The following is a 230686-nucleotide window of genomic DNA, read 5'->3' as shown; positions in this document are numbered from 1 at the left end:
AGGATTCAAGCGTTTTATCGACCTAATTGATCAGGAGCCAGAAGTACAGGATGTTAAAGGTGCTAAGGAGGTTTCATATCTCAACGGCGATATCCAGTTTGATAAGGTAACGTTTAGATATGATGAGCATAAACCAGTGCTTCAGGGAATTGACTTAAACATTCATGCGGGAGAGACCGTTGCTTTTGTTGGACCATCTGGTGCAGGGAAGACAACGATTTGTTCATTGATTCCGCGATTCTACGATGTGAATGAAGGAAGGATATTAATTGATGGCATCGATATACGTCAAGTGACGAAACAATCACTACGTTCTCATATAGGTATTGTTCAACAGGATGTATTCCTTTTTACAGGTACATTACGGGAAAATATTGCATATGGAAAGTTAGATGCGACAGAAGAGGAAATCGTCGAGGCTGCAAGAAAGGCCCATCTAGAAGAGTTTATTCATTCACTTCCATTGGGTTATGAGACTCAAATTGGGGAACGCGGACTAAAGCTCTCAGGAGGACAAAAACAGCGAATTGCTATTGCTCGAATGTTCTTGAAAAACCCACCAATTTTAATACTAGATGAGGCAACTTCTGCCTTAGATACAGAGACAGAAAGAATCATACAGCGAGCATTAAATGAACTTGCAAAAAACCGTACAACCTTAATCATTGCCCATAGGCTTGCGACGATTCAAAGTGCTGACCGCATAATGGTTGTCACAGAAGAGGGGATTGCTGAGGAAGGTACGCATGAGGAATTAATCGAAAAAGGCGGTATATTTGCTAGATTACACAATGTGCAATATCAACAGCAAGGCGTTTAAGTTTTGTTGTTAAATAGATAAAGCTGCAACAGATGGCTGTTGCAGCTTTATTAATTTTGGTTGTTTTCGTATTGTTTGTTGCTTTTGTAAATGTATGACTACCAGCTTTTAATTTCACAAGCAATATAGTTAAAACTTAACCTAAATAGCATCATAATTATTTATAATCTCGAGAATCCTTCTTCATGTAAATATTCTGCAGCTTCTTCGTAAGAATTAAACGTACCATCTAGATTTAAACCTGCATACACATTCCACATATCATCCTCATGTAAAAGAACTAATGTAAAGTTGTTTTGATTGATCCACTTTTCTTCAAATGGTTCCTCGTTGCTTTGTATATCTTCTATGGCTTTTGGTTCTAAAGATTGGATCGATTTTTCAATGATATGACGAAGTTCATCTTCAGAAAAGTCGCGAATGTTCACCATCCCTTTATCGTTCGTAGTGTACCCTAGTAAATGCTCAGCATAGACAAAGCCATTTCCGTTAGGATGTAAATGATAAACAATATTCTTTTTGTCAGATGTACTTTCCTCAAAGTGAAAATTAATTCTTCCTAGGGAAACATCTTTTCTTTTTAATTGTGGAAAGGATTCAATGATTGCCAGTTTTTCTTCAAAAGTAAGCATAATGCCTCCATGTAAGTGATAAATTTAATTGAATAATTATAACATACTCCGTTTAGCAACAAAAAAAGGTTGTCTATTTAGGAGTCAGACCCCACCTGAACACTGTTTGTATTATGGGGTCTGACCTTTTAGACAACCTCTAATTAAACGCTTTTTTTAGCCAATTTTTCCCTTCTACTAATCGGCTGACCATCATCGCACAGACGGTGTTTCCTGTTGAATTCAGTAATGTTGCAGGGACATCTATGATGGTGCTAATCACCGCAATAATTGGTAGCACCTCTGGTGGAAATCCAAATACGCTAAGGATGAGCATTTCGCCAATCATCCCTCCACCTGGAATGGCTCCCATTACCGCCCCAACCAAAAACGAAACCGCGATAATACTGAGTATCCCAGAAACACTTGTCATATCTTTCCCAAATAAACTAAACAAGAAGACGATTTTTAGGACACCCCCAAATACCGAACCATCTTTATGCGTATTCGCTCCAAGAGGAATAATGGTTTCCGCAATATCAGTAGGTACGCCCATTTTTTTAACTGACTCAAGGTTTACTGGGATGCATGCAGCACTCGAACAAGTCGCAATCGCTGTAACAGCAGGAGATATAGCATTTTTCCAAAACACTTTTACCCCATCCTTGCCACTTGCAATAAATGCATACAGTGTAAAGAAACCAAAGAAATAAACTATAGTTAAAACTAGATAAAGAATAAATGCACGGGCATATCCCTCTAAAATTTGCGGCCCTAGTTCACCAATGACTGTTGCGAAATAACAGCCAAGCCCAATTGGGGCATAGTACATAACGAACTTAACGATTTTCATCATGATCGCAGAGCCAGAGGATAGTAAATTCGCAATGGGCTTACCTTTGTCTCCAACCATTGCTGTTGCTAATCCAAATAAAATAGAAAAAACAATGAGCTGAAGCATATTACTTTTCGAAAATAACTCTGAAAAATCCGAAACGGTAAAGGTCTTCACAAGTTGTCCTAGGAAAGTAACATCCTCTGCATTTGAATCAGTTCCCGGATCGGACATAATGCTCTTAATAGAAGATACATCCGTGTTTTTTAATGGATCAACAATAACAGCACCTATATAACCTAAAATCGCTGAAATGAGTGCAGTAATAACAAAAACTAGAAAAATACCCCCCATAATTTTTCCAAGTCGCTTCATTCCGCTCATATTCGCGATTGCTGAAGCAATACTGAAAAATACTAGCGGAACAATAATGGTAAACATTAAATTAAGAAATAAATCACCAAATGGCTTTACAATCGTTGCCTTTGATCCAAAAACGACTCCTGCTACTCCGCCAATAATGATGGAAAATAGCAAAAGAAACGTTGATTTATAATTTGATAGCAGCCTTCCCAAGATGTCACACCTCTTTTGTTTTTCTATACTTGCCTAATTCATTATTATCATCCGAAAAGATAGGTTTGACAATAAAAAGTTGATATTGCTGTCCTTGGAATGTATTACAAGTTCATGCGTAGAAGGAAGAACAGGGAAAAGTGTGTTGGAGGGTGGTGAGTGGAGACACATTATGAGGGAAAAACCGGGGAAATGTGTGTCAGAAGAGTAAGTGGAGACACATTATGAAGGAAAAACAGCAAAAATGTGTGTCAGAGGAGTAAGTGGAGACACATTATGAGGTAAAGACAGCAAAAATGTGTGTCCAAGGCCGAAGTGGAAACACATTACGAAGGAAAAACAGCAAAAATGTGTGTCAGAGAGTGAAGTGGAGACACATTATGAAAGAAAAACAGCAAAAATGTGTATCCAAGGCCGAAGTGGAGACACATTACAAAGGGAAAACAGCAAAAATGTGTGTCAGAGAGTGAAGTGGAGACACATTACGGAGGGAAAACAGAAAGAATGTGTATCAGAGAGTGAAGTGGAGACACATTATGAAAGAAAAACAGCAAAAATGTGTATCCAGGGTTGAAGTGGAAACACATTACGGAGGAAAAACAGAAAGAATGTGTATCAGAGGTTGAAGTGGAGACACATTATGAAGGAAAAACAGCAAAAATGTGTGTCAGAGAGTGAAGTGGAGACACATTATGAAAGAAAAACTGCAAAAATGTGTATCCAAGTTGAAAGTGGAAACACATTACAAAGAAAAAACAGACAAAATGTGTATCAAAGAGAAAACACTGAGACACATTTATAGAGTAAAACAGAAAGAATGTGTCTCAGATTAGAAGTCCAATAAGACTCATGATGGTTGAAGTCCTAATTGCATTCTATAAAGAAATTAAATGTAATAGGAGGACTGGCCATGTCCAATGATGTTAAAGTTTTGTGAGAGGATCCTAGAGATTGTTCGTTTCGGCATGATTTTACACCATTCATAAATTGCATTTGTATTAATTTTATTATTTGGAAAAAGTGTAGTGTATTCTTTGATTGATCGTAAAACTGCAGTGCTAGCATTTTCTTTGTAACCACATTTACAAATTACTAACTTTTTATGAAAGTCCCCAATAAACCCACCACACCTCGCACAAATGACTCCTTTTTTCAGTTGTTCAAAAGTGTATTCTGGTATTCGAGTATATGGTGATTCTTCGATATGCAGTGAAATTAATTTCTTTGCTAATTGAGTATGTCGTGAAGATGTATTTGATGCTGCAGTGGTCATCATCCGATTAAAAAATCGTTGTATTTGTGTTGGATAAATAATGGGTTGATTCCGTGGAGCGTGATACAGGTGGAATTCGGGGTTAATAAATATAACATGGGCTTTAATTGGCATATTTAATTGAAGGTCTTGGAGTAGTTTACGTAGTAAGGTTTCAGTTCGTTTTAATTGGAGGATAGGGTTTTTTATCTCTGATCCAGAAGATGAAAACCATCGATCATCCTCCATATAATAATCCCCATCGTAATTTTTAACCTCAAATATATAGATTGTCGAATTGGTGATAACCATTGAATCAATTTGGAAATGAGAATGAGAGAATTCAAAGAGTAGATCATTCAGGATAAGCCAATTATCCGGTAAATGGTGTAACCACTCATCAAAGTGCTGTTCTCCTATGAAGCCCTTATTCAAGTTTAAATAATTCAAATGATCTTTTTCCGATAAGTTCATTCTCTTATATAGATACTTCAGAAGTTCTAACTCTAATGATTCGTAGCGTGGCTTTAATATCATAATAACCTCTCCTTTTATAAAAAAATAATTACCAGTTCATTATTCAGCGAGATTGGAAAAAATATAATTAAACTTTAGAGCTGGAGGAATGAATTTGATTTATGACTGTGTCATTGTTGGTGGTGGAATCGCTGGATTACAGGCGGCTATTCAATTGGGAAGGTATCAACATAAGATTGTTGTGATTGATTCGAATAACGGCAGATCCAATTTTTGTTTGGCTTACCATAATATTTTAGGCTGGCCTAATGGGGTTAGTGGAGGATTCCTAAGAAGAGTAGGCCGGGATCAAGCGGAAGATTTAGGTGTAGAGTTTGTACAGAATAAAGTAATGAGTATTGAAAATCAAGAGAATAATTTTGTTTGTACGATTAAAGATGGGAAAGAAATAGTTGGAAAACGTCTGTTACTGGCTACAGGAATTATGGATCGCCTACCTTCTTTTCCGGAAATTTATCCTTGCTTAGGTGTCAGTGTATTTGTTTGCCCTGATTGTGACGGGTATGAAGTGAAAAATGAGAAGACAGTTGTTATCGGTTCTGGAGATGTAGGGGCTAATATGGCTTTAACATTATCATATTGGACAAATGAAATCATGTATATTAATCATGAAAAAAGAGAAGTCAGTGAGCAAAATCAAATTGAATTACGATCTAAGAACATTATCTACCATGAGGAAATAATCGATAAATTTATGGCAAAAGGATCACAGTTTAAGGGTGTAGTATTAAAAGATGGAACGAAAATAGAATGCGAATATGCTTTTGTCGCACTTGGAGGCAATGAGGTTCGTTCACAGCTCGCATCAAAGTTGGGGGTAGAACTACATGAAAACAAGCATATTCTCACTGATTCACGAACGAAAATGACGAATATAAAACATGTATGGGCAGCGGGGGATGTTGTTGCACATTCAGAGCAGGTAACAATTGCTATGGGTGAGGGTTCTCAAGCAGCGATTTGGATACATAAAAGTTTACTGTCAGATGAGTAATTAAAAAATATACGAAAGAGCTTGAACCAAAATAAAATTGGGTTTCGAGCTTTTTTATTTTCCTAAAAGAGAACTTAAACATTAAAACTTAATAATTCCTCTACAATTTCTTAACAAATGAATAGTATAAAAGTCTTAGAGATAAGAAAATTATACCAAGGGGAAAGATACAATGCCATTTCTTCATAAGCTTAGCCTGCGAACTGTTTTGATTTTGCCTATTATACTAGTCATTATTTTGTCCTCTGTAATCATTGCTTATTTCAGTTATACAAAAAATAAGCAAATAACTGTTCAATCGACAGAACAACAGCTACAAGCCTCAGTAGAAGTAATAAGTGAAAAAATTACAATGTTAAAAGCCACTGTCCCGAAACAGCAATTTGATAAAAAGTTATCCTATGCTTTAACTCAAAATAAAAATAGATTTCGATCATCTAGTTTGTCTCCTATGCAATTTAAACTGACAAAGGATCAAACCATTGAGCTATTTACGGAATACCGTGATTCAATTCCAAAGCTTACAAAAAATAATATCAAGCAAATTATTCAACAACGCCAAGGGATTATTCATGATCAAGGGATGATGATCGCCTTCGCTCAACAAGTAGAGTTAGATGGTGCGTACTATATCATTGCATTGAAAGATCATGATTATTTACAACTAGTAAATAACTATAGAATAATGTTGGTTGTGATAACGTCAATTACTGTAATAATCGCCAGTCTAGTTGGTTTCTTTACCATTCGGAGAGTAACGAAACCAATCCTATATTTAAAAGATTTAATGGGGAAAGTCTCTAGTGGCGATTTACGAGCAAGAATTGGATTAAGCCATTCTAGTAAGGAGCTAAATTTATTAGAATCAGGTTTTAATCAAATGGTGGATCGCCTGCACTCGATCATTTATCAACTAGAGGAAAGTGCAAATCGAGTGACAATATCATCTGAAAGAATGAGAATGACAGCCTCAGACTCAAAATCTGCATCAGAACAAATTGCTATTGCGATGGAAGAGGTAGTAGGAGGATCCGAAGTACAAGTTAAGTCCGCGGAACGTGTTACCAATGACGTCTTTAAAATTGCTAACAAGATGGATCAAGTCTCTCATTCCATTCATAAAGTAAAAGAGTCCAGTCAAATTGCATTTCGAAAAGCGAAGACTGGGAATCAGTTAGTAGATCGCACAGTTGAACAAATAAAGCTAGTTAATGGATCAATAGAGAGTACAGCCCAATTGATTCATGCTTTAAATGAAAAGTCCAATCAGATTGACCATATTCTCAATCTCATTCAAGAGTTAGCCAATCATACGAATCTATTATCATTGAATGCAACGATTGAAGCAGCTCGTGCTGGTGAACATGGAAAAGGTTTTTCCGTCGTAGCACAAGAAGTGAAAAAACTATCTAATCAGTCGGGACAAGCTGTATTAAAAATAAAAGAAATTACTGATGAAATACGGAACGAAACGGAAGATGTGGTAATGGCTATGAAAAACGGGTTAGCAGAACTAAAAGAAGGAATTGATATGGTGCAACAAACAGAAGAAGCATTTGTAGATATCACGAATGCTGTCAGTGTTGTTACTGGTGAGACAGAAGATGTTTCAAAAATTGTGAGTCATGTTCATTCACAGACAAAGGATGGGGTTCTACAAATAAGTAATATTTCAGCGATATCTCAGGATTTTGCAAGATCGATACAACAAGTGACAGCTGCATCAGAAGAACAACAAGCTTCCATGGAAGAAATGCTAAATGAAGCAGCCGCATTGAATGATTTATCAAATAAATTAGAGCAGACACTCAAAAATTTTACTATACAAAGTATGGTGAACAAATAAGCAAAAGCCGGCAAAAAACAACAAACTATACGAAACCAGCCTAAGACAAATAAAAGAACCCCTCTAAAGAAAAGGATACTTTTATTATCTTATAAAATTATGATTGGCATATTTGTTTTAATATATCAACGAGTTCAGTTAAATTTTTGACAATTCTATCTGCCTGCGAAGGTGCACTAATTCCATGAGGGTCAATTAATATAGTTTGGCAGCCTAATTCCTTCGCGGGAGAAATTTCATTAATAGCATTATCTCCTATACTTAGTATTTGGTTATATTCCACCAGATATGATTCCTTAATCATCTTTATATGTTCCTTGGTTTTCATAGGTTTTTTTCCATCAAAGATTTTTTTATCAAACAGGTGTTGGAAACCTAGTTTTGATAGGAGCACTTCACTATCTCTTTTCGGGGAGTTTGTTAGCAAAATGAGCTTTGAGTGAATTGCTAATTGTTTAAGCACCTGTTTAAAATCTGGGACTTCTCTCATTTGAAACCTCGGGGACATCATGTATTCACGAGTTTCTATAAAGGAACATTCCGCATCTTGATCAGTAATCCCATAATGTCTAGCGATTGCTGCTGGAATCCACCATAAATCTCCGATGTTTAATATAGAGTGGAAGTCAAAATTTAAAGTAGAAGGATAAAATTTTTCTACGGTTTCTTGCTCTAGTGGTTTCCCTTCCCATGTACAGGCATAGGTTACTCTTCCGTGGTCCTGGGTTAATATGAGATCTTTTTCCACATCAAAAATTGTTCCCATTTTTAATGGATGCTTTCCTTCTAGTACTGCTTGGTAATCATGTGTAAAAAGTTTCCTTTTCGGCTCACTAAGTTTTTCACATAGTTTTTTTGCATAATAATCAAAGTGGTGTGTGTCTTCATATAAAGTTCCATCTAAATCAAATACGATTAATCTGTTATTTTCTTGCATGTTCTTCAACTCTCCCTACAGTAAATAGAGTATTTCATTTTTTATTATACAAAAAAAGCCATGTGGTATAGAGGGAAAGATGGTTTATCGTTTAGTAATTTATTAATTTACCACTTTACTAAAGTAAAGGAATATTATATAATGATAACAAATTAATAGAGATATTCGGTTTTATAGAATTTATATATAGAAAGGTGAGGCAGCATGAATAACAATAAATGGGGACTATGGATATTAACAACCTTCGTTGTAGGGAATATGGTAGGTGGCGGGATTTTCATGCTTCCAGCTAATCTAGCTCAAGTTTCAAGTCCATTGGGATCTACGATTGCTTGGGTGGCTACAGGTTTAGGTGTATTTATGATTGCCCTTGTTTTTGGTAACCTAGCGATTAGAAAGCCTAATTTAAAGGCTGGTCCACAAAGTTATGCACAAAACTTATTTTCTTCACCAAAAGCAGGTAAAGTTGCAGGCTATAGTATGGCATGGGGCTACTGGGCTGCAAATTGGGCTGCCACAGCATCTGTCATTATTTCATTTGCAGGATATTTAACTACCTTTTTTCCAATAATGCAAAGTAAAAAAGTCTTGTTCTCATTAGGGTCCTTCGAATTAGAGTATGGAAAAACGATCACCTTTATCATCTGTTCGATTATGCTATGGGGGATTCAATGGATTCTCTCTAAAAGTTTTAATAGTGCCGGGAAAATGAACTTAATGGCTACAATTACAAAAGTGATAGGTTTTGCGTTATTTATTATTTTTACACTTTTTATCTTTGATAAAGCAAACTTAGGAAGTGCAAAGGAATTTGTCGATGCTTCAGGGAAATCTTTTTCATTAGGTGGACAAGTAAATGCTGCAGCGATTGCTACGCTTTGGGCTTTTATAGGGATTGAATCTGCTGTTATGCTTTCAAATCGGGCGAAATCACAAAGGGATGTGAAAACTGCAACGATCCTTGGTCTAGTCATTTCCTTAGTTATTTATATCGGAATTACCCTACTAACGATGGGTGCCTTATCTCAAGAAGCGTTAAGGGAATCACAAAAACCATTAGTGGATGCACTTGGAGAAGTAATTGGAAGTAATGGAACGTATATCATGGCCGTTTTAGCTCTTATTTCATTATTTGGATCAACTGTTGGTTGGATTGTAGTAAGTTCTGAAGTCCCTTATCAGGCTGCAAAGAATGGATTATTTCCAGCTGTTTTTGCCAAAACGAATAAAACAGGGAGTCCGAAGAATTCTTTAACAATCACCAATGTAATGACACAAATATTTCTATTTTCTACTATCTCGGGTACAGTTACTCAAGCCTATAATTTTGCTATCGTTGTGGCAACTCTTGCTTATTTAAATCCTTATTTAGTGTCAGCAATTTATCAAATGAAGCTAGTAATTACAGGTGAAACATATGATGTCGTAACAGGCTCTCGCTTGAAGGATGGAATTATTACAGTGCTAGCTTTTGTATACTCTATATGGGTAATTAAAACAGGAACAGCCGATATGAAAACCTTCTTATTAGGCATAGGTTTGTTTGTAATAGGTTTAATACTATATCCAATGATCATGAGGAATTCACATCCAAAAGAAGAAGAGCCAGTAGAAACAGAAACATATGCATAAAGTTATTTCATTGGCTAAGCCCTTTTTTCAGGCATAGAGTTGATGTTTTCTGAGAATTGGGGTATATTATTGGTAACTACATGGAAGGAAGTATCTAAATTAGACATTATGATTTCCTTACACTTTTTTCGAAAATAATTTTATACGAAAAAGTGGCTCTGCCTGTTGAGGCAAGTGATAGGATACGTATGTCTATATTTAGGTACTTCAATTCTAAAAAGAACGGTATGATTTATAGGAGAACTATAGTTTTTTTGAGTTCTTTAAATTTGTAACCATCACTATTTCAAACACAGGCAGATGCCCTGTGTTTTTTTGCTAAAAAAGACTGTTTTCATATCGTTTGTTGCTTGGGTTAAAGCCATATTAATAGCTTTTACACCTAATAAACGGATTAGATGTCTGATGAAGTTTGCAGCACTTTACTCAGTGGAATGAGCGACTGGTCGATCTTTAATCCGTTTTTATTAGTTAAAGCATTACCTAAATAGCAACAATGTTTGTGAAAAGAGCCTTAAAAAAGAAGGTGGTGGCTGTTTATGTTTTTATTAAAAGCAGAAGATGTAAGTATTGAAATAAATGCAAATACATTGTTTGAAAAGGCTTCATTGGAAATATGTGAAGGCGAACGGATTGCCCTAATCGGAAATAATGGAGTAGGAAAAACAACTTTCATTAAAGGATTGATGGGCGTAATCCCTATTGCTAAAGGAATCATTCAATCAAAATTGAAAGCAAATGAAGTTGGTTGGATGGATCAAGTATCCATTGACGATGGTCAAATAACAACGAGAGAGTTTATTGAAAAGGAAAATGAAAAGTTATATGAACTTAAAAGGAAATTAAAGAAATATGAAACTGAAAGTAATTTCGCTGATGACTATATGGAAAACTTTCAGCAGTATCTAGATTTGAACGGATATGATTGGCAGGCAGCTATTGATAAACAACTATATAAAGTTGGCTTGCCGGAACAACTTTGGGCACAATCCTTTTTAACATTGAGTGGGGGGCAAAAAACACGAGCAAAGCTTGCTAGAGTTATGGTGAAGCAGCCGAAATTGTTAATTTTAGATGAACCGACTAATCACTTGGACGCAGAATCCATCGATTGGCTTGTCTACTGGATTTCGCAATATAAAGGAGGAGTCCTTTTTACCTCACATGAGCGGGAATTTATTGATCGGGTAGCGACAGTAACCTATGAGTTAACAAATAAAGGAACAAAAAAATATGAGGGAGGATATTCGTTTTATCGTGAGCAAAAGCAGTTTGAGCAAAAAACACTAGAGGCCCAATACCAAAAACAGGAAACTGAAAGAAAAAAGTTAGTGGAAGCAGTAAACCAGTATAGACAGTGGTTTGAGAAAGCACATGCAGCTGCAAGTGAACGGGATCCTTTTGCTAAGAAAAAAGCCAATAAAAATATGACGCGACTAAAAGCTAAAGAAAAAGCTTTAGAACGTTTAGAAAACAATCGGATCGAAAAGCCCGTTGAATCTAAAAAATTAAATTATAGCATAGACGCGGAAGAATTTTCGAGTAGAACGATGTTGGCTTTAACAGATGTTTCTTTTTCATATTGTAGTGAACTCCCTCTTTTTGATCAACTTTCTTTAATTGTAAAACGCGGTGATCGAATAGCCATTATTGGACGGAATGGTACTGGAAAAACTACTTTATTAAAATTATTAACTGGGAAATTAGAGCCATGCAATGGTGAAGTGAAGAGAAATCCACAATTAAAAATTGGCTATTTCATGCAGGAATTAGAAGGATTGAATGGAGAGGAGACCATCCTTGAACAGGTTCTATCCTTACCAAACATGACACAAACAGAGGCGAGAACGATATTGGCTTGTTTCCTTTTCCATAGAGAGGATGTGTTTAAAAAGGTAAAAGACTTGAGCATGGGTGAGAAGTGTCGCGTCGCTTTTGTGAAGCTTTATTTTTCACAGGCCAATTTACTTGTATTTGATGAGCCAACGAATTATTTGGATATTGAAACGAGGGAACGAATTGAAGAAGCTTTAGCTATGTATCCAGGTGCAGTGATAATGGTTTCTCATGATTCATTTTTATTGAGAAAGGTAGCTAATCGAGTTATTGCATTAGGGGATGGAGAGACAGTGGACTATCCAGGTACCTATGATGAGTGGGCAAATACAGCCCCTGCATCCAATGATCTTCAAAAGCTGAATAACGAAAAAAGTATCCTTGAACTTCAGCTTACAAACCTTATTGCCGAAGAGGCTCCTGATGACCAACAGCAAAAAGAAATATTTAAGCAAAAGCTGATGGATCTGAAACAAAAAATCGCAAAACTAGATGAAGAATATAGGAAATAGTTTCTATTATTGAAAATCTGTCTCCACATATACAAGAAAAATGTGACTCATATCCAAATCGGTGGGCAGAACAAAACATTATATTGACAATAAAAGGGCATCGCTTTGATGCCTTTTTTATTCGAGCTTCAATTAATTTCTACTTAACTAATCTTTGTTCCATTAATGATTGCCTTTTATTTATCCTATAAATTATGCATTTAGTATGCATAATTTATGCAATTGAATAATAGAAATTATATGAAATATAAAAATAAGTGTTGAAAAAGATAGGTTTACAGTTTATTATTTTTACTAACAAATAAATAAAAATTAAGGTGGATGAATAAATATGTATAAAATGACCGCTAAAATTAGTATGGTTTTAATAGTATGTTGTATATTTATACTTTCAGCTTGTGGACAAGGTTCGAAGGAAGCAAACTCAAATGGTTCGGATAATAAAACGTTGAGCGTGGGTACAGAGGCTACTTTTGCACCATTTGAATTTATGAAAAAAGGGAAGGTTACGGGCTTTGATGTAGATCTCTTAAATGCTGTGGCAAAAGAGGCTGGGTATGAAGTGAAAATAAAAAATACTGGTTGGGACACCATGATGGCTGGTGTTCAGGATGAAAGTATTGATATCGGTATGGCAGGGATAACAATTAATAAAAAAAGATTGAAAACCTATGACTTTTCACATCCTTATTTTGAATCTATTAATATGATTGTTGCTCCAAAAGATTCACCTATTGAGAATGCAAAGGATTTAAAGGATAAAAGGATTGGGGTACAGAATGGAACAACGGGCCAAATGGCAAGTGAGGCCTTATTTGGGGAAAATAATAAGAATATATTAAAATATGAAACTTCAGCTATGGCGTTCATGGCATTGGAAAATGGTGATGTAGAAGCAGTGGTAACGGATTATGCCGTTGCGAAAGAATATGTAGAAAAAAATCCTGATAAAAATGTAAAAACGATTGATGATCGAACAAACTTTACACCGGAATATTACGGAATCATGTTCCATAAGGATAGTAAGTTAAAAGCAAAGTTTGATCAAGCATTGAATAAAATCCTGGATGATGGAACATATACAGAAATTTACAAAAAGTGGTTTGGTACAGAGCCAGATGTCGATACATTAAAAGCTGCACAAGAAAAGTAAGTAAATTTAAGAATAGGGACTGTCATGTAAATCATAGGGTCCGACCTATAAGACAGTCCCTTCTTTATATCTGACCCTTCAAAAAGGAGCAATACTATGAATTTTCAATTTGACATTGTTCAGGAATATTTACCTTTTTTCCTTAAAGGAACATTACTTACAATCGCATTATCACTTGCAGGAATCGTGTTAGGGTTGATTCTCGGATTGTTTATTGGAATGGGAAAGATGTCAAAGAAGCTAATTCGCTTCCCGTTCATTTGGTATATTAATGTTTTTAGAGGTACTCCCCTATTTGTACAGATTCTCATTATTCATTTTGGTGTCATGCCAATCTTTATGAAACCAGTTAATCCGATTATTTCAGCAATTGTTGCATTATCTCTTAATTCTGCTGCATATATCGCAGAAATTTTCCGCGCAGGAATTCAGTCGATAGATAAAGGACAAATGGAGGCAGCCCGTTCATTAGGTATGAGTCATGTACAGGCAATGAAAAAGGTTATCTTGCCACAGGCATTTAAACGAATGATTCCACCACTTGGAAATGAGTTTATTGTATTATTGAAGGAGTCCTCCTTAGCAGCTATCATTGCTGCCCCAGAACTTTTATATTGGGGGCGTGCTGCACAAGGGGCCTATATGAGAGTGTGGGAACCTTATTTAACCGTTGCGGTGATCTATCTTATCCTAACCTTATCATTAACCTACCTAATTCAATATTTAGAGAGAAGGTTTGCAAAAGAATGATTTCTGTTCAAAATTTAAAAAAGTCCTTTGGTGAAAATGAAGTATTAAAGGATATTAATATAGAGATAAAGCCTCAAGAAGTTGTAGTTGTGATAGGACCTTCTGGTTCAGGAAAATCCACTTTCCTCCGTTGTTTGAATCTGCTTGAAACGATTACTGCTGGCCATGTATATATTGAAGGAACGGATATATCGGCAAAAAAGATTAACATTAATGATATTCGCAAAGAGGTTGGAATGGTATTCCAGCAATTTAATTTATTCCCTCATAAAACAGTATTAGAAAATATTATGATGGCTCCAATGACGGTCAGAAAATGGGATAAAGATAAAGCAAAATCCAAAGCGATGGAACTATTAAAAAAAGTCGGATTGGAAGATAAAGCGAATGTTTATCCTGATTCGTTATCGGGTGGACAGAAGCAGCGTGTTGCGATATCGAGGGCTTTAGCAATGGAACCAAAGATCATGTTATTTGACGAGCCTACCTCTGCCCTTGATCCTGAGATGGTAGGGGAAGTGTTGGAAGTTATGAAACAGCTAGCGAAGGAAGGGATGACAATGGTCGTTGTTACCCATGAGATGGGCTTCGCAAAAGAGGTAGGAGATCGTGTGATCTTTATGGACGGAGGATATATTGTCGAAGAAAATACTCCAAAGGAATTATTTGAACATCCTCAGCATGAGAGGACAAAGTCGTTTTTGGGTAAAGTATTATAAGGAGGCTGGGACATAACTAGCTTCAAATAGTGAAAAAGTTGAATTTGAGCGAACTCAAATTCAACTTTTCCTATTTTTGTGTGTTAATTCTTCTATTACCGTAGTTGTTTGGCCGTGAATTTTCTTAAATTCACGGCCATTAATGCGAGTCCCATTTCATTTTCTACCTTCGATTTTCCTCGTACAGAAAATCGAGTGAAACGTAAATTAGCCTTCAAGAATCCAAAAACTGGTTCCACATCGATTTTGCGTTTTCGATAGATGGAGCTCGTTTTCTCTTCTGAAAGCTTCGCTCTCACATATACTTTTTGTTGTTCCCATTGTTCATTCACCATTAGTTTTCGATTGTTGCCTTCTTTCGCTTTTGTACATGATGAACGGAATGGACATCCCGAACAGTCCTCACACTCGTAGATCTTGAACCTTCGTTGGAATCCCGTACGATCAGTACGGACAGAATGATATTGAAATTCAAGACGTTTCTGGTTAGGGCATATATATGTATCTGTTTCTTCACAATACTGCCAGTTGTCGGGATTCAATGGGTTTTGTTTGTACTTTTTCTTTTGCTCCTTCAAATACAGATTATACGTAATCAGTGCTTCTCGTTTTCTGTTCAAAAGGATATCATTATAGTTTTGTTCACTACCATAACCTGCATCTGCGACAATATGTTTCGGTAACACGAAATAATGGTTCTCGATTTCATCAAGAAATGGAATTAACGTACGTGTATCTGTTGGGTTTGAAAATAAACTATAGGCAAGCGTGTATTGCCCTTCTGTTGCGATTTGTACATTGTAACCAGCTTTCAATTGTCCGTTTTGCATATAATCATCTTTCATTCGCATAAATGTCGCGTCCAGATCTGTTTTGGAATAGCTATTACGTGTGCCTAAAATTTCAAAGTCTCGTTGATATTTTTGTTTTCGTAAGACAAAATCAATCAACTGTTTACGCACTTGTTTCGGGTATTTGCGTTCACTTCTTAAAGCTTTTCGTTCTGGAACGTCTGATGATTCCTTAATTTGTTTATCATACTCAGCTACGACATTGTCCACTTTTCCTACCAATTGAGCGAGCTCTTTCAATGATAATTGTTCATCACCTTCCCGTTCAATTTCAGGTATAATTTCGTTCTCAAGTAGCTCGTTATATAGCTGGTTTGACCTTTCAATTAAACTGTGATGATATTTCTCAATCGATTTCTTCCAGACAAACGTAAATTTATTCGCATTTGCTTCAATCTTTGTACCATCAATAAAAATTGCTTCTTGATCGATTAGTTTTTCTTCGATTAATTGGCAACGAAATTGGACGAAACATTGGCGAATTAATTCTTTCACATCTGAATGAACACGGAATCGATTGATTGTACGGTAGCTTGGTTCATACCCTTGTGATAGCCACATCATCCGGATACTGTCTTTTAATAGGGCTTCAATTTTTCGCCCTGAAAAGACAGATTGGGTGTAGGCACATAAAATAATTTTAAGCATCATGCGTGGATGATAAGCAGGATAGCCCTCATTTCGCAGAAATGGTTCGAAAACTTCATGAGGAATACTTTCAACTAGATGATGGATATGAAAGGCAATATCATTTTTTTGTAATTTTACTTCTAAATCTAAAGGCAAAACTAATTGATTCATGGTATAATTTTTAAACATAAGGATCCTTCTTTCTGTATAATTTTGTTGTGGTGACTTAATTTTATCAGAAGTGGTCCTTATTTTTGTTAAAAAAATAATCAAAGCCGGTGAAATTTTACTTGTCGTAAAATTTCACCGGCTTTTTCATCTCAGAGGTGGGTTTTGTCCCAGCCTCTTTTTATTTTGGCTGTCTTCGAATTGTTTATTGCTTTTAAATATCTCTACTGTCGGTATCTATACCTAAAAAGGGGTTCGGAGGTTCTATGGAAGGTTTGCAGCTCACTTCTAGTGTAGTGACGGGTTTTTCAGAATTTGAACCATTCTTTACTAGAAAAGCTTCACCAATGAATAATAATGTTTGAGCTATTATTTATGAAAAGAGTTGTGCTGTCACATACTAAATGATAATTAGTTTTCGTTTTACTTATCTCTATGAAGAACACTAAAATAGATAATTAGAAATATACATCAAGGGGGGACTCTAGTGGTTTCTTTTTTACTCACGTTGAAAAGACTTTTTCATGGATTATTTCATTCATTTAAGGAGAAGGAATTTCAAGTTATATTTGTATTAATTATAGCTATCCTTCTTTCTGGTACTATTTTTTATACGAAAGTAGAAGGTTTAAGTGTTATCGACTCACTCTATTTCTGCTTTGTAACCTTAAGTACGATTGGTCATCCTGATTTTGTCCCAGAAACAGCTTTCGGAAAGATTTTTACAATGATCTATATATTAGCTGGAATTGGACTCTTTTTCGGATTAATTGTACGGATTGGGAGAGGAATTATAAAAAGCAAAAATGACTAAAAAAGATCGTGGTCATGAAATAGGAGTTTTTTATTGTTTCTCTACTTATATCGTATTATTAAAGCCAGAATAGACAATTTTGTGAAATTCAAAAATACTAGCATATAATTTTATGGAAACGGATTGACAGGGAGATTTAAACTGATAAAATAAAAATGTAAATGATAATGAATATCATTGATAAATGGTGCATAGTTTTAAATAAAGTATTCTGTTTGGTTTCCGTTTATCGGTTATTTTTTATAAAATTAAATGATAATGAATCTCATTGTCATAGAATTCAAGGTACATATATCATAGCCAGCTAAAGGGAAGTTAGGTTTTCTATGAAAAAAGTAGTTTTAATACTCATGTTTATTGTTCTATCAATTATTTCATTATTTGTAGGTGTTCAAAATATTACACCACTTGATATTTTTCATCTTACTGATGAACAAAAAGACATTTTGCTTATTAGCAGATTGCCAAGATTAGTTAGTTTGATATTAGCTGGAGCTAGTATGAGTATATGTGGTTTGATTATGCAGCAGTTATCCCGGAATAAGTTTGTATCACCAACGACTGCTGGAACGATGGATTCTGCGAGATTAGGGATTCTTGTTTCCTTAATTATTTTCTCGTCAGCCAGTATGCTGGAAAAAATGGTGTTAGCTTCTTTATTTGCACTTATAGGAACATTCGTGTTTATGAAGGTTCTAGATAAAATTAAGTTCAAGGATGCCATCTTTATTCCACTTGTTGGTTTAATGTTCGGGAATATTATTAGCTCGATTACCACGTTTTTTGCTTATAAGCATGATTTGATACAGAGTATATCATCATGGCTGCAGGGGGATTTCTCCATGGTAATGTCAGGGAGATATGAAATGATCTATATCAGTATTCCTCTGCTTATCCTAGCGTATTTATTTGCAGGTAAATTTACATTAGCAGGTATGGGAGAAGATTTTGCTGTAAATCTTGGCTTAAATTATAAGGTTGTTGTAAATATTGGATTGGTAATTGTGGCATTATCTGCAACCTCAGTATTGTTAACTGTAGGGACAATTCCATTCCTTGGGTTGGTTGTTCCAAATATTGTTTCCATTTATAACGGTGACAATTTAAAGAAAAACCTTTCTCAAACTGCCCTATTAGGTGCCGTGTTCTTGTTGTTCTGTGACATTTTAGGCCGCATCATCATTTATCCATATGAAATTCCAATTGGATTAACGGTTGGTGTAATAGGAAGTGGTATTTTCCTTTACTTACTTATGAGGAGAAAGGCATATGCGTAATAAAGTCAAATTATTGATCCTAGCAGTTGTGTCAGTCATTTTAGTGAGCATTTTTATGTTTACAGAAATGGGGAATTTTCCAGCGTATGTACTGCCAAAACGAGGCATAAAAATATTAGCAATTATCTTAACTGGTGGTTCCATCGCATTTTCAACCGTCATCTTTCAAACAATCACGAATAATAAAATATTAACGCCAAGTATTATCGGGTTAGATTCTCTTTACATGTTAATCCAAACTTTTTTAATTTTTGTCTTTGGTGCAACCAGTGCGACTGTGATGAATAAAAACTTAAACTTTCTTCTCTGTGTCGCATTAATGGTCGTCTTTGCAGGATTATTATATAAATTCTTGTTTAAAAAAGAAGGCCAAAATATTTATTTTCTTTTACTAGTTGGTCTTGTAATGGGGACATTATTTCAAAGCTTTTCATCGTTTATGCAAGTGATCATTGATCCGAATGATTTTATGGTTGTTCAAGATCGAATGTTTGCAAGCTTTAACAATATAAATACCGATTTATTAACGATCTCGTTTGTTTTGGTGATTTTAATTGGTCTATATTTTATTAGATTTATAAAATTCCTAGATGTCCTATCATTAGGTAGGGAGGAGGCTATTAATCTAGGTGTGGATTATGATTACGTCGTCAAACGTCTCTTAATTGTCGTGGCGATTCTCATTTCCATCTCTACAGCATTAATAGGTCCTATTACATTTTTGGGATTACTCGTGGCAAATGTATCTTATCAATTTTTAAAAACCTACAAGCATTCATACTTAATAACTGGCTCCATTTTAATAAGTATTATTGCTTTAATAGGGGGATTATTAATTGTAGAGCGAGTATTTACATTCTCTACAACATTGAGTGTCATTATTAATTTTATCGGCGGAGTCTATTTTATCTATCTACTTTTAAAGGAGAGTCGAGCATGATTGAGATCAGAAATGTTTCAAAAACATACGGGAACAAGAGTGTAGTCGAAAATGTCTCTTTGAATATAGAAAAAGGGAAGATCACTTCCTTCATCGGTCCAAATGGAGCGGGGAAAAGTACTCTGTTATCAATGATGAGTCGATTAATTTCGAGAGATAGTGGCGAAATTTTAATTGATGGTAAAGATATCAGTAAATGTAAATCCAATCTGTTAGCGAAAAAAATGTCCATTCTAAAACAATCTAATCATATTAATATTCGCTTAACAGTTAGAGAATTGGTTTCATTTGGTCGTTTTCCTTATTCACAAGGGAAGCTAACGAAAGAGGATTGGGTGTATGTTGATGAGGCGATTGCCTATATGGAATTAGAAGATATTCAACATAAATTCTTGGATCAATTAAGTGGCGGGCAACAACAACGTGCGTATATCGCGATGGTTATTGCTCAAAACACAGAATACATCCTATTAGATGAACCATTGAATAATTTGGATATGAAACACTCTGTTCAAATCATGAAAGTACTAAGAAAGCTAACAGATGAATTAGGAAAGACCGTTGTCATTGTTATCCATGATATCAACTTTGCTTCTTGTTACTCAGATCATGTTGTGGCATTAAAGGATGGAAAAGTTATTCAAGACGGTCCTACTGATCATATAATTGACTCATCCATTCTCGGTGATATATATGAAATGGATATAGCCATTCAAAATATAAATGAAAATAGAATTGCTGTTTATTATGCATAAGGGAATATTTCCTACTGATAAAGTATTGTGATTGTAACAATTAAACCTAATAACTGAATTCACGGATGGCGCCTTCGTGTTCAGTTTTTATATTCCATATTGAGAATGAATTTCATTTGCTTGGAATGTTTCAATTACAATTTTTATAAATTATGAAAACTATTAAAAGAGGTGTAAACATGAAAAAGAAATTATCCTTATTTTTTATCATAGCAGTACTAGCGGTATTTGCAGTTGCATGTGGAACAACTAAAGGTGACAACACATCTGGTTCAAAATCAGAAGGCAAGTCAGAAAGTAAATCTGAGGTATTAACCATTAAACATCAGCTTGGAGAAACACCAGTACAGAAAAATCCGAAAAAAGTAGTAGTTTTTGATATGGGTACTTTAGATACATTAGATAAATTAGGTCTTAGTGATTCTGTAGTAGGTGTTCCACAAAAAAATCTTCCATCTTATTTAGATGCTTACAAGGATTCTAAATATAGTAATGTAGGTGGATTAAAAGAACCGGATTTTGAAGCAATTAATGAAATTCAGCCAGATTTAATTATCATTTCTGGTCGCCAACAAGATTCTTATGATAAGTTTTCTGAAATTGCACCAACTATTTTCATGGGTGTAGATACGAATAAATATATGAATTCATTTAAAGAGAATGTAAAGACAATTGGAGAGATTTTTGGTAAGGAAGAGCAAGCAGATAAGGAATTAGCTTCTATAGATAAAGATATTGCTGACTTAAAAGAAAAAGCAGATGCAAGTGATGCAAAAGCATTAATTACATTAGCAAGTGGTGGTAAGGTAACTGCTTATGGACCATCATCTAGATTTGGATTAATACATGATGTTTTTGGTGTTAAAGCTGTGACAAAGGATCTAGAGGCTGATCCTGTTCATGGACAAAATATTTCAATGGAATTTATTACAGAAAAAAATCCTGACATACTATATGTTATCGACCGTGATGCAGCAGTCGGCGAAGGTAATAATGCAAAACAAGTCATTGAGAACGATTTAGTCAAGAAAACGAATGCATATAAAAATAATAAAATTGTTTACCTTGATCCTGGCTATTGGTACTTATCAGGTGGAGGCTTAGAGTCTGTAACAGAGATGGTAAAAGAAGCAGCAAAAGGATTAGAATAAATGAAAAAGGGAATGGATGATCTAATAAGATACTCCATTCCTTTTTTTCGTTTAGTCTTTTCAAATAGATGAATAAAGGTGATTTTTAAGAATAGAAACAAAGCTGTTGAAAAGAGCACTAGCTAATAAGAAAAAGCACAATAAAGTATATAACCATGGCACTTAACCCTACTGGAATTCCGAACTTTGCCCACTCTTTACTAGAAATTTTTAATTTTCCAGCTGCAATAATATTTGGTATATTTCCTGGTACAAGAATTCCACCACTTATTAGGAGTCCGAGTAGAATTGCTTTAATCGTTGCTCCATCCATTGCAGGGCTAATTTCAGCTGCAGCTAATGTAGCATTATCCAATATTGCCGAGATCATATTAATCCAATATAAGACGAATGGACTTAAATCTAGTAAGTACTCTTTAATTAATGGCTCAAATCCAGCCCCTAGTAACGTGAGCCCCATTACAAAGAGATAGATCTTTAGTGCTCGAATAATTATTTCACCATATCCTTCGGCCGACTGATCACTCTTCAGTCCGTTCTCATCATTTTTCGGCTTTACTAAAATCGCAGCTAATAGACCAAAGATAACAACAGCTGATATCACTTCCGGTCCAATTAAATGAATTAAATAGAAGAAGTCTGCATGTAGCTTACTAATTGCAAGTGTAGATAAAGGCTCACCAATGGGTGTTAAAGCAGCCCCTAACCCAATGGAGAAACAGGCTAAGACAACTAGGCGAAGTTCTGACTTTCGATCTAGACGAAGAACACTAACGATTAATACCAATATGAGTGCAGCAATTATTGCAGTGATAATACTCGAAATGAGACCCAATAGAATAACAATCAAGGCGAAAAAAAGTGGATATGGAACTGCACGACTGATGCTTTGAATGATTTTCTCAAGTGGTCGCTGTAGCCATTTAAACAATAATCCTGCAATGAAGACTGCTAAAGTAATCTTAATGGGATCCTCTAATGCCTTCATTATTAAGGGTCTATCTAACACTCCACTGACTAATACAGCAGCTAGTCCCATTATGAATAAAAAGACTTCCAAATTATGCTCTACAAACTTAATAGAAAATGGTAATAGTAAAACACATAGTAAAATAATGATTAATCCTAGTAGCATAGAAACGTTCCTTTTCACATAGATTTAATGATGTTATTCATTAATAACAACACTCTTATTATTTTAGTATAAATAGAAAGAAAAATAACTTCAATAAAATTGACAAAATTCATTGACTTTTCAATTATTATATAAATAATAAGAGGACTGTTTGCAAGACCTTTTTAGGTATAAAAAAATAATAAAAGCCGATTTTCTTCGGCTCTAATCCTATATATTTATTTTTACAAAGGTTATTGTTTCTTCCAAAAGAAACAATATTCGTAGGTATGTATGCAAAATTATATTCATTAGTTTTAATATAAAAGTGTAAAGAAATAGAAAAGATTAAATTCTTGTAAAGAACAACGCTTTTTTTAAACTTTATGATAAGATATAGGATATTTATACTGAATAAATGGAGATTATAAATGGAAAATCAATCAGCTCTAACATATAAAGTGGTAGAAACATGTTTGCTTGCAGGGAAGATCATGCTTCAGAGTGGTGCTGAAACGTATCGAGTGGAGGATACGATGACAAGGATCGCTGAATCGTTTGGCATTTTGCACACACATAGTTTTGTAACGCCAACAGGGATTATATTTTCTATTGATGGATCAGAGCCTACGAAGCTTGTTCGTGTATCGGAACGATCCACGGATTTAAAAAAGGTAACGATTGTAAATAGTATTTCCAGAAAGTTAACAGGTAGAGAGATATCATTAAATGAAGCATGGGATGAATTAAAAATAATAGAAAAAACAAATTTTGCTTACCCTATTTGGATTCAAATCACAGCTGCAGCTATCGCTAGTGGATGCTTTATGATCATGTTTAATGGTGGTTGGGGTGATTTTATTCCATCGGTTATAACTGGTGGCTTAGGCTTTACTGGTCTAATTTATTTACATCGAATTGTAAAGGTGAAATTTTTTTCAGAATGTCTCTCCTCCCTTATCATCGGATTAATGGCAATAACTTTTGTAAAGCTGGGCATTGGTCATGAACTAGATAAAATTATTATTGGATCAGTTATGCCACTTGTTCCAGGATTACTTATTACGAATGCCGTTCGTGATTTAATGGCTGGTCATCTTGTATCTGGAATATCAAAGGGTGCTGAAGCGTTTTTAACCGCCTTCGCTATAGGAACCGGAATCGCTGTAGTAATATCACTCTTTTCAATGATATAGGGAAAAGCGTAAGCGCTAAAATGGAATCGGTAGGAAAGGAATATGAGTTTCATGATTGAACAACTTATCACTAGCTTAATAGCAACGGGTGCGTTTGGGATTATCTTTAATATACCGAGGAAAAAGCTATTTTTATGCGGCCTCGTTGGTATGTTGGGTTGGTTTGTATATATTTTACTTATGTCATCCTATGCAAATGCTGCAGTAGCAAGTTTAGTGGCAGCCTTTGTCATTGCTGTAATCAGTCAAGTTTTTGCCAAGATATATAAAGCACCGATTATTATTTTTAGTGTGTCTGGAATTATTCCGCTTGTTCCGGGTGGAATGTCCTATGATGCCATGCGCCATTTTGTCGCTAATGATTATAATACGGCACTTCAACTAGCAGCTAAAGCATTTATGATATCCGGTGCAATTGCTATTGGTATTGTGTTTGCAGAGGTTATCAATCAAATGATCAAAAGTGTTTGGCAAAAGAAAACAACATAGAAATAAAAAGGCTGTTTTCGTATAGTTTGTTGCTTATGTAAAAGCCCAACTACCGGCTTTTTCTCCCCATAAAGGATTCTAGCGTGTCGTCTTATGGAGATCGCAGCTCTTTTCTTAGTGAAATGAAACGTGTAGCGATCCTTAGTTGTATTAGTTATAACTTTATTTAAATAGCAACAATGTTTAAAAAAAAGAGTCAATAAAAAAGAGGTTACCTAGATAACCTCTTAAAAATTTTCTGTCTTATTTTTAGAAGGGAGAATTCTCTGTTCAATTCTCTCATAGCCTTTTAGTATTTTTGTGATTAGGGAGATTTTTGGAACAAGCCAATACGCAAATAGTGCTGAAATAATCCCTATTATAGCACCAGTCATTACATCTACTGGATAATGAACCCCTACCCATACTCGAGAGATAGCTACTAAAATCGCAAGTGTAATCCATAACCACCATTCTTTTTTTCGAACGAGCCAAAAGGAAAAGCAAATCGAGAAGAAGATGATAGAGTGATCACTTGGAAAAGAATTATCTATTCCATGTTCAATAAGTTGACTAACATTTGGAAGTACGGCGAACGGTTGGTGATGGGAATAAAATTGGCCAGCAATTTTCCCGATAATCTCAGCAAGAATAACTGTTACCACAGATTGAATAACCATCATTCTATTTTTTTTGTTTCGGGTAAACCAATGAAGAATCATTGCAAGAAACAAAAAATATAGCAGATACTCTGCAATAAAGACGACAACAGGATTTAAAAATGAATAATCCTTTCCTAAATTATTAATCATTCGGAAAGCATCAATATTTAATTCGGAAAACGACAATATTCTTCCTCCTAATTCAAAAAACTATCAATGATCAAAAAATCATCAATGTTTGTATTATATAACAAACTGCTGTTATATAACTACCTTATTCTATTACAATTTCCTTACATCCTTGTAAGGAAAACACCTCAAATATTTTATGGACAACTCAACGAATAGGCATTCGCACATATAATAAGTATCAGTTTTTTAGATCTTGGATGGAGGAGATGCTTTAGATGTGCGGAATAACTGGATGGATTGACTATAAGACAAATTTATTAAATAAGCAGGACACTATTCAAATGATGACAGAGACATTATCAAAACGTGGACCTGATGATACAAATATTTGGTTAACAAGGAATGCTGCTTTCGGTCATAAGCGATTAGTAGTAGTGGATCCTTTATGTGGTGTTCAACCAATGTCTCGAAAGAAGGAAGACTATACTTATACACTTTGTTATAATGGCGAGCTATATAACACGGAAGACATTCGTAAGGAACTTCTAAGCAAGGGATATCGATTTCAAGGACATTCAGATACGGAAGTTTTGTTATCTGCCTATATGGAGTGGGAAGAGGATTGTATCCATCATTTTAATGGGATATTTGCTTTTGCAATTTGGGACGAAAAGAAGCAGCAATTATTTGCAGCGAGAGATCGGTTGGGGGTAAAACCACTTTTTTATAGGGAGCATAATGGTGGATTATTATTTGGATCAGAATTAAAGGCAATATTAGCTCATCCAGAAGTTAAACCAGAGCTTGGAAGAGATGGACTATCTGAAATATTTGGGCTAGGACCATCGAGAACACCAGGACATGGAATCTTTCAAGGAATTAATGAGTTAAGGCCTGCATTCGCATTGACCTTCTCAAAGAACGGAATGAGACAGTGGAGGTATTGGAATGTTAAGAGTGAAAGGCATCTTGATTCATTAGAGGAAACAGCTGAAAAAATTAACTATTTATTTAAAGATGCTGTAACAAGGCAGCTAGTATCGGATGTTCCAATTTGTACGTTTTTATCAGGAGGAGTCGACTCCAGCGCCATCACAGCTATAGCGGCAAACCACTTCAAGGAAAATAATGAAGGTCCGTTGCACACATTCTCTATCGATTATGAAGGAAATGATCAGTATTTTAAGGCAAATGAATTTCAGCCAAATGCAGATTCTTATTGGATTGAGAAAATGACACAAAGCTTTGGAACTATTCATCATTCAAGTATTATAGGGCAGGAAGAGCTAGCTGAGTATTTAAAGGAGGCAGTTTTAGTTCGAGACACTCCTGGAATGGCAGATGTGGATTCCTCTCTGTTATGGTTTTGTAAAGAGATCAAAAAGGATTTTGTTGTAAGTTTATCAGGAGAGTGTGCAGATGAGATTTTCGGAGGCTACCCATGGTTTTATCGAGAAGAGGATTTAGCTAGGAATGGATTTCCATGGATGCGTTCGATTGACGAACGAGTCGATTTGCTAAAAGATGGTTGGAGTAAAAAGCTAAATATCGAAGATTACGTTTTAACAAAATATGAAGAGACTGTCCAAGAAACACCAATTCTTGAAGGAGAGTCACTTTTAGAGGCGAAGAGACGCCAATTGTTTTATTTAAATATGATTTGGTTTATGACTACATTACTAGATAGAAAAGATCGAATGAGTATGGGGGCAAGTTTAGAGGTACGTGTTCCGTTTGCTGATCATCGATTAGTGGAATATGTTTGGAATATCCCTTGGGAGATGAAAATGTATGGGAATCGTGAAAAAGGTTTACTGCGAAAAGCATTAGAAAATATTTTACCTGCTGAAGTTTTATATCGTAAAAAAAGTCCATATCCAAAAACCCATCATCCAGTATATACAAAGGTTGTTAAGCAGTGGCTAAATGATATTTTAGAGGATAAAAATTCAATTTTATATGAAATGTTAAAGGCAGACCGATTAAAGGAAATTGTTGAAACAGAAGGAAGGGCGTTTCAAGTACCATGGTTTGGCCAATTAATGACAGGACCTCAATTACTTGCGTATTTAGCACAAATACACTACTGGTTTGATGAATATGGAATTAATATTAAGGAATAATGTTATGATATTTAGTGATAACATCGATATAGATGTTATCACTTTATTTTGTATGAGAAATGATAATAATGAATAGTAAACAGTTTTATGTAAATATTTTTTAATGCCAACTGAGAGAAAAGGAGCAATCATGGGAGATTTTTTAACAATCGGTGTACAACCGATTATACAGAAGCAGCTTAAAGCAAATGGAATACATGAACCAACAGCCATACAGGAGGAAGTAATCCCATTACTTTTAAAAGGCAGTGATGTGATTGCACAAGCACAAACTGGAACGGGAAAAACACTAGCTTTCCTTTTACCAATTTTAGAGAGAATTGATTCGGCTAATCCTACTGTTCAAGCTTTAATTGTTACGCCTACAAGGGAACTTGCTTTGCAAATTACAGCTGAATTAAAACAATTGACAACTGCACTGGACACGATAAATAGTCTAGCTATTTATGGGGGACAAGATGTAGAGCAACAATTAAAACGATTAAAAGGAGCTATCCATATTATTGTTAGTACACCAGGTAGACTACTGGATCATGTAAGAAGAGGAACGGTAGATTTATCTACTGTTTCGATGTTTGTATTAGATGAAGCAGATCAAATGTTACATCTAGGGTTCTTACCAGAGGTAGAGGATATTATCTCTGCATTATCAAAAAAAAGACAAACGATGCTTTTTTCTGCAACGATGACGAAACAAGTGAGCTCGATTGCAAAGGAGTATATGAATAATCCAATTAGTATCCGGGTGCAAAGTAAGCAAGTGACTTTGGATAAAATTGATCAATTCGTTATTGAAACGACGGATCGTGCTAAACAAGCAAGCCTTCGTATGATGATGGATGAGCACCGTCCTTTTTTAGCAATTATTTTTTGTAGAACAAAGAGAAGGGTAAGTACATTAACTGATGCTCTAAAAGGATATGGCTATAATACAGAAGAGCTCCATGGTGATTTATCGCAAGCAAAGCGGGAAAAAGTGATGAAGAGCTTTCGAGAGGCGAAAATACAATATTTAGTTGCAACAGATGTCGCTGCAAGAGGAATAGATGTTGAAGGCGTTACACATGTGTTTAATTATGATATTCCTCAAGATGTAGAAAGTTATATTCATCGAATTGGAAGAACTGGTAGAGCAGGCGGGAAAGGAATGGCGTTCACATTTGTGGCTCCAAAGGATCGCTCCTACCTCGAGATGATTGAAAAAGGAATACGTCAGAAATTAGATAGGATAAATATCCAATTGCCTAATAACCAATCAGAAATGAATTCAATGGAAATAAAAACAAAGAAGAAGCCTCAGAAAAGTTACCGTAAATCTGAAAAACCAGCTTTAAACACAAGAAAGTCAAAAAGAAGAAGATAGAGTTTGCATAATATCTCTACGTTTATTCAAACTATCATTGTAATATATAAAAAGGAGATGGATATGATGGGAAGAACAAAACGTGGGAATGCTAATGCTCAAAGAAATAATAATGTAAAAAATCACAATGAAATTAGTGAGGAATTGGTCGAATTCCATACAGATAAAAAAGGAAAAACAAAAAAGAAACAGTAAAGCGGTAGGCATTTGCCTACCTTTTTAATTTAATGGATGCTGAACTTATTACATAGGGAATTTGTTAATTTAAAACAAAAAATTTATCTATATTTGTCTAAAATTAATGTTGAATCTAGGTCAATTTTAGTAGATAATGAATAATGGGAGAGAACCTTCTAAATTCTCCCAAAACTTTATTATATCTTAAAGTAAGAATAGAAGACTAGAAAAATCATTGCAAAAAGGTTGTTTTTTTACAAATTTTTGAAGCTTTAAAATATTCAACAGAAATGCTTCTATTATCTCCTTGGTTGTATTTACCTTGTTATTTCTCACATTTTCAGAATTGTCCATGTACATTTTTATGTATAATAGAAAAGTAGGGTATATTCCTTTTTTAGCATAAGAAATCATTTTGTATGTTAAAGGAGATAAGTTCATGAGAATTATATTTTTCTACTTTTAGAGTGGAAAGAAAAAGTTTTGTAAAAAAGTAAACTGTAATGAGTTTAAGCGAGTTTACTGGTAAAAAAAAGATGTTGTAAGATTATTTTTTGTCCAATTTTTTTGCTTAAGTATTTCCTAAATTGCCAGTCTATTTTTACTTTTGCTGTATAAGAAAATAATCCAAAAGGGGAAATAATTTAAAAATGATAGAATTTAAAAATGTATCTAAAGTTTACCCTAATGGGACGAAAGGCCTGAAAAATGTAAACCTTACCATTAATAAAGGCGATTTTGTTGTTATTGTTGGGTTATCAGGTGCTGGTAAATCAACGCTTCTTCGTTCTATTAACCGTCTTCATGAAATTACAGAAGGTGAAATTTTAATTGATGGTAAATCAATTACTGCAGCAAAAGGAAAGTCCCTTCGCCATATCCGACGTGACATTGGTATGATTTTCCAAAACTTCAATCTTGTAAAACGTTCTTCCGTTTTGCGTAATGTATTATCAGGTCGAGTAGCTTATCATTCAACAGTACGAACTCTATTAGGCATGTTTCCAAAAGAGGATGTTGAACTAGCCATCAATGCACTTGATCGTGTGAATATTAAAGAGAAAGCGTATTCACGTGCGGATGAGCTATCTGGAGGACAACAACAACGTGTATCTATTGCTCGTGCATTAGCACAAGAAGCAAAGATTATTCTAGCGGATGAGCCTGTAGCGTCACTTGATCCTTTTACTACTAGACAAGTAATGGATGATTTAAAACGAATTAATCAAGAATTAGGGATAACAACGATTGTAAACTTGCACTTCGTTGACTTAGCTCGTCAATATGCTACTCGTATTATAGGTATACGCGCTGGAGAAGTCGTATATGATGGTCCTGTTGAAGAAGCTACTGATGAGGTTTTCTCTCAAATCTATGGTCGCGAGATTAAGAAAGATGAGATGCTAGGAGAGACAGATCAATGAGTTCAGTAAAGGTGAAAAAACCGTCTAGAATGAAAGGTATCGTCACGCTCATCCTAATTATTGTTATTTTATGGGCGAGTGCATTAAATACTGAGGTATCATTTCAAAAGCTGTGGGCTGGTCTGCCAAACATGGGGACACTTCTAGAGGAAATGTTTCCTCCAGATTGGAGCTATTTCAAATCAATCACAGAGCCAATGCTTGCTACGATTCGAATGGCTGTTCTAGGTACAACCTTTGGTGGAATTGTTGCGATCCCAGTTGCATTACTATCATCCAGTAATGTAGTACGAATTCCTGTTATTTATCAGATTGCAAGATTTATCATGAATCTTATCCGTACAATCCCAGAGCTATTATTAGCCGCTCTGTTTGTTCCTATTTTTGGAATCGGTGAAATCCCTGGTATTCTAGCAATTTCTGTATTTTCCTTTGGTATTATAGCGAAACTTTTTTATGAAGCAATTGAGGCGATTGATCCGGGCCCATTAGAAGCAATGACGGCTGTAGGAGCAAACAAGATCCAATGGATTTTCTTTGGTGTCATTCCTCAGGTTCTTGCTCATTATATGTCATTTTTCTTATATAGCTTTGAAATTAATATTCGTGCCGCAGCTATTCTCGGATATGTAGGAGCAGGGGGTATTGGTTTATTCCTTAATAATGCTTTAGGATTTTTCCAATACGATCGCGTATTATCGATTATTATTTATACCTTTATCGTGGTTCTCATTGTTGATGCGATAAGTAATAAGATTCGGGAGAAATTACTATGAGTCAAATAAAAAAACCACTAAGTAAACGAATAAGAAATTGGGCCATTTTTGTCATTGTTATTGCCATCTACGTATGGGCATTTGCAGGTGCCCCGTCGATGGTATTAAAGGATTCAGCTATTCAAGCACTTAAAGCAATTTTTCATGGATTTCTTCATCCTGATTGGGATTATATCTATGATCCAGCAGGAGAGGATTTACTTCGTACCTTACTTGAAACATTAGCGATTGCTGTATTAGGGACATTTATCTCAGCTATACTTTGTGTACCATTCGCGTTTTGGTCAGCAAGAAATATGAGTAAGAATAGAGCTATTTCAAGTCTTGGGAAAATCATATTAAGCTGTATTCGTGTATTTCCAGAGCTAATCATGGCATTATTATTTATTAAGTCTGTTGGTTTAGGACCATTTGCCGGCATTCTTGCTTTAGGATTTCATTCAATTGGTATGTTAGGGAAGCTATTTGGTGAGTCGATTGAGAATACTGAATTTAGTGCAAGAGAGGCTTTAATCGCTTCTGGAGCGAATAAGCTACAAGTTTTATGGTTTGCGATTATTCCTGAGGTAATGCCAGCGTTCATGTCCTACACATTATATCGATTTGAAATTAGTGTACGTTCAGCAACTATTCTCGGTATCGTAGGAGCGGGGGGAATTGGTGCCCCATTAATCTTTGCATTGAATGGTCACTCATGGGATCGTGTAGGGATTATATTATACGGAATCATTGTCATGGTAACAATTATTGACTTAATTTCTGCTGCAATTCGTAAACGTTTAGTTTAATAAATTTAAAGGAAGGGACGCTGGCTATCAGCGTTCTTTTTTTATAATTAACTAAGTATAAATTGGGCTGTTTCTGTGGGTCTCATTCTAACTCTTCGAGATTTTATGTTGATTCGGTGCAAAAGAGTTCTCTTCTGCTTTTATTTTGGAGATAATAGGTTTGCTAAATATTATGTATAAAAAAGAAGAAGCGCCAATATGACGCTTCTTCTTTTTTATTATTTACCGACTTCTGCAATCTTTTTAGTGTAATCACGAACTACATCAAAGTTAGAGTCGTCAGATTTTTTATAGCCAACATGTGAATAGATTGCTTGGATAATTTCTTTACCCTTTTCATCTTCACCAATTTTTACGAATGCATCTGCAATTTTATCTTTCCATGCTTGATCCATATCAGGGCGAACACTGATTGTATCATTTGGAATTTTATCTGTTGTGAATAGATAGTGTGTATCTTTATAAACATTTGGATATTCTTTTTCAACGATATTACGTGCATCAACGAATAATGCTGCAGCATCAACATCTCCACTTAGGACACCTTGAACGCCTTTATCATGTCCTTGAAGCTGAATGCCTGTTACATCTTTTTGTGCGTCAACGCCGTCTTTCTTCATTTCAACAGCTGGCCATACATATCCTGCTGAAGAAGTTGGAGCTTGCCAGCCGATTGTTTTGCCTTTTAAGTCTTTAATGCTATTAATACCAGAGTCATTTTTTACAAGAATTCCAGATAAGTAGTAATCTACTAATTCATCCGTATTTTTTCCTGTTTCAGGATCAACTGCATAACGTAATGCTTGAAGTAATACATCTGCATAGCCTTTTTCGTGTGCTAATACATAGTCAGTAGGTGGTAGGAAACCAAGGTCAAGTTGTTTAGAACCCATTGCTTCAACTACACCATTGTAGTCAGTTGTTACTTGAACTTTAACAGGGATATCAAGTTCTTTTTCTAGTAGGTCTGCTAAAGGTTTTGCTTTTGCTTCTAATGTCTCAGCATTTTGAGATGGTACGAAACCAATTGTTAGTTCTTTTGGAACATAATTTTTGCTATCTGATTTTTTGTCGCCATTCTTTGCTTCGTCATCGCCTTTGCCGCAGCCAACCATTACAATGGCAACTACACCAAGTGCGAGGAATAATGCAGCAAATTTTTTAAGCATACATGTACCTCCGAATGTAAAAAGTTTTTTTGAATACGCTTTAAGCATATAATATTTTTAATATAAAGGAAATAAGAAAATTGCATTTCTATTAAATTTTTTGAAGAACTATGTCTATTGTTATAGTAGTATTAAATTGATGTAAAAAAATATGTATTTTTTGTAAAGGTTTCCTAGAATATTAATAATTCTGAAATAATTAGGGGTTGTTCCTCAATTACTATATGGTAGAGAGAGTTCATATTTTTAGTTTATAATAAAGAGTAAGAATTAGGTCCTTTTTTTAACTTGTTTTTACCTAAAAGGACGTAAAAAGATATAAGAAATACATATAAAAAAACAGCTAATGATATAAGGATGGGTAAAAATGAAAAAGATGAATATAACAATACTTGAAACTAGTGATGTACATGGTAGCATCTTTCCGATAAATTATGGGACAAATAAAGAAGCAGATGTAGGGCTTGGTAAGATTGCTTCATTAATTAAACAGGAAAGACAAAAGAATGAAAATACAATTCTAATTGATAATGGAGATTTAATCCAAGGCACACCTTTAACTTATCATTATGCCAGAATTAATCATGAACGTCCTAATCCAATGGTTCTTTTAGCGAATGAATTACGATATGATGCAGCTGTCTTTGGTAATCATGAATTTAATTATGGAAAGGAAGTTCTTAGATCAGCTGTGAATGAATCAAACTTTCCTTGGTTATCAGCTAATATTATGAATAAAGAAACAGGGGAGCCTTATTATGGTTGTCCGTACTTAATAAAGGATGTTAATGGTGTGAAGGTAGGAATCTTAGGATTAACAACACCATATATTCCAAATTGGGAGCAACCGGAAAATATTGAAGGCATCGATTTTGTGAATCCTGTGGAAGAAGCAAAGAAGTGGGTGAAATATCTCCGTGAAGAGTTGGATGTAGATATTGTGATTGTGTCTTATCATGGAGGATTTGAGCGTGATTTAGAAACAGGAGAACCGACTGAAACGTTAACTGGGGAGAATCAAGGGTATCAAATTTGTCAGGAGGTTGAAGGCATCGATGTCTTATTAACTGGCCATCAGCATCGACAAATTGAAGACCAAATGATAAATGGTGTGATCGTAGTGCAGCCGGGAAATAATGGGATAGCTTTAGGAAAGGTTTCTCTGCAGCTTGAAAATCAGGAAGGGATATGGAAGATCGTTAAAAAGACTTCTGCATTACTTCCAGTGATCGGTGTTCAAGCTGATTTGGATTTGCTCGATCAAGTAAGAGAATATGAACAAGCAACCCAGGAATGGTTGGACCAACCAATTGGTAAAATTGAAGGAGATATGGTTGTGAATAATCCAATGGAAATTAGAATGGGAGACAATGCATTGATTGAATTCTTTAATCATGTACAGATGGATGTTGCTGATGTAGAGATATCTAATACCGCTTTATTTGATAATCAGTCTCCTGGACTTACAGAGAATGTGACAATGAGGGATGTTGTTTCGAATTACATCTATCCTAATACATTAAAGGTCATTCGTATTTCTGGAGCTGATATGAAAGAAGCTTTAGAGCGTTCGGCATCGTACTTTAAACAGTATGATGGTGGAGAGGTTGAGGTGAATCCTGCATTTACTACGCCAAAGCCACAGCATTTTAACTATGATATGTGGGAAGGCATAGAGTATGTTATTGATATTCGTAAGCCTGTTGGAGAGCGAATCGTGAAACTTGAATTCAAAGGAGCCCCGGTAGACCCTAATCATGAATATGATGTTGTTATGAACAATTATCGAGCTGGTGGTGGGGGAGAATACTTTATGTATAAAGATAAACCTGTCATTAAAGATATTCCTACGGATGTATCAGAACTTATTGCTAATTATATTTTAGAAAAGAAAGTCGTTACAGCAACAGTTAATCATAATTGGAAAGTTATTTATTAAGATATAAATGAAAGGAGGCTACCCAGTGGCAGCCTTCTTTTTTTTTATGCCATGTTCAGCATAAGTAACATCGCGACGATCGCAATAATAGGAAAAGCCAAAATCATCATGAGGCCAATAAATGTAAAGGAGCGAATGAATGCTTTTATCTCCTCGGTCACATCGACTTTTGATTGCAAAAAAATGAATAGTACACCAAATAATGTTGCGATAATGGTTATAGCGATAGGAATCAGTAAATCAGCTGTACTAGATACTGGGCGTGTATTCATAAAACCGAATACCACTAAAATAATTGGAATAATTTCAATGATGGCATTTGCTATAAAAAATTTCGTTTGTATTTTTCCTTGATCAACTGGATTATCCTTCATCTTATCGATATGGAATTTAAAATTAACAGAAATTCCGATCACCGCAATGAGTACGGCGAACACAAAATAATAAACGGAATGCATGTTTATCCTCCTTTATTTAAAAAAATTTCGTTGTTTATTATATGTACGAATTTAAAGGATTTTTAGTTTCGTTATTTAACTAGAGAAACTTTTCTTTAGTGTATGAATAGTGGGTGAATACATATGATAAAAAAACATAGATTAAAGTAATTCCTACTTGACTGATTGGATTAATTATAATATAGTTTTGCTTGCAATAAAAAAACAATTGGCTTTGTTAAGAACGATGTTGCTGGTTAACTTAACCAATTTGAGGAAAGAAAATCAACAATACTGTTTAACAGCGCTATTTTATTTTAAGGGGGATAAAAGTGAACACTTTTCTTGTTATTATTAATATTGTTGTTTTGTTACTTTTAATCTTCGGCCTTTTTATTATGCAAAAGAAGCATGTTTCCTTTTCAAAACGTGTATTCGCTGGATTAGGTCTAGGACTTATTTTTGGTTTTATCATTCACTTGATTTATGGTACGACGTCGAAAGTAACAATTAATACTATAGATTGGTTTAATATTGTAGGTAGTGGTTATGTGAAATTACTTCAAATGGTCGTTATGCCACTTGTTTTTATTTCCATTGTCGGTGCTTTTACAAAATTAAAACTTACGAAAAACCTTGGGAAAATAAGCTTTTTAGTTATAGGAATCTTATTGGGAACAACAGCGATCTCTGCTGCTGTTGGCATTGGCTCAGCATTAAGCTTTAATTTAGATGGAATTCATTTAAATCAAGGTGAAGCTGAAGCTGCGAGAAACGCAGAGTTGCAAGAAAAAGTAGTTGGTGTTCAGGGAATGACTATTCCACAACAAATTATAGAATTATTCCCAAGTAACCCATTTCAAGATCTAACAGGTGCTCGTCCAACTTCTACAATTGCAGTCGTTATTTTTGCAGCATTTGTAGGAATTGCCTTTCTAGGTGTAAAACGTAAAGATCCAGAGCATGGTGAGTTTTTTGCAAAAATAATAGATACTATTTATGCCATTATTATGAGGATTGTTACCTTGATCCTTCGATTAACTCCATATGGGGTTTTAGCATTAATTACGAAGGTAACGGCGACAAGTGATTATGGAGCAATTGCTAAGCTTGGAAAGTTTGTTATTGCTTCCTATGTTGCGTTAATTATTATGTTTATTATTCATTTACTTTTAATTGCACTAGTCAAATTAAGTCCAGTCAAATATGTGAGAAAGGCATTACCAACCTTAACATTTGCTTTTACCTCTCGTTCAAGTGCAGGAACACTGCCTTTAAACATTAAAACACAAACTAGCAGTTTTGGTGTTTCTGAAGGGATTGCCAATTTTGCAGGATCATTTGGGTTGTCAATTGGTCAAAATGGATGTGCCGGTATTTATCCAGCTATGCTGGCGATTATGGTAGCTCCTTCAGCGGGAATTAATCCAATGGATCCATCGTTTATTGTGACGCTTATTATTGTTGTTGCCATTAGTTCATTTGGTGTGGCAGGTGTAGGTGGCGGTGCTACATTTGCAGCATTAATAGTGTTATCTGTACTAAACTTACCGATTGCTATTGTTGGATTGCTCATTTCAGTAGAGCCATTAATTGATATGGGCCGTACAGCATTAAATGTAAGTGGAAGTATGACAGCAGGGATATTAACTGGTAAGGTAACAGGAGAACTTGATAAGGAAGTATATCAGCAACATAAAACAATCGAAGCATAATATTATGTAAAATAAAAAGAATGCCCTCAAACTAACTTGACGGCATTCTTTTTTTGTTGGTACAACTAAACTTCATGTATTAGTTGATGCATTGTTCCATTTTTCTCATAATTTATGTGCCAAGAAAGGGCTTTTTCTAGAATATGTGGTGTCTGTCCACCTTTTTGCTTTGCTTCTTCAAAGTATTCAATTAACTGGTCCCGATAAGATGGGTGGACACAGTTTTCGATAATGAGAGGAACCCGCTCGATAGGTGCTAATCCTCTTAAATCAGCATAGCCCTGTTCGGTTACAATGACATCAACATCATGCTCTGTATGGTCGACATGTGAGACAAACGGAACAATGCTTGAAATATCCCCGTTTTTTGCAATGGATTTTGTCACGAAAATCGCTAAACGTGCATTTCTAGCAAAATCTCCTGAACCACCGATTCCATTCATCATATGTGTGCCTCGAACATGGGTGGAGTTTACATTTCCATAAATATCAATTTCAAGGGCTGTATTTATGGATATTAGTCCTAGACGACGGATAATTTCCGGATGGTTTGAAATTTCCTGTGGTCTAAGAATTAAATAATTCTTATATTTATCTAGATTGGAGTATACCTGTTTCATCTTTTCATCTGATAATGTAATGGAACAACAAGAGGCAAATCGTACCTTACCAGCATCAATTAAATCAAAGACTGCATCCTGAAGTACCTCGGAATAGACTTCTAAATTAGTAAAATCAGATTCTAGTAGTCCATGTAGCACTGCATTTGCTACTGAGCCTATCCCAGATTGCAAAGGTGCAAGTTGATTCGTTAATCTGCCAGCTTCAACTTCGCTTTTTAAAAAACGTATTAAGTGATTAGCCATGATTTGTGTTTCCTCATCAGGTGGAACGATCGTAGAGGCTGAATCAACTTGATGAGTGAATACAATACCGGCTATTTTATCACTATGAACAGGAATTCCTACAGATCCAATACGATCATCTACATTTTTTAACAGAATGGGTTCTCTTTCACCTTGCTTCCCTAACTCATAAATATCGTGAAGACCTTCTAAAGCTTGTGGTTGAGCCATATTAATTTCAACAATGACATGCTTTGCCTTTTCAACAAATATAGATGAGTTGCCCACTGAAGTAGAGGGGATAATGAATCCGGATTGATCAATCGAAACCGCTTCCACTATTGCGAAGTCAATAGGATTTAATACATCTGAGCGGATAGCTTCAGCCATATGTGATAAATGCTGATCAACAAAAAGCATTTCTCCTTGATTGATTTTCTTCCTCATCGTGCTGTCTGCTTGGAAAGGCATTCGTTTATGAATCATGCCAGCTTCAGCCATTAATTTATCAATATCTGAGCCTAAGGATGCCCCTGTATATATATTTAATTTCATTGCTTCGTTTTTAGCTCGTTCAATCAATGCGGTTGGAACAGCTTTGGCATCCCCAGCCCGTGTAAAACCGCTTAAACCTAATGTCATTCCATCCTTTATCCATGAAGCAGCTTCTTGGGCAGACACAATTCGATTCATTAAGCGAGGGTCTTTAATATAATTAGGTATATTGATTTCCATTTCTCGTCATCCTTTTATTTCTTTTGAAATATTCTATCAATCAATGAATGCCTGTTCACTAGTTTATGGATGAAAGGGCTTTTATAAAGTGTAAAGCAGAATATTTTGCCCGTTAAGTAGTAAAAATATTCAAAGAAAGCTGTTTTTAATCGATCTGTGTTAAATATTCAATTTTGTTTCAAATCTAAGTGGTCATATTCCATAAAAAAACAACCAGCGAGAGTGCGGGTTGTTAGAAGCAAAGTATTTTTCTAAATTGACTAGCATAAGTCTGGCTTACAGGAATTTTAGATCCATCCTTCATAATTAATAAAAAGGTTGAGTGGGAGTCTGGATGTATTTCGGCAATAAAATTAATATTAATAATATAAGAACGATGACATCGAATAAAAATATCATCGGGTAAATAAAACTCTAATTCTGTTAAATTATATTTATGTGCACCAATTAATGTATCTGAATGTACATTTGTTTTTCTACTTTGGGCTTCTAAATACATAATTTGTGAAAATGGTACAGGCAACCAACGGTCATTTGTTTTTACAGTAAGAAAATTAGTTGAGAAGGTTGCTGGCTTTTTCGGAAGAATTGCGGTGATACATCCTTTCAAATGCCCTTCATCTATAATAGGGAAGGATATACCGAAGTAAGAGATTCCTAGCACATTCTTATCGATATAGTCAGATATTTTTTTTTGTACAGTTAATGCTTGGTATGTTGCTGTACCTTCTCTAATACGATCACCTGGTTTAATTTTTAAATCAATTTGTTTGCTCGGCTGATAATAAATATATTGCTTCTCATTCGTTATGGCAATCGAGGTATCCTTTGGTACTAAGTCTTGTATAACTTCCATAATTGATGAAATAGTATGCTGGTCCATGCTGATTTTCACCTTCCTATTCTCTTGTTAAAAGAGCTTAAAAGAAATAAATAATTGCCCACTAAATGGTAGAATAGTATAAATAACTCATCAAAGCTATAAGCAGAACTTATTATACCATACTAGTATAGGAGAGAAAATCTATGCAAATAAGAGTCGGTACAATTAATGATATTAAGGGGCTTGCCAAGGTACACTATGAAAGCTGGATTACAACTTATACAGGAATGTTTTCAGAAGAAACATTTAAAAAACGTACCTACGAAAGAGTACTTGAAAATTGGCGACCGAGATTAGAAAATTTAGATCCTAATTATCGATGCTTTTTAGCAGAAACGGACGAGGGTGAAATTTTTGCTTTTGCTGAATGCGGTAAAGAAAGAACCGGAGAATTCAATATTGATAGCGAGCTTTATACCATTTATATGTTAGAGCTTTTCCATCGAAAAGGTATTGGCAAGCTATTGTTTCAAAAGGTAATAGAATTTCTCAATGAACAAGGTTTTCATTCTTTATTAGTATGGGTGCTTAAAGATAATCATTCAGCAAGGAAGTTTTACGAGAAGCTTGGAGGGGTTCAAATAGCCGAACAATCGTTGGGAGATAGTGGTATATTAGAGGTTGCATATGCATGGTCGAATATTCAAGAATTGAATATCTAAATATTTTTAGGTACTCTAATAGTAGAAATTGAGGTGTCTATCAATGAATAGAAAAGAAATTGAATATAAAATTCAAGATTTAAAGGCGGATTATGTTCGCCTCCAGCATGATCTAGAAAAGCTAGAGTTTGTGAAAGGGAATTTATCGCCGCTTGAACTTCAATTAGAGGGTCTTGAGAAGGAGCTAAAACTCCTGAATGAACAATTAGCAAAGATGGAAGAGAACGATAAATAAGGACTGAAAACAGCTTGTAGAATGAGTGAATCTCAATGCAAGTTGTTTTTTTATTTGGCTTTTTTCACAAACATTATTGCTTTTTAGGCAATGTGCTAACTGAGTAATAACTTTGTTCTTTTGACTACAAGATAAAATTGATATTGCCATATTCACCCATCCTTATGCAGATGAATGAGGCGTTTTTGCTTTTCTTTTCACCTAATATCATCATTTGCATAGGCTAATGTGTAGAGAGATTGTTTTCATCCTACTGTAAGAGGAGTGTTTTACATGGCAGGGAAAGTATTAAATTACTTTGCTGGTGGTAATACAGGAAGAGGTTTCTATAATTTATTTGATTCGAATCTTAAGGGATTGGACCGCCTTTTCATTCTAAAAGGGGGACCTGGGACAGGAAAATCAAGCTTGATGAAAAAACTTGCAAGTGAATGGAGAAATAAGGGGTATGATATTGAAATCATTCATTGTTCATCAGATAATGATTCAATTGATGGAGTTATTATTCCTAAACTTAAATTTGGAATCGTTGACGGAACGGCTCCGCATATCGTTGAACCAAATGCACCAGGAGCAATCGAGGAATATGTTAATTTAGGGGTAGCATGGGACAGTGAAAGGCTACAGCAAAATAAAAATCGAATTATTGCTCTGCAAAATGAAGTAAGTCGAGCATTTCAGTTGGCATATGATACTTTTGCAAAAGGATTAGAAGAACATGATGACCTAGAAGAAATTTATTTCAAGGAAATGGATTTTAATAAGGCAAATGGATTAACGGATGAATTGATTCAGCAAATATTTGGCGAGCAGCATTTATCCAAGCAAGCGATCGTCTATCACCGTTTTTTAGGAGCGGCTACGCCAAAAGGGGCAGTAGACTTTATTCCGAATATCACAGAGGGATTAAACAGAAGATATTTTTTAAAAGGTCGAGCGGGAACAGGGAAATCTACTTTATTAAAGAAAGTAGCTGCTGTAGCAGAGGAAAGAGGATTTGACACGGAAATTTATCATTGCGGTTTTGATCCTAATAGTATTGATATGGTAGTTATTAGGGAATTAAGCTTTGCTATCTTCGATAGTACCGATCCGCATGAATACTTTCCAGATCGAAAAGGTGATAAGATAATTGATCTATACATGGCTGCTGTTACTCCTGGTACTGATGAGAAGTATAATATAGAGATAAAAGAAGTTCATAAAAGGTATAAGGATCAGATGAAAGAAGGAACGAAATGCTTAGCTAAAGCAAAGGCATTGCATGATGAGTTAGAAAAATTGTATGTAGAGGCGATGGATTTCTCAATTTTAGATAAATTTTATCAAATGATTAATCAAGAAATTATTCGATTAGAAAATAATTTATATAGTATGAATGAGTAAAAAAGGACACTATGCCATTAAAAAGAACTTTTCAAAAATGAACTGCCCCCCAATTGTTAGACACAACTAACAATTGGAGGTGCAGTTTTTTTATGACGAAATATTCACTGGAAATTAAATTAAATGCTATTCAAGACTACCTTAAAGGTGTGGAATCTTTCAAAGATACAGCAAAACGCCATAATGTCAGTACAACGATGTTAAAAAAATGGGTAGCGAAGTATCGACAACATGGATTGGAAGCTTTTCGGGAAACATATACAAATTATTCGGTTGAGTTTAAAATGGACGTAATTCATTATATAAATGAAATGGGAGCGTCCATTAATGAAACCACCACAGTCTTTAACATTCCTGACTCTGGCACTGTGTGGAATTGGAAACGTTTATTTGAAACACAAGGGATAGACGCTCTACAACCGAAAAAGAAGGGGCGTCCATCCATGAAAAAGGAATCAAAGAAAACTCAACCAGTAGAAGGATCACCAGAAGCACTACTCGCTGAAATTGAACGTTTACGTATGGAGAACGCCTATTTAAAAAAGTTGAATGCCTTAGTTCAAGAAAAGGAAAGATTACAGTACAAGACAAAGCGAAAGTAATTTATGAACTAAGGCAGGAATTTAAAGTGAAAGATTTAGTAAAAGTGGCTGAAATTCCTCGCAGTACGTATTATTACTGGGTAAACCAAATGAATAAACCAGATAAATATAAAGAAGTGAAAGAAGTGATCCAACAGATTTTTGATGAACACCAAGGTCGATATGGCTATCGTCGTATCACCTTAGAATTGCGTAATCGTGGTATAAAACTAAACCATAAAACGGTGCACCGCTTAATGAATGAGATGGGGTTAAAATGTCTTATCCGCATGAAAAAGTATCGTTCATACCGTGGAAAAGTAGGAAAAATCGCCCCAAATATTTTAGAACGTGATTTTCAAGCAACAAAGCCAAATGAGAAGTGGGTAACCGATGTAACGGAATTTCATTTACATGGGGAAAAGCTATATTTGTCACCAGTCCTTGACCTTTATAACGGAGAAATTATTGCATATAATGTTGAAAAACGCCCAGTTTACGCACTTGTTTCAAAGATGTTGGACAAGGCTTTTAAGAGATTAGAAGATTGCGATACCCCTATTCTTCACTCTGATCAGGGCTGGCATTATCAGATGAAGAAGTATCAACATGCATTAAAAGAACATAGAATTACACAAAGCATGTCTCGTAAAGGGAATTGTTTAGATAACGCGGTGATAGAGAATTTTTTCGGCTTATTAAAGAGTGAACTGCTTTATCTTAAAGAATTTAACAGTATGGCGCATTTCAAAGAAGAATTAGAGAAGTATATTCACTATTACAATCACAAACGAATTAAGGCAAAATTAAAAGGCATGAGTCCGATTCAATACCGTACTCATGCCAAGGAAGCTGCTTAAAATTCGTGTCTAACTTTTTGGGTTCAGATCAAAATGAAAGTTCTTTTTTGCATTTGTTTATTAAGCGCTTGCCTTTTCTTATTGTTTGCCCTAAGTTATATTAAAGCTATGTAGATGTATGAGTAATAGGGGGATTATAAAATGAATTGGAATGATTGTGTGGTAAGGACGGGTACACATTCGGTTAAATGGTCGAGTATACCTGATCCTAATGAAATTATCCCAATGTGTATAGCAGATATGGACTTTCAAGTAGCACCTGAAATTATGCAAGCGATGGTGAAAAAAGCTGCACATGGTATTTATGGTTATACAACTTTTTGTGATCGTTACTATCTTTCGATTATCCAGTGGTGGAAAAAAAGATTCGACCTGGATATAGATAAAGAGTGGATATCATTTAGCCCAGGGATTATCCCAGGAATTAATATCCTTCTTCAGATTTTAACAAAGCCAGGAGAACATGTGATTGTTCAAGAACCTGTATATTATCCTTTTTATAGTAGTATTGAAAATCATCAGTGTAAAATTGTACAAAATTCACTTGTTTATAAAAATGGTACATATGAAATGGATTTCGCTGATTTAGAGGAAAAAGCAAGCAATCCAAAAGCAAGTGTATTGATTTTATGTAGTCCTCACAATCCTGTTGGAAGAGTATGGACGATTGATGAATTGAATAGAGTTGCTGAAATATGTTTAAAACACAATGTGTGGATTATTTCGGATGAGATGCATGGAGATCTTGTGTATAAAGGAAATCAACATCATCCATTATTTGAAGTGAATCCAAAAATCAAGAATCAAAGTATTATATGTGCTGCACCAAGTAAAACCTTTAATGTAGCAGGATTACAAACATCGATTATCATGATTCCAAACAAGGACCTTCGAGAACAATATCAGCAAAAGCTTATTCAGTTCGGTTTAATGAGGCCGAATGTATTCGGGGTAGAAGGAACAATTGCTGCATATGAGTCTTGTGAATATTGGCTTGAGGAATTGCTTGTTTACTTGGAGGAAAATCTGCAATATGTCTTAAATTATTTTAAAACACAGATTCCTGAGATTATTCCTATCCAACCAGAAGCAACCCACCTTATCTGGCTTGACTGTAGCCAACTTGGTATGAAAGGAGAAGAATTATTTCAATATTTCTTAAATGAGGCAAAGATTAAATTTGATGAAGGATATAAATTCGGTCAAAATGGTGATTCCTTTGTACGGATGAATATTGCATGTCCACGAGAAAGATTGGAGAATGCAATGAAGAGAATTGAAGAGGCAGTAAAGAGTGTTAAGCATAAATAATAGTATTATTCTTACAGACTAAATCTAGTATATAACTTAGAAAAACTTGGTAGAAATACCGAGTTTTTTTATATTAAAATCTTTTATAAAATACGGTTTTAAAATATTAATTCAAATTTTAATAGATTATATTGACATTTTATTTCTAATATATAAAATGAAATTAAGAAATAAAATTTAAAGGATGGTACTATGCTTGAAAAACTGACTACAGAAAAACGCAATGACAACACGATGAATCTAGATGTCATGTCAATTCATGAAATTTTAGAAACGATGAATCGAGAAGACCAAACAGTGCCTCAAGCCATTGCTATGGAAATTCATAGTATTGAAAAAGCCGTTCACTACGTTATCCAATCATTTCAAGAAGGGGGACGATTAATTTATATAGGTGCAGGTACTAGTGGAAGACTAGGAGTTTTAGATGCTGTTGAATGTAAGCCAACATTCGGATCACCACCAGAAATGGTCCAAGGTTTTATTGCAGGTGGTGTGAAAGCGTTTACCGAAGCTGTTGAGGGCGCCGAGGATGATGAAGAACAAGGCGGGAAGGACCTAGCAAGTATCACTCTATCGAATAAAGATACTGTGATAGGTATTGCAGCAAGTGGGCGTACACCATATGTAATAGGTGCTCTAAAGTATGCGAGCGAAATAGGGGCTAAAACGGTGAGCGTAAGCTGTAATAAAGCTGCAGAAATAAGTAAATATGCAAGTGTTTTTATTGAGGTTGAGACAGGACCTGAAATATTAACTGGTTCAACACGATTAAAGGCTGGTACAGCTCAGAAGCTAATCTTAAATATGATTTCCACTGCATCAATGATCGGTATAGGCAAGGTCTATAAGAATTTAATGGTTGATGTTCAATCAACGAATCTAAAGCTTGTCGAACGGTCAAAACGGATTATTATGCAATCAACAGAAGTTGATTATGAAATCGCAAGTGAGTACTTCGAAAAGGCTAATCATAATGTCAAAGCAGCCATTGTAATGATTCTACTTCAATGCTCATATGAAGAAGCGTTGGTAAGTCTAAAAAAGGCGAATGGATTTATAAGAAAAGCACTATAAGCCCATTGGGGGGAGAAATGATGAAAAAAGAACAAGCAATAGCTGAAGGTATTCTAGAGCATATTGGTGGAAAGGAAAATATTAGACAACTTGCCCACTGTATGACACGTGTTAGACTAAAGTTAAAGGATCAAAACAAAGTGAATATCGACCAATTAAAAAAGGTCGATGGGGTTATGGGTGTAATTGATGATGAAACACTGCAGATTGTTGTTGGGCCTGGGACAGTAAATAAGGTTTCAGATGTTTTAAGTAATATGACAGGGTTAAAAGTCGGAGAGGCAGCAGAATCTGGTGATTTGTCCTTTGAAGAAAAAGCTCAGTTAAAAAAAGCAAACATGAAGAAAAAAAATAATACGCCTTTTAAAAACTTTCTAAGAAGTATAGGAAACATCTTCATTCCGCTTATTCCTGGTTTAGTTGCATCCGGTTTAATCAATGGAGCAGCGAATTTTGCAAAAAATGCTGGAGTAGACCCAGAATTGACTTGGATGAAGATCCTTCTTTTACTTGGTGGATGTATCTTTACTTATTTAGGTGTCTTGGTTGGATGGAATACAGCAAAGGAATTTGGTGGAACACCAGTACTTGGTGCGATTGCAGGGATGTTCTTATTTAATCCAGGCTTAGCTGATATTCATATTTTTGGAGACGCTCTCATTCCAGGGCGAGGTGGCCTATTCGGTGTTATTTTTGCTGCGTGGTTAATGGTTGTTGTAGAAAAGCAAGTAAGGAAAATTATGCCAAACTCAATTGATATTATCTTTACACCACTTATTACCATTTTGATTGTTGCTATTTTATCTTTATTTATTGTAATGCCGGTTGCAGGACTTTTATCTGATGGAATCACAAGTGGTATTAATGCAATCTTAGATTTCGGTGGTGTAGTTGCAGGAGCGTTATTAGCAGGATTTTTCCTACCACTCGTTATGGTTGGGTTACATCAAGGTCTCACACCTATACATGTTGAGTTAATGAATCAGCTTGGAAATACACCGCTTTTACCAATACTAGCAATGGCAGGTGCGGGTCAAGTTGGTGCAGCAATTGCTATATTTGTAAAAACGAAGAATAAAAGATTACGAAACATTATTAAAGGTGGACTTCCTGCTGGTTTCCTAGGAATTGGTGAGCCACTTTTATATGGGGTAACTGTTCCACTTGGAAGGCCATTTATTACTGCATGTTTAGGTGCAGCAGTTGGTGGAGCCTTTCAGGCAGTAGTTAAAACTGCAGCTACTAGTATTGGGGTTTCTGGTCTATCACTTACAATGCTCATTGCAGATAATAAATATTTATTATATTTAATAGGAATTATTATTGCTTACGCATTTGGCTTTTTATTCACTTATTTATTTGGATTTAAAGAGGAAATGGCGGAAGATATTTAATAATAAAAAGGGAGGACGATCCTCCCTTTTATTATTATAGGCTGTTCTTGTCTAGTTTGCTGCTTTTGTAATGGGTTCAGCGTCTTATGGAGATTCTCAGTCTTCAACTTTTTTATTTGTAAAAATTACCTAAAATAGCGAAAATGTTTGAGAATAGAGCCTAATGATAAGATTAACCGAGGAGTGATTGCTTTGCTAGGAATATCCGTATATTTATCAGAGCCAATTAGTGGACAAAGGGAGTATATTGAAAGGGTATCAAAAAGAGGATTTAAATCAATTTTTACATCACTACATATTCCAGAGGATAATCCAAATCTATTTAAAGATAGACTAATGGAACTTGGAACTATTGCACGAAATAATGATATGGAACTAATTGCTGACATCTCACCGAAGTCACTACAATATTTAGGTTATTCATGGGAAACTGCGGATCAACTATTATCATGGGGACTAACAGGTCTTCGTATTGATTATGGTGTAAGTGAAGATATGATTGCTAAGCTATCTCATAAATTAAAGATTGCTCTAAATGCTAGTACGTTAAATCAAAGCGCATTAGAAAAATTAAAGTCTTTTAGTTTAAATTTATCCTCAACGGAGGCTTGGCATAATTTTTATCCTCGACCTGAAACAGGTCTTGGGCGTGAGGATTTCCAAGTGAAAAATAAATGGTTAGCATCTGAAGGAATAAAAACGATGGCGTTTATTCCTGGAGATAGAAAACTCCGCGCCCCGCTATTTGAAGGACTACCAACATTAGAGGATCATAGAAAAGTATCTCCATTTACTGCTTATTGTGATTTACATTTTAAGGAAGGAGTTAATAAAATATTAGTAGGCGATGTACAGCTAAGCGATGAGACTCTTGAACAGTTCTATACCTTCATAAACGAAGACTGCTTTCTGTTAAGAGCAAGGGCGTTTACCAAGGACAAAGAACTTATTGCAATAATGGAGAATGCTCAAACCAATCGATTAGACTCAGCGAGGGATTGTATTCGTTCAATGGAATCTAGGGAATATGGATTAATTGGAAAAAGACCGGTTGAGCCTGAACATATGATTGAACGCAGGATGGGCTCAATTACGGTAGATAATAGCAATTATGGGCGCTATCAAGGGGAAATACAAATTACAAAAACGAATTTAGCTGCTAATGAAAAGGTAAATGTGATTGGCGAGGTAATCGATGAGGATAAAAACCTCCTTAAGTTTATTAGTGGTGGGGGCAAATTTAAAATAAAGTGGGTTTAAATCGATAAAATTCAAAGAGGATAACAATAGGGGGAAGCTGATGTCATATATTATTGGTATTGATGCAGGTGGGACAAAGACTAAAGCACTTATACTAACAGAAAATAAAGAGATAGTCTTTGAGGTGGATTCTGGATATGGAAATCCGAATATTGTTTTTGAAGCTGCTGTATCAAATATTTTAGATGTTCTGAATGCGTGTTTAGAGAGCCCTTATGGTCCGCAATGTAAACAAGTTGTTGCAGGAATTGCTGGTATTGAAGCTGGGGAGAATCGCCAAAAAATAAATCAATATCTTAAACAAACAACAGCTCTACCTATTATTCTTGTCAACGATGCTGTCCTCGCATACCATTCTATTTTTGAATTAAATGATGGCGTCCTTACAATTGCAGGTACAGGTTCTATTTCATATGGAAGGAATGGAGAAAAAGAGGAATATGCAGGTGGTTGGGGACATCTATTGGGGGATGAAGGAAGTTCGTATGATATCGCTATTCAAGCCTGTAAACAAATAATAGGAGAAAAGGAAACGGGAATAACATATTCTCCATTTTCTTTATCTATTTTAAATCATCTAGGCATGAGGGATGCAAATGAATTAAAGGGATTTATTTATCAAGCAACAAAAGGAGAAATTGCCTCTCTTTCATATATTGTTTATCTTCAAGCGAAAGAAGGAAGTCAAGAAGCAAAGGAAATATTTCGTAAAGCGGGTACGGAACTAGGTAACCAAACAATAAGGCTTATCAAAAAATTAGGTCTGGAAAATTCTGTGTCAATTGGATGCAAAGGTAGTTTGCTCGAAAAAAACATCTTTGTACAACAAGCTTTTCAACAAACAATATCAAAAGAGCTACCGTCTAGTATTTTTTTAGAATCGGATTGTATACCGGCCACTGGTGCGCTTGCTATTTCTGAAATATATAAATTGAATCGATGAAAGAAAAAGTGGGGTGGTCAAACTGGAAAAATTAATAGTTGGACTTATGTCTGGAACATCCATTGATGGTATTGATGCAGCAATTGTTCGGATAAATGAATGGGGATTAAGGACCAAAGCAGAACTTATTCATTTTATTAGTGTTCCTTTTTCAGAGGAGATACAGCAGGAAATTTTACAATGTATGAATGTAGAAGAGTCAAATATTGCAAGGATTACGAGTATGAACTTCAAGCTAGGAAAGCTTTTCGCAAATGCAGTTAAACAAGTTTGTAAAGAAGCAGATATCCCTTTGAATCAAATTCATGCTATTGGCTCACATGGGCAAACGGTCTTTCACATCCCACAAGAAACTGACAACATCGTTCAATCAACTCTACAAATTGGAGAACCTTCTGTTATCGCCTATGAAACAGGAATAACAGTTATTTCTAATTTTCGATCAATGGATATAGCAGCTGGGGGGGAGGGAGCGCCACTTGTACCTTATACTGACTACTTAATTTATCAAAATGATTCTAAAGGGAGAGCATTGCAAAATATTGGTGGTATAGGGAATGTCACAGTCCTGCCAAAAGGTGGGGAAATCAAGGATCTTTTTGCATTTGATACGGGTCCAGGAAATATGATTATTGATGAAGTATGTAAAAAAAGACTAGGTTTGGCATATGATTGTGATGGAAATTGGGCCGCAAAGGGAAGGGTTCATAAGGAGCTAGTTGCTACATGGCTGAGAAATCCTTATTTTCACAAACAGCCGCCTAAGTCAACAGGTAGGGAGCTTTTTGGGAATACTTATACGGAAAAAATCCTTAAGAATTATCCCCAGATGTCTGATCAGGATTTGATTGCTACAGTTACGTATTATACGGCTTATTCAATATATGATGCATACAAAAAGTTTGTCTTTCCAAAAGTCAAAATTGACGAAATAATTCTAGGTGGTGGCGGTAGCCATAATCGTACTTTAATAAATATGCTTAAAGGACTATTACCAGATTACAAAATTTATACACAAGAGGATCTAGGCTATTCCTCAGATGCTAAAGAAGCAATTGCCTTTGCCATCCTAGCAAATGAAACAATTCATCAGCAATGCTCTAATGTTCCTCAGGCAACGGGTTCGAATAAACAGGTGATCCTTGGTTCTATAACCTTATCACCTACAGGAGATAAAAACTTTATATATAAGGGAGACTAGCTAACTTAAATAAACTAATTATTCATACTACTGTGCTAAATTACCCGTTTGATTAAATCTATGAATCTTTTGTTCTATCATTCTCCAAATATTGCTATAATCTTCCTTAAATGGACATATAAATAATAGGAGGATGATGATGAAAAAAAGTGGATTTGCTTTAGTTGCAATAATATTGCTAGTTGCCTTATTTCCATCTAAAAGCATCGATGCAAAAGAGGTAATTTCACCAAAAAGAGAATTCAGGGCTGTGTGGATTGCCACTGTAAACAATATCGATTGGCCGTCCAAAAAAGGATTATCGATAAAAAAACAAAAAGAAGAATATATGAAATTACTAAATGATGTAAAGGGCATGGGCATGAATGCAGTGATTGTACAAATAAAACCAACTGCTGACGCCTTTTATCCTTCTAAGTATGGTCCTTGGTCTGAGTATCTTACTGGTACACAAGGGAAGAACCCTGGCTATAACCCATTAGAATTTATGATTCAAGAAGCACATAAACGGAATTTAGAATTTCATGCATGGTTTAATCCTTACCGAATTTCAATGAACCACAAGGATATAAAGAAACTTTCTAAAGATCATCCAGCAAGAAAGCATCCTGACTGGGTTTTAAGCTATGGAAAACAATTATACTATGATCCGGGTATACCTGAAGTTCAGGATTTCATCGTCGATGGCATTATGGAAGTTGTCAAAAATTATGATATTGATGGTGTCCATATGGATGATTATTTTTATCCTTATAAAATAGCTGGTGTAGAATTTCCAGACAACCGCAGCTATAAAAGCTATGGTTCAAAGCAATTTACTAATAAAGGTGACTGGAGAAGAGACAATGTAAATAAATTAGTTGCAAAAATTAACACTTCTATTAAAAATGAAAAATCATATGTGAAATTTGGAATCAGTCCATTTGGTGTATGGAGAAATATAGCAGATGACCCGTCAGGATCTAATACAAAAGCTGGACAAACGAATTATGATGATTTATATGCGGATACAAGGCAATGGATTCAAAATGGAAGTCTGGATTATATTAATCCACAAATTTATTGGAGCATTGGGTATAAACCTGCTTCATTTGATGTGTTAAGTGCCTGGTGGAGAAAAGAAATTGCCGGAAAACCAATCCATTTATACATTGGTCAGGCTGCCTATAAGATAAATAATAATTCAGATCCTGCTTGGTCCAATTCGCAGGAATACTCAAAACAAATTAACTTGATGAGGAACTATAATGATATACATGGTAGCGTTCATTTTAGTTTAAAGAATTTAATTCGAAATCCACTTGGTATCAAAAATCGCCTAATGAATGATCTATATAAATCTCCAGCACTCATTCCAACGATGCCATGGTTGGACGATACTGCTCCAAAAATGCCAAAGCTTCGGAATGGAGTTCATCAACGAAGTGGTGTTCAACTGACTGTAGAAGATCAAAAGGAAAATGATACTGCCTATTATGCTGTATATCGATTTGATGGGAAACAAAAAGGAAGTATAAATAGTTCTAAATATTTGCTAATGACAGTTCGAAAAACATCCGAAAACCAAGTAATCTTGGATAAAACGGCTAAGCTTAATAAAACTTATACTTATGTTGTTACCGCACTAGACCGTTTGCATAATGAAAGTGTGGAAAGCAATACAATCACTGTAAAATAATTTCGGACAGTGAATAAAGGCAGTATGAACCTCACTTCATACTGCCTACTCTTTTTTATCAGAAGAAAATTACCTTGTGACTGAAATATTATTTTATTTTTATAATAAAAATATCGAAACATTAATATTATATATTAGCACTTTAAGAGTTAAAAAAATTAAACATCACACCTAACATTCTTCTAATCATTTATCTCCTTTCGTAGATCACAAGCTAACAAGAATAAGTGCTTATCATCTTCAATCATTCCTTAGAAAACATTTTCGATGAATTTACTAATGATAAAAGGAGGGTTATCTAACGCCATATATATGTAGTGGACTAATCTCATTCTATTTATTCCTCAATATTAAAATTGCCGACAATGTATTGTAAAGATTTGAAGCTGGATTATGAAAGGAGACAAAATAGATGAAAAGATGCTTAATATATTTTATTACCATTTTATTTGTATCAAGTATTTTTCTTGCAGGCTGTTCCTCTTCGTCATCTGATAGTGAAAAGAAAGTAAATAAGGTTGAATTAACCATTTATAGCTGGAGGCCTGAAGATAAGGCGGCATATGAAAAGTTTATTGATGAATTTGAAAAGGAAAATAGAGGGGTTGAGGTGAAATTTAAACCCTTTAAGTCTACCGAATATGGAACGATTTTAACGAATGCTTTATCCTCTGGAAAAGGTCCAGATATTATTCAGTTAAGACCTTATCAAGGGGCTACGACAATTGCGGATTCAGGATATTTATTACCCTTAGATAATGTGAAAGGGCTTACGGATATACCTAAGGAATACCTAGACGCAGCTAAAGGAAGTGACGGAAAAGTATATGGTGTACCATTGACACTAAATTCTGCAGTTATTTTTTATAATACACAGTTATTTAAAGAAAATGGGCTAGAGCCTCCAAAAACATGGGACCAACTACTTCAAGTTTCGAAGGAATTTCAAAGTAAAGATATCGTACCAATTGCCCAGTCAGGTAAAGCTAGTTATCTTCTTTCATTGACCCATAGTGTAATTGGTGCAACAACTTATGATGGTAATCAATTTGTAGAAGAGTTTCTAACAGGCGAAGTAAATTTACATGATCCTAGATTTGTAGAATCTATTAAGCGGATGAAGGAACTTGAACCATTCTTCCCTAAAGATTTTGTCGCGATTGAAGATAAAGATGCACAGGCTTTGTTCTATACAGGGAAGGCTGCAATGTATATCAATGGTGACTACCGGTTAGAGTCTTTTGAACAAAATAATCCAGATTTACCAATAGACATTTTACCATCTGTAGCTAATACAGAAGGTGGTGATACCCCATCAGTTACATGGGTAGATGGATCTTATGGTGTGGTTAAGGCTTCAAAACACCAAAAAGAGGCCCTGAAGTTTATGGAATTTTTAGCATCTAAAAAATTCGGGCAAATGTTTAGTGATGAGCTTAATCGGATGAGTGCGATTCCTGGAGTTACTCCTAAACACCCTCTAGTTAAAAAATTGACTGAGATGAGTGAAAAAAGTAATACACCTTACTTTATGCTTGTGCATTTAGGTGATGGTAGTCCGACAACTAAAACGACTTTTGAAAATGCCCTGCAGGGAATGTATATTGATAAGTTAACCGCTGATGACGTGATTGAAGAGACACAAAAGTCATTGGATAAGTGGTTTAAAAAGCAATAAACACCTTTATTTATATTCAGTTAGGCTGGAATTTTAAGCTTAACTGAATATGGTCCTTAACAAGGGGGGAGAAGTCATGAATGAACAGAAAAAAGATGTGAAATATATGCCCGCAATAAGAAAAGCAAGAAATCCTAGAAAACATCTTGTTCACTTATTTTTAATGCCGGCCCTATTTTTTTATATCGTATTTCAAATATATCCAATCTTGTCTGCCTTCCTAAATAGTTTTTTCTCCTTTAAAGGAATGCATAAGGATTCATTTATAGGGTTAGAAAATTTTGTTCGCCTTTTTACTGAATCCCCTTTTAAAGAAACATTTAATAATGCTTTTTGGCATAATATCATTTTTTTTATTGGGACCGTTTTAACGAAATTAATTGTTGCATTTATATTAGCGTTAATCATTAATAGTAAAATAAAAGGCAAGGAGTTTTTTAAAACCGTATTATTTGTACCAAAACTTTTATCAGTCATTGTAGTAGGCTTTCTATTTAGCTTAATCCTTAATCCGACATATGGTGCACTTAATACATTCTTAAAAATAATAGGTCTAGAGAGTTTAGCACAACCTTGGTTAGGGGATCCCGACACGGCATTATATACAATTATTTTAGTGAATAGTTGGTATGGTTTAGGCTTTGCCATCTTAATATTCCTTGCGGGTCTTCAAGCGATTCCTGAGGATATTTTTGAGGCAGCGAAAATGGATGGTGCAAAAGGTCTAACCATGATACTGAAGATTACGATACCAATGATCATGCCAGCCATTATGATTGAAACAATACTTACCTTTATCGGTTCATTTGAGACATTCGAATTAATTTTTGCCATGCAAGGCTCATCAGGCGGCCCTTATTATTCAACAGATGTATTAGCTACCTATTTCTACCGTTTAGCATTCGGAACTGTTGATGGTGGTGAAGCCATTGGTTTAGGATCAGCTTTAGCAGTTGTTTTATTTCTTATTATTGCAGCAGCAACTGCCATCATATTATTTTTCTTCAAAAAGAGGGAATTTGAACAATAAGGGAGGAAAATTGATGATAAAAAGATTTCCACAAACGATTAAGTATACAATTTTATTAATCTTTTCCTTTTTAGCTTTGTATCCAGTTTTCTTGATGATTGTATCTTCCTTTAAATCAAACTTAGAAATATTAACTTCACCGCTAGGGTTACCTAAATCTTTTTCTCTTGAAAATTACTTAACTGTTTGGAATAAAGTGAACTTTAGCGGTTATTTATGGAATAGCATCTATGTTAGTGCACTTTCCATTTTTCTCATCCTTTTTGTATCCTCTTTAGCAGCATATTATTTATCAAGATATGCTTATAAATGGAATACTTACATTCTATTTTTCTTTATGCTTGGTCTAATGCTTCCTATGAAATTGGCTATTCTTCCTCTTTATATGATTATGATGAAATTAAATTTACTGGATTCTCTTTCTTCACTTGTAATTATATATGTTGCTGGTGGGATTCCCTTTGCAGTTTTTGTGTTTTACGGATTTTTTCGTTCGCTACCAAAAGATTTAGACCAGTCGGCACGTCTTGACGGTTGTAATGAATTTCAGGTGTATTACAAGATTATCTTACCGTTAATGAAGCCCCCTTTAGCCATCGTTGGGATTGTTAATTTAATTAGTGTTTGGAATGATTTTTTTTACCCACTAATTTTTATTCATGATGATGATAAAAGTACAATTCCACTAGGAATGTTAACGTTATTTGGTGAATATGATACGGATTGGAACTTACTGTTTTCAGGGCTATCCATATCATCTTTACCCATGATCATAGCTTTTTTGTTTGCTTCTAAACAATTTATTGAAGGACTTACATCGGGGGCGATGAAATGAAAAAATGGCTAACATTTGATTTGGATGGGACAATTATGCAAAATCCATTCGTAAAGTATGTTTTTCCAGAGGTACAGAGGAATATTATAGATAAATGCAGCTATGAATATAATGTTATTCAAGAGCTTTTTAATGAACATTATTTAAGAGTGAAAAATAAAAGAACCGTAGAAGCTTACGACTGGGATGACATCGTTGAACAACATATTAGAAAACAGCAATTAGAGTTACGCATCAATATAGAAGAATTGGTGGAAAAACATTCAACATTTCCAAAAGTTTATCTCTTAGAGGATGAGTCTTTATCTGTTCTTGAATATTTAAAAGAAAGAGGGTACTCATTGGCAGCTGTAACAAATGGCTTTTATAAATATCAATATCCTGTAATGAGGGAATTAGGACTGACTCGCTATTTTGAAAGAATTATTACACCTGATCAAGTAGGGTATGGTAAGCCAGATCATAGAATTCTTCAATCACTTACTAAGGATGGAGAAATCATAGCACATATAGGTGACAGACTGGATGATGATGTTCAATTAGCAAATGCATTTGGGATTTATTCAGTTTTTATTTATCGTCAGCTACCATATCACTTACTTATAATTAAGGCTGACCAAAGAAGTAAGGATGTAGAAATAAAAAAAATCTTAGAATCGAAATGGAAAAGGGAAACACAACATCAATTAAATTCGCTAACTGAATCTCCTATTCCGGATATTATCGTATCTTCACTAAATGAATTAAAAGATATATGGTAACTTTCATTAGTCAGTAAAAATAAAAAAGTGTAATTTTATTTTAAAAATAGTTGAAAAATAATGAATATTAATTATAATTACTTATATCAGGATTTATAAATTCTTTAAATAAATGACAGCGCTACCATTATTTAGAGAATTTTATTTTTGATGTTTCTGAAATAATATTACATGTATTGTGACTGTTTTTTATTATTTTTTTTTACGTACGAAAGAAAAGGGGTGAAAAACTTGCGCTTAACCAATTGGGATGAGGGGAAACTAAAGGAATTAGTAAATTTATGGAATGAAGAACTCGGTAAGCATTATCCAATGAGGGAAGAGTTATTTAAGCAAAATAGCTTTGATGATAAAAATATTTATTTATCAGGTTCTGCAATCGCTCTTGATAATGATAATAAAATTATAGGATTTGTAGTATCTAAGAAATGGAATGAGGATAATTGCCCTGTTCAATTAAGTAATAGGGTTGGATGGATTCAAATTCTCTTAGTTGCAACAGATCATCGAAATCAGGGGATCGGCCAAAAGTTACTAGAACACGCAGAAAATGCATTAGCAGTAGCCGGTGTTCAGGAAATATTATTAGGTAGGGACCCATGGCATTATTTCCCTGGAATTCCCTCTGAATGTAAAGCGACTAACCCATGGTTTGAAAAACAAGGATATATAAATAATGGCTATGATTATGATTTAATCTCCCACTATAGTAAAGAATTAACTTCACCAATGCCCATTAAGGATAAAGTAGATTTTACTTTACTTAAAGAAACGGAAAAGGATGAACTATTAAGCTTCTTACATCGCTGTTTTCCGGGTAGGTGGGAATATGAGGCCCTCCACTATTTTAATAAAGGTGGAACAGGACGTGAATTTGTAGTCTTGAAAAAGAATAATAGAATCATAGGTTTTTGCCGAGTAAATGACCCCGAATCACCATTTATTGCTCAAAATGTGTACTGGTCACCTCTATTGAATCGAGCATTAGGTGGAATTGGCCCTCTAGGTGTAGATTCTTCGGAAAGAAAGAAAGGTTATGGTATAGCCATCGTGGAAGCTGGAATTGCCGTCCTTCGATCACGTGGGATTAATGATATTGTCATAGATTGGACGGGGTTGGTAGATTTCTATGGGAAACTAGGTTATACCAAATGGAAAAGCTATGCTAAATATAGTAAAAGTTTAGACTAAACCTATTAATAAGTATTCTTATCTTGAGTATTACGTAATGCTTGGAAAGGCGTGTGGAAATGAAAGTAAATCTTTCAACATTAATGACAGAACAAACAAATAATCGATCAAATAATATTGATCAACTTTCGACATTAGAAATTATCGAGCTGATGAATGATGAGGACTACACTGTTGCTGCTTCAGTAAAAAAGGTCCTTCCATTAATATCAGTAGGAATTGAGTTGATCTATACGGCTCTATCAAATGGAGGAAGATTATTTTATATTGGTGCCGGAACGAGCGGAAGAATAGGTGTCCTTGATGCTTCGGAATGTCCACCAACATTTTGCACTCCTCCTGAATTGATACAGGGAATTATAGCAGGCGGCAACACAGCCATGTTTACCGCTGTAGAAGGGGCAGAAGACAATAGAGAGAATGGAGCAAAAGACTTACAAGATAGACAACTAAAAGAAATGGATATAGTAGTCGGAATAGCCGCCAGTGGTCGAACTCCCTATGTTATTGGCGCACTAGAATATGCCAGAAGTATAGGCGCAAAAACCATTGCACTTTCATGTAATGAACAAGCTGAAATTAGTCATTATGCTGATTTGGGTATTGAAGTAATCGTTGGCCCGGAAATATTAACAGGCTCGACTCGCCTAAAATCTGCTACTGCACAAAAAATGGTGTTAAATATGTTTACTACAGCTACGATGATAAAACTTGGCAAAGTATACGGTAATTTGATGGTTGATTTGAATCCAAGTAACATCAAACTCATCGAAAGAGCTAGAAATATTGTGAAAAACATTACAGGAGTTAGCTATACAGAAGCAGCAAACATATTAAATAAGACCGATCAAAAAGTAAAGCCAGCAATCGTTATGCTTCTCGGTGGAGTTTCCTTTGAAAAAGCCAAACATTTACTGGGTGTTACAAATGGATTTGTTCATGAGGCAATTGAAAAGGCGAAAGGAGGCACAGTAACCTGTGAAAAATAAGGTGATTCAATTCCTCCAGCATGAGATTCTTTTAGGGAATATTCCAGGTGCTGTTATTCAGATTACCCACCAAGGTCAAACGCTTCTACAAGAATCGATAGGAAATCGTGTTGTATATCCAGAGAAAAAGCCTATGCATAATGATACAGTATTTGACCTTGCTTCCTTGACAAAGGTAGTCGCTACATTACCAGCTATATTGAAATTAATAGAAACAGGTACAATCAGACTTGACGACTCAGTTCATTTCTATCTTCCAAATTTCCACATCAAAGAAATCACTTTAAGGCATTTATTAACCCATACATCAGGACTTCCAGCACATCGACCGTTTTACAAAGAAAAGTTAAATAAAGATCAGATAATCGAGAAAATATGTCGAGAACCTTTGACATCAAAAGTTGGTGAAAAGGTAGTATATAGCGATCTTGGACTCATTCTACTATATAAAATAATTGAAATTGTCACAAAAGAAAAATTTGAAGACTTTATTCAAAGGGAAATTTTCAATCCGCTTGAAATGAAAGATACAGGATTTAACCCAAAGCATAATCGTGAGCAATATGCTGAAACAGAGTTTAATGAAACAATTGGTGATTATAAGGCGGGCATTGTTCATGATGAAAACGCAGAAAGTATGGGAGGAATAAGCGGTCATGCCGGTTTATTCTCTACAATTAAAGATTTACGAAATTATGCATTGATGATTGAAAACGAAGGATTGTATAAAGGCAAGCGAATTTTATCAAGTTCAGTTCTTTCATTAGCAAAGCAAAATTTCACTCCATTTGATAAGGAATATAGAGGATTAGGTTGGATGCTAAAGAGTGACACATATTCCTCATGTGGAGATTTGTTTTCCAATAACTCTTATGGACACACGGGTTTTACAGGAACTAGTATTTGGTTTGATCCAGAAATAAAGCTCCATGTCATCTTATTAACCAATCGTGTTCATTTAGGGAGAAAGGATGGCATTATCCGTTTACGTCCTCGCTTACATAATTTGATTCGTTCTTACTTTTAACAATTTGGAGGTATCATTATGCATTTAGTGGTTTTAGGTGCTCATTGTGGTGATGCGGAAATACAGGCTGGAGCGATTGCACATAAATATGCGAAGGCCGGGCATGAGGTAACCTTTGTTCATTTAACTGCAGGTGAAAAAGGAAATCCAGTAAACATTTCAGTAGAAGACTATAGAATACAAAAAATAGAAGAGGCCGAAAAAGTCGCTAAAATTCTAGGGGGCAAAAGTATAACTCTAGATTATAAAGATGCAGAATTGACCTGTGATGATGCAACTATTACAAAGGTAGCAACTTTAATGCGAAAGCTTAAACCTAATGTGGTGATTACCCATTGGGTGAATAGTATCCACCCAGACCATGCACTATGTCCCAAAATTGTTCAAGCTGCTCAACTTAAGGCTGGTCTCCCTGGATTTGACTTAGACGGACTGCCACCCCATTATTACGGCTTTTACCATAGTGAAAACTGGGAGGATATGGAGGGATATGAACCAGATGTTTTCATTGATGTATCGGAGGAGTTTGATACATATTTAGAAGCATTGTCCAATTATTGGTTCATTATGAATTCAAAGTCCTTTCGTTATTATGATTACTATAAAGCACTAGGCACGGTGAGAGGATGTGTGAATCGAACCCAATATGCACAAACTCTGAAGTTTCCTGTTGGAGCGAATGTTAGAAAGGGGTCTATTATTCCGGGCTTTGAACTATAGATTGGAGGGAATGGTTTGGACTTAAAGAAAAAAGTAGGTCAATTAATGGTATTTGGTTTTAATGGAAAAGAAGCTACACCTGAAATTAAACAATTAATCCGAGATTATCATTTAGGTGCCATTATTTTATTTGGAAGAAATATTGGAACACCTGAAGAGGTTCTTCATTTAACTACGGAATTGCAGAGGGAGGCTAAGGAAGCAGGTCATAAACATCCATTATTAATATGTACAGATCAGGAAAATGGTGCCGTTCGCAGACTAGGCGAAGGTACTACTGTATTTCCAGGTGCCATGTTATTAGGAGCAACTAATAACCCAGACAACGCTTTTAAAGTTGGTAATGCTACGGGGAAAGAACTTAAAGCCTTGGGCATCAATTGGAATTTGTCTCCCGTTTTGGATGTTAATAATAATGCTGAAAATCCTGTTATTGGTGTACGATCTTTTGGAGAGACACCATCAAATGTTTCATTATTAGGTCAACAACTTATGAAAGGCATGCAGGATGCTGGAGTTATCACGACGTTAAAACATTTTCCTGGACATGGTGATACGAGTGTAGATTCTCATTTAGATCTGCCAACGATAGAACATGATTTAGAAAGATTAGAAGTTACCGAGTTACTTCCTTTTAAAGAGTGCATTAATAATGGAGCAGATACTGTTATGACTGCGCATATTTGTTTCCCTGCGATAGAAAGCCAAGCAGGTCTTCCGGCAACATTATCTAAAAAGGTTATCAGTGGTCTACTACGGGAGAAACTACATTTCGACGGGGTAGTAACAACGGATTGCATGGAGATGAAAGCTGTATCGGAAACATTCGGAACACCAAAGGGTGCAGTAGAGGCTATTAAGGCAGGGGTCGACTTAGTCATGATTTCACATAACTATACTCCTCAAATAAGGTCCCTTGAGGCAGTTATTGAAGCAGTAGAGTCAGGGGAAATTGAAAATAGTGTTATTGAGTCTGCTCTAAGTCGGATCACTAAGCTGAAAGAAACATACTTAAATTGGGATGATATACCTCTTAATGAAAAAGGAAAAGTACCAGAATTAGTGGGGGGTAAGGAACATTTAGAAATGGTCAATGAGGTCTATCGCCAAGGGGTAACAGTAGTCAAGAATGATGGTGGGATTTTACCGTTATTAAATGACAAAGCAAATAGGGTATTAATGGTTTATCCTGAAAACATATCTACAATGGTGGTTGAAGATAAAAGATACTCTACCTTTTCTTTAGGTGAATCGATTAAAGAGATCCACCCATCTGCAGAGGTGGTTAAACTATCGAACCCGCCAACAGATGATGAAATACAAGAAATCTCAAAAAAAGCCAAACAATTCGATACCGTAATCATTGCGACATTATCAGCGCAGAAAGGTAGTAATCAAATAAAGTTAGTCGAAAAAGTTTTCGAGGTTAATAAAAGAGTGATAGTTGTAGCAACGAGAAGTCCTTATGATTTATCGAATCTTCCTGATATTCCTGGGTATATTTGTACTTATGAATTTACAACGCCTGCATTAAGAACAGCAGCAGAAGCGATATATGGTGAGAAGCAGGTAGAAGGTAAATTGCCTATTACACTACCAAACATTATTGCTCAAATGTAAAAAATTATTTTTCTACTAAGGAGGTGAGGGGGAAGGGAACGGTCACATATCATTTTAGACATTTATTATCACAGTTATGAATGATAGGGGGAAAGTATATGAAAAAGCTACTGGTCTTATTTGTTTCATTGATACTAGTTGTTTCAATGGTTGGCTGTAGTAGTAAGGAATCAAGTGGGGAGTCAAAGGATGGGAAAGATGTAATCACAGTTTGGACGTTTCCACATTATCGAGAAAATAAGGAAACTGGCCAAAAGGGCTATGAGGACCATTTAAAGGAACTAATTGCTGATATTGAAAAAGATAACCCAGATATTAAAGTAAAATATGAAATTTTATCATGGGAAGAAGGAGATAAAAAGTTTGATATTGCTTTAAACTCAGGAAATCCTCCTGATATCTTCTTTTCTGTTATGCAGCCAAAGTATATAAAAACAGGTTTAGCGGTTCCATTAGATAAATATTTAACTCAGGAAGACTTAGATGACATAGAACCATTTGCTAAAAATAATTTCTCGAGTGATGGGAAGATTTGGGCTATTTCTCAATGGATTTCGATTCATACCTGGGGTGGAAATAAGAAGTTGCTAGAAGCTGCTGGAGCTGATGTAGCGAAAATTCAAAAAGATGGATGGACATGGCAGGAATTTTACGATATTTCAGAAAAAATTTCAAAAATGAAATCAAAAGATGGAAAGAAAGTTTATGGATTTGCTACTCAAGGTAAAAATGAAGAAACATTTACCCACTTAATGAGAAATAACGGTGTTGTAAAGTCTGTATCAGAAGATGGAAAATTCCATTGGAATGATGAAAAGGCTGTTGAAACGCTTAAATTCATGAAGAAGCTAATGGATACAGGGGTAATGCCAAAGGAAACTGCTGGTATTGATGAACAAAAGGTTATTGATATGTTTACTGCTGGTGAGGTTGGCATCTATGGTAGAACTGGTCCGTATCAAGTCCGCTTTAATGATAATCGAAATAAAGAAATTGATGCAGGAAAAACAAAAGGTGAAAAAATCGACTTTGTTTTACTTCCATTCCCACATAATGAAGGAGAAAAAGAAGTAGCTACCGGCGGTGGTGGCGGTATGTGGTTATTTAAGCAAAAGAAATATAAAGGAGATAAACATACTGATAATGCAGCGAAAGTATTGAAATATATTACTGGCACGAAGTCTAGTGTAACAGCTGCAACAATGTTTATTCCACCGGCAAGAAAATCTGGCCAAGAAATGTATAAGGATCTCTTACAATTAAATACTGATAACGGTCAATTTATTAAAAGAACATTGGATTACGTTGTTCCGGGTGCAAAATTAGAACCAGAACTTGCGCAAAAGCAAGACCAAATTCTGAATGATGGAATACGACCAAAATTCCAAGGATTTTTAGCTGGTGAACTAACACCTGAACAAGCCGTTAAGGAATGGTCAGAGGTTGCCAAAAATGTACTTAAGTAATAATTGCTAGGGCTGTCAAGATGGGGGGGCCTTCCCCCTAAAGATAGCCCTATCTATACTAATAGAATTAGAGTGAGGGGATGAATCTATGGCCTTTGCAGTAAGAGGGACTCCTAAAAAATGGTCATGGGAAAACTTTAAACAGTTTATGAAGGATTATGGCTGGTGTTATGCATTTATTGCGTTACCATTTCTTTTATTTCTTGTTTTTACTGTGTATCCATTAATAACGGCTTTTATCATGAGTTTTCAAGAATATGGAATCATGGAATCAAAATTTATCGGATTAGATAATTATAAGTATTTACTAGAAAATGATATATTCTGGAAATCAATGAAAAATACAGTTATCTATACAATAGGTACTGTACCGGTGAATATCATTATTACATTTTTCTTAGCTTTAATGATTTTTCCCCTTAATAAACGTTCTCAAACATTTTTTAAGGCTTCATTTTATCTTCCTGCAGTCACTTCGGGAATAACTATGTCATTAATTTGGTTATGGATGTTCGACCCTACTCAATCAGGATTAATGAATATTATTTTAGGTTGGTTTGGAATAGACCAACAAATGTGGCTTGCTAGTTCTAGTTCCGCATTATTCTCAATTATGTTAATGACATATATTGGAGGACATGGGAGTGGGGTTATCCTATATTTGGCAGCAATGGGTGGAATTCCGAGATCGCTTTATGAGGCTGCTGATATCGATGCTGCGAGCTGGTGGTCGAAATTAAAGAATATTACCTGGCCATTATTAAAACCAACCACACTTTATATGCTAATCACTGGTGTGATCGGCTCGTTCCAAGTATTTGAAGCTACATATGTGATGACCCAAGGGGGCCCTAACTTTGCCACGACAACCATTGCCTATTTAATTTATCAGCATGCCTTCCAATATTATCAATTTGGGTTAGCTTCTGCTGAGGCATTTATTTTAGGTTTTATTATTATCGTCATTTCGATCTTACAATTTAAATATATGTCTAGTGACGTAGAATACTAGGGGGAATTGATATGGAGCTTAAATCTGTAACTGATCCTCAATATCAAATTATACTTGATGAGAAAAGAGATTTAAGAAGAAAGACATTTAAACGGATAGGACTATCTGTTGTTTATATTATTTTAGGAATATGGGCGGTATTCACCTTCGTTCCTTTACTGTGGATGCTCAGTTCCTCCTTCAAGGATTCATCAGCAATTACAGCTGTCCCACCAGAATTAATACCTAAAAGGCCAACTTTAGATGCTTTTAAAAGAATTTTTGAAGTAGGTGGAATGGCGAGATGGTTTTTAAACAGTACGATTGTAGCGGGAGTAAGCACGATTATTAATGTATTTTTTGCTGCATTAGCTGGATATGCATTTTCGAAGCTTAAATTTCCGGGGAGAAACTCTATTTTTTGGATTTTGCTTTCATCGATGATGATTCCTGGACAAGTTACTCTTATTCCGCTTTATATTTTGGTTGTAAATACATTCCAACTGGAAAATACATTTGTCGGTTTAATTGTACCAGGAATGATTAGTGTGGGAAGTATTTTCTTAATGAAGCAATTCATGAGTTCACTTCCAAGTTCTCTTATTGATGCTGGAAGAATTGACGCATGTAGTGAATTCGGAATCTTTTGGAAAATTATTCTCCCGATGTCTAAGCCTGGCTTAGCAGTTCTAGGTATTTTTACTTTCGTTGGTCATTGGAATAATTTTTTCTGGCCGTTCCTAGTAACAAATACTAATAGTATGAGAACTTTACAAGTTGGTTTAACAAGTTTTCGATTTGAAAATTTGCAAGATTATGGAGCAATGATGGCAGGAGCCGTATGCAGTGCCATTCCTATGATTATAGTATTCCTTGCGTTGCAAAAGTATTTCTTAAAAGGTATCACTATTGGGGCTGTTAAAGGATAGGGGGAATTTCTATGGCAGAAGTAAAATTTATTAATGTGGTAAAAGAATTTGAGGATGAAAGAAAGGGGAAAGTTCGCGCAGTAAATGATGCGAATTTTACTGTTAAAGATAAAGAATTTCTTGTATTCGTTGGTCCATCTGGTTGTGGGAAAACTACTTCCTTACGAATGATAGCTGGATTGGAAAGGCAATCTAGTGGAGATATCTATATTGGAAATCGACTAGTGAATAAGGTTCATCCAAAGGATAGAGATATAGCGATGGTATTCCAGGATTATGCACTCTATCCGCATATGACAATAAAGGAAAACTTAGCCTTTGGATTAAAAAATTTAAAAACTCCTAAGGCTGAAATAGAGAAAAAAATCAATGAGGCAGCAGCTATTTTAAGCATCGAAAATTTATTAGATAGAAAACCACGTGAATTAAGTGGTGGACAAAAGCAGCGTATTGCTGTTGGAAGAGCCATTGTCCGTAATCCTAGTGTATTTTTATTTGATGAACCATTAAGTAATTTAGACGCTAAATTACGGGTACAAATGCGTGTAGAGCTTTCGGAATTACATAAAAGATTAGGGGCAACTGTTATATATGTAACACATGATCAAGTAGAAGCGATGACACTAGGTCAAAGAATAGTAGTCATGAATCAAGGAGAAATTCAACAAATTGCTGCACCTGAAGAATTATATGAGAATCCTAATAATATGTTTGTTGCAGGTTTTATTGGTTCACCCCCAATGAACTTTATAAAATGTAGATTAGATGGAAATAAATTAATTGCTGCTGATTGTACTTTCACAATACCTACAGAAAAGCTAGAAAAGTACAAAAAGTATCAAGGTAAAGAGGTGATCTTAGGGATTCGACCTGAGGATATTCTTTCTACTAATCTATTAAGTTATCAACCAGAGACAAATATTGTCCAACGAACATTAAAGGTGGTCGAGCATCTCGGAGCGGAATTGCTATTTTACTTTAGTGTTGGTGATGATCAGGTTACAGGCAGAGTAAGTGCGGATGCAAAGCTTACTGGTCTGACGAAAGTTGAACTATTCTTTAATCTCGAAAAGATGCATCTATTCGACCCAACTACACAAGTAAGAATTTAGGAAAATATTTTAATGGAAAAGGAACGGTGATCATTTATATGTTATCAATCAGCAAACTTCTGAAAAAAACAGGACATCAAATATTTTTAAATATCCTTACAGTGCTGGGGGTTAGTATATGTTGGTCTTTATTTATCGTTCCTGCCATTTTTCTACTCCCTATTCAATGGGCAATTGTCTTTCTTATCTTAACCTTTATTCCCTCGACAACTGCAGCATATGCAGTCATGCATCATGTATTAGAAGGCAAAAAGTATAAGTTCGGTATGTTTTTAAAGTCATTTCTACGTTATTACAGAAGAGCATTTCTATTAGGATTGGTTTATAGCTTAGCTGTTCTTATTCCATTATCTGAATGGTGGTATTACTTCACTATCAATCATAGTTATTTTATTTTTATCTTTAGTGTCTTTCAGACGTATTTATGCTTAACATTTCTTGCAACCCAGGTTTATGCGATTCCAATGTTAGTCCTTAAAGATTGTAAGATGTTAGCAGCTATGAATCAATCGATTAAAGAGTTTATGGGGCACACTTGGTACACCATTGGTCTTTTTATACAAATTTTATGCATTACCGTATTGATTAGTTTTACAGTTATAGGTTTCTTTTTACTCTTCATCGGAATGCTAGCCGTTTTTGTATTAAATGCAACAAGGAACTTGGAGCTTGATAAGAAAAAAGAAACGATTATAGAAAAAAGTAGAATTGAGCAAACGGTATGAAGTAAAAGGATGTGTTGATTATATGAAATTGGGTGTAACGGTATTTTTAGAGGATTATATCCAAAAGTTCCAAGGACAGAGGATAGGATTAGTGACAAATATGACTGGGGTGGATAGTTCTCTAATTCCAACTATTGATTTATTTTATGAGCATTCTGACATTCATTTAACCGCATTGTACGGTCCAGAGCATGGAATTAGAGGTGATATGAAAGAAGGAGAAAAAATAGAATCCTCTATTGATCCGTACACCAATCTGCCAGTATATAGCCTATATGGAGAGCATCGAAAGCCAAGTAAGGAAATGCTTGATCCTGTTGATGTAATTGTATTTGATTTGCAGGATATAGGTGCCAGGTATTATACCTATATCTATACAATGGCTTATGTAATGGAGGCATGTGCAGAGAATGGGAAGCATTTTGTTGTACTCGACAGACCGAATCCAATTTCAGGTATAGCGACAGAAGGAAATTTAGTAGAGGAAGATTTGCGATCATTTGTAGGTCTATATCCCATTCCAAATAGACATGGGATGACGGTAGGGGAGATTGCTCAACTCTATAAATATGAGTTTGGAATCAAGTGTGAACTAACTGTTATCCCTATGGAGGATTGGCATCGTGATATGTATTTTGATGAAACAGGTCTTTTTTGGGTACCGCCATCACCAAATTCAACTGGTATTGATATGAGTATTCTGTATCCAGGTACGTGCTTAATTGAGGGGACGAATTTATCGGAAGGAAGGGGTACGACGAAACCTTTTGAATATATTGGTGCTCCTTTTATTGAGGGTTATCGTCTAGCGAAAGCTTTCAATGAGAGAAACATACCTGGAATACTAGCGCGGCCAGTTTCCTTTATGCCTACGTATCAAAAGTATAAGAACGAGATTTGTGAGGGCGTGCAGTTACATATTGTCGATCGTTACCAACTGCATTCCCTATCTGCTGGCTTGACCTTACTTGAAATAATCGCCCAACTGCACCCTAATGAATTTGAGTTTAAGCAGGACAAAGAGAAAAATAGGTATTTTTTTGATTTAATTGCGGGAACTAGAAAGGTAAGAAATCACATATTACAAGGTACAATACAGGACTTTGTGGATAATTGTCGTAAAGATCTTGAGGATTTTAATAAGAGGAAACAAGCGTATTTACTATATTAGTAGTGGTCTTTTTTGTTAAGGAGGACATATCATGATTAGCTACAATGATTATCGACCAGGCGACGAAAAGTCAATTGTACAACTTTGGAACAAGTGTTTAGTCACAGACCCGATTAATCAAATTAGATTTAGAAATTTAGTTTTATTAGATGCTAATTTTGATCCTGAAGGGTTAAAACTTGCTTTTGATCAGAACCAACTGGTTGGTTCTGCTTATGCAGTTCGGAGAATATTACCTATGCATGGTACTGACTTGGAACAAGACAATGGGTGGATCACCTTCTTTTTCGTCCATCCATCATATCGACATTCAGGAATTGGCAGGAAATTATTGGAGGATGCTATATTATTTTTGAAAACGAAAGGGAGAAGAAATGTATTCTTCTCCTCCTATGCACCAAACTATATATTACCTGGAATTGATGAAAGCGAATACCCTAATGCATATAAGCTTTTACAAAGTTTAGGATTTGAGACATTATATTCGCCTGTAGCTATGGATAGAAATTTAGTTGGTTATGAGAAACCTCAGGATGTGAATACATTAAAAAGTCTAAGGGAATCGGAAGGATATGTTTTTTCTACAGCTGAAGATAAAGATTTATTTGAAGTCATTCAGTTTGCAAATGAGAAATTTAATCCTGATTGGGGAAGAGCAATTCGTGAGGGAATATTGCAAGGTCTTCCATTAAATCGAATATTAGTTGCTAGGCATGAGAAAAAGATAGTTGGATTCTGTATCTATGGAGGATATGAAGGGGTAGCCGATCGATTTGGCCCCTTTGGAGTTGATCCTGAACAGCAAGGTAAGGGATTGGGGAAGGTTCTCTTGCATGAATGTTTAACCCTAATGCGCTCTGAGGGACTACATGGAGCATGGTTTTTATGGACCGGAGAGAAAAGTTCGGCGGGTTATTTATATCGAAAAACAGGATTTGAAATTACCCGAAAATTTCATGTGATGAAGAAAACTCTTTAAAATTTATTTTAATAAGATCTTAAATAGCTATTTATATTGACATATATATCTTAAAATAGATATAAAATGACATAGTAAATAGAATGTTCGAAAGAGATGATGGTATATGACAGTTACAACTGGAGGTTTAGCGATGCTTTCGGAAATGCTTTCAAAGCTACCTCCGTCCGAAAGGAAAATTGCTTCTTATATATTAGAAAACCCTCAAGAATCGATCACGATGACTGCGAGTGAATTAGGGAAAAATAGTCTAACAAGTAGTGCAGCTGTTATTAGACTATGTAAATCCCTAGATTTAAAAGGTTTTCAGGATTTGAAGTTACGAATTGCTGGCGATTTACAAAAAACGGGTGAGAATGGTTTCAGAGATATTGAACCAAATGAATCGAAGTTTAATATTATTGAGAAAATGACAAGTAATAGTATTCAAACGATTAAAGAAACAGCAGAGCTGCTTAGTATTGATGAACTATCAAAGGCTGTAGAGGATCTGCAAAAAGCAAATAATATACACTTCTTTGGTGTAGGTGCATCTAGTATTATTGCTCAAGATGCTCAACAGAAATTTTTGCGGATAAACAAAAATGCCACTGCATTTTCTGATATTCATATGGCAGCGACCTTGGTGGCGAACTGCCAAGAAAATGATGTAGTGTTTGGTATTTCGTTTTCTGGAAAAACATTTGAGGTTGCAAAGCTACTTGAATTGGCCAATAAGCAGGGGGCTAAAACCATTAGTTTAACAAAATACGGAACGTCCATTGTAGGTGATCAGGCGAAAATTAGATTATATACCTCCGCTACACGAGAACCCACTTTCAGGAGCGGGGCAACCTCATCACGAATTGCGCAATTGCATGTGATTGATATTCTTTTTATGTGTGTAGCATCACAGGCGTATGATGAAACGGTTACGTATTTAGATGAAACAAGAGATGCAATCAATTTTTTGCGAGAAAAAATAAAAATTAAATTAAAGTAAAGGAGCAAAAGGATTAGAATTTCGTTTCTAATCCTTTTTATTATGGAATACTAAATGAAAGGTAAAATAGTTAATAAAAAATGTCCTCTACATATAAACATTTTTTTGTATATGTGATAAAATGCTGCTATAAGAGGATTTATAATTGAATATTGTCTTTTTCTGGAGGACATGTGTTTGTAAAACGTTTACATAAAAATGGAGGGATTGAATATGTCAAGTAACGCATTAGATCGCTTTTTAAATGAAAATCTCGAGGATTTAAGAGACAAAGGGCTTTACAATGAAATTGATGTTGTCGAAAGTGCAAATGGCCCAGTAATTAAAATTAAGGGAAAAGAACTTATCAATCTTTCATCCAATAACTACTTAGGATTAGCTACTGATAACCGCTTAAAAGAAGTAGCCGTTGAAGCGATTAAAGATTGGGGTGTAGGGGCAGGAGCCGTTCGTACAATCAATGGAACCTTAGACTTGCATATTCAATTAGAAAAAAAATTAGCAGAATTTAAAGGAACGGAAGCTGCTATTGCTTATCAATCTGGTTTTAATTGTAATATGGCTGCAATTTCTGCTGTTATGGATAAAAATGATGCGATTTTATCTGATGAACTAAACCACGCTTCGATTATTGACGGCTGCCGTTTGTCTAAGGCAAAAATTATTCGCGTGAACCATTCAGATATGGATGACCTTAGAAAAAAAGCCAAGGAAGCGAAGGAATCTGGTTTATATAATAAAATCATGGTCATTACTGATGGTGTATTTTCGATGGACGGGGATATTGCGAATCTTCCAGGGATTATTGAAATCGCAGAAGAATTTGATTTAATTACCTATGTCGATGATGCTCATGGTTCAGGTGTGACTGGAAAAGGTGCAGGTACGGTAAAACAGTTTGGCCTTGCCGATAAAATTGATTTTCAAATTGGAACACTTTCTAAGGCAATTGGTGTTGTTGGTGGCTATGTTGCAGGTAAGAAAAATCTTATCGATTGGTTAAAAGTACGTTCTCGTCCATTTTTGTTTTCAACGGCGGTTACTCCTGCAGATGCTGTAGCAGCTACGAAGGCGATTGAAATTCTAATGAGTTCAACTGAATTAAATGATCGTCTATGGGAAAACGGAAATTACTTGAAAAAAGGATTAAAACAACTTGGATTTAATATAGGGGACAGTGAAACACCAATTACTCCATGCATTATAGGAGATGAAAAAGCAACACAAACATTCAGTAAACGTCTGATTGAAGAAGGGGTATATGCGAAATCAATCGTATTCCCAACTGTTCCAAAAGGTACTGGACGTGTACGGAATATGCCGACTGCTGCACATACGAAAGAAATGCTAGATAAGGCAATTTCGATTTATGAAAAGGTTGGAAAGGAAATGGGTCTAATTTAAGTGTATTAATTTCTATAAATGAGCTGTTTTTTGAAAAGGGTGTTATCGTCTAGTTTGTTGTTTCTGTAAAAGCCAAACAACCGGCTTTTACACCTAATATAGGATTCAGCGGTCTAATGAAGTTTGCGGCTCTTTTCTCTGTGAAATAAAAGGTGTGGCCCTCTTCAACCGATAGTTATTATTTAAAGCTTTACTTTAATAGCAACAATGACTGAGAAAAAAGCCTTTGAAAAACATTAGAAAACAGCTCACAGGATTTATCAACTAGAATGGGCAGCATTTACAGGAGGAATTCGTGTGAAAAAGATACTTGTGACCGGTTCATTAGGACAAATCGGCAGTGAGTTAGTAACAAAAATGAGAGGTATATATGGTTCAGACCATGTCATTGCTACAGATATAAGGGATAATGGCAGTGAGGTTGTAACATCAGGTCCCTTTGAAATACTTGATGTAACAGATGGAGCAAAGATGTATGAACTAGCAAAGAAATATGAAGTGGATACGATTGTCCATTTAGCCGCTCTCTTATCAGCAACTGCAGAAAAGAAGCCATTATTAGCATGGAATTTAAATATGGGTGGTTTGGTGAATGCACTCGAAACAGCTAGAGAACTAAATTGTCAGTTTTTCACTCCAAGCTCTATTGGTGCCTTTGGTCCAACTACACCAAAGGATCAAACACCACAGGATACCATTCAACGACCAACGACCATGTATGGAGTAAATAAGGTTTCAGGCGAACTTCTATGTGATTACTACTATACTAAATTTGGGGTGGATACAAGAGGTGTACGTTTTCCTGGGCTAATCTCTTATGTAGCGGAACCAGGCGGCGGAACAACTGACTATGCCGTTGAAATCTATTATGAGGCGATCAAAAATCAGAGTTATACTTCTTATATTGATAAAGGTACATACATGGACATGATGTATATGCCGGATGCCTTACAAGCGATTATTGATTTAATGGAAGCAGATCCAAGTAAATTAAAACATAGAAATGCCTTTAATATTACGGCAATGAGCTTTGTTCCGGAGGAAATCGCTACAGAAATTAAAAAGCATATACCTCATTTTGAAATGAGCTATCAAGTAGATCCTGCAAGACAAGCAATTGCAGATAGTTGGCCAAATTCCATAGATGCATCAGCTGCTAAGGAAGAATGGGGTTTTAAAGCGGATTATAATCTTGAAAAAATGACTATAGATATGTTAGACAAGCTAAAAATCAAATTAAAATAGGCGGGGACGGTGAAAACCGTTCTCTTCTTTTTTCACCGTTTAGCATGTATCTTACATACATTCCGAATCGCTTTTTATGCTAAAATAGTAGAAAGTCCTAAAGATAATGTTCCTTTATAGCCTATCAACATTACCGCAAATCTCTACTTCGTTTTTTATACCTCTAATAAATATTCCAATAAAAATAAAGTAATGATGAAAAGGAGGTTTTATTTTGCTTAATCATGCGAAGGAAATTCTTCAGACCTATTATGGATATGATGAATTTCGAAATGGACAAAGTACAATTATCGAACAGGTACTTTCAGGGAAAGATACTGTTGCAATCATGCCCACCGGCGGAGGAAAGTCAATTTGCTATCAGGTTCCAGCTCTCATGTTACCAGGAATTACGATTGTTATTTCTCCGCTAATTTCATTGATGAAGGATCAGGTAGATGCATTAAATAATGCGGGTATACCAGCAACATTTATTAATAGTTCGATTAGTGGAAGTGAAATGTATGAACGGATACAGGCGATTGAAGCAGGTAAGTATAAATTACTGTACTTGGCTCCTGAAAGGTTAGAAGCACCTTCCTTTGTTGAATTAATCAAGAAAATGAATGTGTCATTAATAGCTATAGATGAAGCACATTGTATTTCTCAGTGGGGTCATGATTTCCGTCCTAGCTATCTCTCAATTAAAAAGTTTATTAATGGGATTCAACCAAAGCCTGTTATTTTGGCTTTAACGGCTACAGCAACACCAAATGTTAAGGAGGATATTTGTGAGTTACTCGATATCCCTTTAAATCATGTCGTTCTTACAGGTTTTGGGAGAGAGAATTTACTATTTAAAGTTGTTAAGGGACAGGATCGTGATGTTTTTATCGAGGAGTATATTAGGAAAAACAGCGGACAAGCTGGGATCATCTATGCTGCGACTAGAAAAGAGGTAGAACGAATCTATCTTCAACTAAAGAAAAAGGGAATATCTATTGGTAAATATCATGCTGGAATGACGGAAAACCAGCGGAATGAATATCAAGAACAATTTCTTTACGATAATATAAGTATCATGGTTGCAACAAGTGCATTTGGTATGGGAATCAATAAATCGAATGTACGATATGTGATCCATTATCATATTCCGAGAAATATGGAAGCTTACTATCAGGAGGCAGGGCGTGCTGGTCGTGACGGGGTAGAGAGTGAATGCATATTAATGTTTGCTCCTCAAGATGTTCATATTCAAAAGTTTCTAATTGATCAGTCTGAAATGGAAGGGGAACGCAAGGAATATGAGTATGCAAAGCTTCGGAAGATGGTTAGTTACTGTCATACGGAATCATGTTTTCAACAATATATCTTAGATTATTTTGGTGAGGAAAATGCAGGGGAATGTCAAAAATGTGGCAACTGTACAGATGATCGATCCCAAGTGGATATAACGAAGGAAGCACAGATGGTATTATCCTGTATAAAAAGAATGAATGAAAAATTTGGCAAAACCTTTGTTACGAAAGTCCTTACAGGATCAGCAGACAAAAAGATTATTAGCTTTGGTTTTAACCAATTAACCACTTATGGAATTATGAGAGATCGAACTCAAAAAGATGTGAATGAGTTGATTGATTATTTAACAGCAGAAGGTTATTTACGCCCAACTGATGGTCAGTATCCTGTTCTAATGCTAACTAACTTAGCCGTTGATGTTCTTCGTGGGGAGATAAAGGTACTAAGAAAAGAAAAAATAAAGGTGAAACAAATAATTGAGGATAATCAACTATTTGAGCAATTGAGAATGCTGCGGAGGGAAATTGCTGAACAAGAGAAGGTACCTCCATATATTATTTTTTCAGACCAAGCATTAAAAGAAATGAGTGCAAAATTACCTACAACTCCAAGTTCATTATTACAAATAAAGGGTGTAGGAGAAAGAAAGCTTGAGATGTATGGGGAATCTGTCCTTTCAACCATTCTTTCCTATTGTGAACAAAATCATATTGATTTAGGACAAAATCATAGTTCTGTCAATAGTAATGAATTGAAGCCACAGGAAGAAAAGGAAAAGAGTCATCATGCTACCTATTCTTTCCTTAAGAAGGGAATGTCGCTAGAGCAAATTGCTGCCCAAAGACAAATGACTGAAAGAACGATTGAAGGGCATGTAATGAAATGTGCAGATGAAGGATTGTCCATTGATTGGGAACAATTTATTCCTACACAGTTTGAACCGCTAATTGCAGAGGCAGTGAAAGAAGCTAACTCAGAAAGGTTAACTCCTATTAAAGAATTATTACCAGACGAAATTAGCTTTTTTATGATTAGAGCTTATTTACAAAAGAGTAAATGAATAAAAAGTGGATGTCTGAATGAAATTTTCCTCAGACATCACTTTTTTTAGCATTTATAAAAATAACATTCCTAAACTAATAATCACTCCACTTACGATTAGAATAATGACACAGAACCCCATAATATCCTTTGCTTTTAATCCAGCAATAGCAAGTGCTGGCAATGCCCAGAATGGTTGAATCATATTGGTCCATGCATCCCCCCATGCAATCGCCATTGCTGTTTTAGACAATGAAGCTCCCATTGATTGAGCAGCATCCAACATAATAGGGGCTTGAACCGCCCATTGTCCTCCTCCAGAAGGAACAAAGAAATTTACCAAACCACCACTAAGAAAAGCAAAGCAATAGAATGTAAAATCATTGGAAATGGATACAAATGCTTCTGACATAACTGCTGCAAGACCAGAAGCTGTCATCATTCCCATTATCCCTGCATAAAAAGGAAATTGAATGATGATTCCAGCTGCTCCTTTAACCGCGTTTGCAACGGCATCCAAAAAGCGCTTTGGTGTCCAATGACAGAGTATCCCTAGAAATAAAAAAGTAAAGTTAACAATATTTAAATTTAATTGAAATCCATGGGTAATAATGTAATAACTAATGAAGATTAAACCTAAAATTCCTATAATAAGAGAAACAATAAAACTATTTTCTAATCTAGTAGCCGGAGTTATGCTATCTTTCTCAATAGAAGCTGCATGCATACTTGTTGCATCATCAAGAATGGCTGGGTCAACGGTAATCGTTTTGTCTTTAGACGGCATCATAAAGCGATTTAATAATGGTAGAATAATAAAAAGGGCAAGAACAATAGCGATATTATACGTAGAAAAAATAGTTTCACTTGTAGATATAATCCCCATTTGGCTTTCAAAAGGATGTTTGTCCGTTGCGATTGATAATGGTATCGATCCAGAAATACCACCATGCCACACAAGGAAACCAGAGTAAGCGCTTGCAATTAAGAGGCGATAATCTACATCTTTAACTCTTTTAGCTAGCTCTTTAGCAAATAGTGCTCCAATGACTAAACCAAATCCCCAATTAATCCAACTGGCAATGATTGAGACGACGGTGACAATAATAATAGCTGACCCCGGTGATTTTGCAGTGGTTGCTAGCCCACCTAATATTTTATTAAATAATGGACTACTTGCTAAAACATGGCCAGTTACAAGGACCAAAACCATTTGCATTGAAAAATCGAGCAATTCCCAAAAACCCTCTCCCCAAAATTGTACCATCTCAATCGGGGAACTACCTGTAAAAATGAGTCCTAAAATAAACACGACAAAGGTTAGTAGGACAACAAATAAATAGGGATCAGGTAAATAGCGTTGCATAATATGATTGGAAAAGTTAATGATTCCCTTCAATCTAGTCATTCCTCCCTTTGATAAAATAAGATCTAGTTAGGTATTTATGAGTCACCTCACTCGAAATGATATTTTTATATTTTCTAAATATTCTACCCAATATGTGGGATTTCCTTCTTAATTCCATGCAAATCATTTATTTGAATGGAATTGTAAGCAATGATACAATATGGAAATACATGAGAATTCGGATAGAAAGGAAGATATCTTTATGATCCGATGTATTGCATCCGACATGGATGGTACACTATTAAATTCAAATCAAGAAATTAGCCAGCTCAATCGTGAAGCTATTTCATATGCTAAACAACAAGGGATTGAAGTGGTCATTGCTACTGGTCGATCCTATGAGGAAGCCCATTATATATTAGAGGAATCAGGCATTAAATGCCCTATTATTGCAGTTAATGGTGCTGAAATCAGAAATGAACATGGGGAAATTACGCAAACAGCTGGGATTGATGGAGAGGTTGCCCAAGAGATTGGGAAGGCTCTTAATCAAATAGGCATCTATTTCGAAATATATACAAATAAAGGGAAGTTTACAGAGGATTATGAACGAAGTATAAGTGTAATCGTGGATATATACAAAACGGCGAATCCGGAAAAAGATATAAACGAAATTCGTTCAACTGTTGAGGAACACTTTGCTGGAGGCTTCATCCAATCGATTCAGGACTATGGAGTGATATTCTCTGACCCTGAATATATCATTTATAAAATTATTGTTTTTTCAAAGGATCATGAGCTTCTAGAAAAAGCGAGTGAATCATTAAAACGAATCGAAAAGATTAAAGTAACATCTTCGGCACAAGATAACCTGGAAATTAATGATATTCATGCACAGAAAGGGATAGCACTCGAAGCATTTGTAAAAGAAAAAGGGATTACCTTAGAGGAAACGATGGCAATGGGAGATAACTTTAACGATTTATCTATGCTGCAAAAGGTGGGACATCCTGTTGCAATGGGGAATGCTGAGCAGGAAATAAAAAACATCATTCCAAATCATACGACATCGAACAATGAAGATGGAGTGGGCAGGGCTATATATCAAGCATTGAATGTGTTGAAATAAAGAGGAGGAGTGTACTAACACTCCTCTTGCTTGACCGACAAACCATGTAAAATAAACTGAATCGTTCTTTCAACTTCTAGTTCATCATCCCAGTCTGCTTCGGGAAACATTAAATATCGTCCGATCACAAATCCGAGGATAGATGATGCAATCAATCTAATGGCCGATGGTGGCGGTAACTGTATCATTTCTCCTTTCTTTTGATAGGCATCCACAATAACTTTCAAACGCTCATATACTTTATTCATGACATGTTCTTTAAATTGTCCTCGTAATTCAGCATGGAAAGGGATTTCCTGTATGAGGATCTTTATGGATGGCAAATGTTTTTTTGCATATTCCATTCTGTTAATGATGACCGCTCTTAGAAAGTCTTCCAGGCTTTGATGTTCAGATAATAGGACCTTGTTAAAATCACGAATAAAAAGTGGTGCCATAAATTTAGCCATTGTTGGTGCAATAATCGATAGCAATAAATCTTTTTTTGTCTTATAATGGCGAAAAATTGTTCCCTCCGCTACGCCGGCTTTTTTGGCAATTTCACTAGTTGAAGTACCCGAATATCCTTTTTCAGAAAAAATTTCAACCGCAGCTTCAAGAATTTTCTTTTGTTTTTCTGTCATGTTTTCTTGGTTTTCAAAAAGCATTTCAAAAATATCCTCTTTTTCAGGCATGAAACCACTCCGATCTATTCGATCATGTCGAAAATACTCATCCTTTATATTTTACGATACTTTTTTAAAGCAAACACGTTTAAAACGACAAAGAGAAGAGCAAATCCAAAAAGTATTAATAAATCTGTACGTATATCACTAAAGCCCTTTCCCATATACATAATACTTCGTAAAGCATCTCCACCGTAATACATAGGCATAATTTTTGCGACTGCTTGGAGCCAATTAGCCATTCCTTCAACCGGTAAAATTCCTGCGAAAAATACTTGTGGAATAACAATAACAGGAATAAATTGCATCATTTGAAACTCTGTATTGGCAAATGCAGATAGTAAAGTCCCTAATGATAATGCAACAAGGGCTAACAATAAATTTATCAGCAGTACATTCCAGATAGAGCCTATCAGTGTTATATCTAAAATTTTTGTTGCATACAACACAATAATAACGGTCTGAATAATAGCAAAGATGCCATATCCAAATAAATAACCGAGGACAATTTCACTTCGTTTGATAGGTGTTGCCACTAATCTTTCTAACGTACCTGTTGTTCGCTCCCTTAAAAGGGCAATTCCGGAAATAAGGAAAACGAAGAAAAAGACAAAGAATCCAACGAGAATGGGACTTAGTACATCAAAAAAGCTCGTATTTTTATTTCCATATACATAAGAAATATTTATATCCGGGCTCTGTAACGAAGCATTAGATACTTCATTTGCCTGCTTCATCTTCATTTCTAAAGTAAATAGTTGTTGAATTTTCATTTGTAATGCTTTGGCTGATGATGGGTCTGCGTTTTTTAACAGCAAGGTAGCATGATTATGGTCCATTTGAATCATGCCATCTAAATCCTCATTGATTAGTGTCTTCTCATTTAGTGATGTATATTTTTTTATTTGGATGTCATTCTTTTTAAGCTGTTGGATGAAAGAAGGATCCATGTTTGTTACACCAATTGTCATTTTTTTAGTTGAATCATTAGTAAATAGAAAGTGAACAAGTGTAAGAATGATGAGAGGTGCAATCATCATTAATGCTAATGTACGCTTATCTCGTATCATTTGCCGGCAGATCCTTTTAATTAATGCTGATATTTTCATTTCTTCTCCCCCCAGCCTTTAAAAATACTGCCTCTATTTGATTTACTTTGTACATCTTCATTAATTCTGAAGGTGAGCCAGTGGCAAGGATCTCTCCATCTCGAACCATTGCTAGACAATCACATTTTTCCGCCTCGTCCATGACATGTGTGGTGACGAGAATGGTCTTTCCAGCTTTTTTTAAATTGGCTAGCTCATTCCATATCGAGAGTCTTAGCTCTGGATCAATTCCAACTGTCGGTTCATCCAGAATGAGTATTTCAGGGTTATGAACTAAAGCGATAGCAAGAGATAGTCTCCGTTTCATACCTCCGGAATAAGCTCCCACTTTTTTGGAGAGATGAGATGTAAGGTCTACTAATCTAGCTGCATAGGCAATTCGTTGCTTTAATTCTGCCTTTTTTAATTTAAACAAAGAAGCAAAGAAAACCATGTTTTCCTCTCCTGTTAGTTCAGGATAAAGTGCATCAGATTGAGCCATATAGCCAATCCTTTGTAGAATATTAAGATTAGGCATTGTCGTATTTAATACATGAACAGTACCTGTTGATGTAGAGTCCATGCCAACAATAATTTTTATTAATGTAGTCTTCCCAGAGCCTGAAGGGCCGATTAGGCCATAGATTTGCCCGGAATGGATGGATAAATCAATCTTGGATAAGACATTCTTTTTTCCAAAGCTCTTGCTTACCTGATTAATCTGAATGACAGGATCCATTAAAAATACCCCCTAATTATAAAATGAGTGATTACTCACTTTAAATCATAAAGGGAGTCTATGTCTGGTGTCAATCAAAAAATGAGTGATTACTCACTTTGGTTTAGAACGAAAGACAAATAATCATAAATAAGGGGGAGAAATGTATCATGCGGGAATGGACAAATGATCTGAAAAAAAGAGAGATGCCCTCCATCAATGAGATGAAAGACAAATGCCTTAGGGGAAATAAAAGAAGTGTCCGCCAGATAGAATATATCAAACTAACCCTATTAAACAAAGCTTATACTCCCAATAAAGGATTCTAGCGGTTCTTATGGAAATTGCAGTGTTTTTCAGTAAAATGATAGGTGTAGCAATCCTCAGTCGATATTTAAATTGTTATAACTTTACTTAAATAGCAAAAATGTTTGAGAAAAGAGCCTAAACAAAAAAGCCACCCTTTAGGGTAGCCTGCTGTATAGATTATTTCACTTGATCATTTTCCCATTGGTAGTTCCAAAATCTTTCGTATTGTAGCCATGCGAGGGTTTCGGGATCTTTTTGCTTTAATTTTTCCTCACGATCAGCAATCATCCAACCAGTTTGTGAGATATGTGCTTTCATGGCACCGATTTTTTGATCAGTTACCGCACTTACATCATTGATGACATCCGGAGCACCGATTTCTTCTTCGTGGTTATTAGAAAACGCAACACAATGGAGCTTTGGTCGTTGTTCAACAGGTAGACGTCTCACGGCACGGACAACAGCTCTTCCTGTTGCTTCGTGATCTGGATGGACGGAATAACCTGGGTAAAAGGTGATAATAAGTGAAGGATTTAATTCTTCGATGAGACCTGTTACCATTTTTGTTAGTTTTTCATCATCCTCAAATTCAACTGTTTTATCTCTGTAACCCATCATTCTTAAATCTTGAATTCCCATGACTTCTGCTGCTTTTTGAAGTTCCTTTTTTCGAATATTAGGCAATGACTCTCTTGTTGCAAATGGAGGATTCCCAAGATTTCTCCCCATTTCTCCAAGGGTTAAGCATGCATAAGTAACTGGTGTTCCATTATTGACATGCGTGGAAATGGTGCCTGATACACCAAAGGCTTCATCATCGGGATGTGGGAATATAACTAGAACTTGACGTTCTTTTTCCATAAAAAAAACTCCTTTCAACTTTTTGTCTCTTATTCAAATGGTGTTTCACTAAGTTCTAGTGCAACTGCAAGTTTCCCATCATATCCATGGCCGGCCAGAAGCAAACGTCCTAGGTCATCTACTTCAAAATGGGTTAAGCCTTCTGCATAAATCCAGCCGATTGCAAGCTTCAATCCTACACGGTAAGGACCATCTCCAATAATCTTCCCATGTTCATAACTTACTTGGGCATTTCTTATATATGCTCCAGCGGAAAAAAAGGATTCATTAAAATGAGACGCATAGGCCCCATTAGTTGTTTCTAAATGTATATAGACTGTCTTACCTGATAACTCATTGATTTTTTCTTGCACAGCGGAGATTTGTATAGGCTCCATTTAAGAACCCTCCTTTTATAAAAATATTATCTACAAATCAATATAAATAAAGTATGTGATTATTTTACTAAAAATAGAAGGGGAAAGCGAAAAGATTGCTTTATAGAAAAAAAGGAGTGGGTCTCCACTCCTCTTTAAAGATTATTTATTTGCCACAAAACGTGTGTATGCCCCATGCATTACAGGTCCAACATATTGATTTAGTTTAAATCCATGTTCTATAGCAGCTGCTACAAATTTTTTCGCTAGGTTAACTGCTTCTTTTACAGAGCTTCCTTTTGCAAGCTCTGCAGTAATAGCTGCAGCAAATGTACAACCTGCCCCATGATTATATGTTGTATCTATTTTTTCATTTTCAAGTAAGGTAAATTCTGAACCATCATAGAATAAGTCAATAGCTTTATCATGATCTAGTTGTTTACCACCTTTAATAACTACATTTTTTGCCCCAAGATCATGAATTTTTACAGCTGCTGTCTTCATCTCATCGATAGTTTTAATTGGACCCGTTTTTGCAAGTTGTCCAGCCTCGAATAGATTTGGTGTAACAATCATTGCGCGTGGTACTAATAATTCCCGCATAGCATCTGTATTTTCAGGCTGTAAAACCTCATCTTCACCTTTACATACCATAACAGGATCAATGACAACCTGAGTTAGTTTATGCTCATCAATTTTACGGGCAGCTAACTCGATAATATCTACTGAACCGAGCATACCTGTTTTCATTGCATCAATTCCGACAGATAGAATCGTTTCTAATTGTGGTTCAACCGTTTTTACATCAATTGGGAATACATTATGATGCCAGTCATTATTTGGATCCATGGCAACAATGGATGTTAAGGCAGTCATCCCATAGACACCTAGTTCCTGGAATGTTTTTAAATCTGCTTGAATTCCTGCTCCACCACTTGAATCAGATCCTGCTAGAGTTAAAGTTTTTTTCATTGTCATGACTACTTCCTCCTCAATCAACGCGATAGATGAATTTTGATGAAAGGCTCTTTTCTTAAACTTTTGCTATTTAGTAAAAATATTCTTACTATCGATTTTTTTACGGTTGTTTTCTGTCTTCCTTTTTAGAATACAGAAAAGAGCTCGTAGCCTTAATTATAGGCTATAATCTATAGGCGAAAAGCAATAGGCTAAATCCTTTGGTGATTTGAACAATCCATGCGAAAACAGCCTTCCGAAATGAGTTCTATTTTAGAATAAACTAATAATTACATGATGACAAATGGATTTAACTGATAAAAGAAAAAAAGGGCGATTTTACAGTCCATATACATAAAAAACTCTTTTCAAAAATATTGTTGCTATATGTAAATAGGGTTTTATCAAAAATCGATCGGTTAAAGGCAGCTACATCTTCTATTTCATAGAGAAATGAAAAACAACTGAATCCTTTACTGGGTTAAAAGCAAGCAGTTGGACATTTATAAAACCAAAAAACTATACGAAAACTGCTTAAAAAAAAGACTTTCTGTAAAGAATTTGTCGGCACAATACCTCATTATAGTATGGTAATCTCTAAAAAAGATCCATCTTTTGAGGTGAGCATTATGACAAATATTTATCAGAAAGCCTTTAAAAAAAGGGGGGATCATCGTCTTTCATTAGTATGGTCAGATTCTATGAATCTATACATTAAAATTTGAATAAAATCAATTTTTTGAAAAAAATATTTACAATTCACAGTTATTGGTATACAATAAGTTCAATTAATACCAAAAAAAATTCCTGGAGGTGCATATATGATGAAAAATACATTAATTGCAGTTACATTCAATTTCATAATGCAGTCCATGGGAAATGATGATATTTAGTATTTTTCTGTTTTTACCATTAATGAATTTCTCTATATTCATGTATTGAACTAAAGACCATGGACTGCGACAAATCAGTTCATGGTTTTATTTTATTTAAAAATAATCATTACATTGAAAATGGAGGAAATTCAATTTGAATTTACAAACATTAGGCTGGAATCAATATTTTGAGGAAGCATTTAAAGAGTATAAAGAACAAGGTTATGAAGTGGGAAGAGTTATTTTAGAGCATAAAAGAATCTATCGTGTGTTAACAGAGAAGGGAGAACTGCTTGCAGAAGTTTCAGGGAAGATGCGTTTTCAGGCCTTGGAGCGACAAGACTATCCTGCAATAGGAGATTGGGTTGTGCTCACGCCTAGGTATGAAGAAAACAAGGCAACTATTCATGATATTTTGCCTAGAAAAAGCAAATTTTCTAGAAAAGTTGCCGGTATGACAACAGAGGAACAGATAGTTGCAACAAATGTGGACACAATTTTTCTTGTAAATGCATTGAATGCAGATTTTAATATTCGCAGGATTGAACGGTATGTATTAACTGCATGGGAAAGCGGAGCAAACCCAGTTATCATTTTAAGCAAGTCCGATTTATGTGAGGATATCGAGGAAAAGATTGCGCAGGTTGAATCTGTAGCATTTGGTGTTCCTATTCATGCAATTAGTGCCGAGCAGAATATAGGGATGGATCAGCTTGCTCCATATGTATATGAAGGTCAGACAATTGCTTTACTAGGTTCCTCGGGCGTTGGGAAATCAACCCTTACGAATGCATTATTAGGTAGTACGAAGCAAGAGGTGCAAACTGTGCGCGAAGGTGATGATCGTGGGCGTCATACAACAACCCATCGCGAATTAGTTATTTTAGATAAAGGCGGTATACTAATTGATACGCCAGGGATGCGTGAATTACAGCTTTGGGAAGCTGATGAAGGCTTTAGTCAGAGTTTTTCCGATGTGGAGGCGTTGGCTGAGAATTGTCGCTTTAGAGATTGCTCTCATATGAAAGAACCAGGCTGTGCTATACAAGAAGCGATTGATGATGGGACTTTAGAAAGAGATAGATATAATAGCTATGTTAAATTTCAAAAAGAGCTTGCCTTTCTAGAAAGGAAGGAAAATAAGCGAGCAGCACTTTTAGAAAAGGCGAAGTGGAAAAAGATTACAAGTACTCAAAAAAAGAGTAAGAGATAAGAAAAGCGGAAAGCCCCTTGTTCTAGTACTAGCAAGCAATTATTCTCTTTTAAAAGGAAGTTAGCTTTTTGACCTATGCTGATTTCGTCCAATAAAGAATTCAGCGGTTCTTATAGGGGGGCAGCACTTTTCCCAATGAAATGAAAGGTGTAGCGTACTTCAACCGCTATTTAATTAAAACTTCTATTAATTAGAACAAAGTATGAGAAAGAGCTTTGCCCTAAAAGGGCTAGGAGCTGGACATTTAATTCGATAGTTTTTTATCTGTTAAAATGGGGACCTCTAGATTAGGTCCCCTTTAAAAATTTCAAAACTAATAATATACTAATTCCAGATATAGTTAATTAAGGTGGAATGCGAAATGGTACAGATTTTATACATAGAGGATGATCATGAAATTGGCAAATGGGTCACAGAAGAATTACATGATAGAGGTTATAAAGTGAAATGGCTTCAAACAGGTGAAGGCTCTTTGGGATATATACAGGAAGCGGATATTGTTGTATTAGATGTTATGCTCCCTGGCTTAGATGGCTTTACTGTAGGAAAACGTTTGAAAAAGGAAGCACCAAATGTACCAATCATGATGTTATCTGCACGGACTTCTGTGGAGGATAAGCTACAAGGTTTAGAGTTCTCTGATGACTATTTAACGAAACCGTTCCATCCAGATGAGCTTGTGGCTAGAATCGAAGTGTTATTAAGAAGGTTTCAGAAGCAGAAAAGGGAATCGTTTATTATCCAGCATTTAGAAATTATTCCATCCGAAAACAGGATTATTGATCAGCGAACAGGAGATGAAATTCTCCTTACTGGAAAGCAATATCATATCTTTCATTACTTTTTAAAGCATCCAAATCAAATATTAACGAAAGAACAAATTTATGAAGGTGTATGGGAAGAGCCTTATATTGATGGAGATAAAACATTAATGGTCCATATTCGCTATCTACGTGAAAAAGTTGAACAAGATCCTGCAAATCCCAAAATTATTGAAACGATCAGAGGAATCGGCTATCGGGTGAGGCAATGAAGCTTAGACATTCAATCCTTGGGAAATTCCTCCTTATCATTATGATTGCCGTATTATTTATTCCTATTGTCATTCCGGTTACTTCAGCCATTTTCTATATTCCCATTTTGACACGGGATCAAGGAGATACAGATGATTATTATAACGGTGTTGATTTAGAGAAGATGTGGCACAAAGAAGCAGCCTTATTGGGCGAAGCCGATGCCAGAGAGATCAATAATAAGCTTATTGAAATAAAAGAAAAATACCCAGATGCTACACTATTTTGGGTGAATAATGAGGGGAAAATGCAAAAACAATTACCAGTAAAAGAAGGGATTCCACAAATTTGGAGCTCTTCCTTTACGGTTGATTTTATGAAGAAAAGCTATGATAGTGATCCTTTTACGACGGTTGCTTTTATCGGAGGGAATAGGCAAAAAGGATTTATGGTTATGCAAATGCCCCGTAACAGAATGAATGCACCAATTGACGAACTAAGAAGTCGTTATGATTTTCTTTATAGTGTAGGGTTGCTTGGCTTATTTGTTATCTTTATTCTTCTTTCCTGGTTATTTGTTTATAAGCTACGAAAACGTCTCCTTTATTTGCAAAATGCTATGGCAGAGAAAGGTCCCCATGGAATTCCGGAGCCAGTTTCTGTAGGGAAAAAGGATGAAATTGGTCAGTTAGAGCATGCCTTTAATCGAATGATTGGCCAATTAAAGGAAGGAAGGGAACGAGAACAAGAAGAGGAAATGCTACGTCGTCAATTAATTGCAAATCTATCACATGATTTGCGGACGCCTCTTACTACTCTACGTGGTCATGTATATTCATTAAAAAAGGATCAACTGAGTGATCAGGGAAAAGAGTCCATCGAGATGATCGATCGAAAAATCACTTATATTGGACAATTGCTGGACAATCTTCTTTCCTACACACTATTATCTTCGGGTAAATACCCTTATTATCCACAAAAGGTAGATGTATTAAGAAATACTCGCCTAATTGTAGCTTCTTGGTATCCTGTATTTGAAAAAGAAGGTTTCAATGTAAATATTGATCTACCAGAGAAAAAGATTGAATGGACAATCGATCCAGGGTGGTTTGAACGCATTATTGATAATTTATTTCAGAATATCATTCGTCATACAAAAGAGGGAAGATATGTTGGAATTTCTGGATTCGAAAATGATGGACAATTTACGTTAATGTTAGAGGATCATGGGCAGGGATTAAACAAAGAATCAACGGATAAAGGAGCAGGAATCGGGCTTTCCATTGTTTCAATGATGTTAAAAGAAATGGATCTAACCTGGGAGATTGATTCAAATCGTCAAGGTACAAGAATAATGATAACAAATGTGAAAAAATAAGGAGTGTGATCACTCCTTATTTTTTTAACCACTAGAAAATTAATAAATTTTGTCGAAATAAAGAATGAAGATGACAAATATGTTGAAGTGGAGAAATGAACGAATGAAATGGAATGTACAAAGAAAGATTTTATCTGGATTTATTAGTGTTTTAATTTTATTACTTGTTTTAGCAGGAATTAGTTATAGTCAGCTTTTAACTGTCAATAAAACATATAGCAACTTGTTAGATGAACAAGTTGAAAAGGTTTCAATGGCAAAAGAATTAGATTTGCTCTTTCAACGTCAAAGTGCAAGTATTCGTGGTTATATTATTACGAATAATTCTGATTACTACAATCAATATCAAGAAGCTAGATCTCTTTATTTAAATACATCGAAAAAAATTAAAAAGCTTATTGCTAGTTCAAAGGGTAAGCAGCTTTATGAACAAATCGATTCGCTAGATAATCAATATTTTGATGCTGTTGATCTTGAAGTGAAATTATTTAAGGAGCACAATCAGGCAGAGCTTAATAAATTTATTACCAATGATTTGAAAGGTATAAGCGAAAATTTTACCGCTAGTGTGGATGCTCTAGTAGATCATCAGCAAAAACAATTAGATGAGACTCATGATCAAGTTAGGGAAAAAGTTAATAACATTAAAGTATTTATTATTGTTATTACTATATTTGCACTCCTAGTTGGTATTGTTATTGCGCTAGTAATAGGGAGAATGATTTCGAGACCAATCAAAAAAGTATCCGGAATTATGAAATTAGTATCAGAGGGCGATTTAAGGATTGATCCAGTAAAGGTTAGGTCTGAGGATGAAATTGGGGAGTTAGCCCGTTCATTTAATCAGATGGTAGAGGATCTCGCATTGGTAGTAAGACAAGTAACTGACTCTAGTATGCAGGTGGCTTCTAGTTCAGAGCAACTTACAGCAAGTGCACAGCAAAGCGCTAGTGCAGCAGAGCAAGTAACTCGTGTAATAACAGAAAATGCGAATGGAACGGAAAAGCAGCTAGAAACATTTTATGAAGTCAATGGTGCAGTAAATGAAATGGCAGAAGGAATGAACCAAATTGCACGAGCTAGTGAGGAAATGCTACATTCATCAGAAGAAACTAGTACACTTTCAGAACAAGGTGTTGCATCGATAACGAAGGTAGTAGCTCAAATGAATGAGATTCATACAACGGTTGAAGAAGCAACTAATATGATTCATTCTTTAGGAAGACATTCAGAGGATATTAGAAAGATCACTGAAATAATTACTGGTATTGCTAACCAAACAAACTTACTTGCTCTTAATGCAGCAATTGAAGCAGCAAGAGCCGGAGAGCATGGAAAAGGATTTGCTGTTGTAGCAGATGAAGTAAGAATATTAGCAGAAGAATCGCGTAAGTCATCTGATCAAATTTCAGCTATGATTGAACAAATCCAAGCGGAAACGAAAAAAACAGTTATATCAATGGAAGCAGGAAATAATAAGGTGGAGCAAGGACTTGCTTTTTCCAATGAGGCAAATGAATCCTTTTTCAAAATATCCCAATCAATTTCCACTGTGGCAAATAGGGCGGAACACGTGTCGTCGTCTGTTGAAAATATACAAAGTATAACATTAAAAGTAGCTAAGGCGATGGAGGGTGCTAAAAAGATATCTGAACAGGTAGCAAATGGTAGCCAAGAAAATGCAAGTGCATCTGAAGAACAGCTAGCAACGATGGAAGAAATCGCTAGCTCTGCAGAAAGTCTATCTCACTTAGCAGAGGAATTACAGATGGTCATTTCAAAATTTAAACTAACGCAACAATGAAACAAATGAAAAGGAGTCGCTAATAAGTCGACTTCTTTTTTTGTTACTTTTTTAAACAAAATTTAAACGATCACTAGCGCTTCATTTAACCTTGTGTGCCTAGAATAGGAAATGAGGTGAGAGAAGATGAATGAATTTATTATAAAGACAAATAATTTAACTAAAAAATTTAAAGGTAAAAAGGTAGTTAATGGAGTGAATTTAGAAATAAAAAAAGGCGAAATTTATGGATTTCTCGGCCCTAATGGGGCAGGAAAAACAACGACGATTCGCATGCTATTGGGTTTAATGAAACCTACATATGGGTCTATTCATATTTTTAATAAGGATTTAAGGAAGGAAAAGCTATCTATATTAAAAAAAGTAGGTTCACTTGTAGAATCTCCGTCTTATTATGGTCATTTAACAGCAAGGGAAAACTTGGAGGCATTGAGAAGAATATTAAATGTACCTAAAACAAGAATTGATGAGGTGCTCAATATTGTTCGTTTAAGTAATGAGGCAAATCGACCTGTGAAAGGCTATTCACTTGGGATGAAACAGCGCCTAGGTATTGCAGCCTCACTTTTAGGAAACCCAGAACTTCTTATTTTAGACGAGCCAACAAATGGATTAGATCCATCTGGGATCATCGAGATGCGTGAATTAATAAAGGACATGCCTAAGAAACATGGAATTACAGTCATCGTTTCGAGTCATTTATTAAGTGAAATGGATCAGATGGCGACACAAGTTGGTATTATAACCAAAGGCTCTATTATTTTTCAGGACTCTATTTCAGTATTAAAACAACGTTCAAAAAGCCAAATCCAGATTCTGACCAACCATAATGAATCAGCATGGCGAACATTATTAGCGAATGGGATTAAAGCAGATTTTCACGAAGGTCATATTTTTGTAGAGGAAAGTGAGAATCAGCAAATCGCCAATGCAGTTGAAAAGCTTGTTCATCATGAATTTTCCATCTATCGTGTCGAGGAGAAAAAAATGTCCTTAGAAGATATTTTCCTTGAGCTTACGAAGGAGGCTTCTAGTTTATGATGTTCAAAGTAATTAAAGCAGACTTGCTTAAAATGAAAAGAAAGTGGATATGGTTTTTAGTTGTCCTGGGTCCCTTGGGAGTCGTCTTATTACAGGCAGCGAACTATGGACTTCGCTATGACTACTTGGTGAAACCAGGTGATGACCACTGGAAGGGGCTATTAGAAAATATACAACTTTTTATCCCAATCACCTTAGGGCTCGGTTTCACAATTATTGCCTCCATGACGGCTAATGTAGAGCATCAACAAAATGCCTGGAAGCAGCTTTTGGCACTGCCTATCTCAAAAAAATCGGTATATACTGCAAAATTTATAGCCAATGGTGTCCTCCTTTTTATTTCTTGCTTTCTATTAGTTATTATGACTTGTGTTCTAGGGATTATTTTAAAATTTGGTATTAACATACCATACTTACAAATTATAAAAATGAGCTTTTTTCCTTTGCTTGCAGGGATTCCTATCCTTGGATTACAGGTATGGCTTTCTATTACATTTAGAAATCAAGCATTGCCATTAACAATTGGGATATTAGATGCAATTTTCTCCATGTATGCCATTTTAGTACCTGATTGGGTAATCTGGAAATGGCCATTATTAATTGGCGAACACCATGATTCATTATGGTTTGTCAGTATGGGGCTTGGCGTTGGTCTTATTATCTTTTTAATTGGAATGCTAGATTTTATCAAACGGGATGTGAAATAGATGTTTTGGAAAATTGTAAGATCCGAATGGCTTAAATTTAGAAAATCAAATATCTGGTTATTATTATTCGTGAGTCCAGCACTTGCCTTTTTACTTGGAATATTGCAAGGCTATGAAGATTCACCAGTTCAATGGATTACTTTATATACAACGATGATTTCCATTCATGCCCTTCTGTTTATGCCGTTACTGACAGGGATATTCTCCGCTTTTGTTTGTCGATATGAACACCAGGGGGGAGGATGGAAGCAATTACTCGCCCTACCTGTTTCTAGAGCACAAGTATTTTTAGGCAAAGGATTTTTGGTGATTCTGTTCTTAGCAATTACTCAGCTTCTATTTTTCATTAGTTTCTATTCTATTGGATTGATCAAGGGATTCTCAAGCAGTTTTCCTACTGAAATAGTATGGAGAGGGATTTTGGGAGGCTGGCTTGCGTGTTTCCCATTAGCTGCTTTGCAGTTATGGATATCAAGTGCATGGGCAAGCTTTGCGGCGCCGCTTGCTTTAAATGTTATCCTTACCTTGCCGAATATACTTGTGGCGAACTCAGCAAAATATGGTCCGTGGTATCCATGGGCGCAGCCTTTTCTGATTATGATTCCTAAGGAAGGGGATATCGGTTCATTATATGTATCAACTGAAACCCTTTTATATGTTATATTAGGAAGCTTTATTATTTTTCTATTCTGTGGTTTTACTTATTTTCAAAAAAAAGCTGTTTAAAGAAGTTCGTGTCAGTGCTTCGTTCTTACCCATCATTTCATGTGAAAAACGGTAGGAGAGGATTATTTGAAGACTTAAATATAGTTTAAAAAGTGACAGTTCTCACTGTGGGGACTGTTCTTTTCATGTTAAAGTAAGATTATAGAAATAGAAATATACACTTATAGGGGGGAGTTTGTTTTGCTTCACCACTTAGAAATATATGTTTCGAATTTAGAAGAATCGGCGAAATTTTGGGGATGGTTTTTAGAAAGGCTAGGATATGAACCATTTCAAAAATGGGAGTCTGGTATCAGTTGGAAGTGTGAGAACACTTATCTAGTTTTTGTACAGACACAGGAAAAATATCTGGAGATTCCTTACCATCGTTGCCGAGTAGGATTGAATCATTTAGCCTTTCATGCGCATTCAAAGGAACAAGTGGATGATATATCGAATGAATTATTGAAAAAGGGAATAAACATTCTTTATGCTGATCGACATCCTTACGCGGGAGGAGAACATCACTATGCCTTATACTTTGAGGACCCAGATAGGATTAAAGTCGAATTAGTCGCACCTTAAAGGAGCTAAATAATGAATACAATTATACTAGCGGGTGGAAAATCAAGTCGAATGGGAGAAAATAAAGCCTTACTAACAATTGGTGAGAAGAGAGTAATTGATCGATTAGTAGATGAATATTCTACTATTTCCCATCAGATTATTCTTATCACTAACCAACCTGAGGTATATGATGATTTACGAGTTACCATAAAAAGTGATGTGAAAGAATTTAGGGGACAAGGCCCTCTTGCAGGAATATATACTGGATTGAAGGAAGCGACAACAGCTACTTCTTTAATCATAGCATGTGATATGCCTTTTGCATCAAGTGCTATGGGAGGGTGGTTAGAAGCTGAACTTGTTCAGGGAGATTATGATGCGGTGATACCTTCTGAGGACGGTCAATTACATCCTTTGTTTGGAGCTTATAACAGACGAATTGTTCCAGTTGTTCGAAATTGTTTAGTAGAGAAAAAAAGAAGGGTGACAGATTTATTAAGCCAGTTACATATGAAAATCGTTGAAAAACAGGATGCACCAAAGGATTTACAAGAAATATGGAATGATAGCTTTTGGAATATGAATACAAAGGAAGATTACAGGCTTGCGCTAGAGATTGATAGAAGGATTAGAGGTGACAAACATGAATTATGAAATTACCAAAGAACCGATCGTGTTAGAAGCTGTTGTTCAAAAAGTTGTTCAAAGAAATGCAGGAGCTATTACTACTTTTATTGGTACTGTAAGAGAATTGACCGAGGGAAAGCGAACGGTGTATTTAGAATATGAAGCTTATGAATCCATGGCTATAAAAAAGCTTGAGCAAATTGGTAACGAGATTAGTGAGCGTTGGCCTGGTACGAAAACAGCCATAACGCATCGGATTGGACGTTTGGAAATCACTGATATTGCGGTAGTAATTGCAACATCGACTCCCCATCGTGCTGAAAGCTATGAGGCAAATCGCTATGCTATTGAAAGAATAAAGGAAATGGTGCCAATTTGGAAAAAGGAATATTGGGAAGATGGAGAAGAATGGATCGGTAATCAGTTAGGAACAAAGGAATATGAAACAGGGAAACCAAAGGAGGTTGATCTTAATGATTAAAGTGATGTTATTCGCACAGTTGCGAGAGCAGGTAGGAGAAGCCGAAATAAAAATTAACGCCTTTGAAGGCTCTGTTAATGATTTATTAAACTATTTACACGAAAAATATTCATTACTCAATATTGAAAATCTTATGATTGCAGTTAATGAGGAATTTAGCCCTACTGATAAAGTTTTACAAGAAGGGGATGTTGTTGCACTCATTCCACCTGTAAGTGGAGGGTGAGAATGAAATGAGTGATCGATATTCTAGGCAAATTCTCTTTGCACCAATTGGCATTGATGGTCAGCGACGCATAGAGAAAAAGCATGTTCTTATTATAGGTTTGGGTGCTTTAGGCTCTAGTATTTCTGAAATGCTAACTAGAGCAGGAGTAGGGAAATTAACTTTAATTGATCGAGACTATGTAGAAGAAAGTAATCTTCAACGTCAGCAATTATATACAGAAATGGATGCTAAGGAAAAAATGCCAAAAGTAGTTGCTGCTAAACATAGACTTTCTGAGATTAACCATGATGTCTACATTAATGCAATCGTTGGTGAAGCAGATATCCTTATACTAGAACAACTAGCTCCAAATGTTGATCTAATTATAGATGGAACTGATAATTTTGAAATTCGTTTTATTTTGAATGATATTGCTCATAAATATAATATTCCATGGATTTTTGGATCATGTGTTGGTAGCTTCGGTTCAACCTATACAATTATTCCGGGGAAAACTCCTTGTCTACATTGTCTGCTCCAAAAGATTCCAATGAGGGGACAAACTTGTGACACGGTCGGAATTATTGCACCAACAGTACAAATGGTCACATCATATCAGGTAGCAGAGGCGTTGAAAATTTTAAGTGAGAGTGAGAAGGCTCTTCGGAATACGTATATTACTTTTGATGTTTGGGAGAACCAGTATTTGTCAATTAAAACAAGTGATGCGATAAGAAATATGGATTGTCCAACATGTGGGAAAGAGAGAACGTATCCATTTTTGGCATTTGAGGAGCAAACAAAATTTGCGGTTCTTTGTGGGAGAAATACGGTACAAATTCGTCCATCAACTATTTCACATCTATCTCTGGGAGAACTTGCATCCCAATGGAAACAAGCAGGATACGAGGTAAAACAAAATCCTTATTTAGTATCTATTCAAAAAGATGAAATAAGGCTGGTTTTATTTAAGGATGGGCGTGCACTCATTCATGGGACAAACGATCCAGCAAAAGCCAGAAGGATTTATTATTCTTTAATGGGGTAGAAAGACAAAAAGAGGGTCTGACCCCCACAATAACTCTTTAGTGGGGGCCAGACCTTTTAATGGACAATGGAATTAAATATAGGGATTCCCTATTAGGGGTTCCTTAGTTGTTTCCTTTGATGCGATGACAACTAATTTCCCTTGATCAAGCTGTTTTTCGCAATCGGCAGCTTGATGATCAGTTAGGCCTAGGGCAGACATTTTTGATCTAAGCTCGTCCCCTCTCTTTTTAAATACATTTCCCAAAGTATTTAAAACACCTTGTTCTTCCACTCCAACTTTACCTGTCTCAGTTGCTTCAGTAATATCCTTTGACCGTTCTTCCCCGTGAGCAAATATATAAATTTCATTTTTTAGATATCCTTCATTCTGTAATTCGCTAATTAGATTTGATGCTTCCAATCCATTTTCAACTATGTTTACTTTATACATGGAAAAATCTCCTCCTTTAGTTTTGAGGTTTCTATCACCTCGTCTACTATTTATATAACCGATTATTAAATGGATAAACATAATTTTTTTATGTCTGTTTTCGTATATTTGTTGTTTTTACACCTAATATAGGATTCAGCAGTTCTACTAAAGATTGCCGCTCTTTTTCTAGTAAAACGAGGACTACCGATCTTCAGATGATATTTTTTAGTTAAATTTTACTTTAATAGTAACAATGGTTTAGAAAAGAGCCTTTTTAAAAGATTTTGAATTATGACAAATAACTACATGTTTCACGTGAAACATGTCGAATGAATGAAGTTAATGTGTAAAGGGAGGATTTAAACTAAGTGTGGTAAAATAACTCATAACTATTCATATATATTGGAGATGAAAGAATGAGTATATCAGTGACGTCTTTATTAAATAGAATGGAACAGGAAATCACTTTTGCAAAGAACGTAGATGATAAAGGAAAATTGAAGAATCATATTTATTCAATTAAGACGCTTTGTGAGATTATTTTATCTAATGATCAAGAGGATGCTGGAATGGTAGATGTGCAACGAAAGCACCAACAAAATTTTTCTACGACTGTTCCCTCTATTACATTAACGGAAAATAAACCACTTAAAACAGATGATGGGGCAAATGGGGAGTCAATTTTTGATTTCTAGACGTACTTTTCATAAAATGAAAATGAATGGATAGGCAAGAATGAAGTACTTATAAAAAGAAGGAGTGAAAAGGTTGAAGGTATTTATTATTATTGGTGCAATTAATGCATTTCTATCAGTTGCTCTTGGCGCATTTGGAGCACATGGCCTGGCAGATAAATTAGATCCGAAATATCTAGACATTTGGAAAACAGGGGTAAACTATCAAATGTTCCATGCTTTGGGGATTATTGCGGTCGGCATCATTGCCGGTAATATACAGGGTTCCTCACTAATGTCTTGGTCTGGCTGGTTAATGTTAGTTGGTATTATTCTATTCTCTGGTAGCTTATATATATTAAGCCTAACCAAGATTGGTATATTAGGAGCAATTACCCCTATTGGGGGAGTAGCATTTTTAGTAGCTTGGGTTCTGTTAGTTATTGCCGCAGTAAAATACCTATAAAAATAAGGCTGTCTTCAAGGCATCTAACCCCACATGAAATAGTATTCAGTCGTGGGGTTAGCGCTTTAACTTGTAGACAGCCTTGTTTTATCTTGGGGAATACGTAGAAAGATTTGGAGCAGCTCCGAATGGGTACTCGTATTCAATTTCCTCACTAAATGTAATGTAATCTACATAAACCATTGGAATTAAGTTACGTTCCCCAGATTGTGGGTCACTTAAAATAACATGATCCCGTCCTGCAGCTTCAATAATTCCTTTAAATATCTTTGCATTCCACTCTCGGTTATTTTCAAAAGTGGCATGCAGAGTGACTAGCTTTCCTTTGTTTAGACGTAAAATATTTTCAATATACGATTGCTCAGGTGGTAGCATGCCTGGAACATTAGGTCCAGTTGCGTTTGAGCCTCCCCCTTGTTGAGGTGAAAATGGAATACCTGCTGGTGGTACTTGTTGCTGTGCAGTATACTGTGGAGGATATCCCCCATAATATCCCTGTGATCCAGAACCCTGTGGGGCTTGGTAACCATAAGGTGGATTATAATTTGACTTTGACAAAATTCTCCCTCCCTAACCAAAATTTCTCTATTTACTGATCAATCGTTACGTGTCACGTCGTCATGAATAATCATGATCGCATAGACGAAAGTATAACGAATCAGTATGTCACCTCTCTTTGTTCATTTCATAACAGTTATGTGGTGAGTGATATAAGATAAGCTTTTACAATTCATATGTATGTATGAGGAAGGGGAGATATGCTAGAAAAATCTATTTTACTCTCCAATTAATCTTATTGAGATACAGAATTTGAAAAAAAGGATGCTAACCGGTAAGTGTGTTAGCATCCTTGCATTTAGATTTTGTTAGTTTACATGTAAAAATTGAGCAATTTTTTCCTCTTCTAAAAGATTTCCTACGAAGAAGGAGCCGAATTCACCATAACGTGCACTCACTTCATCAAATCTCATTTCATAAACAAGCTTCTTGAATTGAAGCATATCGTCAGAGAATAAAGTGACACCCCATTCATAATCATCTAAACCAACGGAACCAGTAATAATTTGTTTCACCTTGCCTGCATATTTACGTCCAATAAGGCCATGGCTTCTCATTAATTCACGACGGTCATCCATAGAAAGCATGTACCAGTTATCATTACCTTGTCTCCGCTTATCCATTGGATAGAAGCAAATATATTTAGATTTTGGAAGGATTGGATACAATCTTGATTTTACATATGGATTTTCATATGGATCTTCGTTAGAGTCTCCACCACCTACATAATTACTTAACTCTACAACTGACACATAAGAGTATGTAGGAATCGTATATTCTGCGATTGTGAGTTTATTAAATTCATTTTCTAAGTCATTTAACTCTTCCATTGTTGGGCGAAGCATCCAAAGGATAAAATCAGCTTTTTGCCCGATGATAGTGTATAAAGCATGACTTCCTTCTTTCTTTTCTTGTGTTTCATTTAATTTATTTAGAAATTGGTGAAATTCTTGGATAGCTGCTTGTCTTTCATCACTTGAAAGTTCTTTCCAAGCCGTCCAATTCATCGCTCTTAAATCATGTAAGGAATACCAACCATCTAATGTTTGAGCTGCTTCACTCATCTAGATCACTCCTATTCTTAATTATCTCTATCATTACTATAGCATAGTTTTTCCAAATCACTCATTTTCAATCTTAATTGTTGAAAAACAGACAAGAACCGGAATACAATTTTACGATTTAATGAAATCTGTTCATTTATCACTTACGATTATGATAAATTTGGTTATGCTAAAAGAAATGATTTATTAAGGAGGATCAATTTTGAGCAATCTTTTTACTGAATTGAAACGTAAATTATCTGGAAAGAATCTATCGATTGTTTTTCCTGAAGGCTTAGATGAGAGAATTTTAGGTGCGGCTGGAAGACTTGCAGCGGAAAAGGTTATTAAGCCAATCGTACTGGGGGATGAAAAAGAAATTCTGAAGAAAGCAAATCAGCTAGGTATTGCTATAGACAATATCGATGTGTTGAACCCGAAAAAATATGAGCTTATGGACGAAATGGTTCAATCCTTTGTTACTAGACGAAAAGGGAAGGTGACTGAGGATGAGGCACGAAAAATATTATTGGATGAAAACTATTTTGGAACAATGCTTGTTTATATGGAAAAAGCAAATGGACTAGTAAGTGGTGCGGCCCACTCGACAGCAGATACAGTAAGACCTGCTTTGCAAATTATTAAGACAAAGGAAGGGGTTCAAAAAACTTCTGGAGTATTCATTATGGTAAGGAATGAAGAGAAATATGTGTTTGCTGACTGTGCCATTAATATTGCTCCAAATAGTCAAGATTTAGCTGAGATAGCGATTGAAAGTGCGAAAACTGCTAAAATGTTTGATATAGAGCCAAAGGTTGCTATGTTAAGTTTTTCAACTAAAGGATCAGCAAAATCTCCTGAAACAGAAAGAGTAACCGAAGCTGTGGAAATTGCTAAACAACTTGCACCTAACCTTACTTTAGATGGGGAGTTTCAGTTTGATGCGGCATTTGTTCCATCAGTAGCAAAGAAAAAGGCACCAGATTCTGTTATACAAGGGGATGCAAATGTATTTGTCTTTCCAAGTTTAGAGGCAGGGAACATTGGCTATAAAATCGCACAGCGTTTAGGTGGATTTGAGGCAGTTGGACCGATTTTGCAAGGGCTAAATGCTCCTGTCAATGATTTATCTAGGGGCTGCAATGAGGAGGATGTTTATAATTTAGCACTAATTACAGCAGCCCAAGTTTTGTAAGAAGGGACCTTCTTATCTTATAAAAATAATAAGTGGTACGAAGGAGAAGCAAGATGGAGCAGGCACTAACATTATTAAAACAGGAAAAGTGGAGAATTATTGATCAATCAAGCTTAGGGGTGCAATTTGATGCATTACAATCCTTTGCAATGGATGATACTCTTTGTGCATCCGTTGGTTCAGGCTATTCAACAGCAACGGCGAGATCATGGGTCCATCATCAAACAATTGTATTAGGAATACAAGATACGAAGCTGCCTTTTCTAGAAGATGGATTGCATTATTTAGAACAGCAAGGGTATCGATATATCGTTCGTAACTCAGGAGGATTAGCAGTTGTTTTAGATGAAGGAGTATTAAATCTTTCGCTAATTTTTCCAGATACGGACAAGGGAATTGATATTAATAGAGGATACGATGCAATGTGGTCCTTAATTAAATTGATGTTTTCTGATTATGAAGCGGTCATTGATGCAAGAGAAATCATTGGATCCTACTGTCCAGGAAGCTATGATTTAAGTATAGACGGAAAAAAATTTGCAGGCATTTCACAGAGGCGCATTAGAAAAGGGGTAGCTGTGCAAATTTATTTATGTGTGACTGGAAGTGGACAGGAGCGTGCTAGACATATTCAACAGTTTTATGAAAAGGCAAGAAAAGGAATCGAAACCAAATGGACTTATCCGGATATTTACCCAGAAGTCATGGCATCACTTGAAGAATTACTAGATGCTCAAATCACGGTACAGGATGTTATGCTTCGCTTTCTAAAAGCACTTAAGGGAATGTCTCAGCAAATATTTTCTGAGCCATTAACAGGTGATGAGTTAAGGTGGTATGAAGAATATTATCAGAGAATTGTAGAGAGAAATGAACGATTTGTGTAAATAGGATATTAAATTAAAAATTAGCAATTGACACACAATTTAATTGATGGTAATCTAACAAAGTATTACCAAAATAGTTGAAAGCAAGGGAGGTATTGTGATGATATACATTGATTTTAATCATACTGAATTAACTAACTTTATATATCACGCTACCTGTCCAACGCTTTGGATCTAATTTATTCTCTTTTTACTATTGATATGATTAAGCACAGGAGGCGTATTGTTTTCTGTGCTTTTTTGTTGTCTTAGCTACAACTGTTTTTTAGTTGTAGTTTAATGGGCAGCTGCTAGTGCAGCTGCCCATTTTTTTATCTCGAATTGGGTGGTGGGAAAATGTTTCGAGTTTTGTGGAAGCTTCGTTGGTTTTTTAAGGAGCAGTGGAAGCGGTATGTTATTGCAGTGCTATTATTAGTGATTGTTGGTATTTTAGAAGTAATTCCGCCGAAGCTAGTGGGTATGGCCATTGATGATATTCATGTTGGCAGTTTGACATGGGATGGCGTAATAAAATATTTACTCTATTTATTGCTCATTACGGTTGTTTGTTATGGTATTACGTATGTTTGGATGTATCAATTATTTGGCGGAGCATACCTCGTTGAGAGGAAACTTCGTTCACGTTTAATGGGGCATTTTTTTAAAATGTCACCTGCATTTTTTGAAAGAAATCGAACGGGTGATTTAATGGCTCGTGCAACCAATGATTTAAAAGCCGTCTCCGTAACTGCAGGCTTTGGTATTTTAACCTTAACGGATTCAACTATATATATGATTACAATATTGTTTACAATGAGTTTTCTCATTAGTTGGAAGCTTACTTTAGCAGCTATATTGCCATTACCGATTATGGCGGCTTTAATGACTATTTACGGAAAGAAAATCCATGAGCGGTTTATTGCAGCCCAAGATTCATTTGGTGATTTGAACGATAAAGTGCTTGAATCAGTTGCGGGAGTGAGAGTAATACGGGCATATGTTCAGGAAAGGGCGGATGAAGACCGTTTCCACCAAATGACTGAAGATGTTTTTGTGAAAAATATGAAGGTAGCAAAAATTGATTCTTTATTTGACCCGACAATAAAAGTTTTAACTGGGCTCAGCTATTTGATTGGTTTAGGCTATGGTGCATATCTCGTTTTCCATCAAACAATTACTTTAGGAGATTTAGTATCCTTTAATGTTTACCTAGGTATGCTGATTTGGCCCATGTTTGCCATTGGGGAATTAATGAACCTCATGCAGCGAGGAAGCGCATCATTGGATCGCGTAGAGGAAACGCTAAGTGCATCTGAGGATGTTAAAAATCCAGAGAAACCAGTGCAGGTTAATCAACCGAATAGGCTGCAATTTCACGAATATAATTTTCAATATCCTTCTTCCTCTGTGGAGAATTTAAAGAATATTCATGTAGATTTAAAAAGAGGAAAGACTTTAGGAATCGTGGGAAAAACGGGAAGCGGGAAAACAACCTTTGTTAAACAACTTCTCCGAGAATATGAAAAGGGTTCAGGTAGCTTTGCACTTTCTGGCGTGGACATAAGTGATCAAACAAAGGAACAAGTTCGCGATTGGATTGGCTATGTGCCACAGGATCATGTTCTTTTTTCACGTACTATTAGGGAAAATATTTTATTTGGTCATCCAGATGCTAAGGAATATGAAATTCAGAAGGCTATTGATCTAGCATCTTTTAGAAAGGATTTAGAGCTTTTGCCAGAGGGATTAGAAACCTTAGTAGGGGAAAAGGGAGTGGCTCTTTCTGGAGGGCAAAAGCAAAGAATCTCTATCGCCCGTGCATTAATTAAAAATCCTGAGATTTTAATTTTAGATGATTCCCTATCTGCAGTTGATGCTAAAACGGAAACTAGGATTATTGAAAATATTCAACGGGAACGAAAGGGGAAAACGACAATTATTACAACTCATCGTCTATCTGGAGTAGAACATGCAGATTGGATTCTAGTATTAGATGACGGTGCAATTATACAGGAGGGAACACATGAGACATTAATTCGAGAGGAAGGTTGGTATTTAGAACAATTTCAACGTCAGCAGCTAGAAGCTTCAGATAGTCAGGAGGTGTTACGATGAAGGTTGGTAAAAAATTAGTTAAATATGCGATGGAATATAAAAAGTTTATACTTATTGCTTTACTTATGCTTACATTTTCAGTGGGTGCAGAGTTAACTGGTCCTTTTATTGCCAAGAAGATGATTGATAGCCATGTTTTAGGGATTGAATCCCCATGGTTTGAAACCGTCAAAGGAAAAGATGCGGTTTTGTATGAGGGTAAATACTATAAAAGATCTCAATATTTCCGTACGGATGAGCAGAAAGGAAAAGAGGTACGTATTATCCAAGTGGGAAAAGGCTTTTATTTTATTAATGGAGCCATTCAAATGGATGGAGAAAGATCCTATCATAAAGGAAAAATAACGATTAAACAGGGGGATTCTATTCAAACATTAACAGCTAAAAAAATATCTACTACACAGTTATTGGAATTTTATCAGCCTGAAATTCCACGTATTATTCGTCTGATTTTGTTCTACTTTGGACTTTTATTATGTGCTTCATTATTTCAATATGGTCAGCATTATTATTTACAAAAGGCCGCTAATCGGATCATTCAAAGGATGCGCACAGATATTTTTGCACATATTCAAAAATTGCCTATTCGTTATTTCGATAATTTACCCGCAGGAAAAGTAGTATCCCGCATAACAAATGATACAGAGGCGATTCGAGAATTGTATGTGACCGTTCTAGCTACTTTCTTTACAAGTACTATTTATATTACAGGGATATATATTGCATTATTTATATTAAATGTAAAGTTGGCAGCTATTTGTCTTCTATTACTACCATTACTTTATCTATGGATTATCGTTTATCGCAAATATGCATCAAAATATAATCATGTGATTCGTTCTAAAGTTAGCGAAATTAATGCCACAATTAATGAATCTATTAATGGGATGAATATCATCCAAGCATTTCGCCGTGAAGAAAAAATGAAAGAAGAATTTGAGGAGCTTAATCAAACACATTTTAACTATCAAAATAAACTTTTGAGCTTAAATGCTCTTACTTCTCATAATCTAGTTTCAGTGTTAAGGAATATTACATTTGTGGCTTTTATTTGGTATTTTGGCGGAGGCTCGATCGGTGTAGGCTCTTTTGTTACCCTAGGTGTTTTATATGCTTTCGTGGATTACATCAATCGTTTATTCCAACCAGTGACAGGTGTGGTTAATCAATTGGCCAACTTGGAGCAGGCCTTAGTAGCAGGAGAACGTGTTTTTGAATTACTTAATGAGAAAGGAACAGATGTGAGTGATGAGCGTATTCCAAGGTATAAGGGGGATGTGACCTTTGACCATGTTTATTTTGGCTATAAAGAGAATAATGATGTGTTGAAAAATATAACCTTTGAAGCAAAGCATGGTGAAACAGTTGCATTAGTTGGGCACACAGGCTCTGGCAAAAGTTCGATAATGAATCTCTTGTTTAGATTTTATGATTCCACGAGAGGGAATATAAAAATAGATGGAGTTAACATTAAAAATATATCGATTCAAAGTTTGAGAGAGCATATGGCAATTGTACTTCAGGATCCATATTTATTCACAGGTACGATCGCTACCAATGTAAGTCTAAATGATCCGCGGATTACACGTGAGGTTGTAGAAAAGGCATTAAAGGATGTTGGAGCAGATAAAGTCTTAAAAAATCTAGAAAAAGGCATTGATGAACCAGTTATTGAAAAAGGTAGCACACTTTCATCAGGGCAACGACAACTCATTTCCTTTGCCAGAGCATTAGCCTTTGATCCTGCTATACTTATTCTAGATGAAGCCACATCGAATATTGACACCGAAACAGAAGCATTGATTCAAGAGGCAATGGATGTATTAAAAAAAGGGAGAACCACTTTCATCATTGCTCATCGATTATCAACTATACGTAGCGCCGATCAAATACTTGTTTTAGATAAAGGTGAAATTGTTGAAAAAGGCAATCATGAGGAATTAATGGAACGTAAAGGAAAGTACTACCAAATGTATCAATTACAGCAAATTAAGAAGGTAGGGTAATTCTTAATAGCAACAAGTACACCCCGTCACATGTTTTGAGAACGGGGTGTACCTTTTTTATATATGTTGGTCTTTCTTTATCCAGCTCCTGTCTCTTTGGTGAGATCGGGGAGCTTACCCATTTTTGATTCTCATAGCTGGCTAAACAAGGAGCATGTGCTTTATAATTACTCCGCCAGTTTCTCCAAATTTCCATTGCGATCCATTTTGAAGGTTGAATTCGATGGTTCATCTTCTTCAAATAGTACAAGCTTTCTAGCTCTATTCATTATTTTCATCATGGTTTCATAATCATCCTGCATTGTAACAGAATTCTTTTCAAGCTCGTGGATTCGATTTTGCAAATCCTCGTTTTGATGTTTTAAATCTAAATTTTCTCGCTTTAATCTTGCATTCTCGCTTTTTAAAATGGTTGATTGAAACTGTGTGCTATTTAAGTATTGTAAATAGCTTATAACCTTCTGCAAATTTAATTCCTCGTTGATTTTATTCATGGATGTAGAAGTAGCTGTAATTGGCGTTTTGACTACATCTTTTTCTTCTGCAAATTCCTGATTAATAGTTTCCAAAGGTGTATCTCCAACTTCTTCTAAGGTTGGAGTAGGTGGCTGATAGAGTAGCTTTTTCTTTCCACCTTGGTCTTTTCCGAGTAAACGTTGTCTTTGTTTACGCTGCTTCTTTGCTAATTGTAATGCTTGCTCATAGTCGTGACGCACTACAGCATTCCAGCGAAAACCACAGGCTGCAGATGTTCTGTTTAGTCTGTCTCCTACCTCTTCAAAGGCATTTAATTGGGTACTGCCTTCACGGACATGCCGTAAAACTGTTTCTGCTAAAATTAAATCATTTTCTTCTGTCCAAGCATCTTGGCGATCTTTCATTCTTCTCAACTCCCATTTCATAATTAACTTTCCCCGTTAATCAAAGGATGGACAAAAGAAACAACTTTTATACCAATATTGTAAAAAATAAAAATTATAATAGTTTCGCAAATTTCCATAAGAAGAATTTACATACATTACTTTGAAACAGACGGTAAATAATCCTTACCTTTACCAATTTATTTCAGCTTGTCACTAGCCAAAAAGATGGAATGCCAATTTTCAGGGTATTTATTCCGAGCCACTTTCCTATTGAAGAATAACTCGGGTATAATAAAATTATGATAGTCTAGGAAGAGGGTTAGACATGGAATATTCTAAACAGAAGTTAACCGAAGAGAAGGTGTTTAAGGATCCTGTTCACCGTTATGTCCATGTACGGGATAAGGTAATATGGGATTTGATAGCTACAAAAGAATTTCAACGCCTGCGTCGAATACGCCAGCTTGGAACAACTTACTTTACTTTCCATGGAGCGGAACATAGTCGCTTTAATCATTCCCTAGGTGTATATGAAATTATTAGAAGAATTATTGACGATGTTTTTGACGGAAGACCTGAATGGGACCCAGAAGATCGCCTTCTTACCCTATGTGCAGCCCTTTTGCATGACTTAGGACATGGTCCATTCTCACACTCTTTTGAAAAGGTATTTCATCTGGATCATGAGGAGTTCACACAGGATATTATTGTTGGGGATACGGAAGTAAATGCCATTTTAAGTAAGGTGAATGCAGATTTTCCAACAAAGGTAGCTGAAGTAATTGCGAAAACATATGAAAATAAGTTGATTGTGAGTTTGATATCCAGTCAATTGGATGCAGATCGTATGGATTATTTACTTAGAGATGCTTACTTTACCGGAGTAAGTTATGGTAATTTTGATATGGAAAGATTGCTGCGCGTTATGAGACCGAAGGAAGACCAGGTGGTATTTAAATATAGTGGCATGCATGCAGTTGAGGATTATATCTTGAGCCGCTATCAAATGTATTGGCAGGTTTATTTTCACCCAGTTACAAGAAGTGCGGAGGTAATCCTAACGAAAATCCTCCACCGAGCAAAAGAGCTTCATGATGAATATTATTCATTCAAACATCATCCAATCCACTTTTATTCCCTTTTTGAGGATGAATTAACATTAGAAGACTATTTAAAATTGGATGAACATATTATATTATATTATTTTCAAATGTGGCAGGAAGAAGAAGACAAGATTCTAAGTGATTTATGTACGAGATTTGTGAATAGAAGCCTATTCAAATATGTTGACTTTGATCCGGCAAAACAGTTTAAAGTACATAGCCAATTAGAAACTCTTTTTAAACAAGTAGGAATTGATCCTAATTATTATTTAGTCGTTGACTCGTCCTCAGATCTACCATATGACTTCTATCGCCCAGGTGAAGAGGAAGAAAGATTACCTATTCATTTATTAAAAAAGAGCGGAGAAATCCGAGAATTATCGAGAGAATCTGATATTGTTGATGCTATTTCGGGAAAACGGAGAACGGATCATAAGTTATATTATCCAGCCGATCTCATTCAGGATGATACGACTAACAGTGAAATGAAGCAGAAGATTCGTTCTATATTGGAAAGTTTATGATGTAATATTTCTAGTTTGAGTAAAGCAGGAGATGAGTTTCATTGTTAAATGATCATGTTAGATTAATGGGGGCACTTGCTGCTTCAGGAGAAATCATTGGACGAAAAAAGCTGCAAAAAATGATTTATATCGCGAAAAAATTAGATTTTCCATTTCAAGAGAAATTCCAGTTTCACTTCTATGGGCCATATTCAGAAGAATTGACATTAAGAGTGGAAGAACTTTCGAATTTAGGTTTTATAGAAGAAACTAAGGAAAAAAAGGGCGGCTATTTTCAATACCGTTATTCCATCAGTGATAGTGGAAGAGAGTTTTTAAGTATGTATGAAACGAAGATGCCCTATTTGGATGAGTGCTTAGAAAATATGAATGACCAAAATGCTCGTTTCTTAGAATTGGTATCAACTGTACTCTATTTTGATAATCTTTCACGCACAGAGGTTATTGAAAAGATTCATAAAGTAAAGGCTAAACAAAATTATACTGAAGATGAAATTGACCAAGCATATCAATATATTGACTCACTAAAAAAAATCGCTAAGCCCCATCAATGAGGCGTAGCGATTTTTTATAAGTTAAACTGTTGTTACTATGTCCTGTGATCGAATTATTTTTCACTAAGTCGTTTTCCACCGACAGCATAATGATTTTTTGTCATTTCTTCAATAAAAACAACAATGTTTTCTTTAGGTGCTCCAGCAGTTTCACTTACAGCCTCGGTCACTTTTTCTACAAGTGCTTTTTTCTGCTCTTCAGTACGTCCTTCTAACATCTTTACTGTAATATATGGCATCTTTTCTATCTCCTTTATGTAGATATAATAATAATCACTATAATAAAAGTGTATGGTTTTATGCAGAAGGAAGCAAGGGAATAATGGTGATTGACGTCCTTTTTAAACTGGAAAAAAGAAATTCATCCGATGTTGTTGTATACTTATAAAAAGTGGTTTTTTTCGCTAGGATTTTAAATTGGTGAATATGGAAGTAAGAATGTTATTGCTAGAAATAAAGTTTAACAAGAACATAATAAAATATTTTAAAAAGGGGATAGGTTGTGGATCAGTTATCAAATTTTTTATCTGGAATATTAAGATATCCAATTGAACAACTTCCATTTGTGGTAATTACTTTATTAATCGCATTTACTGTTCATGAGTTTGCCCATGCATATACTGCTTATAAATTTGGAGACCCTACAGCAAAAGATCAAGGTCGTTTGACGCTAAATCCGATTCAACATCTCGATCCATTGGGTACAATTCTTATATTAATTGCTGGATTTGGTTGGGCACGTCCGGTACCAGTGAATCGCCGTCATTTTAAAAACCCAAGGGCAGCAGGAGTTTTAGTTTCACTCATGGGTCCTGTAAGCAATTTGCTAATGGCCTTTATCGGATATGGGATTTTTTATTTTATCATTTCTTTGGGTTCTTGGACGACGACTTCTAATTTCATCATAGATTTTTTAAATGTATTTATCCAACTAAATATGATGCTTTTTGTTTTTAATTTATTTCCGCTACCACCGCTTGATGGGTATCGAATTGTAGAAGATTTAGTAAGTCCGTCGATGAGGGCAAAGCTAACACAATATGAACAATATAGTATTTTAGTTTTTTTAATTATTTTAGTGACTCCATTAGATAGATATACAATTTATCCGATCATGCAGGCTGTTAGTACATTCTTTATTAGGTGCTTTCAATCGATATTTTCGATGTTTATGTAGGAGGTCTTACAATGGAACAAGGAAAAAAGAAGGTAGAATTTAATATTATTAAAAATGACCCTACTGATGGACATAGAGGGTTTGGAATTGGCTCATTAAGTCTAGAAAATGTTTCACCAGTATTTATTGATGTAGAAGAAGGGGAAGCATTTGTTGACATTGGTGCAATGCATGCAAGAAGCTCCGTAGAAAAGAGGGTAAAGTTTTTGCCCAATCGTGATGAGGTTCCAGAGGGAGCGAAGCCATATTGGTTGGTATGGGTGACGATTGATCGGAAGGTAGAGGGCCCCTATTATGCTGGGGTTACAGCGTGTGAAATGACTGTCAATAAGGAAGCACGTAGGGGCTACAAATCATTGCCAGAGCATGTCAATCGTTTGGATAAATCGCTAAAACGTCATATTATTGTCGAACATATGGATGAAAATTCGAAAAAAGTATTGGAGAAATTTTTAAAAGACCATAATGAGGAGATGTGGAATCTTTCAAGTGATGAGTTGAAGCAAGGCCTACATGTTGAGTAAAGAAGAGTAGGATCCAACGTGATGCCTTGTTAAGGCTCTTTTCTCAAACATGGTTTGCTATTTAAGAAGAGTTATAACTAATAAATATCAACAGTGATCGCTACACGTTTCATTTTATTGAGAAAAGAGCTGCAATCTCCATAAGAACCGCTAGAATCCTTTATTGGGAGTAAAAGCCGGTTGTGGGGCTTTTACAAAAGCAACTTTAATGATACGAAAACAGCCTTTGTTAAAGATAAATGTGAACAAAAAGTGACAGTTGTTTGAATTTATCCACAGTCACTTGCTGATTTTTAAGAAAATAAGTAAACTTAAATTGATGGTTTGCAATTACAAACTAGGACACGAAAAACTCGGGGACGCACACCCGAGTTTTTCCATGTATCAGTATATTTTCCTTCATTTACACTTTCACTCTTCCTAAAATAGGCGGAAAAGTTTGTTAAACCATGGTTTATCCTCCTTTTTTGACTTTTTATGTTTATGTGGATGGGGGGAGTTGCCAATGTGTGTATCACAGTAATCGGTTGGCTCTGTGCCAGCAACAAAATAGGTTAATCGTGAAACAGGGCAATCAGCTGTTGCTATTTTACCGCTTTCTGGGTCTATAGGAACAGAAACGACTCCCTTTGGTTTTTTAAAGGTTTTAATGGGTTGATGTTCGAGTGAACGTTCCATAAAGCGTATCCAAATATTTTTTGCATATAATTTATCAGCTGTTAATGTGATAGTCTTTCCTTCATCATATCCGGTCCATACTCCAGCTGTCAGTTGAGGTGTGAATCCGATCATCCAACTGTCGGAATTAGTTGAACCTGATTTTCCAGCATATAGCCTAGTCATTTGGTTAGCAATCGTTGCGCCGGTTACAGAGGAATAACCATTTAATTTTTTATCAAACATTCCTGTCATCATTTGGTCCAAAACAAAGGTTAATTTCGGATCTAGTACCTGCTCTTTTTTCGGTTCATATTGGTAGAGAATATTTCCTTGATAATCCTCCACTTTAGTAATAAAGACAGGCTCTACTTGATTTCCGCCGTTAGCTAATAGGCTATATGCATTGACCATATCAATGACACGTACGCCCGAAGTGCCAAGTGCAAGGGAAGGAACCTTGGCCATTTTTGAATGAATTCCAAATTGCTTTGCTGTATCAATTAAAGTTTGTTGCCCAAGAAAGAGATGAGTTTTTACAGCAAAGACATTATCTGAAAGTGCGAGTGCTTGTGCCATTGAAATATCACCATTTGCATATTTGCTATTAAAATTATGTGGGGTATATTCTGATCGGCCATCATCAAAACGAAAAGTGGTAGGTTCACTCTTCATCATTGTGGTTGGAGTAAATCCCTTTTCTAACGCTGCATAGTATAATAGCGGCTTTATCGTTGATCCTGGTTGGCGTAGTGCTTGAACAGCTCGATTATATTGACTCTTATTATAGTCTCTCCCACCAACAAGGGCGGAAACAAATCCTGTTTCAGGATCCATTGCAGCAAATCCAATTTGAATATTGGAATTCTCCGAAATGGTTTCCTCTACTACTTCTTCTGCAATTTTCTGTTGATTCGTATTTAATGTTGTATATACATGTAACCCTCCTAAATCAATGATGCGATCATCGATATTTAGCTTAGATTTTAGGAGACTTCTAACTGTATCTTGAAAATAGGGAGCGATTGTAGCAGTTTGATATGAATGTTCCCCTACAATGGCGAGTTTCTCCTTTTCAGCGAGATTTGCCTCTTTTTGTGTTATATATTTATTTTTAACCATTGCTTGAAGAATGATTTTTTGCCTTGTTTTTGCTCTATCAAAATTAGTAATGGGTGAATAGATACTTGGCCCCTTTGGAATTCCGGCTAAAATAGATGCTTCTCCAAGACTTAGGTCTTTTGCACTTTTTCCAAAATAAAATTGACTTGCGGCTTCAATCCCGTACGCTTGATTGCCATAATTAATAGTATTTAAATACCCTTCTAAGATCTGGTTTTTATCATAATTCATCTCAAGTCTTATTGTAAAAAATGCTTCTGAGAGCTTTCTTTTCCAAGTTTTATCTAATGTTAAAAAAAGATTTCTTGCATATTGCTGTGATATGGTGCTGGCTCCCTGTACCTTATCCATTGCTTTAATATCTGCGATAATTGCCCCACCAATGCGCTTTACATCAAACCCGTGGTGACCATAGAAATTTTGATCTTCAATCGATATGGTCGCATGAATTAGATCCGTAGAAATATCATCGATATTAACCCAATATCGTTTTTCACCATTATTACTCTCTCCAATAATCTTTCCATCGCTGGAATAGTATAATGATGATTGTGGTACAGATAGAGGCGGTGGACCTAAAATTTTTGCGTAAATGAGTATTCCAGCAATAAAAATAATGAATATAGTAAGAACGATTAAAAAGGCTAATAAGGATAGCCTAAAATATCGCTTCGTTTTTTTTATTTTGGGACTTGGCATTGTTTCTATGATGATCACCTCATTTATCTTATATGCGTGGGTGGCAGTGCTAGATTTATTTTGCAAATAAAACATAGGTCTTATGTTTATAAAATGTATATTCTATCAGTATGAAAAAACAGAGCCTTTTTTAAACATAAGGTGACAAATTTCTTAGAAAACAAGTAAAAATTTTTCTTGCAATTTGACTAGAATTCTTTATACTTTTTCTCATGTTTGTATTTAATGTCTTAGGGAAAAATGGATGTAGAAGCATCTATAGGAAGACAAAAACTATTGAAACGGAAAGGAAGTTTACGATGGGTGGTTTATGGTTTACAGAGAAACAAACAGAGCATTTTGGAATTACAATGGAGATAAAACAAACTTTACATACAGAACAAACCGAGTTTCAAAAATTAGACATGGTTGAAACTGAGGAATGGGGCAATATGTTACTCTTGGATGATATGGTCATGACTACTCAAAAGGACGAGTTTGTCTATCATGAGATGGTAGCCCATGTCCCTTTATTTACACACCCAAATCCAGAAAATGTTCTTGTTGTTGGTGGTGGTGATGGCGGAGTTATTCGTGAAATTTTAAAACATCCAAGTGTGAAGAAGGCAACTCTTGTGGATATCGATGGAAAGGTAATTGAGTATTCTAAAAAGTTTCTACCAGAAATTGCTGGTGAATTAGAAAATCCACGTGTAGATGTACAGGTTGACGATGGTTTTATGCATATTGCAAATAGTGAAAATGAGTATGATGTCATTATGGTAGATTCAACTGAACCTGTAGGTCCAGCGGTTAACCTATTTACAAAAGGCTTCTATGCTGGAATTTCTAAAGCATTAAAAGAAGATGGACTTTTCGTTGCTCAAACGGACAATCCTTGGTTCAAAGCTGATCTCATTCGTGAGGTACAAAAAGATGTAAAGGAAATTTTCCCGATTACTAGACTTTATATTGCTAATGTACCGACGTATCCAAGTGGAATGTGGACATTTACTGTAGGTTCTAAAAAATATGATCCACTTGAAGTAAGTGAAGACCGTTTTCATGATATTAACACGAAATATTATACGAAAGAGCTTCATAAAGCGGCATTCGTATTGCCTAAATTCGTAAAGGATTTAACAGAATAATTATTTTAAACAGTAGATATCAGAGGATATCCTTTTATAGAAGGGGGATCACCAAATGAGATTTGATGAAGCCTACTCAGGAAATGTATTCATTAAAAGTCATCCTCATTATGAGGATAGTCAAGCGGTCATTTATGGAATGCCGATGGATTGGACGGTAAGCTATCGACCAGGCTCACGCTTCGGTCCTGGAAGGATTAGAGAGGTATCTATAGGATTAGAAGAATATAGTCCATATTTGGATCGTGAATTAGAAGAGGTAAAATACTTTGATGCAGGAGATATTCCATTACCCTTCGGGAATCCACAACGCAGTATTGAATTAATTGAGGAATATATTGATGGCCTATTAAAGGATAATAAATTTCCACTTGGAATGGGTGGAGAACACCTAGTTTCATGGCCTGTTATTAAGGCAATGTATAAAAAATACCCTGATCTAGCGATTATCCATATGGATGCTCATACGGATTTACGCTCGGAATATGAAGGGGAACCATTGTCACATTCTACACCTATTCGTAAAGCTGCAGAATTAATAGGTCCTGGAAATGTTTATTCATTTGGTATTCGTTCAGGAATGAAAGAAGAATTCGAATGGGCAAAAGAAAATGGAATGCATATTTCAAAATTTGAAGTACTTGAACCATTAAGAAAGGTTCTACCTTTATTAGCAGGACGTCCGGTTTATGTAACTATTGATATTGATGTTCTTGATCCTGCACATGCACCAGGGACTGGTACGGTTGATTGCGGTGGTATTACTTCTAAAGAACTATTAGCCTCCATACATGAAATCGCTCGTTCGAAAGTAAAGGTAGTAGGTGGTGATTTAGTAGAAGTAGCTCCAATCTATGATCCATCTGAACAAACGGCCAACACAGCAAGCAAATTAATTCGCGAAATGATCCTTGGATGGGTTAAATAAATATAGTAACAATATAGAGTATTTTATACATTGGTAAGAAAGACTGGATAGAAAGGATTATTTCCTTTCTTATTCAGTCTTTTTCTTTGTCCATAGCTTCAAGTTCTAATGGTGTTACCTTATGCTATAATGTTCTGGTGATCATAAATATTTTAAAGCAATTTTTGTGAACGTTTGATTGGAGTGTCATTCATGGCAATCGTATTAACTATGTTACTTTTAGGAGCAATTCTCGGCTTTGTAGGTGCAGGTGGGTCGGGATTTATTATTGCTATTCTTACACTTGTATTCAAAATTCCAATTCATACTGCATTGGCCACTTCCTTAACCGCAATGGCTTTTACAAGTTTATCTGGTGCTTTTAGTCATTATCGAGAAGGAAATATTTCTATTAAGGCAGGACTGTTAGTAGGCGGCTTTGGAGCAATTGGAGCTTTAATTGGATCGAAAATTGCAGCCTTTATTCCTACTAATGAGATGCATTATTTAACAGGTGGAATGTTATTTCTTTCTGCAATTTTATTAATTCTTCGATTATTACTGTTGAAAAATAAAGATGGAGAAGACAAAAAATGGTCCATCAATTCGGCTCAAATCATGAAAGCAGCGTGCTTAGGTATGATTACGGGTATACTATCGGGTACGTTTGGTATTGGCTCAACGCCATTTATTCAATTAGGGCTGCTAACTTTTCTTGGACTTACTCTTCGTCAATCCATCGGTACCACAATGCTTGTAATTGTTCCTATCGCAGTTGGGGGAGGAGTCGGGTTTTCAACAGAAGGATTTTTAGATGTCACTTTATTAATTCAAGTTTTAATAGGCACGATGCTGGGAGCATATATTGGGGCTAAATTTACGAACCTTGTACCGAAGGTGGTCTTAAAAGCTGCTATGATCTTAACACCAATTACAAGTGGATTGATTCTTATGTTTTAAGGAAACACCAGTTTAATTTTTATTCCAATAAGGTTATAATGAGAAAATTAAAGATACATAAAAATTAAAGGATGTGGATCATTTGGCAGAGGAAGTCGGTCATCAAATGCCTGTCAAAATTCACTTAAAGACAACAATCACACAAGATCGGGAAAACGAGAAGTATGAGTTAATGCTTTTAGGTGAGTATTACCAAAAGGGCGATGCAGCTTTTTTGAAATATAATGAAGAACTAGAAGAGGGAACTGTACATACGATTGTAAAAATGTCGGAGGAAAGTGCAGTTATTTTACGTAGTGGGGCACTTAAGATGCGATTAGGTTTTCATAAGGATGTAGAAAAAAATGGGTCATATGAGAGCCCATACGGCACATTCTTGCTATCTACGAAGACGAAAAAAATTGAATATAAAAATATAGGCAATAATGAAGGTCAATTTTTATTAACATATGATCTGATGATGCAAGGAGCTTCTTCAGGTAAGTATGAAATGTTGATCACATATAAGGAGGCATAAAAATTCATGAATATAGTCGAACAAATTCAAATGAATGTCAAAAATGAAATAAAAAATGCAATAATCAAAGCTGGCCTTGCAACAGAAGAACAAATTCCTGATATCATTCTTGAAACACCAAAGGATAAGGCTCATGGAGATTATGCAGCAAATATAGCGATGCAGCTTGCACGTGTTGCAAAAAAAGCACCTCGTATGATAGCAGAAGAGATTGTTTCTCATTTTGACCCTTCTAAAGCTTCAATAGAGAAAATTGAAATTGCTGGCCCTGGATTCATTAATTTTTATATGAATAATAGCTATTTAACTGACTTAATTCCAACTGTGCTCTCTGCAGGTGATAAATACGGTCAATCTGATGCAGGAAAAGGCCAGAAAATACAAGTAGAATTTGTTTCTGCTAATCCAACGGGTGATCTTCACTTAGGACATGCACGTGGTGCCGCTGTAGGGGATTCTTTGTGTAATATACTTGAATCGGCAGGGTATGAAGTGAGCCGTGAATATTATATTAATGATGCAGGAAATCAAATTAATAATTTGGCATTATCAGTAGAGGCACGCTATTATCAAGCACTTGGACAAGAGAAAGAAATGCCTGCAGATGGCTATCACGGAAAAGATATCGTAGAAGTTGGTAAACAGCTTGCTAATGAATATGGTGAAAAGCTCCTTGAAAAAAGTGATGAAGAACGTTTTGAGTTCTTTCGCCAATATGGTTTAGAGTATGAAATGGAAAAATTGAAAACCGATTTAGAAAATTTCCGAGTTCCATTTGATGTCTGGTATTCTGAAACATCATTGTATAAAAACAATAAAATTGATGAAATGTTAAAGACCTTACGTGAACGTGGACATGTGTATGAATTGGACGGTGCCACATGGTTCCGCTCTACTGCTTTTGGTGATGATAAGGATCGCGTATTGATCAAAAATGATGGTTCGTATACGTATTTAACACCAGATATTGCTTATCACAATGATAAATTTGAACGTGGTTTTGAAAAGTTAATTAATGTCTGGGGTGCTGATCATCATGGTTATATACCGCGTATGAAGGCGGCTATGGAGGCATTAGGCTATAATCCCGAAAATCTTGAAGTAGAAATCATTCAGCTTGTTCATTTATTTAAAGACGGGGAAAAAATGAAAATGAGCAAACGGACAGGAAAAGCTGTAACAATGCGTGACTTAATTGAGGAAGTAGGACTTGATGCCACTCGTTACTTTTTTGCAATGAGAAGTGCAGATACTCATCTTGACTTCGATTTAGATTTGGCTGTTTCGCAATCAAATGAAAACCCTGTTTATTATGCACAATACGCACATGCTCGAATTTGCAGTATCCTCCGCCAAGCAGAAGAACAAGGATTAACTGTAGATGAAACCGCTAATCTTAGTCTTATCAATGCAGAAAAAGAGATTGAAGTATTGAAGAAAATAGGTGATTTCCCTGCAATAATAGCTGAGGCAGCTGAAAAACGAATTCCGCATCGTATTACTAACTATATCTATGATTTAGCATCAACATTCCATAGTTTTTATAATGCTGAAAAAGTATTAGATAAGGAAAATGCTGAACTAACAAAAGCACGTCTAGCCTTAATAAAGGCCGTTCAAATTACCTTGAAAAATGCACTAGCTTTAATTGGTGTTTCTGCACCTGAAAAAATGTAAAACAAAGAGGCTGGGACATAACTAGCTTCAAATAGTGAAAAAGTTGAATTTGAGCGAACTCAAATTCAACTTTTCCTATTTTTGTGTGTTAATTCTTCTATTACCGTAGTTGTTTGGCCGTGAATTTTCTTAAATTCACGGCCATTAATGCGAGTCCCATTTCATTTTCTACCTTCGATTTTCCTCGTACAGAAAATCGAGTGAAACGTAAATTAGCCTTCAAGAATCCAAAAACTGGTTCCACATCGATTTTGCGTTTTCGATAGATGGAGCTCGTTTTCTCTTCTGAAAGCTTCGCTCTCACATATACTTTTTGTTGTTCCCATTGTTCATTCACCATTAGTTTTCGATTGTTGCCTTCTTTCGCTTTTGTACATGATGAACGGAATGGACATCCCGAACAGTCCTCACACTCGTAGATCTTGAACCTTCGTTGGAATCCCGTACGATCAGTACGGACAGAATGATATTGAAATTCAAGACGTTTCTGGTTAGGGCATATATATGTATCTGTTTCTTCACAATACTGCCAGTTGTCGGGATTCAATGGGTTTTGTTTGTACTTTTTCTTTTGCTCCTTCAAATACAGATTATACGTAATCAGTGCTTCTCGTTTTCTGTTCAAAAGGATATCATTATAGTTTTGTTCACTACCATAACCTGCATCTGCGACAATATGTTTCGGTAACACGAAATAATGGTTCTCGATTTCATCAAGAAATGGAATTAACGTACGTGTATCTGTTGGGTTTGAAAATAAACTATAGGCAAGCGTGTATTGCCCTTCTGTTGCGATTTGTACATTGTAACCAGCTTTCAATTGTCCGTTTTGCATATAATCATCTTTCATTCGCATAAATGTCGCGTCCAGATCTGTTTTGGAATAGCTATTACGTGTGCCTAAAATTTCAAAGTCTCGTTGATATTTTTGTTTTCGTAAGACAAAATCAATCAACTGTTTACGCACTTGTTTCGGGTATTTGCGTTCACTTCTTAAAGCTTTTCGTTCTGGAACGTCTGATGATTCCTTAATTTGTTTATCATACTCAGCTACGACATTGTCCACTTTTCCTACCAATTGAGCGAGCTCTTTCAATGATAATTGTTCATCACCTTCCCGTTCAATTTCAGGTATAATTTCGTTCTCAAGTAGCTCGTTATATAGCTGGTTTGACCTTTCAATTAAACTGTGATGATATTTCTCAATCGATTTCTTCCAGACAAACGTAAATTTATTCGCATTTGCTTCAATCTTTGTACCATCAATAAAAATTGCTTCTTGATCGATTAGTTTTTCTTCGATTAATTGGCAACGAAATTGGACGAAACATTGGCGAATTAATTCTTTCACATCTGAATGAACACGGAATCGATTGATTGTACGGTAGCTTGGTTCATACCCTTGTGATAGCCACATCATCCGGATACTGTCTTTTAATAGGGCTTCAATTTTTCGCCCTGAAAAGACAGATTGGGTGTAGGCACATAAAATAATTTTAAGCATCATGCGTGGATGATAAGCAGGATAGCCCTCATTTCGCAGAAATGGTTCGAAAACTTCATGAGGAATACTTTCAACTAGATGATGGATATGAAAGGCAATATCATTTTTTTGTAATTTTACTTCTAAATCTAAAGGCAAAACTAATTGATTCATGGTATAATTTTTAAACATAAGGATCCTTCTTTCTGTATAATTTTGTTGTGGTGACTTAATTTTATCAGAAGTGGTCCTTATTTTTGTTAAAAAAATAATCAAAGCCGGTGAAATTTTACTTGTCGTAAAATTTCACCGGCTTTTTCATCTCAGAGGTGGGTTTTGTCCCAGCCTCTTTAAATTTTAGAAATGAGCTGTTTTTATCTAGTTTGTTGCTTGTGTAAAAGCCTAACCACGGCTTTATCATCCAATAAAGGATTCAGCGATTCTTATGGAGATTGCAGCTAACTCTATTCTCAGTGAAATGACAGATGTAGAAGTTTTTTACCAAATAATTACTCGTTAATACTCTACTTTAAAAGCAACAATCTTTGAGAAAAGAGCCTTTTTTAAAGTATATCAGCGATTATTCTTGCGCCGACTTCCTTTGCCTTTGTTAGTAGAGAAGTACGAGCCAGCTCCTCTTTATAAAGCTTATGCGAGTCTAGTATATCCTTTTCTACCACTTTAATCATACGTTCAATAAAATCCTGATCATAAATATAACAATTTAATTCATGATTTAGAAATAAACTCCTTCGATCAAAATTTGCTGTTCCAATTTGGCAAACAGTGGTATCGATAATGATAACCTTAGCATGGTAAAAGCCATTTAAATATTGGTAGACATGTGCTCCCTGAGCTAACAATGTACGAAAATATCGAAAGGATGCTTCTTTTACTAATAAATGATCCGACTTTTTAGGAACAATAATTTTGATAGTAATGCCTCTATTTAACGCAGCAATGAGTCTTTTCATAACTTTAGCTGAAGGGATAAAATAAGGTGTACCAATATAAATGATATCTTGAGCTGAATCTATTAGTTTACATACTTGCTCCTCTAAGCGTATTCCTTCGGTCGGAAAGAGGCAATGCTTCATTGTTCCATTTGTATTTTTGGGTGGGAGCTTTTCAGAGGATTCCCCAGTTGCCCTGTACCAATTAACAAAAAACTCTTCATGTAAATCCTGTAAACTTTCTCCTTTAATACGTAGGTGATAATCTCGCCATGGTGATAAGACTGGGTCATTATCAATATATTCCTTACCAACATTATATCCACCTAAATAACCGATTTCTCCATCGATAATGGCACATTTTCGGTGATTTCTTTGCTGCAAAGTGAAAAAAAAGAAGGGTAAACGCGGACGGTGACAAAAGGAAACATTTACACCAGCTTGTTTAATTCGATAAATTAAGTCTTTCGATGTATTATGGCTACCTAACCAGTCAAGAAGCAAACGGACCTTAACCCCTTGGAGAGCTTTTTTTTCAAGAAGTTTTAAAAACTCCTTGCTTATTTGATCATTTTTTACAATATAAAAAAGAATATTGATACTCTTTTTTGCTTGATTTATATCTGAAAAAAATGATGAAAATAAATCCTTTCCACAATTGATAAGATGAATATCTCCTTGGCGTATGGGATAGCTTCTTTTTCGGCAATGAAGTTGGTAATTTCTTTTACCCAAGAAATAATCTGCTGCACATAAAGCAATGATTATGAAAAGTACACTCAATGATATCCAAAGCCATGTCAGCATAGATTCCCTCTCCTATTTGAAAGAATGACGTTACAGTAGTATCTCCATAAATTAAGTAAACATGTAGGGGAAAACTTTTTAAAGAAAAACATTGACTGAATGCTCATTCATTATATAATGGTAAGTAAGCAACATTCAGAAAATTAGGGGTTTTTTAGACAAAGGGATCAATGGAGAGGAGTGTATATGATGTCGTGGTTACTATGGGTTAATTGGATAGCCTTTCTTTTTGTAACCGTTTACGGAGTATCGTTATTCGTATACGTGGTTAAAACAAGGATTAAATATATCAAACTTGGCAAAAAAGTAGAGTTTGACCATCGTGTAAAAGAAAGATTAAACAAAATTTGGGTGAACGTATTTGGGCAAAAAAAATTATTAAAGGATAAAAAGAGTGGGGCTATTCATGTCATGTTCTTCTATGGCTTTATTCTTGTTCAATTTGGTGCAATTGATTTTATTTGGAAAGGGCTTGCTCCTGAATCACATTTACCATTAGGACCACTCTATCCTGCATTTACATTCTTCCAGGAGATTGTCACCTTAGTCATTTTAGTCGCAGTTGTTTGGGCATTTTATCGACGTTATATTGAAAAATTGGTACGTTTAAAAAGAGGATTTAAAGCTGGTCTGGTCCTTTTATTTATCGGCGGACTCATGATATCAGTACTGATTGGGAATGGAATGGGGATTATCTGGCATGGTGAGGAAGCAGCATGGACAGAGCCTGTTGCATCACTTATTTCATTGGCATTTGGTTGGATTGGTGAAACAGCCTCGATTGTTGTTTTTTATATTGCTTGGTGGATTCATCTCATCTTCTTATTATCATTCTTAGTCTATGTTCCACAAGGAAAGCATGCTCATTTAATTGCTGGTCCTGCAAATGTTTATTTAAATCGTCTTGATGGAGTAGGGAAATTAAAAACAATTGATTTTGAGGATGAATCACAAGAGTCCTTCGGTGTGGGAAAAATTGAGGATTTTAGTCAATTACAACTAGTTGATTTATATGCTTGTGTTGAATGTGGACGTTGTACCAATATGTGCCCTGCAACAGGTACTGGGAAAATGCTATCACCAATGGATTTAATTATTAAATTGAGAGATCATTTAACCAACTATGGAGCAGCAGTAACTTCGAAGCAACCATGGGTGCCGAAATTTGCCTTTTCAAATACAACAGGAAATCAATTAGCACTTGCTAGTGCAGGAAAAGGAGTAGAAGAGGCAGCGGCATCGCTGGCATACAATCCAAGCCTAATCGGAGATGTTATCACTGAGGAAGAAATATGGGCTTGTACAACCTGCCGTAATTGTGAAGATCAATGTCCAGTAATGAATGAGCATGTAGATAAAATTATTGACTTGCGTCGTTATTTAGTATTAACAGAAGGTAAGATGGATGCAGATGCGCAACGTGCGATGCAGAATATTGAAAGGCAAGGAAATCCTTGGGGGTTAAACCGTAAAGAGCGTGAAAACTGGCGTGACGCACGTGAAGACGTACATGTACCTACGGTTAAAGAGATGAAAAAATCAGGTGAAGAGTTTGAATACTTATTCTGGGTTGGATCAATGGGATCATTTGATAATCGCAGTCAGAAAATTGCCTTATCCTTTGCAAGACTTCTAAATGAAGCAGGCGTAAAATTTGCGATTTTAGGTAATAAAGAAAAGAACTCTGGGGATACCCCACGTCGATTAGGGAATGAATTTTTATTCCAGGAGCTTGCTGGTCAAAATATTGCAGAGTTTGAAAAGAATGAAGTGAAGAAGATTGTAACAATAGATCCGCATGCTTATAACATTTTTAAGAAGGAATATCCTGATTTTGGTTTAGAGGCAGAGGTTTTCCATCATACAGAACTCCTATATGAGTTAGTAAAGGAAGGGCGTTTAAAACCGAAATTTGATGTTAGAGAAAAAATTACATTCCATGATTCATGTTATTTAGGTAGATATAATGATGTATATGATCCACCAAGGGAAATTTTAAAAGCTATACCTGGTGTTCAACTTATTGAAATGGACAGAAATCGGGAAAAAGGGATGTGCTGTGGTGCTGGTGGCGGGCTCATGTGGATGGAAGAAGATACTGGTCACCGCATAAATGTATCACGAACTGAGCAGGCATTAGCAGTTAACCCATCTGTTATCAGTTCAGGATGTCCGTATTGCTTAACAATGCTATCTGACGGTACAAAGGCTAAGGAAGTCGAAGAGACCGTCAAAACGTATGATGTAGCAGAGTTATTAGAAAAAGCAGTATGTGGTGAACCAGAGCAAACAATAGCATCATAAAAGAAATGAATTAATTCAGTAAATAGCAGAGATTGAACATAAATATAATTTAGAATTTTTTATAAAATGTTTCAATTTCTGCTATTTTTAGTTTAAAATAAACTTAAAATTAAAAAGATTGAGTGTACTAGGGGACGGACGATTGTCCCTATTTATGAAGTTAGTCATCGAGCGAGCGTTCAGTCAATATTCTGTAAGCGGTTTCTGTTAGTTGGAGATCTTCGATTTTACTAAAGGAGAGGATAGAGATGACAAAAACAGTCATTGTTAGTGGGGCAAGAACACCGTTTGGGAAATTTGGAGGAGTGTTGAGCACTTTTTCAGCATCAGAGTTAGGTGGAATGGTGATTAAAGAGGCTTTGACCCGTGCAAATATTGAACCCAAGACAGTTGGGGAAGTGATTCTTGGCGCTGTACTGCAAGGTGGTCAAGGTCAATTGCCTTCAAGGCAGGCTGCTCGAAATGCTGGTATTCCTTGGGAAACGAAAACTGAAACAATCAATAAAGTTTGTGCTTCTGGAATGAGAAGTGTAACACTAGCAGATCAACTGATTCGTTTAGGTGAAGAAGAAATTACTGTCGCTGGTGGAATGGAATCAATGTCAAATTCTCCTTATTTTCTACCTAAGGCTCGTTGGGGTTTAAAAATGGGTGATACTGCTTTGAAAGATATGATGACACATGATGGTCTAACCTGTTCATTCACAGGGGTACACATGGGAACCTATGGAAATAATACTGCAGAAGAATTTGAGATTACTAGAGAAGAACAAGATCACTGGGCATTACGGAGCCATAGAAGGGCCATTCAAGCAATGGAGGATGGAAAATTTGCTGAAGAAATTGTACCAGTATTAGTACCCCAGAGGAAAGGAAATCCAATTACTGTTACGAAGGATGAGGCACCAAGAGGTGATACAACATTCGAAAAGCTTTCTGCACTGCCGTCAGTTTTTGATAAGGATGGAACAATTACAGCAGGAAATGCTCCAGGTGTTAATGATGGTGCTTGTGCCATGGTCTTGATGAGTGAGGAAAAGGCGAAATCATCAGGAGTTGAACCATTGGCATATATACTTGGGCATACAGCTATTGCGGTTGAAGCAAAAGACTTCCCGCAAACTCCTGGACTTGTCATTAATGAATTATTAAAGAAAACAGGGCGTGCTTTAGATGAAATAGATTTGTTTGAAATCAATGAAGCTTTTGCAGCTGTATCCCTTGCTAGCAGTAAGATCGCAGGATTAGATCCAGAGAAGGTTAATGTAAATGGTGGAGCTATTGCACTTGGCCATCCTATTGGAGCGAGTGGGGCTCGAATTATTTTGACCTTAATTTATGAATTGAAGCGACGTGGTGGAGGCATTGGGATTGCAGCAATATGTTCGGGTGGTGGTCAAGGGGATGCCATCATGGTTGAAGTGAGAGGAAATTAGGTGGATTTCGTGCGAAACTTAGTAAATTTCGTACGAATCACCTATGAATTTACGCAAATCAAGCTAAGTTTCGTGCGAAATGACTCATTTATCACTGGTTCATTATACAAGGGGGTTTTCAAAAATGGAAATTAAGTCAGTAATGATAATTGGCGCTGGGCAAATGGGATCAGGAATTGCTCAAGTTTGTGCCCAAGCAGGATATACTGTGTATTTAAATGATTTAAAAGAGGAATTTATTGAAAAAGGAATGGCAGTCATTTCAAAAAATTTAACGAGGCAAGTGGATAAAGGACGAATCACAGAAGAAGAAAAGAATGATATCCTCTCGAAATTTATTCACTCAACAACACTACAGGATTCGCAAAATGTAGATATTGTTATTGAAGCTGCTGTAGAAAATATGGAGATAAAAAGTAAAATTTTTAAAGAATTAGACATTTATGCTCCTGCACACGCAATTTTAGCCTCTAATACTTCTTCATTGCCGATTACAGAGATTGCAGCTGCAACCAATCGACCAGAGAAAGTGATTGGAATGCATTTTATGAATCCGGTGCCTGTAATGAAACTTGTTGAGATCATTCGTGGATTGGCAACTGCTGATGAAGTTTATCAGGCAGTAGAGGACATGACGAAGACTTTGAAAAAGGTTCCTGTAGAAGTGAATGATTTTCCAGGTTTCGTTTCGAACCGCGTATTAATGCCAATGATTAATGAAGCCATTTTTACTTTGTATGAAGGAGTGGCAACAAAGGAAGCAATTGATGAGGTGATGAAACTCGGGATGAATCACCCGATGGGACCGCTAACTTTGGCTGACTTTATTGGTTTAGATACGTGCTTGTATATTATGGAAACTTTACATGAAGGTTTTGGGGATGATAAATACCGCCCATGCCCATTACTAAGAAAATATGTAAAGGCAGGATGGCTTGGCAAGAAATCCGGTAGGGGATTTTACACCTACGATTAGTTTAAGGGGAGACTATGATGAATCTACTATTCAGCGAAGAGCATGAAATGATGCGTAAAATGGTTCGCGACTTTGCAGAAACGGAAATTACTCCGTATATAGACAAAATGGAGGCGGGGATGTTTCCTAAGGAAGTACTTAAAAAAATGGCAGAAATAGGATTAATGGGCATAACCATTCCCGAGAAATATGGTGGGGCAGGGATGGATTTCACATCGTATATTATTGCCATTCACGAGCTATCAAGAGTGAGTGCAACGATTGGTGTTATTTTATCTGTTCACAGTTCAGTAGGAACCAATCCTATTCTGTATTTTGGAACTGAGGAACAAAAACAAAAATATATTCCGAAGCTGGCATCGGGTGAATACTTAGGTGCATTTTGTTTGACTGAGCCGAGTGCTGGTTCCGATGCAGCAAATCAAAAAACCAAGGCGACTAGAAAGAATGATCATTATATCATAAATGGGTCAAAGGTGTTTATTACCAATGGTGGTGAAGCAGATACATATATTATATTTGCTGTGACAAACCCAGAGGCTGGAAAAGAAGGTATTTCTGCTTTTATTGTTGAAAAGGATACGCCAGGATTAATCATAGGAAAAGATGAACATAAGATGGGGCTACGTGGATCTCGGACAGTTCAACTAACGTTTGAAGATATGAAGGTACCTACTGAAAACCTTTTAGGTAATGAAGGGCAAGGATTCAAAATTGCTATGGCAAATCTGGATGTTGGCAGGATAGGTATAGCCGCTCAAAGCTTAGGGATAGCCGAAGCTGCATTAGAAAAATCAGTGGAATACTCGAAACAACGGGTACAATTTGGAAAACCAATCGCTGCTCAGCAAGGTGTTGGTTTTAAACTTGCAGATATAGCAACTCAAGTTGAGGCTGCAAAGCTATTAGTTTATCGTTCTGCCAATTTACAAACAGAGGGGTTTCCTTGTAAGTCAGAAGCATCGATGGCTAAACTTTTTTCCTCACGCACTGCAGTTGAAACGACAACTGAAGCCATTCAAATATTTGGAGGATACGGATACACAGAAGATTATCCTGTAGAAAGATATTTTCGAGATGCAAAAATAACGGAAATCTATGAAGGTACTAGTGAAATACAGAAATTAGTGATTAGTAAGCAGCTATAAATTAAACAATTATTGGGGGAAATGAGCATGAATTTCAAACTATCGGAAGAGCATGAAATGATTCGTAAAATGGTTCGGGACTTTGCTGAAAATGAGGTGGCTCCAACAGCTGCAGAGCGTGATGAAGAAGAACGTTTTGATCGTGAAATCTTTGATAAGATGGCTGAATTAGGGCTTACAGGGATTCCTTGGCCGGAGGAATATGGCGGAATTGGTAGTGATTATTTGGCTTATTGCATAGCGGTGGAAGAATTATCAAGAGTATGTGCTTCGACAGGTGTCACTTTATCTGCTCATACGTCGCTTGCTGGATGGCCCATATATAAATTTGGATCAGAGGAGCAAAAACAAAAATACTTACGACCGATGGCACAAGGGGAAAAGATTGGTGGTTATGGCTTAACAGAGCCAGGTTCTGGATCTGATGCTGGAGGAATGCAAACCACTGCTCGATTAGAAGGGGATCATTACGTTTTAAACGGATCAAAGATATTTATTACAAATGGTGGTATAGCTGATATTTATGTAGTGTTTGCTTTAACTGATCCAGCAAGCAAACAAAAAGGAACTAGTGCTTTTATTATTGAAAAGGATTTTCCAGGTTTCTCTGTGGGGAAAAAGGAGAAAAAGCTTGGGATTCGTTCCTCACCAACTACAGAAATTATTTTTGAAGAATGTAAAGTCCCTAAAGAAAATTTACTAGGTGAAGAGGGGCAAGGATTTAAAATTGCAATGATGACACTCGATGGTGGAAGAAATGGGATAGCCGCTCAAGCCGTTGGCATTGCGCAAGGTGCTCTTGATGCATCTGTAGCCTATGCAAGAGAGCGTCAGCAGTTTGGAAAACCTATTGTGGCAAATCAGGGGATTGCATTTAAATTAGCAGATATGGCGACAAGCATCGAAGCTTCTCGACTATTGACATACCAAGCTGCATGGTTAGAATCAAATGGCCTTCCATATGGAAAAGAATCGGCGATGTCTAAGCTCTTAGCAGGTGATACAGCAATGAAGGTTACGACAGAAGCTGTGCAAATCTTTGGAGGGTATGGTTACACCAAGGATTACCCTGTCGAAAGATATATGCGCGATGCTAAAATCACTCAAATCTATGAAGGTACACAAGAAATTCAACGTCTAGTCATCTCTAGAATGCTCACTAAATAAGATAGCCATTGATAAAGGGGATAGCATGAATGGCTTAAAGGGTTTGGATGGGAGAGAAGGTGATGATTGTGAATAAGAAAAGAAAAGTGCATGCTTCTGTGAAGGATGAACGGTTGATCAATATGCGTAGGACGCAAATGATTCGAGGTGCAGTGGCTCTTTTTAAGGAAAAGGGGTATCACCGCACAACTACAAGGGAGATTGCTCAGGCAGCGGGTTTTAGTATCGGTACATTGTATGAGTATATCCGAACGAAGGAAGATATTCTTTATCTTGTCTGTGATAGTATATATGACCAAGTACGTGATCGCTTACAGGGGATGGATGTAGAAAAGGGGACTCTTGAAAGTCTAAAGCTTGGGATTGCTTATTATTTCAAGATTATGGACGAAATGCAAGATGAAGTTTTAGTCATGTACCAGGAGGCAAAGTCCTTATCCAAAGATGCTCTACCATATGTTCTGAAAAAAGAGATGGAAATGGTAGGAATGTTTGAAACATTGATCCGTCGTTGTATTGAAAATGGTGAATGGATGATGGATGATCCTCATATCGATTTATTAGCACATAATATTTTTGTTCAGGGACAGATGTGGGGATTTAGAAGGTGGGCTCTTAGAAAGAAATATTCTCTTGAAGAGTATATCGAACTACAAACGAATCTACTTTTAAAAGGAATTAGTGGTTTTTAACAACTAGTTTATAAGTATAAACGAAAATCATCAATCTATGTGAAAGAGCTAACATCTAAAATGGAAAGCCAAAACAAACAATGAAGAACAGGGGGAGAGAAATTGAGTACGGTCGAAATTTATAAGCCTAAACACTCTGTGCGCTTTGTTACTGCATCTAGCTTATTTGATGGACATGATGCGTCGATTAATATTATGAGAAGGATTATACAATCAAGTGGTGCTGAGGTGATACATCTTGGCCATAATCGTTCGGTTGAAGAGGTAGTCAATGCGGCCATACAGGAGGATGTACAGGGGATTGCGATATCATCCTATCAAGGTGGACATGTTGAATATTTTAAATATATGTACGATCTTCTTCAGGAAAAAGATGCTTCCCATATACGTATTTATGGCGGTGGTGGCGGTGTTATTATCCCGAGAGAAATAAAGGTGCTCCATGATTATGGGATCGCCTGGATTTTCTCTCCTGATGATGGTCGAAAGTTTGGTCTTCAAGGAATGATTAATATTATGCTAAAAGAATGTGATCATCCAACAATTGAGGGGAATATTAATGATGAGGTGACCAAACTAAAAGAAGGAAATGTTAGATCCATAGCTAAGATGATTACACTTGCAGAGAATCAAGTAGGGATAAAAGATGAAGTCGCATCAGCGGCTGAAATGGCTTTTCAGGAGATCAAAACGTTGAATTCAAATGCACCGGTCATTGGTATTACTGGTACAGGGGGAGCTGGGAAAAGTTCTTTAACTGATGAGTTAATTCGTCGATTTTTGAATGAAATACCCGAAAAGAAGGTTGCTATATTATCTATTGACCCTACAAAGCAAAAAACTGGTGGAGCACTTTTAGGGGATCGAATTCGGATGAATGCCATCTTTGATTCACGTGTGTATATGAGAAGCTTAGCAACAAGGGGATCGAGATCAGAGCTAAGCTTAGCAATCCGTGATGCAATTAATGTAGTAAAGGCTGCAGGGTATGATTTAATCATCGTTGAAACGAGTGGTATTGGTCAAGGGGATGCAGAAATTGCAGAGATTAGTGATATTTCGATGTATGTCATGACTAGTGAGTTTGGGGCTCCATCTCAGCTAGAGAAAATTGACATGATTGATTACGCTGATCTTATTGTGATTAACAAGTTTGAACGGAAGGGCTCAGAAGACGCAAAGAGTCAAGTACAAAAGCAATATCAACGCAGTCATCTATTATTTGATAAAGAACTTGGGAATATGCCCGTTTATGGTACAATTGCAAGTCAATTTAATGACCCAGGTACGAATGCGTTGTTTGCTGCATTGATTGAAAAGGTTAATGAGAAGATGGGAACCGATTGGGAGGTTTCTTTTTCAAAAAATGCTAAAGTTGAAAAGCAAAATGTCATTATACCAAATAGTCGTCGCTATTATTTACGTGAAATATCAGAAACAGTAAGAAATTATCACAAAAATGCTGAAAAACAGGTTCAATTAGCAAGAAAGCTTTTCCAATTAGAAGGTGCAATTCAGGCAGTAACCGATAAAAAAGCAAATGAAGAGGTACTAAATTCGTTACAAACTATTAAAGATGAGATCTATGAAAACCTTACTAACGAATCAAAACGTATCATCCAAACGTGGGAACAGACTAAGGAAAAATATACTTCCAAGCAATTTGTAACAAAAATTCGTGACAAAGAAATTATTACTGAGTTAACAACTAAGAGTTTGTCAGGATTAGATATACCAAAGGTTGCCTTACCGAAATACGAGGATTATGGAGAAATTCTTCGTTGGGTTTATAAAGAAAATGTTCCTGGTTCATTTCCTTATACAGCTGGGGTTTTCCCTTTTAAACGAGAAGGTGAGGATCCGAAACGTCAATTTGCTGGTGAAGGAACACCAGAAAGAACAAATCGGCGCTTCCATTACTTGTCTGAGAATGATCCTGCCAAGCGATTAAGTACAGCCTTTGATTCCGTCACTCTTTATGGTGAGGATCCCGATTATCGCCCTGACATTTATGGAAAGGTTGGAGAATCTGGTGTAAGTATTTGTACATTGGATGATATGAAGAAACTATATGCAGGTTTTGATTTATGTCACCCATCAACATCAGTTTCAATGACTATCAATGGTCCTGCACCTATTATTTTAGCAATGTATATGAATACTGCCATCGATCAACAAGTGCAGTTAAAGGAAAAAGAGCTTGGTAGAGTGCTATCTGTAGAAGAATTTACACAGGTGAAAGAACAGACTTTACAAGTGGTAAGAGGAACGGTTCAAGCAGATATTTTGAAAGAGGATCAAGGTCAGAATACATGCATCTTCTCAACGGAATTCGCATTACGAATGATGGGAGATATACAGCAATATTTTATTGATCATAAAGTACGCAATTATTACTCAGTGTCCATATCTGGCTACCATATAGCAGAAGCAGGTGCTAACCCAATATCCCAATTAGCCTTTACGTTAGCAAATGGCTTCACATATGTTGAATACTATTTAAGTCGTGGAATGGATATTAACGATTTCGCACCTAATCTATCCTTCTTCTTTTCTAATGGTTTAGATCCGGAATATAGTGTTATTGGTCGTGTGGCACGTCGGATTTGGGCTACAGTCATGAGGGATAAATATGGAGCGAATGAAAGAAGTCAAAAGTTAAAATATCATATTCAAACTTCTGGGCGTTCGCTGCATGCGCAGGAAATTGATTTTAATGATATACGAACTACATTACAAGCATTAATGGCTCTACATGATAATTGTAACTCCCTTCATACGAATGCATATGATGAAGCGATAACAACGCCGACTGAGGAATCAGTAAGAAGAGCAATGGCTATTCAAATGATTATTACGAAGGAACACGGATTAACGAAAAATGAAAATCCGTTACAAGGATCATTTATCATTGAAGAATTAACCGATTTAGTTGAGGAGGCAGTCCTTGCTGAATTTGATCGCTTAAATGATCGCGGTGGGGTACTAGGTGCAATGGAAACGCAATATCAACGTGGAAAAATCCAAGAGGAGTCCATGTTTTATGAAATGAAAAAGCATAGTGGAGAATTACCTATTATTGGTGTGAATACGTATTTAAATCCAAACCCACCTTCAGAAGAGGAAATGAATAGCATTGAACTAGCCCGTGCAACAAAGGAAGAGAAGGAATCGCAAATCCTGCATTTAAACCAATTTAAGGAAAGAAATTCTGATAATATTGAGCAAGCATTGCTGAGATTGAAAGAAACAGCTGTAAGTGGTGGAAATATATTTGCTGAATTAATGGAAACAGTTAAAGTGGCAAGTCTTGGCCAGATTACAAAAGCCCTATATGAAGTAGGAGGGCAATATCGCAGAAATATGTAAGCTGTTTTTTTAGGGACCAACAACATGATAAATGCGAATAAAGAAAATAGGTAAACCAAAGAATTAAATGCTGGCGATATAAGCCAGTTTCTTTGGTTTAAGAAGAAAGCTTTGAAAACTGTAATAGGATTGTTTTTGTTTAGGAGAGAAGGGACATTGACGGTTCATTCTTGTTGGGAATTTGAGGGAAAAATTTATTTAGACTTGAATTTATTGAATGGTAGGGCAAAATAAAGGTAGAATCAAATGAGAGGTTCATTCTTTAGTATGAGAGTGCCTAAATAGGATGTGTAAACATGTCATTTAAAGCCTTGTTGAAATATATAGGTTTTATCCTTTTTGTGATAATTGGATATGTATTGTATACAAAACAGTTAGGTGCTATCCCTTTATTGCTTTTGTCATTCATTCTTTTCTATTTAGGGTTTCGCTATTTAAAACGTTCTAATGAATGAATTAATTTTTATTTGTAATTAAAAAACGTTGAAAAAGGGATATTAAAGCTAGCATAAATGTTTTAGATTTGTTTATAATGATAAATATGTATTTTGCTATTATTTATTGATTTCTGCCCTTTTCACTCCAAAAAATTAGGAGTGTGAAATAGTGAAAGGAAGTGCGAAATTTGAGTTTACAGCAATTATCAAAAGAAGATTTACGTGAGATGTCTCTTATCGAGTTAGCGCATCAATATCTAGAAGAAAGTAAACAAGCAATCTCATTTTCTGATTTAGTAGATGAATTAGCAAAGCTTCTAGATCTATCTACAGAAGAAATAAAAGCAAGAATGGTGCAATTTTACACAGATCTAAATATTGATGGCCGTTTTATTAGTCTTGGTGAAAATAGATGGGGGCTACGTACGTGGTATCCTTATGATCAAATTGATGAGGAAGTAACTGCACCTACTAAGTCCAAGAAGAAAAAGGCGAAAAAGGTCGTTGATGAAGACGAAGATGATTTATTAGAAGATGACGATCTTGATTATGATGACCTTGATGACTTTGAAGACGAAGATGATCTACTTGATGAAGATGAAGATGAAATTGATGAAGACGATTTCGAGGATCTTGATGATGAAGAAGATGATGATGAAGTCTTTGAAGACGATGATTTAATCGGTGAAGATGAGTATGATCTAGACGAAGATGATGATGAAGAACTAGATGTGGAAGAGGAAGAAGAGGATAAATAATCCGCTTGACTTCTTTTCGTTAGGCAGGTAGTATTTTATTTGGGCTCCTTTAAAAAGGAACGAATAAGTATACGATGCTCCCCTTTGTTATTTGAGGGGGAGCTTTTTTATTTTTATATACGAAAATCCCAATCGTTTTTCAGACTAACTGGAACTATATTGTGTAACAATAACTGTATGTTGAAGGGGGAAAAAATTGTGACAAAATACATTTTTGTAACTGGTGGAGTTGTATCTTCACTTGGAAAAGGAATTATCGCAGCATCCTTAGGGAGATTATTAAAAAACCGAGGATTAAAAGTAACTACACAAAAGTTCGATCCTTATATCAATGTGGATCCTGGAACAATGAGTCCATATCAACATGGTGAGGTTTTTGTAACAGATGATGGTGCTGAAACGGATTTAGATTTAGGTCACTATGAACGTTTTATTGATATTAACGTAACTAAATACAGTAGTGTGACAACAGGTAAAGTGTATTCGGAAGTTCTTAGAAAAGAGAGACGTGGTGAGTATCTTGGTGGTACCGTTCAAGTTATCCCACATATTACAAATGAAATTAAAAGTAGGGTATTCCGTGCAGGTGAAGTGACTGATTCTGACGTAGTCATTACGGAAATAGGTGGAACTGTCGGGGATATCGAGTCTTTACCGTTTCTAGAAGCCATTCGCCAAATTAAAAGTGATGTTGGGCGTGACAATGTTATGTACATCCATTGTACACTTGTGCCATACATTAAAGTTGCTGGCGAAATGAAGACTAAACCAACGCAGCATAGCGTAAAAGAATTACGAAGCCTAGGAATTCAACCAAATATTATTGTTGTTCGTACAGAAATGCCAATATCTCAGGATATGAAGGATAAAATTGCACTGTTCTGTGATATTGATGAAAAGTCCGTTATCGAGTCAAGAGATGCAGATACATTATATTCCATTCCATTATCCTTAAGAGATCAAAATCTTGATCAAATTGTTTGTGATCATTTAAAACTTCAATGTCATGAACCTGATATGACAGAATGGATGGGCTTAGTTGAAAAGGTACGAAACTTATCTAAAGTCACAAAGATCGCTTTAGTAGGGAAGTATGTTGAATTACCTGATGCCTATCTTTCTGTTGTCGAAGCACTAAAACATGCAGGCTATGCATATGATTCAGATATTGATATTAATTGGATCAATGCTGAGAATGTTACAGAGGAAAATGTGAAAGATCTTCTAATGGATGCAGATGGTATTTTAGTACCTGGTGGATTTGGAGATCGTGGTGTTGAAGGTAAAATTCTTGCTATACAATATGCTCGAGAAAACAAGGTACCTTTCCTTGGAATTTGTCTAGGTATGCAGTTGGCATCTGTTGAATATGCTCGAAATGTTCTTGGACTTAAAGGAGCACATTCTTCTGAATTAGATCCTAATACTCCGTATCCAATTATCGATCTTCTTCCTGAGCAAAAGGAAATTGAAGATTTAGGTGGTACATTACGCTTAGGTTTATACCCATGTAAAATTGAAAAGGGATCAAAAGCATTTGATGTATATCAAAATGACATGATTGAAGAACGCCATCGTCATCGTTATGAATTTAATAATGAGTATCGCGAACAAATGGAAGCAGCTGGATTTGTTTTCTCTGGTACAAGCCCAGACGGAAGACTTGTCGAAGTGATTGAAATTGAGGATCATCCTTGGTTTGTTGCTGCACAATTCCATCCAGAATTTACATCAAGACCTACTCGTCCACAACCACTATTCCGTGGATTTATTGAATCAGCTTTAAATAATAAATAAAATAATGACACTGTGACTGGTTGTTAAATATTATTTTATTTAATAAATAAACCCCCTAGCAATAAAAATTCGCTAAGGGGTTTATTTTATTTTGCTCTACAAGCCGGGAATGGGAGTTTACAAAAGCAATAGACTATATCAAAACAGCGTGAATGGGGTTTCTAGTACTCCTCCATAATGTCATCAAAGGCAAGCTTTATACAATGGTAAATAAATAGAGCAGTCATTGAAGAAGGGAAACAGACTCTATCACCAGTTTCTGTAGGAAGCATCGGTTTGAGTAGAGATGTATGGATATGTACATCTGCTAAATTTTGCAGATCATTGGTTTCACTCTTCAATTTTCCAGAAATTGCAGCAAAAGGGATATGGGATGCTACTAATTTTTCGGCAAGATCGATTGCTTCTTTATCATTGGAAAATCTTGTGATTAATAATACTCGATCCGCATCAGTAACTGCGTTAATGTCTGTTAAGAGCTGGGCATTTAAAAATGGTTCTGCTCCATGTAATGCTTCAATGGTCACTGACTCCATCTCATTAAAACCTTTAATATATATGTTTCCTTCCCCGACAGCAGCTTGTGCCAATAATCTTGCACAATCTTCAATGGAGAATTGTTCTTGTTCGTAAATTCTAGAAAATAAACCGTTTGTTTGGGTTAAAAACATTTTCATTAGTGTGCACTCCTTCAAAATTTAGGTAGATTGATTCAATATTCTGCTTAATAAAATGATATGGCAGGAAAATAGTATGGAAAAATAGAATATATTTCAAGGTGGAATTAAAAACTTTATATATAGTAGTCTATAATAAGATCAGTTACATTCATTTTATCCTAATACATATTTTACATAATATAAGAAAGTTAGAAAAAAGCACAAGACATATACTTTGGGGGGAAAAAAGATGGAAGAAAAAATATTAATTGTTGATGATCAATTTGGAATTCGAATCCTTTTAAATGAAGTACTACAAAAGGAAGGATATCATACATTCCAGGCAGCAAATGGCGTTCAAGCATTGGAAATTACAAAGAAGCATTCACCAGATCTCGTCTTGTTAGATATGAAAATACCAGGAATGGATGGTATTGAAATTTTAAAAAGAATGAAAAGTATTGATCCAGATATTCGCGTGATTATTATGACTGCGTATGGGGAATTAGACATGATCCAAGAGGCGAAAGATTTGGGTGCACTTACACATTTTGCTAAGCCCTTCGATATAGACGACATCAGAAAAGCCGTGAGAGAGCATTTACCAGTAAAAGGTTAGAAGGTAAAATTTTTTAAAAAATTTTATTATTTTTATCCGATCATGTTCATTGGTAAAAGAAAAGCGAATTTGATATGATGAAAATGTTATTTTAACCTGTATGATGTTAAATTGTTTGTTTAATCTATAAGGGAAGGGATTGAAGAATACGTCCTAACTTTTGTACTTGAAATACGGACAATTTGACTGTAATTAAAGGAGGAAATTGTATCATGCCATTAGTCTCTATGACTGAAATGCTCAATAAAGCTAAAGAAGGCCATTATGCTGTTGGTCAATTCAATATTAATAATTTAGAATTTACACAAGCGATTCTTCTTGCCGCAGAAGAAGAAAAGTCACCAGTTATTCTTGGGGTTTCTGAAGGTGCTGGTCGCTATATTGGTGGTTTTAAAACAGTAGTAAAAATGGTAGAAGGTTTAATGGAAGACTATAAGATTACAGTACCAGTCGCTATTCATTTGGATCATGGTTCAAGCTATGATAAATGTAAAGAAGCTATTGATGCTGGATTTACTTCAGTGATGATTGATGCTTCACACCATCCATTTGAAGAAAATGTGGCGATTACATCTAAAGTAGTTGAATATGCACATGCTAAAGATGTTTCTGTAGAAGCAGAACTTGGAACAGTTGGTGGACAAGAAGATGATGTGGTTGCAAATGGTGTCATTTATGCAGATCCGAATGAATGTCAAGAACTAGTGAAGCGTACAGGTATTGATACACTTGCTCCAGCATTGGGTTCTGTTCATGGTCCTTACAAAGGTGAACCAAATCTTGGTTTCAAGGAAATGGAAGAGATAGGTAAAGCTACAGGTCTTCCTTTAGTTTTACATGGAGGAACAGGTATCCCAACAAAAGATATTCAAAAGGCGATTTCTTTAGGAACAGCTAAAATTAATGTAAATACAGAAAACCAAATTGCTTCAGCAAAAAAAGTGCGTGAAGTACTTGCTGCAGACGCAGAAATGTATGATCCTAGAAAATATTTAGGACCTGCTCGTGATGCCATAAAAGAAACTGTAATTGGTAAAATACGCGAATTTGGTTCTTCTAATAAAGCTTAATATAATTACTACTATAATTTTTAAACAACTTAGACCTACAACTTGTGAAACCGCCTTATCCTAGGCGGTTTCGGTGTATATATATAAATTTTTTATGCAGAGGTGAGTAAAATGAAATTTTTTATTGATACGGCAAATTTGGAAGAAATTAAACAAGCATTTGAACTTGGTATTATAGCAGGTGTAACAACTAATCCGTCACTAGTAGCAAAAGAGAATGTATCTTTTCCTGAACGCTTAAAGGAAATCACTAGTTTCGTTACAGGTTCTGTTAGCGCTGAGGTAATTGCCTTAGATGCAGAAGGTATGGTTAAAGAAGGACGCGAACTTGCTAAAATTGCCCCAAATATTACGATAAAGGTTCCAATGACTCCAGAAGGCTTAAAAGCTGTACATATTTTCTCGAAAGAGGGAATAAAAACCAATGTAACGTTAATTTTTAGTGCAAATCAAGCATTGATGGCTGCCCGTGCTGGAGCATCATATGTATCTCCATTTTTAGGAAGACTAGATGATATCGGTCATAATGGAATTGAGCTTGTATCCACGATAGCAGAAATTTTTGAAACTCATCAAATTAATACAGAAATTATTGCTGCATCTATTAGGCACCCCCAACATATCACGGATGCTGCATTAGCGGGTGCAAATATTGCAACGGTTCCTTTTAAAGTAATCATGCAATTATTTAAACATCCACTAACGGACAAAGGAATTGAACAATTTTTGCAAGATTGGGATTCACATCTGCAAAAATAAGAGAAAACAATTTACAGAATGGTAAAAAGGTATGAATTAGGAAGGCATATGGTAAAACTTAATGATATTGACATCATTCTCTATTTAACCTCGATGATGATAGTGGTATCGTAGAGGATATGAGTATGTAGAAAAGCATAATTTCTATATACAGCCCATTCATCTGGTTGATTGTATAAAGCTGTTTTTGGTCAAAACCCAGATCTACGGAAGGGAGTATAAAATGGAAAAACTAAAGATTGCAGGGGGATATTCATTAAAAGGAACAATTAAAGTAAGTGGCGCTAAAAACAGTGCGGTTGCTTTAATACCTGCCACGATCCTAGCAGAAACCCCTGTGACGATAGAAGGTTTACCCAATATTTCAGATGTTGGAATTTTGAAAACTTTATTGGAAGAAATCGGTGGGGCGGTTACATTTGAAGACGGTGAAATGGTAGTAGATCCAACACAAATGGTTTCGATGCCACTACCAAATGGAAAGGTCAAAAAACTTCGTGCATCCTATTATTTAATGGGAGCTATGCTTGGAAGATTTAAAAAAGCTGTGATCGGATTGCCTGGTGGTTGTCATTTAGGTCCAAGACCTATTGATCAGCATATTAAAGGGTTTGAGGCTTTAGGTGCAAAGGTCACAAATGAGCAAGGTGCAATATACTTACGAGCAGATGAATTGCATGGTGCAAGAATTTATCTGGATGTTGTTAGTGTAGGTGCGACCATTAATATTATGTTGGCTGCAGTCAAAGCAAAAGGGAAAACTGTCATTGAAAACGCTGCAAAGGAACCAGAAATCATTGATGTAGCGACCTTACTTACAAATATGGGAGCAAAAATAAAGGGAGCCGGAACTGATGTCATACGAATCGAAGGTGTAGAATCATTAAATGGTTGTCGCCATACAATTATTCCCGATCGTATTGAAGCAGGGACATTTATGTTACTAGGTGCAGCTGCTGGTGATGGTGTATTAATTGATAATGTAATACCGCATCACTTAGAATCATTGACTGCAAAGCTTCGTGAAATGGGCGTTCCAATAGAGGTCGGCGATGAGCAAATTTTCATTGGCAAAGGCGAACATTTGAAAGCAGTTGATATAAAAACCTTGGTATATCCTGGTTTTCCAACTGATTTGCAACAACCTTTTACTTCACTTCTTACTAAGGCAGAAGGAACTTCTGTAGTAACAGATACGATTTATTCTGCACGATTTAAGCATATTGATGAATTAAGAAGAATGAATGCGAACATCAAGGTTGAAGGTCGTTCTGCAATCATTAATGGACCTACTACTCTACAAGGAGCAAAGGTAAAAGCAAGTGACCTACGGGCTGGTGCTGCCCTTGTAATTGCCGGTTTAATGGCAGAAGGTATTACTGAAGTAACTGGTTTAGAACATATTGACCGGGGATATAGTAATTTAGTTGAAAAACTAGAAGGTTTAGGGGCCACTATTTGGCGTGAAAAAATGACTGAAGAAGAAATGGAACAGCAAAAGAGCCTGTGAGAATGAAACCTTAATGTGAAATCGATAAATAGTAAACACAATTCTCGTTAATTGTGCTACAATATAAAAGAAATGTGTTATACCATTTATGGATTAGTCAACAATATATGTTGATCACATAGGGGGAAGAAAGATGGAAAGAAGTTTATCGATGGAATTGGTCCGTGTAACGGAGGCCGCTGCTCTTGCTTCTGCTCGATTAATGGGAAGAGGGAAAAAGCCAGAAGCAGATGATGCAGCTACTTCAGCAATGCGTGATGTATTTGATACCATTCCAATGAAAGGTACAGTAGTCATTGGAGAGGGAGAGATGGACGAGGCTCCAATGTTATATATCGGTGAAAAACTTGGTACAGGATATGGACCACGTGTTGACGTAGCTGTGGATCCTCTTGAAGGAACAAATATTGTTGCATCTGGGGGTTGGAACGCATTAGCTGTGTTAGCGGTTGCAGATCATGGAAATTTATTACATGCTCCCGATATGTATATGGATAAAATTGCTGTTGGTCCAGAAGCTGTTGGCCAAATCGATATTAATGCTTCTGTTCTAGATAATTTAAAAGCTGTAGCGAAAGCAAAAAACAAAGATGTAGAAGATGTTGTAGCAACAGTTTTAAATAGACCAAGACATGAGCATATTATTGCGCAACTTCGTGAAGCAGGAGCAAGAATAAAGCTTATCAACGACGGGGATGTAGCAGGAGCAATAAATACGGCTTTTGATCATACAGGTGTTGATATTCTATTCGGATCTGGCGGTGCACCAGAAGGTGTGATTGCTGCGGTTGCCTTGAAATGTCTTGGTGGAGAGTTACAGGGAAGATTGTTACCACAAAATGATGCCGAAATAGAACGCTGTATTAAAATGGGATTGGATACGAATAAAATTTTATTAATGGAAGACTTAGTCCGCGGTGATGATGCAATCTTCTCGGCAACAGGTGTTACAGATGGAGAACTTTTAAAAGGGGTTCAATTTAAAGGCTCCTATGGTTCTACTCACTCAGTGGTTATGCGAGCTAAATCGGGAACTGTTCGGTTTATTGATGGACGACATAGCCTAAAAAAGAAACCAAATTTAGTAATCAAATAAGATTTTTTGAAGATCTATGAGAATAGTGTTTTAATTAGATGATAAAAAGATATGAATAATTTCCTATCAACTCAATAAATTTGTACAGGTCAATTGCCTGTACAAATTTATTTCCTTCCTTCTTATTGATTCTTTCTCGAAAATATGGTTAAAATAGATATTGTTTTTGCTTTCTTTATTTTTAAAGTTCTTCCGAGGCTTCTGAATCTTCAATATTTTAAATATTCTTTTCTTCGGCGCCCTTAATACTATTTTGGTGCTAAAAGTACTCTTATCGACAGAGATATACCTCTTTCAATGATCTTTTTTAAAGAAAGATTAAATACCACTTTCTTTAAAAGAAATTCTTTCCTCAGAACACGATAGTACTTTCATGAAGATCTGATTAGAAATGAAAAAAACAATTTTAATAATAATAATAATAATAATAATTTAGCATTGAAAAAAACAAAGTGTGGTGTAGATATGGAAGGTTTATCAATTTCAAGTCTTGATAATATGACGCTTAAGGAGCTCTATGCTTTAGCACGAGAGTATAAAGTTTCATACTATAGTAAATTAACAAAAAAAGAACTTATTTTTGCGATTTTAAAAGCACGTGCTGAACAAGAAGGCTATTTCTTCATGGAAGGTGTTCTTGAAATCATCCAATCGGAAGGCTTTGGTTTCTTAAGACCAATAAATTATTCCCCAAGTTCAGAGGATATTTATATTTCAGCTTCCCAAATTCGACGTTTTGATTTAAGAAATGGTGATAAGGTTTCAGGAAAAGTTCGTCCTCCAAAGGAAAATGAACGCTATTATGGATTACTTCATGTTGAAGCAGTAAATGGGGATAATCCAGAATCTGCAAAGGAACGTGTGCATTTCCCTGCACTAACACCATTATATCCAGACAGACAAATAAAATTAGAAACAGCTCCCAATAAATTATCCACTAGGATTATGGATCTAATTGCCCCTGTTGGTTTTGGACAACGTGGTTTAATTGTCGCTCCTCCTAAGGCAGGAAAAACGATGCTTTTAAAGGAGATAGCTAATTCCATAACAACGAATAACCCTGATGCCGAGCTAATTGTTCTATTAATTGACGAGCGTCCTGAAGAGGTAACCGATATCGAGCGCTCAGTTAATGCAGAGGTTGTAAGTTCAACTTTTGATGAGGTACCAGAAAATCATATTAAAGTAGCAGAATTAGTATTGGAAAGAGCCATGCGTTTAGTTGAGCATAAGCGTGATGTTGTTATTCTGATGGATAGCATTACTCGTCTAGCCCGTGCATACAACTTAGTCATTCCCCCAAGTGGACGAACTCTTTCAGGTGGTATTGATCCAGCTGCGTTCCACCGTCCAAAACGTTTCTTTGGTGCAGCTAGAAATATTGAAGAAGGTGGTAGCTTAACTATTTTGGCGACTGCACTTGTTGAAACTGGCTCACGGATGGACGATGTTATTTATGAAGAATTTAAAGGAACCGGTAATATGGAACTCCATCTTGACCGTTCACTATCAGAAAAACGAATCTTCCCTGCTATTGATATTCGTCGATCAGGAACGCGTAAAGAAGAATTACTTATTCCGAAGGAGCATTTAGACAAACTGTGGGCAATAAGAAAGTCAATGTCTGATACACCTGATTTTGTAGAAAGATTTTTACGCAAACTAAAGAAAACGAAAACGAATGAGGAATTTTTTGAGGTTTTAACTGCTGAAATGAAAGGCAGTACAACTGGAAGAAGAACGGTTTAATATAAGGGAAAAAGTGGATAGTAAATATTAAACTGTAATATTGCATTTCAAAAAATAGCTTGTTATAATATACCCATGTGTTTGTAAATTCTAATGGAGAAAATCAGAAATCAAGATTTTCTAAAGATCGTTATCATTATAACTTTCTTTGAACCCATAGAAATATATAACTCTGTTTCGAAATGACTCAGGGCAAAGGAGATGAAAAGAATGAAAGCAGGTATTCATCCAGGATACAAAAAAGCAATGGTTAAATGCGCTTGCGGTAACGAATTCGAAAGTGGTTCAGTAAAAGAAGAGATTCGTGTTGAGGTATGCTCAGAATGTCATCCATTCTATACTGGTCGCCAAAAATTCGCTTCTGCTGATGGACGTGTTGACCGATTCAATAAAAAATACGGTTTTAAACAACAATAATGATAAAAAACAGGCAAGAAAGCTTGCCTGTTTTTTATTTCTGTAAATTTGAAAATCGGAGGGAGGATGCTCAATCAATGTATGTAATGGAACACTCAGGTTGGATAGAAGTAATTTGTGGCAGTATGTTTTCAGGCAAGTCTGAAGAACTAATCAGACGTGTACGTCGTGCACAGTTTGCTAAACAAGAAATTGCTGTATTTAAACCTAAGTTGGATGACCGCTACAGCAAAGAATCAGTTGTTTCTCATAACGGTACCTCGGTTATTGCCCTTCCGATAGAAAAAGCACGTGATATCTTTGAAAACATACATAGAAATATTGATATCATTGCCATAGATGAGGCACAGTTTTTCGATGAAGAAATTGTTGAGGTTGTTCAAGAATTAGCGAATAATGGACATCGGGTTATTTTGGCTGGACTTGATCAAGATTTCAGAGGGGTTCCTTTCGGGCCGATGCCAAAACTTATGGCTATTGCAGAATTAGTAACAAAGCTCCAGGCAGTATGTACAGTTTGTGGATCACCTGCAAGTAGAACTCAACGTTTAATTAATGGTAAACCAGCTTGTGCGGATGATCCAATCATCCTTGTGGGTGCTTCGGAAGCTTATGAAGCTCGCTGTCGTCATCATCATGAAGTCCCAGAGGGAATTAGTATACCTCTAAAACAAATTGTTACTAGTGTAGAATAAGTCTCTTTTTAGAGGCTTTTTTTGATGACTCCTTTAAAAAATTAACTTTCGAATCACGTTTTAAACCTCATTTAATTTCAGTAAAGTAATAAATTTTGAAAAACATCTAGTATATTTCATTATTTTTCCATAAATAGTGAAAAAGAACTAAAAATCATTGTTTTTCTATACATACTTCTATATAATAAAATAAATTTCGACAAGTTTATTGATTTTGAAAATTCATGATATCTTCGCTTTCGTCCAATAAAATGGACATACAACAAGACTCCTTATTTCCCCATAGTCCTTTTCAGAGGAAAAGCCACTTAGTAAGTATGGATTTTTATCTTAATTAGAACAAGGAAGTTCTATAAAACAAAACTGTTAAATATTTGATGAGGAGGAATTTGCTGTGAATTCAAAAAATGATCTTGATAAGTCCTCTAGTATTGATTGTTTTCCTGAGGTTACGAGCTTTTCTGAGTATTTTATGGAAAAAGGAACTGTACCGTACTTTAGAGTGAATGATGGAATTGCATCGAATACGATAATCATTAATGGAAAAGAAATGATTAATTACTCAACTTATAATTATTTAGGAATGAATGGTTGTGAGGAAATAAATGAGCAAGTATATAAAGCTATACAACAATATGGAACAAGCGTATCTGGAAGTAGATTATTAAGTGGAGAAATTGAGCTTCACTCAAGATTAGAAAAAAAGATTGCATCTTTTATTGGAACAGAAGATGCAATTGTACAAGTAGGTGGCCATAGTACAAATGTAAATACGATTGGAAATCTTGTAAATGGAGAGGATTTAATTCTATATGATGCATTAGCACATAATAGTATTATTCAAGGAGCTATTTTATCGAAGGCCAAAAGAAGGCCATTTAAACATAATGATATGGAAAGTCTTGAAAGTAAGTTGAAAAAATTGAGATACAAATACCGACGTGTTCTAATTGTTGTAGAAGGTGTTTATAGTATGGATGGAGATATTTGCAAACTACCTGAGTTGATCAAATTAAAAAACAAATATAACGCACTCTTAATGGTCGACGAAGCACACTCAATTGGTACAATTGGTGAAAATGGTCGTGGAGTGACAAGTTATTACAATATTGATCCAAAAGAAGTAGATGTATTAATGGGTACATTAAGTAAATCACTTAACAGCTGTGGGGGATATATCGCGGGTAGTAAAAGATTTATTCATTATTTAAGATACAATTCTCCGGGATTTATTTTTAGTGTTGGTATAACTCCTGCCAATGCCGCAGCTGCGTATGCATCATTAGAAATATGTGAGAGAGAAGAGCATTTATTTGAAAGGCTAAAGAAGAATTCAACTTACTTCCTTTCAAAGTTAAAGTCATTGGATGTAAATACTGGAGATAGTTGTGACACACCTATCATTCCGATGATTATAGGAAATACTGATAAGGCTCTTATGTTTGCTGAAAAGCTTTATCAAAGAGGTGTGAATGCAATGCCTATTGTTTATCCAGCTGTTAAGGAAAGCCAAGCAAGAATTAGATTTTTTATGTCAGCGGCGCATACGAAGGAAAATATTGATCAAACCATCCAAATAATCAAAGAAGAATTAATCAATCAGAAGGAAGAAGCATTACAATACAGTTGATTAAGGGGATACTTTATGCGGGAATGAAGGATGTCGACCTCTAACCTATTTTTAAAATAAAACAATAACTAATAGCAACAATGTTTGAGAAAAGAGCCTTGATATTACATGAAAAAATACTTTTGTATTTGTAAAAGCCCAACTTCCGGCTTTTACACCTAACAAAGGGTGAAGCATTCTTATAAAGTTTGTAGCTCTTTTCTCAGAGGAATGAAGGATGTCGACCTCTAACCTATTTTTAAAGTAAAACATTAACTAATAGCACTGTTTGAGAAAAGAGCCTTGATATTACATGAAAAAATATTTTTGTATTTGTAAAAGCCCAACTTCCGGCTTTTACACCTAACAAAGGGTGAAGCATTCTTATAAAGTTTGTAGCTCTTTTCTCAGAGGAGTGAAGGATGTCGACCTCCAACCTATTTTTAAAGTAAAACAATAACTAATATCAACAATGTTTGAGAAAAGAGCCTTTTTAAGTTGTAGTTCTACATAAACATTCTTCATCAGGAAAAGCTATTCCTATGGAGGTGCAGTTTATGTGGAAATTGACAATTAGCTTTCTATTCTTATTAGGTTTATTATCAGGTTGTGGGAGCAATCAGTTAAATGATGATGCACTTACAAATAATGGGGCTAAGGATAATAAGTATAGAGAGATTTCTACTAGTCAAACGAATGAAAATCCAAATATGATTGATTTAAAAAAGGGTGACCCTCAACCTACGGTAGGTTCTGAAGTAGATAAGGCGAAGGATGTCGTAAGAAGCCAAAAGGGGTATGTACCTTCTTCTGTTTGGATTAATGGAAATAATATGTGGGTGAATGTTCATACGAATAAACGTTTAACCCATCATGAACGAATGAAAGAGGAATCAAAGCTTCATAAGAAGCTCATTCAAGCTTTGCCGAAATATGATATTAATGTAAAGATTGATGAACAATAAAAAAAGGGCTGTCTGATACTTACTTATTCAGACAGTCTTTTTATATGGATTTGAAGCTATAGAATCCTTAATGAGCAGAAATCATTAGTAAAATTAAAAATTCGAATGCTCAACTATTCCTTGTCATAGATGGAAAGATGTATGAACTTTTTTTACAGAAGGTTAGTTTGAAAGAGTGAACAAAGGGCGTTTCCTATTTACGAGGGTAGTCGAGTATACTATAATAGTACTGTTACGGACATAATTGATAATGAGATCCATTAAGACTTTAGATAGAATCATTTATAATTTTTTAAGCGTAAGCTTATGATAATAGAGGTGAAATGCCATGTTTGATCGATTACAAATTGTAGAAGATCGTTATGAGAAGCTCAATGAACTTTTAAGCGATCCTGAAATTATTAACGATACAAAAAAATTAAGAGAATATTCAAAGGAACAGTCTGATATTCAGGAAACAGTTATGGTGTATCGTGAATATAAAGAAGTTCAACAGCAATTTAAAGATGCAAAAGCAATGTTAGAAGAAAAGCTAGATAATGAAATGCGTGAGATGGTTAAAGAAGAAATACATGAATTAGAAGAACAAATTGAAGGCTTTGAAGAGCGTTTAAAAATATTACTTTTACCAAAAGATCCCAATGATGATAAGAACGTTATTATGGAGATTCGCGGAGCAGCAGGTGGAGACGAGGCAGCTCTTTTTGCAGGAGATCTTTATCGAATGTATAGTCGTTATGCAGAGGCTCAAGGTTGGAAAACTGAAGTGATTGAGGCTAGTACCACTGGTGTAGGCGGCTATAAGGAAATTATTTTCATGATTAATGGGAAGGGAGCATTTTCAAAACTAAAATTTGAAAATGGAGCTCATCGTGTTCAACGTGTACCAGAGACAGAATCAGGTGGTCGTATTCATACGTCTACTGCGACGGTAGCAGTTCTACCTGAAGCTGAAGAGGTTGAAGTGGAAATACATGAAAAGGATATTCGTGTAGATACGTTTGCGTCTAGTGGACCAGGTGGACAAAGTGTTAACACGACGATGTCAGCAGTTCGTTTAACACATATTCCAACTGGAACAGTAGTTTCTTGCCAAGATGAGAAATCACAAATAAAGAATAAGGAAAAGGCAATGAAAGTTTTACGTGCACGTGTCTATGATAAATTTCAACAAGAAGCACAAGCAGAATATGATGCCAATCGTAAGTCTGCTGTTGGGACGGGAGATCGTTCAGAACGTATTCGTACGTATAATTTCCCGCAAAATCGTGTTACTGATCACCGTATCGGATTAACTATTCAAAAATTGGATCAGATTCTTCAAGGAAAAATGGATGATATTATAGATGCGCTTATTTTGGAAGATCAATCCCATAAACTAGAAAGTGTGAATGACTAATGGTTCAAGGCCAAAAAGTCTTTGAAGCTCTGCAATGGGCTTCTTCTTTTTTAGTGGAACATCAACGGGACGCGAATGCAGGTGAAATCCTGCTGAGACATTATCTACAGATGAGTAGATCTCAGTTATTTGCAAACCAACAATTGGTTCTTCCGGAGCAAGTACAGAAAGATTTTTATAAAGCTGTTAGGATGCATGCAGGTGGAGTTCCTATTCAGCATATAATGGGCTATGAAGAGTTCTATGGCAGGGAGTTTATCGTTAATCAGGATGTACTTATCCCTCGTCCAGAGACAGAGGAATTAATTGTTGAAGCCATTACTAGAACTAAGCGAATGTTTCCAGACCAAAAGGATTTGAAAATGGTCGATATAGGTACTGGTAGTGGAATTATTGCTATCACAATGAAACTTGAATGCCCATATCTTTTTACTTCAGCCATAGACATATCTGGAAGTGCGTTGGAAATAGCGAAAAAAAATGCAGCCCGGTATAAAGCGGATATTTCTTTTATACAAGGTGATTTATTAATCCCTATTATTAAGGCAAAGGAAAAAGTGGATATTATATTATCCAATCCTCCCTATATTCCGAACAGAGATATTGAAGTATTATCTGATGTGGTGAAGGATCACGAACCACATCAGGCACTATTTGGAGGATTTGATGGGCTCGATTATTATAGAAGATTAATGGAACAGATTCCTGAAGTTATTAGGGAGAAGGCATTAATTGGGTTTGAAATTGGAATGGGTCAAGGGGAACAAGTCGCTGAAATCCTTAGAAAGTCATTTCCACAAAGTGTCATTGAAATAGTAAATGACATAAATGGAAAGGATCGAATGGTTTTTTGTGAAATATAAAATGAATTTATGGGCTACCTGGCTTTACTTTTTTAGGTAGTCTTTTTTTATAGGCTCATTTCTAAATCACCAATAAATATAGGGTTAATAACGAATGCGAAAAGTACATTAAAAGTAAATCGTCTTATGAGAATTACTTCTATAAAAAAATTCAAGTTTACTAGTTTAAGATTTCAACATTTTGTCCACAATATCTTAGTAAGGGATGGTGGAGAAAATGAATAAAAAAAATGTAGCATGGATTTATATTATGATGTTATCAATTGGCACAATTCTAAGTTTATATATACCAAAGCAAGAAAGTGTTGCGGATGAAACCATTGTTATACCTCAGGAGGCGGTTCGTCTGCGGATCTTAGCCAATAGTGATACGCAAAAGGATCAAGCGATAAAGCGAAAAGTACGTGATGAAGTAAATAAAGAAATCACAAGATGGGTGGAAAGTCTGACATCTATTGAGGATGCAAGAGAAGTCATCCAATCTCATTTAGGTGATATTCAAATGATAGCAGAACGTGTTGTAAAGGAAGAAAACAGTAAACAATCCGTCAAAGTGGAGTTTGGTCAAGTTCAATTTCCTACTAAGCTATATGGACAATTTTTATATCCAGCAGGTAAATATGAGGCAGTACTAATTACACTTGGTAAAGGCGATGGAGCCAACTGGTGGTGTGTTCTGTACCCTCCATTATGTTTCCTAGATTTTTCTAACGGTGTAGCAGTAAGTCCGGGATTTGATAGTAGTAATGAAGAAAAAAAGAAATCAACAGAGCGTATTAAAGAAAATGCTGAAACACAAATGAAGGAGAATAATCAACAAAAGAATGTAGAAAATGTGGATATTGAGAAGGATGATAGTAAGAATAAGGATAATGAGGATAAGTCTACGGAAATAAGTAAAAAGAAAGGCAAGAATTCTTCAACGGAACCTTTATATGTAAAAGATAATGAGGATGAAGATGATGTAAAGGTTAAGTTTTTTATAGTAGAATTATTTGAGAAGGTATTCTAGCAGGAGTCGCAAGACTTCTTTTTTGTTTTCTTTGTGGATATTTTATTATTAAAGTGGTTATTCACATTTTTCTAAAAAGTTATCCACTTTATTTATGAAATTATCCACATATTGTGGATAATACTTGTTTTCATTACTTCTTTTTAATATACTTTCAAAGGAGAAATGAATCGATAACTGACAAAATAAGATAAAACTCGACATTGTTCAATTTTGAGGATTAATTTTCAACATAGAAGAAGAGGTGATATGCTATGAAAACTATTCAGTGGTTTGTGGATAAAAATGTGGATATTTCCCCAAATAATCCACAATTAGAAAAAGCAGCAAATTTATTAAAACAAAATGAAGTTGTTGCATTCCCTACAGAGACTGTTTATGGTCTTGGGGCAAACGCGTTATCAGACGATGCGGTACAGAAAATATTTGAAGCGAAGGGAAGACCGAGTGATAATCCACTAATTGTCCACATAGCAGAGCTTAGTCAATTAGAGGAAATTGTAACGTTTATACCTGAAAAGGCAAAAATTCTTATGAATACGTTTTGGCCTGGTCCATTAACCATTCTTTTTAATCGTAAACCGAATGTTCTTTCGGAGAAAGTAACTGCTGGAATGGAAACAGTCGGGATACGCATGCCAGATCATCCGATTGCCCTTCAAATTATCCATCAATCTAATTTACCAATTGCTGCGCCGAGTGCAAATCGTTCCGGAAGACCAAGTCCAACCATTGCTGAGCATGTTCTAGAGGATTTGGATGGTAGAATAGCAGGTATTGTTAATGGGGGAGATACGGGCGTAGGTGTAGAATCAACTGTCATCGATTGTACACAGGATATACCGATGATTCTTCGCCCAGGGGGTGTTTCAAAGGAAGAAATAGAACAGGTAATTGGTGAAATTGCAATCGATCCAGGTCTTGAAAATAAAAATATCATTCGCCCCAAATCACCTGGGATGAAATATACTCATTATGCTCCTGATGCACCTGTTTATTTAGTTGAGGGTACAACTAATTTTCTCCAGGAATTAGTTCGAAATAAGCAAAATGATGGCATGAAAGTAGGTGTCATAGCGACAGAGGAAACACAAAAAGAGTATGATGCGGATGCCGTCATTTCCTGTGGAAAAAGAGGCGATTTACATTCTGTTGCACATTCATTATATGATACGTTAAGAGCATTTAATAACCTTGATGTTGACATCATTTTTGCTGAGACCTTCCCACTTGATGGGATTGGCCTGGCGATCATGAATCGTTTGGAAAAGGCCGCAGGACATCGGTGGATTCATCAATAATGATTTTCTAGAGAAGACCAGTTAAAAATACATTCTAATCCTCTAAGGACATGCATATGTTGTCTGTAGGCACGTCCAAAGGAGGAAATGGAATGGAAGCAATCATCGCAGAATTATTTACATTAATGCTAATGGCGTTTGCATTAGGTATGGATGCATTTTCAATTGGTCTTGGCATGGGGATGTTTCAACTACGCTATAAACAAATTTTTTATATAGGATTAACGATTGGATTTTTTCATGTTTGGATGCCTCTTCTCGGGATTATTGCTGGACATTTTATATCTGATAAGTTCGGAATGATCGCACAGTATATTGGTGGTATTTTATTAATTATTTTAGGAATACAAATGATACTTTCTAGCCTAAAAAAGGAAGAGAGGATTGTTATAAAACCATTTGGGTGGGGTTTAATAGTTTTTGCATTAAGTGTTAGTTTAGATAGCTTTTCAGTGGGTCTATCCTTAGGTATATTTGGTGCCAGGTCAGCAGCTGTTGTGATTTGTTTTGGAGTGGTTGCAACGTTATTGACATGGATAGGATTATTATTAGGGAGAAAGTTTCAAGGATATATCGGCTCATACAGTGAAGCTCTAGGTGGAAGTATATTATTGGCATTCGGTATCAAATTATTATTAGTCTTCTAAAAAGCTATAATTTTAAATGGTGGTAAGCAAAACAATCTGCTTACTTTTTTTTATATAGAAAGTATCAAGCATGCTATTTCTTATTCACATTATTTTTAAAAACGCCACTATTTAATCTGAGTCTTTTAGACTATAATAAGGGAAAGAAGACTACTTAACATATATGGTGATTTTTGGAGGGATATATCAATTTGAATATTCTATTCATTTGTACGGGAAACACATGTCGAAGCCCAATGGCTGAGGCTATTTTGAAAAATAAAGGGATAAAGGGAATATCGGTAAGGTCTGCTGGAATTTTTGCTATGGATGGACAGCATGCTTCAATTCAAACACAGCAGGTTCTCGATGAAAATAGTATAAAACATAATCATGTTTCGAAAAAATTAAGTGTAGAAGATATTGAATGGGCAACAAAAATTATAACAATGACAATGGACCATAAACGATTTATTCTAGATACCTACCCATCTGCTTCGGAAAAAGTGTTTACATTAAAAGAGGCGGCTAATGGTCACTTAGGGGATATGGATGTAATGGATCCTTTTGGGGGAAGTATTGAAGTTTATAGAAAAACCTATAATGAATTAACAAAACTCATTGAAAATCTAATCATGAATGATCAATGATCAATTTTTAGAAAAAGGCTCTTCAAATAACTTGGGGAATATAAAAATAGCCTATATAAAAACACAGCTTGGGGGAGAGGGGAAAATGAAAAGAAAATATAAGTTTGGTCTGCGAAAAAAACTAGTTTTATTTGTTACTTTATTAGCATTAATTACTTATTCGACGAGTTTCTTCTTTATTAGTATTGTTCATTCTAAATTCGCTACCAATATTGATGATTCACTTTTTAATAGTATTACTCTATTATTAGGGATATTTTGGACAGGCTTACTTGCTTATTTTGTAGCAGGTGTTATAACGAAACCACTGCAGCGTTTAGAACATGCAGCTATAAATGCAAGTCAAGGAAATATTAAAGAGGATGTTATGATACCTAAGTCGGATGATGAAATTCGTTCATTAGGAATGGCGTTTAACCAAATGCTCTCTAATTTAAGAGTTATGGTACATAGTATTGAAGATAACTTCCAACAAACAAATGGTAATGTCCTCTCTATTTCAGAAAAAACTACAAGGGCAACCCAGCAAGCGGAAAGTATTGCTCAGACAATAAATGAAATATCTGCAGGTGCTGAGAGCTCTGCAATTGCAATTCAATCAACAGCTGAATCGGTAGAGGATATCATTCATATTGCGAATAAAGTACAAGAAAATGCCAAGTCTTCTAAACAAGTTTCCGAAGAAATGGTAAAGGAGCTACAAGATAGTAAAGAGGTAATTAATTCTCTTATAACTGGAATAGATCGATTAGCCAAGGAGAACCAAGAATCGTTACAAGTGGTTCATCATCTTGAGGAGGATGCAAAGAAGGTTGAGCAAATCATATTATTAGTTGGTGATATTGCGGCTCAAACCAATTTGTTAGCTTTGAATGCTTCAATTGAGGCTGCGCGTGCAGGTGAGCATGGAAAAGGATTTGCTGTTGTAGCTGAAGAGGTACGTAAATTGGCGGATGAAAGCGCAAAAGCGGTACAAGGAATTTCGGAGCTGATCCAAAACATCCAAAGTGGTGTAGAAAGTGTTGTTAAACAAATCTCAGAACAGGTAAAAACAGCTAATCATGAGGCTTCAAAAGGCGCTAAGACAAATGAAGTTATTGGAGCGATGACGAATACCATTCATATTGTTGCAAATAAGGTGCAAAGTATTTCTGCCTTAGTTGATAGTCAAATGGAAAGCATCCAATTAACTTCCCAACAATCACAAGAAGTAGCAGCAATTGCCGAACAAACTTCTGCTGGCGCAGAAGAAGTAACTGAAGCAACGAAAGAGCAGGCAGAAGTTATGGAAAATGTGGAAAGTCTCGTTTTCCAATTAAAAGATCATGCGGAAAAATTAAAAGGAACCATATCACAATTCCATTTATAAACAAAAAAAATCCAACGATATGTTGGATTTTTTTTGTACTTAGCTTTCTTGCTTTTGTCCTTGGGTTACACGTTTTAAGAAGAATGCTAGAATAAAAGCTACAGCTGCAATAAGGACGGAAACGAAAAATGAATCATTAATTCCTTTAATTGTTCCTTCCATAATTAAATGTTCTTGCATTTTAGCTATTGCTTCTTGAGTAGGTTGCTGTGTCATATGCGCCATTTTGCTTGTAGCTTCAGCGACCATATCTTCAATATGATGTTTTGTACGTGAACTCATTACGGTTACAAGTAACCCGGTACCGATAGCACCTGAAACTTGAGATAGTGTACTATTCATAGCAGTTCCATGTGGATTTAATCTTTGTGGTAATTGATTCAATCCATTCGTCATAACCGGCATCATAACCATAGACATCCCGAACATCCGAAGGGAATACATAACAATTAATGTAGAATATGATGTAGAGTCAGAAAGCTGACTGAATGAATATGTTGTTCCTACAGTAATTGCTAATCCGATGAGAGCAAGAATTTTTGCGCCATATTTATCGAATAATTTCCCTGTAATAGGAGACATAATCCCCATAATAATTGCCCCTGGTAACATTAACAGACCTGAATGCATTGGAGATATACCACGAATTTGTTGTAAATAGATAGGCATTAAAATCATTGCTGAGAACATAGCCATATTTACTACGATTGAAATAGCAGATGCTAATGCAAACATAGGGTATTTATACACGCGAAAATCGAGCATTGGTTTTTCCAATCGAAATTGGCGTAAGATAAGTAAAAATAGACCAAGTACACCTGCAATTAAAGTGATATAAACCTCTGGACTACTCCAGCCTTTTGAACCAGCTGTACTACATCCATATAGGATGCCCCCGAATCCGATGCTTGAAAGAATAACGGATAGAATGTCAATTTTTATATCCACTTTGTCTTTTTTATCTTTTAATTTAAAGAAGGCTAGGATCAATACAATCAATGCGAAAGGAATGATCATATAAAATAGCGTTCTCCAATTGTAATGCTCTATTATCCAACCTGATAAAGTAGGACCAATTGCTGGAGCAAAGATCATAACTAAACCGAGAATCCCCATTGCTCCTCCACGTTTTTCAATTGGGAAGCTAGTAAGCAAGACATTCATTAATAGCGGCATCATTACAGCCGAACCAGCAGCTTGAATCATCCTTGCGATTAATAAAAGGGTAAATGAATCTGCAAGACTGGCAGTCACTGTACCGACAGTAAAAAATAGCATCGCTGCTATGAACAGACGACGTACAGAAAACTTTTGAATTAAAAATGCAGTCGTTGGGATAAGAATCCCGTTTACTAGCATGTATCCTGTAGCTAACCACTGGATTGTTGTTTCTTTTACCTTCAAATCTTCCATCATCGAAGGTAAGGCGACATTGAGTAATGTTGAATTAAGTATCGAAACGAAAGCACCTGCTAATAGTATCGCTATGATTCCATAAGGTGGACGTTTCGTCGCTTCTTTTGTAGCACTCATAGGCTTCCTCCTCTATTTAAACCATTAGTTCATTTTTTTATACAAGTATTATACAAAGAACTATATTACTCTCGTATTTTGTTTTTGGCAATAAAAAAATATCGGAAATTTAATGGATTGTTATCACAACAGAAATAAGTTAGGATACTTTGTAGAACTACAGTCCAATTTAGAGGGGGATACAAAATGTACGAACGAAAGAAGCATGTGATAGTAAAAGCACATCAGCTATTTATTGAAAAGGGTTTCAGAGCTACCTCGATACAAGATATTTTGGATCATAGTGGAATATCTAAAGGTACATTTTATAACTATTTCCCTTCTAAAAGTGAACTGTTTAAGGCTGTTCTTCTAAATATTCAGGAGAATTATGAAAAGGAAAGAAATGAATTACTGCTTGGAGAAAGTCCAGAAGATATAGAGATATTTGTAAAACAATTGGATTTAATGATGCAATCCAATCGAAAAAATAAATTATTAATCCTAATTGAAGAAGTTATTTTTTCGAATGACGAAGATTTAAAGAAATTTATTCAGGAAATACAAATGATGTATGTAAACTGGATACATAATCGTTTTGTTGATTTATTTGGTAAAGAAAAAAGCCCATATTTATTGGACTGTACTATTCTTTTTTTTGGCATGCTCCATCAAATGCTTCGCTATAATTTCATGGATAATGGACCAAAATATCAAGGGATAGAGATAATCCGATATTGTATGGATAGAGTACAGCAAATTGTTAAGGATGTAAGTAAATCAGATGTGCAATTATTGAATCCTGATATATTAAAGGAGTGGTTATCGCAGACAACCGATCATACCAATGATTTTTTTGATGACCTGGTGCACCAATCGGAGGAATTGAAGAAAGAGATCATGCTAGTGTTACGTAAAGAAACGGATAAAATAAAGTACATACAGACGGTTGATTTTATTCTAGATGAGATAAAGGGAAGCAAAGTTCCGCGTTTGTTTTTAATTGAAAGTTTACTTATTTTTTTAAAGAAATGTTCGGAGTTAAAGAAATCCAAGGTGTTTGAGGATTATCAACGGCTTATAGAGAAGTATGTACTAGTATAAGAAGGAGCTTTCACGAGTACTGGAAGCTTTATATATTCTATTAAGTGTGTAACAATATTATCAAGAAAATATTCTATATAATGGAGGTTTTAAAATGAAGGTTGCATTAGCATCTGATCATGGTGGTATTCATATTCGTGAGGAAATACGAAAGTTATTAGAAGAGCTAGGCATTGAGTATGAGGATTTTGGTTGTAATTGTGAAGGATCTGTTGATTATCCGGACTATGCTTTACCTGTGGCAACAAAAGTAGCAAATGGGGAATTTGATCGTGGGATATTAATTTGCGGAACAGGTATTGGAATGAGTATTGCCGCTAATAAGGTAAAAGGGATCCGCTGTGCATTGGTTCATGATGTATTTAGTGCAAAGGCGACTCGTCAACACAATGATACGAATGTTTTGGCTATGGGTGAAAGGGTTATAGGCCCAGGTCTTGCTTTAGAAATTGCTAAAGTATGGTTAACTACAGAATTTGAGGGTGGAAGACATTCACGCCGAATTGAAAAAGTAACAAATTACGAAGAACAAAATTTATAATTGTTCCTATTGATCTTCTTTTTATAGCAAAGGCGCTACTTATAGTGAGGTGTTAGGATGGATAAGGATTTATTGCAGTGGGAAATACAATTGGAGCAAATCTTAAGTGATTTCTCATCTCAGGTTACTTTTAAAAAGGGGCAGGTATTAGTTGTTGGATGTTCCACTTCAGAAGTAATTGGCGAAAGAATCGGAACTGCAGGAAGTGATGATGTTGCTGCGATGATCTACAAGCATATGATTAGATTTGCATCCCAACATAGTCTATTTCTAGCATTTCAGTGCTGTGAGCATTTAAATAGGAGCCTGGTGATTGAACGGGAGATTGCTGAACGTAGAGGTTGGGAAGAAGTTAATGTGATTCCGGTTAAAACAGCTGGTGGTGCTATGGCTACCTATGCTTATCAGCATTTTAATGATCCAATGATTGTGGAATTTATTCAAGCTGATGCAGGTATAGATATTGGTGATACATTTATAGGAATGCATTTAAAGCATGTAGTTGTGCCTATAAGGGTAGTACAAAAATCAATTGGATCAGCCCATGTTACTCTTGCTACAACTCGACCTAAATTAATTGGTGGAGCAAGGGCAGTCTATAACAAAGCTCTTTCCTCGAACGATGGAAAATCATGCTAATAAAAAATATATTTTAACAACCATTTTGAATACATATTATATAGGGGAAATTTTATACTGAGCATATTTGTAGCATCGCAATGAACTTTTAAAAAAGCTTTCTTAAATAATTTAAGTTTTAAGAATTAAATAACTTGCCTGCAAGAAACTATGTTAAAATAGGTACGTATTTGACTATTTGTTGACGCAGGAGGGGACCAATATGAGTAAGATAGCAGGGCAGGACAAAGAAGTATATCTAGCAATTCAAGATGAACTAAAACGTCAGCAATCGAAAATTGAGTTGATTGCATCTGAGAACTTTGTAAGTGAAGCTGTAATGGAGGCACAAGGATCTGTATTAACAAATAAATATGCAGAAGGATATCCAGGACGCCGTTATTATGGTGGCTGTGAATATGTAGATGTAGTTGAGGATTTAGCTAGAGATCGTGCAAAGGAAATTTTTGGTGCAGAACATGTAAATGTACAACCTCATTCAGGTGCACAGGCGAATATGGCTGTTTATTTTACCGTCCTTGAGCCAGGTGATACTGTTCTAGGTATGAATCTTTCTCATGGGGGTCATTTAACACATGGTAGTCCCGTTAACTTCAGTGGTGTACAGTATAACTTCGTGGAGTATGGCGTTGATGAACAAACCCATATGATTGATTATGAGGATGTATTGAGAAAGGCACGCGAGCATAAACCGAAATTAATCGTAGCTGGTGCAAGTGCGTATCCTAGAGTCATCGATTTTAAAAAGTTTCGTGAGATAGCAGATGAAATTGGTGCTTATTTAATGGTCGACATGGCGCATATTGCAGGTTTAGTTGCTGCAGGATTACACCCAAGCCCAGTGCCTCATGCAGATTTTGTTACAACAACAACACATAAAACATTACGTGGACCACGTGGCGGAATGATTTTATGTAAAGAAGAATTTGCCAAGAAAATTGATAAATCAATATTTCCTGGAATTCAAGGTGGTCCATTAATGCATGTTATTGCTGCGAAAGCAGTTGCTTTTGGAGAAGCTCTTCAGGACAGCTTTAAAGAATACTCTCAACAGGTAATTGATAATTCGAAACAACTTGGAGATTCTTTAATGAAAGAAGGGTTAAATCTTGTTTCTAACGGAACAGATAACCATTTATTATTGGTTGACTTACGTTCTTTAGGCTTAACAGGAAAAGTAGCAGAAAAGGTTTTGGATGATATCGGAATTACTGTTAATAAAAACACCATTCCTTTTGATCCAGAAAGCCCTTTTGTAACGAGTGGAATTCGTATTGGAACGGCTGCTGTAACTTCTCGTGGATTTGGAATTGACGAAATGGATGAAATAGCTTCCATAATTGGGGACACGTTGAAGAATTATGAAAATGATGGGAAATTAGAAGAAGCACGCAAGCGTGTTGCTGCACTAACAGAGAAGTTCCCGCTCTATCCAGAAAAATAATAATATTATAATAGATAAAAAGGAGTTTATTCAATAAGGTCTTACCTTGAGAAGAGACTCCTTTTTCGTGTAGAATGGGAATGGTAAATCTGTCATGACGATAAAAGATAATAATAAAGGAGAGAATGAAATGGGAAACGTTTATGTAATTGACCATCCTCTAATTCAACATAAGTTAACTTATATAAGGGATAAAAATACTGGAACAAAGGAATTTCGCGAACTTGTAGATGAAGTAGCTACACTTATGGCATTTGAGATCACAAGAGATATGCCACTACAAGAAATTGAAATTGATACACCTGTAAGTAAGGCAAAAGCTAAAATCTTGTCAGGTAAGAAAATTGGTATTGTACCTATTCTTCGAGCTGGGATTGGTATGGTAGATGGTGTCTTGAAATTAATTCCTGCTGCTAAGGTTGGTCATATTGGTTTATATCGTGACCCAAAAACATTAAAGCCAGTTGAATACTATGCTAAGCTTCCGAACGATGTGGAAGAAAGAGACTTTATCTTAGTTGATCCAATGCTGGCAACTGGTGGATCTGCAGTTGAAGCGATTAATTCACTAAAAACACGTGGAGCTAAAAACATAAAATTTATGTGTCTAATTGCTGCGCCAGAAGGTGTCGATGCAATTAAAGAAGCTCATCCGGATGTTGATATCTATATTGCTGGATTAGATGAAAAATTAAATGAAAAAGGCTATATTGTTCCAGGTTTAGGAGATGCAGGAGATCGTTTATTCGGAACTAAATAGTAATGCCATGATACTCTATTCTAAAAAGGGGAAGGGATAAAAATATATAGAATCTTCCCCTAAAAAGGAGAAAATGACATGACAAAACCAATTAAAGTAATGACCATATTTGGCACAAGGCCGGAAGCGATCAAAATGGCACCTCTTGTATTAGAATTACAAAAGCATCCAAATTCCATTGAATCGATCGTAACTGTCACTGCGCAGCATCGACAAATGTTAGATCAAGTATTGGATATATTTAATATTAAACCAAACTACGATTTAAATATAATGAAAGACCGTCAAACCTTAAAGGATATAACAATAAAGGCTTTGGAGGGCCTTGATCGTGTCATGAAAGAGGCAAAGCCTGATATTGTTCTTGTACATGGGGACACAACAACTACTTTTGTTGCAAGTCTCTCAGCCTATTATAATCAGATTGTTGTTGGACATGTAGAAGCAGGATTAAGAACATGGAATAAATATTCCCCATTCCCTGAGGAGTTAAATCGTCAATTAACAGGTGTAATCGCTGATATACACTTTGCTCCAACTGATAAAGCGGCGAATAATCTACTAGATGAGAATAAAAAATCCGAAAGCATTTATATTACGGGAAATACGGCAATTGATGCCTTAAAAACGACCATCAAAAAAGAGTATACTCATGATGTACTTGAAAAGCTTGGAGATGACCGGTTAATTCTACTAACAGCCCATCGAAGAGAAAATCATGGAGAACCAATGCGAAACATGTTTCGTGCAGTTAAGCGGTTAGTAGAAGAAAATCCGAATATTCAAGTGGTCTACCCGGTACATTTAAATCCTGTTGTACGGGAAGTAGCATCAGATATCTTGGGTAATGATCCGAGGATTCATTTAATCGAACCTTTAGACGTCATAGATTTTCACAATTTTGCTGAACGTGCACATTTAATATTAACGGATTCAGGAGGAGTTCAAGAGGAAGCACCATCATTAGGTGTTCCAGTTCTTGTTCTGCGCGATACAACTGAGCGTCCTGAAGGCATTGAAGCAGGAACGTTAAAATTAGCAGGGGTAAATGAGGAAACTATTTACCAATTAGCTACGGAATTACTAACAGACCCTGTGGCATATGAGAAAATGTCTAAAGCAACCAATCCATATGGGGATGGACAAGCTTCTAAAAGAATTGTTGAGGCTATTCAATATCATTTTCATCAAAGGGAAAATAAACCCGAATCATTTAAGCCACTGTAAAAGACGGAGTAATCCGTCTTTTTTTCTTTTATAATCTAGTTTCGTGTATATCACTTTCAGGGTGAGAGATGATAATGGAAAAAGATTAGGGGGAATTTTTTTTGTTGCGACGTTTATTTCTGCTTACTATCGTTTTACTTTGTTTGATTCCGCAAAAGGGTTTTGCCCAAAAATGGGTCTTTCCTTCCCTCCCTTCTCCTTCACCTGAAGAGAAAGCTATTATGATTTTTGCTACAAAGGGTCCACCTAATATTTCAGAAATAAAGACAGTTCTTAATCAATACCCTTCATCAAGTTTAAGAATGATATTTACACAAACTTTTGAGGGTTTTTCAGTCAGTGGGAAAAGAAAAGAATTACTCCAATTAGCACGCATGTATCAACCAAGATATTCTATGTTTGAAAACTCCATTTACACTGTAGATGCTGAGGTTAGCTCCCCTTTAGAAATCATTGGAGCGAAAAATGCGGCATCTTATACAGATTCAAAAGGACATCGTTTAACGGGTAAGGGAATCAGGATCGGTGTGATCGATACAGGAATTGATTATACCCATCCAGATTTAAAAGCGAATTATGGTGGTGGATTTGATTTAGTCGATAATGACAATAATCCGATGGAAACATTAGATCACCAAGGGAAACCTACTATTCATGGGACACATGTGGCAGGAATTATTGCTGCAAATGGTCAAATGAAGGGTGTGGCACCTGAAGCAAAAATATTTGCATATAGAGCATTGGGGGCAGGGGGAAGTGGAACAACTGAGCAAGTACTTTCAGCCATAGAACGAGCGGTTAAGGACAAGATGGATATTATTAATCTTTCATTGGGTTCAAATGTTAATGGACCTGATTTACCTATTAGCTTAGCACTTGATAAGGTTGTTGAAGAGGGGATTGTTGCTGTAACTTCTAATGGTAATTCTGGTCCTCATATGTGGACGGTTGGCACTCCTGGAACTTCCTCTAAGGCAATATCCGTGGGTGCATCAACGCCAACATTGAGAATTCCCTTTCTAACAACGATTCGTTCTAATAAACCTATAAAAATTACTTCTTTAGTAGGAAGTAAAATGTGGAGCCTTGATAGGTCATATCTAATTGAAGAAGTTGGTCTAGGAAATAAAGAGGAAATGAAACAGCTGCAAGGAAGGATTGCATTAATACAACGTGGTGGAATGACATTTACGGAGAAAGCTAAAAATGCTGAAAAGGCAGGAGCAGTTGGGGTGCTTATTTACAATAATACAAAAGGCAATTTCATGGGTAAAATTGAAGGAAGCCTCTCCATACCTGTTGGTGCTATTTCAAAAAAGGATGGTGAAAGTTTAATTAAGCAAGTAAACAAAAACAAAATTCTTGCCAAAACAATTTATAAAGAGGAAAAGGATCTATTAGCTGATTTTAGTTCGCGTGGTCCAGTTACTTCAAATTGGTCGATTAAGCCGGATATTATTGCTCCAGGGGTGTCCATTAAGAGCACGGTCCCTAATAACCGATACTTGGCACTTCAAGGAACAAGTATGGCTGCCCCTTATATTGCAGGAGCAGCTGCTTTAATTAAACAAGCACATCCAAAATGGACACCAACGGAAATTAAGGCGGCATTGATGAATACGTCCACACCCCTATACAATAATGGAGGAGCACGATATAAAGTATTCGAGCAAGGAGCAGGAAGGGTAAATATTGATAAAGCAATTCATACGGATACACTCGTAATCCCTGGCAGCCTATCATTCGGATTATTAACGAATCAATTTGATGAACGCCGTAAGGAAGTTGTTGTACAAAATATGAGTCAAACAACGAAGCAATACCGATTTCAGATTCCTCCAAATAATCTTTATGTAGATTGGAAGCTTCCATTATCATTTGAGCTAAAGCCAGGGGAAAAGAAAAAAATATCGATTAATGCATTTATTAAAAGAGAGTTTGAAAATAGGAATGAAATTATGGAAGGGGAACTTTCATTATTAGAAGCCAATGAAGAAATTAAGATACCTTATATTTTTATTAAAGAAGAACCATCGTATCCAAGGCTGATGGGCTTGACGATTGTACAAGGAGATCGACCCAATACTTATCGTTACGAAGTATACCTACCCATGGGAGCAGACGAATTTGGTATGGCACTTTTTGATCCTAAAACGTTGGATTTTAAGGGTTATTTAGATGTTGGAAATAACATTAGTCCGGGAATAAAAGAGAATCAATTAACTATACCGAATCAAGAAGGAGTTCGGCAATTGGTTGTTGTGGCTTTTGCGCGAAAAAATGGTTTTGAGGATAAAATATCTCAAACATTAAAATTTAAGACAGACTTGGATGGAAAAAAATAAATATGGAAAAGCCGTGGAAGAACAACTAAAATATAAGAGTATTAATAAGGACATACAGTGATCCTTTTATTAATTGAAAAACTAACTATTTCAAAATTTGATGATTTTGTGACAAATTTTGAATAGACCCTAGAGTACATGCGGTTTTTCATAGAAACCAATTGACATTGGTAATACCCTATTGTATGCTAACAGAGGGTGTTAAATGATAGGGTTTACAGTGTTTTTTCGACAATAAAAGACGCTTGTATACTCATCTTTAAACAAGGCAACTCTACGAGAAATCAAATGGAAAATTGTAAGTGTGATAAGAGTTAGAAGATTAGCTTTTTCCTATATGGTCGATTGAAGTCTACCATTCTTACTTTTACGGGATTTTTGGAGACCTTGGCTATAGTTGAGTTGATCCTCTTTAATGCTGAACCACTATTTTCATCGGACTACTCCTGGCTAACATGCTTTATGTTAAGCCTGCTTCATTCAGTCTGACATTTCTTTTCGGGAGAGATTAGAAAGATATGCCGGAACTCCAACTAATGTTTAATAGGCATCGTAAATACATGCTTTATCTTTTATCCCTATATATCTTAGGTTGGGGATTTACCCAATATCAATCTGTATTTTTAGGTTTGTTTTTTGGCACGACTATTAGCCTTTATAATCATTGGCTTATGGTTAGGCGAACTAAGAGATTTGGTGAAGCCGTAGAGACTGGAGGTAAATTTCGGTCTTTTGGAACTGTGACAAGAATGGTGGCAGCGGTCCTTGCGGTCATGGTAGCCACTCGTTATCCAGATCATTTTAATTTCTTATGTGTTATTTTGGGATTAATGACTTCATATGTCGTCATTATGATAGATTTTATTATTCATCATATTATACAATCACATAAATAGCAGGAAGTGAGGTGAATTTGATTGGAACATGAAGCGCCGTTATGGGAATTTATGGGGCTTACTTTTAACTTAGCAAACGTTTTAATGATTACAGTTGCCTCATTAATTGTATTTATTATTGCGCTGATCTCAACAAGGAAGTTAGCAATGAAGCCAACAGGTATGCAAAACTTCTTTGAATGGATTATGGATTTTGTTAAAGGCATTATTAAGAGTAACATGGATTGGAAAACAGGTGGAGCTTTTCACGTGTTAGGTATTACAGTTATTATGTATATCTTTGTTTCCAATATGCTAGGTCTTCCATTTTCAGTTGTGATAAATGGGGAGCTTTGGTGGAAATCACCAACTGCAGATCCAACTGTTGCTTTAACGCTAGCCATAATGATTGTGGGATTAACTCATTTTTATGGTGTTAGGCAAAAAGGATTTGGTGGGTATTTAAAAGGTTTTAAAGAACCATTTGCGTTTATGATTCCTTTCAAAATTATTGAGGAATTTTCAAACACATTAACATTAGGTCTCCGTCTTTACGGAAACATCTATGCAGGTGAGATTTTATTATCACTTCTAGCAGGTGGACTTGCAACTGGAGTAGGTGGAACAATTGCCGCTATTATTCCAACACTTGCATGGCAAGGCTTTTCAATCTTTATCGGTTCAATTCAAGCATTTATTTTCACAATGTTAACGATGGTTTATATGGCCCACAAAGTGAGTCACGACCATTAATATATTTTTTTTTCGTAATTCATTATCTTATAAAAACTTTTTATACAATTAAAGGAGGAACTTTATAATGAGTTTGGGTGTAATCGCAGCAGCAATTGCTATCGGTTTAGGTGCACTAGGTGCAGGTATTGGTAACGGTCTTATTGTATCTCGTACAGTTGAGGGGATTGCTCGTCAACCTGAAGCACGTGGTATGCTTCAAACAACTATGTTTATCGGGGTTGCATTAGTTGAAGCCCTTCCGATTATCGCAGCGGTAATCGCGTTCATGGTTGTTAATAAATAGTTTTAACATTCCTAAATGGCGAAGATCATTCTGATAGAACCTTCGCCATTGCTTTATGTTAGACTACCGAATGATATTCTACTGTACTTAGGGTAACAAGTATAGCAGATATACGAGAATAAATACGAATAATATGCATGTTTCTATAGAAAGCTTATCCATTTAAACTGGATAGGTATTGACTCTTTGAAGGGAGTGAATAACGGTGACAACAAGTAGTTTAGTACTTGGATCAGCTGATCATCCGTTTTTAAATACGGGAGATATTGTGTTCCAGCTGGTCATGTTTATCATACTGTTAATCTTATTAAAGATATTTGCTTGGGGCCCATTAATGGGAATCATGAAGCAACGTGAAGAACATGTTGCAAATGAAATTGAGACAGCAGAAAAAAGTCGTGCTGAAGCAAGCAAATTACTAGATGAACAACGTGAATTACTAAAAGAAGCTCGCCATGAAGCACAAGGATTAATTGAAAATGCTAAAAAACAAGGTGATCTTCAACGTGAAGAAATTATAAATACAGCAAGAGCTGAAGCCAATCGCTTAAAAGAAAGTGCGAAAATTGAAATCGAACAACAAAAGGAACAAGCAGTTTCCGCATTACGTGAACAAGTGGCATCCCTTTCTGTTCTAATTGCTTCTAAAGTGATTGAAAAGGAAATTACTGTTGACGATCAAGAAAAGCTTATTAATGACTATATTCAAGAGGCAGGAGAAAAACGATGAGTAACAACGCAGTTGCAAAACGTTATGCTACCGCGCTTTTTGAGCTTGCAAATGAGCAAAATCTTTTAGAACTTATCCAAGGAGAACTTCGTGAAATAAAGAAGTCAATTAAGGATAACCCAGAATTGATTAATCTTTTAAAATTACCTAAGCTTTCTTCAGATAAAAAGAAACAGGTTATTAAAGAGATTTTTCAATCTACTTCACCGCTGGTTGTAAATACACTAATGTTATTGTCTGACCGACATCGTGTGGACGAAATAACTAGTGTTGCAGATGAGTTTATTGAACTTGCTAATAGCAATCGTGGGATTGCAGAGGCAACTGTATATTCAATTAGACCGTTAACGGCTAGTGAAAGTGCTGCAATATCATCTGTTTTTGCACAAAAAGTTGGTAGAGTTTCATTAAATATTGAAAATATCATCGATACGGAATTACTTGGTGGAGTGAAAATTCGTATTGGTAATAAAATATTTGACGGTAGTCTACGTGGTAAATTAGACCGTCTAGAACGTAGTTTAATAAGTTAAGCTCTTTTTAAACCTTTATTCCTGTACAAGATAAAGTTTTGAATGGGTAATCGCTTTCCATACTCTGGTATGTTGTTAAGAGCTTGAAATCAAATCTATTAAAGTAATATCTATGCGAAAATAGTCGTTATTAAATTTTAACATGAGGGGTGAAATTCATGAGCATTAAAGCTGAAGAAATCAGCGCGCTGATAAAAAAGCAAATTGAAAACTATCAGTCTGAAATGAAGGTTAGCGATGTTGGTACTGTTATTTCGATCGGTGACGGTATCGCTCGTGCTCATGGTCTCGACAATGCTATGTCTGGTGAGCTTGTAGAGTTTTCAAACGGAGTTATGGGCCTTGCTCAAAACTTGGAAGAGAACAATGTAGGTATCATTATTTTAGGACCATATACTGATATTCGTGAAGGTGACGAAGTTCGTCGTACAGGTAGAATTATGGAAGTACCTGTTGGTGAAGAATTAATTGGCCGTGTAGTTAACTCATTAGGGCAACCTGTTGATGGATTGGGGCCAATAAACACTTCAAAAACACGTCCGATTGAAAAGAAAGCTCCGGGAGTAATGGCTCGTAAATCTGTACATGAACCATTACAAACAGGTATTAAAGCGATTGACGCACTTGTTCCAATTGGACGCGGTCAACGTGAATTAATCATTGGTGACCGTCAAACTGGTAAAACAACAGTTGCAATTGATGCAATTATTAACCAACGCGATCAAGATATGATTTGTATCTATGTAGCGATTGGTCAAAAAGAATCTACAGTTCGTAGTACTGTAGAAACTCTTCGTAAGCACGGTGCATTAGATTATACAATTGTTGTAACAGCTTCGGCGTCACAACCATCTCCATTGCTATACTTAGCTCCTTATACTGGGGTAACAATGGGAGAAGAATTCATGTACAACGGCAAGCATGTTTTAATTATTTATGATGATCTTTCAAAGCAAGCTGCTGCTTATCGTGAACTTTCCTTGTTATTACGTCGTCCTCCAGGTCGTGAGGCATATCCAGGGGATGTATTCTACTTGCATTCACGTTTATTAGAGCGTGCTGCTAAGCTGAATGATGAATTAGGTGGAGGTTCAATTACTGCTCTACCATTTGTTGAAACACAAGCAGGGGATATCTCTGCATATATTCCGACAAACGTTATTTCAATTACAGATGGTCAAATCTTCTTACAATCAGACTTATTCTTCTCAGGTGTACGTCCTGCGATCAATGCGGGTCTATCTGTATCTCGTGTAGGAGGATCAGCGCAAATTAAGGCAATGAAAAAGGTATCTGGTACACTACGTCTAGACCTTGCTTCATTCCGTGAACTTGAATCCTTTGCACAGTTCGGTTCGGATTTAGATGCAGCTACACAAGCTAAATTAGCTCGTGGACAACGTACAGTTGAAGTATTGAAACAAGATTTAAATAAACCAATTAAAGTAGAAAAACAGGTAATGATTCTTTATGCATTAACTAAAGGCTTCTTAGATGACATTCCTGTTCAAGATATTGTTCGTTTTGAGTTAGAATTCTACACTTGGTTAGATGCAAACCGTGCAGAATTATTAAGTCAAATTCGTACTACAGGTGGATTACCTGCTGATGAAGATATGGCTTCGGCGATTAATGAATTTAAAAAGACTTTTTCTAAATCTGAATAATACTGTTTGAAAATAGATGTAACCTTTTAGCCTTCGCTGTTAATTAGGATGAAATCCTTAATCGTGAAGGCCTACTTAAAACAAGGGTGGTGAGATTTAGTGGCATCCTTACGTGATTTAAAATCTCGTATTAATTCGACGAAAAAAACTAGCCAAATAACAAAGGCAATGCAAATGGTATCTGCATCTGCTTTAAATAGAGCTGAAATGAATGCAAAATCTTTCGTTCCATATATGGAAAAAATCCAAGAGGTAGTTGCAAGTATTGCTCTTGGAAGTAAAGATGCAACGCATCCTATGCTCCTAACTCGTCCTGTCAAAAAGACTTGTTATTTGGTAATTACCTCCGATCGTGGTTTGGCAGGAGCGTATAACAGTAGTGTATTGAAGTTAGTTCATAATAAAATTCTCGAAAGACATCGTTCTAAGGATGAATATGTCATTGTAGCAATTGGACGTGTAGGTACTGATTATTTCAGAAATCGTGATATGAACGTAGTACTAGATGTAATTGGTCTTCCTGATCATCCATCATTTGCAGATATTGTAAAAATAACAAATAAAACAGTTAGCATGTTTGCAGATGGTACGTATGATGAACTTTACATGTATTACAACCATTTCGTAAATGCAATCAGTCAAGAAGTCACAGAGAAGAAGCTATTGCCACTTACTGATATTGCATCATCTAATAAGTTGATTTCGTATGAGTTCGAACCATCTGCTGAAGAAATTCTTGAGACTTTACTTCCTCAGTATGCAGAGAGTCTTATATACGGAGCATTGTTAGACGGAAAGGCAAGTGAGCATGCAGCTCGTATGACTGCAATGAAAAATGCAACTGATAATGCAAAGGAATTAATTGATTCATTAACACTTTCTTATAACCGTGCACGTCAAGCAGCCATCACACAAGAAATAACTGAGATTGTTGGTGGAGCAGCTGCACTTGAATAGACTGAAAAATGATTGTTTAAAAGAGGCTTTTACTAAAGCTTTCTCTAATGCAAGATAGGAGGGAAAATGATGAACACTGGACGCGTTCTTCAAGTAATGGGTCCGGTTGTTGACGTCAAGTTTGATAACGGTCAACTTCCAGATATTTATAATGCGTTAAAAATTCAATATAAAGCCCAAACTGCAACTGAGGTTGATATTGATTTAACTTTAGAAGTTGCACTTCACTTAGGTGATGATTCTGTACGTACGATTGCTATGGATTCGACAGACGGTGTCCAACGTGGAATGGATGTACTTGACAGTGGTGCACCAATTTCTGTTCCAGTAGGTGACGTAACTCTTGGTCGTGTATTCAACGTATTAGGTGAAGCAATTGACTTAAATGGTGAAGTTCCTGCAGATGCACGTCGTGATCCGATTCATCGTACAGCACCAAGTTTTGAACAGCTTTCAACAGAAGTTGAAATTCTCGAAACAGGTATTAAAGTAGTTGACTTACTTGCTCCATATATTAAAGGTGGTAAGATTGGTCTCTTTGGTGGTGCCGGTGTAGGTAAGACTGTATTAATTCAAGAGTTAATTAATAATATTGCCCAAGAACATGGTGGTATTTCTGTATTCGCTGGTGTAGGAGAGCGTACTCGTGAGGGGAATGACCTTTACTGGGAAATGACAGATTCTGGTGTTATTAAGAAAACAGCAATGGTCTTTGGTCAAATGAATGAGCCACCAGGTGCACGTATGCGTGTTGCTTTAACTGGCTTAACAATGGCGGAATATTTCCGTGATGTACAAGGTCAAGACGTGCTTCTATTTATTGATAATATTTTCCGTTTCACGCAAGCAGGTTCAGAGGTATCTGCCCTTTTAGGACGTATGCCTTCTGCGGTTGGTTATCAACCAACACTTGCAACTGAAATGGGTCAATTACAAGAACGTATTACATCTACAAATGTAGGTTCAGTTACATCGATTCAGGCAATTTACGTTCCTGCCGATGACTATACAGATCCGGCTCCGGCAACAACATTTGCTCACTTAGATGCAACAACAAACTTAGAGCGTAAACTTTCTGAAATGGGTATTTACCCTGCGGTAGATCCACTTGCATCTACATCCCGTGCACTTTCACCTGAGATTGTAGGTGAAGAGCATTATAATGTAGCTCGTCAAGTTCAACAAACATTACAACGCTATAGAGAATTACAAGATATTATCGCTATTTTAGGTATGGATGAGTTAAGTGATGATGACAAACTTATTGTTGCTCGTGCTCGTCGTATCCAGTTCTTCTTATCCCAGAACTTCCATGTAGCTGAACAATTTACAGGTCAAAAAGGGTCTTATGTACCTGTAAAAGAAACAGTTAAAGGATTCAAAGAAGTACTTGAAGGTAAATACGACCATCTTCCAGAGGATGCTTTCCGTCTTGTTGGTTCCATTGAAGATGTTATCAAACAAGCTAAAGAGATGGGCGTAGAGGTATAATAAGGGACCAGGAGGATCAAAAATGAAGACATTAAAAGTCAGTATTGTCACTCCAGACGGCCCAGTGTATGATTCTAATGTTGAAATGGTAAGTACAAAAGCCCAAAGTGGTGAATTGGGTATTTTGCCGGGACATATTCCAATGGTTGCACCACTTCAAATCGGTGCTGTACGACTAAAAAACGGCAATAACACTGAGCTAGTAGCAGTAAGCGGTGGGTTTCTTGAAGTACGTCCAGAGCAAGTAACCATTTTAGCTCAATCAGCTGAAAAGGAAGAAAGCATTGATATTGAACGTGCGAAAGAAGCTAAGTCACGTGCAGAAAGTCGCATTCAATCAAACCAAGCAGATATTGATCAAGTGCGTGCAGAATTAGCATTAAGACGTGCAGTCAACCGGATTAATGTTTACGAACATCGCTTCTAAATTGCTTAAAACACCTTCTGATAGTTTCTGTCAGAAGGTGTTTTTAAAAAAGTATTTATTTCTTGTTGCTTGCAATGTTTTATAGTCATTCAAAGGAACAAAAAATAGATTGCTTTGAAAATGAAAGGATGTAAAAAAGTAATGGATGTAAGCTTTGGTCAACAAGCATTAACTAATATTATTTCACATTTGTTTTTTATATGCCTTACATTTTGGGCATTAGGCGCATTAAATTTTGAAAAGCTATTAAAGTCTAATCGTGTATTGCAGGCTAGACTCTTATACATTTTCATCACCATTGCAATAGGTTCTTCAATTAGTAATTTCTTTTTAGACTATCTACTTTGGTCCAGGCAGCTTCCTCTTATTCTTGATTTCGTCATTAATTTGTAATAAATAGACCAACTTTCCTATTTTCAAATGAATAAATATTGATTATGATTTGATTTAATGTTGTCATTTTAGTGTTACTTTTTCAGTGGAAAAACGTCTAAATAGTGATACTAAAAATAGCTGTATGGCAACGTTTGAGGGACTTAAAATGTCCAACATTTTCAGCTGAGTTTACTAAATAAGAGCTGATAACCATTGTCAAAAGATGACGACTTTTCCCAAGTATGTACTCTTCTCTACTGGTAAAGACTTTTACTAAGGAGAGGGGAATTTAATATGAAAAAAAATATGACTTACTTTCTAGTTATTGGAATTATTATTTGTTTTGTATTTGTCATTATTGGGAATAAGATGGTATCTGCTACAGTTACTACCGATTTAGAAAAATTGGCTGAAGCGATCAAAAATGAAAAAGGGAAGATAACTGGATGGTCTCTATATACAAGAGAAACCATTGATATTTCCTCTAATGAGGAGTGGTTAGCTCAGGTTCAAAGAGTAAAAAAACAATATCCCGCTTATGATTGGAAGTTAAGTACTGAAAATGATGAATTAATAGCAATTGGTTTTTCAAAAAAAAGGGATTATGTCGAAACAATAAAAATATTGTCGACCCCAACAAAAAATCAACCGCAATCGTATTTAATATATGAGGTTAAAGGAACTGTTTGGAATAATCAAATTGGGATAAAAATCAATAAAAGAATCAGTGAAAAAATGGAAGTTTTATTTAAACAGAAACCTGTAGTTTTCTCTTGTATTAAAGGCGAATTCAGTGATAAAATTGATAAGGTTTTATCCTCAAAATTATCTAATTTAATGACAAGCTTAAAAGCTAAAGAAGAAGAAGCATTGATGGAAAAAGATTTTTATTCTATTTCTGCCTATTCATCAAAATTAGAGCAATCAATTCCTACTAGGAATCATTCGATGAATATGCAAATTGGCTTAAGAAAAAAAGGATTGGGCGCTAATACGAGCATTGTAATTGGCACACCTATCATAACGATTGAATATTAATATAGAGAAAATGGACGCGGAGGGGAATACTTTTGGAAAAAATCATCGTCCGCGGCGGAAAAAGGCTTAACGGTACGGTTCAAGTTGAAGGTGCAAAAAATGCTGTACTGCCTGTTATCGCTGCATCATTGTTAGCTAGTGAAGGAATAAGTGTTATTCGTGATGTACCATCACTCTCCGATGTATATACAATTAGTGAAGTGTTACGCTATTTGAATGCCGAAGTAACGTTTCAAGAAAATAAAATTACTGTAGATGCATCAAGAGAGTTATTAATTGAGGCTCCATTTGAGTATGTACGTAAAATGCGTGCTTCTGTACTTGTTATGGGACCATTATTAGCAAGAACAGGAAGAGCTCGTGTAGCATTACCTGGTGGTTGTGCAATAGGATCAAGACCGATTGATTTACATCTTAAAGGTTTTGAGGCTATGGGTGCTAAAGTTAAGGTAGGAAATGGTTTTATAGAGGCTGAATCAGAAGGGCGTTTACGTGGGGCAAAGATTTATTTAGATTTCCCAAGTGTTGGTGCTACGCAAAATATTATGATGGCTGCAACTTTAGCTAATGGAGTAACTACTCTTGAAAACTGTGCAAAGGAACCAGAAATCGTAGATTTAGCAAATTATCTAAATAAAATGGGTGCGGTCGTCAAGGGAGCAGGAACTGGTACCATTCGTATTGAAGGTGTAGAACGACTATATGCTGCTGATCACACGATTATCCCTGATCGAATCGAAGCAGGTACGTTTATGATCGCTGCTGCTATTACAGGAGGGAATGTACTTGTAAAAGGAGCAGTTCCTGAGCACTTAACATCATTGATTGCTAAGCTTGAGGAAATGGGTGTAGTGATCATTGAAGAAGATCAAGGCTTACGAGTTATTGGTCCAGAGAAGCTCAAAGCAGTAGATATTAAAACAATGCCACATCCAGGATTTCCAACGGATATGCAATCACAGATGATGTCTTTACTAGTCGTTGCAGAGGGTACTGGAATGATAACGGAAACGGTATTTGAAAACAGATTTATGCATGTTGAAGAGTTTCGTCGGATGAATTCTGATATTAAAATAGAAGGACGTTCTGTAATAATCAATGGTCCGTGTCAGCTTCAAGGTGCAGAAGTGTCAGCTACTGATTTACGCGCTGCTGCAGCTCTAATTATTGCTGGCCTAAGGGCAGAAGGTTATACAAGAGTGACAGAACTTAAACATTTAGATCGAGGTTATTTAAATTTCCATAATAAATTAGCTGCACTAGGAGCAGATATTGAACGTGTTAATGATGAAGTAGAAATTTCAAATGACTCGAAACAATTTCTTTCAGAACAGATTTAAACCAATAGAAAATTTTCATAATGGTTATTGGCCTCTTGAAGGAGCAAAGATTATTTGCATGGTGCAAAATAATCTTTGCTCTTTTTTGTTGTCCACTAAATGATATAGTTTCGTTTGTAGTGTATAAAGACTGTTAATACCATCTAGGTCAAAAAAGCAGAATATGATGTAATGGTTTGGATGCTTAAGGAAAAATAAAAATAGCTCATCCTTATTCCTACCGAGACAGAATAAATGGTTTTCCGCAAGTGTTTGTTTTAGCCCTGAAAGTACGAGAATTACTTGTCATAAAAGCTTGTCCATCTCCATATGAATGGAATGTAGTGTATAAAAATATAGGAGGCATCAAGCATGAAGCAATATAAACTCATTATACTTATTACAGTCCTAGTTCTAGTCGTATCCTTCACCATTCCAACCCTACTTGTACTTCCCTACTCTTCCGGAAAAGCAAGTGGAAAGCTTGATGACAATGTAAAAAAGCCAAAATCAAATATTGTTACACCATCCATAGAGGTGTCAGTATATCGCGATCAAAGTCAAAAAGTTGAAACATTGCCTCTTGAAGAATATGTTGTAGGAGTTGTAGCCTCAGAGATGAATGCTGACTTTGAAGAAGAAGCGTTAAAGGCTCAAGCTTTAGCTGCAAGGACCTTTATTATTAGGCATCTGTTACTAGGTGGGAATAGTGACCTTCCTGAAGGGGCTAATATTACAGACACGATCAGTGATCAAGTCTTCAAAAATAAAACTGAGTTAAAAAAACAATGGGGAGATGAATATAATTGGCGATTAAAAAAGATTACAGATGCAGTAAAAGCAACATCTGGTGAAATATTAACATATAACGGAACGCCAATTGATGCCGTATTTTTCTCTACAAGTAATGGATTTACTGAAAACTCTGAGGAGTATTGGTCTAGTGCTATCCCTTATTTAAAAAGTGTAGAAAGCCCTTGGGATAAAAATTCACCAAAATTTCAAAGCCAAAAAACAATTAGTGTCACTGATTTTGAAAGTCAGTTGGGTGTCAAACTTAATGGAACAGATATTGGGGCTATTACATCATTAACAAAAGGGAAACGAGTCAGCACGGTTATGATAGGGGGAAAGCAGTTTACTGGAAGAGAAGTTCGTAGTAAGTTAAATTTGCGATCATCTGATTTTCAATGGATTAGAAAAGGGGACAATATAATTATAACAACGAAGGGTTACGGACATGGAGTGGGAATGAGCCAATATGGAGCAAATGGAATGGCTGAAAAGGGGAAGAACTATAAAGAAATTGTAAAGCATTACTACCAAGGTGTTCAAATTGATTCTACTAAACCGTTTCTAGAAAAAGTAACAGCGAAAAAATAATAGAAATGAAAAATAGCTTGTAAAGTCTACAAGCTATTTTTTGTTGTCAAAATGACCATTTTATTAAGGGCTTTCCTCAAACAATATTGCAAAATAGGTATACTAGTAAATATCTGCTAAGAACGCTAAACTCCGCATTTCACTGAGATAAGAGCTACCAACCCTTCTATCCTTTATTAGGTTTAAAAGCCCTCAGTAGGCATATACAAAAGCAACAAACTATATGAAAAAGCCTTTAATAAAAAATGCATATTTTTAATAACTATGTCGAATACTAAAGACTTTAAAATTTTTTTCGAAATAATGTATATATTTGCTCATTTGTGTTCAAAATGGTTGCTGAGGTGATGAAAATGAGAGAGGAAGAAAAGAAACTAACTTCTCGAAAAAAAGGTACAAAAAACTTTTTTAAAAAGCGTTGGGTTTATCCTGCTATTTATCTAGCAAGTGCTGCATTAATCATTACAGCAATCTTTTGGTACCAATCAGCAGGAAATCAATCAGCAAAGGATGAATTTGGCTATCAAGGGGATAAACTAGGCAAAGATGGATATAAAAATCCTGCGGTTGAAGTAAACAAATCTGTAGAAAACTTCAAGTGGCCCGTAAAAAATGAAAAGCAGGCCCAAATTGAAAAAGAATTCTATGACGCAAATGCATCAGAAGAGAAGCAAGAGGCGGCAATGATAGTTTATGGATCAACTTATGAACCAAATCGTGGTATTGATATTACGATGAAGGACAAAAAGGAATTCCAAGTAGCAGCTGCATTAAGTGGTACAGTTTCTAATATACAAAATGATGATTTATTAGGAAATGTAATAGAAATTAAGCATGATGATGGTGTTGTGACTCAATATCAATCGGTTAAAGACATTAAAGTAAGTATTGGAGATAAAGTAAAGCAAGGTCAAGTAATTGCTACCTCCAATACTAGTCAATTAAACCAAGAGGCTGGGACACACTTGCATTTCGAAATTAGAAAAGATAATGTTCCGGTAAATCCTGTATCTTATTTTGGAGAACCACTTTCTTCCATTAAAGAAGTCATGAAGGAAAATGTGAAGGAAGAGCAAAATAATGAAAATGTAAATGGAGAAGCCGACGAAAGCCAATCCAATTCATTGGATGGCGAAAATAAGAAAGATGATGCATTGGATCAAACAGAAAACAAAGATTCACAAGGTTAACAACTAAAAAAAGGGGAGATACCCCTTTTTTTATTTGGAAATAAAACTACATAATATAAACGGTTTTGTTATATTTTTCAGAAATATTTACATTAGTCTTGTCCTTATTATTGTTTTTGTGCATATATTTTTATCCAAGCTAATAAAATGTTACAAACTTGACAAAAACAAAGAGAGGTTTGAGGTGAGGAATCGTTAACCCATTTCCTATAGATATAGTTGCGTACTTGATTAGTCATTGTAAAATGGAAAGTTATTAATAACTTTCTGCCGCTTTTGAGAATTTATTTATGAAATTGCAAATCTCACACGCGGGAACTAGCATATTCATTATAAGAGCGAGTCTCATTTCGCACTTCTCACACATCCAATTTAGGGAGGGCGAGCGGTGTGCACGATTACATCAAAGAGAGAACTATCAAGATTGGAAAGTATATCGTGGAGACGAGAAAAACAGTTCGCGTCATTGCGAAGGAGTTTGGCGTGTCCAAAAGTACTGTCCACAAAGATTTAACTGAACGATTACCAGAAATAAATCCTGAACTTGCTAATGAGGTAAAAGAAATATTAGATTATCATAAATCAATTCGCCATCTTCGTGGTGGAGAAGCCACGAAACAAAAATATAAAAAGGAAGAATTACAAAGTAATTAATAAATGGGGAAGCAATCTAATAAGGTTGCTTCTTAATTTATATAGTGGACTCTGTAGAACTAGTAGATAATCTATATGATCAATAATGTTTTAAAATTATTTCGAAAAAATATAGAATAGGTGCATTTTCCTATTGATAAAGGAAAAGTTTCATAAAAATTTTCCAAATTTTAAACATAAATTTATGACAATACATTCCTAATATCGACAAAAATATGCTAGAATATTAACTTAGGGAAATAAAAAATTTTGTACATATAAAACTTTACATAAATAAAAAAAATCGCAGGAAAGATGATGGAAGGAGCTTCATTTCATGTTTGCAAAGGATATTGGAATTGACTTAGGAACGGCAAATGTATTGATCCACGTAAAAGGGCAAGGAATTGTATTAAATGAGCCATCAGTAGTAGCTATCGATAAAAATATTAATAAAGTTCTGGCAGTTGGAGAAGAAGCACGTAGGATGGTCGGAAGAACACCAGGAAATATTGTCGCCATTCGTCCATTGAAAGATGGAGTTATTGCAGATTTTGATGTAACCGAAACCATGCTAAGACATTTTATCAATAAGCTAAATGTGAAGGGGTTCTTATCAAAACCAAGAATTCTTATTTGCTGCCCAACGAATATCACAAGTGTTGAACAAAAGGCAATTAGAGAAGCTGCTGAAAAAAGTGGCGGTAAAAAGGTTTACTTGGAAGAGGAACCAAAAGTAGCAGCCATTGGTGCAGGGATGGATATATTTCAGCCTAGCGGGAATATGGTCGTAGACATCGGTGGTGGTACGACAGATGTTGCGGTACTCTCTATGGGGGATATTGTTACGTCAGCATCTATTAAGATGGCAGGGGATAAATTTGATAATGAGATTCTTCAATATATTAAGAAGGAATACAAGCTCTTAATCGGTGAGCGCACAGCGGAAAATATAAAGATAAATATTGGAACTGTCTTTCCTGGTTCTAGACATGAAGAGATGGAGATTCGCGGTCGTGATATGGTAACTGGTCTTCCGAGAACAATTACTGTTAATTCAAAAGAGGTTGAGTTAGCCCTACGAGAATCTATATCTGTAATTGTTCAGGCAGCTAAAAATGTATTAGAGAAGACTCCTCCTGAGCTATCAGCTGATATTATTGATCGTGGCGTCATTTTAACTGGTGGTGGAGCCTTACTACACGGTATTGATCAATTACTTTCAGAAGAGTTAAAAGTGCCTGTATTAGTAGCTGAAGAGCCTATGGATTCTGTTGCAATTGGTACTGGTATTATGCTTGAGAACATGGACAAAATTGCAAAAGGAAGAATCATTTAATATACAGTAGATGAATGAAGAGGTGTAACTTATATGCTAAGGGGTTTTTATACTGCTGCATCAGGAATGATAACACAGCAAAGAAAAACAGATTTACTTACTAATAATATGGCTAATGCAAATACACCCGGATTTAAGAGTGATCAATCAATGATTCGAGCATTTCCTGAAATGCTTTTGCAGAGACTTGATTCAAAAAGCTTACCAGTAAATAACTCGTTATCACTATCTAAGTTTCAACCAATTGGTGGATTAAATACTGGGGTTTACATGCAGGAAACGATTCCTAAGTTTTTACAAGGTGATTTAAAAGAGACGGAATTAAAAACAGATTTAGCACTTATAGATTTAAATGGGAATACAAGCTCATCATTTTTTAAAGTTCAGGATGCTAGTGGACAAGTAAAATATACACGTAATGGGAATTTTACAATTGATTCAGATGGCTTTTTAACTACAGCTAGTGGTCTTTATGTATTAAATGACCAGAACAGACCCATTCAATTACCTGATGATCAATTTACTGTGAGTAATAGCGGGGTAATAACTTCTAATGGTAACCAAGTAGGTCGATTAGGGATTGCATATACCAATAATCCAGATGCCCTTATGAAAGAAGGCGACGGATTATATCGTACAGAGAACGAGGAACAACTTCCAAACGCTGTAGATAATCAATTCCGTATTCAACAAGGATATATAGAGAGATCGAATGTTGATGTATCACAAACAATGACAGAAATGCTCTCTGCTTATCGGTCGTTTGAAGCCAATCAGAAGGTATTACAGGCATATGACCGGAGTATGGAGAAAACGGTAAATGAAATAGGAAGAGTGAATGGCTAATAGAATGCAATGTGAGGGAATATAACTGTGAATAGATCAATGATTGTCGCATCGAATACAATGAACCAATTGCAAAAACAACTTGACATCATTAGTAATAATCTTGCTAATATTGATACAAATGGCTTCAAAAAAAGAGAAGCTACATTTACCGACCTTTTAGCTCAATCATTTAATAATCAACCGAATAAGAATGAGGAAATAGGGAGATTAACTCCTAATGAAATACGTGTAGGTGTCGGGGCTAAGCTTGCACAGTCACAAATGGTGACAAAACAGGGAAGCTTAAAACAAACGGGTAGACCTTTAGATATTGCCTTTACTAATGAGAGTCAATATATGAAGGTATTAGTTGATAATAATGGAGAAGGTAATATTCGTTATACTCGTGACGGTGCACTATATTTATCACCGATAAATCAAAATGAGATGCTTCTAGTTAATAGTGAGGGCTATCCAGTTTTAGACGAAAATAACCAAATGATTTCGATTAGTGGGAATAGTAGTCAATATACATTTTCATCTGACGGAAGGTTTGAAGTGACCTTAACGAATGGACAAAAGCAGGAATTTAATCTTGGCATTGTTTCCGTTAAGAAGCCTCAGTTTCTAGAACAGATGGGCGAGAATTTACTTGGAGTACCTGCAAATGCTGGGGTGACGGTTAATGACATCCTAACCGAACTAGTTGGACCATTGAGAAATCAAGTTTCGATTCAACAAGGATCTCTAGAAGGTTCAAATGTTAATTTAAGTAAAGAAATGACAGACTTGATTAATGTTCAACGATCCTATCAATTTCAATCTAAAGCAATTTCGTTATCTGATCAGATGATGGGTCTAGTTAACGGAATTCGTTAAAGAGGTTCAGTTTAAAGGGGTTTTTTCAATGATGGAAAAGGAAATCCACGAAAGTCCGAAAACTCGTGAACAATTAAAAAAAGAAAAGTTAAAAAACAAGCCATCAATGAAGGAAAAGCGAAAAATTCGCATTCGCCTTATCCCTATTTGGTTAAGAATAATAATTGTTGTCATAGCTTTGGTTGCTAGTTTACTTGCGGGTGTTGTTGTTGGCTATGGGGTGATTGGTGATGGAAATCCGATGGATGCGTTGAAAAAGTCAACCTGGACCCATATAATTGATTTAGTGAAAAAAAAGTAGGAAAGGATGATTCCTTTCCTTTTTAAGTTTACCTTTTAAAAATGGCTGTTTCCGAATAATTTGGCATTTGCAAAAAAACAACTGCCGGCTTCTACATTCTATAAAGGATTCAGTTCAGCGAATCTTATGGGGTTTGTAGCTCTTTCCTCAAAGAAATGAAAGGTGTCGTAGTCTGTAGCCAATATTTCTTTAGGTAATACTTTACTTAATTAGTTATATGTTTGTGAAAAGAGCCTAAAAAAATCTATCATGAATAAAGGAGATTATTGTAATGTTAGATATTAAACAAATAAAAGAGATTATACCGCATCGTTATCCATTTTTACTAGTTGATCGGATTTTAGAAGTTGAAGAAGGAAAGAGTGCGGTAGGGATTAAAAATGTAACAGGCAATGAGGATTTTTTTAATGGACATTTTCCAGAATATCCAGTTATGCCGGGTGTTTTAATTGTAGAGGCACTTGCACAAGTAGGTGGAGTTGCGATGTTAAAAAAAGAAGAAAATCGTGGAAAACTTGCTTTCTTTACTGGTATAGATAAATGCCGATTTAAGCGCCAGGTTAAGCCTGGTGATCAATTAAGACTAGAGGTAGAGATGATCCGTTTTAAAGGGCCAATTGGCAAGGGAAAGGGCATTGCAACTGTAAACGGTGAGCTTGTTTGTGAAGCAGAAATGATGTTTGCATTAGAGAAATAATTGAAAGGAGAGATCTGTTTTGAGGCAGATCTCTCTTTTTATATTTTTTTATTTATAAAGGCTATTTAGGTAAAGTTTTTGACTATACATATAGGTTGAATATCGTTAATTCCCTTCATTTTAATGAAACACGAGCTGCAAACTTTTTTAAAAGGTGTATAAGAATGGTTGTAGAGTTTTTATAAAGCAACAAACTATACGAAGATAGCCCCATTTGTATTTTGCTACTAAAGTATTGAATGGAGTTATGGCAATTGGGAATAGTAATATCAGGTCATAAATTAAATTCATAATGAAGAACATTTGGAAGGGGATTAGCGAAATGACAAAGTTCATGAAACTATTTGGTGCAACAGTACTTACTGCACTTATGCTTGTAGGGTGTGCAAATAATGATAATCAAAATCCTCCACCGCCCAACAATAATAATGGGGTAAATGATGTTGATAAAAATGATGTAAATGATCATAATACCCCAGATGTTAATGATGACAATAACGATACTGGCGATGGTACTGATGTGGATGATAATAAGTTACATGACAGTGATTTAAACGATAAATCGAATGACCTTAATGATACTGATACAAATGATACTGATAATAAAATTGATAAAGATGATACTGATATAAATATGAATAACAATAAAGATAAAGATAATAATAAGAAATAAAAAGCAGGGGTGTCCCTGCTTTTTATTGTAAATAATGCAGTAATTTATAAATAGTTGCTCAATATTAAAAAATAGAGTAAAATTCATAAATAGTGTTCCTTTTCTATTTACCAAGATTTACAATAATGTTAATGTGATTATGCCTGTTGCAAGGTGTTTAATTATGATATAGTAGAAAATGGTCTAAATAATCTATTATTTAGGGGGTATTTTACATAGATGTTACATTCATTACCATCAGGATTGAAGATAAGTATCTCTCGATCTATTTCAACCGTTTTTGAACAATATATGGAGAAAATTGGTTGGGATGAAAAAAAGTATAATATAGAGGATTTTATTAAACAATGGCAAGTGTATATAAATGAGCATGCCTCTTGGTACGATAAGTTGAGTGATGATATTAAAAAGGATCCTTCCTTCCATGAAGAATTAGCTGCCAAGATTAACGAAACCATTCAGAAAATCCTTTCAGAAGCACCAACAGATGAACAAATGAAAACCATTGAAAACCTTCAACGGAAGCATAATAATAAGGACTCCTATTCTTGCAAGATGGAAGCGAAGTTTTTAATTAATTCTCTGAAAAGCAAAACCAAATAGACATAACATGTGAGCTTTTTTATAAAGGCTCTTTTCGCATGGCTGTTAAGAACCTTATTAGGAAATTAGAATATTCCTAAATGACATTTTTTAAGTAACAAATAGTAGAAAAGAGCCTTTTACATTCATTTTTAAGATAGTGAAACATTATAAAAAGCTCAACGGCAGGAGCTGATAGAGCTTTTTATATAATCCGATATCAATTATTTTTTGATACTGGATATTTAGTCTTTTTACGCATTCGATTTTTAAATTCTGCTAATAAATTGTCACCCGCAAAGCCCTCTTGCACCAACTCGTTTAATAATAACTCCGCATATTCGTTTCTCTTTACATTTAAATGGCCTTCAAGTAACACACTCATATTTTTTTCAAATAGTTTTATACAGCGGATGTGGGTTCTAAATGGAGCTGGATCATTCGCTTCATTTGTTATAATGACTTGTACCTTTAAATCTTTGGTCATTTGTTGAGCTGTTCGGAAAAAATCGTAATATTTTTTATCTGTATATGCTTCGATTAGCCAAGTCATTTTTCCATCCTCTTTATTAATAATTAATCCATCTTCTAATACGATGTCTATTATATTTTCATTATCAATGACTTGTAGTGAAACAATTTTGAAGGTCTTCATTGAAATTCCTCCTAAGTTATTTGTCAAAATTATACCATAATATATTAAGAACTTGAAAAGGCATGAAAAAAAGTAATTTCATACATTCATGCTTTTAAAAATGGCCTTTTCGCGTTCAAATTTCACCATTTTATAACAAATTTTAACCGCATAAGTATATTTCCATCATTTTACCAATTGAATAAATCTAGATATGATAAGGTCAAATAAAGAAAAGGAGATGATTGATGTTTGTTAAATCAAGTGACATTAGTAGGTAGATTAACAAAAAATCCGGAGCTGCGCTATACAATGGAGGGGAAAGCTGTATCAAATGTGACACTTGCCTTAAATCGTCAATATAAAAATAGTTCCGGTGAATATGATGCGGATTTTGTCCTTTGTACGCTATGGAATAAAGCTGCAGAAAATACAGTTAAATATTGTTCTAAGGGTTCTATTTTAGGACTTGTTGGGAAGATTCAAACTAGAAACTATGAAAATCAAGAAGGAAAGAGGGTGTATGTAACAGAGGTTGTTGCAAATTCAGTACAATTTCTAGGTGGTAAACCGTCAGAAGATAGGGAACTGCACACATCATAAATAGAAAGGACATTGGTATGGATGAATTAAAGTTGAGAATAGAAAAACTAGAGAAAGTGGTAGAAGACCTAATCCTTATTTTAGGAAAAATCAATCAACGTGCTGTTAATCTTTCAATACAAACTAATTATTTAGAGAAACAACTTAATGATGCTAATCAAAATATTACTATCTAAACCAAAGATATTCTCCAATTTCCTCCTCATCAGATAAAAAGAAAAAATCGAACCTCCGATGCCTCCTCATAAAATATGGGGCTATCTGAAAAAAGGAGTCATACACTACCATTCATTAAATTAAGAAAGCAGACAAAATTTTGATTCAATTGGTGTATGATGATACCCCTTTTCAGGTTGCCCCAATTATTTGTTTTATGAAAGGGAAAGTAATTGTTGTAATTCTACATTTGTAAGTTCTGTAATCCAATTATCACTTTGGATGATCTCATCATTTAGCGCTTGTTTCTTTTCGAGCATGGCATCAATCTTTTCCTCTAGTGTACCGGTTGTAATAAATTTATGAACGTGAACAAAACGGTTTTGACCTATCCGATAAGCACGGTCAGTTGCTTGATTTTCTACTGCTGGGTTCCACCACCGATCATAATGAATGACATGATTGGCTGCAGTAAGGTTCAACCCTGTACCCCCCGCTTTTAATGATATAAGGAAGATTGGAAATTCGCCATTTTGAAACGCCTGTACATATTCGTCTCGTTTTGCCTTCGGCATACTTCCATTTAAAAATGGGACATTTAGTTGGAAATGGCGTTTTAGTGTTTGTTGAATTATTTTCCCCATCCCAATATATTGAGTGAAAATTAAACAGCCTTCCTGAGCATCTAAAATTGTTGAAAGAAGCTCGATAAGCTTTTCAATTTTATGGGAACGTTTTTCAATATGCTTAGGTTCCTCTTCTTTCAAATATAAAGCTGGGTGGTTACATAATTGTTTTAGATGGCCTAACATTTTTAAAATGAGCCCTTTCCGTTCAAAGCTTGATAATTTGTCAATTTCATCAAAAGTATCGCGAATAAGCTGTTCATAGAGAGAAGCTTGTTCGGTCGTTAACGGACAGTACTCTTTCTCCTCAATTTTATCTGGTAAATTGAGTTCGACTTCAGGATCTTTCTTTGTCCTTCTTAGTAGGAACGGTCGAATGATTGCTTGTAGTTCACGTATTTTTTCTTCAGAGCCATCCTTTTCAATTGGCAAAATATATTTTTTTTGAAATTGAGAGAATGTCCCAAGGAATCCGTGGTTCGTGAAGTCAAATATCGACCATAATTCCGATAAACGGTTCTCCATCGGTGTTCCGGTTAATGCGATTTTGTGACTGCCTTTTAATTTACGGATAGCTCGTGATTGCTTTGTCCCTGCATTTTTTATATTCTGGGCCTCATCAATGGCAATCGTGCTCCATTCAATGAGTGATAAATCTTCAAAATCAAGATGGGATAAGCCATAGGTTGTTAAAATGATATCAACATTATGAAGTGACTGAATAAATCCATCTCCTTTAGAACGATTAGGACCATAATGCAATACTACATTCATATTTGGGGCAAATCGCTCAAACTCTTTCTGCCAATTTCCAAGCACTGATGTTGGACAAATAATTAGTGCGGGCCCATTTGCAGGAGTGGTTTGCTTCACATGTAATAAGTATGTAAGTAACTGAACCGTCTTCCCAAGACCCATGTCATCAGCTAAAATTGCTCCAAATTGGTATTTTCTTAAAAAGGTTAACCAACTATATCCTTGAACTTGATATGGACGTAATTCTCCTTGAAAGTCCTGAGGAATAGAGGTCTCAGGGATATTATTCATATCGGTCAGTTGATTTATTAGTGTTTTAATAGACCGGTTTAGTTCAATTTGTATTTTAGCAAATGCTTTTGGGTCATAATCCTCTAATGCTTCCTCATCATTTTCTATGAATTCTTGTTCAAGAATATCACGAACTCTTAATCCTTCTTTCTGTGCACGTTGCATGAGCTCTTGTAACTGTCTAATCATTTTTGGGTCTAATCTTACCCATTCACCATTGACTTTGATTAATCTCCGTTTACTTTCAATCATTTGTTGGAATTCTGCCTCGGATAGTTCTGAACCGTTAACGGATAAACGCCAATCAAAATCTACCACTGCATTTAGTCCGACAAATGACGGTCGGTAGCTAGCGCTGGATTGTTTTACTTTTGCTTTGAGAGTGATTTGTGCATCCTTCATAGCTATCCACCAAGAAGGTAGTAATATTTCAACACCTAGTACTAGAAGTTTCTCACTGACATCGGTTAAAAAACTCCATGCCTGATCCTCGTCTAGTTGATCTGTTAATCCATTTCCATCTTTTAGCCAAGGAAAAAGCTTAATCCACCTAAGCTGTTCTTCCGTTATATCTCCTTGAAATTTTCTCCATTTATCAGGATAATTTGTTATTGGATATAAACGATCCGTTATTTTCCGATCGCGGAGAATTGTTTCTAATTTCCAAGGCTCATCTTCCATTTCAGGCTCTGTTAAGCGTAATCCGATATGGAAGGGTAACTTATTTTCTAATGCCACCCACTGTTGAAAACTCTGGTCACTAAAATAGGAAGTAAGCTCTTCTGGTAATAAGTTTGAATGGATTAAAGATGATACTTTCTGCTTTAATTTAGGATTTGATAAATAATAGTTTTCAACTGCTGATTGAAACCAATGTTCAACCATTTCTAATACGGTTGTGTCATTTATTGGCCGAGTCCAGAACGATTCATGGAAGTCCTCCTTTACATAAGGGGGTAGTGGCCACTGGATGACCGGATCAGTTTTAGAAAAAAGCGGGGAAAAGGACCCAGAGCGTATAGCTTCATACATTGTATAAGCAACACCAAGAAACATTTGCCCTACTTCATCCCAGTCCCATTGAATAATGGAGCTGAAATTTTCATTCGCTAATAAAGTTAAAAGCTCCCAGCTATTTAATGTAATGCCATCTACACCTTGGAATGTTTCAATATCCAAAGAAGTTCCAAAATAGCTTTCTTTATGCCATATAAATAATTGTTTTCTCCAATCATTAGGGTGAACAAAGGATTGATTAATATCTTTGACATAGATAAAGAACCGTCCATCTTCTAAAGGTTTAATTTGAACCTTTAGCATCATTGTTTTAAGCATCGATCAATTTGCCCCTTTTGCATTCTTCATGAAACGCACGTAGTCTCTTCGTCTTAAGCAATAAATTTTCTAAATAAGTATCCCAAAAATCCATCATTTTTTCCTTCTTATAGATGGTCCTAAGTTTTTTTAAATATTTTACCGCTTTTTTATATGAGTCCCTATTACGATTTGAAATGGAAAATTCCACGGCATCGTGATAAAGTGGCATAAGTAAACTAGGATTATTTTTGGAGATAATATCCAATTTGCCACGATCGATAAATTCTAACTCGATCCCTTTATACTGCTGTAATTCAACCCATTCCTTATATTTTTCTTGCCGAAATAAGTGATCACTAAATTGATAATAAGTATGGGGTAATGCTTGGATATAGATTTTTTCTAATAAGAGTGGGTTCTGATCTGCTAAGGAACCCTCATCAATGTTTTGAAAAAATGAGCGAATAAAAACAAGACGGTCATATTCATTTTCCGTTTCTAAATACTCTGGAATAAATGCAGATATTGTATTTACGTATTGGTAAAATCGGTCCTGAGGTTTTTGTTCACTTAAATACTTAAGCCAGTATGATGAGAAATATGAGATTTCTGATCCGTATTTTTGTATCTCATCTAATGCGAGATCGTCATAGCCGCATAGAATTGAAATATGTATGTAGCCGATTTTAACACGTTTGGATTGATCGTCTTCCATAATGTCATTTAAGCGTTTATGCTCTAATTTGCGCCAAATGGATTGTTTAAATAATAATGTCCATAGCAATTGGTAAAATTCGACAAGTTCTAATTCATAATATGTGGGTTCTTGTAGTAAAAAAATACAGTCCTCACGCAAATACCTTAAATACTCATCAAATGCGAAAGGTGCTGCTGCTACAGAGAGAACTTTTAACGCTTCATCTGCTTCATCCAGCATATAATCAAAATATCGCTTGAATGTTCGTATATGCTGAGAAGAGCAAATTCTATTTACGATTTTTATTGACTCATACGCTGCAAATAGCTGGAATAGTGGTTTCCATTCTCGTAGAGAAGGGCTCGATTCAATCAAACTTCGATATTTATTCTTACACGAAACCTCCAATACAAATTCATTGGTTATATCAATTCCTTGATAGGCTTGTTGGAAACGGTTTAACCAGTTTTCTACACCATCATCTACACCAGCAGGAGTTTTTGCTTTTAATAAGTCACTCCCTCTTTTTATTCCTTGTAAAATCTGTTTGGATGAATCGTTCTTTTTCCAGTCTTGTACCCATTCAAAAACACTGCCAGTTTCACTATAGGTAGAAAAGAAAAGTGCCAGCTGATGCCGGCAGATCCCTTCTATTGGGCAAGAGCAGTGGCTAGAATTTAAATCATTATGCAAGACAACCTCTACAGGGGTTACATCTTGTACTTTAGCAGTTATTGACGATTGAGATGTTTTCTTTTGATATACAAGCTGTTGCCGGTATAACAGCAATCCTTTTTGGATAAGTTTCTGATGATTTTCATTGTTAGGATCTAATGTTTTTTGCAATTCTTCTCCTATTAGGTTGATATCTACTGGCAAATAAAACACCTCCTTATTAAGTTAATGCCAACAATACATTCTCTTTATGGTTTAGGATGAGGGAGTGGGCCCCGCACCTTTTTGCTTTTCTAAAATACTGATCCAGAACTTATTTCCGTTACAAATAGTAATTCCATCTAATTCTACAACATTTTCATTGAAAACTTTAATATTTTTGTTTGCAGGGTATTTGATTGTTTCATTATTTTTTTTAGCAATAAATACAGGATTTTCTTTATTAGAGCGATCGATTTTAGTAAGATATCCTTTTTGTTCATAATAGTCCGCGGCATCAACAAAAAGAAGTTTGTTTAGCTTTTGAAAGGACTCAACCTGTAGGAAAGAAGCGATTATTTTTGGAATTTCTGTATTGTTAATTAATCCTGTGGGTTTATTTGGTCCATATGCATATAAGAATACATCTTCACCAGTATGTCCCTTAGTAGTAAAGCCTAAATTTGCCCGTTTGGCTAATTGGTTAGCCATTTCATCTTCAAGATTCTTGGCTGTTTTTAATCGCTTATAATCTTGCTTTGAAAGTGGGTTTAAGCCATAATCTTGTGCTATTTTCTTTAAGTTTGATTGATCCTTTTTCAAGCGGGAAATGGAGCCTGCTAAAGTAAATTTAGCTTTTTTTAATGGATCAATAAATTTTGACACAGGCATTTTATAATAAGAATGATTCGTATTAGTGTTTCCCATCGTCAGCCCGCTATTTCCGTGATCCGTTACCGCAATTAAAAGGGTATTCTGATCTCTTTTTGCAAAATCCAAAGCTGCTTTAACTGCTGAATCAAAGGATAGAACTTCACTTATCATCCCAACTGGATCATTTTTATGAGCTGCCCAGTCTATTTTACTCCCTTCTATAAAGAGAAAGAAGCCGTTGGGGTCTTTTGATAATACATTGATCGCTTTTTTCGTCATTTGTGCTAATGAAGGTTGCTGAGGAGCTAAACGTTTGCGGTCAAACTCATATGCAATATCCTCTGTAGCAAAGGTACCCCAAATTTTAGAACTGGATACGGAATTGAGCTGTTTTTTTGTTTCGATGTATTGATATCCTTTCTTTTTTAGTATTTGAATTAAATTTTCTCCATCTTTTCGATACAGTGGAAGTGTTGACCCTATTCCAGATAAGTGTTGTGGTAAACTACTCGGGTTCGTTGATTTTGGAAGAAGGGCCATCTTGCCTCCGCCTAATACAACATCCATGTCTTGATAAACCTGTTGTTCTGCAATGTCATCATAATCATTTCTTGAGTTAGAATGCGCAGAAAATGCGGCAGGTGTTGCATGTTGAATAGGGGATGTAGCAACAATTCCTGTGGCCATTCCTTTCTGTTTTGCTGCTTCCAGTATAGTGGAAGTTGGACGTGCAATAGAGCCTATTTCTCGATCCATATAAGGAATCATACCAATCATATCCTCGACAGTTTTTTTACCTGTGGCCATTGCAGTTGCCGCAGCAGCTGAGTCAGTAATACCGGATCGTAAGGAGTACGTCTGTACACCGCCTACAAGAATACTGTCAAGCGCAAGTGGATGACCTTTAAACCAGCGAGATAATGTAATTACGTCTGAATTGGTTCCATCCATGACCATAAATATCACTTTTTTAGGAGTTTGTTCACTTGCTCTTGCGAAGAATGGTGATGAATAGAAGAATAGCGATAATAAAGATAATACCGAAAGCAATATTTTCATAAGCTGCCACCTCATCCGTTTTATTCTTTAGCTTTTGAGGTTGGCGCTAAAATATTCTTTTATGATGCCATATGTTAAAAAGAATAAGAGCGCCATCTTTTTCAGCGCTCTTATTCTTATTTTTGCAATAAACCAATCAGTATATATTTAACCGAGGATTTTAATCCAACTGTTTTTATTGCTTGCTTATCTATTTTAGTGATTTTTAGAGACGTAATAAATTCCCCAGGTTTCTTAATTTGCTGCGGTTTTGTGATATATAAGTCACCAATATTTGCTCCATCTTTAATTTGCTGCTTTTTATTAACTTGCAATCCTTTTTGAATTTCCTTTTTCTTGACTAGACCATGGTCTAATGACCAAATAAATTCTTTATTTTTCTGATGGTCTACGCTATTTTTTTGTATAACCTTAGCATCCTTTATTTCCTTTGTTATAATGTTCGACTTTACATGATAGCCAACCTGTAATTTAGAATTGGGTTTATCTAAAGCTATTTCGTATGGATAAACTGATTGTTTATCAACATCTGGATCATTCTTTGGAGTATTTCCTACTTTTTCTATGACTCCCTTCATTTTACCTTTTATTAGATGGGTGGTAGTTAGCGTCTGCATCCCACTTTTCACTTTTGACTGCTGTTGTTCTGATAAATACCCTTGAATAATAGGTTGCGATGAAACGATAGTAATGACCGGATTATTTAAATCGTAGGCTACTTTTTTAACGACCCCTGCAGTATCACTAACGATAGTTAAATTCGATGCTTCATCATTATAACCTGATTTTTGATCATTATATTGATCGATACGCTGTTCGAGCTTTTCTTTTGTAAGTTCCTTATCGTTTATCTCCAGTTTAATGGAGTAGGAAGCTGTTTTGGGTACTACTTGAATTTGATCATCCTTGTTTTCTGAGGCTTTTTCGTCTGTTTCAGCAGACGATAGCATTGCCTCTAGGTTCTGGATGGATGCATCAATACTTTCTATTTCCTTCTCTAACCGTTCAATTTCTGCATCAAGCAATTTTTGCTGCTTTTCTAAAGTAAAAGTAGAGTATTCGAACAAAGGGGTTCCTGTCTCTACTACGTCGCCTTCCTTTACTAAAAACTGATTAAAACCTACTTCTTTATCTATATATACATGATGTGTTTCAGAAGGAATAACTACCCCGTTACTTGAGAATGATTGTACTAAGCTCTCTTTTTTTACCATATCCCACTTTGGAACGAAGTGTAATTGAGACACTTTACTATCTTTCTTTTCTAGTAAAAAAAGGTTTATCCCTATGAAAATAATTGCAAGAGCAAGAAGATATGGCCATTTTTTCATGATCTTCACCAACCTTATAATAAGCGATAGAAATCCATATAAGTAAGTAATGCAGAAATTCCCCAAAATAATAGATTGATAATGAATACTATTGCAAATAACGGTAAACGTTTCATTTCAGACAGTACTTTCAATCCCGTAAATTGAATATACATTCCCCAGATTTTAAAGATAGAAATACAGCCAAATAAGGCAATAAGAAAAGGTATCTTCGTAATATATTGTCCAATGATCCCGAAAGAAAGTGGAGAGGAATACCAATCCAAATGAAGCAATAGTAACAAGGGGATGTAGGTTATTTGCTCAATTAAGAGGATGAACAGGACAAATACCTGTAGAACAACTAGCTTATAAAATGATACTTCTGTCATCATATTGAATAATAATGCTGGTACAAATAATATGCAGGAGGCATATGCTATTCCTGATAGTAATTTTCCTATAATAAATAGAGCTTTATGCCATTCATAAATATTTCTAGGATCTAATGTTAATGTGGTTGAAATTGAAGAAGAACCGATTCCATAGTATCCTTGAACGGCGAAAATGACTGTGCTAAGGAAAAACAGTAATAGTATTCTCCATTTTAGGCTATAAATGGTTTCAGCTTTTTGGAGTTGATAGAAAGTCGTAGCTGGTTTGAATAAATGAAAAATTCGAGATTGATAGACCATAAATGAACCTCCGATAGGTAGAATATCTACCATTATTCTAGCTTACTTTACATAAATATTCCATTACTTCTAAAAAATAAGCTAAAAGAAGGAGAAATTGCTCGAAAAGTGTAAGATATGTAATAAACACAATGCTTTTAAATAAGGGGGGATGGGCTTGATGCATGAGTGGATGAAAAGAATTTCTGTTAAATATCCTATTATACAAGCACCAATGGCAGGAGGAATAACAACACCGCAATTAGTTGCTGCTGTATCGAATGAAGGTGCTTTAGGAATGCTAGGAGCGGGTTATTTGAATGCGGATCAGACAAGGCAAATAATACGTGAAGTAAAAAGTTTAACTACTAATCCATTTGGAATCAATTTATTTGTACCGGAACAATGTGTTGCTACCGATGAAGAAATACGGATGGCGGATAAGCAGTTGCGAATCTATCGAGAGGAATTAAAAATTCCCGATTTGGGCCAATTCACCAAGCCTAAACAAGCATATGAAGAACAGATAAGGATTATCTTAGAGGAGGAGGTACCTGTATGCAGCTTTACATTTGGTCTTCCAACTGAATCTATTGTTAAGAAATTAAAAGAAAAGGATATCTTGTTAATCGGTACGGCTACTACTGTGAAAGAGGCACAAGCCATTGAAGCTGTTGGATTAGATATTGTGGTAGCTCAAGGAAGCGAAGCAGGAGGTCATCGTGGTTCGTTTTTAGAAAGCCCAGAGAAAAGTGGAATTGGACTTATGTCTTTAATCCCACAAATTAATGATCATGTGACTATTCCTGTTATTGCTGCTGGAGGAATTATGGATAAGAGAGGTTTGAAGGCAGCTACATGTCTAGGTGCTCAAGGAGTACAAATGGGTACTGCATTTCTTACTTGTCAGGAAAGTGGTGCTCATCCACAGCATAAAAAAGCGATTATTCAGGCTACAGAGGATGAAACAGTCCTTACCTCTGTTTTTTCAGGAAAGTATGCAAGAGGAGTAAACAACCATTTTATTAAAGAAATGAGCAAGAAAAAAGATGCACTAGTATGTTATCCTTATCAAAATGAACTAACAAAGGATATCCGAAGAGCTGCTGGGGAACAAAACAATCGGGAATTTATGTCACTTTGGTCAGGGCAAAGCCCGAGACTAAGCAAGGAAGAAACCGTTGCAGAGCTTATTCAGAGGATGGTAAGTGACTAAACGTAATATAAAGGTAATAGAATAAAACAGTGTAACAGTCTTTTATGAAGGCTGTTTTTCTTTGGCTTTTTTTATATTCTTTTACTTCTGTAAAAGCCCAACCGCCTGCGTTTTTATTCAATAAAGGATACAGAGATATTATTGATTCTACAGGTATTTTCTAAGCTTTTTTTGAGTTAAGTATACATAGTTAGATTCATTTAACCATGCGATATTACCTGAATTTAAATTGGGTTAAAAATTTATATAAAAAATTATTGTCAAACGTAACAGTGTTATGTTACATTGTTTTCATGAAAGGAGTCGTTAAACAATGAGTCAAGAGTTAATTTCAAAAAAGGACTTATTAGACATGACTGGAATATCGTATGGACAGTTATACAGATGGAAGCGGAAAAATCTAATCCCAGAGGAATGGTTTATTCGAAAATCAACCTTTACTGGGCAGGAAACCTTTTTTCCGAAGGAGAGAATTCTTGAAAGAATTGAAAAGATTCAACTGATGAAGGAGAATCTTTCTCTAGATGAGCTGGCAGATGTATTTTCTCCTGATCTCACAAAGTTAAGTCTTGATGAAGATGAAATGATTAAACGAGGTATTGCTTCAAAACTAGTCATAGACTTTTTTATAGATAATATGGGTCAAATGAAGGAGTTTTCATTTGAACATACGCTAACTATTTATATTCTTGAAAAGCTGTTGGAATCTGGAGAGATCAATCTTGACGAAGGGAAAATCGTTTTGCAGGTATTAACAGATTATTATTTAAAAGTAGATCCTAAAACTGCAGAGCTCATATTTATTCGCAAATTTGGAATGTCTTCATGCTTTTTAGCTTCAAATAGTGATGCACTTTACTTTGAAAGTGGGACCAAAATGGTATCTCGCCTTTCGTTATCTAGTTGTTTAGAGGAATTAAAATCAAAATGGATCTAACTGGAGGGGCAAAAGATGGGTGTTGAAAAAAAGGATTTAATCATTAATGGTTTTGGAAGTTCAAGCGGGGGGAGCTTTGATGATGTTAGTGTTAATGGGAAGGGAACCGTTGTAGGTGATATTAAGTGCAATAAATACGATTGTAATGGTCTTGGCAATGTAAATGGAAACGTAACTGCTGATCGAGTACAAATAAATGGTAAAGGTAAAATCAATGGAAATTTAGTGGGCAGAGATATAACGGTAGATGGTCATAGCACTTTAGGTGGAGATGTTACTTACGAATCTTTTAGGATCTCTGGAAGCTGTTCAATCGGTGGGATGGTTAAAGGAGAACGTCTTAAAATAAATGGAAAGGCTACTATTGGAGGAGATTGTGAGACGGAGGAATTCGTATCGGAAGGAATTTTTAAAATTGGTGGCCTATTAAATGCAGAAGATATTGACATTACTTTATATGGAGAATGTATGGCAAAAGAAATAGGCGGACAATCGATAAGGGTTAGGCAGAAATCGTATGGTTTGATAAAAATCTTTAAAACTCTCTTTCCCTCACGATTAGTGGCAACAGTCATCGAAGGAGATGACATTTATCTAGAAGGTGTTCGAGCGAAAATAGTAAGGGGTAATAATGTTGTGATAGGGAAGGACTGTGAGATTGATTTAGTTGAATATTTCGAGGACTTTACCAATACAAAAGGGTCCAAAGTGAAAGAACATACGAAGCTGTAATCAATGAAAATAGGAAGTGGGGAGAAGAAATGGAACAAAGGAACATCAATATATTTGGATCAGGAAGTAGTGGAGGCGGACATTTTGACAAGGTCAAGATTAAAGGCGATGGATCGATTACTGATGATATAGAATGCCTTCAATTTAAAGTTCATGGCAATGGTTCATTATTAGGTAACGTGAAGGCACAGGCATTTGCAGCATATGGCACTGTTGAACTGCATCAAAATATAAAATCAGAGATTATTAAAGTTTATGGATCGATGGATGTAGCTGGAGATATTTCTGGTGTGAAAATTTCGATTCGTGGGACTGGGGATATTGCTGGAAATATACTTGGTGAACAGCTCGATGTAAAAGGAGGCATATCAGTAAAAGGTAACTGTGAGGTAGAAAACCTACAATTGGATGGTGGGTTTGAAATTGATGGTCTATTAAATGCTGAAAAAGTCAATATTGGTATGAAATTTGGAGACAATCGAGTGTCAGAAATAGGCGGTGAAACGATTTCTATAAAGAGAAGGTCAACGTTTCTTGGGATAGGAAAAGGTGAGGGGACTCTATCAACTGAATTAGTAGAAGGTGATCATATTTATCTAGAGTACACAACTGCCAAAGTTGTGAGGGGGAAAAGTGTCGAATTAGGTCCCGGCTGCAATATTGAATTGGTTGAGTATAAAGAGAGTCTTAAACAGCATAAATCAACAGAAGTAAAAGAGAACAGATTGCTATAAAAACAAGGAGTTGAATGTATGGTAAATAAAAATAGTAAATTAGGATTTGTCGTAGCAGGTCTATTATTAGGTATACTCATGGCTTCGATGGATAATACCATAGTTGTTACTGCAATGGGAACCATTGTCGGTGATTTAGATGGTATCGACAGTTTTGTATGGGTGGTATCTGCTTATATGGTAGCTGAGATGGCGGGAATGCCTATTTTTGGAAAGCTATCAGACATGTTTGGTAGGAAACGATTCTTTATTATGGGCTTAATAATATTTATGTTAGGTTCCATTCTGTGTGCAACAGCTGGAAGTATTACGCAATTAAGCATTTATCGTGCTATTCAAGGGATAGGTGGAGGTGCATTGGTGCCCATTGCCTTTACGATCGTCTTTGATATATTTCCACCAGAAAAACGGGGGAAAATGGGAGGTTTATTTGGTGCAGTTTTTGGCCTTTCCAGCATTTTTGGTCCATTAATTGGTGCTTATATTACAGATTATATTAGCTGGCATTGGGTGTTTCTGATTAACCTTCCATTAGGTATCTTAGCTTTAGTATTTGTCATAGTATTTTATCAGGAATCAAAGCTGCATGTACAACAAAAAATAGACTGGTGGGGTGCCATTACCCTTGTTGGTGCTGTTGTTTGCTTGATGTTTGCCCTAGAACTTGGTGGTAAAAAGTATGACTGGGATTCATCGACGATTATAAGCTTGTTTGCTGGGTTTGTTGTACTAGCATCCATCTTTATCTTGATTGAAAGAAAGGCATCTGAACCGATTATATCTTTTCCGATGTTTCAAAAAAGATTGTTTGCTGGTAGTACAATCGTAGCCTTATTTTATGGTGCAGCATTTATGGCCGCAACTGTGTATATTCCTATTTTCGTGCAAGGTGTGTACGGTGGAAGTGCAACCAATTCAGGTTTAATTCTCCTTCCAATGATGCTGGGTTCTGTTGTTACAGCCCAAATAGGGGGATTTCTAACAACAAAAATGCGTTATAGAAATATTATGTTCCTTTCAGGGGCGATTATGATCATTGGTATTTTATTATTAACAACCTTAACACCGGAGACAAAAAGATACATGTTAACTCTTTATATGATTATTCTAGGATTAGGTGTCGGTTTTTCTTTCTCTGTCCTACAAATGGCTGCTATTCATAGCTTTGGAATGGAGCAACGGGGTTCAGCAACATCGACAAGTAACTTTGTTCGTTCGTTAGGAATGACGATCGGAATAACGGTTTTTGGTATGATACAAAATCATGTATTTACGAATAAAATGGAAGTTGCATTCGGAAATATGGGTCCAGTGCCTAAAGGTACTTCAATAGATCCTAATGCAATTCTAGCAACAGATGCAAGGAGCCAGATGCCAGCAGAGATTCTTGAGAAAATAACAACCAGTCTATCATCATCAATTGTTCAAACGTTTATGTGGGCATTAGTCCCTGCTGTTCTTGCTTTTATTTTCATTTTCCTAATGAGTAAAGAAAAGATGGTGTATCATACAGAATCAGATGTAGAAATGGTTAAGAATTAAACAAAAAAATATTAAAATTTTTTGAAATCAATATACATCGTAGTTAGTTTAGGGTAAAATATGAGGAGATGTTATATTTGAAGAGGTGATCTTCCTTGAAAAGAGATCATGATCAATTAAAGAAAGTCATTGCAAACTTTGCGGAAATTGGGGTAAAGCTTTCAAAAACGAAATCCCGACTAGAAATCTTCAAAGTGCTGGGCGAAGTTAAAAACATCCCTAAATATCCGAAATTACATCATTAAGATAAGATAAACTAGACAAGATGTCTAGTTTATTTTTTTTTGTTCTTCATTCATTCATACAGGTTGCAGACTGCTCCCACTCATTGCACTACAAACTTCATAATGTCTGCTACCTTTATTGAAACAATAAATGAGAACAGCATTTTTTAATTAAGTCATTCTAAGCATGTTAGTCCTTGAGAAAATGATATTTTGGCTGGCTTTTATAAATGTAAAGAAGGTCTGATGGAAATTCCGCCTCTGGATGGAAAACATTTGAAAATAATATTGTATAATGAATACAGAAAATTCAATCTTAAGGGGTGCGGGAATGGAATATATTATCGATATTCAAAATCTTAAAAAGAGTTATAAGAAGAGAAAGTCGAATGAAATTATTGAGGCTGTGAAAGGTATATCTTTAAAGGTTAAGAAGGGCGAAGTTATTGGCCTATTAGGACCAAATGGAGCAGGAAAAACAACGACGATCAAAATGATGTGTGGTCTGTTATTACCGAATGAAGGATCAGTAATTATTAATGGAATAAACATGGAAAAGAATCGTTTGAAAGCACTTCGACATATTTCAGCTGTATTAGAAGGAAATAGAAATTTATATTGGCGATTAACGGTACGAGAAAACATGGAATATTTCTCGGGAAATCGAGGAATGTCGAAAAAGGAGATATCAGCACGGATTGATGACTTGTTAGATCGACTGAATTTAACAGAAAAGTCGAATGAGATGGTTAATTCATTATCAAGAGGGATGCAACAGAAACTATCTATAGCGATTGCAATTTTATCAGATACAGAAATTATTTTTCTTGATGAACCAACATTAGGATTAGATGTTGAAATTAGTTATGAAATTAGAAAATTATTAAAGGAAATCGCAAAGGAATATAATAAAACAATTCTACTTAGCTCACATGATATGCCTGTTGTGCAGGAGATTTGTGAAAGGGTAATTATTATTAACAAAGGTAGAATTGTTACGGATGATAGTGTAAGCAATTTACTCTCATTATTTGATACGAAGGCATATTCATTTACATTAGGAGCTACATTACCTGAAGAGGATCTTAATAAAGTGAAAGAGCAATTTATTGTACATACAGATACAAATGAAAATGGTCAATCAATTATTACGGTAACCATTCAACACAGTGATGATTTTTACAAGGTGATTGAAATATTTAAAAACAGAAATATAGCGATAGAAAAAATTGACCGTTCTATCATCGACTTTGAACAGGTCTTTATGAAAATTGTTAAGGGGGAGTTCAGTGATGAAGTGGCTGTATCTGTTTAAAGCTAATTTCCGAAGGGAGTATATTTATTTAAAAAGATATTTACCGAATACAATTAGTGAATTAATTACTTTTTATGCGATATTCTTATTTTTGTTTTTTGGTATACAAATTGTAGGTGATCCAACCACTGTAGAAGTGAATGTACAAAATACAATTGTTAACTATTTATTTTGGTTCTTAGCTATGATGGTGATGCAGGGAATTGGTTGGAGTATTATGAATGAAGCACAATTAGGAACTCTTGAACAGCTTTATATGTCGCCGATGGGAGCATGGAAAATTTTACTGTCACGGATTGTTTCAACAACAATCATTCAGTTGATCATGATTATTATTCTCCTGTATTTATCGATGTTAACGACAAATACATGGCTGAACGTAGATGTATTATCCATTATTCCGATATTGATCTTGACATTGGTAAGTATGGTCGGCGTAAGCTTTATGATTGCTGGATTAGCTATCATTTTTAAGCAAATTGGTTCCTTTCTGCAAATTTTTCAATTTATCTTAATGGGACTAACCTTTGCTCCAGTTTCAAGTATGCCATTTTTAGTCTTTCTGCCAGTAGTTAAGGGAGTAGATATGTCGAGAGGAATAATGATCCATAACTATGGATTAGGAGATTTTTCATTAGGAGACTATACAGCTTTAATTGTTAACGCAGTAGTCTATCTAATTATTGGTATCGCAGTTTTCAAACGATGTGAAAGAACAGCTATGATAAAAGGAGTATTGGGGCAGCATTAATTCAATAAATTTAAAAAACTTCTTGCATTATAAGTATTAACCATGTAATATTTAATAAAATTTCAAAAAAATCAGTGATGAAGAGAGTAGTTTATCGCAATTCAATTAGCGAACTGGGGATGGTGGGAGCCTAGTATGAATCGATAAATGAAGCGCACTTCTGAGATGCTAATTCGAATACGTATTAAAGTAGAGTTAGTCGGGAGCTCCCGTTATAAGGTAAAGTGGTCGGTAATTTGAACAAGTAGAGTGGTACCGCGGGTTTAGCTCGTCTCTTATTTTATAAGAGGCGAGCTTTTTTATCGTTAATATTTTCTATCCCGAGAAAAAGTCCGTGCTGAACGGGCGGTAATCAAAGAGAGGGAATGAAACCCGAAAGGAGCTCTAGCCGATTGCAAGGTAACCAAAGAGGGTGAATGAATCCCAAGAAGGACCGTCGCCGGAATGCACAGTAACCAAAGGGAGTGAATGAAACCCGAGAGCGTGGGAAACACCGATTCATATAGGTTGCCTCCTTCAAATCACTGAGAAATGAGCTGTAAATTTCAAATGAAGCCTATATTAGGTGTAAAAGCTGCAGTAGATCTTCTTTTACAAAAGCAACAATTAAAAGTCGTAAGAAAAAGGAGGAATCTTTATGGATTTAAAAGCATTATTCTCAACTAAGTTAAGTGAAGTTTTAAAAGGCAGTTTAACTACTAAAGAAATCTATAGCCTGATCGAAACACCAAAAAATGATGAGCATGGAGATCTGGCATTTCCCTGTTTTCAACTGGCTAAAATACAAAAGATCTCACCGATCGAAATCGCCAAACAACTTGCTTCTCAAATAAATGATTTAGTGTTTTCAAAAATCGATGCTGTAGGGCCTTATGTAAATATATTTTTCTCTAAAAAAGAGTTAGGGAAAGCTATAATAAACCCGATTCTTCATCAAGACCAGAATTATGGTAGTAGTGAAATTGGTAAGGAAAAGACGGTTGTACTTGATTTGTCATCGCCAAATATTGCTAAGCCATTTTCGATGGGCCATTTGCGTTCAACTGTTATTGGCAATGCTATAGCGAATCTAGCAAAAAAGTGTGGATACCGAACGGTGAAAATTAATCATATCGGAGACTGGGGAACTCAATTTGGAAAATTGATTGTGGCATATCATAGGTGGGGAAACGAGGAGGCAGTTGCTGCTAATCCTATTGGTGAATTGTTTCATCTATATGTGCGATTCCATCAAGAAGCTGAGAAGAATCCATACCTAGAGGATGAGGGTAGAGCGGCTTTCAAAAAGTTAGAAAATGGAGATAGTGAATATTTAAAGCTTTGGGAATCGTTCCGTAATGAATCACTACGTGCCTTTAAATCGATTTATGATCTACTAGGTATAGAATTTGATTCTTTTCAAGGAGAAGCCTTCTATAATGACAAGATGGATGAAATTGTTCAAATGTTAAAGGAACAAAGCTTGCTTGAATTGTCTGAAGGTGCAGAAGTAGTACGACTTGATGAACAGCAAATACCGCCATGCCTTATCAAAAAATCAGATGGAGCTACACTTTATGCGACAAGAGATTTAGCCGCTGCTCTTTTTCGTCAAAGGGAATATAAATTTGATGAGGCCTTGTATATCGTTGGACAGGAACAGACTATTCATTTTCAACAAGTAAAAGGTGTGTTGAAAAAGCTAGGTTATGTTTGGGCAGAGCAAATGGAGCATATCCCCTTTGGATTAATCCTGCAACATGGAAAGAAAATGTCAACTAGAAAGGGGAGAGTGATTCTACTAGAGGATGTATTGAATGAAGCAATTAAGCTGGCTAAAAAGAATATAGTAGAGAAAAATCCCGGAATTCATGATCCAGATGAGGTAGCAAATGCAGTGGGAGTTGGCGCGGTTATTTTCCATGACCTTAAGAACGATCGGATGAATAATATAGAGTTCTCCCTTAGAGATATGCTTACATTCGAAGGGGAAACAGGTCCATATGTACAGTATACAAACGCAAGAGCTCATTCTATTTTAAGAAAATATAAAGGTACAGATGTTTGTTTCGAAGGTTTAGATGATGATGAAAGCTGGTGGGATGTTCTAAAATTGTTAAATGAATTTCCAAGGGTCATTGAAAGATCCTATAAACAGCACGCTCCATCTATTTTAGCCAAATATTTAATTCATGTAAGTCAAGCCTTTAATAAATACTACGGGAAGATTCGAATATTAGCGGAGGATGAACATTTACAATCGAGAGTATCGATCGTAAATGCTGTTACAATAGTTTTAACAGAAGGTCTTCAATTATTAGGTATGAAGGCACCGAAAGAAATGTAAAAAAAGAGGGTGACGATTAGTCACCCTAACTTTTATATTGATGCTGCTTCAGAATTTGTAATCGGAAGCTGTTTTGGAAGCTTCATGTCTTGTGTGAGCTTTTTTTTCACCTCAACATATTTAACATGTAAATCTTCCATCTCTTTGATGATAAAATCAAAGTTCTCATATTCGATGATGTCCCCTTGTTTGGCTTCGTAATTCTCTGTTAATACCCATCCGCCAATTGTATCAATATCTTCATCATTTATATTCGTTCCAAGGAGATCATTAACTTCTGAGACTAATACTTTTGAATCAATAATATAGTGATTTTCTTTTATTTTACGAACAAGTGGTACCTCATCCATATCGAATTCATCGCGGATTTCACCAACAATTTCTTCGATGATATCTTCTACCGTAACAAGTCCTGATGTCCCACCATATTCATCGATTAATACGGCCATATGAATGCGTTCTTTTTGCATCATTAATAGTAACTCTTGAATAGGAATTGTATCAATTACACGTATAATTGGGCGAATATATGAATTAAGCGTCGACTTATTTCGATCCGAATCACTAAGTAAATCCGTTAGTAATTCCTTCGCATTCACCATTCCAATTATATGATCCTTATCCCCATCAATGACAGGGTAGCGTGTAAAGCGTTCCTCACGAATCGTTTGTAGCAGCTCATCAAAAGAATCTTCTTTTGAAAGAGATGTAATTTCTGTACGTGGGACCATAATTTCCTTCGCAATTCGATTATCGAATTCAAATATTTTATTTACATATTTAAACTCAGATTGGTTAATTTCACCGCTCTTGTAGCTCTCAGAAACAATTATTCTTAATTCTTCTTCAGTATGGGCTAACTCATTCTCGTTAACTATTTTAAGACCAAATAATCTTGTTACAAGTCGAGAAGAAGTATTTAAAAGCCATACGAATGGGTAAAGAATACGGTGAATTAAGATAAGTGGTCGAGACGTTAATAAACTAATGGTTTCAGCCTTCTGAATCGCCACTGTTTTAGGCGCTAATTCACCTACGACTACATGAACAAACGTAATTAGTAGAAATGCGAGAATGGTTGAAATTACATGTACAGATGGGCCGGTAATATGAATAAAAGAAAATACTGGCATTAACAGATGAGAAACTGTTTTCTCCCCAATCCATCCTAAAACTAAGGAAAGGATTGTAATTCCTAGCTGAACGGTAGATAAGTATTCATCTAAGTTAGAAAGTATTTTCTTAGCGGCAAGAGCCCTCTTATTTCCTTCTTCAACAAGCTGATCAATTCGTGTACTTCTTACCTTTACAATTGCAAATTCCGATGCAACAAAGAATGCGGAAAGTGCTATGATTATAAAAACAAGCACAAGCCTAAATATGTCGTCCAAATAAGTTTACCTATCCCGTAAGTAAAACGAGATAGGAGTCACCTCCTATTTTGTTAATAGATTTATAGATTGTTGTAAACATGTACTTTCTGATAGAAGTCTTTTGTAAAAAGTTTCCTTTTCCTCTTGGCTCAATTTTTCAAGCACTGAAATTAAATCGGATAAGTCACTATTTAATTGTTTCATTTGATGATAGACAAAATCAAGGCGTTGTGTAAGCAACTTCTCATCAAGTGTCCTTCCCTTTTTTATTTCAAGTTTTTTTCGAATCGTATCAAGGGGTAGGGACAGCTTCTTACAATCTTCTATAAACTTTAAGTCATCTAGTGCTTCTGTTTCATAAATTCGATAATTAGACTTTGAGCGATTCGCCCGCAAAAGACCAATACTAGTATAATAATCGATTGTTCTTTTTGAAACATTTGCTAAAGATGCTAATTCGCCAATACGATATACAGCCCCATCCGATCACCCCTTCATATAAGTAATTAATACTATTATAAAAAAAACAAACCGTACAGTCAAACGTGATACTTTTTTTGAAGTCTTATCATACTTTATTTTATGGGGGGAATTTGTACAGTATTCTTGCTTCTTTCCTATTGTTTACGCATAGTTGTTGCTTTTGTAAAAATCAACCTGCCGGCTTTTATACCTAGGTCATCAATCGCTCATAAAGGTTCCCGTGTCGCCGGAATTTCCGTCTTCAAAGTAATCAATCGCCCTCTTTAAGTACCGCTTATTGATACAAACTGTCCGCTTAAATAGCAACAATGTTTTAAAATAACCCCTTCTATCAAAAAAGGTAACATTTAGTTATCCGATGAAAACATATATTCTCTATGATAAAAACGAATACTAAAAATTAAGCCAATTGCAAGCATATTCCCCATTAATGAGCTGCCTCCATAGCTAATAAAAGGAAGAGGAATTCCTGTGATAGGGAGTACCTGAATACTCATTCCAATATTTTCAAATACGTGAAAGGCAATCATACAAATGATCCCTGCACAAACATATGAATTAAATGGATCTTTTGTTTGTAATGCCGTTTTTGTTAAATGATAAATTAGGACGAAAAATAAACAGATAACAACACTTGCACCTACAAATCCAAATTCCTCTGCTACGATACTAAATACAAAATCTGTATGCCTTTCTGGTAAATAGACCTCTTTTCCTAAAAAGCCCTTTCCGGTAATTTCTCCTGAACCAATTGCTGTCATCGCTCGAATCAAATGATATCCGTCTCCTTCAGGATCAATTGAGGGGTCGAGCCAAATATAAATGCGACTAAATTGATAGGCTTTGACACCTAAATATTTTTTTAACAAATCCGGCGCAAAGACAACTAAGTATAATATCGTTCCTCCAATAGATATAACAGAGGCGTATAGTGGGACAATAATCTTCCATGTTATTCCTGAGATTAAGATTAGACCTGAGGCGATTGCCATCATTACTAGGCTTGTACCGAGGTCATTATGTAAAACTAATCCAATTGGAAGAAGGGAGGCTATGCCGATCTTTAGTAGTAGGTAGAAATCAGTTTTAGCTGTTTTTATCGTATTTTTTTCATGGTGAGATGCGATGATATTACTTAGTGTTAAAATTAAAAAGATTTTCATGAATTCTGAAGGCTGGATTAAGCCTAATTTAGGAATTTGATACCAGCTAGCTGCACCGTTTCGTTCCGCAACTATACAGCCTTGCTGACAATGGGGAAGAACAATAAGTCCTAAAAGTAACATAATCCCGAAACCATACAAAATCCAAGATAATTTTCTATATTGACTTGGATCGAATAATAATGAAAAACCAATGACCCCAGCTCCAATGATATACCACATAGCCTGTGATTTAACAAAGTTTGCTCCATATTGATTATCTGTTTGTGCACTGTAAATTGACACAGAACTGACGATAAAAAATAGGAATAAAAGCAATACTAATGTCCAATCAATTTTATCTATTAATTTATTTTGTTGATTCTTCAAATTAATTTCACCTAATTTCTCCTAACACATCCATTTATTATTAAGACGATTAAATAGAGAAAAGGTTTCCTTTTTCTAAAAGGATAAGCTTTTTTAAGTAAATAACTTTACTGATTTTTTTTAACTTCTACATATTGAACATGAGATTCCTCCATATCTGATACGATAAATTGAAAGTTCTCTAGCTCAATGATGTCTCCTTTGCGTAAATCATATTTTTTAGTCAATAGCCATCCACCGATAGTATCAATTTCTTCATCATATATATGTGTCCCTAGAAGGTCATTAACATCCTCCACTAATACTTTTGCATCAAAAATAAAATGGTTTTCATTAATTTTTCGGATAACTGGAATTTCGTCTGAATCAAACTCATCACGAATTTCACCAACAATTTCTTCAAGAATATCCTCCACAGTTACTAGGCCAGCTGTTCCTCCGTATTCATCTAGAAGAATAACCATATGTGTACGGTCTTTTTGTATTTTTGCTAAAAGCCCCTTGATTGGAACAGTTTCGATGACCCTTGGTACTGGTTTTATGTATTTTTCAATCGGATTATTTTCAAGGCATTCGTTGAAAATACAATCTGTTAAGATTTCCTTAATATTAACAATCCCAATAATGTTATCTTTGTCCCCATTTGTCACAGGATACCTTGTGAATTTTTCAATTTTGACGATCTCTAATATTTCATCTATTGTAGAATCCTTTTCCAATGTGACCATTTCAGTACGAGGTACCATAATTTCTTTGGCAATTCGATTATCAAACTCAAAAATATTATTGACATACTTATATTCCGATTGGTTTATTTCTCCACTTTTGAGACTTTCAGAGAGTATGATTCTTAATTCTTCTTCAGATGGAGCTAATTCATTTCCTGAAGCTGGTTCTAAACCAACTAATTTCGTAACTAAGCGAGAAGATTGATTTAATGCCCAAATAAACGGGAACATAATACGGTTGAACCAAACCAATGGTTTCGCAACGATTAAGGTTATTGCTTCAGTTTTTTGAATAGCATACGATTTTGGAGCTAATTCTCCTAAAACTACATGAAAAAATGTAATAAGTGCAAAGGAAAGAATAAATGAAAGAACGCTGGCTAGAGAAGCTGGGATATTGATTGTTTCAAATATCGGCTTTAGTAACACCTGCACAGTAGGTTCACCAAGCCATCCTAAGATTAAGGAAGTAACTGTAATCCCTAATTGAATAGCTGATAGATAACTGTCTAAATTTGAAATCACCTTTTTAACTGTAAGGGCGGAAATGTTGCCCTCTGCAACTAATTGATCAATTCTCGACGTACGCACACGAACGATAGCGAATTCGGAGGCAACAAAGAAAGCTGTAATTGCGATGAGAATAATAATGATAATAAGATTTAGTATAGGCATAATATGAGGATTCCGTAACATGCGGTAGCCTCATTTCACCTCCTAGTTTGGCGTATATTAGACTTTTATCCTGTTATGGTTTGATTAAAACCTTTGCTTTTCTATGTAATATTCCCGAAATATTAAAGAATACTATAAATCATAAAGAACTGATCCAAAGAAAATTTCAAAAATATGAGGATTTATTTTATGAATTTGGTAAAATAAGAATATAAAAATGGATGGAAGAACAGTTTCAACATTGAAGCTGTTTTTTTACGTATCCCTAGGTGATGAGGAGATACATTTTTCGGAGGGAACCCAATTGAAAAATCATATTGCGAATCTGGGAGTCATCTATGCACATATGAATCATATCGACCATTATGTTTTAACATATGGAATCGAATTTCATGAATTTTGCCAAGCTTTTCCGGACTTATCCAACCTTCTTTTGCTTCGTCATCGTTATGAGGACGGAAACTTTAATCTTCATACATTACTTGAATATGTAGATGCTGATTCCATTAAGCGGCTTATAGAAGATAATGTAGCTGCATATGGTGATTTCTGTTGGATTGATTTTGATGATGAGGAAGCCTTGAATAGGTTAGATGGACAGGAAATAGCTGAATTACTTTATTTAGGACATATTAAAAATCATTTGCGCATTCCATTTTACCGTAAGTTGAACAATCGTTTTGCTTATTTGTCTCATGAGGACGGCTGGCTTAATAAAACATATTATCGCACGATGGATGATTTTTATATAACTTTAGGAAGTTCAATTTCCATGAAGTTAAATGATAAGGGAGAAAAGACGTTTTTTGGCCGAAGGAAAAGGAAGGAAATTCCTGAGATTCCAGTAGAAATTCTTTATCCTTTCATTGAAGAGATGAAAGAAGGAATGATTATTTCGATTGAAAAAGCTGTACATACTAGAACCTCTGTAGAGATTCCAATCTGGGTTATCGGTGATTTTTATGATATGGAAGAAATGTATGAAGAGTATAAGGAAATACACGATCGCCCATTAGATGGAAAAATTGTTTTTGATCGCAAGGAGAAAGAATGGAAAGCTTATGTTAAATAAGAGCTGCCATTCTCTTTAAAGTATCAAAATGTATAAGTATTAACATCATCTAAAATCATTTACGAGTTTAGACTTAGTTTAGCTCTAGCGTCTATCGACTAAAGTATCTACGCTACGATAAGTCAACATCGACTCTTCGATGTATTTCTTTTATCTTTTATCGAGGATACGAAGGTGAAATTAGCACTTCAAATTTTACTCGTCGTATGTCGATGAACAAGGCGTCTTCTGCTTTTTTGCCCATTGACTATAATATGGTCAATGGGTTTACTTATTTTTTTCTTTAAGCTAATATTATTACCGTCTAATAAGGTTTTAGGCACAGATAAAGACTTTTTTCATAAGATGAAATAGGCATTTATCATGAATTTTTATAAAATTAGCCTTTATAATATAGTATCTAATGATGATGGGGGATTAACATGAAAACCAAACTTTGTTTACTTTATGGTGGTAAGTCAGCGGAACATGAAGTGTCATTACAAACAGCTAAGGCAGTCATTCAAGCTCTGGATCTCGAGAAATTTGAGATTGATCCAATTTTTATTAATGCAGAAGGGAACTGGATTAAAGGACCACAAATTGTTGGACCTGTAGAAAACGTAAAAGCTTTAGCATTTTCTGATGGTCAAGAAATGGTTCCAAACGCCCTATCTACATCATTAGGTGAAAATACTGGATATGACGTTATCTTTCCTTTACTACATGGACCAAATGGAGAGGATGGCACAGTACAAGGAATGCTAGAATTATTGAACCTCCCATATGTAGGGAATGGAGTACTTGCATCCGCTGCTGGTATGGATAAAGTCATTATGAAGAACTTATTCGCTCAAGCAGGACTTGATCAAGTGAAATATGTTTCGTTTATTCGTAGCTCTTGGGATCATAATAATGAGGAAGCTTACAAAAAAGTTGAAGCAGAATTAGGGTACCCGTGTTTTGTTAAACCGGCTAACCTAGGTTCAAGTGTTGGAATTAGTAAATGTACGAATCGTAAGGAGCTAGAAAATGCATTCATTGAAGCATTTCAATTTGATAGAAAAGTGATCGTGGAGGAAGGCATTATTGCAAGGGAAATTGAATTAGGTGTTCTTGGAAATGATAACCCTGAATGCTCGGTGCCGGGAGAAATTGTTGCTAAAAAGGATTTTTATGATTATAAGGCGAAGTACGGCGATGAAGAAACAGCCTTGATTATACCTGCAGAGGTTTCTGCTCATGTGTATGAAGAATTAAAGAGTATGGCGATAACAGCTTTTAAAGCACTAGATTGTTCAGGTTTAGTCCGTGCAGATTTCTTTGTTACGAGAGAGAATAGAGTTCTAATAAATGAAGTAAATACGATGCCAGGATTTACACCTTTTAGTATGTTTCCTTTATTGTGGAAACATACAGGAGTAGACTATCCAGAGCTAATTGAACGATTAATACAGCTTGCTATAGAACGCCATGAGGATAAACAAAAGATCAAGCATAGCTTTTAAAAAAAAGTAGAATACCCTTAAAATATAGAGTTATTTAAGTTAGTTTGCCCTTCTTAAAGTTTTTTTCCAAAAAGTAAAATCTCTTTAAGAAGGGTAACTTAAAAATGGTCTTTTTATTTGGAGGAAAAAGCATGATTCAAAGAACGATTGGACAATTAGCAACAATGATCCATGTAGAAAATGATGTATCAAATTATTCTGAGATCGAAGTAACTGGAGTATGTATTGATACGCGTAAATTGAAGAGAGGAAACCTTTTTATTCCATTTAAAGGGAATAATGTTGACGGTCACCAATATGTGGAAGACGCAATTAAAAACGGTGCTAGTGCTGCATTATGGCAAAAGGATGTGCCAAATCCTCCCTACCATTTACCTATTCTAGTTGTTGAAAATACGGAGCATTCTTTACAGGATCTTGCAAGAAGTTATAGAGATCAACTTAATATTAAGGTTATTGGAGTTACTGGTAGTAATGGGAAAACGACTACAAAGGATATGGTAACAGCTGTATTAAGTGAAAAGTTTAATGTTCAAAAAACTGAGGGAAATTTTAATAATCACTTAGGGTTACCAATAACAATTCTCTCTTTAAGAGAAGATACTGATGTAGCTGTATTAGAGATGGGAATGAGTGCTAAAGGTGAAATTGACTTTTTAACAAAGCTCGCGAAACCAGATATTGCTATTATTACAAATATTGGTGAAGCCCATCTTCAAGATCTTGGTTCTAGAGAAGGCATTGCTGAGGCAAAACTCGAGATTACAAATGGTTTGAAAAAAGATGGACTATTTATTTTTATCGGGGATGAACCGCTTCTTCGAGAACGTGTAGATCAATATAAGAATTTTCGAATCCAAACATTTGGCAAATCCAAAGTGAATGATCTATATCCTATTTCTATTGAGCAGCAAAATAATGGAAGTGTTTATAGTATCAACAAAGCTCCAGAAAAAGAACTTTATCTTCCAGTTCTCGGCGAATATAATGTATTAAATTCATTATCAGCAATTTTATCAGCACTTGAATTAGGACTATCAATGGATGAGATTGAATTAGGCCTAAAAGCACTTAAATTATCTTCGATGCGCATGGAAAAGCATACAGGTATAAAAGGTACAAAGATTATTAATGATGCATATAATGCCAGTCCTACTTCAATGAAAGCAGCTATTCATATGTTGGAAACTTTAGCTGATGCAGATGATAAAATCGTTGTGTTGGGCGACATGTTAGAACTTGGGGATAATGAGGTGGAGTTTCATCGTGAAGTAGGAAGAGAACTGAAAGAAAGTAAAATAAAATATGTGTTTACCTACGGAAAATTGGGTAATTATATAGCTGAGAGTGCAAAATTAACTTTTCCTGAAACACGAGTTTTTGCCTTTATGGACAAACAAGAGCTTGTCCAGCATTTGAAATCTGTTATTAATGGGAATGAGTGGATTTTGGTTAAAGGTTCAAGAGGAATGAAATTAGAAGAAGTTGTGCAAGAATTGGAAGAGTAAAATAATTTCTTTATGTAAAAAAAAGAAAATTATTTTTCCCATCTAAAAAGGGAATACTTTATGATAGTTTCCTTATAATGATGATAATTTGGAATATCTTGCGCGTTGAAATCCAAGCTTATTAATGGTACCATAACCGTACATCGTTTACACTTTTTGCCGGAACTCTTTATTTTTACAAAGGCTCTTTTCTTAAACTTGATATATGTAAGAAAATAACATGAGCTGTATTCTACTTTCTTTAGAAAATGATCTACTATATGTGACAATCCTACTATTTAGAGAGTAATGTATACATTTTACTTGTAGCATAGATTATAACAATGTTTAATAAAGAGTGTCTTTTTTTGTATGGTATCGGGGAAACGAACCTTAATCTTATGTAGGTTTACTTGGCCCTGTTAAGTTATAAAGGAGAATGAGAAGCATTGACGAATTTTTCAGAGTTAAATTTAAGCCCCTCAATTTTAAAATCATTAAAAAGAATGGGCTTTGAAGAAGCATCACCAATTCAAGCAAAAACAATCCCATTAAGTACCCAAGGAAAGGATATTATTGGGCAAGCGCAGACTGGTACTGGTAAAACAGCTGCTTTTGGGATTCCGCTTATTGAAAAAATTGATACAAAAAACCAAAATGTTCAAAGTATTATTATTGCCCCTACCCGTGAATTAGCTATCCAAGTATCAGAAGAATTATATAAAATTGGTTACGATGCAAGAGCGCGTGTATTAGCTGTTTATGGCGGGCAAGATATTCAACGTCAAATTAAAGCGTTGAAAAAAGGCCCACAAATTATTGTCGGTACTCCAGGGCGGATTCTTGATCACATCAAGCGCCGCACATTAAAACTTGACCAAGTAACTACTTTAGTACTTGATGAAGCAGATGAAATGTTAAATATGGGATTCATTGATGATATTGAAAGCATTTTATCTAGTGTGCCGGAGGAAAGACAAACATTACTTTTCTCAGCAACTATGCCTGATCCTATTCGAAGAATTGCTGAAAGATTTATGAATGATCCGGAATTAGTCCGTGTGAAAGCAAAAGAAATGACGGTTCCTTTAATTGAACAATATTATGTAAAAGTGCAGGAAAGAGAAAAATTCGATGTGCTTTCACGTTTAATTGATGTTCAATCACCAGAACTTGCAATTGTATTTGGTCGTACAAAGCGTCGTGTTGATGAACTGGCAAATGCCCTAAACTTAAGAGGATATATGGCAGAAGGAATTCATGGCGACTTAAGTCAAGCAAAGCGCTTATCCGTATTAAGAAAATTTAAAGATGGAAAAGTGGATGTTCTTGTTGCGACAGATGTTGCTGCTCGTGGATTAGATATTTCAGGTGTTACACATGTATATAATTATGATATTCCACAAGATCCTGAAAGCTATGTTCACCGTATTGGAAGAACTGGCCGTGCAGGTAAAGAAGGAATGGCTATTACATTTGTAAATCCTCGTGAAATGAGCTATTTAAAAATTGTTGAGCAAACAACGAAAAAAAGAATGATGCCTATGCGTCCGCCAAGTTGGGATGAAGCATTAGAAGGTCAAATTCGCGTTTCAATGGAAAAACTTTCTGATATAGTAAAAGAAGGAAATCTAAACGATTATCTTTCAGTAGCAAAGGAATTACTAGAGGAAAATGATGCGACCCAAATTATTGCTGCATCACTTAAATTAATGACTAAAGAACCGGATAAAACACCTGTTCATATTACAGAAGAACGCCCTCTACCAATGAAAAAAGATGGGCATAGATCTTCTTCAAGACGTGGTAAACCTTCCTTTAGCGGGAATAAAGGTGGTCACGGAGGAAGTGGCAGAAAGCCGAGAAGATCAGGAAGAAGAGATTATCAACATAATAAAGATCAAAGATCTTAATTAATTTATCATAATTAAAAATTAGTGATACGGGGCCAAAAAAGAGTAAGCGATCATGACGCTGGCTGAATAGAGGAGAATGCTATTTCTCCTCTTATTGCATAAAAGCTTGCAATAAAAAGCAATCAGAGCGATGTCTGATTGCTTTTTTTATACGAAAATTTAAGTAAAAGGTCAAATTATAAAAATAGCGGTTTGATGTTTTGTAGGTTAAACGTTCTTTTTGAGGAAACTGAAAATCAATTTTTCAGGGGAAAAAGAGATCATTCGTATGTGTGAAACTAAATAAGGGATTGATTCGTACATATATTATATTCAACTAATTGGGGGATTTGTATGGAGATATATGTACCAAATAAGCGTATCTCAAAAAGTGCGTTAACGGTTTGGAAGATAACAGGAAGCATCCATTCACTTTGTATTTGGGTTTTAAGTATAATTGGAACGTATTTGTTTATAAAGTATGATTGGAATCGATGGTTTATTGTATTGGCAATTTTGATTGCATTTTTATATTCAGTTTTATTTATTTTTATCATTCCAAATATTAGGTGGAAAAGATGGAGATATGAAATTAGGGAAAAGGAAATTGAATTGCAACATGGAGTTTTTATTATTAAAAGGACGCTTGTTCCAATGATACGAGTTCAGCATGTAGATACTGTCCAAGGACCTCTTCTAAGAAAATATCGTTTAGCTACGATTACGATTTCAACTGCAGCTACCGTGCATCATATTCCTACAATCGATGTAATAGAAGCAGAAACTGTACGTCAGTCCATATCAGCACTTGCAAGGGTGGATGAAGAGGATGTCTAATCATAAAAGGCTGCATCCAATCACTGCTATATCAAATTTTCTAAATGAACTAAAACAATTGATCGTTCCATTTCTTATTTCTTTCTTCATTGGAAGAGGAGACAATAAAGAAGGTTTTTGGGATTACACTCCTCAAATCATCATGACATTAATTATTGTTTATGTTTTGATTTCAGGGATTGTTAAGTGGTTACGATTTACTTATCGTCTAGAGGAAGGCGAGCTTCGTATAGAGTATGGATTATTCGTAAAGAAAAAACGATATATTCCTTTTGAAAGAATACAAAGCCTAGATTATTCAGAAGGCATCCTACACCGTCCCTTTGGATTAGTGAGGGTGAAAATTGAAACTGCTGGCAATAGCTTAAAGGAAGCTGAGGCAGAATTAACAGCAATTAAGAAAAAAGATGCAGAAGAAATCCAAAAAATAATAACTGGTGCTAAAAAAACGCCTGAAAAGCTGAAGGAAGTAACAGAAGAATTTTCTTCAGCCAAGATCATTTATCGAATTACGAACCGAGAAATGTTTATTATGGCTTCAACCTCAGGTGGTGCAGGAGCAGTATTTTCCGCTCTAATTGCATTTTCAACACAATTGGATGAGATTATTCCGTATAAAAAGATATTTAACGAGTTGGGTCATATTATACAAAGTGGTGTATTCATTGTAAGTCTTCTAGTGTTTATTTCCTTATTACTTGTTTGGCTGTTCTCTATAATCGTTACTCTCCTAAAGTATAATGGTTTTACGACGAAGTTTGCAGATAATAATTTAATTATTACAAGAGGATTGCTAGAAAAAAGGCAAACGACTATCCCGTTACACCGAATACAAGCAATACGTATTACTGAAAATCCGTTAAGGCAATTATGGGGCTATGCGACCGTTTATATTGAAAGTGCAGGTGGATCAGTAACAGATGCAGAGAGTATGAATGTCATTCTTCTTCCAATGGTGAAAAAGAATAGAATAAATAATCTTATTAGTGATATTTTTAGTGATTATCAATTAGATGTGCCTTTAAAGAAGGCACCAAAGCGTGCAAAAAACCGTTATATTATTAGAGAAATATGTAAGATACTCCCTATCTCTGTGATTGTAACCATTCTTTTTTGGCCATTTGGTCTTTTAGGGGTATTATTGCTTCTTCCGATGGTTCTGTTTGGGATATTACGATATCGTGCTGCGGGATGGAATATTGAAGGAAAGCAGTTTGTGATGAGATACCGTGGTTTTTTAAAGCACACCATTTATATCAGGAAGAATAGGATTCAGAGCTTGGGAATTAGGGAAAGTTGGTTGCAAAGGAAAAGAAACCTTGCGTCTATCGTGTCAACAGTGAAATCATCTGGTGCAGGAAAGACATCTAAAGTAAGACATCTAGACGCAAAGGATGTAGAAACAATTTATCTATGGTTTAAAAACTAGTGAAAAAGAGTTTAGCTCTTTTTCATTTCTTTTTTAGTAAAAAATAAACAAGACTAAAGAGGAATCCAGACGATAGACCGAAAATATGGGCGATGATATTGACATTTGATTCCAAAAAAGTCATGATAAACGCAATTGCAATGAGAGGAATAATGATCTGAGTTGATTTAGCTACTTCTATTTTCTTTAAAACAATCAATGCTAAATAGATTCCAAAAAGCCCAAATATCGCTCCACTTGCCCCAACATGTCCATAAGTAAGTGGTAAAAATAAATATGTTGCGATATTGGCCATTAGGCCACAACCAAGATAAAAAAGGCTGAACAATTTTTTTTCGAGAGTTGTTTCTAAGAAAGGGCCAAAAATAAGGAGGGAAAATGAATTAAAAAAAAGATGTGTAAAGTCTCTATGAACAAAGATAGGGGTAATTAAACGCCAATATTCACCGTTTGCAATATAGATGTTTACCCCAGATAAATACTGTAATATGAATTTATGCGGAATCATGGGGATAAAGTTTATAATAAACAATAATATTTGTAAAAGGATAATGGTACTTATTACTGGATAATTTCTTACATATTGAGAAAAGCTTTCGTGACGAGTAAACATAATTTTGAACTCCTTTCGCCATGAGATCTTGTACTAATTCATATGCGAAGCGGTTCTATGATAGAAGGTGTTAAAAAATGATTCAAGGTATTGGACTAGATATTGTTGAAATCGAACGGATTCATCAAATACGGACACGACAATCTCGATTTCCAGAAAAGGTATTAACTAAATCTGAATTAGAGGATTATCAGGGGCTGAAAGAGACTCGAAAATCTGAATTTTTAGCTGGTCGTTTTGCGGCGAAAGAGGCTTTTTCTAAAGCACTCGGTACAGGGATTGGCAAAGAATTAAGCTTTCATGAAATGGAGATTATGGTTGATGAGAGAGGAAAGCCTTATTTTAAAAAACCTAAAGAAACGGGTGTACATCTCTCTATTACACATAGTCGAGACTATGCAGCTGCACAAGTTATTATTGAATCTACCTGAAAATTAATTTACCTTTTGCATATTCCGAAAGGTTGTCTCATATATTCATAGTGCGATAGGAGAGACAAGGCTTATTTAAACATTGCTATAAGTTCGAAGCAAATCTCAAGGAAGGGATTAAAGTATCGAGGAACTTTTGGTATATGATTGAAACATGCCTTTCTCTTCACCAACGATTAATCACACTATGAAGGGGTTGAAGGGATGAAAAGAAAGGTTTGGATGCTTGTTGTGGCTCTTGCAGCAATCTTAGTACTGTCAGCTTGTGGATCCAAGTCGCAAGAAGATGTTGTGAAGAAATTGGATGAACAGATGGGAGAATTAAAGGGATATAAAGCTAATGCCAAAATGACTCTGCAAATGGGAAATGAACCACAAACATATGATATTGAAATTTGGTACAGTAAACCGAATTATTATCGAGTTCACTTGAAAAATGATAAGAAAGAGCAGAGTCAAATGATTCTAAGAAATAAAGAAGGCGTATATGTTCTAACACCTGCACTTAACAAAAGTTATAAATTTCAGAGTGATTGGCCAAAGAATAGTAGCCAAGCTTATCTATATGAATCACTTGTAAAGGATATTTTAAGTGATAAGGATGCAACTTTTAAGGCAACAGACGATCAATATGTTTTTGAAACGAAAACACGTTATCAGAACAATAAAATGTTGCCTTATCAAGAGATTACATTTAATAAAAAGAATCTATCTCCAAAAAGTGTAAAGGTGATGGATACTGATCGAAAAACATTAGTGGCTGTACAGTTTACTAAAGTTGAATTTAATGCGAAATTTGATAAAAATGCTTTTAATACGAATAAAAATCTAACAGGGGCTAAACTTGATATCCCGGTAAATGCTAAACCTGATGAAGATGAATTTATTGTAAAGTATCCAACTGTAAAAATTGGTGATACAGCTTTACTAGATGAAAAGGAAATAAATACCGAGGATGGAAAACGTGTCGTTTTAACTTATACAGGTGAAAAATCATTTACGATGACTCAAGAAAAGGCGGAAGTACTACAAACGGCTATTATGGCGCCTACACCAATGAGTGGGGAGATGGTCGATTTAGGATTTGCGGTAGGAACATTAACTGATCAGTCTATTGCATGGACACAGGATGGCGTTGATTACATGATTGCTTCTAATGATTTAACAGATAATGAGTTAATTGAAGTCGCTCAATCTGTACAAGAGGAGCCGGTTAAGTAATAGTGCAACTCCTTATTGAAAGTGAATGACTGTTGATACTAAAAAAGGCTGTTTTCGGATCGTTAGTTGTTTTTGTAAAAGCCCAACTGCCGGCTTTTACACTTAATAAAGGATTTAGCGATTCTTATGGAGTTTGCAGCACATTTCTCAGTGAAATGAAAGATGTAGTGGTCTTCAGCCGATAGTTATTCGTTCAAACTTTACTTAAATTGCGACAATGTTTGAGAAAAGAGCCTTTAAAAAAATATATAAACCATTAAGTTTCCTAGCAGGTTCTATTAGAACCTGTTTTCTTTTTGGCAAATAATATGATTAAATTAATGTGGAGATATAAAGAAACTTAAGGAATTTGGGAAGTGGTTATGATGAGGAATGAAATTTCGTTTTATCGAGATACTTGGGTGGAAATCAATTTAGATCATTTAACTACAAACATCACATTAATGAAGAACCATTTACCGAATGGAATAAAATTACTCGCAGTAGTGAAGGCGAATGCTTATGGACATGGGGATATACAAATTGCCAAAGCGGCATTAGAAGCGGGAGCATATGGGCTAGCTGTTGCTATTTTAGATGAAGCCATCTCGTTACGAAATCAAGGAATTGAAGCACCTATCCTTGTGTTAGGCGCAAGTCGAGCTAGTGATGCACCATTGGCTGCTAAGCTTGGGATTGCTTTGACTGTTTTCCAAAAGGAGTGGTTGGAAGACGCTGCGAGCCGACTAGCGAAAGAAGAAAATAAGCTAATTGTCCATGTAAAATGTGACACAGGAATGGGAAGAATCGGAGTAAGAGAAATAGACGAGCTTAAGGAAGTTGAACAATTTCTAACTGCTCATTCAGAAATCTTTTTATTTGAGGGATTATTTACCCATTTTGCTACAGCAGATGAAGTAAATACAAGCTATTTCGAGAAGCAAATGGAAGCTTTTAAAAAAATGGTTACAGCATTAAATGTGAAACCATCCCTTATTCATTGTGCCAACAGTGCCACATCGCTGCGATTTAATCAATCTGAGTTTAATGCAGTGAGATATGGAATTGCAATGTATGGCCTGTCGCCATCAGAGGAAATAAAGTCACTACTGCCATTTGAGCTACATCAGGTATTCTCCTTGCATACAAAAATTACAAATGTAAAAAAAGTTCTAAAGGGCGATTCAATAAGTTATGGAGCGGTTTATAAGGCAGAAAAAGAAGAGTGGATTGCAACTTTACCAATAGGGTATGCGGATGGCTGGATTCGTAAATTACAGGGTCAGGAAGTTTTAGTTGACGGAATTAGGGTACCTATTGTCGGACGTATTTGTATGGATCAATGTATGATCAGACTGCCGCATTATATCCCTGTTGGAACTCAGGTTACATTAATCGGTAGTCAAGGTGAAGAGAATATCACGATGGACGAGATTGCAAGGAAACTTGATACGATTAATTATGAAATTCCATGCTTGACATCTATTAGAATACCGAGAATTTATAAACGTTCTAATCAAATTGTAGAGGTGGATAACCGTTTATTAAAGGGATTATTTTAATGATAAATATTAAATTTATCTTTTGATTCTATATAGAATGCATAATTTCTAGTTTTTTTTGGCGATAATAGTTAGGAATGTTCAATTAGTCTTTGCATATAGTGAATTTGGTGGTATTATTAAATTGGTATTTAGAATCGGTGTGTAGTGATTGGTGGAGGTGTAGTTTGTGTCTGAATCCAGCGCAACAACAGAAATATTAATTCGGTTACCAGTACATTTATTATCAGAACTTGATGGATTTGCTGAGCAAGAGAATGTGAATCGAAATGAATTTATTTATCGAGCTACAAAGATGTATCTTCGTGAGCGTAAAAAAAGACAGATTCGCGAATCTATGAGACGCGGCTACATGGAAATGGCTAAAATTAATTTAGCAATAGCATCTGAGGCGATTCAAGCAGAGTACGAAGCAGAACATACAGTAGAACGCTTAGTAAGCGGGGGTTAGTCCTTTGATTGTTAAGCGTGGTGACGTGTATTTTGCTGACCTTTCCCCAGTTGTCGGATCTGAACAAGGTGGAGTCCGCCCTGTTTTGGTCATTCAAAACGACATTGGGAATCGGTTTAGTCCCACTGTAATTGTTGCTGCTATTACAGCGCAAATCCAAAAAGCAAAACTTCCTACACATGTTGAAATTGATGCAAAGCGTTATGGCTTTGAACGCGATTCTGTTATTTTGCTTGAACAAATTCGCACCATTGATAAACAACGCTTAACAGACAAAATCACACATTTAGACGAAGAAATGATGGAAAAAGTGGACGATGCACTGCAAATTAGTTTAGGACTTATTGAATTTTAATCTAGAAACGCTCATAAAAATTGAGGGTTTCTTTATTTTTTGATCCTTCTTCATAATGAGGAAGGTTTTTTTATTAGGCTCTTTTCTCAAAAGCCGAAGACCACTAATCTCCTTCATTTCACTGAGAAAAGAAATGAAACTCTTCTTAATAAGCTTGATACCTTTATTTAGTGTAAAAGCCGGCAAAAGGACTTTTACAAAAACAACCTTTATGTATTTTTTTATATATGTAAAGGATGAGATAAATGATCGAACTATTTTATAGGTAATATTACCTATTTTTGTATAAGTGGGAAGATATAAATTTTTTCGTTATTTATTTTTTGCTAACATGAATATAGATCACTAGATAGAATTTATATTTAGGTGCTTTTGTAGCAACTTGTTGCAAAAAGTAAATTTCCTATCAGGATTTTTGCTGTTGTTTTCTTCCTCATTACGATAAGGGCCTCAATTATTTAGTATCTAAGCAAATATGTATGAGGCAACAAACCAAGAGTAAAGAAGATTTAGAGATAGGAGAGATTATTATGTACAATTTTTTATTAGAATATATTCCAAACCATAAAGATGAAATTTTAACTGAATGGATGGAAAGAATGAAGCAAAACGGTGATGAAAGGTTTATCAATGTGGTTTCTGACCAGGTATATGTGAATACTAGCAGTGAATTTGTAGATGTAATTTTGTCCCGATTAGATACGAGCGAAAACTATAACGAGAAGTTATCCGAATTCGCTGAAAAAATCGTTCGACTAGGTTGGCCGTTAACTTTCGTCACTTCAGGATTGTCTACAATGGGGAAAATTATTTTTGATAAAATTAATGAAACAACGGATCTTCCAAAGGAAAAACATTCTGAATACTTCTTGGTTTATGATAAATGGATGACACCTATGTACAATGAAATTATAAGCGCATACACAGCAACATGGGAAAGAACAGTATCTCTACAAAAAATCGCTCTTCAGGAACTTTCTGCACCACTCATTCCAGTTTTTGAGAAAATATCAGTTATGCCGTTAGTGGGCACCATTGATACGGAAAGGGCAAAGCTAATTATGGAGAATCTCTTAAATGGGGTTGTAAAGCATCGAGCTGAGGTTGTATTAATTGACATTACAGGAGTTCCTGTTGTTGACACAATGGTCGCACATCATATTATTCAAGCAGCAGATGCAGTCCGTTTAGTTGGGGCGAAGTGTATGTTAGTAGGCATTCGTCCTGAGATTGCTCAAACTATAGTTAATCTAGGTATTAATTTAAATCAAGTCATAACAACAAGTACGTTAAGAAAAGGAATCGAACAAGCTTTGGAAATCACTAACAGGAAAATAGTGAAACTGGAGGGATCCTTGTGAGAATACCCATTTTAAAATTACATGATTGTTTGGTTGTCTCCATTCAATGGGAATTAGATGATCAGACAGCACTTCAATTTCAAGAGGACCTTTTACATAAAATACATGCAACAAGTGCTAGAGGTGTGGTAATAGATATTACCTCTATTGATTTTATTGATTCGTTTATTGCAAAGGTATTGGGTGATGTCATTAATATGTCTAAATTAATGGGTGCACAGGTGGTAGTCACTGGCATAAAACCTGCTGTAGCCATAACATTAATTGAACTCGGTATTCGTTTAGAAGATGTCCTAACCGCAATTGACCTCGAAAATGGTTTGGAGAAATTACAACAGGAACTGGGGGAATAGCGTTATGGAGTTCCGATCCTGCGTAAAGATTTTAAACGAGTGGGACATCGTCGCCGTTCGTCAATTAGGGAGAAATGTTGCAAAGGAATTAAACTTTGGAATTGTAGATCAGGCAAGAATTACAACTGCAATCAGTGAGTTGGCGAGAAATATCTTTCTTTATGCTGGTCAAGGACAAATATGCATAGAGAAGATATTTAAAGATGGAAAATCCGGTGTAAAGATTATTGCAGAAGACAATGGACCTGGAATTCAGGACGTAAGAAAGGTAATGGAAGATGGCTTTTCAACCTCTGGAGGACTAGGTGCTGGATTGCCTGGCGTTAAACGACTAATGGATGATTTCGATATTGATTCAAAACCGAATGAAGGAACAACCATTATTGTAACGAAATGGCTCCGATAGGAGGAGTAACTATGGACAGTAGATCGTTATTGGAGCAAAAATATAGAGAGATTATTAACAATTATTTAAGTGACCAAAATGAACAGCTACTTTACCAAGGGCAAAAATTAAGTAGGAAATTGATAGAATATAGTACAACTCCAGAGGAAATTATTAATTTACATCGCTCGATTTTAATTGAATTAGAACCGAATTTGTCACAATCAGTGCTTTCATCCTTTGATATACTTCTTGAAGTCATGATGGGATATGGATTAGCCTATCGTGAACATCAAAGTTTAAGAAACCAACAGCAACAGCTTAAAACAGAAATTGAGATAGCAAGGAATATGCAAAAAACATTATTAGGAACAAAAATTCCAAAAATGAAAAGTCTTGATATTGGAGCAATTAGTGTACCTGCTAAGCATATGAGCGGAGATTATTATCATTTTGTAGAAGATGAAAATGGATGTATGGGCGTTGCTATTGCGGATATTATTGGAAAAGGAATTCCTGCAGCTCTATGTATGTCTATGATTAAATATGCGATGGATAGTTTACAAGAAAATGTCCAACCTCATGCAATTTTAGAGAGTCTAAATCGCGTAGTTGAACAAAATGTTGATCCGAATATGTTTATATCAATGTTTTACGGAATGTATAACCCAATCGATCATCAATTTCTATTTTCTTCTGCTGGGCATGAACCAGGATTTTTTTATGATTCCAAGCATCAACAATTTACTGATTTGAGTGCCGAAGGATTATTATTAGGAATTGAGAAAAAAACAAAGTACAAACAATATGATATATCTCTACAAAAGAATGATTTGGTCATTTTGCTTTCTGATGGAGTAACTGAGTGTCGAACCAAAGAGGGGTTTATTGAACGAAAAATACTTACTGAAATAATTAAAAAATATATTGATTTGACTGCACAAGAAATGGTAAATCATGTGTATAAGGAATTAGAAAGAATTCAGGCTTTTCAGTTACGTGACGATTTTACTTTGATCATTTTAAAAAGAGTGGATTAAAAAAGTTTATAAATATGTTATTAAGGGTAAAGAAAGTATATCAAAGAGAAAAAGATTTAAAATGAGGTGAACGTGATGAATATTTCCATCGATATACAAGAAATAGATAACCACGTTTTTGCGAAAATTAATGGTGAAATCGATGCGTATACTGCGCCAAAGCTTAGAGAAGCACTTATACCGTTTAACGATAAACATGGAATCGAAATGTCGATAGATTTATCGGGAGTTTCCTATATGGATAGTACAGGCCTGGGTGTCTTTGTTGGCTTGTTTAAAGGTCTCCGAACGAATGAAGGCAAACTAAGTTTAAATGGATTAACAAGCAGGATCGAACGATTATTTGATATTACTGGTTTATCAAAGATTATGGATATTAATACCGAGGTAGAAGGTGGCGTTTAATGGTGGAGGCATTCGATTGCATCGAAATGAAAATTCCTGCAAAACCTGAATATATAGGTGTTATTCGATTAACAATTTCAGGTATTGCTAGTCGTATGGGTTTTGCTTATGAGATGATCGAAGACTTAAAGATTGCAACTAGTGAAGCAATTACAAACGCAGTTCAACATGCATATAAAGGGAATCCAAGTAAAGAAATTATTATAGGTTTTAGTGTGTATGAAGACAAATTAGAAATTAAAGTTGCTGATCAAGGAAAAAGCTTCGATGTAGGAAAGACAAAGGAAAAGACCGGACCATATTTAGAAAGTGAAACCGTGGAGTTTATGCGTGAAGGAGGTCTTGGTCTTTATCTAATTGAAAGTCTTATGGATGAAGTGAAAATTCACTATAAGGAAGGGGTAACGGTCATAATGACCAAATACCTCGAGGGAGAGCAGGTGGAGACTGATGCCCAAATTGTCTCAACCTAGTCAGTTTGGAAAAGAACATATAAATCATTTAATTAAATTATTTCAAGAGAATGAAGATCAAAACGCACAGAATGATCTTGTATTACACTATGAAAAATTAGTGGACTCCATTGCACGAAAATATTCCAAAGGAAGGTCTTATCACGAGGATATTTTTCAGGTTGGAATATTAGGTTTACTAGGTGCAATTCGACGTTATGATGAATCCTATGGAAAAAGCTTTGAATCATTTGCCATCCCGACGATTATTGGCGAAATTAAACGATTCCTTCGTGACAAAACATGGAGTGTTCATGTTCCACGACGTATTAAAGAAATTGGACCGAAAATTAAGGTAACCATTGAGGAATTAACAACCGAATTACAGCGATCTCCGAAAATTGCAGAGATTGCTGCTAAATTAAATGTATCCGAAGAAGAAATTTTAGAAGCGATGGAGATGGGGAAAAGCTACCAAGCATTATCTGTTGACCACTCTATCGAAGCGGATTCAGATGGAAGTACTGTCACATTATTAGACATTGTAGGAAATGAGGACGCTGGATACGAGAAAGTAGATCAACGCCTTGTTCTTGATAAGGTATTACATGTTTTAAATGAAAGAGAGAGGCAAATTATTCAATACACTTACCTTGATAATCTTAGTCAAAAGGAAACAGGAGAAAAATTAGGAATTTCTCAAATGCATGTTTCGCGTTTGCAGAGAAAGGCGATAAAAAAATTAAAAATGGCCATAAGTGGTGACTCTTTGATAAAGGAGAGTCCATCGTTATGAAACATTTTCAACAGGATTTGGTTGAGGTATATGCGTATCAGCTAGCAAAGGAAGGAAAATCCTATTGTGGTGATAGCTATTACTATACAGCCACAGATGAGTACTTTTTATGTGTACTAGCTGATGGATTAGGGAGTGGGCAATATGCATTCGAAGCCTCATTTGCAGTTGCAGAAGCAGTAAAAAATAATGCAGATAAAGATGTTGATTCGTTAATGAAGCATTGCAATGAGGTTCTTGTTCAAAAAAGAGGAGCGGCGGTAGCGGTTTTAAAAGTTAATTTAAAGGAAAAGGAGTTCGCATATAGTTGTGTTGGAAATATACGCTTCTATTTGTATACACCTTCCGGAAAACTTACTTATCCTATTCCTGTAACAGGGTATTTATCGGGTCGTCCTCAAACTTTTCGAACTCAATGTTTTCCGTATGAGCCTGGATCAAAATTTTTACTTCATTCAGATGGATTAAGAACTTCCAATTCTAAAGCGTTATTAAGAAGCTGTTGTTCAATTGAAATGATTGCAAATGAACTCAAGAATGAAGAATATTTGAATGCGGATGATTCTACATTTATTATTGGGAGCTTGCACTAATGGCAAGCTTTTTCCTTTTGGTATAGTAGTGTTAAAATAAGATTATTGGAAACGATGTTATAAATTATGAGAAGTAGGTGTGTGCGGATTGGAACAAACGATTGAAAGAAAAGAAGAATTGCAGCAACGTTTATCGAAAGAGCTTAATTTTTCTAATAAACAAATAAAAAATGTAATCGCCCTTCTAGAAGAAGGTAATACGGTTCCGTTTATTGCCCGGTACCGAAAAGAAATGACAGGTGCTCTGGATGAAGTTCAAATTAGATCCATTATGGATAGATGGAGTTATATTCAAAATTTAGAGCAGAGAAAAGAAGAAGTGATTCGCCTAATCGATGAGCAAGGAAAGCTCACTGAGGAACTTCAACAAAGCATTATTCAAGCAGACAAATTACAAACGCTTGAAGATTTATATAGACCATACAAACAAAAGAGACGAACGAAGGCAACAATAGCAAAAGAAAAAGGATTGGAACCGTTAGCTGAGTGGATCATGACATTTCCATTGAATGAGGACGTTAATAAGAAAGCAGGACTTTTCCTTTCAGAAGAAAAAGATATTCATACAGTAGAAGATGCTCTTGCAGGGGCGAAGGATATTATAGCGGAATGGATTTCAGATGATGCTGCAAATCGTGACTGGATACGAAAAGAAACGTTTAAAACAGGAATGATAGCTTCATCGGTAAAAAAAGAGGAAATTGATTCTAAAAAAGTCTTTGAAATGTATTATGAATATGAAGAACCAATTCGTAAAATTGTACCGCATCGCATTTTAGCCTTAAATCGTGGTGAGAAGGAAGAAGTTCTTCGAGTGTCTATTCATCCGGAAACGGAGAAAATTGTTAATCACCTTTATCAAAAGGTGATAAAAAAAGCACAGTCAAGTGTGACTTCACTAGTAAAAGAAGCGATTGAAGACAGTTATAAACGTTTAATCCAACCTTCTATTGAAAGAGAAATAAGAAATGATTTAACAGAAAAAGCGGAAAATCAAGCCATTCATATTTTCTCTGAAAACTTAAGAAACCTTTTGCTTCAGCCACCGTTAAAAGGAAAGATTGTGCTGGGGGTCGATCCTGCTTATCGAACAGGGTGTAAATTAGCTGTTGTTAATGAAACAGGTAAAGTATTATCGATAGGTGTGATCTATCCTCACCCACCAAAAGCAAAACCAGAGGAAGCAAGGCAGAAGCTTATTGAGGTTATTAGAGATTCCAATGTAGAAGTGATTGCGATTGGTAATGGGACCGCTTCACAGGAAACGGAACAATTTGTAGCAGAAATTTTAAGGGAAATAGATAAGGAAATATCTTATATTATTGTCAATGAAGCTGGTGCAAGTGTTTATTCAGCTTCGGATCTTGCCCGAGAAGAATTCCCTGATTTTCAAGTTGAAGAAAGAAGTGCAGTCTCTATAGCGAGAAGATTACAGGATCCACTAGCCGAATTAGTAAAAATAGACCCGAAATCTGTCGGTGTAGGCCAGTATCAGCACGATGTTTCTCAAAAAAATCTAAATGAATCTCTTACTTTTGTTGTAGAAACAGCGGTTAACCAAGTAGGTGTTAATGTAAACACGGCTTCCTCCTCCCTATTACAATATGTATCAGGATTGAGTAAATCAGTTGCCAATAATATAGTTAAATTCAGAAATGAAGCGGGGAAAATTAATAATAGAAATCAACTAAAGTCGATTCCACGTCTAGGTGCGAAAACCTACGAACAATGCATTGGTTTCTTGCGAATTATTGATGGTGATGATCCATTAGATAAAACACCTATCCATCCTGAAAACTACGATGCTGTGAAAAAGCTATTAAACAAAATCGATTGTACAGTGGCAGATATAGGTGGGGAGAAGTTAAAGACTGCTCTTGAATCGATTTCATTAAGTAGCCTATCCGATGAACTAGGTATTGGTGAACTGACATTGAAAGATATTATCGATGCCTTAAACCGTCCAGGACGTGATCCGCGTGATGAGTTGCCTCAACCGTTACTTAAGAAGGATATATTGAAATTAGAAGATTTAAAAGTAGGTACTGAAATGCAAGGTACTGTTCGAAATGTAGTTGATTTTGGGGCATTTGTCGATGTAGGTGTAAAAGAAGACGGCCTTGTTCATATATCAAAGCTAAGTAATAAATTTGTTAAGCATCCATTAGATGTAGTTGCTCTAGGAGATATAGTAACTGTATGGGTAGAGAATGTGGATGTACAAAAAGGAAGATTATCATTAACGATGCTACCAAAATAAAAGGCGTGTTATCACACGCCTTTCTTTATTGGCGTAGTAATAAAGATTCGAATCATTTATTTAGTTGAACTTCAGGTAAATTCCTACTCCTTGAATTTATCAATGTAGGAATCTGAAAATGTAAGGGTGTAAAGTACCTTTTTGTCATTTCATTAATAATAAGTGAGGATTGTCTAGAAAGTTGTTTCAGCTTTAATTTTGAAGTTTATTTTGATAGAAGAACCAACATTGGTTAAGTAGTTTGATTTGGTAATGATCTTTTTCTGAAAAGGCTTTTCGAATTTGGTTTTGAAACCATGTCGGCATAACATCAAGTCCTTCCTTAATAAAAAGTAGGTTAATACCTAGTATATGCTATAATAGGTTGTCTTGTTCGTTCGAAAAAGGGGTGAAAATAATGAACAATGATCAGCTTCAAGATTTGGTTGAAAGATTATCATTGCAATTATTTGGAAAGACATTTAAACATAAGGCATTATTTAATCCAAGGCTTCGAACAACAGGAGGAAGATACTTATTAAGCTCCCATAATATTGAAATCAATAAAAAATATTATGATGAATTTGGAGAAGCGGAGCTAATTGGGATAATCAAGCATGAGCTCTGTCATTACCATCTTCATTTAGAGGGAAGGGGCTACCAACATAGGGATTCAGATTTTAAAAAGCTACTTTCAGCTGTCGATGCTCCAAGATTTTGTACCCCATTATTAACGAAGAGTGTTAAAAAAACAACTCTAGACTATGTATATATTTGTACTGATTGTCATACACTATTCAAACGTAAAAAGCGGATGAATATTAACCGATATGTATGTGGGAAATGCCGTGGAAAGTTAATGTTAATTAGTGAAAAAAGATCATAAAATAAATTTTAAAAAACTAGTTGACATTGTGATTGATTCTAATTATAATTTTAAGAGTCGACAAGATGATTGTCATTCCGCAGTAGCTCAGTGGTAGAGCTATCGGCTGTTAACCGATCGGTCGTAGGTTCGAATCCTACCTGCGGAGCCATATGGGGAAGTACTCAAGTGGCTGAAGAGGCGCCCCTGCTAAGGGTGTAGGTCGCGTAAGCGGCGCGAGGGTTCAAATCCCTCCTTCTCCGCCAGTAAAACTATTGAATGTGGCCCGTTGGTCAAGCGGTTAAGACACCGCCCTTTCACGGCGGTAACACGGGTTCGAATCCCGTACGGGTCATTTTTAAAAAAATATATTTGGTCCGGTAGTTCAGTTGGTTAGAATGCCTGCCTGTCACGCAGGAGGTCGCGGGTTCGAGTCCCGTCCGGACCGCCATTTAAAAACAAAAATGGTTTTTGATAAATACATATTGGGCTATAGCCAAGTGGTAAGGCAACGGACTTTGACTCCGTCACTCGTTGGTTCGAATCCAGCTAGCCCAGCCATTTTTTTATTTTGGTAAGGAAATAAAGAAATATAAAAATAGTATGAGCCATTAGCTCAGTTGGTAGAGCACGATCGAGTAAGCTGCGTAGCAATACAACAGCGTACCAATCGAGTTGCATCTTGAATAAACTTTCTGAGATTGGGACGTCGTAGATGCACAATTTGTTCTAAGGTGCATATCTATAATAGCTTGAATTTAATAGTAAGAGCCATTAGCTCAGTTGGTAGAGCATCTGACTTTTAATCAGAGGGTCGAAGGTTCGAGTCCTTCATGGCTCACCTTTGTTTTTGTGAAGTAAAGTAACTTAACTTTCATAACGCGGGTGTGGCGGAATTGGCAGACGCACCAGACTTAGGATCTGGCGCCGCAAGGCGTGGGGGTTCGACTCCCTTCACCCGCACCAAAAAAATCTTGACTTTTATCTAGCAGTTTGTTATCATATCTTATGTCGCTTTTTTAAATGCGGTCGTGGCGGAATGGCAGACGCGCTAGGTTGAGGGCCTAGTGGTGGCAACACCGTGGAGGTTCAAGTCCTCTCGGCCGCACCAAAGATTATATACAGGCAAAAGAACTGAAGTTTTTGCAAAGCAAAATATCTTTCCGTGATTGCGCCCGTAGCTCAATTGGATAGAGCGTCTGACTACGGATCAGAAGGTTATGGGTTCGACTCCTATCGGGCGCGCCATTATATATCCTAACGGGAAGTAGCTCAGCTTGGTAGAGCACATGGTTTGGGACCATGGGGTCGCAGGTTCGAATCCTGTCTTCCCGACCATTACAAATTTGAATATTATGCGGGTGTAGTTTAGTGGTAAAACTACAGCCTTCCAAGCTGTTGTCGTGGGTTCGATTCCCATCACCCGCTCCAAAAAAAAGTTGTTGACATCAACTTAAAAAGATGTTAAGATATAAAAGTTGTTAAAGAAATAGATTGATCTTTGAAAACTGAACAAAACGAAACGTCAATGAATTACTTTTATTTATAAAGAGCTATATCAAACATCTTTTTGGAGAGTTTGATCCTGGCTCAGGACGAACGCTGGCGGCGTGCCTAATACATGCAAGTCGAGCGAATCTGATGGGAGCTTGCTCCCTGATGATTAGCGGCGGACGGGTGAGTAACACGTGGGTAACCTGCCTGTAAGACTGGGATAACTCCGGGAAACCGGGGCTAATACCGGATAACTTTTTTCTTCGCATGAGGGAGAATTGAAAGATGGCCTCGGCTATCACTTACAGATGGACCCGCGGCGCATTAGCTAGTTGGTGAGGTAACGGCTCACCAAGGCGACGATGCGTAGCCGACTTGAGAGGGTGATCGGCCACACTGGGACTGAGACACGGCCCAGACTCCTACGGGAGGCAGCAGTAGGGAATCTTCCGCAATGGACGAAAGTCTGACGGAGCAACGCCGCGTGAGTGATGAAGGTTTTCGGATCGTAAAACTCTGTTGTTAGGGAAGAACAAGTATCGTTCGAATAGGGCGGTACCTTGACGGTACCTAACCAGAAAGCCACGGCTAACTACGTGCCAGCAGCCGCGGTAATACGTAGGTGGCAAGCGTTGTCCGGAATTATTGGGCGTAAAGCGCGCGCAGGCGGTTTCTTAAGTCTGATGTGAAATCTTGCGGCTCAACCGCAAGCGGCCATTGGAAACTGGGAGACTTGAGTGCAGAAGAGGAGAGTGGAATTCCACGTGTAGCGGTGAAATGCGTAGAGATGTGGAGGAACACCAGTGGCGAAGGCGACTCTCTGGTCTGTAACTGACGCTGAGGCGCGAAAGCGTGGGGAGCGAACAGGATTAGATACCCTGGTAGTCCACGCCGTAAACGATGAGTGCTAAGTGTTAGAGGGTTTCCGCCCTTTAGTGCTGCAGCTAACGCATTAAGCACTCCGCCTGGGGAGTACGGCCGCAAGGCTGAAACTCAAAGGAATTGACGGGGGCCCGCACAAGCGGTGGAGCATGTGGTTTAATTCGAAGCAACGCGAAGAACCTTACCAGGTCTTGACATCCTCTTGACCTCCCTAGAGATAGGGATTTCCCTTCGGGGACAAGAGTGACAGGTGGTGCATGGTTGTCGTCAGCTCGTGTCGTGAGATGTTGGGTTAAGTCCCGCAACGAGCGCAACCCTTGACCTTAGTTGCCAGCATTCAGTTGGGCACTCTAAGGTGACTGCCGGTGACAAACCGGAGGAAGGTGGGGATGACGTCAAATCATCATGCCCCTTATGACCTGGGCTACACACGTGCTACAATGGATGGTACAAAGGGCTGCAAGACCGCGAGGTTTAGCCAATCCCATAAAACCATTCTCAGTTCGGATTGTAGGCTGCAACTCGCCTACATGAAGCCGGAATCGCTAGTAATCGCGGATCAGCATGCCGCGGTGAATACGTTCCCGGGCCTTGTACACACCGCCCGTCACACCACGAGAGTTTGTAACACCCGAAGTCGGTGAGGTAACCTTTTGGAGCCAGCCGCCGAAGGTGGGACAGATGATTGGGGTGAAGTCGTAACAAGGTAGCCGTATCGGAAGGTGCGGCTGGATCACCTCCTTTCTAAGGAATATGGAAAACCACTTACGTGGTTCAGACGTCTTCTGTTTTGTTCAGTTTTGAAAGGTTAATCCTTTCAGTTTAATAGAGGTGAATTAGAAGCGAGAAGGTCGAGGAAGCAAGCGAACGAGCACCGGAACGTATAAACATACGTGAGGATGTGAGTGAGTGCGCTGACGAAGAGATTCGAAGCTTATCATTCGCCGGATTGTTCCTTGAAAACTAGATAATATTAAGAAGTAACCAAGTAATAACCGAGAATCGCCACTTTATGGATGAATCCATTAAGTAGTTTTTAAACTGAAAGGGCAAGGAGAAGCGAGAAGATCGAGGAAACGAACGAAGGAGCACCGCAGCGTATTACACATACGTGAGGATGCGAATGAGTGAGTTGACGAAGAGATTCGAAGCTTATCATTGGCCGTAGGTTAAGTTAGTAAGGGCGCACGGTGAATGCCTTGGCACTAGGAGCCGATGAAGGACGGGACTAACACCGATATGCTTCGGGGAGCTGTAAGCGAGCTTTGATCCGGAGATTTCCGAATGGGGGAACCCACTGCCCGTAATGGGGTAGTATCCTTACTTGAATACATAGAGTAAGGAAGGCAGACCCGGGGAACTGAAACATCTAAGTACCCGGAGGAAGAGAAAGCAATTGCGATTTCCTGAGTAGCGGCGAGCGAAACGGAAGAAGCCCAAACCAAGAGGCTTGCCTCTTGGGGTTGTAGGACACTCTATACGGAGTTACAAAGGAACGGAGTAAATGAAGAGGTCTGGAAAGGCCCGTCAAAGAAGGTAACAACCCTGTAGTTGAAACTTCGTTCCCTCCAGAGTGGATCCTGAGTACGGCGGGACACGTGAAATCCCGTCGGAAGCAGGGAGGACCATCTCCCAAGGCTAAATACTCCCTAGTGACCGATAGTGAACCAGTACCGTGAGGGAAAGGTGAAAAGCACCCCGGAAGGGGAGTGAAAGAGAACCTGAAACCGTGTGCCTACAAGTAGTTAGAGCCCTATGCTTTATGCAGGGTGATAGCGTGCCTTTTGTAGAATGAACCGGCGAGTTACGATTTCATGCAAGGTTAAGCTGAAGAGGCGGAGCCGCAGCGAAAGCGAGTCTGAATAGGGCGATCAAGTATGAGGTCGTAGACCCGAAACCAGGTGATCTACCCATGTCCAGGGTGAAGGTAAGGTAACACTTACTGGAGGCCCGAACCCACGCACGTTGAAAAGTGCGGGGATGAGGTGTGGGTAGCGGAGAAATTCCAATCGAACTTGGAGATAGCTGGTTCTCTCCGAAATAGCTTTAGGGCTAGCCTTAAGGTAAGAGTCTTGGAGGTAGAGCACTGTTTGGACTAGGGGCCCTCATCGGGTTACCGAATTCAGACAAACTCCGAATGCCAATGACTTATCCTTAGGAGTCAGACTGCGAGTGATAAGATCCGTAGTCAAGAGGGAAACAGCCCAGACCACCAGCTAAGGTCCCAAAGTATACGTTAAGTGGAAAAGGATGTGGAGTTGCTTAGACAACCAGGATGTTGGCTTAGAAGCAGCCACCATTTAAAGAGTGCGTAATAGCTCACTGGTCGAGTGACTCTGCGCCGAAAATGTACCGGGGCTAAACGTATCACCGAAGCTGTGGATGGACATCTATGCATCTTTTCCTTC

At 35.8% G+C, this 230686-nt stretch carries 210 protein-coding genes, 11 tRNA genes, 2 rRNA genes and 1 other annotated feature (2 of these 224 running past the window's edge); of the genes, 183 read left to right on the top strand and 40 right to left on the bottom strand.

Annotation, left to right across the window (positions count from 1 at the left end):
- Positions 1-820, top strand: the 3' portion of a protein-coding gene (locus MHI39_RS25660) for an ABC transporter ATP-binding protein (protein ID WP_342540440.1). It extends 905 nt beyond the left edge of the window; 820 of the gene's 1725 nt are visible here — the last part of the coding sequence; the start codon falls outside the window, past its left edge; it ends in the stop codon at positions 818-820.
- 161 nt (positions 821-981) lie between these two features.
- On the opposite strand, the gene MHI39_RS25655 is transcribed toward MHI39_RS25660, so the two are convergent.
- Both MHI39_RS25655 and MHI39_RS25650 read right to left on the bottom strand, forming a co-directional pair.
- Positions 982-1452: a hypothetical protein gene (locus MHI39_RS25655; RefSeq protein WP_342540439.1), complete on the bottom strand. Its 471-nt coding sequence runs from the start codon at positions 1450-1452 to the stop codon at positions 982-984.
- A 139-nt stretch (positions 1453-1591) separates the two neighbouring features.
- The gene (locus tag MHI39_RS25650) at positions 1592-2842 is read right to left on the bottom strand and encodes a dicarboxylate/amino acid:cation symporter (RefSeq protein WP_280618263.1); all 1251 of its coding nucleotides are present in this window, start codon (positions 2840-2842) and stop codon (positions 1592-1594) included.
- Between the two features lie 640 nt (positions 2843-3482).
- Between MHI39_RS25650 and MHI39_RS25645 the strand changes: the two genes are divergently transcribed.
- A complete protein-coding gene (locus tag MHI39_RS25645) occupies positions 3483-3644 on the top strand; it encodes a hypothetical protein (protein ID WP_342540438.1) in 162 nt (53 codons plus the stop codon).
- An 84-nt stretch (positions 3645-3728) separates the two neighbouring features.
- Here MHI39_RS25645 and MHI39_RS25640 read toward each other — a convergent pair whose 3' ends face one another.
- Positions 3729-4631 carry a nuclease-related domain-containing protein gene (locus tag MHI39_RS25640; RefSeq protein WP_058006153.1) on the bottom strand — a complete coding sequence of 301 codons (903 nt, stop codon included), beginning with the start codon at positions 4629-4631 and terminating at the stop codon, positions 3729-3731.
- Between the two features lie 94 nt (positions 4632-4725).
- On the opposite strand from MHI39_RS25640, the gene MHI39_RS25635 reads away from it, so the two are divergent.
- Positions 4726-5625, top strand: coding sequence for an NAD(P)/FAD-dependent oxidoreductase (locus tag MHI39_RS25635; RefSeq protein WP_058006154.1), 900 nt, complete (start codon positions 4726-4728; stop codon positions 5623-5625).
- A 172-nt stretch (positions 5626-5797) separates the two neighbouring features.
- A complete protein-coding gene (locus MHI39_RS25630; protein WP_058006155.1) occupies positions 5798-7471 on the top strand; it encodes a methyl-accepting chemotaxis protein in 1674 nt (557 codons plus the stop codon).
- 97 nt (positions 7472-7568) lie between these two features.
- On the opposite strand, the gene MHI39_RS25625 is transcribed toward MHI39_RS25630, so the two are convergent.
- Positions 7569-8408 (bottom strand): HAD family hydrolase, encoded by an 840-nt coding sequence (locus tag MHI39_RS25625; protein WP_058006156.1) that lies wholly within the window; start codon positions 8406-8408, stop codon positions 7569-7571.
- 204 nt (positions 8409-8612) lie between these two features.
- Here MHI39_RS25625 and MHI39_RS25620 point away from each other — a divergent pair, with 204 nt between their 5' ends.
- The 5 genes from MHI39_RS25620 to MHI39_RS25600 all read left to right on the top strand — a co-directional run bounded on the left by MHI39_RS25620 (position 8613) and on the right by MHI39_RS25600 (position 15010).
- Positions 8613-10040, top strand: a complete 1428-nt coding sequence (locus MHI39_RS25620) for an amino acid permease (RefSeq protein WP_342540437.1) — start codon at positions 8613-8615, stop codon at positions 10038-10040.
- 539 nt (positions 10041-10579) lie between these two features.
- Positions 10580-12388, top strand: coding sequence for an ABC-F type ribosomal protection protein (gene abc-f, locus MHI39_RS25615; protein ID WP_058006158.1), 1809 nt, complete (start codon positions 10580-10582; stop codon positions 12386-12388).
- A gap of 331 nt (positions 12389-12719) precedes the next feature.
- Positions 12720-13541: a basic amino acid ABC transporter substrate-binding protein gene (locus MHI39_RS25610; RefSeq protein WP_058006159.1), complete on the top strand. Its 822-nt coding sequence runs from the start codon at positions 12720-12722 to the stop codon at positions 13539-13541.
- A 96-nt stretch (positions 13542-13637) separates the two neighbouring features.
- On the top strand, positions 13638-14291 hold the full coding sequence (locus tag MHI39_RS25605; protein ID WP_058006160.1) for an amino acid ABC transporter permease: 654 nt from the start codon (positions 13638-13640) through the stop codon (positions 14289-14291).
- A complete protein-coding gene (locus MHI39_RS25600) occupies positions 14288-15010 on the top strand; it encodes an amino acid ABC transporter ATP-binding protein (RefSeq protein WP_058006161.1) in 723 nt (240 codons plus the stop codon). The genes MHI39_RS25605 and MHI39_RS25600 overlap by 4 nt, the downstream gene beginning before the upstream one ends.
- Before the next feature lie 95 nt (positions 15011-15105).
- Here the strand turns inward: MHI39_RS25600 and MHI39_RS25595 are convergent, their stop codons facing one another.
- The gene (locus tag MHI39_RS25595; protein WP_058006960.1) at positions 15106-16680 is read right to left on the bottom strand and encodes an IS1182 family transposase; all 1575 of its coding nucleotides are present in this window, start codon (positions 16678-16680) and stop codon (positions 15106-15108) included.
- A 466-nt stretch (positions 16681-17146) separates the two neighbouring features.
- Here MHI39_RS25595 and MHI39_RS25590 point away from each other — a divergent pair, with 466 nt between their 5' ends.
- From MHI39_RS25590 to MHI39_RS25570, 5 genes are all read left to right on the top strand, one after another.
- Positions 17147-17473: a potassium channel family protein gene (locus MHI39_RS25590; protein ID WP_058006800.1), complete on the top strand. Its 327-nt coding sequence runs from the start codon at positions 17147-17149 to the stop codon at positions 17471-17473.
- A 326-nt stretch (positions 17474-17799) separates the two neighbouring features.
- Positions 17800-18750: an ABC transporter permease gene (locus MHI39_RS25585; RefSeq protein ID WP_058006801.1), complete on the top strand. Its 951-nt coding sequence runs from the start codon at positions 17800-17802 to the stop codon at positions 18748-18750.
- The gene (locus MHI39_RS25580; RefSeq protein ID WP_058006802.1) at positions 18743-19690 is read left to right on the top strand and encodes an iron chelate uptake ABC transporter family permease subunit; all 948 of its coding nucleotides are present in this window, start codon (positions 18743-18745) and stop codon (positions 19688-19690) included. The genes MHI39_RS25585 and MHI39_RS25580 overlap by 8 nt, the downstream gene beginning before the upstream one ends.
- Positions 19687-20445, top strand: a complete 759-nt coding sequence (locus MHI39_RS25575) for an ABC transporter ATP-binding protein (protein ID WP_058006803.1) — start codon at positions 19687-19689, stop codon at positions 20443-20445. The genes MHI39_RS25580 and MHI39_RS25575 overlap by 4 nt, the downstream gene beginning before the upstream one ends.
- Positions 20446-20624: 179 nt before the next feature.
- Positions 20625-21596: a siderophore ABC transporter substrate-binding protein gene (locus MHI39_RS25570; RefSeq protein WP_058006804.1), complete on the top strand. Its 972-nt coding sequence runs from the start codon at positions 20625-20627 to the stop codon at positions 21594-21596.
- A 118-nt stretch (positions 21597-21714) separates the two neighbouring features.
- Here the strand turns inward: MHI39_RS25570 and MHI39_RS25565 are convergent, their stop codons facing one another.
- On the bottom strand, positions 21715-22731 hold the full coding sequence (locus MHI39_RS25565) for a DUF1646 family protein (RefSeq protein ID WP_058006805.1): 1017 nt from the start codon (positions 22729-22731) through the stop codon (positions 21715-21717).
- Positions 22732-23141: 410 nt separating this feature from the next.
- On the opposite strand from MHI39_RS25565, the gene MHI39_RS25560 reads away from it, so the two are divergent.
- Positions 23142-23906 (top strand): threonine/serine exporter family protein, encoded by a 765-nt coding sequence (locus MHI39_RS25560; protein WP_058006806.1) that lies wholly within the window; start codon positions 23142-23144, stop codon positions 23904-23906.
- A gap of 51 nt (positions 23907-23957) precedes the next feature.
- Positions 23958-24395: a threonine/serine exporter family protein gene (locus tag MHI39_RS25555; protein ID WP_058006807.1), complete on the top strand. Its 438-nt coding sequence runs from the start codon at positions 23958-23960 to the stop codon at positions 24393-24395.
- A gap of 227 nt (positions 24396-24622) precedes the next feature.
- On the opposite strand, the gene MHI39_RS25550 is transcribed toward MHI39_RS25555, so the two are convergent.
- The gene (locus MHI39_RS25550) at positions 24623-25222 is read right to left on the bottom strand and encodes an undecaprenyl-diphosphatase (RefSeq protein ID WP_212945020.1); all 600 of its coding nucleotides are present in this window, start codon (positions 25220-25222) and stop codon (positions 24623-24625) included.
- A 221-nt stretch (positions 25223-25443) separates the two neighbouring features.
- Between MHI39_RS25550 and asnB the strand changes: the two genes are divergently transcribed.
- The 6 genes from asnB (at position 25444) to phnE (MHI39_RS25520) (ending at position 31819) form a co-directional block, all read left to right on the top strand.
- On the top strand, positions 25444-27291 hold the full coding sequence (gene asnB / locus MHI39_RS25545) for an asparagine synthase (glutamine-hydrolyzing) (RefSeq protein ID WP_058006809.1): 1848 nt from the start codon (positions 25444-25446) through the stop codon (positions 27289-27291).
- Positions 27292-27421: 130 nt separating this feature from the next.
- On the top strand, positions 27422-28654 hold the full coding sequence (locus MHI39_RS25540; protein ID WP_058006810.1) for a DEAD/DEAH box helicase: 1233 nt from the start codon (positions 27422-27424) through the stop codon (positions 28652-28654).
- A gap of 66 nt (positions 28655-28720) precedes the next feature.
- Positions 28721-28849, top strand: coding sequence for a hypothetical protein (locus tag MHI39_RS25535; RefSeq protein WP_257234359.1), 129 nt, complete (start codon positions 28721-28723; stop codon positions 28847-28849).
- Positions 28850-29481: 632 nt separating this feature from the next.
- The gene (gene phnC, locus MHI39_RS25530; RefSeq protein WP_058006889.1) at positions 29482-30255 is read left to right on the top strand and encodes a phosphonate ABC transporter ATP-binding protein; all 774 of its coding nucleotides are present in this window, start codon (positions 29482-29484) and stop codon (positions 30253-30255) included.
- A complete protein-coding gene (phnE, locus tag MHI39_RS25525; RefSeq protein ID WP_058006888.1) occupies positions 30252-31031 on the top strand; it encodes a phosphonate ABC transporter, permease protein PhnE in 780 nt (259 codons plus the stop codon). The genes phnC and phnE (MHI39_RS25525) overlap by 4 nt, the downstream gene beginning before the upstream one ends.
- Positions 31028-31819: a phosphonate ABC transporter, permease protein PhnE gene (gene phnE / locus MHI39_RS25520; RefSeq protein WP_058006887.1), complete on the top strand. Its 792-nt coding sequence runs from the start codon at positions 31028-31030 to the stop codon at positions 31817-31819. Before phnE (MHI39_RS25525) ends, phnE (MHI39_RS25520) begins: the two co-directional genes overlap by 4 nt.
- A 218-nt stretch (positions 31820-32037) precedes the next feature.
- On the opposite strand, the gene MHI39_RS25515 is transcribed toward phnE (MHI39_RS25520), so the two are convergent.
- Entirely contained in the window at positions 32038-32988 is a 951-nt protein-coding gene (locus MHI39_RS25515; protein WP_342540436.1) for a phosphate/phosphite/phosphonate ABC transporter substrate-binding protein, read from the bottom strand.
- Between the two features lie 367 nt (positions 32989-33355).
- Here MHI39_RS25515 and MHI39_RS25510 point away from each other — a divergent pair, with 367 nt between their 5' ends.
- Positions 33356-34927, top strand: coding sequence for a bifunctional UDP-sugar hydrolase/5'-nucleotidase (locus MHI39_RS25510; protein ID WP_058006885.1), 1572 nt, complete (start codon positions 33356-33358; stop codon positions 34925-34927).
- Between the two features lie 44 nt (positions 34928-34971).
- Here the strand turns inward: MHI39_RS25510 and MHI39_RS25505 are convergent, their stop codons facing one another.
- Positions 34972-35385 carry a hypothetical protein gene (locus MHI39_RS25505; RefSeq protein ID WP_058006884.1) on the bottom strand — a complete coding sequence of 138 codons (414 nt, stop codon included), beginning with the start codon at positions 35383-35385 and terminating at the stop codon, positions 34972-34974.
- A 311-nt stretch (positions 35386-35696) separates the two neighbouring features.
- Here MHI39_RS25505 and MHI39_RS25500 point away from each other — a divergent pair, with 311 nt between their 5' ends.
- Positions 35697-37079 (top strand): L-cystine transporter, encoded by a 1383-nt coding sequence (locus MHI39_RS25500; RefSeq protein ID WP_058006883.1) that lies wholly within the window; start codon positions 35697-35699, stop codon positions 37077-37079.
- Between the two features lie 65 nt (positions 37080-37144).
- On the opposite strand, the gene MHI39_RS25495 is transcribed toward MHI39_RS25500, so the two are convergent.
- Positions 37145-38659: an acetyl-CoA hydrolase/transferase family protein gene (locus MHI39_RS25495; protein WP_058006934.1), complete on the bottom strand. Its 1515-nt coding sequence runs from the start codon at positions 38657-38659 to the stop codon at positions 37145-37147.
- Positions 38660-38891: 232 nt separating this feature from the next.
- Entirely contained in the window at positions 38892-39542 is a 651-nt protein-coding gene (locus MHI39_RS25490) for a LytTR family DNA-binding domain-containing protein (RefSeq protein ID WP_058006935.1), read from the bottom strand.
- A 143-nt stretch (positions 39543-39685) separates the two neighbouring features.
- On the opposite strand from MHI39_RS25490, the gene MHI39_RS25485 reads away from it, so the two are divergent.
- From MHI39_RS25485 to recQ, 31 genes are all read left to right on the top strand, one after another.
- Positions 39686-40204, top strand: coding sequence for a GNAT family N-acetyltransferase (locus MHI39_RS25485; protein ID WP_278891050.1), 519 nt, complete (start codon positions 39686-39688; stop codon positions 40202-40204).
- Between the two features lie 43 nt (positions 40205-40247).
- Positions 40248-40439 (top strand): SE1832 family protein, encoded by a 192-nt coding sequence (locus tag MHI39_RS25480; protein ID WP_058006937.1) that lies wholly within the window; start codon positions 40248-40250, stop codon positions 40437-40439.
- Between the two features lie 273 nt (positions 40440-40712).
- Positions 40713-41825 carry a PRK06851 family protein gene (locus tag MHI39_RS25475; RefSeq protein WP_058006938.1) on the top strand — a complete coding sequence of 371 codons (1113 nt, stop codon included), beginning with the start codon at positions 40713-40715 and terminating at the stop codon, positions 41823-41825.
- A gap of 92 nt (positions 41826-41917) precedes the next feature.
- Positions 41918-43266 (top strand): IS3 family transposase gene (locus MHI39_RS25470; RefSeq protein WP_259547056.1). Its coding sequence is split into 2 segments (ribosomal slippage): positions 41918-42362 and positions 42362-43266, totalling 1350 coding nucleotides; the frame shifts between segments, so codons are not numbered across the junction.
- Positions 43267-43407: 141 nt separating this feature from the next.
- Positions 43408-44577, top strand: coding sequence for a MalY/PatB family protein (locus MHI39_RS25465; protein ID WP_058005720.1), 1170 nt, complete (start codon positions 43408-43410; stop codon positions 44575-44577).
- A 192-nt stretch (positions 44578-44769) separates the two neighbouring features.
- Entirely contained in the window at positions 44770-45654 is an 885-nt protein-coding gene (murQ, locus tag MHI39_RS25460; protein WP_058005721.1) for an N-acetylmuramic acid 6-phosphate etherase, read from the top strand.
- A gap of 20 nt (positions 45655-45674) precedes the next feature.
- Positions 45675-47048: a PTS transporter subunit EIIC gene (locus MHI39_RS25455; RefSeq protein WP_058005722.1), complete on the top strand. Its 1374-nt coding sequence runs from the start codon at positions 45675-45677 to the stop codon at positions 47046-47048.
- Between the two features lie 183 nt (positions 47049-47231).
- The gene (locus MHI39_RS25450) at positions 47232-48308 is read left to right on the top strand and encodes a MupG family TIM beta-alpha barrel fold protein (RefSeq protein ID WP_310795848.1); all 1077 of its coding nucleotides are present in this window, start codon (positions 47232-47234) and stop codon (positions 48306-48308) included.
- A 40-nt stretch (positions 48309-48348) separates the two neighbouring features.
- Positions 48349-49251: a BadF/BadG/BcrA/BcrD ATPase family protein gene (locus MHI39_RS25445; protein WP_058005724.1), complete on the top strand. Its 903-nt coding sequence runs from the start codon at positions 48349-48351 to the stop codon at positions 49249-49251.
- 46 nt (positions 49252-49297) lie between these two features.
- A complete protein-coding gene (anmK, locus tag MHI39_RS25440; RefSeq protein WP_058005725.1) occupies positions 49298-50452 on the top strand; it encodes an anhydro-N-acetylmuramic acid kinase AnmK in 1155 nt (384 codons plus the stop codon).
- 133 nt (positions 50453-50585) lie between these two features.
- The gene (locus tag MHI39_RS25435) at positions 50586-52130 is read left to right on the top strand and encodes a glycoside hydrolase family 10 protein (RefSeq protein ID WP_058005726.1); all 1545 of its coding nucleotides are present in this window, start codon (positions 50586-50588) and stop codon (positions 52128-52130) included.
- Between the two features lie 412 nt (positions 52131-52542).
- Positions 52543-53808 (top strand): extracellular solute-binding protein, encoded by a 1266-nt coding sequence (locus MHI39_RS25430; protein WP_251346238.1) that lies wholly within the window; start codon positions 52543-52545, stop codon positions 53806-53808.
- A gap of 76 nt (positions 53809-53884) precedes the next feature.
- Positions 53885-54838 carry a sugar ABC transporter permease gene (locus MHI39_RS25425; protein WP_079991321.1) on the top strand — a complete coding sequence of 318 codons (954 nt, stop codon included), beginning with the start codon at positions 53885-53887 and terminating at the stop codon, positions 54836-54838.
- A gap of 13 nt (positions 54839-54851) precedes the next feature.
- Positions 54852-55673, top strand: a complete 822-nt coding sequence (locus tag MHI39_RS25420; protein ID WP_058005728.1) for a carbohydrate ABC transporter permease — start codon at positions 54852-54854, stop codon at positions 55671-55673.
- The gene (locus MHI39_RS25415) at positions 55670-56434 is read left to right on the top strand and encodes an HAD family hydrolase (protein ID WP_058005729.1); all 765 of its coding nucleotides are present in this window, start codon (positions 55670-55672) and stop codon (positions 56432-56434) included. The genes MHI39_RS25420 and MHI39_RS25415 overlap by 4 nt, the downstream gene beginning before the upstream one ends.
- 231 nt (positions 56435-56665) lie before the next feature.
- Entirely contained in the window at positions 56666-57625 is a 960-nt protein-coding gene (locus MHI39_RS25410) for a GNAT family N-acetyltransferase (RefSeq protein WP_058005730.1), read from the top strand.
- A 59-nt stretch (positions 57626-57684) separates the two neighbouring features.
- Positions 57685-58614, top strand: a complete 930-nt coding sequence (gene murQ, locus MHI39_RS25405) for an N-acetylmuramic acid 6-phosphate etherase (RefSeq protein WP_058005731.1) — start codon at positions 57685-57687, stop codon at positions 58612-58614.
- Complete coding sequence (locus tag MHI39_RS25400; RefSeq protein WP_058005732.1) at positions 58604-59641, top strand: serine hydrolase domain-containing protein; 1038 nt, start codon at positions 58604-58606, stop codon at positions 59639-59641. The genes murQ (MHI39_RS25405) and MHI39_RS25400 overlap by 11 nt, the downstream gene beginning before the upstream one ends.
- A gap of 18 nt (positions 59642-59659) precedes the next feature.
- A complete protein-coding gene (locus tag MHI39_RS25395) occupies positions 59660-60361 on the top strand; it encodes a PIG-L deacetylase family protein (RefSeq protein WP_058005733.1) in 702 nt (233 codons plus the stop codon).
- Between the two features lie 15 nt (positions 60362-60376).
- Positions 60377-61981 (top strand): beta-N-acetylhexosaminidase, encoded by a 1605-nt coding sequence (gene nagZ / locus MHI39_RS25390; RefSeq protein ID WP_259548441.1) that lies wholly within the window; start codon positions 60377-60379, stop codon positions 61979-61981.
- Positions 61982-62079: 98 nt separating this feature from the next.
- Positions 62080-63447 carry a sugar ABC transporter substrate-binding protein gene (locus MHI39_RS25385; protein WP_058005734.1) on the top strand — a complete coding sequence of 456 codons (1368 nt, stop codon included), beginning with the start codon at positions 62080-62082 and terminating at the stop codon, positions 63445-63447.
- Between the two features lie 88 nt (positions 63448-63535).
- The gene (locus tag MHI39_RS25380) at positions 63536-64459 is read left to right on the top strand and encodes a sugar ABC transporter permease (protein ID WP_078110345.1); all 924 of its coding nucleotides are present in this window, start codon (positions 63536-63538) and stop codon (positions 64457-64459) included.
- A 164-nt stretch (positions 64460-64623) separates the two neighbouring features.
- Entirely contained in the window at positions 64624-65367 is a 744-nt protein-coding gene (locus tag MHI39_RS25375; RefSeq protein WP_235813394.1) for a carbohydrate ABC transporter permease, read from the top strand.
- Between the two features lie 11 nt (positions 65368-65378).
- Positions 65379-66479 (top strand): sn-glycerol-3-phosphate ABC transporter ATP-binding protein UgpC, encoded by a 1101-nt coding sequence (gene ugpC / locus MHI39_RS25370; protein ID WP_058005735.1) that lies wholly within the window; start codon positions 65379-65381, stop codon positions 66477-66479.
- 26 nt (positions 66480-66505) lie between these two features.
- Positions 66506-67204, top strand: a complete 699-nt coding sequence (locus MHI39_RS25365; RefSeq protein WP_260838993.1) for a DUF624 domain-containing protein — start codon at positions 66506-66508, stop codon at positions 67202-67204.
- A 22-nt stretch (positions 67205-67226) separates the two neighbouring features.
- A complete protein-coding gene (locus MHI39_RS25360) occupies positions 67227-68375 on the top strand; it encodes a DUF1343 domain-containing protein (protein WP_058005737.1) in 1149 nt (382 codons plus the stop codon).
- 31 nt (positions 68376-68406) lie between these two features.
- Positions 68407-69354, top strand: a complete 948-nt coding sequence (locus tag MHI39_RS25355) for a GNAT family N-acetyltransferase (RefSeq protein ID WP_058005738.1) — start codon at positions 68407-68409, stop codon at positions 69352-69354.
- A 106-nt stretch (positions 69355-69460) separates the two neighbouring features.
- Positions 69461-70336 (top strand): MurR/RpiR family transcriptional regulator, encoded by an 876-nt coding sequence (locus MHI39_RS25350; RefSeq protein WP_058005739.1) that lies wholly within the window; start codon positions 69461-69463, stop codon positions 70334-70336.
- A gap of 213 nt (positions 70337-70549) precedes the next feature.
- A complete protein-coding gene (locus MHI39_RS25345) occupies positions 70550-71740 on the top strand; it encodes a glycine C-acetyltransferase (RefSeq protein WP_058005740.1) in 1191 nt (396 codons plus the stop codon).
- Positions 71741-72037: 297 nt separating this feature from the next.
- Positions 72038-72985: an L-threonine 3-dehydrogenase gene (locus MHI39_RS25340; RefSeq protein ID WP_278891064.1), complete on the top strand. Its 948-nt coding sequence runs from the start codon at positions 72038-72040 to the stop codon at positions 72983-72985.
- Between the two features lie 214 nt (positions 72986-73199).
- Positions 73200-75323, top strand: coding sequence for a DNA helicase RecQ (gene recQ, locus MHI39_RS25335; protein WP_180212316.1), 2124 nt, complete (start codon positions 73200-73202; stop codon positions 75321-75323).
- A gap of 54 nt (positions 75324-75377) precedes the next feature.
- On the opposite strand, the gene MHI39_RS25330 is transcribed toward recQ, so the two are convergent.
- Positions 75378-76703 carry a short-chain fatty acid transporter gene (locus MHI39_RS25330; protein WP_180212350.1) on the bottom strand — a complete coding sequence of 442 codons (1326 nt, stop codon included), beginning with the start codon at positions 76701-76703 and terminating at the stop codon, positions 75378-75380.
- 211 nt (positions 76704-76914) lie between these two features.
- On the opposite strand from MHI39_RS25330, the gene MHI39_RS25325 reads away from it, so the two are divergent.
- Positions 76915-77781, top strand: coding sequence for a Cof-type HAD-IIB family hydrolase (locus tag MHI39_RS25325; RefSeq protein WP_058005744.1), 867 nt, complete (start codon positions 76915-76917; stop codon positions 77779-77781).
- A 14-nt stretch (positions 77782-77795) separates the two neighbouring features.
- Here MHI39_RS25325 and MHI39_RS25320 read toward each other — a convergent pair whose 3' ends face one another.
- The 6 genes from MHI39_RS25320 to pdxK all read right to left on the bottom strand — a co-directional run bounded on the left by MHI39_RS25320 (position 77796) and on the right by pdxK (position 82756).
- Positions 77796-78455 (bottom strand): TetR/AcrR family transcriptional regulator, encoded by a 660-nt coding sequence (locus MHI39_RS25320; RefSeq protein ID WP_058005745.1) that lies wholly within the window; start codon positions 78453-78455, stop codon positions 77796-77798.
- A gap of 44 nt (positions 78456-78499) precedes the next feature.
- A complete protein-coding gene (locus tag MHI39_RS25315; protein WP_058005746.1) occupies positions 78500-79555 on the bottom strand; it encodes an ABC transporter permease in 1056 nt (351 codons plus the stop codon).
- A complete protein-coding gene (locus tag MHI39_RS25310; protein WP_058005747.1) occupies positions 79533-80273 on the bottom strand; it encodes an ABC transporter ATP-binding protein in 741 nt (246 codons plus the stop codon). The genes MHI39_RS25315 and MHI39_RS25310 overlap by 23 nt, the downstream gene beginning before the upstream one ends.
- A gap of 465 nt (positions 80274-80738) precedes the next feature.
- On the bottom strand, positions 80739-81422 hold the full coding sequence (gene bshB2, locus MHI39_RS25305; protein ID WP_058005748.1) for a bacillithiol biosynthesis deacetylase BshB2: 684 nt from the start codon (positions 81420-81422) through the stop codon (positions 80739-80741).
- 29 nt (positions 81423-81451) lie between these two features.
- A complete protein-coding gene (locus MHI39_RS25300) occupies positions 81452-81799 on the bottom strand; it encodes a YojF family protein (protein WP_058005749.1) in 348 nt (115 codons plus the stop codon).
- 141 nt (positions 81800-81940) lie between these two features.
- Positions 81941-82756: a pyridoxine/pyridoxal/pyridoxamine kinase gene (gene pdxK, locus MHI39_RS25295; protein ID WP_180212318.1), complete on the bottom strand. Its 816-nt coding sequence runs from the start codon at positions 82754-82756 to the stop codon at positions 81941-81943.
- Between the two features lie 1008 nt (positions 82757-83764).
- Here pdxK and rsgA point away from each other — a divergent pair.
- The 12 genes from rsgA to MHI39_RS25235 all read left to right on the top strand — a co-directional run bounded on the left by rsgA (position 83765) and on the right by MHI39_RS25235 (position 94402).
- Positions 83765-84823, top strand: a complete 1059-nt coding sequence (rsgA, locus tag MHI39_RS25290; RefSeq protein ID WP_342540435.1) for a ribosome small subunit-dependent GTPase A — start codon at positions 83765-83767, stop codon at positions 84821-84823.
- 361 nt (positions 84824-85184) lie between these two features.
- Positions 85185-85856: a response regulator transcription factor gene (locus tag MHI39_RS25285; RefSeq protein WP_071977500.1), complete on the top strand. Its 672-nt coding sequence runs from the start codon at positions 85185-85187 to the stop codon at positions 85854-85856.
- Complete coding sequence (locus tag MHI39_RS25280) at positions 85853-87214, top strand: HAMP domain-containing sensor histidine kinase (RefSeq protein WP_342540434.1); 1362 nt, start codon at positions 85853-85855, stop codon at positions 87212-87214. The genes MHI39_RS25285 and MHI39_RS25280 overlap by 4 nt, the downstream gene beginning before the upstream one ends.
- A gap of 103 nt (positions 87215-87317) precedes the next feature.
- On the top strand, positions 87318-89018 hold the full coding sequence (locus MHI39_RS25275) for a methyl-accepting chemotaxis protein (RefSeq protein ID WP_342540433.1): 1701 nt from the start codon (positions 87318-87320) through the stop codon (positions 89016-89018).
- 126 nt (positions 89019-89144) lie between these two features.
- Positions 89145-90059, top strand: a complete 915-nt coding sequence (locus tag MHI39_RS25270) for an ABC transporter ATP-binding protein (protein ID WP_058005755.1) — start codon at positions 89145-89147, stop codon at positions 90057-90059.
- The gene (locus tag MHI39_RS25265) at positions 90056-90766 is read left to right on the top strand and encodes an ABC transporter permease (RefSeq protein ID WP_058005756.1); all 711 of its coding nucleotides are present in this window, start codon (positions 90056-90058) and stop codon (positions 90764-90766) included. Before MHI39_RS25270 ends, MHI39_RS25265 begins: the two co-directional genes overlap by 4 nt.
- Positions 90767-91492, top strand: a complete 726-nt coding sequence (locus MHI39_RS25260) for an ABC transporter permease (RefSeq protein ID WP_058005757.1) — start codon at positions 90767-90769, stop codon at positions 91490-91492. It begins immediately after the preceding gene.
- A 180-nt stretch (positions 91493-91672) separates the two neighbouring features.
- Complete coding sequence (locus MHI39_RS25255; RefSeq protein WP_078109663.1) at positions 91673-92056, top strand: VOC family protein; 384 nt, start codon at positions 91673-91675, stop codon at positions 92054-92056.
- A gap of 12 nt (positions 92057-92068) precedes the next feature.
- Positions 92069-92692, top strand: a complete 624-nt coding sequence (locus MHI39_RS25250; protein ID WP_058005759.1) for a molybdenum cofactor guanylyltransferase — start codon at positions 92069-92071, stop codon at positions 92690-92692.
- Positions 92682-93146 carry a molybdenum cofactor biosynthesis protein MoaE gene (locus MHI39_RS25245; protein WP_058005760.1) on the top strand — a complete coding sequence of 155 codons (465 nt, stop codon included), beginning with the start codon at positions 92682-92684 and terminating at the stop codon, positions 93144-93146. Before MHI39_RS25250 ends, MHI39_RS25245 begins: the two co-directional genes overlap by 11 nt.
- Positions 93139-93372 carry a molybdopterin converting factor subunit 1 gene (gene moaD, locus MHI39_RS25240; RefSeq protein WP_058005761.1) on the top strand — a complete coding sequence of 78 codons (234 nt, stop codon included), beginning with the start codon at positions 93139-93141 and terminating at the stop codon, positions 93370-93372. Before MHI39_RS25245 ends, moaD begins: the two co-directional genes overlap by 8 nt.
- Positions 93373-93379: 7 nt before the next feature.
- Positions 93380-94402, top strand: a complete 1023-nt coding sequence (locus MHI39_RS25235) for a ThiF family adenylyltransferase (protein WP_058005762.1) — start codon at positions 93380-93382, stop codon at positions 94400-94402.
- A 72-nt stretch (positions 94403-94474) separates the two neighbouring features.
- On the opposite strand, the gene MHI39_RS25230 is transcribed toward MHI39_RS25235, so the two are convergent.
- Positions 94475-94834 (bottom strand): general stress protein, encoded by a 360-nt coding sequence (locus MHI39_RS25230; protein ID WP_058005763.1) that lies wholly within the window; start codon positions 94832-94834, stop codon positions 94475-94477.
- 398 nt (positions 94835-95232) lie between these two features.
- On the opposite strand from MHI39_RS25230, the gene MHI39_RS25225 reads away from it, so the two are divergent.
- Together MHI39_RS25225 and MHI39_RS25220 are read left to right on the top strand one after the other, a co-directional pair.
- Positions 95233-95511, top strand: coding sequence for a YwdI family protein (locus MHI39_RS25225; RefSeq protein WP_058005764.1), 279 nt, complete (start codon positions 95233-95235; stop codon positions 95509-95511).
- 73 nt (positions 95512-95584) lie between these two features.
- Complete coding sequence (locus MHI39_RS25220; RefSeq protein ID WP_058005765.1) at positions 95585-95956, top strand: DUF423 domain-containing protein; 372 nt, start codon at positions 95585-95587, stop codon at positions 95954-95956.
- 87 nt (positions 95957-96043) lie between these two features.
- Here the strand turns inward: MHI39_RS25220 and gerQ are convergent, their stop codons facing one another.
- A complete protein-coding gene (gerQ, locus tag MHI39_RS25215; protein WP_058005766.1) occupies positions 96044-96514 on the bottom strand; it encodes a spore coat protein GerQ in 471 nt (156 codons plus the stop codon).
- Between the two features lie 308 nt (positions 96515-96822).
- Positions 96823-97578 (bottom strand): hydrogen peroxide-dependent heme synthase, encoded by a 756-nt coding sequence (hemQ, locus tag MHI39_RS25210; protein ID WP_058005767.1) that lies wholly within the window; start codon positions 97576-97578, stop codon positions 96823-96825.
- 202 nt (positions 97579-97780) lie between these two features.
- Here hemQ and pta point away from each other — a divergent pair, with 202 nt between their 5' ends.
- The 4 genes from pta (at position 97781) to MHI39_RS25190 (ending at position 103739) form a co-directional block, all read left to right on the top strand.
- Positions 97781-98752 (top strand): phosphate acetyltransferase, encoded by a 972-nt coding sequence (gene pta / locus MHI39_RS25205; RefSeq protein ID WP_058005768.1) that lies wholly within the window; start codon positions 97781-97783, stop codon positions 98750-98752.
- 53 nt (positions 98753-98805) lie between these two features.
- Positions 98806-99639 (top strand): biotin/lipoate A/B protein ligase family protein, encoded by an 834-nt coding sequence (locus MHI39_RS25200; protein ID WP_058005769.1) that lies wholly within the window; start codon positions 98806-98808, stop codon positions 99637-99639.
- 336 nt (positions 99640-99975) lie between these two features.
- Positions 99976-101733: an ABC transporter transmembrane domain-containing protein gene (locus MHI39_RS25195; RefSeq protein WP_058005770.1), complete on the top strand. Its 1758-nt coding sequence runs from the start codon at positions 99976-99978 to the stop codon at positions 101731-101733.
- Positions 101730-103739, top strand: a complete 2010-nt coding sequence (locus MHI39_RS25190) for an ABC transporter ATP-binding protein (RefSeq protein WP_058005771.1) — start codon at positions 101730-101732, stop codon at positions 103737-103739. Before MHI39_RS25195 ends, MHI39_RS25190 begins: the two co-directional genes overlap by 4 nt.
- A 167-nt stretch (positions 103740-103906) precedes the next feature.
- Here the strand turns inward: MHI39_RS25190 and MHI39_RS25185 are convergent, their stop codons facing one another.
- Entirely contained in the window at positions 103907-104620 is a 714-nt protein-coding gene (locus MHI39_RS25185) for an RsfA family transcriptional regulator (protein ID WP_342540432.1), read from the bottom strand.
- Positions 104621-104927: 307 nt separating this feature from the next.
- On the opposite strand from MHI39_RS25185, the gene MHI39_RS25180 reads away from it, so the two are divergent.
- Complete coding sequence (locus tag MHI39_RS25180) at positions 104928-106229, top strand: HD domain-containing protein (protein ID WP_058005773.1); 1302 nt, start codon at positions 104928-104930, stop codon at positions 106227-106229.
- 41 nt (positions 106230-106270) lie between these two features.
- Entirely contained in the window at positions 106271-106783 is a 513-nt protein-coding gene (locus MHI39_RS25175) for a hypothetical protein (protein ID WP_058005774.1), read from the top strand.
- Between the two features lie 53 nt (positions 106784-106836).
- Here MHI39_RS25175 and MHI39_RS25170 read toward each other — a convergent pair whose 3' ends face one another.
- Positions 106837-107040 (bottom strand): 2-hydroxymuconate tautomerase, encoded by a 204-nt coding sequence (locus tag MHI39_RS25170; RefSeq protein WP_235813395.1) that lies wholly within the window; start codon positions 107038-107040, stop codon positions 106837-106839.
- A gap of 245 nt (positions 107041-107285) precedes the next feature.
- Between MHI39_RS25170 and MHI39_RS25165 the strand changes: the two genes are divergently transcribed.
- Both MHI39_RS25165 and MHI39_RS25160 read left to right on the top strand, forming a co-directional pair.
- On the top strand, positions 107286-107960 hold the full coding sequence (locus MHI39_RS25165; protein WP_058005776.1) for a site-2 protease family protein: 675 nt from the start codon (positions 107286-107288) through the stop codon (positions 107958-107960).
- Between the two features lie 11 nt (positions 107961-107971).
- Complete coding sequence (locus MHI39_RS25160) at positions 107972-108484, top strand: YwhD family protein (RefSeq protein ID WP_058005777.1); 513 nt, start codon at positions 107972-107974, stop codon at positions 108482-108484.
- A 420-nt stretch (positions 108485-108904) separates the two neighbouring features.
- On the opposite strand, the gene MHI39_RS25155 is transcribed toward MHI39_RS25160, so the two are convergent.
- Positions 108905-110962 (bottom strand): transglycosylase domain-containing protein, encoded by a 2058-nt coding sequence (locus MHI39_RS25155; RefSeq protein ID WP_139254974.1) that lies wholly within the window; start codon positions 110960-110962, stop codon positions 108905-108907.
- A gap of 299 nt (positions 110963-111261) precedes the next feature.
- Between MHI39_RS25155 and speE the strand changes: the two genes are divergently transcribed.
- From speE to argS (MHI39_RS25130), 5 genes are all read left to right on the top strand, one after another.
- A complete protein-coding gene (gene speE, locus MHI39_RS25150) occupies positions 111262-112092 on the top strand; it encodes a spermidine synthase (protein WP_058005778.1) in 831 nt (276 codons plus the stop codon).
- Between the two features lie 55 nt (positions 112093-112147).
- Positions 112148-113020, top strand: a complete 873-nt coding sequence (gene speB, locus MHI39_RS25145) for an agmatinase (RefSeq protein ID WP_058005779.1) — start codon at positions 112148-112150, stop codon at positions 113018-113020.
- Between the two features lie 192 nt (positions 113021-113212).
- On the top strand, positions 113213-113959 hold the full coding sequence (locus MHI39_RS25140) for a sulfite exporter TauE/SafE family protein (RefSeq protein ID WP_058005780.1): 747 nt from the start codon (positions 113213-113215) through the stop codon (positions 113957-113959).
- 82 nt (positions 113960-114041) lie between these two features.
- Positions 114042-114476, top strand: a complete 435-nt coding sequence (locus MHI39_RS25135) for a DUF1934 domain-containing protein (RefSeq protein WP_235813392.1) — start codon at positions 114042-114044, stop codon at positions 114474-114476.
- A 6-nt stretch (positions 114477-114482) separates the two neighbouring features.
- Entirely contained in the window at positions 114483-116153 is a 1671-nt protein-coding gene (gene argS, locus MHI39_RS25130) for an arginine--tRNA ligase (RefSeq protein ID WP_058005781.1), read from the top strand.
- Positions 116154-116253: 100 nt separating this feature from the next.
- Here the strand turns inward: argS (MHI39_RS25130) and MHI39_RS25125 are convergent, their stop codons facing one another.
- Positions 116254-117828, bottom strand: a complete 1575-nt coding sequence (locus tag MHI39_RS25125; protein ID WP_058006960.1) for an IS1182 family transposase — start codon at positions 117826-117828, stop codon at positions 116254-116256.
- Between the two features lie 371 nt (positions 117829-118199).
- On the bottom strand, positions 118200-119396 hold the full coding sequence (gene cls / locus MHI39_RS25120; RefSeq protein ID WP_058006770.1) for a cardiolipin synthase: 1197 nt from the start codon (positions 119394-119396) through the stop codon (positions 118200-118202).
- A gap of 189 nt (positions 119397-119585) precedes the next feature.
- Between cls and MHI39_RS25115 the strand changes: the two genes are divergently transcribed.
- From MHI39_RS25115 to MHI39_RS25075, 9 genes are all read left to right on the top strand, one after another.
- Positions 119586-121700, top strand: coding sequence for a 4Fe-4S dicluster domain-containing protein (locus MHI39_RS25115; protein ID WP_058006769.1), 2115 nt, complete (start codon positions 119586-119588; stop codon positions 121698-121700).
- Between the two features lie 248 nt (positions 121701-121948).
- Positions 121949-123136 carry an acetyl-CoA C-acetyltransferase gene (locus MHI39_RS25110; RefSeq protein ID WP_259548412.1) on the top strand — a complete coding sequence of 396 codons (1188 nt, stop codon included), beginning with the start codon at positions 121949-121951 and terminating at the stop codon, positions 123134-123136.
- Between the two features lie 124 nt (positions 123137-123260).
- Positions 123261-124112 carry a 3-hydroxybutyryl-CoA dehydrogenase gene (locus tag MHI39_RS25105; RefSeq protein ID WP_058006767.1) on the top strand — a complete coding sequence of 284 codons (852 nt, stop codon included), beginning with the start codon at positions 123261-123263 and terminating at the stop codon, positions 124110-124112.
- A gap of 17 nt (positions 124113-124129) precedes the next feature.
- Entirely contained in the window at positions 124130-125260 is a 1131-nt protein-coding gene (locus tag MHI39_RS25100; RefSeq protein ID WP_058006766.1) for an acyl-CoA dehydrogenase, read from the top strand.
- 27 nt (positions 125261-125287) lie between these two features.
- Entirely contained in the window at positions 125288-126427 is a 1140-nt protein-coding gene (locus MHI39_RS25095) for an acyl-CoA dehydrogenase (RefSeq protein ID WP_058006765.1), read from the top strand.
- A gap of 68 nt (positions 126428-126495) precedes the next feature.
- On the top strand, positions 126496-127119 hold the full coding sequence (locus tag MHI39_RS25090) for a TetR/AcrR family transcriptional regulator (protein WP_173720055.1): 624 nt from the start codon (positions 126496-126498) through the stop codon (positions 127117-127119).
- Positions 127120-127221: 102 nt separating this feature from the next.
- On the top strand, positions 127222-130488 hold the full coding sequence (gene icmF, locus MHI39_RS25085; RefSeq protein ID WP_058006763.1) for a fused isobutyryl-CoA mutase/GTPase IcmF: 3267 nt from the start codon (positions 127222-127224) through the stop codon (positions 130486-130488).
- A 625-nt stretch (positions 130489-131113) separates the two neighbouring features.
- The gene (rpoE, locus tag MHI39_RS25080; protein WP_078110159.1) at positions 131114-131683 is read left to right on the top strand and encodes a DNA-directed RNA polymerase subunit delta; all 570 of its coding nucleotides are present in this window, start codon (positions 131114-131116) and stop codon (positions 131681-131683) included.
- A gap of 198 nt (positions 131684-131881) precedes the next feature.
- The gene (locus MHI39_RS25075) at positions 131882-133480 is read left to right on the top strand and encodes a CTP synthase (RefSeq protein ID WP_058006760.1); all 1599 of its coding nucleotides are present in this window, start codon (positions 131882-131884) and stop codon (positions 133478-133480) included.
- 161 nt (positions 133481-133641) lie between these two features.
- Here the strand turns inward: MHI39_RS25075 and MHI39_RS25070 are convergent, their stop codons facing one another.
- On the bottom strand, positions 133642-134157 hold the full coding sequence (locus tag MHI39_RS25070) for a DUF2529 family protein (protein WP_071977523.1): 516 nt from the start codon (positions 134155-134157) through the stop codon (positions 133642-133644).
- Positions 134158-134389: 232 nt separating this feature from the next.
- Here MHI39_RS25070 and MHI39_RS25065 point away from each other — a divergent pair, with 232 nt between their 5' ends.
- The 17 genes from MHI39_RS25065 to MHI39_RS24985 all read left to right on the top strand — a co-directional run bounded on the left by MHI39_RS25065 (position 134390) and on the right by MHI39_RS24985 (position 151848).
- Positions 134390-134758, top strand: a complete 369-nt coding sequence (locus MHI39_RS25065) for a response regulator (RefSeq protein WP_058005247.1) — start codon at positions 134390-134392, stop codon at positions 134756-134758.
- 212 nt (positions 134759-134970) lie between these two features.
- Positions 134971-135828, top strand: a complete 858-nt coding sequence (locus tag MHI39_RS25060; protein WP_058005248.1) for a class II fructose-bisphosphate aldolase — start codon at positions 134971-134973, stop codon at positions 135826-135828.
- A gap of 111 nt (positions 135829-135939) precedes the next feature.
- Positions 135940-136587, top strand: coding sequence for a fructose-6-phosphate aldolase (fsa, locus tag MHI39_RS25055; RefSeq protein WP_342540431.1), 648 nt, complete (start codon positions 135940-135942; stop codon positions 136585-136587).
- Positions 136588-136810: 223 nt separating this feature from the next.
- On the top strand, positions 136811-138097 hold the full coding sequence (locus tag MHI39_RS25050) for a UDP-N-acetylglucosamine 1-carboxyvinyltransferase (RefSeq protein ID WP_058005250.1): 1287 nt from the start codon (positions 136811-136813) through the stop codon (positions 138095-138097).
- 133 nt (positions 138098-138230) lie between these two features.
- Positions 138231-139193, top strand: a complete 963-nt coding sequence (glpX, locus tag MHI39_RS25045; RefSeq protein WP_342540430.1) for a class II fructose-bisphosphatase — start codon at positions 138231-138233, stop codon at positions 139191-139193.
- A 465-nt stretch (positions 139194-139658) separates the two neighbouring features.
- Entirely contained in the window at positions 139659-140942 is a 1284-nt protein-coding gene (rho, locus tag MHI39_RS25040) for a transcription termination factor Rho (RefSeq protein ID WP_058005252.1), read from the top strand.
- Positions 140943-141152: 210 nt separating this feature from the next.
- Positions 141153-141359 (top strand): 50S ribosomal protein L31, encoded by a 207-nt coding sequence (rpmE, locus tag MHI39_RS25035; RefSeq protein ID WP_058005253.1) that lies wholly within the window; start codon positions 141153-141155, stop codon positions 141357-141359.
- A 77-nt stretch (positions 141360-141436) separates the two neighbouring features.
- Positions 141437-142054, top strand: a complete 618-nt coding sequence (locus MHI39_RS25030; RefSeq protein WP_058005254.1) for a thymidine kinase — start codon at positions 141437-141439, stop codon at positions 142052-142054.
- Positions 142055-142448: 394 nt separating this feature from the next.
- On the top strand, positions 142449-143684 hold the full coding sequence (locus MHI39_RS25025) for an aminotransferase class I/II-fold pyridoxal phosphate-dependent enzyme (protein WP_236722913.1): 1236 nt from the start codon (positions 142449-142451) through the stop codon (positions 143682-143684).
- Positions 143685-144220: 536 nt separating this feature from the next.
- Entirely contained in the window at positions 144221-144628 is a 408-nt protein-coding gene (locus tag MHI39_RS25020) for a hypothetical protein (RefSeq protein WP_058005255.1), read from the top strand.
- A 328-nt stretch (positions 144629-144956) separates the two neighbouring features.
- Positions 144957-146027 (top strand): peptide chain release factor 1, encoded by a 1071-nt coding sequence (prfA, locus tag MHI39_RS25015; protein WP_071977528.1) that lies wholly within the window; start codon positions 144957-144959, stop codon positions 146025-146027.
- Positions 146027-146890, top strand: coding sequence for a peptide chain release factor N(5)-glutamine methyltransferase (gene prmC, locus MHI39_RS25010; RefSeq protein WP_058005257.1), 864 nt, complete (start codon positions 146027-146029; stop codon positions 146888-146890). The genes prfA and prmC overlap by 1 nt, the downstream gene beginning before the upstream one ends.
- Positions 146891-147107: 217 nt before the next feature.
- Entirely contained in the window at positions 147108-147902 is a 795-nt protein-coding gene (spoIIR, locus tag MHI39_RS25005) for a stage II sporulation protein R (protein ID WP_071977529.1), read from the top strand.
- A 254-nt stretch (positions 147903-148156) separates the two neighbouring features.
- Positions 148157-149203 (top strand): L-threonylcarbamoyladenylate synthase, encoded by a 1047-nt coding sequence (locus MHI39_RS25000; RefSeq protein ID WP_071977530.1) that lies wholly within the window; start codon positions 148157-148159, stop codon positions 149201-149203.
- 92 nt (positions 149204-149295) lie between these two features.
- Positions 149296-149850 carry a manganese efflux pump MntP family protein gene (locus MHI39_RS24995; RefSeq protein WP_058005260.1) on the top strand — a complete coding sequence of 185 codons (555 nt, stop codon included), beginning with the start codon at positions 149296-149298 and terminating at the stop codon, positions 149848-149850.
- Positions 149851-150041: 191 nt separating this feature from the next.
- On the top strand, positions 150042-150479 hold the full coding sequence (locus MHI39_RS24990) for a low molecular weight protein arginine phosphatase (RefSeq protein ID WP_257234090.1): 438 nt from the start codon (positions 150042-150044) through the stop codon (positions 150477-150479).
- An 85-nt stretch (positions 150480-150564) separates the two neighbouring features.
- Entirely contained in the window at positions 150565-151848 is a 1284-nt protein-coding gene (locus MHI39_RS24985) for a HAMP domain-containing methyl-accepting chemotaxis protein (RefSeq protein WP_058005328.1), read from the top strand.
- A 39-nt stretch (positions 151849-151887) separates the two neighbouring features.
- On the opposite strand, the gene MHI39_RS24980 is transcribed toward MHI39_RS24985, so the two are convergent.
- Positions 151888-153381, bottom strand: a complete 1494-nt coding sequence (locus tag MHI39_RS24980) for a DHA2 family efflux MFS transporter permease subunit (RefSeq protein ID WP_058005261.1) — start codon at positions 153379-153381, stop codon at positions 151888-151890.
- Between the two features lie 186 nt (positions 153382-153567).
- On the opposite strand from MHI39_RS24980, the gene MHI39_RS24975 reads away from it, so the two are divergent.
- The 29 genes from MHI39_RS24975 (at position 153568) to MHI39_RS24835 (ending at position 180397) form a co-directional block, all read left to right on the top strand.
- A complete protein-coding gene (locus MHI39_RS24975; protein ID WP_058005262.1) occupies positions 153568-154464 on the top strand; it encodes a TetR/AcrR family transcriptional regulator in 897 nt (298 codons plus the stop codon).
- A gap of 94 nt (positions 154465-154558) precedes the next feature.
- Positions 154559-155005 carry a ribose 5-phosphate isomerase B gene (gene rpiB / locus MHI39_RS24970; RefSeq protein ID WP_058005263.1) on the top strand — a complete coding sequence of 149 codons (447 nt, stop codon included), beginning with the start codon at positions 154559-154561 and terminating at the stop codon, positions 155003-155005.
- A 57-nt stretch (positions 155006-155062) separates the two neighbouring features.
- Positions 155063-155644: a TIGR01440 family protein gene (locus MHI39_RS24965; RefSeq protein ID WP_058005264.1), complete on the top strand. Its 582-nt coding sequence runs from the start codon at positions 155063-155065 to the stop codon at positions 155642-155644.
- Between the two features lie 202 nt (positions 155645-155846).
- Positions 155847-157088 carry a serine hydroxymethyltransferase gene (gene glyA, locus MHI39_RS24960; RefSeq protein ID WP_071977531.1) on the top strand — a complete coding sequence of 414 codons (1242 nt, stop codon included), beginning with the start codon at positions 155847-155849 and terminating at the stop codon, positions 157086-157088.
- 130 nt (positions 157089-157218) lie between these two features.
- Complete coding sequence (upp, locus tag MHI39_RS24955) at positions 157219-157848, top strand: uracil phosphoribosyltransferase (RefSeq protein ID WP_071977532.1); 630 nt, start codon at positions 157219-157221, stop codon at positions 157846-157848.
- Between the two features lie 78 nt (positions 157849-157926).
- A complete protein-coding gene (gene wecB / locus MHI39_RS24950) occupies positions 157927-159075 on the top strand; it encodes a UDP-N-acetylglucosamine 2-epimerase (non-hydrolyzing) (protein ID WP_342540429.1) in 1149 nt (382 codons plus the stop codon).
- A gap of 101 nt (positions 159076-159176) precedes the next feature.
- Positions 159177-161420 (top strand): S8 family serine peptidase, encoded by a 2244-nt coding sequence (locus MHI39_RS24945; RefSeq protein ID WP_342540428.1) that lies wholly within the window; start codon positions 159177-159179, stop codon positions 161418-161420.
- Positions 161421-161938: 518 nt separating this feature from the next.
- Positions 161939-162316, top strand: a complete 378-nt coding sequence (locus tag MHI39_RS24940) for an ATP synthase subunit I (protein ID WP_058005269.1) — start codon at positions 161939-161941, stop codon at positions 162314-162316.
- A gap of 21 nt (positions 162317-162337) precedes the next feature.
- The gene (atpB, locus tag MHI39_RS24935; RefSeq protein WP_058005270.1) at positions 162338-163048 is read left to right on the top strand and encodes a F0F1 ATP synthase subunit A; all 711 of its coding nucleotides are present in this window, start codon (positions 162338-162340) and stop codon (positions 163046-163048) included.
- A gap of 67 nt (positions 163049-163115) precedes the next feature.
- Entirely contained in the window at positions 163116-163334 is a 219-nt protein-coding gene (atpE, locus tag MHI39_RS24930; protein WP_058005271.1) for a F0F1 ATP synthase subunit C, read from the top strand.
- A gap of 205 nt (positions 163335-163539) precedes the next feature.
- Positions 163540-164064, top strand: coding sequence for a F0F1 ATP synthase subunit B (atpF, locus tag MHI39_RS24925; RefSeq protein ID WP_058005272.1), 525 nt, complete (start codon positions 163540-163542; stop codon positions 164062-164064).
- Complete coding sequence (locus MHI39_RS24920; protein WP_058005273.1) at positions 164061-164597, top strand: F0F1 ATP synthase subunit delta; 537 nt, start codon at positions 164061-164063, stop codon at positions 164595-164597. Before atpF ends, MHI39_RS24920 begins: the two co-directional genes overlap by 4 nt.
- A 158-nt stretch (positions 164598-164755) precedes the next feature.
- Positions 164756-166264 (top strand): F0F1 ATP synthase subunit alpha, encoded by a 1509-nt coding sequence (atpA, locus tag MHI39_RS24915; RefSeq protein ID WP_058005274.1) that lies wholly within the window; start codon positions 164756-164758, stop codon positions 166262-166264.
- 99 nt (positions 166265-166363) lie between these two features.
- The gene (locus tag MHI39_RS24910; RefSeq protein WP_058005275.1) at positions 166364-167221 is read left to right on the top strand and encodes a F0F1 ATP synthase subunit gamma; all 858 of its coding nucleotides are present in this window, start codon (positions 166364-166366) and stop codon (positions 167219-167221) included.
- A gap of 69 nt (positions 167222-167290) precedes the next feature.
- On the top strand, positions 167291-168712 hold the full coding sequence (atpD, locus tag MHI39_RS24905) for a F0F1 ATP synthase subunit beta (RefSeq protein ID WP_058005276.1): 1422 nt from the start codon (positions 167291-167293) through the stop codon (positions 168710-168712).
- A 22-nt stretch (positions 168713-168734) separates the two neighbouring features.
- A complete protein-coding gene (locus tag MHI39_RS24900) occupies positions 168735-169139 on the top strand; it encodes a F0F1 ATP synthase subunit epsilon (RefSeq protein ID WP_058005277.1) in 405 nt (134 codons plus the stop codon).
- Between the two features lie 141 nt (positions 169140-169280).
- Entirely contained in the window at positions 169281-169532 is a 252-nt protein-coding gene (locus MHI39_RS24895) for a DUF1146 family protein (RefSeq protein WP_058005278.1), read from the top strand.
- A 276-nt stretch (positions 169533-169808) separates the two neighbouring features.
- Positions 169809-170552, top strand: coding sequence for a YwmB family TATA-box binding protein (locus tag MHI39_RS24890; RefSeq protein ID WP_058005279.1), 744 nt, complete (start codon positions 169809-169811; stop codon positions 170550-170552).
- A 32-nt stretch (positions 170553-170584) separates the two neighbouring features.
- A complete protein-coding gene (gene murA / locus MHI39_RS24885; protein WP_071977539.1) occupies positions 170585-171892 on the top strand; it encodes a UDP-N-acetylglucosamine 1-carboxyvinyltransferase in 1308 nt (435 codons plus the stop codon).
- A 351-nt stretch (positions 171893-172243) separates the two neighbouring features.
- A complete protein-coding gene (gene spoIID, locus MHI39_RS24880; protein WP_058005281.1) occupies positions 172244-173254 on the top strand; it encodes a stage II sporulation protein D in 1011 nt (336 codons plus the stop codon).
- Positions 173255-173607: 353 nt separating this feature from the next.
- Positions 173608-174444 (top strand): M23 family metallopeptidase, encoded by an 837-nt coding sequence (locus MHI39_RS24875; protein WP_065107303.1) that lies wholly within the window; start codon positions 173608-173610, stop codon positions 174442-174444.
- A 390-nt stretch (positions 174445-174834) separates the two neighbouring features.
- A complete protein-coding gene (gene spoIIID / locus MHI39_RS24870) occupies positions 174835-175098 on the top strand; it encodes a sporulation transcriptional regulator SpoIIID (RefSeq protein WP_058005282.1) in 264 nt (87 codons plus the stop codon).
- Between the two features lie 316 nt (positions 175099-175414).
- Complete coding sequence (locus MHI39_RS24865) at positions 175415-176416, top strand: rod shape-determining protein (RefSeq protein WP_058005283.1); 1002 nt, start codon at positions 175415-175417, stop codon at positions 176414-176416.
- A 33-nt stretch (positions 176417-176449) separates the two neighbouring features.
- A complete protein-coding gene (locus tag MHI39_RS24860) occupies positions 176450-177262 on the top strand; it encodes a flagellar hook-basal body protein (protein WP_058005284.1) in 813 nt (270 codons plus the stop codon).
- Between the two features lie 27 nt (positions 177263-177289).
- Positions 177290-178123, top strand: coding sequence for a flagellar hook-basal body protein (locus tag MHI39_RS24855; RefSeq protein ID WP_180212337.1), 834 nt, complete (start codon positions 177290-177292; stop codon positions 178121-178123).
- 28 nt (positions 178124-178151) lie between these two features.
- The gene (locus MHI39_RS24850; RefSeq protein ID WP_058005286.1) at positions 178152-178424 is read left to right on the top strand and encodes a DNA-directed RNA polymerase subunit beta; all 273 of its coding nucleotides are present in this window, start codon (positions 178152-178154) and stop codon (positions 178422-178424) included.
- 271 nt (positions 178425-178695) lie between these two features.
- Positions 178696-179121, top strand: a complete 426-nt coding sequence (fabZ, locus tag MHI39_RS24845; RefSeq protein WP_058005287.1) for a 3-hydroxyacyl-ACP dehydratase FabZ — start codon at positions 178696-178698, stop codon at positions 179119-179121.
- Between the two features lie 322 nt (positions 179122-179443).
- Positions 179444-179794, top strand: coding sequence for a hypothetical protein (locus MHI39_RS24840; RefSeq protein ID WP_058005288.1), 351 nt, complete (start codon positions 179444-179446; stop codon positions 179792-179794).
- Positions 179795-180013: 219 nt separating this feature from the next.
- The gene (locus MHI39_RS24835) at positions 180014-180397 is read left to right on the top strand and encodes a hypothetical protein (RefSeq protein WP_058005289.1); all 384 of its coding nucleotides are present in this window, start codon (positions 180014-180016) and stop codon (positions 180395-180397) included.
- Positions 180398-180596: 199 nt separating this feature from the next.
- Here the strand turns inward: MHI39_RS24835 and MHI39_RS24830 are convergent, their stop codons facing one another.
- Positions 180597-181031, bottom strand: a complete 435-nt coding sequence (locus MHI39_RS24830; protein ID WP_342540427.1) for a YwpF-like family protein — start codon at positions 181029-181031, stop codon at positions 180597-180599.
- Between the two features lie 231 nt (positions 181032-181262).
- On the opposite strand from MHI39_RS24830, the gene ssb reads away from it, so the two are divergent.
- Together ssb and MHI39_RS24820 are read left to right on the top strand one after the other, a co-directional pair.
- Entirely contained in the window at positions 181263-181613 is a 351-nt protein-coding gene (gene ssb, locus MHI39_RS24825) for a single-stranded DNA-binding protein (protein ID WP_058005291.1), read from the top strand.
- Positions 181614-181630: 17 nt separating this feature from the next.
- Positions 181631-181789, top strand: coding sequence for a hypothetical protein (locus MHI39_RS24820; protein WP_342540426.1), 159 nt, complete (start codon positions 181631-181633; stop codon positions 181787-181789).
- 195 nt (positions 181790-181984) lie between these two features.
- Here MHI39_RS24820 and MHI39_RS24815 read toward each other — a convergent pair whose 3' ends face one another.
- The 5 genes from MHI39_RS24815 to MHI39_RS24795 all read right to left on the bottom strand — a co-directional run bounded on the left by MHI39_RS24815 (position 181985) and on the right by MHI39_RS24795 (position 190047).
- The gene (locus tag MHI39_RS24815; protein ID WP_058005292.1) at positions 181985-184777 is read right to left on the bottom strand and encodes a DEAD/DEAH box helicase; all 2793 of its coding nucleotides are present in this window, start codon (positions 184775-184777) and stop codon (positions 181985-181987) included.
- Positions 184770-186335 (bottom strand): SWIM zinc finger family protein, encoded by a 1566-nt coding sequence (locus MHI39_RS24810; protein WP_342540425.1) that lies wholly within the window; start codon positions 186333-186335, stop codon positions 184770-184772. The genes MHI39_RS24815 and MHI39_RS24810 overlap by 8 nt, the downstream gene beginning before the upstream one ends.
- A gap of 51 nt (positions 186336-186386) precedes the next feature.
- Entirely contained in the window at positions 186387-188042 is a 1656-nt protein-coding gene (locus MHI39_RS24805) for an alkaline phosphatase (protein WP_342540424.1), read from the bottom strand.
- 116 nt (positions 188043-188158) lie between these two features.
- On the bottom strand, positions 188159-189373 hold the full coding sequence (locus MHI39_RS24800; RefSeq protein ID WP_259548400.1) for an efflux RND transporter periplasmic adaptor subunit: 1215 nt from the start codon (positions 189371-189373) through the stop codon (positions 188159-188161).
- A gap of 14 nt (positions 189374-189387) precedes the next feature.
- Entirely contained in the window at positions 189388-190047 is a 660-nt protein-coding gene (locus MHI39_RS24795; protein ID WP_259548399.1) for a hypothetical protein, read from the bottom strand.
- 160 nt (positions 190048-190207) lie between these two features.
- On the opposite strand from MHI39_RS24795, the gene MHI39_RS24790 reads away from it, so the two are divergent.
- The 9 genes from MHI39_RS24790 (at position 190208) to argS (MHI39_RS24750) (ending at position 199803) form a co-directional block, all read left to right on the top strand.
- A complete protein-coding gene (locus MHI39_RS24790; RefSeq protein ID WP_259548398.1) occupies positions 190208-191242 on the top strand; it encodes a nitronate monooxygenase in 1035 nt (344 codons plus the stop codon).
- 313 nt (positions 191243-191555) lie between these two features.
- Positions 191556-192179, top strand: a complete 624-nt coding sequence (locus MHI39_RS24785; protein ID WP_278890822.1) for a YhbD family protein — start codon at positions 191556-191558, stop codon at positions 192177-192179.
- 15 nt (positions 192180-192194) lie between these two features.
- A complete protein-coding gene (locus MHI39_RS24780) occupies positions 192195-192911 on the top strand; it encodes a polymer-forming cytoskeletal protein (RefSeq protein WP_259548397.1) in 717 nt (238 codons plus the stop codon).
- A gap of 29 nt (positions 192912-192940) precedes the next feature.
- The gene (locus tag MHI39_RS24775; RefSeq protein WP_259548396.1) at positions 192941-193645 is read left to right on the top strand and encodes a cytoplasmic protein; all 705 of its coding nucleotides are present in this window, start codon (positions 192941-192943) and stop codon (positions 193643-193645) included.
- Between the two features lie 18 nt (positions 193646-193663).
- Positions 193664-195187, top strand: a complete 1524-nt coding sequence (locus tag MHI39_RS24770) for an MDR family MFS transporter (RefSeq protein WP_259548395.1) — start codon at positions 193664-193666, stop codon at positions 195185-195187.
- A gap of 95 nt (positions 195188-195282) precedes the next feature.
- A complete protein-coding gene (locus MHI39_RS24765) occupies positions 195283-195432 on the top strand; it encodes an Lmo0850 family protein (RefSeq protein WP_169792996.1) in 150 nt (49 codons plus the stop codon).
- A gap of 310 nt (positions 195433-195742) precedes the next feature.
- Positions 195743-196726 carry an ABC transporter ATP-binding protein gene (locus MHI39_RS24760; protein WP_071977550.1) on the top strand — a complete coding sequence of 328 codons (984 nt, stop codon included), beginning with the start codon at positions 195743-195745 and terminating at the stop codon, positions 196724-196726.
- On the top strand, positions 196704-197477 hold the full coding sequence (locus MHI39_RS24755) for an ABC transporter permease (RefSeq protein WP_071977551.1): 774 nt from the start codon (positions 196704-196706) through the stop codon (positions 197475-197477). Before MHI39_RS24760 ends, MHI39_RS24755 begins: the two co-directional genes overlap by 23 nt.
- Positions 197478-197542: 65 nt before the next feature.
- Positions 197543-197756, top strand: a binding site (T-box leader).
- 358 nt (positions 197757-198114) lie between these two features.
- Positions 198115-199803, top strand: coding sequence for an arginine--tRNA ligase (gene argS, locus MHI39_RS24750; RefSeq protein ID WP_071977552.1), 1689 nt, complete (start codon positions 198115-198117; stop codon positions 199801-199803).
- Positions 199804-199835: 32 nt separating this feature from the next.
- Here the strand turns inward: argS (MHI39_RS24750) and MHI39_RS24745 are convergent, their stop codons facing one another.
- The 4 genes from MHI39_RS24745 to MHI39_RS24730 form a co-directional block, all read right to left on the bottom strand.
- A complete protein-coding gene (locus MHI39_RS24745) occupies positions 199836-201194 on the bottom strand; it encodes a hemolysin family protein (RefSeq protein ID WP_071977553.1) in 1359 nt (452 codons plus the stop codon).
- Positions 201195-201239: 45 nt separating this feature from the next.
- A complete protein-coding gene (locus tag MHI39_RS24740) occupies positions 201240-201599 on the bottom strand; it encodes a MerR family transcriptional regulator (protein ID WP_342541487.1) in 360 nt (119 codons plus the stop codon).
- Positions 201600-202006: 407 nt separating this feature from the next.
- Positions 202007-203191 (bottom strand): FtsW/RodA/SpoVE family cell cycle protein, encoded by a 1185-nt coding sequence (locus MHI39_RS24735; RefSeq protein WP_058005307.1) that lies wholly within the window; start codon positions 203189-203191, stop codon positions 202007-202009.
- Positions 203192-203298: 107 nt separating this feature from the next.
- The gene (locus MHI39_RS24730; RefSeq protein ID WP_058005329.1) at positions 203299-204594 is read right to left on the bottom strand and encodes a hemolysin family protein; all 1296 of its coding nucleotides are present in this window, start codon (positions 204592-204594) and stop codon (positions 203299-203301) included.
- Between the two features lie 304 nt (positions 204595-204898).
- On the opposite strand from MHI39_RS24730, the gene MHI39_RS24725 reads away from it, so the two are divergent.
- From MHI39_RS24725 to MHI39_RS24700, 6 genes are all read left to right on the top strand, one after another.
- Positions 204899-205666 carry a hypothetical protein gene (locus MHI39_RS24725; protein WP_071977558.1) on the top strand — a complete coding sequence of 256 codons (768 nt, stop codon included), beginning with the start codon at positions 204899-204901 and terminating at the stop codon, positions 205664-205666.
- Positions 205667-206088: 422 nt separating this feature from the next.
- Complete coding sequence (locus MHI39_RS24720) at positions 206089-207153, top strand: D-alanine--D-alanine ligase (RefSeq protein WP_058005308.1); 1065 nt, start codon at positions 206089-206091, stop codon at positions 207151-207153.
- 131 nt (positions 207154-207284) lie between these two features.
- Complete coding sequence (gene murF / locus MHI39_RS24715; RefSeq protein WP_058005309.1) at positions 207285-208661, top strand: UDP-N-acetylmuramoyl-tripeptide--D-alanyl-D-alanine ligase; 1377 nt, start codon at positions 207285-207287, stop codon at positions 208659-208661.
- A 428-nt stretch (positions 208662-209089) separates the two neighbouring features.
- Complete coding sequence (locus MHI39_RS24710) at positions 209090-210553, top strand: DEAD/DEAH box helicase (protein ID WP_058005310.1); 1464 nt, start codon at positions 209090-209092, stop codon at positions 210551-210553.
- Between the two features lie 336 nt (positions 210554-210889).
- Positions 210890-211372 (top strand): PH domain-containing protein, encoded by a 483-nt coding sequence (locus tag MHI39_RS24705; RefSeq protein WP_058005311.1) that lies wholly within the window; start codon positions 210890-210892, stop codon positions 211370-211372.
- Positions 211365-212801, top strand: a complete 1437-nt coding sequence (locus MHI39_RS24700; RefSeq protein ID WP_058005312.1) for a PH domain-containing protein — start codon at positions 211365-211367, stop codon at positions 212799-212801. Before MHI39_RS24705 ends, MHI39_RS24700 begins: the two co-directional genes overlap by 8 nt.
- 22 nt (positions 212802-212823) lie before the next feature.
- On the opposite strand, the gene MHI39_RS24695 is transcribed toward MHI39_RS24700, so the two are convergent.
- The gene (locus MHI39_RS24695) at positions 212824-213414 is read right to left on the bottom strand and encodes a rhomboid family intramembrane serine protease (protein WP_058005313.1); all 591 of its coding nucleotides are present in this window, start codon (positions 213412-213414) and stop codon (positions 212824-212826) included.
- A 77-nt stretch (positions 213415-213491) separates the two neighbouring features.
- On the opposite strand from MHI39_RS24695, the gene acpS reads away from it, so the two are divergent.
- From acpS to MHI39_RS24625, 14 genes are all read left to right on the top strand, one after another.
- A complete protein-coding gene (gene acpS, locus MHI39_RS24690; RefSeq protein ID WP_058005314.1) occupies positions 213492-213845 on the top strand; it encodes a holo-ACP synthase in 354 nt (117 codons plus the stop codon).
- A gap of 204 nt (positions 213846-214049) precedes the next feature.
- Positions 214050-215066, top strand: coding sequence for an outer membrane lipoprotein carrier protein LolA (locus MHI39_RS24685; protein WP_058005315.1), 1017 nt, complete (start codon positions 214050-214052; stop codon positions 215064-215066).
- 365 nt (positions 215067-215431) lie between these two features.
- Positions 215432-216607 (top strand): alanine racemase, encoded by a 1176-nt coding sequence (gene alr / locus MHI39_RS24680; RefSeq protein ID WP_079991325.1) that lies wholly within the window; start codon positions 215432-215434, stop codon positions 216605-216607.
- 169 nt (positions 216608-216776) lie between these two features.
- Positions 216777-217058, top strand: a complete 282-nt coding sequence (locus MHI39_RS24675) for a hypothetical protein (protein ID WP_058005316.1) — start codon at positions 216777-216779, stop codon at positions 217056-217058.
- A gap of 4 nt (positions 217059-217062) precedes the next feature.
- Positions 217063-217413, top strand: a complete 351-nt coding sequence (gene ndoA, locus MHI39_RS24670) for a type II toxin-antitoxin system endoribonuclease NdoA (RefSeq protein ID WP_055741345.1) — start codon at positions 217063-217065, stop codon at positions 217411-217413.
- A 530-nt stretch (positions 217414-217943) separates the two neighbouring features.
- Positions 217944-218774 carry an RsbT co-antagonist protein RsbRA gene (locus MHI39_RS24665; protein ID WP_058005317.1) on the top strand — a complete coding sequence of 277 codons (831 nt, stop codon included), beginning with the start codon at positions 217944-217946 and terminating at the stop codon, positions 218772-218774.
- A complete protein-coding gene (locus tag MHI39_RS24660; RefSeq protein ID WP_139254832.1) occupies positions 218765-219127 on the top strand; it encodes an STAS domain-containing protein in 363 nt (120 codons plus the stop codon). Before MHI39_RS24665 ends, MHI39_RS24660 begins: the two co-directional genes overlap by 10 nt.
- A 4-nt stretch (positions 219128-219131) precedes the next feature.
- Positions 219132-219533, top strand: a complete 402-nt coding sequence (locus MHI39_RS24655) for an anti-sigma regulatory factor (protein WP_058005319.1) — start codon at positions 219132-219134, stop codon at positions 219531-219533.
- Between the two features lie 11 nt (positions 219534-219544).
- Positions 219545-220552, top strand: coding sequence for a PP2C family protein-serine/threonine phosphatase (locus MHI39_RS24650; protein WP_058005320.1), 1008 nt, complete (start codon positions 219545-219547; stop codon positions 220550-220552).
- Between the two features lie 75 nt (positions 220553-220627).
- On the top strand, positions 220628-220957 hold the full coding sequence (locus MHI39_RS24645) for an anti-sigma factor antagonist (RefSeq protein ID WP_058005321.1): 330 nt from the start codon (positions 220628-220630) through the stop codon (positions 220955-220957).
- A complete protein-coding gene (gene rsbW, locus MHI39_RS24640) occupies positions 220957-221430 on the top strand; it encodes an anti-sigma B factor RsbW (RefSeq protein ID WP_058005322.1) in 474 nt (157 codons plus the stop codon). Before MHI39_RS24645 ends, rsbW begins: the two co-directional genes overlap by 1 nt.
- A complete protein-coding gene (sigB, locus tag MHI39_RS24635; RefSeq protein WP_071975415.1) occupies positions 221408-222205 on the top strand; it encodes an RNA polymerase sigma factor SigB in 798 nt (265 codons plus the stop codon). Before rsbW ends, sigB begins: the two co-directional genes overlap by 23 nt.
- The gene (locus MHI39_RS24630) at positions 222202-222798 is read left to right on the top strand and encodes a PP2C family serine/threonine-protein phosphatase (protein ID WP_058005324.1); all 597 of its coding nucleotides are present in this window, start codon (positions 222202-222204) and stop codon (positions 222796-222798) included. Before sigB ends, MHI39_RS24630 begins: the two co-directional genes overlap by 4 nt.
- A gap of 88 nt (positions 222799-222886) precedes the next feature.
- Complete coding sequence (locus MHI39_RS24625) at positions 222887-225058, top strand: Tex family protein (RefSeq protein ID WP_058005325.1); 2172 nt, start codon at positions 222887-222889, stop codon at positions 225056-225058.
- A 192-nt stretch (positions 225059-225250) separates the two neighbouring features.
- Here MHI39_RS24625 and cmpA read toward each other — a convergent pair whose 3' ends face one another.
- Positions 225251-225364 carry a cortex morphogenetic protein CmpA gene (gene cmpA, locus MHI39_RS24620; RefSeq protein WP_139254833.1) on the bottom strand — a complete coding sequence of 38 codons (114 nt, stop codon included), beginning with the start codon at positions 225362-225364 and terminating at the stop codon, positions 225251-225253.
- 91 nt (positions 225365-225455) lie between these two features.
- Here cmpA and MHI39_RS24615 point away from each other — a divergent pair, with 91 nt between their 5' ends.
- The 14 genes from MHI39_RS24615 to MHI39_RS24550 form a co-directional block, all read left to right on the top strand.
- Positions 225456-225923 (top strand): SprT family protein, encoded by a 468-nt coding sequence (locus tag MHI39_RS24615; protein ID WP_071975416.1) that lies wholly within the window; start codon positions 225456-225458, stop codon positions 225921-225923.
- A gap of 76 nt (positions 225924-225999) precedes the next feature.
- Positions 226000-226074: transfer RNA gene (locus MHI39_RS24610), tRNA-Asn, on the top strand.
- Between the two features lie 3 nt (positions 226075-226077).
- Positions 226078-226168 (top strand) — tRNA-Ser (locus tag MHI39_RS24605).
- Between the two features lie 17 nt (positions 226169-226185).
- Positions 226186-226257, top strand: a tRNA-Glu gene (locus MHI39_RS24600).
- A 19-nt stretch (positions 226258-226276) separates the two neighbouring features.
- Positions 226277-226353: transfer RNA gene (locus MHI39_RS24595), tRNA-Asp, on the top strand.
- A gap of 35 nt (positions 226354-226388) precedes the next feature.
- Positions 226389-226463, top strand: a tRNA-Gln gene (locus MHI39_RS24590).
- 207 nt (positions 226464-226670) lie between these two features.
- Positions 226671-226743: transfer RNA gene (locus MHI39_RS24585), tRNA-Lys, on the top strand.
- Between the two features lie 40 nt (positions 226744-226783).
- A tRNA-Leu gene (locus tag MHI39_RS24580) sits at positions 226784-226868 on the top strand.
- A 59-nt stretch (positions 226869-226927) separates the two neighbouring features.
- Positions 226928-227013, top strand: a tRNA-Leu gene (locus tag MHI39_RS24575).
- 60 nt (positions 227014-227073) lie between these two features.
- Positions 227074-227150, top strand: a tRNA-Arg gene (locus MHI39_RS24570).
- Between the two features lie 13 nt (positions 227151-227163).
- Positions 227164-227240 (top strand) — tRNA-Pro (locus MHI39_RS24565).
- Between the two features lie 19 nt (positions 227241-227259).
- A tRNA-Gly gene (locus MHI39_RS24560) sits at positions 227260-227333 on the top strand.
- Between the two features lie 136 nt (positions 227334-227469).
- A 16S ribosomal RNA gene (locus tag MHI39_RS24555) occupies positions 227470-229022 on the top strand.
- A 423-nt stretch (positions 229023-229445) separates the two neighbouring features.
- Positions 229446-230686: ribosomal RNA gene (locus tag MHI39_RS24550) — 23S ribosomal RNA — on the top strand (it continues 1727 nt past the right edge of the window).
- The 16S and 23S rRNA genes sit together here with 11 tRNA genes alongside, the layout of an rRNA operon.

It is taken from the genome of Heyndrickxia sp. FSL K6-6286 (assembly GCF_038630395.1).
Taxonomy (GTDB): domain Bacteria; phylum Bacillota; class Bacilli; order Bacillales; family Bacillaceae_C; genus Heyndrickxia; species Heyndrickxia oleronia.
Note: the sequence above shows the minus strand (reverse complement) of the source record. Positions and strands in the feature narration are given on the sequence as shown.

What these genes read in the sequence shown, in the direction of transcription:
- MHI39_RS25000 (WP_071977530.1), top strand. Translation starts at nt 148,157, where the DNA reads ATGAAAACTATTCAGTGGTTTGTGGATAAAAATGTGGATATTTCCCCA.
- phnC (WP_058006889.1), top strand. Translation starts at nt 29,482, where the DNA reads ATGATAGAATTTAAAAATGTATCTAAAGTTTACCCTAATGGGACGAAA.
- MHI39_RS25585 (WP_058006801.1), top strand. Translation starts at nt 17,800, where the DNA reads ATGAAAAAAGTAGTTTTAATACTCATGTTTATTGTTCTATCAATTATT.
- MHI39_RS25140 (WP_058005780.1), top strand. Translation starts at nt 113,213, where the DNA reads ATGGCAATCGTATTAACTATGTTACTTTTAGGAGCAATTCTCGGCTTT.
- MHI39_RS25480 (WP_058006937.1), top strand. Translation starts at nt 40,248, where the DNA reads ATGAATAGAAAAGAAATTGAATATAAAATTCAAGATTTAAAGGCGGAT.
- MHI39_RS25125 (WP_058006960.1), bottom strand. Translation starts at nt 117,828, where the DNA reads ATGTTTAAAAATTATACCATGAATCAATTAGTTTTGCCTTTAGATTTA.
- MHI39_RS25495 (WP_058006934.1), bottom strand. Translation starts at nt 38,659, where the DNA reads ATGGAAATCAATATACCTAATTATATTAAAGACCCTCGCTTAATGAAT.
- glyA (WP_071977531.1), top strand. Translation starts at nt 155,847, where the DNA reads ATGAGTAAGATAGCAGGGCAGGACAAAGAAGTATATCTAGCAATTCAA.
- MHI39_RS25435 (WP_058005726.1), top strand. Translation starts at nt 50,586, where the DNA reads ATGATGATGAAAAAAAGTGGATTTGCTTTAGTTGCAATAATATTGCTA.
- MHI39_RS25275 (WP_342540433.1), top strand. Translation starts at nt 87,318, where the DNA reads ATGAAATGGAATGTACAAAGAAAGATTTTATCTGGATTTATTAGTGTT.
- MHI39_RS25485 (WP_278891050.1), top strand. Translation starts at nt 39,686, where the DNA reads ATGCAAATAAGAGTCGGTACAATTAATGATATTAAGGGGCTTGCCAAG.
- MHI39_RS25020 (WP_058005255.1), top strand. Translation starts at nt 144,221, where the DNA reads ATGTGGAAATTGACAATTAGCTTTCTATTCTTATTAGGTTTATTATCA.
- MHI39_RS25315 (WP_058005746.1), bottom strand. Translation starts at nt 79,555, where the DNA reads ATGAAAATATCAGCATTAATTAAAAGGATCTGCCGGCAAATGATACGA.
- pdxK (WP_180212318.1), bottom strand. Translation starts at nt 82,756, where the DNA reads ATGACAATGAAAAAAACTTTAACTCTAGCAGGATCTGATTCAAGTGGT.
- MHI39_RS25415 (WP_058005729.1), top strand. Translation starts at nt 55,670, where the DNA reads ATGAAAAAATGGCTAACATTTGATTTGGATGGGACAATTATGCAAAAT.
- speE (WP_058005778.1), top strand. Translation starts at nt 111,262, where the DNA reads ATGGGTGGTTTATGGTTTACAGAGAAACAAACAGAGCATTTTGGAATT.
- rho (WP_058005252.1), top strand. Translation starts at nt 139,659, where the DNA reads ATGGAAGGTTTATCAATTTCAAGTCTTGATAATATGACGCTTAAGGAG.
- MHI39_RS24665 (WP_058005317.1), top strand. Translation starts at nt 217,944, where the DNA reads ATGTACAATTTTTTATTAGAATATATTCCAAACCATAAAGATGAAATT.
- MHI39_RS25155 (WP_139254974.1), bottom strand. Translation starts at nt 110,962, where the DNA reads ATGCCAAGTCCCAAAATAAAAAAAACGAAGCGATATTTTAGGCTATCC.
- MHI39_RS25600 (WP_058006161.1), top strand. Translation starts at nt 14,288, where the DNA reads ATGATTTCTGTTCAAAATTTAAAAAAGTCCTTTGGTGAAAATGAAGTA.
- phnE (WP_058006888.1), top strand. Translation starts at nt 30,252, where the DNA reads ATGAGTTCAGTAAAGGTGAAAAAACCGTCTAGAATGAAAGGTATCGTC.
- MHI39_RS24940 (WP_058005269.1), top strand. Translation starts at nt 161,939, where the DNA reads ATGCCGGAACTCCAACTAATGTTTAATAGGCATCGTAAATACATGCTT.
- wecB (WP_342540429.1), top strand. Translation starts at nt 157,927, where the DNA reads ATGACAAAACCAATTAAAGTAATGACCATATTTGGCACAAGGCCGGAA.
- MHI39_RS24865 (WP_058005283.1), top strand. Translation starts at nt 175,415, where the DNA reads ATGTTTGCAAAGGATATTGGAATTGACTTAGGAACGGCAAATGTATTG.
- MHI39_RS25560 (WP_058006806.1), top strand. Translation starts at nt 23,142, where the DNA reads ATGGAAAATCAATCAGCTCTAACATATAAAGTGGTAGAAACATGTTTG.
- MHI39_RS25575 (WP_058006803.1), top strand. Translation starts at nt 19,687, where the DNA reads ATGATTGAGATCAGAAATGTTTCAAAAACATACGGGAACAAGAGTGTA.
- argS (WP_071977552.1), top strand. Translation starts at nt 198,115, where the DNA reads ATGGATTTAAAAGCATTATTCTCAACTAAGTTAAGTGAAGTTTTAAAA.
- MHI39_RS25535 (WP_257234359.1), top strand. Translation starts at nt 28,721, where the DNA reads ATGGGAAGAACAAAACGTGGGAATGCTAATGCTCAAAGAAATAATAAT.
- MHI39_RS24975 (WP_058005262.1), top strand. Translation starts at nt 153,568, where the DNA reads ATGTACGAACGAAAGAAGCATGTGATAGTAAAAGCACATCAGCTATTT.
- MHI39_RS24985 (WP_058005328.1), top strand. Translation starts at nt 150,565, where the DNA reads ATGAAAAGAAAATATAAGTTTGGTCTGCGAAAAAAACTAGTTTTATTT.
- MHI39_RS25430 (WP_251346238.1), top strand. Translation starts at nt 52,543, where the DNA reads ATGAAAAGATGCTTAATATATTTTATTACCATTTTATTTGTATCAAGT.
- MHI39_RS25455 (WP_058005722.1), top strand. Translation starts at nt 45,675, where the DNA reads ATGAAAAAAGAACAAGCAATAGCTGAAGGTATTCTAGAGCATATTGGT.
- upp (WP_071977532.1), top strand. Translation starts at nt 157,219, where the DNA reads ATGGGAAACGTTTATGTAATTGACCATCCTCTAATTCAACATAAGTTA.
- MHI39_RS25230 (WP_058005763.1), bottom strand. Translation starts at nt 94,834, where the DNA reads ATGTATAAAGTAAACATAGTTGAAAATGGATTGGAAGCATCAAATCTA.
- cmpA (WP_139254833.1), bottom strand. Translation starts at nt 225,364, where the DNA reads ATGCCGACATGGTTTCAAAACCAAATTCGAAAAGCCTTTTCAGAAAAA.
- MHI39_RS25425 (WP_079991321.1), top strand. Translation starts at nt 53,885, where the DNA reads ATGAATGAACAGAAAAAAGATGTGAAATATATGCCCGCAATAAGAAAA.
- MHI39_RS24820 (WP_342540426.1), top strand. Translation starts at nt 181,631, where the DNA reads ATGGATGAATTAAAGTTGAGAATAGAAAAACTAGAGAAAGTGGTAGAA.
- MHI39_RS25355 (WP_058005738.1), top strand. Translation starts at nt 68,407, where the DNA reads ATGATTAGCTACAATGATTATCGACCAGGCGACGAAAAGTCAATTGTA.
- MHI39_RS25250 (WP_058005759.1), top strand. Translation starts at nt 92,069, where the DNA reads ATGAATACAATTATACTAGCGGGTGGAAAATCAAGTCGAATGGGAGAA.
- MHI39_RS25445 (WP_058005724.1), top strand. Translation starts at nt 48,349, where the DNA reads ATGTCATATATTATTGGTATTGATGCAGGTGGGACAAAGACTAAAGCA.
- MHI39_RS24900 (WP_058005277.1), top strand. Translation starts at nt 168,735, where the DNA reads ATGAAGACATTAAAAGTCAGTATTGTCACTCCAGACGGCCCAGTGTAT.
- bshB2 (WP_058005748.1), bottom strand. Translation starts at nt 81,422, where the DNA reads ATGGAAAAAGAACGTCAAGTTCTAGTTATATTCCCACATCCCGATGAT.
- murQ (WP_058005721.1), top strand. Translation starts at nt 44,770, where the DNA reads ATGCTTGAAAAACTGACTACAGAAAAACGCAATGACAACACGATGAAT.
- MHI39_RS25465 (WP_058005720.1), top strand. Translation starts at nt 43,408, where the DNA reads ATGAATTGGAATGATTGTGTGGTAAGGACGGGTACACATTCGGTTAAA.
- phnE (WP_058006887.1), top strand. Translation starts at nt 31,028, where the DNA reads ATGAGTCAAATAAAAAAACCACTAAGTAAACGAATAAGAAATTGGGCC.
- glpX (WP_342540430.1), top strand. Translation starts at nt 138,231, where the DNA reads ATGGAAAGAAGTTTATCGATGGAATTGGTCCGTGTAACGGAGGCCGCT.
- MHI39_RS24790 (WP_259548398.1), top strand. Translation starts at nt 190,208, where the DNA reads ATGCATGAGTGGATGAAAAGAATTTCTGTTAAATATCCTATTATACAA.
- MHI39_RS25505 (WP_058006884.1), bottom strand. Translation starts at nt 35,385, where the DNA reads ATGCATTCCGTTTATTATTTTGTGTTCGCCGTACTCATTGCGGTGATC.
- MHI39_RS25620 (WP_342540437.1), top strand. Translation starts at nt 8,613, where the DNA reads ATGAATAACAATAAATGGGGACTATGGATATTAACAACCTTCGTTGTA.
- argS (WP_058005781.1), top strand. Translation starts at nt 114,483, where the DNA reads ATGAATATAGTCGAACAAATTCAAATGAATGTCAAAAATGAAATAAAA.
- MHI39_RS25655 (WP_342540439.1), bottom strand. Translation starts at nt 1,452, where the DNA reads ATGCTTACTTTTGAAGAAAAACTGGCAATCATTGAATCCTTTCCACAA.
- MHI39_RS25260 (WP_058005757.1), top strand. Translation starts at nt 90,767, where the DNA reads ATGTTTTGGAAAATTGTAAGATCCGAATGGCTTAAATTTAGAAAATCA.
- MHI39_RS25245 (WP_058005760.1), top strand. Translation starts at nt 92,682, where the DNA reads ATGAATTATGAAATTACCAAAGAACCGATCGTGTTAGAAGCTGTTGTT.
- MHI39_RS25510 (WP_058006885.1), top strand. Translation starts at nt 33,356, where the DNA reads ATGAAAAAGATGAATATAACAATACTTGAAACTAGTGATGTACATGGT.
- MHI39_RS25595 (WP_058006960.1), bottom strand. Translation starts at nt 16,680, where the DNA reads ATGTTTAAAAATTATACCATGAATCAATTAGTTTTGCCTTTAGATTTA.
- MHI39_RS25385 (WP_058005734.1), top strand. Translation starts at nt 62,080, where the DNA reads ATGAAAAAGCTACTGGTCTTATTTGTTTCATTGATACTAGTTGTTTCA.
- prmC (WP_058005257.1), top strand. Translation starts at nt 146,027, where the DNA reads ATGGTTCAAGGCCAAAAAGTCTTTGAAGCTCTGCAATGGGCTTCTTCT.
- MHI39_RS24815 (WP_058005292.1), bottom strand. Translation starts at nt 184,777, where the DNA reads ATGCTTAAAACAATGATGCTAAAGGTTCAAATTAAACCTTTAGAAGAT.
- MHI39_RS25100 (WP_058006766.1), top strand. Translation starts at nt 124,130, where the DNA reads ATGAATCTACTATTCAGCGAAGAGCATGAAATGATGCGTAAAATGGTT.
- MHI39_RS25380 (WP_078110345.1), top strand. Translation starts at nt 63,536, where the DNA reads ATGGCCTTTGCAGTAAGAGGGACTCCTAAAAAATGGTCATGGGAAAAC.
- MHI39_RS25180 (WP_058005773.1), top strand. Translation starts at nt 104,928, where the DNA reads ATGGAATATTCTAAACAGAAGTTAACCGAAGAGAAGGTGTTTAAGGAT.
- MHI39_RS24700 (WP_058005312.1), top strand. Translation starts at nt 211,365, where the DNA reads ATGTCTAATCATAAAAGGCTGCATCCAATCACTGCTATATCAAATTTT.
- rpiB (WP_058005263.1), top strand. Translation starts at nt 154,559, where the DNA reads ATGAAGGTTGCATTAGCATCTGATCATGGTGGTATTCATATTCGTGAG.
- MHI39_RS25115 (WP_058006769.1), top strand. Translation starts at nt 119,586, where the DNA reads ATGTCGTGGTTACTATGGGTTAATTGGATAGCCTTTCTTTTTGTAACC.
- MHI39_RS24840 (WP_058005288.1), top strand. Translation starts at nt 179,444, where the DNA reads ATGACAAAGTTCATGAAACTATTTGGTGCAACAGTACTTACTGCACTT.
- MHI39_RS24995 (WP_058005260.1), top strand. Translation starts at nt 149,296, where the DNA reads ATGGAAGCAATCATCGCAGAATTATTTACATTAATGCTAATGGCGTTT.
- MHI39_RS24805 (WP_342540424.1), bottom strand. Translation starts at nt 188,042, where the DNA reads ATGAAAATATTGCTTTCGGTATTATCTTTATTATCGCTATTCTTCTAT.
- MHI39_RS25515 (WP_342540436.1), bottom strand. Translation starts at nt 32,988, where the DNA reads ATGCTTAAAAAATTTGCTGCATTATTCCTCGCACTTGGTGTAGTTGCC.
- asnB (WP_058006809.1), top strand. Translation starts at nt 25,444, where the DNA reads ATGTGCGGAATAACTGGATGGATTGACTATAAGACAAATTTATTAAAT.
- MHI39_RS24860 (WP_058005284.1), top strand. Translation starts at nt 176,450, where the DNA reads ATGCTAAGGGGTTTTTATACTGCTGCATCAGGAATGATAACACAGCAA.
- rsbW (WP_058005322.1), top strand. Translation starts at nt 220,957, where the DNA reads ATGGTGGAGGCATTCGATTGCATCGAAATGAAAATTCCTGCAAAACCT.
- MHI39_RS25235 (WP_058005762.1), top strand. Translation starts at nt 93,380, where the DNA reads ATGAGTGATCGATATTCTAGGCAAATTCTCTTTGCACCAATTGGCATT.
- MHI39_RS24775 (WP_259548396.1), top strand. Translation starts at nt 192,941, where the DNA reads ATGGAACAAAGGAACATCAATATATTTGGATCAGGAAGTAGTGGAGGC.
- MHI39_RS25065 (WP_058005247.1), top strand. Translation starts at nt 134,390, where the DNA reads ATGGAAGAAAAAATATTAATTGTTGATGATCAATTTGGAATTCGAATC.
- MHI39_RS25610 (WP_058006159.1), top strand. Translation starts at nt 12,720, where the DNA reads ATGTATAAAATGACCGCTAAAATTAGTATGGTTTTAATAGTATGTTGT.
- MHI39_RS24645 (WP_058005321.1), top strand. Translation starts at nt 220,628, where the DNA reads ATGAATATTTCCATCGATATACAAGAAATAGATAACCACGTTTTTGCG.
- MHI39_RS25360 (WP_058005737.1), top strand. Translation starts at nt 67,227, where the DNA reads ATGAAATTGGGTGTAACGGTATTTTTAGAGGATTATATCCAAAAGTTC.
- MHI39_RS25265 (WP_058005756.1), top strand. Translation starts at nt 90,056, where the DNA reads ATGATGTTCAAAGTAATTAAAGCAGACTTGCTTAAAATGAAAAGAAAG.
- MHI39_RS25580 (WP_058006802.1), top strand. Translation starts at nt 18,743, where the DNA reads ATGCGTAATAAAGTCAAATTATTGATCCTAGCAGTTGTGTCAGTCATT.
- MHI39_RS25350 (WP_058005739.1), top strand. Translation starts at nt 69,461, where the DNA reads ATGACAGTTACAACTGGAGGTTTAGCGATGCTTTCGGAAATGCTTTCA.
- abc-f (WP_058006158.1), top strand. Translation starts at nt 10,580, where the DNA reads ATGTTTTTATTAAAAGCAGAAGATGTAAGTATTGAAATAAATGCAAAT.
- MHI39_RS25645 (WP_342540438.1), top strand. Translation starts at nt 3,483, where the DNA reads ATGAAGGAAAAACAGCAAAAATGTGTGTCAGAGAGTGAAGTGGAGACA.
- MHI39_RS24890 (WP_058005279.1), top strand. Translation starts at nt 169,809, where the DNA reads ATGAAAAAAAATATGACTTACTTTCTAGTTATTGGAATTATTATTTGT.
- fsa (WP_342540431.1), top strand. Translation starts at nt 135,940, where the DNA reads ATGAAATTTTTTATTGATACGGCAAATTTGGAAGAAATTAAACAAGCA.
- MHI39_RS25375 (WP_235813394.1), top strand. Translation starts at nt 64,624, where the DNA reads ATGCTCAGTTCCTCCTTCAAGGATTCATCAGCAATTACAGCTGTCCCA.
- MHI39_RS24875 (WP_065107303.1), top strand. Translation starts at nt 173,608, where the DNA reads ATGAGAGAGGAAGAAAAGAAACTAACTTCTCGAAAAAAAGGTACAAAA.
- atpA (WP_058005274.1), top strand. Translation starts at nt 164,756, where the DNA reads ATGAGCATTAAAGCTGAAGAAATCAGCGCGCTGATAAAAAAGCAAATT.
- MHI39_RS24730 (WP_058005329.1), bottom strand. Translation starts at nt 204,594, where the DNA reads ATGCCTATACTAAATCTTATTATCATTATTATTCTCATCGCAATTACA.
- prfA (WP_071977528.1), top strand. Translation starts at nt 144,957, where the DNA reads ATGTTTGATCGATTACAAATTGTAGAAGATCGTTATGAGAAGCTCAAT.
- MHI39_RS25475 (WP_058006938.1), top strand. Translation starts at nt 40,713, where the DNA reads ATGGCAGGGAAAGTATTAAATTACTTTGCTGGTGGTAATACAGGAAGA.
- MHI39_RS24770 (WP_259548395.1), top strand. Translation starts at nt 193,664, where the DNA reads ATGGTAAATAAAAATAGTAAATTAGGATTTGTCGTAGCAGGTCTATTA.
- MHI39_RS25285 (WP_071977500.1), top strand. Translation starts at nt 85,185, where the DNA reads ATGGTACAGATTTTATACATAGAGGATGATCATGAAATTGGCAAATGG.
- MHI39_RS24655 (WP_058005319.1), top strand. Translation starts at nt 219,132, where the DNA reads ATGGAGTTCCGATCCTGCGTAAAGATTTTAAACGAGTGGGACATCGTC.
- hemQ (WP_058005767.1), bottom strand. Translation starts at nt 97,578, where the DNA reads ATGAGTGAAGCAGCTCAAACATTAGATGGTTGGTATTCCTTACATGAT.
- MHI39_RS24830 (WP_342540427.1), bottom strand. Translation starts at nt 181,031, where the DNA reads ATGAAGACCTTCAAAATTGTTTCACTACAAGTCATTGATAATGAAAAT.
- MHI39_RS25200 (WP_058005769.1), top strand. Translation starts at nt 98,806, where the DNA reads ATGGAGCAGGCACTAACATTATTAAAACAGGAAAAGTGGAGAATTATT.
- MHI39_RS25625 (WP_058006156.1), bottom strand. Translation starts at nt 8,408, where the DNA reads ATGCAAGAAAATAACAGATTAATCGTATTTGATTTAGATGGAACTTTA.
- alr (WP_079991325.1), top strand. Translation starts at nt 215,432, where the DNA reads ATGAGGAATGAAATTTCGTTTTATCGAGATACTTGGGTGGAAATCAAT.
- MHI39_RS25345 (WP_058005740.1), top strand. Translation starts at nt 70,550, where the DNA reads ATGTCAAGTAACGCATTAGATCGCTTTTTAAATGAAAATCTCGAGGAT.
- MHI39_RS24895 (WP_058005278.1), top strand. Translation starts at nt 169,281, where the DNA reads ATGGATGTAAGCTTTGGTCAACAAGCATTAACTAATATTATTTCACAT.
- MHI39_RS25570 (WP_058006804.1), top strand. Translation starts at nt 20,625, where the DNA reads ATGAAAAAGAAATTATCCTTATTTTTTATCATAGCAGTACTAGCGGTA.
- MHI39_RS24785 (WP_278890822.1), top strand. Translation starts at nt 191,556, where the DNA reads ATGAGTCAAGAGTTAATTTCAAAAAAGGACTTATTAGACATGACTGGA.
- fabZ (WP_058005287.1), top strand. Translation starts at nt 178,696, where the DNA reads ATGTTAGATATTAAACAAATAAAAGAGATTATACCGCATCGTTATCCA.
- MHI39_RS24920 (WP_058005273.1), top strand. Translation starts at nt 164,061, where the DNA reads ATGAGTAACAACGCAGTTGCAAAACGTTATGCTACCGCGCTTTTTGAG.
- MHI39_RS25160 (WP_058005777.1), top strand. Translation starts at nt 107,972, where the DNA reads ATGGAACAAGGAAAAAAGAAGGTAGAATTTAATATTATTAAAAATGAC.
- MHI39_RS24705 (WP_058005311.1), top strand. Translation starts at nt 210,890, where the DNA reads ATGGAGATATATGTACCAAATAAGCGTATCTCAAAAAGTGCGTTAACG.
- cls (WP_058006770.1), bottom strand. Translation starts at nt 119,396, where the DNA reads ATGCTGACATGGCTTTGGATATCATTGAGTGTACTTTTCATAATCATT.
- MHI39_RS24800 (WP_259548400.1), bottom strand. Translation starts at nt 189,373, where the DNA reads ATGAAAAAATGGCCATATCTTCTTGCTCTTGCAATTATTTTCATAGGG.
- MHI39_RS25605 (WP_058006160.1), top strand. Translation starts at nt 13,638, where the DNA reads ATGAATTTTCAATTTGACATTGTTCAGGAATATTTACCTTTTTTCCTT.
- MHI39_RS24795 (WP_259548399.1), bottom strand. Translation starts at nt 190,047, where the DNA reads ATGGTCTATCAATCTCGAATTTTTCATTTATTCAAACCAGCTACGACT.
- murF (WP_058005309.1), top strand. Translation starts at nt 207,285, where the DNA reads ATGATTCAAAGAACGATTGGACAATTAGCAACAATGATCCATGTAGAA.
- MHI39_RS24695 (WP_058005313.1), bottom strand. Translation starts at nt 213,414, where the DNA reads ATGTTTACTCGTCACGAAAGCTTTTCTCAATATGTAAGAAATTATCCA.
- MHI39_RS25195 (WP_058005770.1), top strand. Translation starts at nt 99,976, where the DNA reads ATGTTTCGAGTTTTGTGGAAGCTTCGTTGGTTTTTTAAGGAGCAGTGG.
- MHI39_RS25490 (WP_058006935.1), bottom strand. Translation starts at nt 39,542, where the DNA reads ATGGACCAGCATACTATTTCATCAATTATGGAAGTTATACAAGACTTA.
- MHI39_RS24755 (WP_071977551.1), top strand. Translation starts at nt 196,704, where the DNA reads ATGAAGTGGCTGTATCTGTTTAAAGCTAATTTCCGAAGGGAGTATATT.
- MHI39_RS24720 (WP_058005308.1), top strand. Translation starts at nt 206,089, where the DNA reads ATGAAAACCAAACTTTGTTTACTTTATGGTGGTAAGTCAGCGGAACAT.
- MHI39_RS25070 (WP_071977523.1), bottom strand. Translation starts at nt 134,157, where the DNA reads ATGAAAATGTTTTTAACCCAAACAAACGGTTTATTTTCTAGAATTTAC.
- anmK (WP_058005725.1), top strand. Translation starts at nt 49,298, where the DNA reads ATGTCTGGAACATCCATTGATGGTATTGATGCAGCAATTGTTCGGATA.
- MHI39_RS24685 (WP_058005315.1), top strand. Translation starts at nt 214,050, where the DNA reads ATGAAAAGAAAGGTTTGGATGCTTGTTGTGGCTCTTGCAGCAATCTTA.
- murQ (WP_058005731.1), top strand. Translation starts at nt 57,685, where the DNA reads ATGAAAGTAAATCTTTCAACATTAATGACAGAACAAACAAATAATCGA.
- MHI39_RS25325 (WP_058005744.1), top strand. Translation starts at nt 76,915, where the DNA reads ATGATCCGATGTATTGCATCCGACATGGATGGTACACTATTAAATTCA.
- MHI39_RS25310 (WP_058005747.1), bottom strand. Translation starts at nt 80,273, where the DNA reads ATGGATCCTGTCATTCAGATTAATCAGGTAAGCAAGAGCTTTGGAAAA.
- rpmE (WP_058005253.1), top strand. Translation starts at nt 141,153, where the DNA reads ATGAAAGCAGGTATTCATCCAGGATACAAAAAAGCAATGGTTAAATGC.
- MHI39_RS25640 (WP_058006153.1), bottom strand. Translation starts at nt 4,631, where the DNA reads ATGATATTAAAGCCACGCTACGAATCATTAGAGTTAGAACTTCTGAAG.
- MHI39_RS25565 (WP_058006805.1), bottom strand. Translation starts at nt 22,731, where the DNA reads ATGCTACTAGGATTAATCATTATTTTACTATGTGTTTTACTATTACCA.
- MHI39_RS25300 (WP_058005749.1), bottom strand. Translation starts at nt 81,799, where the DNA reads ATGGAGCCTATACAAATCTCCGCTGTGCAAGAAAAAATCAATGAGTTA.
- MHI39_RS25630 (WP_058006155.1), top strand. Translation starts at nt 5,798, where the DNA reads ATGCCATTTCTTCATAAGCTTAGCCTGCGAACTGTTTTGATTTTGCCT.
- MHI39_RS25225 (WP_058005764.1), top strand. Translation starts at nt 95,233, where the DNA reads ATGAGTATATCAGTGACGTCTTTATTAAATAGAATGGAACAGGAAATC.
- MHI39_RS24980 (WP_058005261.1), bottom strand. Translation starts at nt 153,381, where the DNA reads ATGAGTGCTACAAAAGAAGCGACGAAACGTCCACCTTATGGAATCATA.
- ugpC (WP_058005735.1), top strand. Translation starts at nt 65,379, where the DNA reads ATGGCAGAAGTAAAATTTATTAATGTGGTAAAAGAATTTGAGGATGAA.
- MHI39_RS25395 (WP_058005733.1), top strand. Translation starts at nt 59,660, where the DNA reads ATGCATTTAGTGGTTTTAGGTGCTCATTGTGGTGATGCGGAAATACAG.
- speB (WP_058005779.1), top strand. Translation starts at nt 112,148, where the DNA reads ATGAGATTTGATGAAGCCTACTCAGGAAATGTATTCATTAAAAGTCAT.
- moaD (WP_058005761.1), top strand. Translation starts at nt 93,139, where the DNA reads ATGATTAAAGTGATGTTATTCGCACAGTTGCGAGAGCAGGTAGGAGAA.
- MHI39_RS25555 (WP_058006807.1), top strand. Translation starts at nt 23,958, where the DNA reads ATGATTGAACAACTTATCACTAGCTTAATAGCAACGGGTGCGTTTGGG.
- MHI39_RS24965 (WP_058005264.1), top strand. Translation starts at nt 155,063, where the DNA reads ATGGATAAGGATTTATTGCAGTGGGAAATACAATTGGAGCAAATCTTA.
- MHI39_RS25420 (WP_058005728.1), top strand. Translation starts at nt 54,852, where the DNA reads ATGATAAAAAGATTTCCACAAACGATTAAGTATACAATTTTATTAATC.
- MHI39_RS25270 (WP_058005755.1), top strand. Translation starts at nt 89,145, where the DNA reads ATGAATGAATTTATTATAAAGACAAATAATTTAACTAAAAAATTTAAA.
- MHI39_RS25280 (WP_342540434.1), top strand. Translation starts at nt 85,853, where the DNA reads ATGAAGCTTAGACATTCAATCCTTGGGAAATTCCTCCTTATCATTATG.
- MHI39_RS25110 (WP_259548412.1), top strand. Translation starts at nt 121,949, where the DNA reads ATGACAAAAACAGTCATTGTTAGTGGGGCAAGAACACCGTTTGGGAAA.
- spoIIR (WP_071977529.1), top strand. Translation starts at nt 147,108, where the DNA reads ATGAATAAAAAAAATGTAGCATGGATTTATATTATGATGTTATCAATT.
- atpD (WP_058005276.1), top strand. Translation starts at nt 167,291, where the DNA reads ATGAACACTGGACGCGTTCTTCAAGTAATGGGTCCGGTTGTTGACGTC.
- MHI39_RS24615 (WP_071975416.1), top strand. Translation starts at nt 225,456, where the DNA reads ATGAACAATGATCAGCTTCAAGATTTGGTTGAAAGATTATCATTGCAA.
- MHI39_RS25050 (WP_058005250.1), top strand. Translation starts at nt 136,811, where the DNA reads ATGGAAAAACTAAAGATTGCAGGGGGATATTCATTAAAAGGAACAATT.
- MHI39_RS25540 (WP_058006810.1), top strand. Translation starts at nt 27,422, where the DNA reads ATGGGAGATTTTTTAACAATCGGTGTACAACCGATTATACAGAAGCAG.
- sigB (WP_071975415.1), top strand. Translation starts at nt 221,408, where the DNA reads ATGCCCAAATTGTCTCAACCTAGTCAGTTTGGAAAAGAACATATAAAT.
- MHI39_RS24650 (WP_058005320.1), top strand. Translation starts at nt 219,545, where the DNA reads ATGGACAGTAGATCGTTATTGGAGCAAAAATATAGAGAGATTATTAAC.
- MHI39_RS25030 (WP_058005254.1), top strand. Translation starts at nt 141,437, where the DNA reads ATGTATGTAATGGAACACTCAGGTTGGATAGAAGTAATTTGTGGCAGT.
- MHI39_RS24835 (WP_058005289.1), top strand. Translation starts at nt 180,014, where the DNA reads ATGTTACATTCATTACCATCAGGATTGAAGATAAGTATCTCTCGATCT.
- MHI39_RS24760 (WP_071977550.1), top strand. Translation starts at nt 195,743, where the DNA reads ATGGAATATATTATCGATATTCAAAATCTTAAAAAGAGTTATAAGAAG.
- MHI39_RS24630 (WP_058005324.1), top strand. Translation starts at nt 222,202, where the DNA reads ATGAAACATTTTCAACAGGATTTGGTTGAGGTATATGCGTATCAGCTA.
- atpE (WP_058005271.1), top strand. Translation starts at nt 163,116, where the DNA reads ATGAGTTTGGGTGTAATCGCAGCAGCAATTGCTATCGGTTTAGGTGCA.
- MHI39_RS25185 (WP_342540432.1), bottom strand. Translation starts at nt 104,620, where the DNA reads ATGAAAGATCGCCAAGATGCTTGGACAGAAGAAAATGATTTAATTTTA.
- MHI39_RS25320 (WP_058005745.1), bottom strand. Translation starts at nt 78,455, where the DNA reads ATGCCTGAAAAAGAGGATATTTTTGAAATGCTTTTTGAAAACCAAGAA.
- MHI39_RS25105 (WP_058006767.1), top strand. Translation starts at nt 123,261, where the DNA reads ATGGAAATTAAGTCAGTAATGATAATTGGCGCTGGGCAAATGGGATCA.
- MHI39_RS25190 (WP_058005771.1), top strand. Translation starts at nt 101,730, where the DNA reads ATGAAGGTTGGTAAAAAATTAGTTAAATATGCGATGGAATATAAAAAG.
- MHI39_RS25095 (WP_058006765.1), top strand. Translation starts at nt 125,288, where the DNA reads ATGAATTTCAAACTATCGGAAGAGCATGAAATGATTCGTAAAATGGTT.
- MHI39_RS24780 (WP_259548397.1), top strand. Translation starts at nt 192,195, where the DNA reads ATGGGTGTTGAAAAAAAGGATTTAATCATTAATGGTTTTGGAAGTTCA.
- spoIID (WP_058005281.1), top strand. Translation starts at nt 172,244, where the DNA reads ATGAAGCAATATAAACTCATTATACTTATTACAGTCCTAGTTCTAGTC.
- MHI39_RS25060 (WP_058005248.1), top strand. Translation starts at nt 134,971, where the DNA reads ATGCCATTAGTCTCTATGACTGAAATGCTCAATAAAGCTAAAGAAGGC.
- MHI39_RS24850 (WP_058005286.1), top strand. Translation starts at nt 178,152, where the DNA reads ATGATGGAAAAGGAAATCCACGAAAGTCCGAAAACTCGTGAACAATTA.
- acpS (WP_058005314.1), top strand. Translation starts at nt 213,492, where the DNA reads ATGATTCAAGGTATTGGACTAGATATTGTTGAAATCGAACGGATTCAT.